Below are 226,393 nucleotides of genomic sequence, written 5' to 3'. Positions count from 1 at the left end.
CCGCTGGGGGTTCTCCCCCGGCAAGATCTACCGTCTGGCGCTGTATGCTTTGGAGAATAAGTACAGCCGGGATGTGATTTTGAAATGGATGAAGGCGTTTTACCGCCGGTTCTTCTCCCAGCAGTTCAAGCGGAGCTGTCTGCCAGACGGCCCCAAGGTGGGGTCTGTGGCGCTCTCCCCCCGGGGAGACTGGCGGATGCCCAGTGATGCCAATTGGGCGCTGTGGCAGGCGGAGCTGGAGGGATTGGGGTAATAACCGCCCCCGCCCGAAGGGCGGTCTCTCCCGTCCCCGCCCCGTGGCCGGATTCCCCCGTCCCGCCCCCGTGGGGCGGATTCCAAAGGAATCAATTCCCCCCATTTCCAGGATGGGAAATACGAACCAGCCTTCGGTGCATCACCGACATAACCAACGTCAGCGCGGCCAGATAGAAGGGAAACAGCGCCGCGCTGAGATGATTGGCAATCAGCCCGAAGAGAAAGGGCATCAGGCAGGTGCCCACATAGGCGCTTGCCATCTGCACGCCGATGACCGCCTGGGAGCGCTCCGCCCCAAAGTGCTCGGGTGTGGAGTGGATCAGGCAGGGATAGACCGGGGCGCATCCAAGACCTGCCAGCAGCAGCGCCGTCAGGGCGGAGCCTGTTCCAAGAGGCAGCAGCAGCACCGCCAGACCCGCCGCCAGAATGGCCAGTCCCAAGCGGACCATCTGCGTGTCGCTGAGCCGCAGGGTCAAAAAGCCGCTGGCCCCCCTCCCTGCGGTGACGCCCAGAAAAAACAGGCTGGCAAAGCCCGCCGCCGCCTCGGAGGACAGACCCAGGTGCAGCACCAGGTAGCTGCTGGCCCACAGGCCGATGGTCTGCTCAATGGCGCAGTAGCAGAAAAAGGCGGCCATGACCTCCGGTGCGCCCGGGAGGCGGAGAACCTGTCCCAGGGAGAGGGGGCGGTCCGGCGCGCCGCTCTCCGTCCTGCTGTCGGGCTCCGTCCGCTTCTTCCAGAGGGGCAGGCTCAGAACCAGTACGGCAGTGAGAGCGGCCTGAAGCAGGGCGACGGCCCGGTAGCCCATATGCCAGCCGCAGCCTCCGGTGAGCGCCATACCCATGATATAGGGCCCGATGGAGGCGCCGATCCCCCACATGCAATGGAGCCAGCTCATGTGGCGGCTGGCGTAGTGCAGGGCCACGTAGTTATTCAGGGAGGCGTCCACACTGCCGGCCCCCAGGCCGTAGGGCACGGCCCACAGGCACAGCGCCCAGAAGGAGCCGCTGAGGGAAAAACCCAGCAGAGCGGCAGCAGTGACGGCCACACTGACGGCTGTCACCCGCCCGGTGCCCAGCCGCCGGGTGAGCCGGTCGCTCTGGAGGCTGGAGACAACGGTTCCCAGGGCGATAATCATGGAGATGATGCCCGCGTAGGACACGGGCACGCCAAAGGTGCCGTACATGGAGGGCCACGCCGACCCCAGCAGGGCGTCCGGCAGGCCCAGGCTGATGAAAGAGAGATAGATCACTGCCAATAAGAAATGTATCATCAACGATTCCTCCTTGTTTGCTGGAGGGATTATAACACGCGCCACAGCCGGTTGAATAGGATAAAAACGCCAAATTGACAGGGATGTTCCGCCGGAAAATCCAACAGTTCAGGCAATTGACCTGTGAAAATCCGCCGGAGAGCAGAGAAACGCGCCGCCGGTTCCCAGCTGGGACCGGCGGCGCCGCGCCTTATTTCAAAAGTGCGGAGAGGGCCTTTGCCATCTCCAGCCCCTGGGCCCGGGTGGGGGTCTTGGTAAAGTCCGCCTGCTCCGGGAGAAGACCCAGGTCCCAGGCCCGGGTCACCGCATCCCGATGACCGCCCTCCGCCAGGGCGGCGGGCAGGGGGCCCCGGCGGTCTGCCGCCGGATTGGGGACCTTGTCCTCCCCCGCGGCCCGGGTGAGGAACACCGCCGCCTCCTGCCAGGTGATGGAGCGGGCGGCGGAGAAGGTTCCGTCCGCCGCGCCGTTGGCGATCCCGGCTCCCTTGGCCCAGGTCAAAGCGGGCAGAAACCACTCAATGCCGAAGCTGTCCTGGAAGGGCGGCAGTTCCCCGTCTACAGCGGGACTGCCCGCGGCCTCGTACAGCTGCCCAATGAAGCGGCCCCGGGTCAGCGGCGCGTCCGGATACGCCTTCTGCGCCAGCTTCTCCCGGTGGGCCAGCAGCCACTCTACGGCGGTGTCCCGCCCGTTCAGTGTGTCCGCCAGGGTCTGGGGGAGGGACACATCCGGCTCCAGAGCCGTCACGCCCCGGCCCGCTCCGGCGTCCAGCAGGGTGTTCAGGTCGATATACTTGGAGGACAGCTGTCCCCGAGCGCCGCAGTTGGGAAGAGAGAAGCCCTGCACCGCCCCGAAGTGGCTGACGCTGCCGCCGGCGCTCTCCCCCGCCAGCACGCCGCCCATCTCCTGAATCTCCACGGCGTTGATGAGGGCGGAGGAGAAAGTGGCGGGGCCGATAAGGCCCACCAGCTCGCAGCCCCGGTCCATGGAGGACCGGAGGACCTCCAGCAGGGGCCAGACGACGCCGTCGGAGCCGCCGCCGTTGTTCCGCAGGTCCAGCAGGACCCGGTCATAGCTTCCGGCGTCCAGGTCCGCCTGGACCAGGGCGGCAAAGTCCTCCATGGACAGGTCCTCCGCCTCCTGGCAGGTATTGTACTGGATGTAGTAGGTATTTTGGTTCAGAGGCTTTGCGAAGTAGTAGGCGTCCGCCGCCGCAGTGGCGGGGGCTTTGGTGATCCGATCCGAGAGATAAGCAAGCTCCGCCTCCTGCAGAGCGGCGTAGGAAACCGGCTCCAGCGCCAGCTTTCTCCCGCCCTCCAGGGTCAGCGTCAGGGCCTCTCCGGCCTTTGCCAGACCCAGGTACTCGTAGATGTCGGCGATCTGGCAGTCCTGCCGGAACCGCCGGGCCAGCATCACCGGATTGTCGGCGGGAAGCAGCGGGGCGAAGGCCTCCAAAACCTTCTCCATGGATAGGCCGTTGATGGCGGCGACCCGCTTCCCCAGGCTGGACTGCTCCGCCGCCGGAAGCGTGGAGAGATACCAGCCGCCGTCCCGCAGAATCAGGGAGAAGGGATAGCACCGGAACTCCGCCGCGCCGCCTACGGAGATCATGGTGTGGGAGTCCCCCACCAGGGCCGTCAGGCGTATGAGATCCAGGAGAAACTCCACGTCGCTCTCTGTCTCCAGCCGGGACTCAATGTCCTGCTTCAGCGTCAGAAATTCCGATTCCGGCGTGTTGGCAAAGACGTCCGGGTGGTTTTCCACCAGCACGGTCTGGTAGAGAAACTCCAGATCCTCCCGGCGCTGTTCTGCCTTCGTCTTCTCCGTCTCCGCCGCCAGGACGGCGGTGCACAGCAGCGCCGCCGCCAGAAATGACGCGGCTCCCCGCCGCAAAAACTGTTTGACCGCTTTCATGATACGCTTCGCTCCTTTTGTGTTATAGGACTAATACAATGGTACAATAGCACAAATAAAACCCGCTGTCAAGAAAGAAAAGGACACGAAAGCGGCCAGCCGGGCATTTTATCATCCCCGATTTTGGTTTTGCGGCTACAGCTCTGTAGGGGCGGGGCTCTGTCCCCGCCCGTTTTTTCGGAACCGCCCAATTTCTTAAAACCGCCTATTTTCTTGGAGCTGACCGATTTCCCAAAGTGACCGTTTTCCCAAAACGCCGGGTTTCTCGAAAGTGCCTATTTTCCGGCGGACGGGCCGGGACAGAGCCCGGCCCCTACATAAAATCTGCGAAAAGAACAATCCCGACGCCGGCGGAGATCCCCGGAGCCGCCTCTCTACCGTTTCAGCGGCATGGTAAAGACAAACCGGGTCTCGCCCCTGCCGCTCTCGACCCGCAGGGCGCCCTTGTGCTCCCGGGCGATGGTGTCGGCAATGCTGAGCCCTAGGCCGAAGCCGCTCTGCTCTCCCCGGGAGGCGTCCGCCCGGTAGAACCGCTCAAAGAGGCGCGGCAGCTGCTCTGCCGGGATCTCCCCGGGGTTTGAGACAGTCAGCGCCGCCTGCCGCTCCCGCCGCTCCAGGGTCAGGGAAACCGCGCCGCCGGGGACTCCGTATTTGATGGCGTTGTCCAGCAGAATGGAGACCAGCCGCCGCAGCTTCTCCCCGTCTCCCAGTACAGAGACGGCCTCCGTCAGACGGTACTCCAGGCGCTTTCCCGCCTCAAAGGCCACCGGCTCAAAGGCCAGGGCGCAGTCCTCCGCCGCCTCGGAGAGGGACACGTCCCCCAGGACGGCGGAGGCGGTCATGCTGTCCGCCCGGGCCAGAGTCAGCATCTCCTCCACCAGCTGCCTCATCCGCCGGGCCTCGGAGCGGATGTTGTCCGCCCAGCGGGCGGGGCGGTCCTCCAGGGGGGAGGCATCCAGCATCTCCGCGTTGGAGAGGATGACGGTGAGAGGCGTTTTCAGCTCGTGAGAGGCGTCGGAGAGAAACTGGCGCTGCTGGCGCCAGGCCCGCTCCACCGGGCGGGTGGCCCACCAGGACAGTAGCACTGCCGCGGCCAGCAGCAGCAAAAGGGCGGCGGCGCCGATGAAGAGATAGCTGCCCATCATCTCCCGGAGCATGGCCTGCTCCATGGACATGTCCACAAAGGCCAGCTTCTCATAGAGGCCGTTGCTTCTGCGCAGGTAGCGCAGATGGTAGTCCTGGACGACGCCCTCCTGCAGGTTCTGGCTCAGGCAGTCGGTGAGAATGGCGGCCAGCTCCTCCGTGTTCTCCAGATCGGTGTAAGTGCCGCCGGTGACGTAGGCGGTGGAGCCCCAGACGTTCACGGTGAAGTAAGGCAGGTAGACCAGCCGGTCCCGGTCCAGGGAGATGGCGATCTCCGGGCGGCGGGGATCGTCCTGCTGGATCACCCGGTGGAGCAGCTGGCGGCTCAGGTCCTCGATATTGCGCTGCATGGCAAAATACACGGAGAGGAAGACCACCGCCAGAATGGCGGTGACCAGAAGCATGCAGATGGCCACAAATTTCAGCCGCAGTTTTCGGATCAAGGCGCCGTCTCCCCTTTCTCAAAAGATTGCAGAAGGGCGGGGATTGTCCCCCGCCCTCAGCTTGTGGAAAAATGAACAGACAGAACCAAAGAGGGCGCGGAGAATGCGGGGGAAACGCAAGGGGGGCGGGATCTATTCCCCGCCCTCCAGACAGTATCCCACCATGCGGATGGTCCGGATCTTCACCTGAGAGCGGAGGTGGTTCAGCTTCTTCCGCAGAAAGGAGATGTAGACCTCCACATTGTTGTCCTCCGCGTCGGATTCGTAGCCCCAGATCTTCAAGAGCAGGCTCTCCTTGGTCAGGATCTGCCGCCGGTTCAGCATCAGCAGCTCCATGATGTCAAACTCCTTGCGGCTGAGGCGGACGGACCTTTCGTCGCAGGACAGGGTGAAGGAGCTCTTCTCCAGCCGGAGATCCCCGAAGGCCAGGGCGTCTCCGCCCCGGAGCTCCGGCTGCCGCCGGGCCAGGGCCCGGACGCAGGCCAGCAGCTCCTTGGGCTCGAAGGGCTTGGTGAGATAGTAGTCCGCGCCGCCGTCCAGCCCCGCCACCCGGTCCGAGAGCTCCGAGCGGGCGGTGAGCATCAGCACCGGCACGGCGCTGCGGGACTCCCGCAGGCGGCGCAGCACCGTGAGACCGTCCATCCGGGGCAGCATCACGTCCAGCAGCACCACGTCGTAGATGCCGCTGAGGGCGTTGTCCAGCCCGGACTCCCCGTCGTGGCACACATCGACGGCGGAGCCGTCCATCTCCAGCAGATCCCGGAGGGTATCGGCCAGGCGGGCCTCGTCTTCTACCACCAGTACGCGCATGGGAGAATCCTCCTTACAGTCAGGTGATGTCCAGCCCGTTGGCCGCCACCCGCATCAGCGGGTCCAGGACGGCGGTGGGCAGGGAGTAGATTGTGGAGCTGTCACCCAGGCATACATACCGGCCGGAGCCGTCCAGCACCGGGGCGCCAATGGTCAGGGACAGGGTTTCGTCCGTACCGGTGCTCGTGGTGTAGTTGACGGTGAGGGCGGCGGGAGGCGTGTCAAAGCCGCAGATGGACAGGGCCTCGTCAGAGGGGTCGTAGTCCACGCACTTGGTGAAAACCAGGGCCCGGATGTCCTCCAGCAGGGCCCGGACCGTCTCGTTGGCGGTGACGTTCTCGCTGCCCTGGAGCCAGGTGACGGGGCCGTCCTCGCCGTCCCTCTTGGCGGTGGTGAGGATGGTGAGCAGGGCGGGGGTGCCGTCCTCATTCTCCGGGCCACGGATCAGAATGGAGCGGATGGAGAACTCCTCCAGCAGCGGCAGGAGGGGCAAGTCGCACATATCGTAGATGGGCACGCTCATCTGGGTGAACAGCGTGTCCGCGATGATGTACACCGTGGAGGGGTCGTTCTGCTCCATCACATAGCGGCTGGCGCCGTCGGTGGTGGTCTTACCGAAGGACAGCGCCCGGACGGAGCCGTCCGCCCCGGTGAGGGTCAGAGAGCCGGCGGGCTCGTCCAGGCCGTAGGCGCTCAATTCCTCCTCTGCGGCCAGGGTCTGCTGGGGCCGCCAGTTGATCAGCAGCGCCAGAATGGAGTTGATGGTCTCCTGCCGCAGGGGGAACTTGGGGTCGTTCTCCCAGGCCCAGTTCCCGTCCTCCTCCACGATGAAGGACAGCGTGGAGCTGCCATTGCTGTAAATCAGGGCGGAGTAGCCCTCCACGGTCATGGAGGCCGCCGCCGCGGGTTCGCCGTCCTCCGGCGTCTCTTCGCGGTTTTCCCGGTACCGAATGCCCAGGACGATCAGCACCGCCGCCAGCAGGGTCAGCAAAACGGTGGTGAGAATCGTAACGGTCCGCCTCTGTCTCCAATCCATTTCCATATAGAGAGATTCCTCCTGTTATTCTTTGCGGAATGCGCGGCGGATAGGACGCCGGCGCAGGATGCCGCATACGCTTTGAGTGTTCAGGCAAATATCAAAGATATTTTATCATTATACCATATTGTGCGCCTTCCAACAAGACAATTTGCGAAGTTGGAGGGATATGATGCCGCTCATCATGAAAAAACAGGGTTTCTGTGGTACAAATTTACAGATTTGCGGACGATTGTGAATTGAATCTTGTGGAAATTCATGGTACAATCATTCTTACTTGTCCCGCTTGTGAATTTGTTGGATGAAGGAGAAACGCTATGAACCGATTTGGCATCAACGTGGAACTGAAAAATACCCCTGTCCTGGACCCGGACTTTATCCCTCTCATGCGCTTCAACCGCGCCTTCCTGGCGGGGGCGAAAAAGCCGGTGGGCATCGCCGTGGAGCGGGCCGGCGGCCAGATGGCCTCCTGCCGCACGTTCATTCACGGCACCCCCGAGATGGCGGAGGCGGACCACTACTACATCGAGCGGATCGTGAAGACCATCCTCTGGATGAAGGGCGGCTTCAAGGTCTACGTCAGCGGAGACGAGGGGGTGTGCAAATACCTCCAGTCCGTCTACTGTGCCGGAGGCAGGCAGGAGTTTGACTGGGATTACATGGCCAGCGTCTTCGAGCACCCCTTCGAGGTGGTGCTGGTGGACGAGATCCCGGAGGCCAAGGACGCCCCCAAGTCCATGGGCGGCCACCTCAAGGGCTGCCGCATCGGCTTTGACGCCGGCGGGTCCGACCGGAAGGTGTCCGCCGTCATCGACGGCGAGACCGTCTACTCCGAGGAGGTGGTCTGGTTCCCCAAGATCAACGCCGACCCGGACTACCACTACGACGGCATCGTATCCGCCCTGAAATCCGCCGCGGAGCACATGCCCCGGGTGGACGCCGTGGGGGTCTCCTCCGCCGGCGTGTTCATCGACAACCGCACCATGAACGCCTCCCTCTTTTTGAAGGTCCCCAAGGACCTCTACGACAAGAAGGTGAAGGACATCTATATCCGGGCCATCACCGACACCTTCGGCGACGTGCCCTACTCCGTCATCAACGACGGCGACGTGTCCGCCCTGGCGGGGGCCATGAGCCTGAACGACAACAGCGTGCTGGGCATCGCCATGGGCACCAGCGAGGCCGTGGGCTACGTGGACGAGGAGGGCCGGATCACCGGCTGGCTCAACGAGCTGGCCTTCGTCCCCGTGGACGCCCAGCCCGAGGCCATGCGGGACGAGTGGAGCGGCGACATCGGCTGCGGCGTGAAGTACTTCTCCCAGGACGGCGTCATCAAGCTGGCCCCCCGGGCGGGAATCGAGCTGGACGAGGGGGCCTCCCCCGCCGAGAAGCTGAAGGCCGTTCAGGCGCTGATGGCCGGGGACGATCCCCGGGCCGCCAAGGTCTACGAGTCCATCGGCGTGTACCTGGGCCACACCCTGGCGTATTACTACGAGCTCTACGGCTGCCGCCATGTGTTGCTGCTGGGCCGGGTCATGAGCGGCAAGGGCGGAGACCTGATTCTGGACACCGCCAAAAGGGTGCTGGCGGACGAGTATCCGGAGCTGACAGGGAAGATCGTCCCGGAGCTGCCGGACGAGAAGTTCCGCCGGGTGGGCCAGTCCATGGCCGCCGCCAGCCTGCCGGAGATCAAATAGGCGATTTGCTGAAATGAAGGAAAACGCTGATGGTCAGTCCATCAGCGTTTTCCAGTTCTTATCGCGGTATGCGGCAAAGCACATCTCCACCTGCTCCCGGGTGTTCTTCTCCTCCGCCAGGGGCGGCAGGTCCTCCAGGGCGAAATACCCGCTCTCCGTGGTCTCGATATTGGGGGTGAAATGCCCGCCGATCAGGGAGCAGAGGACGAAGATCTTGCAGACCTTCCAGGCGTAGATGGGGCGGTTATGCTTATCCCGGTCCTGCACGGCGATGACGGTGTCCGCCGTCACCTCCAACCCCGCCTCCTCCCGTACCTCCTTGACCGCGTTTTCCTTGACGGAGACATTCACGTCCACCCAGCCCCCGGGCAGGGACCATCTGCCGGTGTTCTCCCGCACCAGCAGAATTTTCCCGTCCTGGAAAATGGCGGCCCGCGTGTCCAGCTTGGGCGTCTGGTAGCCCGTCTCGCAGCAGAAAAGGTCCCGGGCCTTCTCCAGGGGGATGTCCGCCTGGAGGCTTATCATCTCCGCGGCAATGGCGCGGATGCGCTCGTACCGCTCCCGTCCGTAGGGGTCCGTTCCGAAGTGCAGGCCTGCCTGGGCCATGGCCTGGAGTTCTACCGCCCAGTCGAGCCAGGGATTTGTCCGGTCCATGGTGTCTCTCCTCTCAAGCCTCCGGCGGGGGCGTTTTGATATTTTTCAAACAAGGTCTGGAGCAGTTCCCGGACCACTAGCGTTTCTCAGTATTTGGGGGAACTGCTCTAGGCTGCCGGCTCCATCAGGGACAGCGTCACCTCGATGATCTCCCCGTCCCGCCACAGCGTCATGGGCAGCTCGTCGCCCAAGTGGTGCTGGCGGCGGACGCGCAGCAGGTCCTGGCTGGAGTTGATGACCCTGCCGCCGGCGGTGAGGACATAGTCCCCCTTCTGCACCCCCGCCTTGTCCGCGGGGGAGTTTCTGGTCACGGACTGCACCTCAATGCCCCAGACATCCGGCGCCAGCTGTTCCGCCACCTGGATGACGGTGACGCCCAGCACCGGCTCCGGCTGGAGGCTTCCGTAGGTGAGAAGGTCGTTGACGATGCGCTCCATGTAGGCCGTGGGGATGGCAAAGCCCAGCCCCTCGATGTTGGAGTAGCGGGAGGTCATTTTGATGGTATTGATGCCCACCACCTGGCCGTACTCGTTGATAAGAGGGCCGCCGGAGTTGCCGGAGTTCAGCGCCGCGTTGGTCTGGAGCAGCGTCATGGTGCGGCCCTCCACCTCCACGTCCCGGTCGATGGCGGAGACGATGCCGTCGGTAAGCGTTCCCCGCAGCTCCACACCCAGGGGGTTTCCAATGGCGTACACCTTGTCTCCCACCGTGAGGAGGTCGGAATCACCGAAGACGGCGGCGGGCAGATCCTGCCCCTCCACCTTCAATACCGCAAGATCGCTGTCCACGTCCCCGGCTACGTACTTTGCCTCATATCCCCGTCCGCTGTCCAGGGCGACGGTGCACTCCTGTCCGCCCTCCACCACATGGTAGTTGGTGATGAGGTAGCCGTCCTGGGTGAAGAGCACGCCGGTGCCCACAGAGGCGGAGCCGTCCCCCAGGTCCGCCAGGACCACCACCACCGCCGGATTCACCTGGCGGTAGACCTCCTGGGCGGTGAGGGAGGCGCCGTGCTCCCGCTCCAGCGGCAGAGAGACGCCCTCTTCCGCAGAACAGGCGGGAATGGAGATCTCCCGGGGGCCAGCGTCGTCTCCGGGCTCCCGGAAATCGTAGTCAAAGGGGTCCAACCGGGTATGCCGGGGAGCGGACCAGTCCCAGAGGACCGCCGTCACCGCCAGGGCCGCCGCCAGGGCAAAGCAGCCCAGAAAGACCCAGAGCCCCTTTTTGGAGCGCCGCCGGGCCGCCGCCTCCCGGGGCGGGTCCTGCCGTGCCGCCCGCCTGGGCGCACCCGGCAGGGGGCGGCTGTATGTCTCCACCACCTCCCCCGGCGGGGGCTGGCGGTAGCTTTCCACCACCTCATCGGGGAGGCGGGTCAGATCCTGTTCTTCCATGGGACCTCATTCCGCGGCCAGGGAGAAGGAGAAGGCGGTGACGCCGTCCTCGCTGGTCACATTGATTTTTTCCTTGTGCTGTTCCAAAATGGTCTTGACGATATAGAGCCCCAGGCCCACGCCGTCCTTGTCCAGGCTGCGGGACTTGTCGCTCTTGTGGAACCGCTCGAACAGCAGCGGCAGCTCCTCCGCGGGGATGGTGCTGCCCTCGTTTCGCACCGTCACCCGGGCCTTGCCGTCCAGCAAGGTCACCCCCAGGTACAGCGTGGACCCGGCGGTGGCGAATTTGGCGGCGTTTTCCAGCAGGTTGTAGATGACCTGGGTAATCATGTCGTTGTCCCCCAGGACCAGGATGGGCTCCTCGGGGATGTCCGCCTCCACGTCCAGCTGCCGGTCCGTGATCTTTCGCTCCATGGAGACCAGCACCCGGCGCATGCTCTCGCATATGTCGAAGTGCCCCCCGCCGCGCAGGGGGTCCATCACCTGCAGCTGGCTCACGTCCAGCATCCGCCGCACCATGCGGCTGAGGCGGCGGCTCTCGTCGGAGATGATCTGGAGGTACTGCCGCTCGCTCTCCGGCGGGATGGTTCCGTCCAGAATGCCGTCGGTATAGCCGGCGATGGTGGTCATGGGGGTTTTCAGCTCGTGGGAGATGTTGGCGATAAACTCCTGCCGCTGGCGTTCCGTCTGCTGGAGGGACTCGGCCATGTTGTTGAAGGAGGCGGCCAGCTCGCCGATCTCGTCCACCTGGCCGTAGTCGTTCACCCGGATGTCGAAATCCCCGGCGGCATACTGCCGCGTGGCCTGGACCATCTCCCGGATGGGCTGGATCTGCCGCATAGCGGTGACGGAGGAGGCCATGAAGGTCACCATCAGAACCACGAAGGCGGTCATGAAGAAGAGTCCGATGAAGCCCTGCCACATGGCGTTCAGCGAGGCGTTGGTGGACACGGCGAAGGCCATGCCCGACGGGGACTGCCCGTCGCTGGACAGGGCGGGCACGCCCAGGATGAACCGCTTGCCGGCGTACAGCCCGCCCAGGTCGTCCCGCCGGGCGCAGACGCCATCCTCCAGCACCTTCTGAACCATCTCCTCCGGCATGGTGACCACCCGGCCCTCCAGGGTCTTGTCGGTGGAGAGGAGCACGTGGCCCCCGGTGTCGCAGATCAAAAACTCCACGTCGGAGACGTTGGCGGCCACCATTGCCAGCTGGCGGAAGTCCTCCCGGTCGTAGGCGGGATCGTTTTCCAGGTATCCTACCGCCAGGCGGGCCACCATCTGCACCCGGTCCCGCAGCTCGTCCCGCTCCTGGCTTCTGGCGTAGTTGTAGCTCAGAGAGAAAAAGGACGCGCCCAGCAGGAACAGCGTCAGCAGCACCATGCTGACCATGGCCAGCAGCTGCCGCCAGTAAAGGCCCTGAAAGCGCCTCCGGAAGCCCTTCACGGCTTTTCCGGCTGCCTGCCGCCGGTGACCTCGAATTTATAGCCCACGCCCCACACCGTTTTCAGCGCCCACTGGTCGGAGACGTTCTCCACCTTCTCCCGCAGGCGCTTGATGTGGACGTCTACGGTGCGGCTGTCGCCGAAGTAGTCAAAGCCCCACACCTCGTCCAGCAGCTGGTTGCGGGTGTAGACCCGGTTGGGAGTAGAGGCCAGGTGGTAGAGAAGCTCCAGTTCCTTGGGGGGCGTGTCGATCTTCTTCCCGTCCACAATCAGCTCGTAGGAGTCCAGATCCACCACCAGCCTGTCAAAGGTCAGGCGCTTGCTGGTGTCGTTGGGGATCTCCGTCCGCCGCAGCACGGCGTTGATCCGGGCGATGAGCTCCTTCATCTCGAAGGGCTTGACGATGTAGTCGTCCGCGCCCATCTCCAGGCCCTGAATGCGGTCGAAGACCTCGCTCTTGGCGGTGAGCATGATGATGGGCACCTTGCTGGTCTCCCGGACCTTGGCGGTGACGGCCCAGCCGTCCATCACCGGCAGCATGATGTCCAGCAGGATCAGGTCCGGGACCTCCCGCTGAAATTCCTCCACGGCCCGCCCGCCGTCTCCGGCAATGCGCACGTCAAAGCCCTCCTTCACCAGGTACATGTGGATCAGGTCGGAGATGTTGCGGTCGTCCTCCACTACCAGGATATTGCGTCCCATGGCGCTCCCTCCAATTTTAGCAAGATCTGATTTTTATTATACCGGTTTCTGTCCCGGGATGTTGAATTTTCTGTTAAAAAGCTGGAGCCGGTTTGAAAACTGGCGGAATGGCGGATTGAGGCGGATTTCAAATCAACGCAGTGCTGACGGAAGAAGACGGCTTAAGACGGCGTTTTGACGGGTTTCAAACAGACTTTAGAGTCAGGGGAGGGTCTCCGTCAGGGCAAGACAGCGGTCCTCCGCCTCGCCGGCAGCGGAGAGAAAGGCCCGCAGCCCCGCGGCGCCGGCGGCGTTTCCCAGCCAGATGCGCACGCCCCCCCGCTGGGCGGAGACCTGGCGGAGGAGATGTTCGGCCTGGGCGCTGTCCCGCAGGCCGCTGTCGGACCGGTCCAGCTCCGCCTCCAGGCAGGAAAAGCCCGCCTCCCGGGCCTCCCGGCGGTGCCGCTCGTCCCCGTTTTGAATTTTGGCCAGACGGGTCTTTCCCATGGTGGCCCGGGCCAGGAGGGCGTTGCCGGCCTCCAGCTGTTCCGCCACTGTCCGCTCCGGGTCCGCGGCGTCCGCCAGCAGGCCCACAGCATGGCCCGTGGCAATCATGCGCCGGAGGAGGTCCCCCTGGCTCTCCAGAAATTCGGGGGTGCAGAAGAAGGCCGCCTGGGCGCCGCAGGCGTCCAGCGCGTCCAGCTGGGCCGCCGCGCCCTCCCCTGCCGCCAGGCAGAGGTACACGCTCTTTCCGTCCCCGCTGGGCAGCTGGACGCCGCCGGGGGGATTTTCCACGCCAACTTCCTCCGGCTGACGCTCCCGCAGGTACTGCTCATACCGCATGGAGATCTGGCTGAAGGCGGCGTTGATAAAGTGCTTCTCCGACAGGCCGAAGTTGGGCTGGCGGAGCCAGACCAGCGCACCGTAGCTGGCCCCTCCGGCAGTGCTGACGGTCAGCGGCGTGACGGAGTACTCCAGATGAAAAAACTCCGCCACCACCGACGCGGGGACAAAGACCTCCCCGCCCTGACGGATGGCGCCCCGGAAGGAGACGTTGCCGTCGGTGTCCCGGACGAAATTGCCGTTGATGTCAAACATCAGCGAGCGGGTGCCCGCGTAGAGAATGCACAGATTGGGATTGGAGACGCTGCTGGGGAGATAGGCCACGCCCAGGGATTTGTTCACCTGCCCGGTGAAGATGGAGCTGGCCACGTACAGGTATCCGTCGGACCAGAAGGGCATGGTGGCGTCGTCCAGGGGGAGAATGTCGTTTCCCGCCGCGGTGATGTAGATACTGCCCGCGGCCTCCGCAGCCTCCGCGGCCGCGGGGGCCAGGGCCAGACAAAGCGCCAGACAAAGCGCCAGCGCCGCCGCTCTCTTCTTCATGCCCCCGCCTCCCCTCAGGTCCCGGATGAAACACGGCTGTCTGCCCGCCAGACACAAAGATGCGGGGCAGAATATCCGCTCTGCGGGCATTATATCACGGATTCCCCGGATTTGTAAAGTCCGCCGCCCGGTAAGGCTCCACGGTGACGCCGGTGTAGTAGTGGGTCAGGATCTCCTCGTACCCCGCCCCCGCCTCCGCCATGGCGTTGGCGCCGTACTGGCTCATGCCCACGCCGTGGCCGTAGCCGGTGACAAAAAACACCACTCCTCCCTCCTGAACCTCCCAGGTGAAGCAGGCGGAGCGCAGGCCCAGGGCCGCGCGCAGGGCGCTGCCCTTCGCCGTGACGCCTCCCACGCAGACGGTGGAGACGCTGCCGGCGCTGTCCGCCTGGGCGTCCGTCAGCCAGTCCGCCATGCCGCGGCTGAGGTCCGCCTCCGGGAAGGCGGCCAGGAGCTTTTGCCGCAGCTCCTCCCTGGAGAACTCTACGCGGCTGTAGTAGTTGGGGACGCTCTCCGCCGCCTCCGGGGAGGAGACCGCCTGGAGATAGGGCAGGTCGTTGAACCACACGTCTCCGGACGCCCGGGTCAGGCCCGCCGAGGAGGAGTGGAACACCGCCAGAATCGGCACGCCGCCGTAGAGAATCACCTGACCGTCTGTGGCCGTCACCGCCTCCTCGATCTTTCCCTCGTAGGCGTCGGCGGCCTCCCCCCAGTTGGCCCTGGCCCGCTCCTCGCCGATGTAGGCCTGACAGCAGGCGGAGTCCGTGCAGATGTCGGCGGCATCGCCGTGGTTTCCGCCGGTTTGGAGCTTGTACAGCGTGTACGTCCGGGCCGCCGCAGCCTGGGCCTTCAGAGCCTCCAGATGGAAGGAGGCGGGCATCTCCGCCCGCACCACGCCCAGAAGATACTCCCCCAGATCCATCTCCAGCACCGTGTCCCCGTCCAGCACCCGCAGGGCGGTCTCCCCGTCCAGACGGCCGCTGACAAAGGGCTGACCTTCTGTCTCGTCCACCGGGGTTTCCCGTCCGAAAAGGGCCGTGCGGAAGGGCACGACCACCAGCAGCGGCAGTAAAAACAGCGCCGCCAGCAGCGCCGCCGACACGGCCACGCTCTGCCGGACATGATTGTTCCTTCTCATTTTGGGGTTCCTCCTTTGCTTGGGGCCCTGGGGCCTGTCCTCTTGATACTCTATGCGAGAGAGAGCAGATTATAGTCAAGGATTCCGCATAAAAAATGATTCGCGCCCCGGCATGGACAAATAGCCGCAACCGTGATATACTTCCAGGTGACTTTTTTATCCGAAAGGATTCTGTGTGATGAAAAAACAACTCCTGCTCCCCCTGGCCTCCGCGGCGGGGGGCGCCGCCGCCCTGGTGCTGCGGCTGCTGCAAAACAAGACCGGCTTTGAGGCCGCCACCGGTCTGCCCGTCCCCGGAAACGCCCCGGGAACGGCCCTGACGGCGCTTCTGGCGGTTCTGGCCGCGGCGCTGTACCTCCTGGCCCGGCTGCTGCCCGCGGAGACCGAGGACGGCCCCTTCTTTCCGGAGGATTTCCGCACCGTGAACGCCGCTCTTGTGGCCCTGCCCGTCGTGGGCATTTTCCTCATGGCCGTCTCCGGTGCGCTGGACATTGCCGCCGGCGCGGCGCTGATGAACTCGCTGGAGGCTGTGGGCGGTCCGGACGGCCCCTCTGTGATCTGGTCCACCTGGGGCGCGTCCTCCGGGCTTACATTTACCCCTAAGGCCCGGATACTGGCGGGGGCGCTGGCGCTGATTGCCGCCGTGAGCCTCTTCCCCCCCGCCGCCTGCTGCCGCCGCCGGCCCGGCGTCCGGCCCAGAACCGCCAGCCCCGTCCTGCTGCTGGTCTCCCCGGTGTGCATGGTGTCCCGGCTGGTGCTGGCCTACCGGGTGGACTCCGTAAATCCCGCCCTGCAGGCCTACTATGTGGAGATCCTGGCCCTGACGTTTATGACCCTGGCCTTTTACCGCCTGTCCTCCTTTGCCTACCACGCCGCAAAGCCCCGCCGCTTCGCCCTGTACGCCGGGGCGGCCGTGGTCCTGTGCCTGGCGGCCCTGGCGGACGGGGAGAGTCTGTCCGCCCTGCTGCTGTACGCCGGCGGCGCGGCGGTTCTGCTGGGCTTTTTGCTGCTGTGGCTGACGGAGGGACAGTCCGTGTCGGAGATCGTGGAGAGCGGCGGCCTCTGAGCGCGGCGGGCGGCTCTCCGGCTATTGTAGCACATTCACCGCTTTCGTCAATGACCGGGGGATGAAGCCGGGACGCGGGGCGGCCCTGCGGAGGAGATATTTACAGAATGTTCAAAAAAATTCAGGATTCTCTTCATATTTCCGGGGTAAGATGAATCCATCCTCCAAGGAGGACAACTCCCTCTCATTTCTTTTTTCTCTCCAAACACGGCGGCGCGGACCCGGTCAGCGGGCGCGCCGCCGTGTTTGTTGTCCCGGCAGGCTGAAAAGATGGGCAAAACGCCAGCCTTTTCCGGCGTTTCCTGGAAGACGCTCTTGCAAAAGGGTGGAAGATTCTATATAATGTCGCTGTACACTAGATCGGGGCGGAGCCGCCGCCCGGGGAACATGGAGGAATGAGCTATGCGAGGAGTTCACAGCGCGGTAGACGACATTCGCCGCACCGTATTCAAGGAGGTCGCCCGGCTGGCCTTTGAGGGCAGCGATCCCCGGCAGGCCGACCAGATTCCCTTCAAGATGATCCAGGGCGACGTGGCCCACCACCGCCACGATGTGTTTCTGGAGCGGGCTATCGTGGAGGAGCGTGTCCGCCTGGCCATGGGATTGAACATGCGCTACGCCGGAGATGCCACGCCCATCAGCGAGGACATCCAGTGGGCCGAGAAGTTCCAGGAGCACTACCAGAACCCCCTGGTGAACATCATCCCCTACGCCTGCAACGCCTGCCCGCCCAAGCAGATTCGCATCACGGACAGCTGCCAGGGCTGCATCTCCCACCCTTGCATGAACGTGTGCCCCAAGGACGCCATCTATCTGGACAAGGACAAGCACTGCCACATCGACCAGGACAAGTGCATCAAGTGCGGCAAGTGCTACAACCAGTGCCCCTACCGGGCCATCAGCCGCATCGACCGCCCCTGCGCCGCCGCCTGCGGCATGGACGCCATCGAGTCCGACGAGCTGGGCCGGGCGAAGATCAACTATGACAAGTGCGTCTCCTGCGGCATGTGCCTGGTAAACTGCCCCTTCGGCGCCATCGCCGACAAGAGCCAGATCTACCAGCTGGGCCAGGCCCTGCGCCGGGGCGAGAAGGTCATCGCCTGCGTGGCCCCGGCCTTTGTGGGCCAGTTCGGCAAGGATGCCACCCCCGCCAAGGTCAACGCCGCCATGAAGGTGCTGGGCTTCTACGACGTGGTGGAGGTGGCCATCGGTGCGGACCTGTGCACCGTGCAGGAGGCCCGGGACTTCCTGGAGGAGGTGCCGGCAAAGCAGCCCTGGATGGGCACCAGCTGCTGCCCGGCCTGGAGCGTGATGGCCAAGAAGCTGTATCCGGAGTTCGCGGACTATATCTCCATGGCCCTGACGCCCATGGTCATCACCGCCCGCATGGTGAAAAAGGACCATCCGGACGTGAAGATCGCCTTCATCGGGCCCTGCTCGGCCAAGAAGCTGGAGGCCAACCGGCGCACCGTTCGCTCCGACGTGGACTTTGTGCTGACCTTTGAGGAGCTCCAGGGCATTTTCGATGCGGCAAGCATCGACTTCGCCGCCCTCAAGGCCAACCCCGAGGACGATATGGACGAGGGCACTGGCATGGGCCGGGGCTTTGCCGTGGGCGGCGGCGTGGCCGCCGCCGTGGTGGAGGCCGTCAAGCACATCGACCCGGACCGGGAGATCAAGATCGAGTACGGCGACGGCCTGAAAAACTGCCGCAAGATGCTGGCCATGGCCAAGGCCGGCAAGCGGGACGGCTATCTGCTGGAGGGCATGGGCTGTCCCGGCGGGTGCGTTGCCGGCGCGGGCACCATCCGCCCCGTCAAGGAGAGCACCCTGAGCGTCTCCCAGTTCAAGGAGGCCGCCCCGGAGCGGAGCTGCACCGCGAGTCCCTACCTGGACCGGCTGGAGGAAGTGGAGGAGTAATTGCCCCGGCAAGAGAGGGTTTTGGTTCCGGCGGGGCCGCTTTGCGGCTCTGCCGGAGCATAAAATGGAAAAGCCGTCAATTTTCATCTTGCTTTTTCCACAAAGAGCTGTTATAATAAATCCCGTTGACGCGGCTGTAGTTCATCGGTAGAACGGCAGCTTCCCAAGCTGCATAGGTGGGTTCGACTCCCATCAGCCGCTCCAAAAAAGGGAGACACGCTATGCGTGTCTCCCTTTTTTGGAGCTCGCCCATTTTGCCTCTGGCAAAATGGGCCGCCTGCGGGCGGGCTGACTGAAATCCCGCAGGGGGAACCCGGAAAGGTTCCCCCCCCCCCCGCGGACACCCCCGTTCCTTCGAGGTGCTTCGGACACTTCCCCCCTTCGGAGTGATTTCGGGTACCTTTCTTTAGGGGGGTGTTTGGGGGCGCGGGGATGGGTCAGGAGAAGGTTTTTTGGATGGTATCGAGGTCGCGGCTGGTTTCTACCCAGTTTTCTGTGTAGCCGCAGTCACAGCAGACATACCGGATCACGGGGATCTTGCCGAGGAGTGTGGCCCGGGTGGTGTAGATGTTGTTCCCGCTGGCGTGGCGGCGGGGATCGTCCGGTATCCGGATCATCTTCCGGGAGCCGCATTTGGGGCAGGGATTTCCGTTTTTCATCTCTTCTCCTTTTCCCGCAGCAGAGACTGGCCCAGCAGGGTCAGCAGGGCCGCAAAATCCAATGGGGTGAGGTCCGTTTGTTTCCTCTCTTCTGTCATAGTACGCCTCCTCACCGCCGGGCAGCGTACAGCCGCAGGGACACCGGAATGGAGACAGCCGTCAGAACCGCCGCGGCGACGGGGCCCAGGACTGCCGCCGCAGGCAGGAGACGGAGCGCTGCCGCGGAGTCGGGGGCAGCCGCCTCCGCAAGGATGCCGGCTCCGCCGCAGACCAGGAAGATCATCAGGAACATCCCCATGCGCCCCCGCTCCACGCCGAAGCGGAGCATCAGAGGCAGCGTGATGGCCAGGACGCACACGCTGGCGCAGAAGCTCAGCAGAATGACGCGGAAGTCCCCGTTTTTCAAAACGGCCTGGGCCGCCAGGGAGAGAACGCTGGCCGCGCCGGCGCAGAGCCAGCCCAGCACGTATTTGCTCAGCACCATGTCCCGGTTGGAATAGGGCATCATGGCCGCAAGCTGGTCCCACTTGCACCGCTCGTCGTAGGCCAGGGCCGTGTAGGGCAGCATGGCGCACCAGATGACGATGAACACGCTGCCAAAACTCCCCTGGAAGAAGAAAAACACCAGAACCAGCAGAATGAAAATCCGCATCTGCTTCCACAGCACATAGAAGTCCTTTCGGATCAGGGCTTTCATCTCTTCTCCGCTCCTTTCACAATAAAGAGGATGATCTCCTCAACGGTTGGCCGCTCCAGGGCCAGGCTCTCCGGCACCATACTCCGCCGCACCAGCGCCCGGACGCCGCCGTAGTCCCTTGCCTCCCGGCCCGCCACGGCCTCCGGCAGAAGGCTCTCCGCCTGCTCCGCAGTGCCTACGAACACGCCGTAGTCCTCCAGCAGCCGGTCCTTCTCCTCGCAGAACAGCAGCCGCCCCTGGTGGAGGAATGCGATGTAGTCGCACAGCTTCTCCAGGTCGCTGACGATGTGGGAGGAGATCAGGATGGAGTGGTCCTCCTCCCGGGTGAACTCGTTGAAGATCTCCAGCACCTCGTCCCGGACGATGGGGTCCAGGCCGCTGGTGGCCTCGTCCAGCACCAGGAGCTTTGGCCGGTGGCTCAATGCGGCGGCGATGGCCAGCTTCATGGTCATGCCCCGGGAGAAGTCCTTGAAGGGCTTCCTCTCCGGCAGATCGAAGCGCTTTAAGCAGCCCTCGTAGACAGCCGGCTCCCACTGGCGGTAGGTGTCCGCCATGATCTTCCCCACCTGGAGGGCGTTCAGCGTCTCGGGAAAGTGGGCCTCGTCCAGTACCACGCCCACGTCCTCCCTGATCCGGACAAACTCCGGAGAGGAGGCGTCCGTGCCCAGCACGGAGGCGGTGCCGCTGTCGGGCCGCAGGGCTCCCATGAGAAGGCGGATGGTGGTGGACTTTCCGGCGCCGTTCTCCCCCACCAGGCCGCAGATGGTGCCGCTGGGCACCGTCAAATTCAGGTCCTGGATGGCAAAGCTGCCGAAGGATTTGCAGATGTGATTCAGTTCAATGGCATTCATGTTCATTCCTCCTCTGACAGAATGCGCAGCATTTTGTGCAGCTGCTCGCATGAGAGATCGCAGTGTTTTGCCAGCTCTGCGGCGGCGGAGAGATGGCTCTCCAGCTCCCGCAGCTGCTGCTCCCGGATCAGGTCCAGATTCTTCTCCGCCACAAAGCAGCCCTTGCCGGCCACGGTGTCGATGAGGCCCTCGGCCTCCAGCTCGTCGTAGGCCCGCTTGGTGGTGATGACGGAGATTTTCAGATCCTTGGCCAGGGCCCGGATGGAGGGCAGGGCCTCCCCGGGGCCCAGCTGCCCGGCGATGATCTGGGCCTTGATCTGGGAGTAAATCTGGTCGTAGATGGGCTGGTTGGTGACATTGCGGATGATGAGCTCCATGGAATCACCCCCCGTTCGTACTGTACATATACAGTATACACAGTATGAACGGCGTGTCAAGGGAGATTGCAAAAATTCCGGAAAATTTTTTTTGGGGGGGGGGAGCATTTTGGCACAGAGCGGTGAAGCGCCGGGGCGGTCCCGCCAGCTGCGGCTTGAAAGGGAAAATTGGCTGTGATATAATTTCAGGCGTCAAATTTGAAATGATACAGGAGGGCTGATATGCTTGATACGATACCGAACAAAGAGGAGATGACAGCTTTAGTTGGGGAATCTCTATATGACGTATGGAGCACGCTGTGCGCTTTCATTGATGAAAGATATGATATGGAGCGGCTGTGGGGCAAAGGCGGTAAAGCGTGGAAGTATGAATATAAATACCGCCGGGGCGGTAAGACGCTGTGCGCGCTGTATGCAAGAGAAAACTGCATAGGTTTTATGGTTATCTTAGGGAAGGACGAACGGTTAAAATTTGAGGAGGACAGAGAGAATTACGCAAAAGAGGTTCAGGAAATATATGATAAAGCGCAGACCTACCATGACGGGAAATGGATCATGTTTGAGCCGGTGGATACTTCTTTGTTTCATGATTTCATCAAACTGTTGAGAATCAAGAGAAAGCCGAACAGACCCTAAGAATCATGCAGCTCCCGTTTGCCCTCTCCGGGGAGCGGGACGCATGCCCGCTTCAGGCGGCTTCTGCGGCAAAAGGCGGAGGGCTTTTGCCCTCCGCCTTTTCATTCGCCGTATTTTCAGCGCATTTCAGAGACGATGTTGTCCACGGCGTGGTCCACGGCGACACCCAGCTTGTGGATACTCTTACCCACCTGCGTTTTCATGGAATCCCTGCCGTGGGGCGTCATCATCCCCACAGCGGCGCCGGCCATCAGGCCAGCGCTCATACCGACCCAAAATCCGGTACATGTCTTCATAATCAGTCACTCCTTTTCGGCATGGGGATAGTATGGCCGCCTTTGCGTGAAAAAAACGCCGTTTCTCCCATTTGCCAAAAACTCACCAGAGCAGCATACTTATGGCAGTTTTCCAAAACTGAATCTGCGGCGGAGATATGACGGATCGAGGGTGAATGAACTGCCTGCGGCGCGCAAATCGAAGGTTGAATGTCCGTCATATTGGTGATATACTTTAGTCGCAGCAGAGCAGCGGTCGGAGCACGGAGGGCCGGGATATGCAGACGTGTTGAATCCGGGAGAGCCGCAGCGGCTTTCAGAGTCTGTTTCAGGACCGCCAAAACGCCCGCAGCTATCTTCAAAACTGCTGACAACGGGCCGCTGGACATTTATCAAGCAAGACCCCAAAAACACCGCCTGACAGGAGGAGCGAGCGATGAGCGAGCTGTTTGAAAAATCCATCCGCACCCTGGAACTGCCCCGGGTGCTGCAACTGCTGAGCGAGCAGGCGGTCAGCGCCGAGGCCAGGACAAAGGCCCTCCGCCTCCGCCCGGAGACGGAGCCGGAGGAGGTCCTTCGCCTCCTGGACCAGACCGACGCCGCCAGAACCATGATCGGCCTGCGGGGAAGCCCCTCCTTCTCCGGGGTGAAGCCCGTAGCGGAGGCCCTGGACCGGGCGGACCGGGGCGGCGGGCTGAACACCCGGGAGCTTTTGACCATCGCGGGACTTCTGACCGCCGCCCGCCGGGCCCGGGAGTATTGGGGCGACGAACCGGCGGAGAAGACCGCCATTGACCACCTGTTCCTCTCCCTGCGCGGCAACCGCTTTTTGGAGGAGAAAATCAGGCGCTGCATCCCCGACGAGGACACTGTCGCCGACGCCGCCTCCACGGAGCTGGCGGACATCCGGCGGCACATGCGGGCGGCCCAGGCCAAGAGCCGCCAGATCTTACAGAAGATCATCTCCTCCCCCACCTATGGAAAGATCCTGCAGGAGGCCATCATCACCCAGCGGGACGGCCGCTTTGTGGTGCCGGTGAAGGCGGAGCACAAGGGGGACCTGCCGGGACTGGTCCACGACATCTCCGCCACCGGGGCCACGGTGTTTGTGGAGCCCATGGGGGTGGTCCAGGCCAACAACGAGTATGTGGAGCTGGAGGCCAAGGAGCAAAAGGAGATCGAGCGGATTCTCGCCGAGCTCTCCGCCGAGGCGGCGGCCCACCGGGAGGCCATCCAGTGGGATTACGACACCCTGGTCCACCTGGACCTGATCTTCGCCCGGGGCCAGCTGAGCTACAAGATGGACGGCGTGCGCCCGGAGATCCGCCGGGACGGCGTGATCCATCTCCGGAAGGCCCGGCACCCCCTGCTGGACCCCAAGACGGCGGTGCCCATTGACATCGAGCTGGGCGGGACCTTTGACACCCTGGTGATCACCGGTCCCAACACCGGCGGCAAGACCGTGAGCCTCAAGACGCTGGGCCTTTTGACCCTCATGACCCAGTGCGGCCTCCATATTCCCGTGGCGGACCGCAGCGCCATCGCCGTCTATGAGCGGGTGCTGGCGGACATCGGCGACGAGCAGAGCATTGAACAGAGCCTGTCCACCTTCTCCGCCCACATGGTGAACATTGTGGCCATTCTGGCGGAGGCGGACCAAAAGAGCCTGATCCTCTTCGACGAGCTGGGGGCGGGCACCGACCCGGTGGAGGGTGCGGCGCTGGCCATCGCCGTTATCCAGCACGTGCGGCGGGCGGGGGCAAAAATTGCCGCCACCACCCACTACGCCGAGCTCAAGACCTTCGCCATGACCACCGCCGGAGTGGAGAACGCCTCCTGCGAGTTCGACGTGGAGACGCTGCGCCCCACCTACCGGCTTTTAATCGGCATCCCCGGCAAGTCCAACGCCTTCGCCATCTCCCGGCGGCTGGGACTGCCGGAGGCGGTGATTGAGGCCGCCCGGGACCAGCTCAGCGGCGAGGGCGTGCGGTTTGAGGACGTGCTGACCCAGCTGGAGGAGAAGCGCCAGGCCCTGGAGAAGCGGGAGGCGGAGGCCGGCCGGCTCCTGCGCCAGCGGGAGGAGGATGCCCGCAAGGCCCGGGAATTCCGGGAGCAGATGGAGCGGGCCAAGGAGAACGCCCGGGGCCGGGGAGAGGCGGAGGCCAAGCGCATTTTGCGGGACGCCCGCGCCGCCGCCGACCAGGTGTTCGCGGAGCTGGCGGAGATGCGCCGCCAGCAGGCCCGCATGGAGCGCAATGCCGACGAGAACGAGGCCCGCGCTGCCCTGCGCCGTCAGCTCAACGAGGCGGAGGAGGCCGTGAGCCATCGAGACGCCCGCGGGGAGCCCATCCCCAAGCCCAGCCGCCCCATCCGGGAGGGGGACCTGGTGGAGATCCCCGGCGTCCGCACCCCGGCGGAGGTAGTGTCCGTAGGCAAGGACGGGACGCTGCAGTTGAAATCGGGCATTTTGAAGATGAAGGCGAAGGCGGACGAGGTCCGGCTCATCGAGGACGACGAGCGGGCGGCGAAGAAGAAAAATCCCGCCGTCTCTATCCGCCAGAACGCGGACCGGGCTCTGCGGGCTTCCGCCGTCCGGGAGCTGGACATCCGGGGCCTGGAGACCCTGGAGGCCGAGGCGGTGGTGGAAAACTTCCTCTCCGCCGCCGTCATGGGCAGGCTGGAGACGGTGACCATCATCCACGGCAAGGGCACCGGGGCGCTGCGCAAGGCGGTGCACGACATATTGCGGCGGAACAGGGCCGTGAAGGGCTTTCGCCTGGGGGTCTACGGCGAGGGTGAGAGCGGCGTCACGGTGGTGACGATGAAGTAAGGAGAAAAATGGACTATCGGGAAAAAGCAGTTCGCTGTGTAAAGAACACGGTCCTGCCTGTGCAGCTGGAGCAGTTTCGGGAGTGCGGCTGTTCGCTGGATGAGCAGTACCGGAAATACGGAGACACCGACGTGTTCTTTGCAGAAATCATCGAGCCGGGCCGGGTCTATGAGATGGGCTATCCCCGGTGTGTCTGCCCAGAGGCCCGAAAGACCCGGGACCCGGACCACTGTGAGTGCTCCCGGCAGAGCGTTTCGTATATTCTGGAGACGCTGCTGCCGGGAAAGACAGTCACAGTGGAGACCGTGGAGACAGTCCTGGGCGGAGCGGAGAAATGCCGGTTTCGTGTGACAGTGGAATGAGAATGCCAAAGACATAGCATATGTCGGCATATGCCGTTGAGCGAAGGAGAGTTGAAACAATGATCGTCAGCTATATCAAACTATTTGTGCTGATCGGGTTTGTCATAGCGGTCTTTGTCATCCGGGGCCGGTATAAGAACAGGTCTGGCGCCGGGGCGTTTTTCTTTGAGAATGACTGCCTGGTGCTCAACACCGGCCTTCCCTATCCCATTCCCTTTGACCAGATTGAGCGCGTGGAGCTGAACTACAGCTCCTGGGAGCTGGAGCACCGGATGTCCTACAACCTCTCGGTCAGGGTCGTCAGGAAGGACGGGGGCAAAAAGCGCGTCTTTTACAAGGGCTATAAGACGGCCAAGCTGGCTCTGCCCTCCGACATGGAGGCGGCCCTGCGGGAGCGGGGCATCCCCTGCGTCATGACCGACGACAGCGCACCGTAAGAGAAAGCGCGGGTCTGCTTCAGGCCCTGTTTGATAAATGTCAAATCGCTTTGACCGGCAAAAAAATCTCTCGCCGCTGGGCATTTTGCCATTTATCAAACAAGGCCCAGCCGCAGAAAATCGGCAGAGCAGGTCATAGGGAGCCGCCCGGTCCTCTCGCGCAAGGCGGCAAAGCGTTCCGGCGGGCCGCCGTGGGAAAGGAACACTTGCAAAATCCAGGAAAACGGCGTATGATAGACACCGTAAAAAAGGGGAGCCCGCCGTGGGCTGAGAGGAAGCATCGCTTCGACCCGGGACCTGATTTGGATCATGCCAACGTAGGGAAATAGGCGCGGAAAACCGCGGATATGCCGTACGCTGCATATCCGCGTATTTTTATGGGAGGATGCCAGCATGAATATCACCGGAGAGCAGCTGCGGCTCTACGCCGTCACCGACCGGACCTGGGCGGCGGACGAAGACGCCCTCTTTCGCCAGATCGAGGCCGCCATTGACGGCGGCGCGTCCGTCGTCCAGCTGAGGGAAAAGGATTTGGACGAGGCCGCCTTTTTGGCGGAGGCGGAGCGGTTTACGGCCCTGTGCCGCCGGAAGGGGGCCGTCAGCATCATCAACGACAGCGTGGAGATCGCCCTGAGATCCGGGGCGGACGGGGTCCACCTGGGCCAGGAGGACCTGGAGGCGGGCTCCGCCCGCCGGGCGCTGGGGCCGGACAGGATTCTGGGCGTCTCCGCCCACAGCGTGGAGGAGGCCCTGCGGGCCCAGGCGGTGGGCGCCGACTACCTGGGCGTGGGGGCGGCCTTCGTCACCGGCACCAAGGCCGACGCCCGGCCCATCTCCCGGGAGACCATCCGAGCCGTCGCGGCGGCGGTGGACATCCCGGTGGTAGCCATCGGCGGCATTTCCCGGGACAATATTTTAGAGCTGAAAAACTGCGGCCTGGACGGCGCGGCGGTGGTGTCCGCCCTGTTCGCCCAGCCGGATGTACGGACCGCCGCGGCGGAGCTGCGGCAGCTTTGTGACAAAATTGCGGAGGAGGACTGACCTGTGAGAACAGCATTGACCATTGCCGGCACCGACCCCACCGGCGGCGCCGGGATTCAGGCGGACATTAAGACCATGACCGCCAACGGCGTCTTCGCCATGAGCGCCGTCACGGCTCTGGTGGCCCAGAACACCACCGGGGTAAAGAGCATCGTGGAGTGTACCCCGGAATTTTTAGGACAGCAGCTGGACTGCGTGTTCACCGACATCTTCCCCGACGCGGTGAAGACGGGCATGGTGTCCAGCATCGCCCTGATCGAGGTCATCGCGGACAAGCTGAGCGCGTACGGGGCGAAAAACCTTGTGGTGGACCCGGTGATGGTGGCCACCTCCGGGGACCGGCTGATCTCTGAGGACGCGGTGGAGGCCCTGAAAGCCCGCCTGCTGCCGCAGGCGCTGGTCATCACCCCCAACATCCCGGAGGCGGAGCTGCTGTCCGGCAGGGAGATCCGGAGCGCCCGGGATATGGAGGACGCCGCCCGGGCCATCTATGACGGCTACGGCTGCGCCGTGCTGTGCAAGGGCGGCCACAATCTCAACGACGCCAACGACCTGCTGTGGCAGGGGGCGGAAGGCCGCTGGTTCCGGGGCCGCCGCATCGACAACCCCAACACCCACGGCACCGGCTGCACCCTCTCCAGTGCCATTGCCTCCAACCTGGCCAAGGGGTACGCCCTGGCCGAGGCCGTGGAGCGGGCCAAGACATACCTCTCCGGCGCGCTGGGGGCCATGCTGGACCTGGGACACGGTCCCGGTCCTATGGACCACGCCTTTGACATCAAGCCCGCTTATCGGGAACTGCTCTAAAAAGACGGCCCGGCGGATCGATCCGCCGGGCCGTCTTTTTATCACAATTCCGCCTGCTCCCGCATCAGGGCAATCTCCTGCCGGTAGCCCGGCAGCTCGTTGGGCGTCTCCAGGCAGAAGGGCAGATGCCGCAGCGCCGGGTGGCGCACCACGCGGGCCAGGGCCTCCAGGCCGATTTCCCCCTGACCGATGCGCTCGTGCCGGTCCTTGCGGCTGCCGGAGGGATTTTTGCTGTCGTTGAGGTGGACGGCCTTGAGCCGGTCCAGGCCGATACAGCGGTCAAACTCCTCCAGTACGCCGTCCAGGTCATGGATGATGTCGTATCCCCCGTCGGAGACGTGGCAGGTGTCAAGGCACACGCCCATTTTGTCCGAGAGCTCCACCCGGTCCAGAATGGCCCGCAGCTCCTCAAACCGGCCGCCCACCTCGCTGCCCTTGCCGGCCATGGTCTCCAGCAGAACGGTGGTGTGCAGGTCCGGCGTCAGGATGGCGTTGAGGCCCTGGGCAATGAGCTCGATGCCGGCCTCCATTCCCTGGCCCACGTGGCTGCCGGGATGAAAATTGTAGTACTGCCCCGGCACATGCTCCAGCCGCCGCAGATCGTCGGCCATGGTCTCCCGGGCGAATTCCCGGTTCCGCTCCTCCGCGCCGCAGAGATTCAGGGTATAGGGGGCGTGGGCGATGATGGGGGCAAAGCGGCGCTCCTCCATCAAGGTCACCAGGGCCGCCGCGTCGGCGGTGTCCAGGTCCTTGGCCTTGCTCCCCCGGGGGTTGCGGGTGAAAAACTGAAAGGTATCCGCCCCCAGCTCCAGCGCCTGCCGTCCCATGGCGGCAAAGCCCTTGGAGGAGGACAGGTGGCATCCGATGTGCAGCATACGCTCCCCCCTTTACGCCTGGTGAAGAGCTGCGGCGGTGAGAATGTTGCGCATCAGACAGGCGCGGGTCATGGGGCCCACGCCGCCGGGGACGGGGGTGATGCAGGACGCCTTCGGCTCCACGGCGGCAAAGTCCACATCGCCGCAGAGCCTGCCGTCTCCGTCCCGATTCATGGCCACGTCGACGACCACAGCCCCCTCCTTCACCATGTCCGCCGTGACAAGGCCCGTCCGCCCCACGGCGGAGACCAGGATGTCCGCCTCCCGGGCGTATTGGGCCATGTCCTCCGTGCGGGAGTGGCAGACGGTGACGGTGCCGTCCCGCTGGGTGAGAAGAGCCGCCATGGGCTTGCCCACGATATTGCTCCGGCCCAGCACCACGCACCGCTTCCCCCGGATGGGGATCTCATATTCGTCCAGCATTGCCATGACCCCCGCCGGGGTGCAAGGCAGAAACACCGGGTCCCCGATGACCATCCGCCCCACGTTGAAGGGGTGGAAGCAGTCCACGTCCTTGTCCGGGGCAATGGCATTGATGACCGTCTCCTCGCTGAGGTGCCCGGGGAGGGGCAGCTGCACCAGGATACCGTCCACCCGGGGATCGCCGTTGAGGCGGCGGACCAGGGCCAGCAGCTCATCCTCTGTGGTCTCCGCACCCAGGCGGTGGCCGAAGCTCTCAATGCCGCATTCGGCGCAGTCCCGCTCCTTGCCGGCCACGTAGACCTGAGAGGCGGGGTCCTCCCCCACCAGCACCACCGCAAGACCCGGTTTCCGCGGGAGCTTGGCTGCCTCCGCCGCCACCTGGCTTTTTACCTTGGCCGCCAGGGCCTTGCCGTCAATTCTGATCGCCATGGGGCTCGTCCTCCTCTTTCTCGGGCGCCTCTGCGCACTCCGGCGTTTCCGAAATGGCTTCCGCGGCCTCTGTTCCGGTTTCCTCCGCCTGCTGCCGGGCCAGCCGGTTCACCAGCAGGTCCTCCGCGGAGCGCTTCTTGATGCGGATCTGGTAAAAGAGCATGGCCGCCGCCACCGCCGCCATCACCAGGCTCAGGGCCTGGGAGACCCGAATGGGCTGGCCCATAAAGGTCCAGCCGAAAAGGTAGAGGCTGTCGGTCCGCAAGCCCTCCACCCAGGTGCGGCCCAGGCCGTACCAAAGGAAATAGAACCAGGTGTTTTCCCCGTCAAACCGGCGGCCCTTGGTGATGACAAACAGCATCAGCAGCAGTCCAGCCAGGTTCCACAGGCTCTCGTAGAGAAAGGTGGGGTGGACCTCAATGTACTGGTAGGAGCTGACCCAGAGGCGCATCCGCCAGGGCAGGTCCGTCAGTCCGCCGAAGGCCTCCCGGTTGATGAAGTTGGCCCAGCGGCCGATGATCTGACCCAGCAGCAGGCCCAGGACGCACAGGTCCGTCAGCGCGCCCAGCTTCAATTTCTTGTGCCGGGCGTAGAAGAAGGCCAGCAGCGCCCCGGCGATCACCGTGCCGTAGATGGCGAGGCCGCCGTCCCAGATGGCGATCATGCGGCCCCAGTCCAAACTGCCGTCCGCTCTGCGGTAGAGGTCCAAATAGAAGATGACGTAGTAGATCCGGGAGCCCAGCACGCAGCAGGGCACCCCCCAGAGGACCATGTCCAGCACATGGTCCTCTTTCAGGCCGAAGCGTTTTGCCTGCTTCATGCACAGCAGCAGGCCCATGAGCATGGCAAAGGCCAGAATGATGCCGTACCAGTAGATGCCGTGGCCGATGTGCAGGGCGATGGGGTCGGGGTTGAACTCCCAGTCCCCGAAGAGACCGGGAAAGCTGATGGGCATATCCTTTAACGCGGTCAAAATAGTGTTCTTCCTTTCTTTCTGTCCGGTGCGGAGAGGTTATTTCGGCACGATCTCCGACAGAACGGCCCGCTCCTCCGTGACGCTTTCCCCCAGGAAGGACGCGATGTCGTCCTTGGTGATGGTCTCAAACACCTGGGGGAAGCGGAAGGGATCGTAGCCGTGGAAGTACCCCTCCGTCAGGGAGACGGCGATGTTCTCAAAGGAGTTCAGCCCCCGCAGCTGTCCGCCGAAGGCAGCCCGGCGCACCTGCTGGTAGAAGTCCTCGTCAATGCCGCCCTCCGAAAGGCGGCGGGCCTCCTTTCGGATCTCGTCGGCCACTTTTCTCGCGTCCTTGCTGTCGCCGCCGGCGTAGAGACAGGCCGCGCCGGGGAGCTGCTCGAAGTCGCCGCCGAAGCTGGAGTTGATGAGCCCTTGGTCATACAGCCGCAGGTACAGCGGGCTGGAGTCCCCCAGCAGAATGTCGCAGGCCATGCCGCCCAGCAGGGATGTGCGGAAAAAGTCCTCCCCCTCCCGGGGCGGGCGGCATTTGAAGGCCGTGAGGAACTGGGGGATGGAGACCTCCATGGCGAGGCGGGTCTCCCGCTCCGCCACAGCCTCCGGCTCCTCCCCGTAGTCCCGGGGGATCTCCGGTCCGCCCTCCCGGGGCAGAATGCGGCGGGCGATATCCGCAATGTGGATGGGGTCCACGTCTCCCACCACGGTGAGAATCATGTTGGAGGGCGTGTAGAAGGCCCGGTGGCAGTCGTACAGCGTCTCCGCCGTGATGTGGGAAATGCTCTCCACCGTGCCGGCGATGGGGACGGCGGCGGTAGAGCGGCTGTACAGCGCCCGCATCATCCGGGCGTAGAGCTGCCAGTCCGGGTCGTCCTCGATCATGCGGATCTCCTGGCCGATGATGCCCTGCTCCTTGGCCACGCTCTCCTCGGTGAAGTAGGGGATGGAGACGAAGGAGAGCAGAATCTCCAGGTTCTCCTCAAAGTGCTCCGTGGAGCTGAAATAGTAGCCCGTCATGGCGTTGGCGGTGAAGGCGTTGGGCTCCGCGCCGTTTTTCGCCAGCTCCTGGAGGGCGTTGCCCTCCTTGGTGTCAAACATCTTGTGCTCCAGGTAGTGAGCGATGCCCGCCGGGGTGTCCAGCCAGTTTCCGCCCAGGCGGAAGCGGGTGTCCATCCCGCCGTAGCGGGTGGCGAAGAAGGCGTACTTCTTGGCGTAGCCCGGCTTTGGCACCACGCAGATCTGCAGGCCGTTGGGCAGCGTCTCCCGGTGGACGGACTCGCCCAGGCGCTTGTAAAAGCTCTGATTCATTCTGCCGCCTCCTTTCCCCGCAGGAAGTACACCGTATCCAGGGACACGGTTTTCATGGCGCTGAAAATGCGCTCCGGCGTGACCTCCCGCACCGCCGCCGCCAGATCCTCCGGCGTCTCGTGGTTTCCGGTGGCCGCCTGGCCCAAAAAGAAATTCTCCAGCTTGCCCTGGGAGTCCGCCATGGAGGCGTAGGCGTTGAGCAGGGTGCTCCGGGCGCCCTCCAGCTCCCAGTCCTCCAGCCGGCCCTCCTGCACGGCCCGGAGCTGGGCGCAGATCTCGTCATAGGCCCTCTGGTAGTTTTCAAACTCGATGCCGGAGGAGACGGTGATGAGCCCCTTCTGCCGGTGGTACACGGAGGAGGCGTAGTAGCAGAGAGACAGCTTCTCCCGCACGTTCAAAAAGAGCTTGGAGTTGCTGCTGCCGCCAAAGAGGGTGTTGCCCACCAGCAGGGCCGTGTGGTCGCCGCTGCCGCAGGCAAAGCCCATGCCCAGCTTCCCCTGGGTCACGTCCAGCGCCTCGGACACGCTGTACACCGTTTCCCGGGCGGAATGGACCGCCGCCGGGGCAATGCCCTGGACGTCCTCCCGGGGCAGGGCGGCGAAGGCGGCCTGGAGGGCCTGCTCCACCCGCTCCCGGCTGGCGCTGCCGCTGTAAAAGAGCTCCAGCCGGGCCGAGCCGATCAGGCGGCGGTAGAGGCTGTACAGCTTCTGCGGCTGGATGCGCTCGGCGCTCTTGTCGTCTCCCAGACGGGGGATGCCGTAGGCCTCCCCGGCGCACATCTCCCGCAGGAGGCGGCCCTCCGCGTACTCCCGCTTGTCGTTGAGGATGCTGCGGACGGCGTCGATGAGGTTGGCCTTCTCGCTGTCAAAATAGGCGGGGATAAAACGGCCCCGCTCCGTGACGGGATCGCACACCAGCTCCCCCAGAAGGGACGCCACCGGCTCCAGCAGCCGCTCCCCGCCGGGGGCATAGCTGTCGTCGATGAGGCTGGCCACAAAGCCCACACACTGGTTCTCGCCCTTCTTGCGCACCGTGCAGTCGATCCGCGCGCCGTACAGCCGGTCCAGCCGGGCGGACAGGGCTCCCATGTCCGGGCAGCTGACGGTGCCCCGCCGCAGCACGGCGGGCAGCAGGGCGCAGGCGGAGGCCGTCTCCCACCGCAGAGGCGTGACAAACTGGGCGGAGAGCAGGCTGGTCTTGAATTTCTGCGCCGGGTAAAAGGTGAGGTACACGCCCCCGGCGAGTTTTGTTCTGGTTACTTCCAATGTCTCAGCTCCTTTGTAGATAACAATACAGTTTGCATTATATTATAGTATATCTCGCGGGGAAATTCAAATTCTTTCTTTGGCTGTCTTTTTGTGGTATACTGGGTGCAAATATCTCAGAGAGGACGGTGGCGCAGATGGACCGCAGGGAGGAGATCATCCGGCGGTGGTTTCGGATGTGGCTGGAAAAAGAGGACCGGGGGATGGAGACGGTCTTTGACGAGGACGCGGTCTATGTGGAGAGCTGGGGGCCGGAGTACCGGGGCCGGGAGCGGATCAGGCTGTGGTTTCAGGAGTGGAACACCCGGGGAACCGTCCGCCGGTGGGACATCCGGCAGTTTTTCCACAAGGACGCGCAGACCGTGGTGGAGTGGTATTTCCAGAACGCCATGGACGACGGGCGGCAGGAGATCTTTGAGGGAATGTCCCTGATCCGCTGGACGGAGGAGGGGAAAATCGCCTTTCTGCAGGAGTTCGGATGCAATGTGAACCGCTACGACCCCTACCGGGACGGCCCCGAGCCCCGATTCCGGAGCGAGGGCGCCGCGTGGTTTTAGAGCAGCTGCCGAATTGCTGACAGCCGGGAGACGGGCCGCCCGGCGGGGACCCTGCGGCGTACGGCCGCTCAGGCGGCTTACCCCAGCGTCTGCCGGAACACCCGCAGAAAGTTCCCCCGGGCGATCAGCTCCCGCTCCTCGCGGCTCATGCCCAGCTTCTCCAGCCAGTCAAAGAGCGTTCCGATTTGGGAGGCGTCCTCCAGGCCCGCCGCGCCGTCGTTGTCCGGGGGGCCCATGAATTCGCAGAAGTCAAAGCCGCAGCCCACGTGCTCCACCCCCATGACCTCCGCCATGTGGGCGGCGTGGCGGGCCAGCATCTCCGCCGTCTGCTTCTCCGGCTCGGCGTGGACGAAGCCGTGGTAGACGTTCAGCCCCACCACGCCGTCGGTGTCCCGGATGGCCCGCAGCTGGTCGTCCGTCAGGTTCCGGCGGACATCGCACAGCGCGCGGCTGTTGGAGTGGGAGGCGATGACGGGTCCGCCGGTCAGGTCCATCACGTCCCAAAAGCCGCCGTCGTTCAGGTGGGACACGTCCACCAGCATATGGAGCTCCCGCATCCTGCGGACCGCCGCCCGCCCCGCGGGGGTCAGCCCCCTTTGGGGATCGCCTCCGGCCCCGGCGGCCAGGGCGTTCTCCTCGTTCCAGGTCAGCATCCCCAGCCGCACGCCGGCCTCATAGCAGCGGTCAAGGGCGCCGGCGTCCGTCCCAAAGGCGGCCATGCCCTCGATTCCCAAAAAGGCGTAGAGCTTTCCGGCGGTCCGGGCCTCCTCCGCCTCCCGGACCGTATGGACCAGTTGAATCTGTGCGCACTGGGCCAGCTCCGCCCGGGCGCAGTCCAGCATGATGCCCAGCCGGGCGGCGCCGGTGTCCGCCCCCGGCGTCCGCTCCCAGAAGGTATGGCCGCCCTCGGCGCCGTACCAGAGGGCCAGCACCAGCCCCTCTACGCCGCCGGTCCGCAGGCGGTCCAGGTGATGGGTCTCCAGAATGTGTTCCTCCCCCGCCAGGCGGCGGCGGGTCACGTCATAGAGCAGGTCGGAATGCGCGTCAAAACAAGTCATATTGAAAAACCTCTTTTCAGTTGGGAATTCAAAAAAGGAAGCCGCGCCGGGCGGGAACGTCCCTTCGCGGGAGACGGGCCGCCGGGGCGGCGGCCCCTGCGATATCCCCCGGCGGCGAAGCGGCCGGAGGACCCAGGAGCGTTTGCGCTCTGCGCGGCGCAGGTGGACATCAAAGCGCCCGCAATGCTATACTATCCATAATAAATGACAAAGTCAAGGGAGGAACGCGTATGGAGACAATCTGCCGCTGCGGCTGGTGCAATCTGAGCAACCCGCTCTATGTCGCATACCACGACCGGGAGTGGGGCGTGCCCCAGCATGACGACGAAAAGCTCTTTGAACTGCTGATTCTGGAGTCCTTCCAGGCGGGGCTCTCCTGGGAGACGATTCTGAACAAGCGGGAGGCGTTCCGCGCCGCCTTCGACGGCTTTGATCCAAAGAAGGTGGCGGCCTACGGGGAGGAGAAGGCCGCCGCCCTGCTGGAGAATCAGGCCATCGTCCGGAACCGGCGGAAGATCGCCGCCGCCGTCCAAAACGCAAAAGTCTTTCTGGAGATCCGGGAGGAGTGGGGCTCCTTTTCCCGCTACATCTGGCGCTTTACAGATGGGACGGTGGTCCGTGAGACGGGAAAGGCCAGTTCCCCCCTGTCGGACCGGGTGTCGGCGGATCTGAAAAAGCGGGGCATGACCTTTGTGGGCACCACCATTGTCTACGCGTATTTGCAGGCCATCGGTGTGATTGACTCCCACGACCCGGAGTGCTTCCTCCACCGGGAGGACGGCACGGCCGGAGAGCCGGAGCCAGCTGCGGAGGATGCTGGAAGACCGGTTCCGGCTGGTTTCCCGGGGACCGGATGATTGCAAAGAGGATAATATGATAAAAAATCAAGAGAATGCAATCGAAGAGGAGACCATTGTCATCGTCCTGGACCCTGGAAAGCTGGAAAATCCGGACCTGGATCTGCGCTATGACCTGCCCGCCCGGATCGAGACCGCTACAGCGGGCGCGGTCCGGAACGGCGGCTATGACTACATCGACCCGCCGCCGGACCAGCCGGGGCCGCTGATGGGCCTCTTTCTGCGGACGGGGGAGCCTGCCGCAGGACTGTGGCCCAAAGTGCTGGAGCTCCTGCGCCGGGAGCGTTTTTGGGGCAATGATTTGTCCCAATCGGCGGAGATCTACATCTCCCCCGGGCCCCGGGCGGAGCTGGCGGACTGTGTCAGGGTGTACCCGGTCTGAAAAAATTTGCCTGTCCGCGGATTTCCCCCTTGACTTTTTTTCCAGAGTCCTGTAAACTATTCCGTGTTGTAAAGCTATGAAACTTTACAGAAAAGGAGGCGGCTCCCGTGAAGAACCAGACCTACCGCATGACCATGCTCTACGACTTCTACGGCGAGCTGCTGACCGACCGGCAGAGGGAGTTCTTCGACCTCTACTACAACGAGGACCTGTCCCTGGCGGAGATTGCGGAGAACGCGGGCATCTCCCGGCAGGGCGTCCGGGACGTGATCGTCCGGGCGGAGGCCTCCATGCAGGAGATCGAGGACAAGACGGGGATCATCAAGCGGTTTGAGAGCCGCCGGCCCCATCTGGAGGCCATCTCCGCCGCCGCCGGCGAGATCAAGACCATCAATCTCCGGCGCCACGAGGACGCCCGCCTTGCCGAGCTGGCGGAGCGCATCCTCGCCGAGGCCGCCGCCTTAGAGGACTGAGCCATGGCATTTGAGGGACTGACTGAAAAACTGAACGCCGCATTCAAGCGGCTGCGGGGCAAGGGCCGCCTGACGGAGAACGACGTCCGGGAGGCCATGCGGGAGGTCCGTCTGGCCCTGCTGGAGGCGGACGTGAGCTACAAGGTGGTCAAGGACTTTGTGGCCTCCGTCACGGAGCGGGCCGTGGGCACCGACGTGCTGGACAGCCTCACCCCCGCCCAGCAGGTGGTGAAAATCGTGAGCGATGAGCTCACGAAGCTCATGGGCGGCGCCAACGCCAAGATCGCCATGGCCAACAACGGGCCCACAGTGGTGATGATGGTGGGCCTCCAGGGCGCGGGCAAGACCACCACCACGGCAAAGCTGGGCGGCCTGATGCGAAAGCAGCTGCAAAAGCGCCCGCTGCTTGCCGCCTGCGACGTGTACCGCCCCGCCGCCATCGAGCAGCTGAAGGTGGTGGGCGGACAGCTGGACCTGCCGGTCTTCGAGCAGGGCCAGGGGGACCCGGTGGAGATCGCCCAAAACGCCATCCGCCACGCCCGGGACCACGGCAGCGACATGGTGTTTTTAGACACCGCCGGCCGTCTCCACGTGGACGAGGAGCTGATGGACGAGCTCAAGCGGATGAAGGCCGCCGTCCGTCCCAACGAGATTTTACTGGTCGTGGACGCCATGACCGGCCAGGACGCGGTGAATGCCGCCGGCGCCTTTGACGAGGCCCTGGGCATCGACGGCGTGATCCTCACCAAGCTGGACGGCGACGCCCGGGGCGGCGCGGCCCTCTCCATCCGGGCGGCCACGGGCAAGCCCATCAAGTTCGCGGGCACCGGCGAGAAGCTGGACATGATCGAGCCCTTCCACCCCGACCGCATGGCCTCCCGCATTTTGGGCATGGGCGACATGCTCTCCTTCATCGAGAAGGCGGAGGCCGCCTACGACGAAAAGCAGGCCGCCAAGCTGGAGGAGAAGCTGCGGAAAAACCGCTTCACCCTTCAGGATTACTACGACCAGCTCCAGCAGCTGCGGGGCATGGGGGATCTCAGCCAGCTGGCCGGCATGATGCCCGGGGGGCTTGGAAAGCAGCTCCAGGGCGCCAGCATCGACGAAAAGCAGATGGCCCATACCGAGGCCATCATCCTCTCCATGACACCGCTGGAGCGGGAGAACCCCAAGGTTCTCAACGCCAGCCGGAAACGCCGCATCGCCGCCGGCTGCGGGCTGGAGGTAGTGGATGTCAACCGTCTCCTCAAGCAGTTCGAGATGATGCAGGAGCTGACCAAGCAGTTCTCCCGGGGCCGAATGCCCTCCATGCTGGGGGGCCGGGGCGGCCGGATGCACGGCTTTGGCCGCAAGAAGCGGTTCAAGTAAGGATTTCAACCGAACAGGTGAAATATAAATCAAATCAAAATATTTTTGGAGGTACACATCATGGTTAAGATCAGACTGCGCCGCATGGGCGCGAAGAAGGCGCCCTTCTACCGGGTTGTGGTGGCTGACTCCCGCTTCCCCCGGGACGGCCGCTTCATCGAGGAGATCGGCACCTACAATCCTTGCGTCTCCCCCGCCGCCATCAAGATTGACGCCGAGCGGGCCCAGGCCTGGATCAAGTCCGGCGCCCAGCCCACCGACACCGTCAGAGCTCTGCTGAAAAAAGTGGACGTCCTCTGATTCCGGAGGATAGAGCATGAAGGACTTGCTGCTCTACATCGCCAGAAACCTTGTGGACGATCCTGACGCCGTCTCCGTCACGGAGATTCAGGGCGAGCAGGAGCTGACGTTGGAGCTGCGCGTCGCCCCCGACGACATGGGCAAGGTCATCGGCCGCCAGGGCCGGATCGCCAAGGAGATCCGCACTGTGGTCCGCTCCTACGCCCAGCGCACCGGCGTGAAGGTATCTGTGGATATTGTAGACTGAGAGAAGCGGCGCAGAGCGCCGCTTCTCTTTGCTTTGCGCGGGAGCCGCGGACGCCCGCTTTCTGTTCGGCTCCCGCGGCTTGGGGAAGAGTCCTCCCCGCAGATTTTATGCAGGGGCCGGGCTTCGTCCCAGTCCGTCCGCCAGAAATCTGGCGTTTTCGGGAAAACGGGCGGAGACAGAGCCCCGCCCCTGCAGCGCCGCAAAGCGAAAAGCGCGGCTGGAAATCCCCCGGCGCGGAGCGGGCTTGACAAGATCCGCCCCGCAGTATATAGTCAGTGAGGCTGAAAAGCGGCGGATCTTCCCTTTTCGGCCGGCGGACCGCCGGAGGCGGCGGTCCCATACTCCGCATAGATGCGGGCGTTCAGTTTTTTCAGGGGAGATGATTTTTTGCGGAGAAAGAACGACCTGGGGCGGGACCCGATCCCCGGCCTGCTGCTGCGTCTGGCGGTGCCCACCATGCTGGCCCAGTTTGTCAACGTCCTGTACAGCATTGTGGACCGGATGTTTATCGGACATATCCCAGGCACCGGCAGCCTGGCGCTGGCGGGCGTGGGGGTCTGCGGGCCCATTATTACGCTGCTGTCCTCCTTTTCCATGCTGGTGGGCCTGGGCGGCACGCCGCTGATGGCCATGAAGCTGGGAGCCGGGGACCGGGAGGCCGCCGGCGCCATCCTCTCCAACTGCTTCCGCCTGCTGCTGGGTCTTGCGGTGGGGCTGAGCGCGGTGTTCTTCCTGCTGCGCAGGCAGTTTCTCTGGTGGTTCGGGGCCAGCGCCGACACCTTTCCCCACGCCATGGACTATATCACCGTCTACATCGCCGGCACCGCCTTCGCCCTGCTCTCCGGCGGGCTGAACAGCTTTTTGATTGCCCAGGGCCGCTCCGGTCTGGGTATGGGCACGGTGATGCTGGGGGCCGCGCTGAACATCGCCCTGGACCCGGTGTTCATCTTCTGGCTGGGTTTTGGCGTCTCCGGCGCGGCCTGGGCCACCGTCCTCTCCCAGGCCGCCGCCTGCGCCTTCGCCCTGGTGTCCCTGGGTCTGCCGGGACTTCCGGCTCCCCTGCGCTGGGGACGGCTCCAGCCCGCCCTGTGCAGGCGGATTCTGCTGCTGGGCCTCTCCCCCTTTCTCACCTACGCATTGGACAGCGTGATCCTCATTATTCTCAACACGGCCCTCCAGCGGCACGGCGGCCCCGGCGAGGGAGATACCCTCATCACCTGCGCCGCCGTGGTGCAGAGCTATATGCTGCTGCTGGCCATGCCCATGAGCGGCATCACCCTGGGCTGTCAGGGGGTGGTGAGCTTCAATCTGGGGGCCGGGGACCGGAGGCGGGTGCGGCAGGCCCTCTGGGGGGTGTTTTTCCTGTGCTTCAGCTTCGCCGCCCTCATGCTGGCGGTGACCCAGGTCTTCGCGCCGCGGTTCGTCCTGTTCTTCTCGACCGACGGGGAGATCCTGGAGCGCAGCGTGCGGTACATCCGGGTCTACACGGCGGGGGCCCTGTTCATGGCCGTCCAGTGGATGTGCGTGGATATGTCCACCGCCCTGGGGCAGGTCCGGCTGGCCCTGGGGTGCTCCCTGATGCGCAAGAGCCTTTTTCTGGGGGGAATTTTACTGTTTCCCATTTTGTTTTCCGCCCCTGCGGCCTTTGCCGCCGAGCCCTTCTGCGACATCACCGCCAGCCTGATCTCCATCATGCTCTTTCTGCGCTTTACGCCCAGGGTTCTGGACCGGTACTGTTCCCAGCCGGCTCCCCGGGACGGCGCCGCGGCGGAATTGGCGGGATAGCGCCGCTTCGCCCGCAGCGGCGGCTGACAGCCGCCGGCTTTGCGGGGCGGGGGCCGGACACACGGCGTTCCATCAAGACAAAGAGGCCGGAGCGGCTTTGCCGCTCCGGCCTCTTGGGTTTCATGGTGCGATTTTCTCCGCGCCGAAAAGAGGGCTTACGAGAAGGACAGCTGAAATCTCGCGCCGGGATCTCCGGCAAGGACCACCGTGCCGCCCTCGGGCAGCTTGGCGGATTTGTCGCCGCCCACCACGGAGGAGGCGGTGACGTTCCAATCCTTGTCGTAGACCCAGAAGCCGGCGTTCTCCGGCAGCTGGACCGCCATGGTCTTTCCGGCGGCGCTGTCGCCCACCTTGTACCAGCGGGCGTAGCCGTCGGGCTGGATGGTGCAGCGGACACTGCCGTTCCCGGTGGAGAGGACGGGCACGGCCGTCTCCTCCATGTACACGGCTCCGTTGGATTGATGCAGCCAAAGCGCGCCCGCCTCGTCCCGGCGGAGCTCCAGGTCATAGCCGTCCCGGCCCACATTGCCGGGGATCTGGACGGCGTATTGGGCGTGGGTTTCGTCCACGATTTTCAGGGCCCCCATGTAGCCGGGTACGCCCTCCGCCGCGGAGCTCTCCACCTGCGCCGCGGCAGTCAGGGCCAGGTAGATCTGAGAGCTGTACCGCTCGTTCATGGGCAGAATGCTGGTGCCGCTGACAAAGTCGTTCCAGGACTTCTGGAGCTCCGGAGAGATTTTGTTTTCCGGAAGCTTCACGGCGGCGTAGTTGGAGGTGCCCAGTCCCCCCAGGCCGGGGAGTTGGGTGAAGGCCCGCTGGTAGAGATACGTCCCCCCGTTGGACTCCTGCACGAATTTCAGGCAGGCCGTGCCGCTCTCATCCCGGAAGGTGCCGTCGTCATGGTAGGTAAAGGTCTGGGCAGGGATCTCCATCCCCAGATAGCTCATGGTCAATGTGCCGTCGGCGGCCACATCCACCTTGTATTGCTGAATGGAGCCGTAGTACCCGGCGTTGTTCATCAGCTCCCGGGGCATTTTGGCGGGGGATGCCTCCGGCAGGACGGCGGGGGTCTCGTCCACCTCCACGCCCTTGGCTGCCAGGGCTGCGATCAGCATCTGGGAGGCGGCCATCTCGTTGTAGGTGGATACGCCGCCGGAGGACAGCACCGCCGCGGCCATGTTGTGTTCCGGAAGGACCACCAGCCCCGCGTGGTAGTACTGGGTGTCGCCGCCCTTCACCAGGGCCTGGATGCCGTTTTCATGGAAAGGGAACCACTCCACGCTGTCCCAGCCCAGACCGTAGGCCAGGGCGTCCGGGACGTCCTCCTCGGGCCACAGTCCCCGGGCGTACTCCGGCGCGGCCATGGCGTCCAGAGAGGATTTTTTCAAAAGGGTCTCGCCGGTGAGGGCCCCGCCGAAGGCGGCCAGGTCCTCCGCCGTGGCGTAGAGGCCGCCGGTGCCCAGGACGCCCAGGCAGTCCATGGGCAGGGAGGTGGAATCGGTACCGTTGTAGATCGCCGCCCGGCTGTTAAAGCTGTCGCCGGGGGCGTAGGTCTCTTTCAGACCGGCGGGCTTTAGGATATTGGCCCGGAGATAGTCCATAAACTCCTGGCCGGAGACCGCCTCCACCACCAGCTGGGCCAGGGTGAAGCCGTCGTTGCAGTAGACGCTGTACGCGCCGGGGTCCGCCTTGAGGCGCTGTACGGCGAGACGCTCCAGAAGCTGGTCCGTGGCCGCCTCGCTGGGGTCGTCAAACAGCAGCCCGCTGCCCATGGAGGAGCCCATGAGGCCGGAGGAGTGGTTCAGCAGCATCCGCACGGTAATCTGCTTGTACCGCTCGTCCGCCATCTTGAATTCCGGCAGATAGGCAGTCACCGGTTTGTCCAGGCTGAGTTTCCCCGCCTCCGCCAGCTGCATCGCCGCCACAGTGGTGTAGATCTTGCTGACGGAGCCGATGCCGTAAACCGTTCCCGGGACAGATGCGGCCAGAGCCTGGAGAGGGCTCTGGCTTGGGTCCTCCCGGGGGCCGCCGTCCAGGCCGCTCTCCACGATTTTTCCGTCCTGCCACACGGCCCAGCTGATTTGGCTGGCGCCGCCGTAGGTCATGGCGCCCGCCGCCGCGGTCTCGGCCGTGGTTTTAAGACCGGATTCCTCCGCCGCCAGGGCGGGGACCGACAGGCTGAGGCACAATGCCAGAGCCAGCAGCAGCGCGCTGAGCTTTTGATATGTCCGCTTCATGTTTCCTTCCTTTCCCGTCCCGGGGACACGGGAGAACCCAGGGCGTCTCGGTTTTCTGGAATCAGAATATACCCTCCACCAGGGGGAATGTCAAGAGGTTTGCCGTGAAATATTCTCCGGCGGGAAGAAAAAGAGCGGCGCCGGTACGGCGCCGCTCCTATGCTGTTGAAAAGTCCCGCGGGCCTCCCGGTATTTCCGCCGCCGGTTTTACGGGTTTCTCCTTCTGCTGCGGACATGCAGTCCCGTATGGGGCGAAATTCCGCTCAGAAGGCCACCTGTAAAAACAGCGCCACGCAGCACAGGATCACGGCGCAGGGGACGTAGACAAGCCGTCCCACGCCGTACCACAGAGCGCCGGAGGGGCGCTTTGCTCCCCGGTTGATTTCCTCCATCAGCTCCTCCCGCTTCATGACCCAGAACCAGGAGGCCGCGCCCAGTGTGGCGCCGATGGGGATGATATAGATGGATACGATGTCCATCCAGGGGCCCCACTTGAAGATGGGCTCCATGTTCACTCCGACGCCCAGACAGATGACGCACAGGATCACCAGCACCCAGCGGCGGTTCAGCTTGGGAAACTTGTGCAGAAGAGACTCGCCCACCGCCTCGAACATGTTCTGCAGGGAGCTGACCCCGGCAAAGACCATGGCGGTGTATAGAATCACAGCGAAGAGTCTGCCCAGGGGAATGTCCTGCAAAATACGGGGCAGGGTGACAAACAGCAAAGAGGGCCCGGCCCCCACGTCCAGCTGGTAGGCGAAGCAGGCGGGGATGATGACCAGAGCGGCAACCAATGCGGCGATGGTGTCAAAGAGGGCGGTCCGCCCTGCCAGGGACACCACGTCCTCCTCCGGGTGGAGGTACGCGCCGTAGACGATCATGCCGCTGCCGGTGATGGACAGGGAGAAGAAGGCCTGTCCCATGGCCCAGATCCACACCATGGGGTCCAGCAGCTCCTCCCAGCGGCAGGAGAACATATAACGGTACCCCTCGGCGGCGCCGGGGAGGAAGGCCACCCGCACGGCCAGCACCAGGAAGATGATGAAGAAGAGGGGCATCATCACCTTGTTGCTCCGCTCAATGCTCCTGGCCCCCAGCAGCAGCGTCAGCAGTGTGCCCACCACCACTACCACGTGGAAGGGGATTACGGAGTAGTCCGTCAGGGAGAACCCCTCAAACCATGCGGCGGTATCCGCTGTCATGAGGGAGCCGGTGACGGAGGCGTAAAAGGCCTTGAGCACGTAGGCGATGATGACGGCGTAGCCGATGGCGATGCACATGGAGCCCGCCAGAGGCAGCCAGCCCAAAACGCCGCCGGCCCTGCCCAGGTTCTCGTTCCTGCTGGCCCAGGCCATGCGGTAGGAGCCCAGGGTGCCGGTGCGGGCCCGGCGGCCCACGGCGTACTCGGCGGAGAGGCCCACGGTGCCGAAGAGCAGGATAAAGACCAGATAGGCGATTAAAAAGGCGCCTCCGCCGTTGCTGCCCATCTTGGCGGGAAAGCCCCACACGTTGGCCATGCCCACGGCGGAGCCCACGGCCGAGAGCACAAAGCCCCAGCTGCTGGTAAACTGTCCGTGTTTCTTACGTTCCGTACTCATGCGTGATTTCCTCGTCTTCCCCCGCGGCGCGGTGTTTTTTAATTTGTTTTGAATATTTTAGACAGAAGAAGGCGGTATGAATCCGGGCACGCCAAAAAAGACCGCTCAGGGCTCATATCGCCGCTTTTGACCAGTATAGCATACATTTCCCTGCCCGTCCAGCCGCTTTTCTAAAATGTGGAAATCCTGAGATTCCAAAACTCAAGATAGACAAACAGAAAAGACCGCAGTAAAGTAGAGGCATGGCCGGGGGTTTTTCCCGCCCGAAGGGCGAGTAAACCCCACCCCGCCCGTCAGGGCGGTACACCCCCGTCCCCGCCCGCGGCGGGCACACCCCCCAAAATCGTAAGAAATTTGTAAGATTTTCATCAAGTTGTTTGTAAGAATTCCCTGCTACGATAGTAACAGCTCAAAGGGAGGTTCAACCCATGAACGAATGTATCCTGGTCGTGGACGACGACCCCGAGATCGTAAACGCCATCGCCATCACTCTGGAGCGGGAGGGCTGGCAGGTCCTGAAAGCCTATAACGGCATGGAGGCCCTGGACCATGCGCTGAATCCGGAGGTCCGCCTGATCCTCATCGATGTGATGATGCCCAGGTTGGACGGCCTCTCCGCCCTGATCCGTATCCGGGAGCGGCGGAATCTGCCCGTCATCGTCCTCTCCGCCAAGAGCGAGGACACGGACAAGATCCTGGGCCTCTCCATGGGGGCGGACGACTACGTCACCAAGCCCTACAACCCCCAGGAGCTGGTGGCCCGGGTCCGGAGCCAGCTGCGGCGGTATACCCTGCTGGGGGACATCCACACGGCGGAGCGGGAGGGCGTCCTGGTCAACGGGCGGCTGACCTACGACGCATCGGAGCGGGTGCTCCGGGCCGACGGGGACGTGGTGAAGCTCACCGCCACGGAGACGAAGATCGTGGACCTGCTGTTCCGGAACCTGGGCAGGGTGTTCCCGGCGGAGGAGCTCTACCGCCGGGTGTGGAACGAGGAGGGCTACGCCTGCGAGAACACGGTGATGGTTCACATCCGGCGCATCCGGGAGAAGGTGGAGCTGAATCCCAAAGAGCCAGACTATATTAAGGTGGTGTGGGGAATTGGATACAAAATGGAACGGCACGGAGCCTGAAAACGGCGGGGAGGTGGAGCATTTCGTGGCCGCCCAGGTGCGGCAGACCATAGAGCCGGAGACAGCGGAGGAAACCGCCCCGAAAAGGCGGGGACAGGCCGCCGGGGCGGTGATCGGCTTCCTCGCCTTCGTCATAGGCGTCTCGTTGACCCTGGGGAGCCTGGGGGCCATGGCGGAGCGGCGGCTCATGCAGAGGGGCGCGGAGCCGGACTGGTCCGGGGACTGGCAGAATACCCAGGAGTTCCGGGACGAGGTCTCGTCCTACCTGATGGAATTTCTCTCCCTGGGGGCCACCGGGACCACAGGGAATGCCTGGTACCAAACAGCGGAGGCGTGGGACGTGGCAGAGGCTGGCGGCTGGCGGCGGCAGTACACCGAGATCATTCTGAAGGACACTGCAGCGGAGTCCCGCCCGGTGGAAGGGGAAGAAGAGGCGTTGACCGCCGGGGAGGCAGAGGGGGAGAACGCCTATCGGACAGGGGATCAGAATGTCCTCTATTTGATCATGCAGGACGGACATATACGGTATAAAAACGTGGAGGCGGACTCTGCCAAGCCATTTCGGGACCAGAGCCTTGAGGGATATAATTTCTACCTGACCTATCAGGACGGAAAAGCCTCCATTTTCAAAGACGGTGTGGAGCTGGACGTCTATGGGGACGGCATCTATGTCTCCGGGAAGTCCCCCTGGTTTATTCCCGGTTATGAAAATCTCCAGGCCGGGGAGTGGCTGGACGGCGCCACCGTCTATATGGCCGTCCGGAAGGAGCCGGCCCGGTACTGGTTCCAGGACTCCGGCGGAGGCCGGTATTACTATGGCCGGATGTACCAGGTGGCCCAGCGGGCGGAGGAGGCCCGGACCTTCTATATCCGGCAGCTTGTCCTGCTGGGGCTGGGGGCTCTGTGGCTGTGCGTGTGGCTGGCGTTCCGGAGGGAGAAGAAGCTGGCGGACGCGAAGATCGCCTCCTGGACCGGCCGTCTCTGGGAGGAGGTCTGGGTTCTGCTGGCCCTCATTCCACTGGGGTGGCTGTTTGCCGCCGACGGCTGGCAGGAGCTGTACTGGGCCTGCCGGGAGATATGGTGGGGCTGGGAGCCCGTGTACATGGGCCAGCTGGCCTATGGCGCGGCCAGCTTCCTGCTCTCCAGCCTGCCGGGGCTGATAGCCCTGGGGTGGGTTTTGTATCTGGCGTTCAACAACCGGCGGTACAACCCGAGAGAACAGCGGAAGAGCCTGCTTCGCTCCCTGTTCCGGATGGCGCGAAGCCTCCTGCGGACGCTCCGCATGAAGGACCTGGAGCGGCCGGTGGAAAAGCGGCTGAACCGGGACAACGGACTTGTTCTGGCGCTGCTCCTGCTGGGGTTTACGTGTTCGCTGTTCGCGGCGGCTGTGGCGCTGGAACTCATGATGAGGAACCACTGGTCTGTGGAGAAGTGGCTCCTGCTCCTGGCGGGCTGTGTGGTGGAGGGCGCCCTGATCCTCTCCATCGTCCGTACCTTCCGGCACCGCCGTCTGCCGCAGGACCTGGGACGGCTGAACCGGCAGATCGAATCCATCCGCGCCGGGGACCTGTCCACTCCCCTGGACCTGCCGGAGGACGCGGACCTGCGCAAAACGGCGGAGGCCCTCAACGACATCCAGGCGGGGATGAAGACGGCGCTGGCCGAACAGACCCGCAGCGAGCGGATGAAGGTGGAGCTGATCTCCAACGTGTCCCACGACCTGAAAACACCCCTGACCTCCATCCTCTCCTACGCAGAGCTGCTGCGGCAGGAGGATCTGCCTCCGGCGGCGGCGGACTACGCCCGGATCATCGACGAGAAGGCTCAGCGGCTGAAAACCATGGTGCAGGACGTGTTCGAGGTCAGCAAGGCGGCGGCGGATCAGCTGCCGGTGTCCATGGAGCGGCTGGACCTAGGGAAGCTCCTGCGGCAGACATTGGCGGATCTGGACGACCCCATCCAAAAGAGCGGCCTGACCTTCAAGACCGACCTGCCGGCGGAGCCGGTGATGATCGACGCCGACGGCAAGCGGCTGTACCGGGTGTTCCAGAACCTCATTGACAACGCCCTGCGCTATGCCCTGGAGGGCAGCCGGGTGTACCTGACGCTGAAAACCGCGGAGCGGGCGGCGGAGACCGCGGGCCTAGCTCGGGTCAGCGTGCGCAATACCAGCCGGGACGAGCTGCCCGAGGGTGTGGACTTCACCGCCCGGTTCGTCCGGGGAGACGAGAGCCGCACCGACGGCGGCAGCGGCCTGGGGCTCAGCATTGCCAGCTCCTTTACCGAGGCCTGCGGCGGCACATTCCAGGTGGAGACCGTGGCGGATCTGTTCACCGCCGTGGTGACCTTCCCCCTGGCGGAGACAGAACAGGAGGCAGAGAGATGAAAACGCGTATTTTGGTGGCGCTTTTGGCGCTGGTGCTCCCGGCCCTGGCGGGCTGCGGGCGGGTCACCCTCACGGTGGAAACCGCCCCTCTGGCGGCGGAGGGCAGGGCCGCCGCCCATGCGGAGGACCCCCTTCCCCCCTCCTATGACATCTACGAGACCTTCGGACTGGAGTACGACAGGGCGGAGGACGCGCTGTACTTCGGCGGGGAGCGGGTCCGGTACTTCTTCGACGGGGTGGACACGGGAAGCGGCGGCCAGATCAGCCAGGTGGAGCACATCGACCGGCTGGGAACCGTGGATGTCCGCACGGTCCGGGAGACCGTGGACAACGGCGACGGCAGCGTGAACCCCTTCGGCCCCCTGACGGGGCTGGAGACGGCCAGCCAGGCGGAATTTGACGCCCGGGACATCGGCGCCCTGCTCCACCCCTCCATGGAGGCAACCACAGGCTGCTCCCAGAGCGGCGGAGAGGGGGGCGTATCCTTTGCGGAAATTTTCGCCGCCTACCGGGAATTCGGCGTGGAGTTTGCGGAGTCCCCAGAGGGCTCCGGCGCCGGGAACGTCTACTATCTGGGGGAGCTGGCGGACGCTTTTGCCGACGTCTCCCCCGGCGGCGGTACCTTCGTGTTCCACTCCCGGGACCGGGGAACCTGCAATGTCCGGACGGTCTACGACGAGGCGGGAAACCTCACCGGCGTGGAGCGGTTTACAGGCGAGATCCGGCTTGGATAAGAGACGGCCCCCGGAGAGACTGCGTCTCTCCGGGGGTCTCAGACTGTCAAAAAACGCCGGAGATTTCGTCAACGGAAAGGAAGGGTGTGTGCGGGAAACCCAAGAGGGGTTTCCTGCGCCATTGAAATCTACAGCAGCTTGTCGAAAATACTTTTTCGACAAGCTGCGGCCCCCGGAGAGACGCAGTCTCTCCGGGGGTGTGCCCTTGCTTTGGAAGCCTGGGGCGTGGTACAATACATGGAAACCGCAAAGAGGGAGGCTGAGACATGGCAGTTTATTTTTACGGCTGCGTCACGCTGGACGGATATCTGGCCGCCGGGGACCACAGTCTGGACTGGCTCCATGAGACCGGCAGCGGGGAGGAGACCGGCTACGAGGGATTTTACAGCCGCATGGATGTCACGCTGATGGGCCGCCGGACCTTCCGCGAACTGGAGCGGACCGGAGACCCGGCGGCCGTCTACCCCGCCACGGAGAATTACGTCTTCACCCACGGGGCGCTCTCCTGCCCGGGATTCACGGCGGTCAGCAAAGATCCGGCGGAGTTTGTGAAGGGGCTGGGGCCGGAGCGGAACATCTGGGTTGTGGGCGGGAATACCATCCTCGCGCCGCTGCTGGACCGGGATTTGGTGGACTGCCTGACACTCCAGGTGGCGCCGGTACTGCTGGGGGCGGGGATTCCTCTCTTTACCCAGGGGGAGGCCCTGCGGCGGTTCCGGCTGGAGGAGGTCAAAAAATATGGGCAGTTCGCGGAACTGGTGTGCGTCAGGGCCCGGCGGTCGTTTTGAGAGGGCGGCGGATTTTTCCGCCGCCCTGCCTTCAATTTTCTTGCCGGGCGGCAGCCTGCCTGCAGAAATTGGGTTCCTTTTACCGTTCGTGTTGATAAATGTCTGCCAAGATACTCTCTCGTCAAAATGACTGAATGAGCAATTGCCCATAATGGGAAACTGCCCGGCATACCGGAAGTTAATGGCTTGAAACATATTCGTTAATTCGTTTTCTATGCTCATCCAATAATAAGTTTGTCTCTTTAAGAAAAAGCTGAAGCTTATCCCATTGTTCTAAAATACAAAATACAGCAGCAATACAGCACCCGGCTCCCTTACCTTGCTTGCCGGTTTGCACGCTGAATTCCATACCAGTATCTTCTTTTAACATCCGGTCAAAATAAGTTTCCAGTTTATTTAATGTATTGAATTGCTCATAAAAGGGAAGTGCATAAAGGCGGAAATCATTTGCAACCATTTCCACAAACTGTTCAAAAGATTCGTCAGAACAATACCTGTATTTCAATACAGGCTGCCCTGGAACGACTGTATAAAAAGCCTTTAATCCGGTAGGCGATAGCTTATTATACTCTTCTCCAAGAAAGCGGCTTGTAAGTTTGTCTACCTCCGGGAAAGAAAACATTAAATTACCTGTTAAATTATAGCAATTTGAAAACCGTGTTCTTGTAAAATAAAAAACGAAAAACTGCTGGCAGCCGTTCTCTCTTCTTATCAATCGCCCAATTCGCTTTTTAGAAAAGCCTGTAGCTGCTAGTAGGTCGTTTAGCAGGATAGTCATGGATTTATTCAATTCTTTTGGCGTCACAATGTATCACTTCCTGTACAAATCTCGTCTTAACGCTCCAATTTTATGTGTTCCATAACAGTTCCGCAATTCCGATAGATTACTCTAATTATAGCGCAACTGATCTTTTGCTCCAAGCTGCGATTTGTGAAAACGCCAGTGCTTGGCTCTATCAACACGAAAGGTAAAAGGGTAACAAAAAAGGAAAAAGGGACGAGATCTGCCCTGATTGGCGAAAAAATCTCTCGCCGCCGGGTATTCCGCCATTTATCAGACAAGACCTACTTCTGTTTCGCCTCTTTCCGCCGCAGGCGGCGGGCGAGGAGCGAGGCGGTCACCGCCTGGGCCAGGGGCAGGAAATAGGAGACCCATGCCCCTTGAGAGAGTCCGCTGTACGCAGAGGTAAACACGGCGTAGGGCATGACGCACACGGCGGAGAACAGGCCCAGTCCCCCGCCGGCGCCGGCGGCAATCCCCAGGAGAATGGCCCCCACCGCCGTCCACCGGACGATGCTCACGGCCCGCACCCACTTGGCCCGGTTCCGCAGCAGGATGGCCGCCGGAAACCAGGAGACTGCATACAGCCAGCTGAACGCCGCGCCGAAAAAGGAGGGCGTCTTGCGGACGGAGAAAAAGAGCCCCACGTTGGCGGCGATGGCCGCGGCAAAGAACACCGCCACGGCGATGGACAGCCGGTCCTCCCATTTTTCCCAGTCCGCCTTGATCTGCAGCAGCTTCTGCCGAAGTGACATTCCGCAGCCTCCTTAATTAAGGGGTGGTGTTCTCGGCTTTCGCCTCTGCGGCGTGGAAGTGGTTCCAAACCGCCTCCGCCGCGTCCCGGGGCACCGCCTCCGCCAGGGTCTCCACATCCGCCTCCCGGATGGCCTTGACGGTGCCGAAACGCTTCCGCAGGGCCTCGCGCCGCTTGGGGCCCACGCCGGGAATGCCGTCCAGCGCGGAGCGGGTGGCGCTTTTGCTGTGGCTCTCGTGGTGGAAGGTAATGGCGAAGCGGTGGGTCTCCTCCTGAATCTGGCCGATGAGGGAGAACACCGCCTGATTATTGACGATCCCGATCTCCCGGCCCTCCGGGGTCACCAGGGCCCGGGTACGGTGGCGGTCGTCCTTCACCATGCCGAAGATGGGCGCCGTGACGCCGAAGGTCTCCGCCACGCTCAGCGCCGCCTGGGCGTGGGTCACGCCGCCGTCGATTAAAAACACGTCCGGCAGGGGCAGGAATTTCTCGTCTCCGTCGGCGGCCCGCTGGAGACGGCGGCGCAGCACCTCCCGCATAGAGGCGTAGTCGTCCGGGTGCCCATCCGCCAGCTCCTTGATGTGGAAGCGGCGGTAGGCGTTTTTCAGCGGGCGGGTGCCGCTGTACACCACCATGGAGGCCACGATGTCGCTCTTTCCCGTGTTGGAGATGTCGAAGGACTCCATCCGCTCCGGCGGGGCGGGCAGGTCCAGCATCTTTTGCAGCAGCTCCAGAGTGTGGGCCACACGCTCCTGGGCGGTGGTGGCCCGCTCCGCCTCCTCGGCGGCGTTGCGCTGGGCCATGGCGCGGAGCTCCGCCTTCTCCCCCCGCCGGGGAACATGGACCCATACCCGGTGTCCCGCCCGCTTGGTGAGAACCTGGGAGAGGTTTTCGCAGTCCTCCTCCGTCCCCTGGGGCAGGAGGATCTCATGGGGCAGAATGGCCCGGGGGAGATAGTACTGGGCCGTCAGGGCGGAGAGCATCTCCGTTTCGTCCTCCTCCATGGGGGCGGTGAAGAGCTCCGTCTCCCGGCCCGCCAGATTCCCCTCCTCCATGTGGAGCACGGCGTAGCAGCACTTGCCGCTGCCCCGGTAGAGGCCCCAGATGTCCGTGTCAGCGCAGAGGCCGGCAATGACCGTCTGCTTTTTGCCCAGGGCCTGGATGGCGCTGATCCGGTCCCGCAGCAGCGCCGCCCGCTCGAACCGCAGGGCCTCCGCCTCTGCCTCCATCTCGGCGCTCATCTCCTTCAGGAGCTGTTTGGCCCGGCCCTCCAGCATCAGCGAGGCCTGATTGATGCGGCGGCGGTACTCCTCCGCCGTCATCTCCGGGCGGCAGAAGCCGTCGCACCGGCCCATGTGGAAGTTGAGGCAGGGCCGCTCCGCCCCGATGTCCCGGGGGAATTTCCGGTTGCAGGTGGGCAGGCGCAGGGCGGAGAGCACCGCGTCCAGGGCCTGGCGGGTCTCAAACCGGCCGCCGAAGGGGCCGAAGTACCGGGCTCCGTCGCCGGCCCACTTGTGGGTCATGGTGAAGCGGGGGTAGGCGTCCTTGGAAAGGCGCACAAAGGGGTAGCCCTTGTCGTCTTTGAGCAGGATGTTGTAGCGGGGCATATGGCGCTTGATGAGGGAGTTCTCCAGCACCAGGGCCTCAAACTCGCTGGTGACAAAGATGGTGTCGAAGCGGTCCACCTGGGAGACCATCTGCCGCGTCTTGGCAGTGTGGGAGGCGCTGTCCTGGAAGTACTGGCTCACCCGGTTTTTCAGCTTCTTGGCCTTGCCCACGTAGATGACCTTGCCGGTTTTGTCCATCATCAGGTAGACCCCCGGGGACAGGGGCAGGGCGTTGGCCTTTTCCTTTAGTTCATCGTGGGTCACGGGAGTTCCTCCTCTCCAAAGTCAGAAGGCGCACCAGCGGGCAGACGCGGGTGGATTAAGGCTTGCTTGAAAGGGGTCAAAACGCCTAAGCGACGGATTTTTTCCGCCGCTCCGCATGGATTTTCCTTGCCATGCACACAGTATTCCTGCAAATTTCCGCCTTACCCGGCGGAAAAATCTCTTACCGCCGGCCATTCCGCCATTTACCGGCTCAGCGGGGAATTTTTCGCGCCTGTTTTTTCGCCGGTTGGCAAAGCGTCTCAAATACCCCACAGGTTTCGCAGGACGCCCCAGGCCAGCAGCGCCGCCGCCAGCGCCCAGGCCAGAACTCTGGCGGCGGCGGGACGGCGCTTTTCAGCCCACAGCAGTCCGGGAATCCAGGGCGCCGCCAGCACCAGCCCCCAGTTGTACCCGGGGATAAAGCGTCCGTGGAGCAGTCCCAGACAAATGTCGGTGATGCCGCAGCCGGGACAGCGCAGCCCCGTGAGGCTCCGGAAGAGACAGGGTATCCGGAGGCCCAGGGGGATCAGCACATAGCCATAGACAAGGCCGGCGCAGAGCAGGCCTGCGCCGGCCGAAAGCGTCTTACGCCGCCGCATACTCGTTGATCTCGGACTGCAGCAGGGCGTAGGAGATGATGCTGAATCCGAAGATGGCAAGCAGCAGGTAGAGAACGCCCAGATAGCCCTGCTGCTGGCCCTGGTTCATCCGCTGGCGGTCCAGGTCGTCGCCGGCGCGGTAGAGCCAATAGAGGCCATAGATGTTGCAGGTGACGATGGTCAGCAGCAGCACCAGGCCGCCGGAGGGGGCGTTGGGGCGGGCCGTCACCAGGTTTACGTCCTCGGCCATGCAGTACAGCCAGTAGAGGCTGTAAAAGCCGCAGGTGACGATGGACAGCACAATGCAAAGACCAATACTCCTTCTCTGAACGGTCATAGATGATCTCTCCCTCTTTAATATAGAATCTCCATGCAGTATAACACAGATCCCGCCTGGACGCAACAAAAAAGGCGGCCTCCGCAGAAGCCGCCTTGCCGGAGCGCAGATTTGCAGGTTACTCGCCGAAGTTGTCGTTGACCAGATCCACCAGAGCGCCCACGGCCTCCTTCTCGTCGGCACCGTCGGCGATCAGGGTAACGGTGGTGCCCTTCACGATGCCCAGGGACAAAACGCCCAGAAGGCTCTTGGCGTTGACGCGGCGGTCCTCCTTCTCCACCCAGATGCCGCTTTTGAACTCGTTGGCCTTCTGGATAAAGAACGTGGCGGGGCGGGCGTGCAGGCCTACTTCGTTATTAACAGTGATTTCCTGTGTATACATATTACAGCTCTCCTTTTCTATACCAAGTTCGAGTCAGACTGCGTCAAGTTAATTTCCGTTACCATCATAACTGTTTTTTGCCATCGCGTCAACGGTATTTTTCACAAACATTTGCGGAAATCTTTTTTAGAGGAAAAACCTTTTTAGTAGTTTACACCATTTTTGCCCTGTTCTATACTGTGAAAGGGCGTTTTTTTGCGGAAAGCGCCGCGTTTTTCAAAAGCAACGCGGCCTGCGGCGTTTTTGCCCGCTGGAAAAAATTCTTTATTATCCAAAAACTGCCGAGACTTTTTCCGGCGTGTCCGGGGACAATACGGTTGGCTGACAGGGCCGGGCAATCCGCTCCTGCGGCCTTCGCGGGTCCTTTGGGTATCGCGCACACTACCCGCGCAAAGGAGGACCCTGAGTTGAAAAGAAGTCTTGCGCTTTTGCTGACCTCTGTGCTGCTGGTGTTTTCCCTGGCGGCCTGCGGCAAGGACCAGCAGCCCGGCGGCGTTGACGACAGCGCCTCCAACGGTTCTGTGACCGGCGGTGCCGGCAGCGGCGGCCTGACCGACGACTCCGTCACCGGCGGCGTCAACGACGGTAAGGGCGGCGGCATGATGGACGGCGCCATGGACACCATGGACGATGTGGGCGACGCGGCCCGCAGCGCCGTCCGGGACGCCGGAGACGCCCTGACCGGCGGCACAACCGGCTACACCAAGAATCAGATGAACGGCTACACCTATGACCAGATGGTTCGAAACGGCCGCGTTTTTTAACGCGGGCAGGTGAACGCTCTGGCCCGGACAGCCGGCGCTCCAAAGCAGAATCTGCTTTGGAGCGCTGCTTTTTTCCTTCCCTTTTTCCGCGGACTCCTGTATAATGTTGCGAAAGAAACGGGGCCGCCCCCCTGTCGGGCGGGCCCATGGAAAGGACGGCGGATACCATGAGCCAGGAGTACTCCATGCGGGTGATCGCCCGCGTCCGCAGCGATTTTTCCTCCAAGTTCGGCGTGCCCAGGCAGAGCGGCCTGGTGGAGGCGCTGGAGTCCACCCTGGTGTTTGAGCCGGAATTCCGCAGTGAGGAGGCGCTGCGGGGGCTGGAGGGCTTCTCTCATCTGTGGCTGGTGTGGGTGTTCCACCAGACGGCGCGGCAGGCGTGGTCCCCCACGGTGCGCCCGCCCCGGCTGGGGGGGAACGCCCGGATGGGTGTCTTTGCCACCCGCTCCCCCTTCCGTCCCAACCCCATCGCCCTCTCCGCGGTCCGGCTGGCGGGGGTGGAGCGCACCGCCGAGCAGGGGACGGTGCTCCGCCTCCGGGGCGCGGACCTGGCGGACGGCACCCCGGTGCTGGACGTCAAGCCCTATCTCCCCTATGCCGACTGCGTCTCCGACGCCCGGGGTGGCTTTGCCGCCGTCCCCGCCGGGGCGGCGCTGGAGGTGGTGATCCCCCCGCACCTGCTGGAGCGCGTCCCGCCGGACCGCCGGGAGGCCCTGCGGGGCGTGCTGGCCCAGGACCCCCGCCCCCCCTACCAGGAGGACCCGGACCGGGTTTACGGCTTCGGCTTCGCGGGGCTGGAGGTGCGCTTTTCCGCGGCAGACGGCGTGCTGACGGTCCGGGAGATTCTGGAAGGACCGTGACACACCGGAAATCCCACAAAGTACAGGGGCACTTTTCGTGCAAATCGTCACTTGAAAATCCGGTGGAAAAGGCTATGATATGGTTACAATTGAGAACTTAAACGTTTACGCGGGGCGCCAAACCTCGCGGAGCAAAGGAGCGTTCCTATGTCTTATCACTATCTGCTGGACCTGGCCTTGATTTTGCTGAGCACCAAATTCCTGGGAATCATCACGGGCAAATTTCAGATGCCTCGGGTGGTGGGGTCACTGCTGGCGGGCCTGGTGCTGGGCCCCGCCGTGCTGAACGTGCTGTCGGAGACGGCCTTCCTCTCCCAGCTCAGCGAGATGGGGGTCATCGTCATCCTGTTCACCGCCGGCATGGGCACGGACCTGCGGGAGCTGCGCGGCGCCGGAAAGGCCGGCTTTTTTGTGGCGCTGTGCGGCGTGCTGGTGCCCATGGTCATGGGCACGGGTTTCGGCTTTCTGGCGGGCCGGTGCGGCTGGCTGCCGGGGAACACCATGCTGGAAAACGTGTTCCTGGGCACCGTTCTCACCGCCACATCCGTCAGCATCACCGTGGAGACCCTGCGGGAGCTGGGCCGGCTGGACACCAAGGTGGGAAGCACCATCCTGGCCGCCGCCCTGATCGACGACGTGCTGGGCCTGATTGCCTTGACGGTGGTGGCAAGCCTTGCGGGGGAGGGAACCAGCCTGGCGCTGGTGCTGGTGAAGATTGTGCTGTTTTTCGTCTTTGCCATAGTGGCCTCCTTCCTTGCGATCCGGGCGTTCCGCTGGATGATCTCCCACGCAAAAGGGAAAAACCTGCGGCGCTACCCGGTGCTCGCCTTTGTGATCTGCCTGCTTCTGGCCTACTGCGCCGAGGAGTTCTTCGGCGTGGCGGACATCATCGGCGCCTTCGTGGCGGGCCTCATTGTGGCCTCCACGCCCAAGGCCAAGTACATTCAGTCCAAGTTCGAGCCCCTGAGCTATCTGCTGCTGACACCGGTGTTCTTCGCCGGCATCGGTGTCAAGGTGGAGCTGCCGTCCCTGAACGGGCAGCTGGCGCTTTTCTCCCTGCTGCTGCTGGCCACGGCGATCCTCTCCAAGATCATTGGCTGCGGCCTGGGAGCCCGGCTGTGCGGCTTCCGGGGGATGGAGTGCGCCCAGGTAGGCGCTGGCATGGCCTGCCGCGGCGAGGTGGCGCTGATTGTGGCCAACCGGGGCCTCAGCATGGGGGTCCTCAGTCAGGCCATGATGACGCCCATCATCATCACCGTGGTGGGCTGCGCGGTGCTGACGCCCATTTTGCTCAAGCTGGTCTTCCGGGGCCAGCCGGAGGCCGCCCCCCACGAGAGCAGCCTCACCGACGGCTACCGGGCCATTGAGCAGCTGGATCTGGTGTCCGCCCAGCTGCTGAACCGGGAGATCCAGGACAGGGCGGAGCGGTCCTCCGGTGAAAAAGGGGATTGATTTCCTCTGGGGGCTGCAGATAGGCGCAAAGCGCGCCGGAGAGACCGGGACAGAGCCCCGGCTCCCCGGCGCGTTTTTCATGCGGACGACGCAGGAGCAGGAGTGTGCGGCTTTGCATCGGAAGACGGATTTCGGACAGGAGGGCGCGGCGCCGCCGCGCTGTGCGTTTGTGAAAATGTCCAAAATACAGCCCTGATTTTTGTGAGCGAGTTTGACTAAATTGGATTGACTTTGATTGATTCGTGTGATAGTATCCAATTAACGCAAAGTTAATCAAACTTAATCAACTTGAATCAGGAAGGGAAGTTGTGACCATGCGCATCACCGATCTGCTGAACACCGCCGGTATCCGGCTCCACGCTGCTCCCGCCGGCAAGGACGAGGCCATCGACCTGCTGGTCAGCCTCCAGGACCGGGCGGGCCGGCTCACCGACCGGGAGCAGTACAAGGCCGACATCCTGGCCCGGGAGGCCATGAGCTCCACCGCCATCGGAAACGGCATCGCGGTGCCCCACGCCAAGAGCGCCGCTGTGAAGCAGGCGGGCCTCGCCGCCATCACCGCCCCCGGCGGCGTGGACTACGAGGCCCCCGACGGCCTGCCCTCCAAACTCTTTTTCATGATTGCAGCCCCCCAGGAAGGCGGGGACCTCCACCTGGAGATGCTCTCCCGGCTGATGGTCATGCTGATGGACGAGGATTTCTGCCGGCAGCTGCTGGAGGCGGAGGACACAGAGACCTTCCTGCGCCTGATCGACGCCCAAGAGCGGCTCAAGTACCCCGACGAGCCGCCCGCCGCTCCTGCGAAGAGCGCCGGGAAGCTCCGGGTGCTGGCCATCACCGCCTGCCCCACAGGCATTGCCCACACCTACATGGCTGCCGAGGCCCTGGAGAAGAAGGGCCGGGAGCTGAACATCGGCGTGAAGGCGGAGACCCAGGGCTCCGGCGGCGCCAAGAACGTCCTGACAAAAGAGGAGATCGCCGGGTGCGACGGCATCATCATCGCCGCCGACAAGAACGTGGACCTTGCCCGGTTTGACGGCAAGCCCGTCCTCCGGGTCCCGGTGTCCGACGGCATCAACAAACCCGAGGAGCTGATCCGCAAAATTATCGACGGTCAGGCCCCGGTCTACCGCCACGACGGCGCCGCCGCGGAGGAGGACGCCGGAAACGAGAGCACGGGCCGCCGGCTCTACAAGCACCTGATGAACGGCGTGTCCCACATGCTGCCCTTCGTCATCGGCGGCGGCATCATCATGGCGCTGTCCTTCCTGCTGGACAGCGGCGCGGCGGGCACGGCCGCCTTCGGCTCCTCCTGGGTTCTGCCCGCCTTTTTCAACAAGGCCGGAAACATTGCTTTCAGCTTTATGGTCCCCATTCTCTCCGCCTTCATCGCCCAGTCCATTGCCGACCGCCCGGGATTGATGGTGGGCTTTGTGGGAGGCTCCCTGGCCGCCAGCGGCGCAACCTTCGCCTATTTCGCGGACCCCACCGCGCCCATTGTCTCCGCCGGGTTCCTGGGGGGACTGCTGGCGGGCTTTGCGGGCGGCTGGTTCATGAAGGTTCTGCGCAGGCTCTGCGACAAAATGCCCAATTCCCTGGAGGGCCTGAAGCCCATCCTGATCTACCCTGTGACGGGCCTTGTGGCCATCAGCGCGTTCATGTGCGCCGTCAACCCCTTCGTAGGAATGCTCAACAGCGCCCTGATTAACGGGCTGAACTCCATGGGCGGCTCCTCCGCACTGCTGCTGGGCGCCCTGGTGGCCGGCATGATGGCCATTGATATGGGCGGTCCCTTCAACAAGGCGGCCTATGTCTTCGGCACCGCCTCCATCGCCATGGCTGACGGCGGCTTTTCCCCCGTCATGGCGTCGGTTATGGCCGGCGGTATGGTGCCGCCCATCGCCATCGCCCTGTCCACCATCTTCTTCAAAAACCGTTATACCGCTGACGAGCGCAAGTCCAGCCCGGTGAATTTTATCATGGGCCTCTCCTTCATCACCGAGGGCGCCATTCCCTTCGCCGCCTCCGATCCTCTCCATGTGCTGCCCGCCTGCATCGTGGGCTCCGCGGCGGCGGGCGCGCTGTCCATGGCCTTCGGCTGCGCCTCCCCCGCGCCTCACGGCGGACTGTTCGTATTCCCCGTGATGCACAACCCCCTGGGCTACGCTGCCGCCGTCCTCATCGGGTCCGTTGTGGGTATGCTCCTGCTGGGATTGCTCAAAAAGAAAAAAGTGTGATATAATCGTCCCGTTACTACAAATGGGAAAGGCGGGAATTTTGATATGAGCGGAAACAAGCAGCTGCGCTGGGCGGTTCTGGGCACCGGGATCATTGCCAACGAGATGGCCCAGACCCTCCAATCCGTGGGCCGCACTCTGGACGCCGTGGGCGGCCGTACATGCGCAAAGGCGGAGGCCTTTGCTGAGAAGTACGGCGTCCCCAAGGTCTACGGCGATTACCGTGAGATGTTCTCCGACCCGGAGATTGACGCCGTCTACATCGCCACACCCCACAATACCCACATCGGCTCTTTGGAGGAGGCGCTGTCCCACGGCAAGCACGTTCTGTGCGAGAAGTCCATCACCCTCAACAGCGCCGAGCTGGAGCGGGCGCGGAGGCTGGCGGAGGAGAACCATGCGGTCCTGGCGGAGGCCATGACCATCTACCACATGCCCCTGTACCGGGAGCTCACCCGGCGGGTGGGGGCCGGGGAGCTGGGACGGGTGAACCTCATCCAGCTGAACTTCGGCAGCTTCAAGCCCTATGACATGACCAACCGTTTTTTCAGCCGCTCCCTGGCGGGGGGCGCCCTGCTGGACATCGGCGTGTACGCCCTGTCCCTGGCGAGGCTGTTTCTGGACTCCAGCCCGGACCAGGTAAAGTCCTTCGTCCGCAAAGCCCCCACCGGGGTGGACGAGAGCGCCGCGATTGCCATGACAAACCAGGAGGGCCAGCTGGTCACCGCCGCGTTCTCCCTCCGCTCCAAGCAGCCCAAGCGGGCGGTGATCTCCTGCGAGAAGGGGTACATTGAGATCCCGGAGTACCCCCGGGCGGACAGGGCCGTCATCGTGGACGCCGAGACCGGCGAGACGGAGACCGCGGCCGCCGGACGCGCCGCCGACGCCCTGCGCTACGAGCTGGAGGATATGGAGGCCGCCGTCCTGGGCGGCGGGGACATGATGCTCCCCTATACCGCCGACGTGATGGCTCTGATGACCGCCCTGCGCCGGGAGTGGGGCGTGGTCTACCCGGAGGAGGAGTAAGCGGCGAGCGTCCTATGCGCATATGTAGGGGCCGGGCTCTGTCCCGGCCCGTCCGCCGGAAATCCGGCGTTTTCGAGGAAACTGGTGCTTTCGAGAAATGCGGCGTTTTCAGGAAATCAGGTGGTTTCGGGAAAACGGGCGGGGACAGTGCCCCGCCCCCACAAAGCCACGGCCACAAACCAAAACTGCAGATGATAAAATGCGCAGTTGAACCTTTCCGAATGAGCGTCCCTGCTTGACTTTGCACATTCTTGATGATACGATAATCAAAAAAACACAGGGGGCGCTTCAAGATGTTGGCAGAGCAGAGAATGGAAGCGATTCTGGCGGAGCTGGACAGAGAGCAGGCGGTCAGCGTGGCCCAGCTGTGCCGGGCCACCGGCGCGTCCGGAGCCACCATCCGGCGGGATTTGAACGAGCTGGCCCGCCGGGGCAAGCTGAACAAGGTCTACGGCGGGGCCATGCCCGTCCGGGAGGAGTTCCGGGGCGGAGAGCCGGATATGGAGGCCAAGCGGGAGCTCCGCACCCAGGAGAAGCTCCGCATCGCCCGGTACGCCGCCAGCCTGATTCAGGACGGCGACGTGGTGTTTCTGGACGCCGGGTCCACGGTGATGCACATGGTGGACCACATCCAGGCCCCCGGGGCTACCTTCGTCACCAACAGCGTGGAGTGCGTCCAGCGCCTGCCCCTGCGCGGTCTCAGAACCTACGTGCTGGGCGGCGTCATCAAGCCGGGCACCCTGGCCGTCATCGGCGGCGAGGCCATGGAGGCCCTGAAAACCTACAACTTCACCAAGGCCTTCCTGGGGATCAACGGCATCGCGGTCCACCAGGGCTTTACCACCCCGGACCGGGAGGAGGCCATGGTCAAGGCCCGGGCGGCCGCCAGGGCCCGGGAGACCTGGGTGCTGGCGGATTCCGGCAAATTCGGCGCCATCACTGCCGCCGCCGTGCTGCCGCTGGAGGGGGCCCGGATCATCACCGACCGTCTGGAGGACCGCCGGTATCTGGAATACACAGAAATCAAGGAGGTTTGAACGATGGTTTACACCGTCACCTTTAACCCCGCCCTGGACTACATCGTGCGTGTGCGCGATTTCCGGACCGGGGAGACCAACCGCACCGAGAGCGACGAGCTCCAGTGGGGCGGCAAGGGAATCAATGTGTCCGCTGTGCTGCGCAATTTGGGCGTTGAAAACGCGGCTCTGGGCTTTCTGGCGGGATTCACGGGCCGGGCGCTGGACCAGGGACTGCGGGACGCGGGCATCCGCACCGACTTCATCTGGCTGGAGGAGGGGCTGACCCGGGTCAACGTGAAGATCAAGGCGGAGCAGGAGACGGAGATCAACGGCGCGGGACCCGCCATCCCCGCCGCCGCTTTGGAGGAGCTGTTCGCCAAGCTGGACCGTCTCCGTTCCGGGGATGTGCTGGTGCTGGCCGGGTCCATCCCGGCCTCTCTTCCGGAGGATATATACCAGAAGATCCTGGCCCGGCTGGCGGACCGGAAGATCCTCACGGCGGTGGACGCCACCGGGGGACTGCTGCGGGCCGTGCTGCCCTACCGCCCCTTCCTTATCAAGCCTAACCGCGCCGAGCTGGGGGAGCTCTTCGGCAGGACGCTGAGCAGCGACGGGGAAATTGAGAACTGCGCCCGCCGCCTCCAGGCGGAGGGGGGACGGAACGTGCTGGTGTCCATGGCGGGAGACGGCTCGCTGCTGCTGGACGAGACGGGGGCTGTCCACCGGCTGGGCGTTCCCGCGGGCACGGTGCGCAACTCCGTGGGCGCGGGGGATTCCATGGTGGCCGGCTTCCTGGCCGGCTGGCTGGAGCACGGGGATTACGCCCTGGCCCACCGCCTGGGGACGGCCGCCGGCGCGGCCACCGCCTTCTCGGAGGGACTGGCTGCCAAAGATCAGGTTCTGGCGCTGCTGGAGACATTTTAAGAGCGGTTTGGAAGAGGCACGGCTTTTGCCGTGCCTCTTTGAAGTGATTTGACTGTCCGCCTCACAGTCCCAGGACCGCCGAGGCAATCTGAAAATAGATCAGCAGAGAGATGGCGTCCACGATGGTGGTGATAAAGGGCGAGGCCATCACCGCCGGGTCGAACCCGATTTTTTTCGCCAGCAGGGGCAGAGAACACCCCACCAGCTTGGCGCAGAGAACGGTGCAGACCATGGTGCAGCAGATGACCGCCGCCACGGGAATTGTCACCATCGCGTTGTGGAACAGCATCCGGTCCACCAGCATCAGCTTGATGAAGTTCGCCGCCGCCAGCGTGCAGCCGCACACCGCCGCCACGCGGATCTCCTTCCAGATGACGCGGAAGATGTCGGAAAACTCGATCTCCCCCAGGGAGAGGCCCCGGATCACCGTGACGCTGGCCTGGGAGCCGCAGTTGCCGCCGGTGTCCATCAGCATGGGGATATAGGCCGTCAGGATAGTGGCGGCTGCCAGGGCGCTTTCAAAGCTGGAGATGATCTGCCCGGTAAAGGTGGCGGAGATCATCAGCAGCAGCAGCCAGGGAATGCGGGCCTTGTAGGTCTCAAAGGTGGCGGTTTTCAGGTAGGGCTTGTCGGAGGGCAGCATGGCCGCCATCTTCTCCATGTCCTCCGTGACCTCCTCCTGGAGGACGTCCATGGCGTCGTCCACGGTGACGATGCCCACCAGCCGGTTCTCCGTGTCCACCACCGGCAGAGCCAGAAAGTCGTATTTGCTCAGGGCCCGGGCGGTGGTCTCCTGGTCGTCCAGGGTCCGGACGGCGATGAAGTTCCGCTCCATGATGTCGCCGATGACGTCGTCCTCCTCCGCCAGCAGCAGCGTGCGGATGGTCAGCAGGCCGATGAGGCGGCGCTCGTCGTCGATGACGTAGGAGACGTTGATGGTCTCCTTGTCCGGGCCGGTGCGGCGGATGCGCTTTAGCGCGTCCTCCACCGTCATGGTCTCCTTCAGGTCCACAAACTCCGTGGTCATGATGCTGCCGGTGGAGTCGTCCGGGTATTTCAGGATCTCGTTGATGCTCTTGCGGGTCTCCGGATCGGCGTGCTGCAAAATGCGCTTCACCACTCCCGCCGGCATCTCCTCCACAATGTCCACAGCGTCGTCCAGGTACAGCTCGTCCAGCACCTCTTTCAGCTCCGTGTTGGAAAAGCCCCGGATCAGGATCTCCTGCTCGTCGCTGTCCAGCTCCACGAACACCTCCGCCGCCAGCTCCTTGGGCAGCAGGCGGAAGATCAGATGGGGCGCTTTTTCATCCAGCTCGTCAAAGAGCCACGCGATGTCCGCCGCCTCCAGGGGCAGCAGGAGGTCCCGCAGCTCCGCGTATCGCTTTCGGGACACCAGATCTTCCACTTGCTCCGCCAGCTCTTCCCACTTGTTCTTAGATTCAAACACGCCGCGCAACCTCCTTTCTGATTGGCAGTCTTCTGCCACGGGGGAACGAAGACTGCCGCAGATGATTTTTCGCCGTAACGCCGGCTGAAATCAGATATTTTTATTGCCGGGCAATAAAAATATCCCCAGTCGTGCCGCCCGGTACGACTGGAGAGTCTCCTTCTGCTGGAAAGCGCCCCTGCGGGCAGTCTTCCCCAACCGTTCAAGCTTTAGCCTCACAAGGCGATGAAATCGCGTTAGATGATACCTTCCTGTTCGATATCGCCTGTTCAAACCCTCTCATGATGTCTCCATCACTCCGCGGCAGCGACCCGTATCCTTGTGGTAGCCTTACCTACCGGACAGTATGCACTTTTCCTTTTTCTATAATATGCCTCATTTTTGCGCTTGTCAACCCGGGAGGCGGGGATATTCAGGGAAAACTGCTTGTGGCGGATTCTTTTTCATGGTATAATAAACCGTTCCGGAGATCTGAGCGAGAGATCCGGCCGTGAGATGGAGAGGGGGCGGAACAATGGGGATTCACGACGGGCACCGGGAGAAGGTGCGGGCGAGGTTTCTCGCCGCGGGACTGGATGCCTTTGCCGACCACGAGGCCCTGGAGCTGCTGTTGTATTACGCCATCCCCCGGCGGGACACCAATCCCATCGCCCACGCGCTGATGGAGCGCTACGGCTCCCTCTCCGCCGTGCTGGAGGCCCCTGTGGAGGACCTGCGGAGGGTGGAGGGCGTCGGGGAGAGCGCGGCGGTCCTGCTGCGGCTGGTTCCCCAGCTCAGCCGCAGGGCCCGGCTGGCGGACGCCCGGGAGACGGTGCTGAACTCTGTGGACCGGGCGGGGAGCTATCTCCTGGAACTCTTCGCCGGACTGGGCCGGGAGGTGCTCTACCAGCTGTGCCTGGACCAGAAGGGAAAGCTCCTGGCCTGCAAGCGCCTCAGCGAGGGCAGCGTCAACAGCACGGATCTGAATATACGGCTTTTGATGGAGAATGCCATTTTAACCTCCGCCAGCAGCGTGATTCTGTCCCACAACCACCCCAGCGGCATCGCCCTGCCCTCCCAGGACGATCTGAATACTACGGAGCAGGCCCGGACGGCGCTGAAGACCATCGGCGTCAGGCTGGCGGACCACATCATCGTGGCGGACGGGGACTTTGTGTCCATGGCGGACTCGGGATATTTGGAGGGAGTCTGGGGATGAAAGCCGCGGCGTGCGGTCAGCCAGGCGGCCCTGACCCGGCCGGCAGGAGAAATGGCAGAAAGGCGCAGGGAGCGGGCGCGCATCTCCGGGGGGAAGCGCCCATAGGACGGAGTCGAACAAATGTTGCAAACTTCTCGGCTCTGTGATATAATGAAAAGCCACATTGTAAACCAGGATTTGGAGACTATGATTTATGCCGAAATTTCAAGTCGTATCTGAATACCAGCCCTCCGGCGACCAGCCGGAGGCCATCGCCGCTCTGGCGGAGGGCATCGAGAACGGACTGAAGGAGCAAGTGCTTCTGGGCGTCACCGGCTCCGGCAAAACCTTTACCATGGCCAAGGTCATTGAGGCCGTCCAGCGGCCCGCGCTGGTGCTGGCCCACAACAAGACCCTGGCGGCCCAGCTGTGCGCTGAGTTCAAGGAGTTTTTTCCCAACAACGCCGTGGAGTACTTCGTCTCCTACTACGACTACTACCAGCCGGAGGCGTATATTCCCCACACGGATACCTATATCGCCAAGGACGCATCCACCAACGACGAGATCGACCGCCTGCGCCTCTCCGCCACCTTTGCCCTGCTGGAGCGGCGGGATGTCATTGTTGTGGCCTCCGTCTCCTGCATCTACGGCCTGGGCGAGCCGGAGGACTTTGCCAAGCTGTCCGTCTCTCTCCGCGCCGGAGCGGAGTGGAACCGGGACGAACTGCTGCGCCGCCTGGTGGAGATCCGCTATGAGCGCAACGACATCGCCTTTGAGCGGAACATGTTCCGGGTCCGGGGGGACACGGTGGAGATCTACCCCGCCTACTATAAGGACAGGGCCATCCGGGTGGAGTTTTTCGGCGACGAGATCGACCGCATCAGCGAGTTCAGTCCCATCACCGGGGCCGTGAATCTGAAGCTGAACCATATTGTCATTTACCCCGCCAGCCACTACGTCACCACCAAGGACAAGATGGACCGGGCCATTGCGGAGATCCGGCGGGAGCTGGAGGAGCAGGTGAGGATCTTCACCGACAACAACCAGCTGGTGGAGGCCCAGCGCATCCGCCAGCGGACGGAGTACGACGTGGAGATGATGCAGGAGCTGGGCTACTGCTCCGGCATTGAGAACTACTCCCGGGTGATCTCCGAGCGCCCGGTGGGCTCCGCCCCCATGACCCTTTTGGACTTCTTCCCGGAGGACTTCGTGTTGTTCGTGGACGAGAGCCACGTGACGCTGCCCCAGGTGCGGGCCATGTACAACGGCGACCACGCCCGGAAGGATGCTCTGGTGCGCTACGGCTTCCGCCTTCCCTGCGCCTACGACAACCGCCCCCTGAAATTTGAGGAGTTCGAGGGCCGCGTCGGACAGGCCGTCTTCGTCTCCGCCACGCCCGGCCCCTATGAGCGGGAGCGGGCGGACCAGGTGGTGGAGCAGGTGATCCGCCCTACGGGACTGCTGGACCCCCGGGTGGAGATCCGCCCCGTGGCCGGCCAGATTGACGATCTGATGGAGGAGATCAGGGCCCGCTCCCAGCGAAAGGAGCGGGTGCTGGTGACCACCCTCACCAAGAAGATGGCGGAGGATCTGACGGAGTATTTCAAAAATGCCGGAATCCGGGTGCGGTATATGCACTCCGACGTGCAGACCATTGAGCGGATGGAGATCATCCGGGACCTGCGGCTGGGGGAATTCGACGTGCTGGTGGGCATCAACCTGCTGCGGGAGGGACTGGACCTGCCGGAGGTGAGCCTGGTGGCCATTCTGGACGCGGACAAGGAGGGCTTCCTCCGGTCCGAGACGTCGCTGATCCAGACCATTGGCCGGGCGGCCCGGAACGCTGAGGGCCTGGTCGTCATGTACGCCGACGAGATCACCCCCTCCATGCGGGCGGCCATGGACGAGACGGAGCGCCGCCGGGGGATTCAGGACCGCTTCAACCAGGAGCACGGCATTGTGCCAAGGACCATTATCAAAGGCGTTCGGGAGGTGCTGGAGATCTCCAGCGTGGCGGAGGACGAGACCCTCCGGGCCCGGAAGAAGCGCAAGCTGAGCCAGCAGGAGCGGGAGGCGGAGATCAAGCGGTTGGAGAAGGAGATGCGGGAGGCCAGCAAGATGCTGGAGTTCGAGTACGCCGCGGTGCTTCGGGACCGGATCATTGAGCTGCGGGGCGAAAAATGAGAAAGATCCCCTGGAGACGCTTCCTGGTGGGCCTGCTGGCATGCGGCGCCGTTTGGAGCGTGGTTCTGCTGAATATGTTTTGCAGCTGGTTTTACCCGTACAGGATGACCATATCCTCCCCCTCCGGAGCCTATGTGATCGAACAGAGATACACGGACTTTCTCTCCGCCGGCTACCGGGGAAAAACGTTTCTGGCGACTCCCCGCGGCCGGTGGTTTGTGGATGATTTCGGGCCGGGTTACGCCTCGTGGGTCTCGGAGACGGCTTTTGCCGTTACCTATGACGCGGACAATATTACAGAATACCATGTGAGCGATTTTGACAAAGAGGTGATGTCATGAAATATGAGTGGTTGGATGAATATCTCCTCTCCCTCCCGGGGGCGGAGAAGGACTACAAGCCCGAATGGGCCTGGTTTCGCTACATGATCCGGGGCAAGCTGTTCGCCGCCGTCTGCTCCCCCCGGGGGATGAAGGACGCGGCGTACAACGGCCATGACCTGGTGAACCTCAAGTGCGGCCCAGCGGAGGCGGAGCTGCTGCGGGCCCAGCACCCGGAGATCCTGCCAGGCTTCTACTGCGACAAGCGTCTCTGGATTGCCTGCCTGCTGGACGGCGCGCTGCCGGACAGGGTCCTGCGGGACCTGTGCGCGAACTCCCACCGCCTTGTCCTGGAGAAGCTCCCCAAGTATGTCCAGCGGGAGATTTTGGGAGAGTGAGCGGAGACGCGCCATGGATGGGGAGGGCACTCAGGCCATGTTTGAAAAAAGTCAAAACACCCAAACGGTGGATCTTGATCCGCCACTCTGTGTTAAATTTTCTCGCCGAGCGTCAGCCCGCCTGCAAAAATTTGCCTTGATTGGCGAAAATATCTCTCGCCGTTGGGCATTCCGCCATTTTTCAAACAAGGCCTAGTTTCAAAAAATCGCACTGGCGTTTCTGGCGGGAATGGCGGTCCTCTCGGCCGTCCTCACTACCGTCAGCCGGGCGCACAAGGCGCGTATTTTGAGGGAGCCCCGCTGCCATGCCCTCCGCATGCTCCCGTAGTCCGGGACCCGTGTCCCGAGGAAAGTGAAGTGATTCCATGGCCTTCAGCAGTATGGCGTTTTTGTTCGGCTTTCTGCCGGCGGCGGCGCTGTGCTATTTTGTAATACCCGCCCGGTGGAGGAGCGGGCGGAACGGGGTTCTGCTGCTGTTCAGCCTGGCCTTTTACGCCTGGGGTGGACTGCGGCTGGCGCCGGTGCTGGCATGGTCCTGCCTTGTGACCTGGGCGGCGGGCCTGCTGCTGGCTCCGGGGCGGAGATGCCGGCGGGCGGTCTTTTGGGCCGCCGCGGCGCTGAACCTGCTGCCCCTGCTGTATTTCAAGTATACCGGGTTCCTTCTGGGCAGCCTGAACGCCCTGGGCCTGGAGCTGGCGGTCCCCAGCATCCTGCTTCCGGCGGGCATCTCCTTTTTTACCTTTCAGTCCGTCTCGTATCTTGCGGACGTGTACCGGGGGACCGTCCCGCCGGAGCGCCGCCTCTCCCGGCTGGCGCTGTACACGGCCTTCTTCCCCCAGCTGCTCCAGGGGCCCATCGTCCGGTACGGGGACTTCGGGCCGCTTCTGGCGGAGCGGCGGGAGACGGTCCCGGAGATCTCGGCGGGGGCGGTGCGGTTCTGCTTCGGCCTTGCCAAGAAGGTGCTGCTGGCGGACGCCCTGGGGACTGCCGCCAACGCCGCCTTCTCCGCCGGGGACCGGCTCACCGTGGGTCTTGCCTGGATCGGCTCCGCCGCCTACACACTGCAACTGTACTTCGACTTCTCCGGCTACACCGACATGGCCCTGGGCCTGGGGAGGGTGTTCGGCCTGCCCCTGCCGGAGAACTTCGACTACCCCTATATCGCCCGGTCCGCTGGGGAGTTCTGGCGGCGGTGGCACATCACCCTCTCCCGCTGGTTCCGGGACTACGTGTACATCCCCCTGGGGGGCAACCGCTGTTCCCGGGGGAGGCATTTGCTGAACCTGCTGGCGGTGTGGGTGTTGACGGGGCTGTGGCACGGCGCGGCCTGGACCTTTGTTCTCTGGGGCCTCTACTACGCGGCGCTGCTGATGGGGGAGAAATACCTCTGGGGCGCCGCCCTGGAGCGGATGCCCGCCCCCCTGCGGCACGTCTACGCCCTGCTGCTCATCAACTTCGGCTGGGTGCTGTTCCGCGCCGGGAGCCTGGGACAGGCGGGGGCTGTGATCTCCGCCATGCTGGGCGTTGCCCCCGGCGGCCTCTGGAGCGGCGAGGCGGAGTATTATCTCCGCCAGTACGCCTGGGAGTGGGTGATCGCCATCCCCGCGGCGTTGCCAGTAAGGGTCTGGATCTGCCAATCTCTGGAGCGGCGGCGGGAGGGCGGGAGCCGCGTTTCGGCGGCGGCGCTGGCCTTTGGGCCGAAGGTGTTGGCCCTGGTCCTGCTGGGCCTCTCGGCGGTGCGGCTGCTGAGCTCCACCTTCCGCTCGTTTCTCTATTTTCAGTTTTAAGGAGGCCCGAATATGGAAAAATTCTCACAGCGGGCCTTTCTGCTCTGCCTGTTGGCGATGCTGCTGGCCGTGCCCTCCGGGACGGCCCTCTGGTCCCGGAAGGACACCGCCGCCTACTACGAAAACCGGTCTCTCACGGCGTTCCCCGCCCTCACGGCGGAAGCCCTCTGGACCGGGACCCTGGGCGGGGAGCTGGAGAGCTGGTACTCCGACCACGTCCCGGGCCGTACCACGCTTTTGAAGGCGGACACGGCGGTACAGCTGAACCTCCTGCGCCGTCCGGCGGTGAACGAGGTGGTCTCCGCCGGGGGCGTGCTGCTGCCCCTGCTGTCCTACGAGGAGCGGGCGGCGGAGGAGTACCCCGCCCTGGCCGCAGCGGCGGCGGAGCCCTTCGCCAGACTGAGCGAGTTTGTCAAGGGCTATGGAGGGACCTTCTGCTACGCGGGCTTCCCGGAACAGCGGGTCTACTTCCGGGACAAATACCCGGACTACCTCAGCCGCCACGAGACGGAGGCCTCCGCTGGAGACGAGGCCTACGCCCGGGCCATGGCGGAGGCCGGAGTGGACTTCCTGGATATGGGGGCGGTGTACGACGCCCAGGGACACCCGGAGGCGTATTACTCCGCCGTGGACCACCACTATCACTACCGCGGCGCCTACGCCGCTTACCGGGCGATCCTGGACCATCTGGCGGAGCAGGGCTGGTCCCTGCCGGCGCTGGCGGAGGAGGACCTGGACTTCCGGGACCTGCCCAACCCCTATATCGCCACCCGAAACCGCAAGCTATACAACCTCTGGCCCAACAGCGAGCGGGCTGTCGTCGGCGTCCAGAGGAAGGCGGTGCCCTTTACCCGCTATGATAACGGGGAGCCGTCGGACAGACCTCTGTTCGTCCTGCCGGAGGCGGACTACATGCCCGCCACCTACAACCTCTACATGGGCGGGGACTTCGCCGAGACGGTGCTGGAGACGGACCGCCCAGAGCTGCCAAACGCCCTGATCTTCGGGGATTCCTTCACCAACGCCCTGGAGACCCTGCTGTACGCCTCCTTCAACGAGACCCGGATTCTGGACCTGCGGCACTACGACGAGATGTCGCTGCGGGAGTACGTGGACGCGCATCGGCCGGACGTGGTGCTCTGTATCCAGAACGATACGTTTTACTACCTGGGCGGCGGCAATAACAATGTGTGGGAGGACCCGTGATGGAAGAGACAGAAAAAAAGCCCGCCCCCCAGACGGAGCCCGCCCGGCGGAGCGGCGCGTATGTCTCCATTTTGGCGGCGGCGGCGCTGTGGGGCATGATCGGCCTGTGGAATCGGAACCTGATGGCCGGGGGCTTCACTCCCACGGACATTGTGGTGGTGCGGAACTTCGGCGGGATGCTGCTGCTTGCGGCGGTGTTCGCCGTGAAGGACCGGAGCGTGTTCCGTGTCCGCCGGGAGCACCTGAAATACTTCTTCGGCACCGGCGTGGTCAGCGTGATGCTGTTCACGGTGTGCTACTTCTCCTGCCAGCGGATCTGCTCCCTGGCGGCGGCGTCCATCCTGCTGTATACCGCGCCGTCCTTTGTGGTGGTGCTGTCGGCGGCGCTGTGGCATGAGCCCGTCACGCGGAAAAAGCTGCTGGCCCTGGCGCTGACCCTGGCGGGCTGCGCGCTGGTGTGCGGCGTCTTCGCCGGGGACCTGACGGTGACGGCGGGCGGCGTCCTGCTGGGCCTGGGGTCCGGGTTCTTCTACGCGCTGTACAGCATCTTCGGCCGGTATGCCCTGGCCCATTACTCCTCCCTGACCGTGACGGTGTGGACGTTTCTCTTTGCCGGCCCGGCGTCTTTGGTGCTGCTGCGCCCGGGGCGGATGGCGGCGGCGCTGGCAGAGCCCCGGCAGTGGCTGCTGTCATTGGGGCTGGTGGTGTTCTCCACAGCGGCGCCGTACGTCCTGTACACCCGGGGCCTTGCCCGGGTGGAGTCCGGCAGGGCGTCCATCATGGCGAGCCTTGAGCCGGTGGCGGCCACACTGGTGGGCGTGCTGGCCTTTGAGGAGCCCCTGTCCCCTGCGGCCATAGCGGGGATTCTGTGCGTTTTGGCGGGCGTGTATTTTTCCTGTGATAAAGCGCAGGAGAGGTAGAGTATGATCTCCGCCGCAGAAGATGGCGTCATTGCTCCCGGCAGTTCGGTTTGAAAATCATATATTCTGAGGTGAGTATGGCAAAGCGCAAAGAGGAAAAGACCAATGTAATGCGGATATTAGACCAGAGGAAGATCCCCTACACCGCTCACTTTTATGAGGAGACCCAGGGCCCGGAGGGCACCCGAGAGTACGGTCTCCACGTGGCGGAGGCGCTGGGCCAGGACCCCCGCCGGGGCTTCAAGACCCTGGCGGCCCGGGGGGCCTCCGGCGGGATTTACGTATTTGAGGTGCCCGCGCCGGAGAGCCTGGACTTAAAGAAGGCGGCCAGGGCCGTAGGGGAGAAGTCGGTGGAGCTGCTCCGCGTGGCGGAGATTAACGAGGTCACGGGATACATCCGGGGCGGGTGCAGTCCCGTGGGGATGAAGAAGCGGTATCCCACGGTGTTCCACGAGACGGCGCTGGCGTATGAGACCATTTACATCTCCGGTGGAAAGATCGGGGCGCAGGTGGAGATTGCGCCCCAGGCGTTACTGGAGCTGCTGGGGGCGTCCGCATCGGACATCACGGCCCAGTGAGAGCCCCAGGTGGAGGCCCACGGCGAAGGCGTCCAGGGACCACTGTATATAATTGTCAAAGAAGGCATCGATCATTTCACGGCGGGCCTCGCCGGTCAGGGAGAATTCGTCCATGAGTTTTTGCAAAGCGGGTTCGTTGAAATTTTCTGCATTTTGCAGGATGGGACTGCAATAGTAGTCAAAGAGCTTTTCATCAACTGTGTTCATAATAAACACCTCATATTACATTTGATGCCATATATTATATAGCATTAAATGCCATGTGTCAAGGAGTATATCTATGGGAACTCTAAAAATTTTAGGAGAGCGGCTTTGCTTACTCCGAAATGAGAAAACTCTCCATCAATCAGATATTGCGGAATTATTGGGTATTACACAAGGCCATTACCAGCGTATGGAGAAGGGGAAAATAAATATTCCCACCTTGACATTGTGCGCCCTTGCGGATTATTTTGGTGTTACGACAGATTATCTGCTGGGACGCTCTCAGGAGCGGGAGTGATACTCGCCCTGACGGGCGGGGGAGAATTCAGCCATGGTGATGGCTGGGCAATGCACCCCCCATTTTCTCTTTTCGGTTGCGCCGAAAAGAGAAAACGGGCCGTGCACGGTCCAAAAGAGAAAAGGCGCTGGGGTCGAATTTGACCGCAAGGGTCAAATTCGCCCAAGTACGGGGGCTGGCCTGAATCGGTGCTTTCGTGAATTGCCGGTCTTCTGCCGGCTGCGTCTGACCCCGTACCGCCCGTTGGCGCTCCGCCGCAGTCGGGACTGCCTACGAGGGTGTTTTGCATCTTTGACGGAAGGCCCCTTGCTTCTCTTCCCGCGCTTCGCGCCTAGCCCGCCCCGTTTGGACAGATTCCCTTCTACCGCCGGTAGACGAACTTTCTTCCCCGCACGTGCCCGGCTAGGCGCGAAGCGCGGGAAGAGAAGCTGGAGGCCTTGCGTCTACGCACCAAAACAACCTCGTTGGCAGTCGCAAATGCGGCAGAGCGCCCCCGCAAGGTACGCTGTCAAGCGCACCCGGCAGAAAATCGGCAAGTTTTATGGGCACTGGTTCAGACCAGTCCCCGTATCTTGGGCGAATTTGGCCCCTGCGGACAAATTCGGCCCCAGCGCCTTTTCTCTTTTGGACCGTGCACGGCCCGTTTTCTCTTTTCGGCGCAACCGAAAAGAGGGGCCCCCGCCGGAGCCCAGCGAAGCGGGTCCGGTGGGGAGAGGAGGAAGGAACGGAGCTTGAGCGGAATTTTCGGCTTTAGCCGGAAATGGAGCGGCGGAGTTTCTTCCGACGACATGGGGGGTGCATTGCCCAGCCATCATCATGGCTGAATTCCACCCCGCCCGTCAGGGCGAGCAAAAGCCACCCCCGCCCGAAGGGCGGTCTCTCCCGTCCCCGGCCCGCGGCCGGATTCCCCCGTCCCGCGCCCGAGGCGCGAAATCCCCGTCCCGCCCCCGTGGGGCGGCATCCCCCGTCCCCCCGCAGGGGGACCCCCAGAAAGGACATTCTATGCAGGATAAAATCGTCGTCAAAGGCGCCCGCGCCAACAATCTGAAAAATATCGACGTCACGATCCCCCGTGACAAATTAGTGGTCATGACCGGCCTCTCCGGCTCCGGCAAGTCGTCACTTGCCTTCGACACCATCTACGCCGAGGGCCAGCGCCGCTACGTGGAATCCCTCAGCTCCTACGCCAGGATGTTTTTGGGCCAGATGGACAAGCCCGATGTGGACTATATCGAGGGCCTCTCCCCCGCCATCTCCATCGACCAGAAGACCACCTCCAAAAACCCCCGCTCCACCGTGGGCACCGTGACGGAAATTTACGACTATTTGCGGCTTCTCTGGGCCCGGGTGGGCACCCCCCACTGTCCCAAGTGCGGCAGGGAGATCAAACAGCAGACCGTTGACCAGATCATCGACCAGGTCACCGCCCTGCCGGAGGGCACCCGCATCCAGGTCTGCGCCCCCGTCGTCCGGGGCAAGAAGGGCGAGCATGTAAAGGTTTTTGAGGACGCCAAGCGCTCCGGCTACGTCCGGGCCCGGGTGGACGGAAACCTCTATGAGCTGGACGAGGAGATCAAGCTGGAGAAGAACAAAAAGCACAGCATCGAGATCATCGTGGACCGGCTCATCATCCGCCCGGACATTCAGCAGCGGCTGACGGACAGCGTGGAGACCGCCGCCGGCCTCTCCGGCGGCACTGTGATCGTCAACCTCCTGCGGGAGGAGCAGGACCTGATGTTTTCCCAGAACTACGCCTGCGAGGACTGCGGCATCTCCATCGAGGAGCTGACGCCCCGGATGTTCTCCTTCAACAACCCCTTCGGCGCCTGCCCAACCTGCACGGGCCTGGGCAGCCAGCTGAAGGTGGACGAGAGCCTGGTGGTGCCGGATGGGAGGAAATCCATTCTGGAGGGGGCCATTCAGGCCTCCGGCTGGGGGAATATCCGCTCCGACGGCATCTCCCGCATGTACTTCGAGGCCCTGGCGAAGAAGTACCGCTTCTCCCTTACCGACCCCTGGGAGGAGCTGAGCGAGGAGGTGCGGGACATCGTCCTCTACGGAACAAAGGGGGAGAAGCTGGAGCTCCACTACGACCAGCCCCGGGGCAAGGGCGTGCTGTACCAGCCCTTTGAGGGCATCTGCAACAACATCCAGCGCCGCTATCAGGAGACCCAGAGCGACGCCAGCAAGAAGGAGCTGGAGGAGCTGATGGCGGAGTGTCCCTGCCCCGCCTGCAAGGGTAGGCGGCTGAAAAAGGAGTCCCTGGCGGTGACCGTGGGGGACAGGAATATCTACGACTACACCCAGATGTCCGTCCTGGACGGGCTGGAGTGGGTGGAGAAGCTGACCTTGACGGACCAGCAGCGCCTGATCGCGGACCGGATTTTGAAGGAGATCAGGTCCCGGCTGGGGTTCCTCCGTTCCGTGGGTCTGGGCTACCTGACCCTGAGCCGGTCTGCCGGAACCCTCTCCGGCGGCGAGAGCCAGCGCATCCGCCTGGCCACACAGATCGGCTCCTCCCTGATGGGGGTGCTGTATATTCTGGACGAGCCCTCCATCGGCCTCCACCAGCGGGACAACGACAAGCTGCTCTCCACCCTCCAGAACCTCCGGGACCTGGGCAATACCCTGCTGGTGGTGGAGCACGACGAGGACACTATGCGCGCCGCGGATTACCTCATCGACATCGGCCCCGGCGCCGGCGTCCACGGCGGACAGGTCATCGCGGCGGGCACGCCGGAGGAGGTCATGGCCTGTCCCGACTCCCTGACGGGCCAGTACCTCTCCGGAAGGAAAAAGATCCCCGTCCCGGCGGAGCGCCGGAAGGGGAACGGGAAGTGCCTGAAAGTGGTGGGCGCGGCGGAGAACAATCTGCGAAAGGTGGACGTGGAGTTCCCCCTGGGGGTGTTTACCGTGGTCACAGGCGTCTCGGGCAGCGGCAAGTCCTCCCTTGTGAACGAGGTGCTGTTCAAGCGCCTGGGGGCGGAGCTGATGCGCATGAAGGTCCGCCCCGGAAAATGTGAGCGGATCGAGGGCATCAAGGCCCTGGATAAGGTGGTGAACATCGACCAGAGCCCCATTGGGCGGACGCCCCGGTCCAACCCCGCCACCTACACCGGCCTTTTCAACGACATCCGGGACCTCTTCGCCTCCACCCAGGAGGCCAAGAGCCGGGGCTACGGTCCGGGCCGGTTCAGCTTCAACGTCCGGGGCGGACGGTGCGAGGCCTGCTCCGGCGACGGCGTTTTGAAAATTGAGATGCACTTCCTGCCGGACATCTTCGTTCCCTGCGAGGTCTGCAAGGGCAAGCGGTACAACCGAGAGACCCTGGAGGTGCGCTACAAGGGCAAAAATATCGCAGATGTACTGGAGATGACCGTGGACGAGGGCGTGGAGTTCTTCTCCGCCCTGCCCAAGCTCCGCAACAAGCTCCAGACTCTCCAGGACGTGGGCTTGGGCTATGTGAAGCTGGGCCAGCCCTCCACGGAGCTCTCCGGCGGCGAGGCCCAGCGGGTGAAGCTGGCCACGGAGCTCTCCAAAATCGCCACCGGCAGGACCATCTATATCCTGGACGAGCCCACCACAGGCCTTCACACCGACGACGTGCGAAAGCTGCTGGAGGTGCTGCAGCGGCTGGTGGACAGCGGCAACACCGTGGTGGTCATCGAGCACAACCTGGACGTCATCAAATGCGCCGACCACCTCATCGACCTGGGCCCGGAGGGGGGCGACGGCGGCGGCACCATCGTGGTCGCCGGCACGCCGGAGGAGGCGGCCGCCTGTCCCCAGTCCTACACCGGGCAGTATCTGAAAAAAATGCTGAGCGTCTGACAACCTGAAAATCTGTCTATATTAATAAAGAAAGGAAGCGCGGCCCCATGCTGATTGACATGACCCACACCATTACCCAGGAGATTCCCGTCTGCCCCGGCGACCCTGCTCCCGTCCTCTCCAAGGGCTCCACCATCACGAAGGACGGCTGCCGCACCACCCAGCTCTCCCTCTGCTCCCATACCGGGACCCATATGGACGCCCCCTCCCACCTGCTGCGGGACGGGCGGAACCTGGACGAGATGCCCATGTCCCAGTTCTCCGGCCGGGCCACGGCGCTGGACGTGTCCGGCGTAGGGCCGGTGATTACGGCGGAGTTTCTCCGCTCCCGCCACGACGACATCTACTGCGCGGACTATGTCCTCTTCTGCACCGGATGGGAGGGCCGCTGGGGAACGGAGGCGTTTTTGGAGGACACATTCCCCGTCCCTGATGAGGAGGCGGCCCACTATCTGACCTCCTGCGGCCTCAAGGGCGTGGGGACCGACGCTCTCAGCGTGGACCGGCTCAGCGGCCCGCCCACGGTACATACCATTTTGATGAAGGCCGACGCGGTGATTCTGGAGAACCTGTGCCTGGAGAAGGTGCGGGGGCGGAAGGACTTCTTGTTCTTCGCCCTGCCCATGAAGTTCCAGAACGCCGACGGCGCCCCCATTCGCGCCTTCGCGGAGCTGCGGGAGAAATTTGAAGGGGAGAGAAGAAGACGGTGAGAAAGTTTCTGGCCATCGTCCTGTGCAAGCTGGGCCGCTTTGCCGGCAGGCTGGTGGGCAAGGGCAGCTCCCTGCCGGGAAAGCTGGCGCTGAAGGTCTGCCCGGACATCCTGTCCCGGGTGCGGCTGCCCGAGCACATCATCGCCGTCACCGGCTCCAACGGCAAGACCTCCACCGTGGAGATGATCGCCGCCATACTCCGGGCAGATGGAAAGAACGTCATCTACAATCAGGAGGGCTCCAACCAGATCGAGGGCGTCGCCACCTTGATCCTGACCCACGCCACGCTGGGGGGAACCGTCCGGGCGGACGTGCTGCTGCTGGAGAGCGACGAGCGCTATGCCCGGTACAGCTTCCGCCACTTCCACCCCACAGAGTTCGTCATCACCAACCTCTACCGGGACCAGCTCACCCGCAACGGCCACCCGGAGTGGGTCTACGACGCCATCCTGCCCGCCATCCACCCCGAGACGGAGCTGATTTTGAACGCCGACGATCCCCTCTCCAGCTGCTTTGCCAGGGGGCACGAGAAGGTACAGTGGTTCGGCCTGGACCGGTGTTCCATCGACCTGGACGCCCCCTCCGGCGCGTATCACGACGGGGCGTACTGCCCGGTGTGCCATGCGCCCATGGAGTATGACTATGTCCACTACAACCACATCGGCGCCTACCGCTGCGCAAAGTGCGGCCATCAAAAGCCCGCCACGGACTGCACCGCCACCGCGGTGGACCTGGACAGGGGCGTGCTGACCATTGACGGCGCGGTCACGGTGGATCTGGCCTTTCGCAGCATCTACAACGTCTACAACATCCTGGCGGCCTACGCCGTGTGCCGCCGGGCCGGCACGGCGGCGGAGACCGCCGCCGGCGTCCTGAGCAATTACCTGCTGAAAAACGGACGGATGCAGACCTTCCGCCTGGGGAGCCGCCGCGGCACCCTGCTCACCAGCAAGCATGAGAACTCCGTCGCCTACGACACCAATCTCCGCTACATCGCCGCCTCGAAGGAGGACTGTACGGTACTGGTGATCGTGGACGCGGTGAGCCGGAAGTACTTCACCAGCGAGACCAGCTGGCTGTGGGACGTCGACTTCGGCCAGCTGAACGCGCCCCATGTGAAGGAGGTCGTTCTCTCCGGGCGGTACTGCAATGACCTGGCGGAGCGGTTTTCCTACACGGAGGTAAAAAACTGGCGCGTCCAGCCGGACATCGCGGCGGCGGCTGCGGAGCTGAAAGCCGCCGGGGACGGGGCGCTTTACGTTGTGACCTGCTTCTCCGACCGGGACAAGCTGCTCTCCCATGTGGAAAAGGAGGCGTGAGACATGGAATTTCGATTCATCCACTTCTACCCCGACCTCATGAGCCTCTACGGCAGCTATGCCAACACGGCGGTTTTGAAGCGGTATCTGGAGCGGCTGGGGAACTCCGTCTCCCTGGAGACCGTGCGGCCCGGGGAGGAGGCGGATCTGTCCGGTGCGGACTTCCTCTTTATGGGCGCGGGCACGGAGCGTGCGGCCCGGGCCGCCATGGAGGACTTTGCCCGGTTCGGCGGCGCTGTGAAGGCCGCCGCGGAGGCCGGCACGGCCATGCTCTTTGCCGGCACGGCCATGGAGCTGCTGGGCGCCTCTGTCACCGAGGCGGACGGGACCTCCTATGCGGGCATCGGCCTGGCGGGCTTCTCCGCCGTCCACGGTGAAAAGCGGATGGCGGAGGACGTTTACGGCCATACAGATCTCTTTCCGGAGGCGGTGGTGGGCTTTATGAACAAGTGCGGCGCCGTTACCGGGGTGGAGACGCCGCTGCTGACCTCGGTGGAGTTCGGCATTGGCAATGAGGGCCCCGGAACCCCGGAGGGCTTCCACTGGAAAAATGTCTTCGCCTCGGAGCTGACAGGGCCCATCCTGGTGAAGAACCCGAAGCTGCTGGAGACCGTGGCCGCCGCCCTCTATGCCAGGCGGGGCGAACCGCTCCCGGAGGAGCGCGCCGCGGACAGCTGGGCGGTGCAGGGGTACGCCGTGACGGAGGAGCAGCTGCGCCGCCGGTTCGGCCGGTAAAAATGAAGAAGAGGACCGGCGGCCGCCGGTCCTCTTTTCTGTCCGCGTCTGGGTCTGTGCGAGCAGGCCCTAAAATACCACCGTCAAAAGCATCTTGAACCGCTCCACGCCGTATACGGCGTGGGGAATGCCGGCCGGCATGACCAGGCTCTCCCCCTGCCCGAGAATGTGGACCTCCCCGTCCACGGTAAAACGGCCCGTGCCCTCCAGCACCGTCGCCAGGGCGTCGCCGCCGGAGGAGTGGGCGCTGATCTCCTCCCCCTTCTCAAAGGCGAAGAGGGTAAGGCTCACGTGGGGGTTCTGGGCCAAGGTGCGGCTGACCACTTGCCCCTCCTGATAGGAGACCAGGCCGTCCAGCCGCAGGGCCTCGTTTTTGGCGATGTTTTTCATGCGCTCGCTCATATCCGGCTTCCTCAGTAGTTAAATTTGTCGATGGTCACATCCGCACAGTATTTGACCTTCAGCACCTGAAGCCTGGCGAAGAGCTCCGTCTGGCAGTGGGCCTCCTGGAGGGCCGGCTCCGTCCAGGTCTCCACCAGCAGCAGCGCGTTGGGGTCCTGGGCGTCGAAATAGTAGTCGTACTTCACGCTGCCCTCCTCCTGAAGGGAGTTCTCCCGAACGCCCAACTGGGTAAGGGCCTCATAGAAGGCCGTCCTCTGGCCGGGTTTTGTGTGGTAGGTGACATTCCAGGTAAGCATATTTTCTTCCTCCTATTTTTTAGGGCCCGTTCACATAAGAAAAATGTGCGGATTCCCGGGCAAATTTTTGCCAGATACAGGGCAAAAATTTGCAGGCGTACGGACGTACGTCAAAGATAATTCACGCGGCAGCCGGCAAAATTTGCCGGAGAGCCCTGCCCTTGGGCTTATGTGGACGGTCCTAAGAGTTTTTCCATATCCTCCGGCAGCTCCGCCCTGAGCCGCAGGAGCTCTCCGGTGACCGGATGGACCAGACTCAGGCCCCAGGAGTGGAGAGCCGGACGGGAGATCAGGGCCGAGTCCTCCGTGCCGTAGAGCCAGTCCCCCGCCAGGGGACAGCCGATGGAGGCCATGTGGAGGCGCAGCTGGTGGGTGCGTCCCGTCTCCGGCAGCAGCCGCACCAGAGAGAGCCCCCTCCGCCGCGCCAGCACCTCATAGCGGGACACCGCCGGGGCGCCGTCAGGCCGTATCATGCGGGCCACTGTGGAGGTCTCGTCCCGGCCGATAGGGGCGTTGATCGTCCCCCGCTCCGCCTCCGGGCAGCCTACGCAGATCCCCCGGTATTCCCGGCAGAAATCCGGCGTGTGGAGGGCGCGGCGCAGCAGGTTATGGATATAGCCGCTCTTGGCGACGACCATCAGTCCGGTGGTGCCCTTGTCCAGGCGGTTCGCCGGGTGAAAGAGAAAGTCCGTGCCCCGGGTCCAGGCCAGGGCGCCCGCCACGGTAGGGGTATCCGGCAGAAAGTTGGAGGCGTGGGCCGTCATGCCCGCGGGCTTGTTCACCACCATCAGATGACCGTCCTCCCACACCACGGGCAAAGGCCAGTCGCCGGGGATGACGGCGGTCCTGGGCAGGCGGTGATCCCCAGTCTCCGCAGTCAGCACGTCCCCGGCGCGGAGGATGTCCACGGTGCGGGCGTGTTTTCCGTTGACCAGAATGCCGCTCTCTGCCCGGGTCAGGCGGGAGATGGCGTGGGAGGAGAAGCGCAGCCGCGCCCGGAGAATGTGGCGGACGGTAGCTCCGTCCTGTTCCGGCGGAATGGTGTAGGAGATGGTTTCCATAGGCACATCCTTTCACCTGCCAGCATACCACAGATCCATGGATTTGACCAGAGGGCCCAGTGGTTTTTCTGCGGTTTGCAAAATAAGAAGCCGTACCGGCAGGCCCTGTCTGAAAAATGGCGAAATGTCCAGGCGGCGGATCGTTTTCCGCTGTGCCGGGTTAAAATTCTTGAAATACACAACGCTCTCTCGCCAATCTGCGCACTGCCGCCTGCAGGGGCCGGCCCGTTTGCCGGGAATTCTGATGGCCGCTGTCAATCTCTGATCCGCATAACATCTTATAACAAAAGAAACGCTGTGTATTCATAGCAATGTCATTAAATTAAGGATTTCCAGCACCTGAAAAAAGCGCCCACCACCTTTTACATTTTCAAAAGGTGGTGGGCGCTTTTTCATGGCCCTTATGTTGTTAAAACGTCGGAAGCTACCCGCATTTACTTCCCCATAGCCCGGTGCAGGAAGGCGACAATCTGTCCGCGGGTACAGGTAGCGGCGGGAGAGAAGTTACTGCTGCCTGTGCCGCTGGTAATCTTCTGCTCCACGGCCCACGCTACGGCCTGCGCATAGTCTGCGCTGGCGGGGACATCGTTAAACTTTCCATTGTAGGAAGCCGCCGGACTTCCCGCTGCTTTCCACATGTATTCCATCGTCATAGCGCGGGTGCAGTCTGTATTTGCTCCAAAGGTGGAGCCGGACACCAAACCATTTTCAGCGGCCCACAGAGCTGCTTTATAAAAATAATCGGTAGTCTTAACATCGGTGAAAGGATTCTCTGCCATCGGCTCCGGTGAGCCGTTAGCGCGCCACAGGAAAGTCAAAATCTGCGCCTTGCTGCAAGTTGCGTCGGGGGAGAACGTGGTCTTGCTGGTGCCGCTGGTGATGTTCTTTTCTACGGCCCATAGGACCGCGTCTGAGAAATAATCACTTTCTTTCACATCGACGAAGCCGCCAACAGTGGAGCTGACGGGAGTGGAAGGTATAGATGTCCCATCTATGGTAATACCCCGCTCATGTAAAATATCTGTGAATGTTTTTCCGGTAGGTGTGAGAGATGACAAAGAAATTGTTTCTATGTTGTAGCTCTTGACAATGTGGAAAAGCTGGTCCCAGCCTGCTATGTTAGGATATGGATAATACTTTTCATGTCCGCCGTTCCATCTTTTGAGATAGGCTCTGCCATTTTCCGCGATATAGGCCAAATCGTGGTCAAATGAGCTGTATACAGTTCCATTTGAATCCACAATGCCCATAGTGAGATACCCCTCCGCATCCGACGTGTCTCCCGCACCATGACGGTTATCATAACTTTCGGTTGGAGAGTTTTCTTTGATTGCCCGCTGGCGATACTGCTCGCTTCTGGGGATAGCTACAGCAAAATATCCGTTGCTGTAGGAGCGGATTCCGGCGTAAATTGCCGGAAGAACCTCCCTGCCGCTCCCATCGACAGCGCCATAACAGAACGGCGCTGTCCTAACCCGGAACATATCCGAACCAAGATAGGAAATGCCAATTTCCCGCTGACAGGGGATGACCACGCCGGTTCCATATTTATAAATACCGTAGGACCAATAACAAGTTCCGTCTGTTTCCGCGTGTCCTTCTCGAATAAGGTAATACCCATCCTGCATATACTCAATGTAGGCGTATGTTTTGGGGGAAAGCAATTCCTTAAAATCCCAATCATACAGGCCGACACAGGTTTTAAGGTAGAATATCTGTTCCATTCCAACAGTGCTGATGTTATCGAATGTTTTTCCGTTCCCGGCCATTGGTGTAATCAAAAACGTCCGATTGTCTTTATTCGCAAAAGCAATAGAAGCCGCAGAGGGAGGGAACAACTCAGCGCCGTTGGTCGTATAAACGCCAAAACCTAACTCTGCCCAACTTTTGGTGGCCTCGTCCTTTCGCGTTTTATCACTTCTGTTCGCAACGATCCGGTTTTCTCCAATGTATTCCATACTGGTAAATTCCGCCGGAAATACAACAGTCCCGGTGCTGTCCTTCAAACCCAAATACTCCTGTGTAAATACTCCGCCTTTAGGGGAATCACCGATTACGAATACCTCTTTTTGAGAAAACACGGTCAGGCCTGTTGCTTCTTCAAATGCTTTCCTATCAGCGGCGTTACTGGATTTTGAAATCTTTATTCCGCTCAATCCATATGCCGTATGATTGGTCCATGTAGAAGCGCCATAATAGGGCGCATCTTCAGGATCTGCCGCCATCACCGGAACAGTCAGCCCCATACAGAGTGCAAGAGCCAACACAAAGGAAAACAATCTCTTTTTCATTTACCTTCTTCCTCTCAAAATAAAATTTCCAACAAAGCCCCGAAGGGCGGGCGGGGGGACGCGCCCCCGCCCTGGGGTCTGTTGGAAACATAAAAAGCGGTGTTGAGCGTATAACTCAACACCGCCTGACTGAAATTCAATCAAAGCGAAACACCAAACCCATTTCCTGTTGCAAATTGGGCGATATGACAGTATAATGGGAGATACGGTGTAGTCTTGGATAGACTATGGTGTTGAGTGGTTAGGACACTCTTCATCGGAGCGTAGCGGGCGGCAACCCGCTATGCTCTGCCGCTATTTATGTCTCCGCAACTATTTTAACCTATGACGGAAGAAATTGCAAGGGTGTTTTCGGGAAAAGTCTGTAAAAACGGACTTTCCCGCTTTTTTATCGACATTTCCCGGACTTGTTGATTTTTTCGGGGTATTTTTGGATTCTTGCAGTTTTTGACAAGAACCGCTCATTTTTATATCATGGGCAAGACTTGTTGAAATTTGGATTTTTCCTTAACTTAACGGCTGATTTTGAGACAATTTCCTTCAAAAAATCAGGGGGTGCAAAAAGTACTTTTATAGCATTTCGGGGACAAGTTGTGATTTGCGCGTAAGCGTGATTTCTACGAGAAAAACTGAAAACCGCCGTTTTCTGCTACATTTCCGGGACATGTTGAGATTTCAGGCAGAACAACAATCTTGAACACAGATTTTCTGCCGTTAAATTATCGTGGCACACTTTTTTGAAAAATCAGCCCTTTCGGGGCCGATTTTCGGCTTTTTCAAAAAAATGCGGAAATGAGGGGGCGGAGGAATACCCCCCGCCCCCCGTTTTTTGGGCTTGCGGCTTCTTAGGCTGCGATACGGTAGGTGAACCAGCCGAAACCCTTTGCCCGAAGGTTTCGTTCATCTTGCCGCCCCGGTCGAATTGGAACAGTATTTCGGCCAATTTCCTGCATGACCGCGCCCCCGGTTATGTCCGGGTCATTGAGAAATTCTTTGCAAAGAGCAACCGCCATTTTGAAGTTCACAGTATAGGAATATACACCATCTTTTGGTTGTCGAACGACGACTTCTTGCACGATTCGGCTTGTGAAATTGAAAGCGGTCAACGCCGCATAAATCTCTTGCTCTACAAAATCGTCCCGCTTGCCGTGGAGGTTTATCAACCCCGCGCTATACTTCAAACTTCGGAAACTGCTCTCAATTCCCCAACGCTGGTGGTAGATTTCCTTCAAGTCGTCAACGGTGAACGACCGGGGAAGTGAGGTCGCCAACGTCTCAAAATTGCCGTTGTCCAGTTGAAAGCGAACAATGCGGAGCTGCATGTTGTAAGGGCTGGGAAAGTCCCAACGGGCGTGCCGGGTGGTGGAACCGGGTTTACTCTTTTTCGGCTGGGGGAGGTAGATGTGGCGGTTGCGTTTGTCCTCATTGGTCTGGGTGGTAGATATGGTGAAGGATAGGTCGCAATCCAGTTCCAGCATGGGCAGACGAGCGATTTCCCGCATGGCGGAGCGGTTGTTCTTCACCCGAAGGACAAAGTAGACATTCGGGGTGTTCATCAGGTGGGCCATGACATTGTAACCTTCGTAGCCCCGGTCGAGGACGATAATTGTCCTGCGGTTGAAGCGGTTCCGTTTGACCATTTCCACCAGCGCGCCCGGCTCGTCCTTTTTGGGGGCGGGCTGGATCACCGCGTCAAAGTAGGTGCGGTCGTAGATGTCAAACAGAGGACTCAAATGCAACTGGTTATACCCCCGCGGTGCGCTGTTATTGCAGACGAAGCTGGGTGCATTGGGATTGCGGGCCATGTTGACTGCGGTGCCGTCACAGGCCAGGACGCGGCAGCCCTTGTAGCCGCGATTGGGCTGACTATATGCGCTGGAGGATGTGAAGTCCAAAAACACCTTGCGGAACACATCGGGCGGGATTTGACGGCGGCGCTGAGACACGGCGGCGGGAGTAGCGTCAATTCCGGCGCGGTGTAGCTCCTTCGCCAGCGGCCCGCCCTCGGCGGCGATCAGGAAGTTGATAAGCTTCTCAGGCGGCAGCTTCTGGCTGCGGGCTGTGTGGGCTATGTCCACACTATTGGCTATAGTACGCTCTAAATTACGCTTGTGCAGGTCGGCGAGGGACAGCGTATTGTCCGTAGCTATTTCCTCGGATACAGCCGCTTGAGCGCCTGAATTGTGACGATTTTCAAGCCTTTCCATAATTTTTCCTCTTTTCGATAGTTGTGAAACTATCGCCAGAAAAGCAAGAAAGACGCGCCCTCTCATCTGTGAGGGCGTCGCCTTTCATATTCGTCACTTATTTGTTAATTAAAAATGGTTTTCTTCTTGCCCCTGGTATGCGTAAAACGCTACGAATTTGTTTGGGCGATAATTTGTTTTCATTTTAGTAATGCGATACCGCGGCTGTCAAGTAATTTGCGGCATGATTCTCAATTTGTTTACAATCGGCTAAACGACGCAACCAAATTTGCCGGATTGCGTTAAGGGCCAGATACACCGTATCTGGCCCTTAAATCGCTTAATTTAATGACATTGGTATTCATAGCCCTGATCTTTTTCTACAGTTTCCGAAAAAATGGTTCTCCCGAAATCTATTTTACGCAGTGCCTTTGCATGCGGAATCACGAGGACCCTTCTTTTTGGGCCGCGTGGCGCTTGGCAGGGAGCGGGAGCCCGCCTGGAGGCGCCGAGGGTCTCTTTGTCCAAAAACAGCACATCGGTCCGCGCCGTCACGGCCGGAGGAACCGCCTCCGCAGCCTCCGCCGCCACAGCGCCGTCAGCCGCTCCAGGGCCCGGTCCAGAATCAGAAATGTGGCGTTGGCCAGCGCCAGCAGAAACATCTCAAAGCCCCCGGCGGCCGGAGCCTCCGGCAGGCCCAGCGCCCGCCATACCACGCCGTAGAGCAGAAGGCACACCCCGGTACAGACCGCGATCTTCACCGCCGCCCGCACCGGCCGGGAGGGGAGCTTTGCCAGCTTTGGCCGCAGGATGGGATACCAGCCAAAGCACAGGTACACCAGCGCCGCCTCCCGGTCCGGGTCCAGTACCAGGGCCAGAAGGGACACGGCGATCCAGGCCGTGCCGGCGGCCCGGGGGCCGTACTCCTCCAGCACCGGCAGCAGCGCCGCCATGGCCAGCACCGGCGCGCAGAAGGTGGCGATGGGAATCACCCCGCCCAGGGTCAGAAGCGACGCTGCCAAGGCGCAGAGGACGCCGCACAGGGCCATCCGGCGGCTTTTCATGAGGGAATCTCCTTGTACTTGAGCTTGTAGTAGCTCCACTGCCTCCACTTGGCGATGTTCTCCGCCAGGTCCCCGGCGGGATCTGTGAAGGTACTGCCGTCCATGGAGACACAGAGGGATTTCTGGACCACGGTTGCCTGCCGCCGCAGCTGGTTCAAAAAGGCGAACCAGGGCGTGGCCTCCCCCCGGCCCGTCAGCTCCAGCAGAGCCGCCCCCAGGAAGCAGGCGGAGATCTGTCCGCCCGGATGCAGGTCCAGCGTCTCCAGGGCGTTCTCCCAGTCCAGCACCTCCGCTGCGGCGTCGTTGGCCCAAATCACGTAGGGCGTCTCATAGGCCGTCAGGTTTTCCTGCCCCTCCGGGCCGGGAAATACGTCCAGCCCCAGCTGGCGGTATCCGATCTGATTATCTCCCAGATAGGGCAGGTGGTCCCCCCAGAAGGCCAGCACCACCGGCTCGTCGGTCCCGGCAAAATAGTCCGCCAGACGGCCCAGCATGGCGTCGGCGTCCCGGGCGCCCTCGGCGTACACCGCCAGCATGGTCTCCACCTCCTCCGAGAGGCCGGAGGCCTGTACCGGGGGAAAGCCGTACCCCTCGCCGTACTTGTCGGCGGTGTAGGACATGTGGTTCTGGATGGTGGTGGTGTAGCTGCAAAGCAATTGGCCTCCGGACACGGCCTCCTGAAATTTCTCCTCAATAAAGGCCGCGAGATACGCGTCCGTCACCCAGCGGCCCTTGTACTCCAGGTCCTCCATCTGGTCAACGAATACCGTCTCCTCCGCCCCCAGCCAGCGGTAGACGTTCTCCCGGTTGTAAAACCAGTCGTCCCCAGGGTGAAAGAAGGAGGTGTGATAGCCCTCGTCCCCAAAGACCCGAAACACGCTGTCCAGGTTTCGGTTCACCACCCGCAGGGCGGAGGTGGTGGCGGCGGAGAGGGCGTTGGTCTGCATTCCCGTCAGCACGTCGAACTCTGTGTTGGCGGTGCCCCCGGCAAAGCCGGGCACCACCACATGGCCGGAGAGGGCGTGGGAATCCCTTTGCAGGGCGTGGAGATTGGGCAGGGGGTCCTCCGCCCAGGTGAAGGCGGGATGATCGGTGATGTCGGAAAACGCCTCGTTCATCACCATGACGAGGTGAACCTGCCGGCCCTGGCCGGAGGCGGTCTCCGCCTCGTCCCAGGCGGCGGCCTGGGCACGGTTGAAGCCCTGGGGCCTGTCCACCAGGAAGGTGGTGAACTGGTGGCAAAAGTTGTAGGGGAAGCCGTTCTCGTTGAACACGGTGGACAGGCGGTAGGGGTTCGAGGCCCCGATGCTGTCGTACAGGCCGGTGGAGCCCAGGACGGTGACCACCGCCAGGGCCAGGGCGCCGAAGCTTCCCGCCGCCCCCAGGAGGCTCCCCTGCCAGCGCGCTTTTGCCGGGAAGGGTCTGGCTTCGATAAAGATGCCCAGAACCGCTAGGGCCAGGGTTATCAGCACCACGGCGGCAATGACACCCGCGGGATAGCGGATGTCGTAGCTCTCCACGGCGCTGGAGACCTCTTTCAGGAGGGCCAGGTCCCGGGGGAACACGGGCTCGTCCCGCACCTCAATTTTCACGCGGTTGGCAATGGAGAGGCCGCAGACGATGAGGTTTGTAAGAGCCGCGCCGAAGAACACATTGCGGAAGAGGCACGCCAGCCCCAGCAGAAGAAGCCCCACTGGCAGGGCGTTCAGCAGGATCAGCACCGGCTTGCGGAGAAAGTTTGAGATCACGCCCCGGAAGGCGTTGGGCTGGCACCACAGGGCCAGCAGGGTGATGAATCCCGCCAGCAGCACCGCCGTCAGCAGGGCGAGCGGCAGGGAGAGGCGGAATTTTGGAAGGCGTTTTTTCAAGACAATAAATCCTTTCCACAGAAAATTGATATTCCCATTATAGGGCATTTCCCCTAAAAAGCAAGCGCAAACTCCCCTCCGTTCAAAACAGAGGGGAGTTTTTTGCTGTGGTATTACAAAGCGCAATCAGAAGGTGACGACCTCCTGGGCGGGCTTTTCGCAGGGGCTCAGGGAGAGGATGTTCATCACCGGCCCCCTGCCCTTGTAGGCCTTGTGCTTCTCCACCGCCATTTTGGCGGTGACCTCGATCCAGTCCCGGTTTTCCAAAGCGTCCAGCCCGCCGCCCTTGGCGATGAGGCCCAGGAACTGCACGTCGTTCTCACAGCACACCATGGCGAAGCGTCCGGGGCAGTGGATGCCGGGGTACTTTTTGGAGTGGCACATCATCAGCTTCATGTGGACAAGCCTGCCGTCGTAGCGGTCCGGGTGGTCCATCACGTCCACATACCACACGCCGAAGTCCTCGTCCGGGATGTCCACCACATCCTGGCTCAGGTCGAAGGGGCACTCGTCCCCGGTGAGATAGTCCTCGCTGGTGCCGTCCGTGTTTTCAAAGTAGATGTCCGCCCGGCGGTTTACCATCCTGAGATTCCGCTTCCGCAGCGCCTCCCGCAGCTGGGGTGTGGCGCGGTTGAACACCAGCAGGTCGGCGTTGGTGATCTTCTCCATCATCAGCTGGCCCATGTTCTTGGCGTAGACCTCAAAGGTCCCGGCCTCCACAAAGGTCATGATCTGGTAGAGCACCCAGTTGGCTGGCAGCACCTCCCGGTACAGCCGCTCCATCTGCCACATGCCGTTGTACTCGATGAGGACCTGCTTGGGGCGGTACTCCTTCTCCCAGGCCTTCATCTGGGAGCACTTGAGGTCCTCCTCGTCCTCCACGGTGACGACGGCGACGTTGTCCAGGGCCTTGGGGTTATACGCCTCCTCCCCCTCCTCGCAGCAGATCAGCAGGGTCTTGTCCTGGCGGGCGAAGCCATCCTCCAGGACGCCGTTGATAAAATTGGTCTTGCCGCTGTCCAGAAAGCCGGCGACCAGATAGACGGGAATATCCATGGCACATGTCCTCTCTGCGGTTACAGGCCGAACAGCTCCGCCAGCTTCTTCTCGTTCAGCTCCGCGCCGATGACGCAGAGGCGGCCGGTGTAGTCGGGGCGGCCGGTCCGGACCTCATGCTCCTCGGGCACGTAGTCGAACTCCACCCAGGCGCCCTCCGTTCCATTGACGATGCCCTTGGCCCGGAGAATCCTGCCGTACTCGCCGGAGTCCAGCGCCGTGAGAATCCGGGCGATGTCCGCCTGGGAGAAGGCCTTGGGGGTCTCTTTGCCCCAGGAGGAAAACACCTCGTCGGCGTGGTGGTGATGATGATGGTGGCCGTGGCAGGAGCAGCCGGGGTCGCTGCACTCGTGACCGTGGTGGTGATGGTGGTCGTGTTCCTCATGACCGTGGTGGTGCTCATGCTCCCCGTGATCGTGGTCGTGGTGGTGCTCATGCTCCCCGTGATCGTGGTCATGTTGGTGCTCATGCTCCCCGTGGTCGTGGTCATGGTGGTGCTCATGCTCCCCGTGATCGTGGTCATGATGGTGCTCATGCTCCTCATGGTCGTGATGATGGTGCTCGTGCTCAGCCTCCTCGGCCTCATGCTCCGCCCGCATCTTCGCCAGCAGCTCCTCGGCCAGGGACACCTTCTCCATGGCGGAGAGGATGGTCTTCCCGTCCAGCTGGTCCCAGGGGGTGGTGAGGATGGCGGCGGAGGGGTTCTTCTCCTGGAGCATGCTCACCGCGGCCTCCAGCTTCTCCTGGGAGAGCTTCTGGGTCCGGGAGAGGACGATGGTGCCGGCGGACTCCACCTGGTTGTTGTAGAACTCGCCGAAGTTCTTCATATACACCTTCACCTTGGTGGCGTCCGCCACGGTGACGAAGCTGTTGAGCTTCAGCTCCGGCACGTCCGAGACGGTGTTCTCCACCGCCACGATGACATCGGAGAGCTTCCCCACGCCGGAGGGCTCAATGAGGATACGGTCCGGGTGGAACTGGTCCGCCACATCTTTCAGGGCCTTGTTGAAGTCCCCTACCAGAGAACAGCAGATGCACCCGGAGGACATCTCGGAGATCTGCACGCCGGACTCCCGCAAAAAGCCGCCGTCGATGCTGATCTCGCCAAACTCGTTCTCGATCAGCACCAGCTTCTCCCCGGGAAAGGCCTCGGAGAGCAGTTTTTTGATGAGGGTGGTCTTACCCGCCCCCAGGAATCCGGAGATAATGTCGATTTTTGTCATAGCGATCAAGTCCTTCTATAAAATTTCTGAACCAGACTTTATCATACCATTAAAATTCTAAAATGCAATATTTTTACAGAAAGTTTACGTTTTCCGTCTCCGCCGGACCTCGGGCTGGAAGGCCTCCAGCTCCCGGGCCGTGAGACCGGAGAGCAGCAGCAGGCACAGCAGGTTCGGCAGGCACATCAGCGCGTTGCAGATGTCGGAGAAGCGGAACACCGCCTCCAGCTCCGCCGCCGCCCCCCACGCCGCCGCCAGAACAAAGGCCAGGCGGTACAGCAGGACGCGCTGGGTGCCGAAGAGGTACTCAAAGGCCTTCTCCCCCTGGTACGCCCCGCCCAGGATGGAGGTAAAGGCAAAGAGGACGATGGAGACGCTTACCAGCAGGCCCCCTGCCGGTCCCAGTACGGAGCGGAAGGCCAGGATGGTCAGCGCCGCGCCGTCCACGGCGTTTCCGGCGGCGTCCGCCGTGCCCAGGACCCCGGAGCAGCAGATGGCCAGGCCCGTGACGGTGCAGACCACGCAGGTGTCGAAAAAGGCGCCGGTCATGCCGATGTAGCCCTGCCGGGCGGGGCTGGTGGTGGCGGCGGAGGCGGCGGAGATGCCGGCGGAGCCCATGCCCGCCTCGTTGGAGAACACCCCCCGGGCCACGCCCCAGCGGACGGTGTTCATCAGGGTTCCCGCCGCGCCTCCCGCCGCCGCCCGGGGAGAGACGGCGCAGCGGAGGATCTGGACGATACCGGCGGGCAGATTTTCCCGGCAGCCCCACAGCACCGCCAGAGCCGCCCCCAGGTACAGCGCCGCCATCACCGGCACCACGGCGGCGGAGGCCCGGGCCACGCTCTTCACGCCCCCCAGAATGACGGCCAGGGCCAGCCCCGCCGTCACCAGGCCGGTGATCCGCACCGGCACGCCGAAGGAGGCCTCCAGCGCCCCGGCGATGGAGTTTGCCTGGGCCATGCCGCCGATGCCGAAGGAGGAGCACACGGCGAAGAGGGCATACGCCGCCCCCATGACGGCCCCCGGGCGCCCCAGGCCGTCCCGCATGACGTACATGGGCCCGCCGGACATCTCCCCCCGGCGGTTCCGGCGGCGGAATTTCACCGCCAGCAGGCACTCCGCCAGCTTGGTGGAAAGGCCCGGCAGGGCCGCCAGCTCCATCCACACCAGCGCCCCGGGGCCTCCCGCCACCAGGGCCGTGGCCACGCCCACGATGTTTCCGGTGCCGATGGTAGCGGCCAGGGCGGTCATGAGAGAGGCGAAGGGGGTCACGTCGCCGTCCCGGCCTCTCACCCGGGCCTCCCGGCCCAGGGCGGCTCTCAGGGCGTAGCCCAGGTTCCGCCAGGGGAGAAAACGGGTGCGAAGCGTCAAAAACGCCCCCGTCCCCACCAGCAGCGCCAGGGTGCCCGGCCCCCAGAGAAGATCGTCGGCGGCCCGCAGCCACTCCATCACCATACGCCCACCTCCAAAAAAATCCTTGGTACAAGGATATAGGACGTGGATGGGGATATATTCCGAAAAAAACGGACGCCCCGTCACAGGCGTCCGTTCATCCGGCGATCAGGCCTCCATATGCCTGCCCAAAAAGGCGGCGATGGTCTGCGCCAGCTTGTATTCCGCGTCGCCGGGGACGGCGGGGGTATTGCCGATGAACAGCACAAGGCCCAGCAGGTCGCCCTCGGAGAGGATGGGGGCCGCCACGTTGGCTACAAGGCGGTCGCTGCTGTCGGACACAGGCATGGCCTGGCCCTCGCCGTTGTACTGGTAGATCTGGCGGCTCTCCATAATCTGCTCCAGCTCCGAGGTGATGCGCTTGCCCATCAGCTCCCGCTTGCCGCCGCCGGCCACGGCGATGACCGTGTCCCGGTCGGTGACGGCGCAGATGGAGCCGGTGGAGCGGCTCATGGTTTCGCACAGCTGCCCGGCAAAGTCCTCCACGCCTCCCAGGAGGGAGTACTTCTTGAAAATGACCTCCCCGTCCCGGCTGGTGTAAATCTCCAGGGGGTCTCCCTCACGAATACGCATGGTGCGGCGGATTTCCTTGGGGATAACGACCCTTCCCAGGTCATCAATCCGCCGCACGATTCCAGTTGCTTTCATATCAAAACTCCTTTGAAAAGTGTTGTTGCTATGTCACTCTGGCAAAAGCTAGTATCCGCTGTTTTTTACGGCTTATGCCGCCGGAAGCGATGGAGATGTCTGGAAATTCCGACAGGCGGAGGTTTGGAGCCAGGCGCCGCCTGTGGCGGGAAGAGCGCTTCGGCGTACTTTTCCAAAAAACCGGCAAAAAAAACCGGCATGGGCGGCAAACCGGCTCATTCCCCCTTGTATTGATGAAAAACGACGGACATTTTTAACAAAATGATTGCAGTTTTGCCAAAACTATGGTATAGTTAGTTCACTTTTGGACTGCTTTGCGCCCCGCGCAAACGCCCTGGTCAGTGCGGCGCGCGGTCCGGGTGTTCCTTGTTTTTCCAGAAATAGATAACGCCATAAGAGGAGGGATTGGTCTTGCCGCCAGAGCAGGATGTGTTTTTTGAATCCCTGTACCAGAACAACTTCAACGGCCTGGTGATTTACGCCAGGGCACAGCTCAATGACACGTACGAGGCGGAGGAGGTTGTTCAGGACGCTTTCTACACAGTCCTTCAGCAAAAAGAAAAGCTCCGGCACCACGAAAATCCAAGAGCATATCTGATCAGCGTGCTGAAATTCAAAATCCGCGAGTACAAACGGGCGCGAAGCCGCTATCTCAAAATCTTCCTCTCGCTGAACTATGATTTCCTCCCCGAGGTCCCGGCGCCGTCCAACCCCTACCCCGTCAGCATTTCCGGCATTATGGAAGCGGCCCGGGAGACGCTTACCGAGGACGAGTGGCACATATTCCGGCGGTATGTTCTCAACGGGTACGGCCACTTAAGAATTTCCAAGGAGCTGGGCATCTCCGTTTGGGCCAGTCAGAAGCGTCTGGAACGGATCAGGAAGAAACTGCAGGACGTGCTTCCGGAACATTGAAAATAAATGCTTTTGTTCGGCCGGGTTGTCCCTTGGGACGCCGGTTTTCGTTTTCAGCGTTGGGCCTTGTTTGAAAAAAGTCAAAACGCCCAAACGACGGATCTTTTTCCGCCGCTTTGCGTTGATTTTCCTTGCAATACACAGAGTATGGCGGCATCAAATCGCCTTGAGCGGCAAAAAAATCTCTCGCCGCTGCACATTTTGCCATTTATCAAACAAGGCCTAGAAAAAAATTTTTTTGGAAATTTTCAGATTTTTATGTCAGGTTTTCCAACCTGCGGCCATTACTTTATAAGGAGGTGCGGGGATGCCGACAGATGGCAGAACGCAGACGTACGGATTTCTGGATCAGTTGAGCACGGAGCAGCTGCTCAATCTGCTGCGCGCAGATTTTGACTCTTCGGAAGACGGGGACGATGAGCAGATCTTTCAAATTCTGGAGGTGATTGAAAAGCGGGAGAGGGAGCGCGCTCCCGATTCTCTTCCCGACGCCGCTCAGGCTTGGGAGGACTTCCAAACATACTTTAATACCCCGGACGGCACGGGCCGTTCCCTTTATCCAATGAGAGATTCCGCCGGGAAGAGTGCGGCGGGAACCGCGCGCAGACGCAGACGGCCTTTGAAGCGGCTGCTGCCCCTGTCCGCGACCGTTGCGGCTTTGACCGTCTCCTGCATGGTTACGGCGCAGGCGATAGGCTTTGACATTTTCGGCGCACTGGCGCAGTGGACCGCGGAAACCTTTCGGTTTGAAATGGGTGCAGCGGACCCGGCGTCAGAAGCGCTGCGGCAGGCGGTTCAGGGAACTTTTGATGAATGCGGCGTCATGATTCCGGCTCCGATCTGGTATCCGGAGGGGTCAATGCTGGCAAGAGACATTAGCGTAAGTAAAGACACAGAGGCTTCGGTAATTCTGTGCGGATTTACCTGCGGCGATCAATCTTTTTTCATTGAAGTCCAGCAGTATTATCAAAATGACCGTATTCCCAGCTATACTTTGGAAAAGGATGCCGCAGAGGTTGAAGAGTACTCCAGCAATGGAAGGCTGTTTTACATCATGTCAAATCTTTCCTCAAGTTGTGCTGTATACTCAAGCGATCAGACGATCATGGTCATCAGCGGTGATCTCTCGTTGGAAACACTGAAACAGATTATCGATTCTATTGGAGAGTGATTTCTATGTGTCGAGCAAAAAAATTAACGCTTATGTTTGTGACCCTTGTTTTTTTGATCGCCTCTCTTTGTCAATCGGCGTCCGCAATCGAGCTGTCTCCTCGCGCCAGCCTTTACTTAAACGGTTATGGCGCCGGCATATACCCAGGGACGAGTAAGGGATCTGTACGGATCGACTTTACGGTCACCGCGACTACTTACTCAGACTATGTCGGTGTTTCCGAGCTCATCATATATAAATCGAGCGGCACCCGTGTTGCCACTATTACAGGGACCGTGGCCAACGGCCTCCTGCGTGAAGATGACGCGGTTCACCTTGGTCACTACACTTACTACGGCGAACCCGGTGGCAAGTATTACGCAAAGCTGACCATGTACGCCGAGCGGGACGGCGGTTCCGACTCCAGAGAGTACCTTACCACCACCTGTACCGCGCCGTCCTGAGTCCTCTGATTTCCCCTTGCTGCTTCTCATCCGTCTTCTGCCGTATCCGCATCATAAAACAGGTCTCGTGTCAAGGGCGGATACCGCCGGAGTACGCTGACTCCCTAACCATCCATATGCCGCACTTCCCGCGAGCCTGTCACCGCAGGCTCGCTTTTTTTCGACAAATTTCTCCAAAATCCGCCGCAGCCGGAACTTGATTTCCTGGTAATCAGGCCCCTCGCCTCCTATGATAAATACAAGGAGGTAACATGTATACCCATATTTTTGGATCATGAAAAATTCAGCAGGGTTATCAAGGAAAAGGATCTCAAGCAGGAGCCACTGGCGGAGAAGCTGGACATCAGTGACCGCCACTTGAGGAATCTGTGTTCCAAAAATATCAACGTTTCATCCTCTCTGCTGCTCAAAATCAGCGAGGCGCTCCAGGTTCCCATGAAAGATCTGCTGACTGTGCAGGAGGATCAGGAGGACGTGAAATGAAGCGGGCACGGCAGTTTTTGCGGCGTATCGGGCGTCCGCTGCTCTGGGAGCAGCTGCTTTACCGCCGCCCCATGGCGGTGGCGGAAATCCGCTCCTTTTCCCGCTGTCACGGGGCGCCGGCCTATCCGGTTTGCCCCAGGTGTGAGAAGACGATGGAGCGGGAGTACATAGCCTTTTGCAGCCGCTGCGGGCAAAAGCTGGATTGGGAGAATTTTCAGGAAGCCAGAATTGTTTATGTGGAGCCGCGCGTTTTGGAAGACCCGGTAACGGTGCGCTGACAGGAAAGCAAAAAGCGGACGGCAGGCTGATGATCAGCCCGCCGTCCCTTATTCAGGGGCAGTCTATTCGTCCAGCTTGAGAACAGCCAGAAATGCCTCCGTCGGAATCTGTACAGACCCCAAACTCCGCATTTTCTTTTTGCCCTCCTTCTGCTTCTCCAGCAGTTTCTTCTTTCGGGTGATGTCGCCGCCGTAGCACTTGGCCAGCACGTCTTTCCGCATGGCCTTCACCGTCTCCCGGGCGATGACCCGTCCGCCGATGGCCGCCTGCACCGGCACCTCGAAGAGCTGGCGGGGGATGTTCTCCTTTAATTTCTCGCACAGCTTCCGGGCCCGGGGATAGGCCTTGTCCTTGTGGGCGATGAAGCTGAGGGCGTCCACCTGGTCGCCGTTTAAGAGCAGGTCCACCTTCACAAGCTCGCTGGGACGGTAGCCGGAGAGCTCGTAGTCCAGCGAGGCGTAGCCCCGGGTGTTGGCCTTGAGAGTGTCGAAGAAGTCGTAGATGATCTCGTTTAAGGGCATCTGGTAGTGGAGCTCCACCAGGTTGGTGTCCAGGTACTGCATGTCCTTGAACTCTCCCCGCCGCTCCTGGCAGAGGGGCATGATATTGCCCACGTACTCGTTGGGGGAGATGATGGAGACCTTGACATAGGGCTCCTCCGCGTGCTCAATGGCGGAGGGGTCCGGGTAGTTGTGGGGGTTGTCCACGGCCACCATGGAGCCGTCGGACTTGTAGACGTTGTAGATGACGGAGGGGAGCGTGGTCACCAGGTCCAGGTCGAACTCCCGCTCCAGCCGCTCCTGAATGACCTCCATATGGAGCATCCCCAAAAAGCCGCACCGGAAGCCGAAGCCCAGGGCCACGGAGGACTCCGGCTCAAAGCTGAGGGAGGCGTCGTTGAGCTGGAGCTTCTCCAGGGCGTCCCGGAGGTCGGGGTACTTGGAGCCGTCCTCTGTGTAAATGCCGCAGTAGACCATGGGCTGGACGGGGCGGTAGCCCGGCAGGGCCTCCGCCGCGGGGGCGGCGGCGTCCGTCACCGTGTCGCCCACCCGGGTGTCCTTCACGTTTTTGATGGAGGCGGTGAAGTAGCCCACCTCCCCGGCCTCCAGGCAGCCGCAGGGCTCCAGGCCCAGGGGCAGCAGGTGTCCGCACTCCACCACCTGGTAGCTGGCGCCGGAGGCCATCATCCTCACCTGCTGGCCGGTGCGCAGACGGCCCTCCATGAGGCGCATATAGACGATGACGCCCCGGTAGCTGTCGTACTGGCTGTCGAAGATCAGGGCTTTCAGGGGGGCGTCCGCGTCCCCGGAGGGGGGCGGGACGTTTTTCACGATGTCCTCCAGCACGGCGTCGATGTTGACGCCCATCTTGGCGGAGATCTCCGGCGCGTCCAGGGCCGGGAGGCCGATGATGTCCTCCACCTCCTGCTTGGCCTTGGCGGGGTCGGCGGCGGGGAGGTCGATCTTGTTGAACACGGGGAGGATTTCCAGGTCGTGCTCCATGGCGAGGTAGGTATTGGCTAGGGTCTGGGCCTCCACGCCCTGAGTGGAGTCCACCACCAGCACGGCCCCCTCGCAGGCGGCCAGGGACCGGGAGACCTCGTAATTGAAGTCCACGTGACCCGGGGTGTCGATGAGGTTCAGCTCGTAGATCTCCCCGTCGGCGGCGGTGTAGTTCAGCCGGACGGCCCGGGCCTTGATGGTGATGCCGCGCTCCTTCTCCAGGTCCATGTTGTCCAGGAGCTGGGATTCCATCTCCCGCTGGGAGACTGCGTCGCATTTTTCCAGCAGGCGGTCCGCCAGGGTGGATTTGCCATGGTCAATATGGGCGATGATGCTGAAATTTCGGATATTTGACTGTTTTGCCATATAAAAGGGCCTCCTTTTTGATACCCGGTGGGTATCGGGGAAATTGTATTCCTTCGGAATCCGCCCCGCGGGGGGCGGTCTCCCCCCGTCCCGCGCCTGAGGCGCGAACTCCGCATTGTATTATGCAAAAATACGCTCATAGTCATAGTTTACCACAAACTCCCGCAGCGCGTCCAGCCTCTCCCGGCGGTTTTCCGCCGTCAGGCGGTACTCCCCCGTGTTCATGGCCTTGGACATCTGATAGGTGACCCGCCCCGCCACATGGATGTGGTCCGCATAGTTGTCCAGATTTGTGATGACCTCCAGATCATCCATAAAAAATTGCAGCTCCGCGTTGCCATAGCCCAGCAGGGTCTCCGTCGCCTCGTCCATCATGGCGAACACCGCCTCTGTCTCCCCAAGGCGGTCCGCCTTGTCCCAGAAGAGAATGCTGTACGGCGAAAAATAGAAGATGAACTCCGTGTCCGGATACCGCTCCAGCCAGCCGGTGACCTCCCGCAGGTTGGCCGCGCAGTTCTCCCGGAACCAGTCCGCCGGCTTTGCCGCCTCCCGGGTCCCCGGACGCTCATAGCCCCCCAGGGCCTCCTCCCGGTTAAAGGACACGTTCCCGTCCCATACAAAGGCGTCCTGCAGCGTCTGGGTCTCCCCCTGGGCCTTTTTCAGCACGGTGTAGACAGAGCGCAGAAGGGCGTCCTTGTTCAAAAGGTACTGTCCGTCGTTCCAGGGATTGTCATCGTAGAGATACTGCGGCAGCTGGTCCGGTTCCTCCGCCGGGCTGCGTGAGAGGAGATTGGGGTCCAGGCCGAAGATCACCCGCTTTACGTTCTGCCGGGTGGTGGCGTAGTCCAGGGCCTGGCTGAACTCCCGGAAGCCGCCGTTGGGGAAGGTGATCTTTACTGTGGAGGTCTCATAGAACACGTCGAACCAGAAAGGACGGTAGTTGGCCGCCAGAGAGGAGCCCAGGAGAATGGTCTCATACTCCTGGCTCCGCAGCAGGCCCGCTCCCTGGGCACGCTGGTCAAACCAGACCTCCCCCTCCGGGTCCGGGGCGTGATAGTGAAAGAAGGGGTCCACCAGATACACCGCGGCGGCGCACAGAGCCAGCAAAAGCGCCGTTACCGCAAGCGCCGCGGCGGCCCAGCGCTGTTTTACGTCTCTCATGGCCGCCCTCCTAAAAGTTGGAATAGATGAATGCGGCTGTGCTGGAAAAGGACAGCACGGCCCAGGCCAGCAGAATGCCGCAGGCCGCCGCCCTGGGGAGCGTGGGCCGGAAATCCTCCATCCGCCGGACAACGCTCCGCCGCTGGAGAGACACCGCCAGCCCAATGGCGAACAGGGCCGCCAGCACCAGCCCCGGCACCGCCTTGGCGGCAAAGGGCAGCAATGTCCGCAGGGCCGTGGCCTCGCTGTCCAACGCGCCCGCCGCCAATTGCTCCAGGGGCAATCCCCCGCCGCCGCGGACGGCGGCGCGCAGCAGGGACCCTGCCGCGGCCAGGGAAGGGGCCTGGAAGAACACCCAGGCAAGATTTACAAAGAGGAAGGTCAAGGCCCACCGGAGGGCCTTGGGCAGCCGCTCCCGTCCGGGCCAGAGCCGCTCTATCACCTGGGCCAGTCCGTGGAGCAGGCCCCAGGCCAGGAAGGTCCAGCCGGCCCCGTGCCAGAAGCCGCTGATGAGATAGACAATCAGGATGTTGACGCAGGTCCGCGCCGTCCCCCGGCGGCTGCCGCCCAGGGGGATATAGACACACTCCCGCAAAAACGCGGTCAGCGTCATGTGCCACCGTTTCCAGAACTCCCCCGCGCTGAGAGCCCGATAGGGGGAGTCAAAGTTCACGGGAACCCGGATGCCGAACAGCCGGGCGCAGCCGGAGGCGATGTCGCAGTAGCCGGAGAAGTCCAGATACAATTGCAGGCTGTACCCCAGGATCACCACCCAGGCGGCGGGGGCCGTCATGTCCGCGCCCAGCGCCCAGCCGTTGGCGACCACCGTGCCCAGGGGGTCCGCCAGCAGCACCTTTTTTGCCATTCCCAGAGAGATGGCGTACAGCGCCGGGGCAAAGTTCGACCCGTCCGCCCTTTTGCCCTCCAGCTGAGGGAAGAAGGCCTGGGGCTTCCAGATGGGGCCGGAGGTGACGGTGGGGAAGAAAAGGGAATACAGGACAAAGCTGCCTCGTCTATCCGGGACCAGGGTGAAGGCGCCGGAATAGATTTCCTTTAGAAACCACAGCTGCTGGAAGGTGAAGAAGCTGATTCCCGGCGGCACGGGAGAGAGGGAAAAGCGGCCCCCGGTGAAAAAGGCGGCGTATTTATACAGGAGCAGGACGCACACCTGCCACCCTGCCGCCAGTAAAAACACCGCTTGCCGGTGCGGTTTTCCGGATTGGAGGTACTTCGCCGCAGACCAGGAGACAAGCATCCCCGCGGAAGGCGGCAGCAGGGCCTGGCCGCTGCCATCGCAGCAGAGGATGTAGAATACCAGGCTGACCAGCGCCAGAGAAAAGGTCCGGAGACCGGCTCTGCGGAGAGAGGGCTTCAAGCCCGCGCCCGCCTCCGCAAAGGCGCTGAACAGGCGGCAGAGCGCCAGCGACAGCCCCAGAAAAATCCAGAAGCCAAAGGACTGAAAGCTCATGACTTGCTCTCAGACAGGGCGCTGAGCCGGGCGTCGGCAGCGCTGAGGATCTGGGTCAGGCTCTGGCAGCGGCCGGGATAGGCGTCGGCGATGGCCTGGCTGCTGAGGTCCGGGAACTCCGCCTTTTGGGCCGTCTGGCCCCGGAGGGCCCGGGCGTACCTGGCCTCGGACAGCTTCATGTCCGCCCCGGCCAGCCCCATGGTGCAGGCGGCGGGGTCCAGGGAGAAATAGGCCTCGTTGGCCCCGGCGGAGCGGTACAGGTGGCGGTAGAGCTGGTAGACGGCGCTGGAGAGATAGTCCGACGCCGCGTTGATGGCGGCCTTGTCCCCCAGTTTGCCCAGAAGGCCGAACAGCACCCCCACCGCGCCGGAGAGCAGCTTGCTCTGAAGGGTGGCCAGGATGCTGCCCTGGAGCACGTTGCCCGGCTCGGCGGCATTCAAAATCTCCTCGGAGGTCAGCATGCTGCCCTCCCGGGACAGGGTCCGGCCCAGGATGAAGTCGGCGGAGACGTGGTAGTAGTCGCAGGCCTTCACCACAAATAAGAGGCCCGGCTCCCGGATGCCGTTTTCATAGTGGCTCAGCAGGGCCTGGGAGATACCCAGGTCCCCGGCGGCGGTGCGCTGGGAGACGCCCCGCTCCTGCCGCAGCAGGGACAGCGTCCGTGAAAATTCAGAAGCCATAAATTCTCTCTCCTTTTCGGGGATCTTTTCAATACGCAGGGTATAGTTTACCAAAGACGATACCGTTTGTAAAGAGAAAAAGCGGGCGCAGAGCGCCCGCTTTTGCGGTTTTCTCTGATATGGACAAGGCCGCGAATCGTGCGGAGCGAAGCTGCCGGCAGTTATGCGCCGCTAAACTTTCCCTTGACAGGTACAGGCAGAGATGCTATCATTTACTTGCGAATATATTTAGCGAATATTCGCAAATGATATTTTGCCGGGAGGTACAGATTTATGCCGTCAAAGCCAGTGCTGTCGGAAGCCGATAAAAGGGCTGTCCGCGAGAGGTTGAGAGAGCTGTGCGAGGAATGCTGGATTGCGCAGGGATACAAAAAAACAAGTGTCAAAAATCTGTGCAGTCAGGCGGCGGTCTCCATCGGCACATTCTACACCCTCTACCCCGCAAAGGAGGATTTATTTCTCGAAACAATTGAAAATATTCAGTCGAGGCTGACAGAGCGGGTTCTTGAAATCAACAGATGTCAGCAGACCAAAGCGGGATTTGCGCAGTCCATGAAGGACCTGGTCCGGGAATATGACAGCAAGCCGTTTTTGTATCATGTCAATACGCCGGATTTTCAGGCCTTCATTGCAAAGCTGCCGGAAGAAGCCATCAGGAAAATCAAGCTTGACAGCTTTGCGGTTTTCAGACAAGCCGTCCAGGCGGCCAATCTCACCCTGAAAATGGAGCAGTCCCAGGCATTTGGGATTTTAAGCGCCCTGCTGGCGACGATCAGCGCGAAAGAAACCCTTTCCGTCACGTGTGATTATTTTGCTGTGTTTGACTGCATGACGGATATACTTGTGTCCAGAATTTTTCAGTGAGAAATTCATAGTGAAGAGGAGGCTGTGATATGCGTTTTCCCATTCCTGACTTTGTTCCTGTTCCAACCCCGGAGACCATGCGCATTATATCCATTGTATCGTTGGCCGCAGGTATCGGTCTTGTGGGTGCGGCTGCGCTGTTTCTGTTTTCTCAAAGAGAAAAGGAAAAGAGAAAAAAATTATCGTGGATTTTTATGGGGACAGGCGTTCTGCTGATACTCAACCATGCCGTTCAATTATTTTTTTAGTGCCCCTTCCCTTAAATGCGATGATTAGTATTTTCCATAGCGGCGGTTTTTCCTGCCCAACAAATGCACTTTTATACATAATATACGCCATTTTCCCGTTTGCTTGCAGATAAAATGATGGATAACTCCATTGGCACCAATATAACCGTTCCCAAAATGCAAAACAGCAGGATCTGCGGTATATTACAAAAATTCACAAATAACAAATAGCTCAAACTCAGAACGATTGCGGGGGTAAAAATCCTTAACTTCATATAAGTCCTTTTGTATCTCTCGTATTCATCCGAAATGTCATCCATTAAATGTTGATTTGGTGAGATGAGTAATCATGCCCAACTTCTGGTTTCAAACCGTGATCCGTGAAATCGCTGGTGCTTAGGCCTTGTTTGAAAAAAGTCAAAACGCCCAAACGGTGGATCTTTTTCTGCCACTCTGCGTTAAATGTTCTTGCCGGGCGTCAGCCCGCCTGCGTCCTCCGCCTTGTCCTGCAATCCCCGTCCTTGCTTCCTTTTTCTCATTATTTTCGGGAACCGCTCAAAACAGCCCCACCTGATTGGGCAGCACATCTCCGCCGATGCCGCGCAGCTGCTGAACATTCTCCTCCCACAGAAGGTCCGCGATGGCCATCTTCTGGATAATGTGCTTTACCGTGGTGTCCAGAGCCGTGCCCTCGCTGTAATCCGCCGGAAAGATGAAATCCACCCGGCCTTTGGCCAGCAGGTCCTCCACCCCTTGGCGGTTTCCCTCCTGATACACGGCGATGGCCTGGCCGCCGTAGGCCCGCATCATCTTCATGCAGGGCACGTCCGAGAGGCCGTCTCCCATGTAGACCATGTTGGTGAAGGGCACCCGCTTGCTGTCGTCGGGCATGGAGTCGTTGAGGGTCTTGTCATCGGACACATCCAGCACGCCCTTGTTGATCCGGTAGACAAACTGGGTCTTGGCGGTAAAGTTCACCGCCAGCTTGGGCCACACCGGCACGCCGTTTTCGTCATAGTAGAACTCGCTGGCGTAGATCTCCTTGAACTCGGCGCTGATGGAGGAGCCCTCAATGATCTCCCGCAGGCCCGAGGAGATGATGTAGTGCTCCACCTGGACGCCCAGCGTTGTGCCGTAGTCGTTAATCCGGCAAAACCAGTCCTCCACGCCGGGGAAGAGCACAATGTCCCGCCCCTTGTCCACCAGGTCCGCCCGGGTGAAGGGGAGGCGCTTTCGCTCCGCCTCCCGGAGCATGGTGTACATATAGGCCAGAATCCCGTCAATGCGGTTGCGGCGGCCGAAGCCGTTGGCCTCCGCCCAGAACTCCGCCGGGGTCATGCCCAGGCTGGGGATGAAGGCGTAGTTCTGCATATCGGTGGTACAAAGCGTCTTATCAAAGTCGTACAAAAAAGCGATAATGGGCCGCTGCTTTGCCATAGCGGTTCCTCCCTTTGGAAAAAGCGGTTCTAATTTCATTAGAACCGCTTTTTGAGAAGATTATAGGATTCAAAATTGCTGATGACTGGGGGGACAGGGCGCCCAGGGAGCGTCCCCTGCAGGGACAAAACCGTACAAACGGCTGCAGGGGACCGCCGTTCTTAGCGGTTCGTTGTCCGTCAATTTACAGATTGTGACAGGCCCTGTTTATACATGGCGGAATGCCCCGGCGGCGAGGGATTTTTTTCGCCGGGCAAGGCGGAAGGAGATCCGCCAGTTGGGCATTCTGCCGCTTTTCCAACACGGCCTATGTTCCGCTGGTGTAGTTAGGGCCGAATTTCAGGTCGTCCAGCTTGTCGAATTTGATGCGGCGGGTGGCCTCCAGCGGCTCCGCCGGCTCCTTGGCGAAGGGGTCTCCCTCGGGATAGGGGTCCTCCTCCGGGACGGGCGCCGCCGCAGGCGGAATCTCCACGGCTCCGGGGGCGGACACGGGCGGGGCCGTATCCTCGGCCTCCGCCGGCTCCGGGGCGGGCGTCTCCTGGAAGGAGGCCGCCGCCGCGGGCTCCCGGATCTCCTGGACCGGCGCGGCCGGCGCGGAAATGGGCAGCTGGGGGAGCTCCTCCAGGAATTTCAGCTCCTGATTGCACACCTTCTGGACAGCGGAGATGAACTGGGCCAGCTCCCGCTGTCCCTGGCGCAGGCGTTCCTCCGCCGCCTCCACCTCCCGCTGGATCTGGGCGATGCGTTCGCGGGCGTCCGCTTCCGCCTGGGCCAGCAGGTTGTCCCGCCGGGCCTCGGCCTCCCGGACGATGGAGTCCGCCATCTTCTGGGCGGTGAGAAGGGTGGCGCGCATGGAGTCCTCCGTGGCGCGGTAGTCCTCCACCTTTTCCACCAGAACCTTCATCTTGGCTTTCAGCGCCGCATTTTCCTTGTACAGCGCCGTGTAGTCGTCGGTGAGCTCGTCCAAAAACTCGTCCACCATGGTCATGTTGTATCCGCCCATGAACCCCTTGGTAAAGGCGTGGGAGGAGACTTCCTGCGGTGTCAGCATTCCAGCAATACCCCCTGTCGGCGCTGCTCTGTTCTCTTAAAAATACAGCCCGTTGTTCTCCAGTTCGTCGATGAGATCGCCCTCAATGTCCACGTGGTAGGGCGTGATGATGTATGTATTGGCGGCCACTTTTTTGATCTTGCCCTCCCCGGCGTAGGCCACACCGGAGAGAAAGTCGATCAGGCGGCGGGCGATGTCCTTGTTGGTGGACTCCAGGTTCAGCACCACCGTCCGCTTGTCCTTCAGGTGGTCGGCGATCTCGGAGGCGTTTTCAAACCGCTCCGGCTTCACCAGCACCACCTTCAGCTGCGTGGTGGCGTGGATGTTCACCACTTTGTTCCGGCGGTCGTCGTATTTATTGCGGCGGTCCTCGAACTCGTCCCTGCGGACCGGTTCTTCAAATTCCTCAAAGTCGTCGTCCTCATCCTCATAGGGATGGGTCCATTTTTTCAGCTCGTCGATAATGCTCATGGCAAAGCCTCCTCAGTGCGCTTTGAGCGCAAGATCGTATTCCAAAGCCCGCCCCGGGGCGGCTTCGCGCCGGGCGAGAGACGGCGGTCACAGGGTGTAGTCCCGGGCGCCGAAGATGGCGGTGCCCACCCGGACCATGGTCGCGCCGGCGCGGACGGCGTCGGCATAGTCGCCGCTCATGCCCATGGAGAGATACTTTAGTTCATTATGGAACAAATTCTCGTTGATGTCAACAAAAAGTGTATGAACTTCCTGAAAATAGCGCATATTGGCCTCCCGGTCCGCGTCCGCAGGGGGGATGGTCATCAGGCCCCGCACCTGCACATGCTCCCGGGACAGGGCGGCTTCCGCCGCCGCGACGGCGTCCTTGGGGGCGAAGCCGCTCTTGGCCGCCTCGCCGCCGATATTCACCTCCAGCAAAATGTCCTGCCGCAGCTCCAGCCGGGCGGCGGTCTTTTCAATCTCATCCAGCAGCTCCAGAGAGCCCACGGACTGGATCAGGGACACGTGTCCCACCACCTTATTGACCTTGTTGCGCTGGAGATGGCCGATGAAGTGCAGCGGCGCGCCGTCGTAGGCGTTCTCCGAGAGCTTTTTCACCATCTCCTGAACCCGGTTTTCCCCCAGGGCGTCGATGCCGGCGGCAATGGCCTCCCGGCAGGCGTCTGCGCCGTTCATCTTGCTGGCCCCTACCAGAAGGATCTCCTCCGGCCTCCGGCCGGCCTCTCTGGCGGCGTCCGCCAGCTCCGCCCGCACCCGGGCGATATTCTCCGCAATGGACATAGACGTTCCAATCCTCTCTTTTTCAGCTGATTTCTTTATTCTCCTACAACTTTTCCGTCGTATAGATCTCTGGCCGTGACGATGACCTCGTCTCCGGAGCGGAAAATTCGCTTCTTCTCCGAGGAGGCGGGCCGGACCAGCACGAAGCCCTCCCCGCTGTAGAGCACCGTCACCGGCTTGAAGACGGCCTTCACCCCCACCACACAGTACACGCCGGTGGTCTGGACCTCCTGGGTCCCCCCCTCCCCGTCGGAGACGGGCCAGGGCACTACCCGCAGCGCCTCCTGGGGCACCCGAATGCCGGTCATGGTGTTCAGGATGATCTCCGCGCTCTGCTGGCGCAGCAGTGTCAGATGGGCCAGGTCGTATTTTCCGTGAAAGACCACCACGGACCGCCCGTTTTCCTCCCAGCCCACGGACTGAACGGTCACGTCCAGGTCCCGGGCCACGTCCTTGGAAAACCGCAGGGAGATGCTGCCGGCCTCCTGGATGTCTTTGATCTCATTGGCGCGCAGGGCGGCGGCGTAGTACCAGCTGTCCCCCAGGATCAGCTTACCCACATGGGAGCTGACGGCGCTGTCCGGCTGGACGGCGCTGAGCTGGGAGGGGGACATCTCCTGGATGCTCTCCGGCGTCAGCACGGCCTCATAGCCGTCCACCACCGCGGAGTACAGTCCCGACACCGGGGCGCTGATCCGCCGGGTGGACCCCGCCGACTGACGGCGCAGGTCCCTGAGCTCCTGCCGCAGGGACTCCAGCTGTTCGTCCAGGTCGCCGCCGGAGTATGTATAGTCCCGCTTCATCACCAGGGCCCGCAGCTCGCCGCCGCGGCTCTCCACGGTATCCAGCCGCCCGGCCGCCAGGGCGGCGCGCACCGCCAGCAGGTCCTGGGCAATCTGGCTGTCCAGCTTGGCGGAGGCCTCGTAGCTGAGAGAGGCGCTCTGGACATACTCCAGCTGTTCGATTCTGGCCTCCAGGGCGTCGATTTCGCTCTGCCGGTCCAGGGAGGCGCGGTCGGCGTAGACCGACGCCACCGCGCCTCCCGCGCTGACCCGCTCTCCCTCCGCCCGGGCCAGCCGCAGCAGGCCGCTGTCGTTGTCCTCCAGCACCCGCTCGCTGCGCACCACGTAGCCCGAGGCAGAGATGGTCTCGTCCACCGTATAGCCGTAGGCCGCGGTGGTGGTGAGGGGGTCGTCCAGATAGCGCAGGGACTGGTAGCCGAAATAGGCCGCCACGCCCAGGCATACCAGCAGCATCAGTATTCGTGTGGCCAGTGAGGTACTCTTCATAGGAGGTCTCCTTAGAACCTGTATTTACAACTGTTGAACGCTGTCCCGGCGGTCTTTTCCCGACATACCGCGTCGCCTTCCCCGGCCATACGTCATATGGCCAAGGAAAATCTCCCTGCCTGGCGGAAAAATTCCAGAAAATCCTGCATCCTCCTGCTGTGAATACAGGGCCTTGCGCAGTGGTGCTTCGGGGGCTGTCAGCCCTCTGTCTCCGCCAGCTCCACGGGTCTTGCGGGAGCGATGGTGGAGATCGCGTGCTTGTAAATGACCTGCTGCCTGCCGTCGCTGTCCAGAACCACCACGAAGGCGTCAAAGCCCGTGATGACGCCCCGCATCTGGAAGCCGTTCATCAAAAACATGGTGACCGGGAGCCTGTCCCGCTTGGCCCTGAGGAGAAAGATGTCCTGTAAATTGGCTTTTGTCTGCATACTGTCCGCTCCTTTTTCTTTCGTGGCGGACAAATCTATGTACGGTCCGCCCTGAACCTAGGATACGCCAGCGGCGGACAGGATTTCCGTCGAAATCCGTAGGGCTTTCGCAAAATCCCGCTTTTTTTCCCAATAGATCCAGTGGATGGCCGGATTTCGCCGCAGCCAGGTCAGCTGCCGCTTGGCGTACTGCCGGGAGCGGAGCTTTACCTCCGCAATGGCCTCTGCCTCCGTGCGCCTGCCCTCCAGAACCCCCAGGAACTCCTTGTAGCCGATGGCCTGCATGCAGGTGGCGTCCCGGGGAAGGCCCCGCCCCAGCAGGGCGCGGACCTCCTCCAAAAGGCCCCGCTCCACCATGGCGTCCACCCGGCGGTCAATCAGGGCCTTCATGTCCTCCCGGTCGGCGAACTGGAGGCCGATCCACACGGCGTCGTACCGGGGCGGCAGGGCGCGGGTTTCCTCGTTGTGGGCGGTGATGGTCTTCCCCGTCTCCAAATAGACCTCCAGGGCCCGGAGGATGCGCTTTTCATCCGACGGATGCAGCCGCTCCGCCGCATCCGGGTCCGCCTGCCGCAGCTCCGCCAGGAGAGGCCCAATGCCCTCCCCATCCAGCCGGGACTGGAGCTGCCGCCGGACCTCGCCCCCGGCGGCGCCTGGGGCGAAGCCGTGGCCCCTGACCACGGCGTCCAGCCACAGCCCGGTGCCGCCTGCCAGGATGGGCAGCTTCTCCCGGGCCAGAATACCGTCAATGACGGGAATGGCGGCCTGGGCGTATCGGGCGGCGGACCACTGCTCGCCGGGGTCCGCCACGGCGACCATGTGGTGGGGAATCCCGTCCATCTCCGCCTCGGTGGGGGCGGCGGTGCCGATGGTCAGCCCCTTGTAGATCTGCATGGAGTCGGCGGAGACCACCTCGCCGCCGTACCGCTTTGCCAGCGCCACTGCCAGGGCGGTCTTGCCGCAGGCCGTGGGGCCTACGACGCAGACGATTTTTCGTCCCATGTCAGAACTCCCGCGCCAGAGCCCGGGCCCTGGCGCAGGCATCCTCCATAATGGCCGGAGCCTGAGAGGGGTCCAGGTCCAGGCCCCCGGCAAACACGTGGTCAAACCGGGGAATGCCGAACATGGCGGCAAGCTGCCTCCAGTAGAGCACGCCAAGGCTCTCCGGCCGCTCCAAATCGCCGCCGGTGGTGAGATAGGCCAGCCGGGAGGCCCGGCAGTCCCCGTGGCAGCCGTCGGACTCGTAGTGGTAGGTCAGGCCGTTTGCGGAGATGTGCTCGATGTAGACCCGCAGGACGGCGGGGAAGCTCAGATCCCAGAAGGGGGCCGCGACGGCGATCCTGTCCGCCTGCTGGAACTGCCGGGCCAGGGCGAACACCGGAGCGCCGAACTCCCCCGCTTTGGCCAGGGCGTCCCGCCGGTCCAGGGCCTCCGGAGTGAAGGGCATGATGTCCAGCCGCTCCAGCGCCGCCGTCTCGATTTCCGCCTCCGGGCGGGCCGCCCGGAAGCTCTCCAGAAAGGCATCCGCCAGACGGCGGGTCCGGGAGGCCGGGCCCCGCTGGCTGACACAGGCGTCAATCAATAAAAGTCTCATATCAATCCTCACTCAATGCGGCGGTGATGACGGGGATTTCCGCCCGGTCCGGCAGGGGCTTGGTCCCGGCGGACATCGTGTTTTGACGGCAGCGCTCAGTAAACCGCCGGTCTTTTTTTGCCATTTGGAGTTCCTCCTGTCTGAGATGGGTGTGATTGAGTGGCGGATAGCTGAATGGGGGCAGGCAGTTGTTGGGGGAATGGCCTGCACAGGGGGCAGGCCCCACAAATCAGTGCCAGTTTCTCCGGGCCGCCTGTACCACTTTGTCTGCAGACCTTCCAGCAAGAAAATGGAGACACAGAACATACAGTCACAAAAAATATGGCCACAGAAAATATAGACACATAGTGGGATTGTCATCTTATAGGAGCAGGGAGCTTCCCTGTGGGGTCCGCACCCCTGTGCGGGCCATTCCCCAAGCCTCCCTAAATCTCCCGGTACCCCAGATCCCCCAAAGAAGGGCCTGGGATCAGGCTCTCTTAAACATCTTCTCCAATTCATACCGGGTCAGCTTCACCGCCACAGGCCGCCCATGGGGACAGTATTTCACCTCGCCGCTCTGCACCTTTTCCACCAGCACCCGCAGCTCTGCGGGGTCGCTGGTCCAGCCGCCCTTGATGGCGGCCTTGCAGGCCATGGTATGCAGCAGATTCTCCCGCCGTTCCTCCGCCGAGCGGCCTGTCCGCAGGTTCTCCGCCAGCTCCTCCAGGGTGGCGGAGATCTCCGCCGCGTCAAGGTCCGCCGGAACCTCCCTCACCAGCAGGGCTCCGCCGCCGAAGTCCTCGCAGCCAAAGCCCAGCTGGTCCAGCAGGGGCAGATTGTCCAGCAGCAGCGTGCCGTCCTCCCGGCTCAGCTCTGCCGCCAGGGGCTGGAGCAGGGTCTGCCGCATGGGCGGGACCTTGGCCGATTTCAGCCGGTCGAAGTTCACCCGCTCATGGGCGGCGTGCTTGTCGATGAGGTAGACGCACCCGTCGGCGCTCTCGCAAACAATGTAGGTGTTGAGCACCTCCCCGGCGAGCCGCCAGGGGATCTCCTCCGCCGGCTCCAGGGTCTGCTGGCCCTCCGGCCGCTCCGCCGGGATGGCGGGCACGGAGGGACGCCGGGGCGCCTGCGGCGCTGCCGGGGGTTCCGGGGGCCTGGGCGGCGGAGCGGCGGGCGTCTCCCGCAGAGGGGGCCGGGAGACCACCGAGGGCGGCGCGCCGAGGCTGCCCCCGCTGGGGACGGCAGGCGTTTTGCCGGAGGTGCGGTAGGCCGTCCCGCTCTGGCTGTCGGAGAGCTTCGCCGGGGCCTTCCACTCCGTATTCCAAACCGGACGGGCCTTTTTCTCCGCCGCCGGGGCGGGCCCGCTCCCCTGCTGGCGGTAGGTTTTGGCGTCCATGGCCTGGAAGAAATCCTGCCGGGGATTTACCGCCGTGTCCGCTGCCGGGGCCGGGGCGGACACCGGGCCGCCCTGTCTCTCCAGGCTGTCCAGCACCGTGTGGTACACCGCGTCAAAGACCTCCCGCTCCCGGGCGAACTTCACCTGGGTCTTGGCGGGGTGGACGTTGACGTCCACGGCGGAGACCGGCAGCGTCACGGACAGCACGCAGCCGGGAAACTTGCCCTTCATGATCTGATTGCGGTAGCCCTCCTCCAGGGCCGCCGTCAGCAGCTGGGACTTGATGAACCGCCCGTTGACAAAGAAGATCTGCATGGACCGGGAGCCCCGGCCCTGGAGGGGAGCGGTGACAAAGCCGGCCACGGCAGTCTCCCCGCCCCGGCCCTCCACCGGCACGAGATCCCGGGCAAAGTCGCGGCCCAGGGCCGCGTAAACGGCGGAGTCCAGCTTCCCGTCCCCGGGGGTGTGGAGTGCCTCCGTGCCGTCCTTGGTGAACTTGAAGGAGATGTCGGGATGGGACAGGGCCAAATGTTGCATGAGGCCGGCCACGGCGGCGGTCTCGGCGCTGTCCTTGCGCATGAATTTCAGCCGGGCGGGGGTGTTGAAGAAGAGGTCCCGGACGGAGATGGCGGTGCCCTCCGGGGCACCGGCCTCCTCCACGGCCGCCGGTACGCCGCCCTCCAGATGCAGGGAGGCGCCGCTCTCCGCACCTCTCTGCCGGGTGAGGATCTCCACCCGGCTGACGGCGGAGATGGCCGCCAGGGCCTCTCCCCGGAAGCCCAGGGTGCCGATGCGCCCCAGGTCCTCCGGCGCGCGGAGCTTGCTGGTGGCGTGGCGGAGAAAGGCGGTGGGCAGTTCCGATTGGGCGATGCCGCAGCCGTTGTCGGTGACCCGGATCAGCCCCATGCCGCCCCGGCGGATCTCCACCGCCACGGCGGAGGCGCCAGCGTCGATGGCGTTCTCCACCAGCTCCTTTACCACGCTGGCGGGGCGCTCCACCACCTCGCCGGCGGCGATCAGGTCGGCCACATGGCTCTCCAATTGGCGGATATGGGGCATGGAAATACCTCCTTGCGCATGGACGTTGAAAATTTGAGAAAATCATCTAAAAAAGGGTGCCTGCGCCGGGGAAATGGCCTGCACAGGGGTGCGGGCCCCACAAATCAGCGCCAGATCCTTCTGCCTGTACCACTTTGTTTCTGTAGGGAAATGTCAATTGGGGGGCGCTGTGAGATGTACTGTCCGGAGGGGCAGGCGTTTTTTTCGCTGGGGCCTCAGCGGGCCATTTCCCCGACCCCCAATTCGCTCTCGTGTCCCCCCTGTTAAGGCATGGGGTTCTCCTGCATAATTATTCTATGCCAGGCCTCTTTTCTACCCATACATTGGCTGCCGTGTCCTTTTCCAACACAAGATCATCTGCGTCCTTACCCCGGTCAAAATATATTTTTCTAGAGGACTCGTCTAATTTGATTTCAAAATGATTTTTTGATCCGATACTGCTGTTCAATCCACCAAAAGCGCAGTAAAACGAACAGTATATTGCATCATCAGCCTTTTCGGCTTTAATAGCTCTAATATATCCCATAGAACCGGAAAGTGAAGTTTCTATGGTAATTACAGATCCATCCTCAGAAACAGAAAAGTCCTGTAAATAAACGTCTGCTCTCGTTTCAAACCCAGATAATGCAAACAGTACCCCAGCCATAATAAAAATTAGAATTATGATAAGTGACAAACACTTCCTCATATTGAGTTTCATACCTCTTCACGCAATGGCATTCACCAGGTTTTACCGGGAACACGAAGTCGAGTTGGGACTTCCCCAAAGCCTCTCACAGCAGTACCGCCGCAATCAGGGGAATGGTGACAATGGACGCCGCCGTGGTCAGCAGTGTGGCCTGGGCCATGCACTCCTTGTCCCCGCCGTACTCCAGGCACAGCATACTGCCGTTGACGGCAACGGGCATGGCCATCTCGATGACGGTGATGCCCAGCAGCAGGGGCGCTGTCCCCAAGGCCCGGAGAATGACAAACAGCACTCCCGGCAGCGCCAGCAGCCGCAGAACAGAAAGACACCAGAGCCTGGGGGATTTGAATACCTGCCCGACAGGCAGTCCCGCCAGCAGCGAGCCCACCACCAGCAGCGACAACGGCACCGTCACATTTCCCACAAAGGAGAGGCACTCCCCCACAATGGCCGGGGGGCGGAGGCGGGTCAGGGCGAAGAAGAGCCCCAGGACGGCGGCGACGGTGCAGGGGGTCAGCATCTGCTTCCACTGGAAGCGCTTTGCCCCCACCAGCATCAAAGGTCCCAGGGTGTAGGACAGCAGGTTGAAGGGCATGGCCAGAATCACGGCGTAGAAGAGGGCCTCCGGGCCGAACAGCGCCGTGGCCACCGGATAGCCGATAAAGGCGATGTTGCCGAAGACCAGGCCGAACCGCCACACGCCCTTCTGCCCTGGCGTGCCGCCCAGAAGGCGGGGAGCGGTCAGGGCGAAGACCATCTCCAGCAGATAGAAGACCGCCGCCACCCTCAAAACGGCCAGGACCTCCGCCAGCTCCGGCAGGGTGTCCCCGGTGATGACCGCCGCCACGATCATGGCGGGCATGGTGATATTCAAAACGACCTTGGAGAGCCGCTGGTCCGTCTCGCCGTTGAAATATTCCAGGCGGCGGGCCAGAAAGCCCATGGCCATGGCGAACAGGATTACCAGCATCTCGCAGAGGGTGTCAAAAAAACTCATGGTATCTCTCTCGATTCTCTTAATAAATTCAGCCCATCATGGTCCAGATGGACAGGGCGTTGGCCGATGCGTGGAGGGCTATGGAGGCCCACAGCGTGCCGGAGTGCTCGTAGGCCCAGGCCAGCACCAGTCCCGGCACCAGGTACTGCACCATCAGCAGAAAGTAGGTGATGTCCCGGTTTACCACGGCGAACTGCCACACGTGGAGGAGGGCGAACAGCAGACAGCTCGTAAGATACGCCGCCGCCCGGCTCCGGCCCTTGAGATTGCCGAAGACCAGTCCCCGGAAGAGGGCCTCCTCCACAAAGGGAGCAAGAAAAATCACAATTACCAGCGTCATATGGGGCGCGCCGTCGGCGCGGGCGGAGATGGTGATGTCGTTGAGGTTGGTACGGGTGCCCACCGCCATGTGGATCAGGCGGTAGGCCAGCTCGTTGAGACCGTACAGGGCCACCAGGCCCGCCAGCACGGTTTTGACCGCGCCGTCCAGATTGTCCAGCAGCCGCTGGGAGGTCCGGGCCAGAAAGCCGTGGAAGATAATGACCGTCACGGCCAGAAGGATGTAGTAGTAGATCAGCGTCTCCATGTCGCTGGAGAGGGTGATTCCCAGCAGCAGCTCCGCAAGGCCGAACAGCGGCTTTGCCGCAAAGGGAAGCACAAGGAGATAAACCGCGAAAAACACCGTTCCAGCGATCTGCTCTCCAGACGACATATAGGCGCCGTATTTTCGCTTTTGCATGATGATCCCTCCGGGGTATTGGGTTTGGGGTTTGATGGAGCCGGCTGAGAATGGGGATACAGCCTCTGAAAGCTGGGGGATTGGGGGGATGGCCTGCACAGGGGTGCAGGCCCCGCAAATCAATACCAGGTCCGATTGAAGTCTGCACCACATTGATTTTACAGGGGGGGTTCTAAGGCAGGGGGAATACAGAGGGATGCCCTTTCTTTGGGGGCGGCCCCTATGAGAGCTTTTTTTTCAGCTCATACAGCAGCCCCATGGCCTCGATGGGCGTCAGCGTATCCGGCTGGCAGCGGCGAAGGGCGTCCAGCACCTCCCCCTCCCCCAGGGCGTCCAAAGATACCTGGTCCGCCTCCCGGCGGGGGGGGGGCGTATACTGTACTCCGTTTTCGGCCTCCAGCTCCGTCAAAACCTCCCGGGCCCGCTGGAGCACCTTGTCCGGCAGTCCCGCCAGCTTGGCGACCTCGATGCCGTAGCTGCGGTCCGCGCCGCCGGGGATGATCTTGCGCAGGAAGATGATGTCCTCCCCCCGGGTCTTTACGGCGATGTTGTAATTCACCGCGCCGGGGAGCGTGTTCTCCAGCTCCGTCAGCTCGTGGTAGTGGGTGGCGAAGAGGGTTTTGGCCCGGGTCTTCTCCGCGCAGTGCTCCAGCACCGCCCGGGCGATGGACATGCCGTCGAAGGTGGAGGTGCCCCGCCCAATCTCGTCCAGAATCAGCAGGGAGCTTTTCGTGGCGCAGCGGAGGATGTCGGAGACCTCCGTCATCTCCACCATGAAGGTGGACTGCCCGGCGGAGAGGTCGTCGCTGGCGCCGATGCGGGTGAAGATCCGGTCCACAATGCCGATATGGGCATGACTGGCGGGGACAAAGCTGCCCATCTGGGCCAGCAGGACGATCAGGGCCACCTGGCGCATGTAGGTGGACTTGCCCGCCATGTTGGGGCCGGTGATGATGGAGACCCGGCCCTCCTTCTCCCCCATAAACGTGTCGTTGGGCACAAAGAGGGTGTCCTTGAGCATCCGCTCCACCACCGGGTGCCGTCCCTCCCGGATCTCAATGACGCCGGACTCGTCCACGTCCGGCCGGCAGTAGCCCCCCCGCACCGCCACGGCGGCGAAGGAGCACAGGGCGTCGGTCTCCGCCACGGCGGCGGCGGCCTTCTGAATGCGGGGCGCGGCGGCGGAGATCTCCTCCCGCAGCCGTGTGAAGAGCTCGTACTCCAGGGCCACCACCCGCTCTGAGGCGGTGACGATCTCATGCTCCAGGTCCTTCAGCTCCTGGGTGATGTAACGCTCCGCGTTGGCCAGGGTCTGCTTGCGGATGTAGCCCTCCGGCACCTGGCCCCGGAAGGAGTTGGATACCTCGATGTAATATCCGAAGACCTTGTTGTAGCCGATCTTCAAAGAGCGGATGCCGGTTTTTTCCTTCTCCCGGGCCTCCATCTCCGCGATGACGCCCTTGCCGCTTTTCAAAATATGGCGCAGGCGGTCCACCTCCTCGTGGAAGCCGTCCCGGATGAAGCCGCCCTCCCGGACGGAGAAGGGGGGCTCGTCGCAGATGGCCTCCGCCAGGTGCGCGCCGATGTCGTCCAGAGTGTCCAGCTCCCCCGTCAGCTCCGCGAGGCGGCGGTCGGAGAGGGCGGAGAGCTGCCCCCGGATCTCCGGCAGCTTCCCGATGGCGGCGCGGAGGGAGGCCATGTCCCGCCCGCCGGCGCTGCCGTAGACGATGCGCCCTAAAAGGCGCTCCATGTCCCCCAGGCCCGCCATGGCGGCGGTGAGCTCCTCCCGGACGATGGTACTCTCCACCAGGGCGGCCACGGCGGAGTTCCGCCGGTGGATGGCGGTGACAGACAGCAGCGGCCGCTCCAGCCAGCTGCGCAGGCACCGCCCGCCCATGGGGGTCTTGGTCCTGTCCAGCACCCAGAGGAGGCTTCCCCTTTTCTCCTTGTTCCGCAGGGTCTCCGTCAGCTCCAGATTCCGCCGGGCGGACAGGTCCAGCTCCATGAACCGGCCCTGCTCATAGTAGTCCAGGTCGTTGATGTGGGAGAGGTCAGTTTTCTGGGTTTCGTATAAGTAGCTCAGCAGTCCCCCCAGGGCCATGGCGGCCGCCGGGGTGCCGGCAGGCAGGCGGGAGAAGGCCTCGTCCCCGAACTGCTTTCGGATGTTTCGCTCCGCATCGTTCAAAAGAAAGCGGCGCTGGCCGCCGTTTTCCACCCGGCAGTGGAATTTCTCCCGCAGGACCTCCGTCAAAGCGGCCTCGGCGAAGGCGCCGTCGTTTAAGATGGCCTCCGCCGGGGAGAAGCGGCCCAGCTCGTTGACCACATGCTCCGCCCGGTCCTTTCCGGTGAAGCTGGTGAGGTGGGCCTTGCCGGTGGTGATGTCGCAGAAAGCGGCTCCCGCGGAGCGGGAGTCCATGTAGATGCCGCAGATGAAGTTGCCGGCCTTATCGTCCAGGCACGCGGCGTCGATGACGGTGCCGGGGGTGACTACCCGGATGATGTCCCGCTTCACCAGGCCCTTGGCCGTGGCGGGGTCCTCCATCTGCTCGCAGATGGCCACCTTATAGCCCTTGGCGATGAGACGGGCGATGTAGGCCTCGCTGGCGTGGTAGGGCACGCCGCACATGGGGACGCGCTCCTCCTCCGGCTTTGCGTGCTTGCCGTGGTCCCGGGAGGTGAGGGTTAAATCCAATTCTTTTGACGCAAGGCGGGCGTCGTCCTCAAACATCTCATAGAAGTCGCCCAGGCGGAAGAACAGGATGGAATCCGGGTTTTCTTTTTTGATCTCCAGATACTGTTTCATCATGGGGGTGAGTTCTGCCATGGCTGCGCCTTCTTTCTGTCAATTACTGCCCAGTAGGCGGGGGATGCCGCCCCACGGGGGCGGGACGGGGGGGCGCGCCTCGGGCGCGGACGGGGGTGTACCGCCCTTCGGGCGGGGCGGGTTTTGCTCGCCCTGACGGGCGGGGTGGATTTCAGCCATGGCGATGGCTGGGCAATGCACCCCCCATTTTCTCTTTTCGGTTGCGCCGAAAAGAGAAAACGGGCCGTGCACGGTCCAAAAGAGAAAAGGCGCTGGGGCGAGAATTTGCCCGTGCGGGCAAATTTCGCCCAAAATGCGGGGGCTGGTCTGAACCGGTGCCCATTTGAATTGCCAATCTTCTGCCGGGTGCGCTTGACAGCGTACCTTGCGGGGGCACTCCGCCGCATTTGCGATTGCCAACGAGGGTGTTTTGCAGGTTTGACGCAAGGTCCCTTGCGCCGCTTCCCGCGCTTCGCGCATAGTCTGGCTTGAAGAGCAGACTTTTGCTTCTACCGCTTCCGGCAGACCAGCTCGTCTAGGGTTAGGTCATAAAAGTCCGCCAGCCCAATCAGAGCGGTCAGTTTCGGTTCCCGTAAGCCTCGCTCGTAATTTTGATATGCCCGCAGGCTGAGTTTTGCGCCGTCTGCAACAGCTTCTTGTGTCAAACCGCTGTTTGTCCGCAAAGAGAAAAGATGCTCAGAGAATTTCATATGAACTCTTTCTGTTGACAAGTACGTTTGAGTATGTTATAATAAACATACTCAAACGCGCCTGCCAACTATTTTATGGAGTAAATTATGAGAGATTATATTGATGTCCTCCTGAATGAACTGGAGGAACAATGGGTGACATTTTTAGATGGAGAATATTTTCTTCAAAAAGCCAGATCGGATCATGCCGAAAAAGCGCTGCAAGAAACGTTTTCAGAATCCCAAGCAGAACTGTTCATAGCATATGAAGAACAGCATAACGCAATGGCAGTCATCTACGAAGCGGCACTGGCCCGCCAAGCCTTTCTATTAGCAAAAGAAATCTACCGCTGACAATCCGGTAGAACAAAAAGCTCTCTTTCAAGCCAGACTATGCGCGAAGCGCGGGAAGCGGCGCTAGGGACCTTGCGTCAAACCTGCAAAACACCCTCGTTGGCAGTCGCAAATGCGGCAGAGCGCCTCCGCAAGGTACGCTGTCAAGCGCACCCGGCAGAAGACCGGCAATCCAAATGGGCACCGGTTCAGGCCAGCCCCCGTAACTTGGGCGAATTTGACCCTTGCGGTCAAATTCGTCCCCAGCGCCTTTTCTCTTTTGGACCGTGCACGGCCCGTTTTCTCTTTTCGGCGCAACCGAAAAGAGAAAATGGGGGGTGCATTGCCCAGCCATCATCATGGCTGAAATCTCCCCCGCCCGTCAGGGCGAGCAAAACCCGCCCACGCCCAAAGGGCGGTCACACCGGCTCCCCGTAGAGGGCCCAAGTATTGCTCCCAGTAATCTTGACAGTGATAAACTGTCCAATCAATCTCTCCTCCCCGGTGAGGCGCACCAGCCTGTTCCCCTCCGTCCGGGAGGACAGCGGAAACGCCGGGTCGTCGCTGACCCCGTCCACCAGCACGCGCAGCGTCTTTCCCACATACCCGGCGTGAAGCGCCGCCGACCGCCCGTTCTGTACCTCCAGAAGCTTGTCAAACCACTTCTGCTTCTCCTCCCGGCTGGCCGGGTCCGGCAGCTCTGCCGCTTTTGTCCCGGGACGGGGACTGTAGATGAAGGTGAACAGGGCGTCAAACCCCACCTCTTCCACCAGCGACACCGTGTCCATGGCCTCCGCCTCCGTCTCGCCGGGGAAGCCGATAATCACATCGCTGGTCACCACCAGCCCGGGCATGACGCTGCGGGCGTAGTTCACCAGCTCCAGATACTGCGCCCGGGTGTACCGCCGGTTCATCTCCTTTAAGATGCGGTCATTGCCGGACTGGAAAGGCAGGTGCAGCTGCTTTGCCACGTGGGAGCACCGGGCCATGGTGTCAAAGAGCTTCTTCGTGGCGTCCTTGGGGTGGCTGGACATGAAGCGGATCAGATAGTCCCCGGGAATCCGGTCGATCTCCGCCAGCAGATCCGCGAAGTCGTAATCAAGCTCCAGGTCGTTTCCGTAGGAATTCACATTCTGGCCCAGGAGGGTGATGTCCTTATAGCCCGCTTCCACCAGCTGCCTAACCTCCGCCAGCACGGCGGCGGGATCGCGGCTCCGCTCCCGGCCCCGAACGTAGGGCACGATGCAGTAGGAGCAGAAGTTGTTGCACCCGTACATGATGGAAACCCAGGCCTTCACACCGTCCTCCCGCACCGCGGGAATGCCCTCGGCGATGGTGCCGTGCTCGTCCGCCACGGAAAAGACCCGCTTTTTCGTCTCATAGACCTGCCAGAGGAGCTCCGGGAATTTCCACAGGGCGTGGGGGCCAAACACCAGATCCACGTGGCGGTAGGACTCCTTCACTCGTTTGGACACCCGCTCCTCCTGGGCCATGCACCCGCACAGGGCGATGACCTGCTCGGGATTTTCTTTTTTTGTGTGGGTCAGGATGCCCAAGTTTCCAAAGACCCGCTGTTCCGCGTGCTCCCGGACAGCGCAGGTGTTCAGGATCACCAGATCCGCCTCTTTGGGGTCATCGGTGAAGGTGAAGCCCATCTGCTCCAGCATTCCCATGAGCTTCTGACCGTCCGCCACGTTCTGCTGACAGCCGAAGGTGTCCACACAGGCGGCGGGGTGGGCCTCCCGGGCATCGAACATGGCCCGGACCCGCTCTTCAAATTTTCGCTGGCGGGCCAGATTTTCCTCCGGTACCAGCACCTTTTCCCGTTCCAGATCCATCTCCTCCAGATCATGATATTATAACTGAGTTATTGTAGCATAAAAGGGGAAAAAGTACAAGCGGCAAAATGGCAGGGGAAGTATCCAACCGCATATTTTACCGTCCGCAATTTTGTTTTTGGCTGGGGTTTTGCAGGGGCGGGGCGCTGTCCCCGCCTGTTTTTCCGAAAGCGCCGGGTTTCCGGCGGACGGGGCGGGACAGAGTTTGGCCCCTCATAAAATTTGTGAAGGGGACACGCCCAATGGCAGGCGTTCGCTCCCTGTTCCAAGGTCGTGGAAGGGAAGACGCGTGGACGGTATGGCATGAGGCGGGCCTTACGTCTCTCGCTGGCCGCCTGGAGGAATTCCGGGCGAAATCATAGATCAAAAAGCCCGGTCCCCTGAAAGGGGACCGGGCTTGGCGCTTGCTTTGCGGGAGCCGGCTGCGGGCGGATCAGGCGGCCAGCGTGCTGGGCAGCCAGGTGGACAGAGGCGGGAAGACCGCGCAGAGCACCGGGACAAGAACAATGATAATGATGAAGGAGATGACGCCCTTGCAGACCTTCCGGATCTTGACCTCCGGCGGCAGGATGCCCTTGGCATATAGAACAGGTCGAAGCCGAGGGGCGGGATCATGAAGCAGGTCTGGAGCATGGAGGCGGTGACGGCCGCCAGCCACAGCCGGTCAGAGCCGAGCTGGTCCGTGATGGGCAGGAAGATGGGGAACACGAGCATCGCAATGCCCGGCCAGCCGATGAGCATGCCGAGGATGAAGACGATGGCCATCATGATGGCGAAGGCGTCCCGCTTGCCGCTGCCCATGCCCCGCTGGGCGATGATCTACTCGCCGTCCAGGGACATGAACACGCCGGTAAACACCGCCGCGCCGAGGAGAATGCAGATCAATATCGGTTTTTTCGGAACGGTAAGATCCGCCCGGACCGGGGGAAACTCCCCGGCCAGACGGTGTTTTCAATTGTGAATCCAGATCCTTACTTCGCGGCCTTGGCGGCGCGGATGGCCTCGGTGAGCATGGGGGTGACCTTGAACAGGTCGCCGCAGATGCCGTAGTCGGCAATCTCGAAGATGGGGGCGGTGTCGTTCTTGTTCACCGCGATGATGCACTCGGAATCCTGCATGCCGGCCTTGTGCTGAATAGCGCCGGAGATGCCCAGGGCGATGTACACCTTGGGGTGCACGGTCTTGCCGGTCTGGCCCACCTGATGGTCGGCGCTGAGCCAGCCGCTGTCGATGGTGGCGCGGCTGCCGCCCACGACGCCGCCCAGCTCGGCGGCAAGCTCCTCGGCCAGCTTGATGCCGCCTTCCACGTCCTTGCTGATGCCGCGGCCCACGGACACGATGAAGTCCGCGCCGATCAGGTCCACCAGCTTCTTGGCGGCCTTCACCACCTCGGTGACCTCGGTGTGGATGTCCGCGTCGGACAACGTGAAGGCGGGCTTCTCAATGACGCAGGCGGCGGCCTTGGCCTGGTCGAAGGCGTTCTTCTTCATAACGCCGGGACGGACCGTGGCCATGCAGGGACGGAAGCGGGGGCAGATGATGGTGGCCATCAGGTGGCCGCCGAAGGCGGGACGGGTCATCTTCAGGTTCCGGTCCTCCATGTCCCACTTCTGGCCGTCCACGTCCAGAGTGCTGCTCTCACGCAGGAACTGGATGTAGTTGGCCACGTCGATGTCCAGGTGGGTGCAGTCGGCGCACAGGCCGGTGTGGAGGCGGGCCGCGCAGCGGGGGGCCAGGTCGCGGCCGATGTTGGTGGCGCCGATCAGGAACGCCTCGGGCTTGAGCTCCTCAATGACGTCGCAGATGACCTTGGCGTAGGCGTCGGTGTTGTAGACGGCCAGCTTCTCGTCCTCGCAGACATAGACCTTGTCCGCGCCGTAGCCGCCCAGCTCCTTGGCGGCAGCCTCAATGCCCTTGCCGCCCAGCAGCAGTCCGCAGACGTTCACGCCCAGCTCGTTGGCCAGGTCGCGGCCCTTGGAGATCAGCTCAAAATCGGTGGGCATCAGCTTGCCCTCGCGCTGCTCGCAGAACACCCATACATCCTTGAAAGCAGCAATATCCGCGCTGTTGAAATTAGACATAATCGTTTATCCCCTTTCTCAGATGATGTGCTTCTTGGCCAGAATCCCGGCCAGCTGCTCGCAGGTCTCCTTGCCGTCGCCCTCCAGCATCATGCCGGCGCCCTTCTGGGGCGGGGTGAAGCTCTTGAAGATGTTGGTGGGAGAGCCCTTGAGGCCGATGGTGGCGGCGTCGATGAGCCTGTGGTCCTTCAGCTTCTCGTAGTCGAAGGTCTCCAGCGGCTTGGAGTAGGTGGCGTAGATGCCGCCGATGGACATGTAGCGGGGGTTGTTGAGCTCCTTGATGCAGGTCAGCAGGCAGGGAGTCTGGACCTTGATGGTCATGTAGCCGTCCTCCAGCATCCGTTTGACGGTGATGTTCTCCCCGTCCTTCTGGATGTCGGCGGCGTAGGTCACCTGGGGCAGGCCCAGTTTCTCGGCGATCTGGGGGCCCACCTGGGCGGTGTCGCCGTCGATGGCCTGGCGGCCGCACATGACGATGTCTCCCTTCTCCACGCCGATGGTGTCAATGGCCGCGGCCAGGATCTGGGAGGTGGCGTAGGTGTCGGACCCGCCGAACTCGCGGGCGGACACCAGCACGCCCTCGTCGGCGCCCATGGCCATCAGCTCCCGCAGCATCCCCGCGGCGGGAGGCGGGCCCATGGTGACAACGATAACCTTGCAGCCGGCGGCGTCCTTCAGTTTCAGGGCGGCCTCCACGGCGTTCATGTCGTCGGGGTTGGTGATGGTCTGCATGGAAGCCCGGTTCAGCGTGCCGTCGGGATTGACGGCCACCTTGCCGGAGGTATCAGGTACTTGCTTGACGCAAACAATGATCTTCATACTTGTTTTTCCTCCAAATTTATTTTGAATCCCAGGGCAGATCCCTTTCTGTGCTCACGACAGCCGGTCATGGCTGTCAATTTTGCCGTACAAAAGTCTTGCCGGGATCAGAGAAACTTTCTGCGCAGAGAGAAGTTAAACGTTGCCGCCGCTTCAGCCCGGTTGATTGCCGGACTGCCGGAGCGCGCGAAAGTTCTTTGGATACTTTCTTTCAAGAAAGTATCACAGGCCCATGTTGGCGGAGATGACGATGCGCTGGACCTCGGAGGTGCCCTCGTAGATCTCGGTGATCTTGGCGTCCCGCATCATGCGCTCCATGGGATAGTCCTTGGTGTAGCCGTAGCCGCCGAACATCTGCAGCGCCTTGGTGGTGGTCTTCATGGCGTGCTCGGAGCAGAAGAGCTTGGCCATGGCGGCCTCCTTGGTGTAGCGCACGCCCTGGCCCTTGAGGACCGCGGCCTGATAGGTCAGCAGGCGGCCGGCCTCGCAGCCCAGCTCCATGTCCGCGAAGGTGAACTGGGTGTTCTGGAACTTGCTGATGGGCTTGCCGAACTGAACGCGGCCCTTGGTGTACTCCTTGGCCTCATTCAAAGCGCCCTCGGCGATGCCCAGAGCCTGGGCCGCAATGCCGATCCGGCCGCCGTCCAGGGTCTGCATGGCGATGGAGAAGCCCTTGCCCTCGCGGCCCAGCATGTTCTCCTTGGGCACGATGCAGTCGGTGAACACGATCTCGGCGGTGGGAGAGCCGTGGAGGCCCATCTTCACCTCGTGCTTGCCAACGGAGAAGCCGGGGAAGGAGGACTCCACGATGAAGGCGGAGATGCCCTTGGTGCCCTTGGTCTTGTCGGTCATGGCGAAGACCACGAAGACGTCCGCCACGTAGCCGTTGGTGATGAAGATCTTGGAGCCGTTCATCACGTAGTGGTCCCCCTCCAGCCGGGCCTCGGTCTGGCCCTTGGAGGCGTCGGAGCCGGCGTTGGGCTCCGTCAGGGCGAAGGCGCCCACCTTGTGGCCGGTGGTCAGCATGGGGAGGTACTTCTTCTTCTGCTCCTCGGTGCCGTGGGTGAGGATGGGGTCGCAGCAAAGGCCGTTGTGGGTGGCCACGATGTCGCCGGTGGAGGCGCACTGCTTGCTCAGCTCCTCGATGCAGATGGCGGAGGCCAGGGGGTCCGCGCCGGTGCCGCCGTACTCCTTGGGTACGCACATGCCCATGACGCCCAGGTCAAAGAGCTTCTCGATGTTCTCCCGGGGATACTCGCTGTTGAGGTCGGTTTCGGCGGCGATGGGCTTCACTTCGTTCTCGGTGAATTCCGCCATCATCTTCCGAATCAGCTGGTGCTCACGGCTCAGATTGAAATCCATGTGATGTTCTCTCCTTATTACAATTTTCTGAGGGATTTTTGTACATTTTTGCCTAAATTTTCTCGATTTTTGCGTGAAAAGGACAACCCCCGAGTTTTGCCCCGGGGGTTGGTCCGGGATCATAAGATTAGACGTTTTTCCGAGATTTGCTTCCGGAAAAATTTCTCTGTTCGCTCCGCGGAAGGAATTCCGTTCCGGCCCCGCCTTGCGGCGAGGACTCCGCCCGCTCAGCTCCGGCCTGAGAGCCGCCGCTTCGCGGCGGTTGGCCTCCGAGACGCGCCTGCGGGTGCGGCATTCCCTCTCCATGCGCGGACCGCTTGGCCGGGCTTGGCGCGGGGGCCCGGGGAGCGGCTTACTGAATGCCCGCGATGTCCTTGGCGAACTGCTTCTTTCCCTGGATGTTGCCCTGGCGGGCGATCATGATCCGCTGGGCCTGGGGCGAGCCTGCGCCGTGCATGGACTCCGTGCGGTAGCCCACTGCAGCGGCGCCCAGGCACATGTTCTCCAGGAAGCGCATGATCCGCTGGCGGTCCTCGGTGGAGACGCCCTCCCGGGCGGCGAAAAACTTCTTGCAGATCTCGCCGATGGTCTCCCCGTTCCGGCCCACTACGGTGTCGGAGTCGAAGTCCTTCTGGCTGGGCATGGTGACCATCAGGCCGCCGGCGATGTCCTCCGCCAGGCGCACGATCTCGTAGGGGAAGCGGGTCACGTTCTGCTTGCAGACGTTGGCCAGCAGCAGGTCGATCTGGTAGTTGCCCGCCTTGGTGGGAGCGCCCTGGCTGGAGCAGGCGATGCCGCAGCAGTACAGCGTCTCGTTCAGGTGGGTCATCTCAATGAGCTTATCCTTCACCGCGCTGGCCTTCTCCACGCCGTTGTACTCGGCGGCAAGGGCCGCGGCGCCGATGACCACGTCGCCCACGCCCACCTTGCACCCGCCGTAGCTCTGGCGGTGGTAGCCGGCGAACCGCTCCACGATCATGCCGGCGAACTCATACTCGCCGTTTAAGAAGATGTACTCGTTGGGGATGAACACATGGTCCAGCACCACCAGGGCCTCCTGGCCGCCGAACTTGGCATTGCCCACGTCGATGTCCGCGTTTTCCTCCAGCTTGCGGGTGTCGCAGGACTGGCGGCCGTAGATCATATACATGCCCTCGGCGTCGGTGGGGCAGGCGAAGGAGACGGCCCAGTCCTTGTCCGCCTCGCCCATGGCGATGGTGGGCATGAAGATGTGCCAGTGGCTGTTGATGGAGCCGGTCTGGTGGCACTTGGCGCCCGAGACCACGATGCCGTCCTCCCGGCGCTCCACCACGTGGACGTACATGTCCGGGTCCGCCTGCTGGCTGGGGGACTTGGACCGGTCGCCCTTGGGGTCGGTCATGGCGCCGTCCACGGTGAGGTCGTTGTCCTGGACGAAGGTGAGGAACTTCTTGAAGTTCTCGTGGTAGCGGGTGCCGTGCTTCTCGTCGATCTCGTAGGTGCTGGAGTAGACGGCGTTAAAGGCGTCCATGCCCACGCAGCGCTGGAAGCAGCTGGCGGTCTTCTGGCCCAGCAGACGCTGCATCTTCACCTTGTTAATGAGGTCCTCGGTGGACTGGTGCAGGTGGGTGAAGCGGTTGACGGTGTGGCCCGTCAGGCTGGACTTTACGGTCATCAGGTCCGCGTACTGGGGGTCCTGGGCCAGGGCATAGGTCATGGCCACGCAGTTGATGGAGGGGCGGATCATGGGGTGGTCCACCCAGTTGTCGATTTTTTCGCCGAACATGTAGACCCGGGTGTTCAGCTTCCGCAGGCTCTCCACATACTCGTTGGCGGTCATTAAGGCCATTTGATTGGTCCTCCTTTTTGTTCTTGGGGGGCTTTTATCTTCTATTGAGGGACGCTGTCTGCCGCTTTGCGGCAGAGACGCTGTGTTTTTGCCTCTTTTGGGGGAATCCCGCGCCCTGCGGGGTGCAGGGGCGCTGCCCCTGCACCCCGCAAGCCTTTGAAAAGGCTTGCGCGAAACTTTTATACTTTAGTCGTTGGCAAGGCCCATGAGCTCATCCTTGAAAATGCGCTCGTCCATGAGCTTCAGATCCTCGGCGATTTTGGGCATGAACTCCATCTGGTCCAGCACCTGGGTCTGGAGGTCGATGCCGGGGGCGATCTCAATCAGCGTCACGCCCTCGGGGCGGAGCTCAAAGACGGCCCGCTCGGTGACATACAGCACCGGCTGGTGGACCTTGTTGGCGTATACGCCGGAGAAGGTGATGTGCTCCACCTCGTTGACAAACTTCTTCTTGGCGCCCTCCTGGGTGATGACCAGCTTGCCGTCCCGGCACTCGGTCTTGAGGCCCTTGGCGGTGAAGGTGCCGCAGTAGACCACCTTTTTGGCGTTCTGAGTGATGTCGATGAAGCCGCCGGCGCCCGCCAGGCGCGTGCCGAATTTGGACACGTTCAGGTCTCCGTTGGGGGCCGTCTCCGCCAGGCCCAGGAAGGCCACGTCCAGGCCGCCGCCCTGGTAGAAGTCAAACTGGACGTTGTGGTCCAGAATGGCCATGGAGTTGGCCGCCGCGCCGAACTGGGTGCCGCCGTAGGGCACGCCGGCGATGGAGCCAGCCTCTACGGTGAGGGTCAGCTTGTCGGAGATGCCCTCCTCCGCCGCCACGTTGGCGATCTTCTCCGGCGCGCCGGTGCCCAGGTTGACAATGGCGTCCTGGGGCAGCTCCATGGCCGCCCGGCGGGCCAGAATCTTCTTGGCGTCCAGGGGGATGGGGGGGATGGCGTCCACGGGGATGCGGAACTCGCCGGTGAGGGCGCCGTCGTAGGGCATCCCCAGGCACTGCATATTGTCCTCGATGGAGCCCACCACGATGGCGTCCACGTAGATGCCGGGGATCTTCACCAGCTTGGGGTCAAGGGAGCCGCCCTGGACGATCTTCTCCACCTGGACAATGACCTTGCCGCCGGAGTTCTTGGTGGCCTGGGCCTGGGCGGTGACGTCCAGAGGGCCGATCTCCCTATGTACGGTGCAGTTGCCGTACTCGTCGGCGTAGCTGCCCCGGAGGAAGCAGACGTTGATGGGGAAGCCCTTGTACAGCAGGCGCTCCTCGCCCTCGATCTCAATGAGCTTTACCAGGTCCTCTTTCGTGCAGGTGTTCAGCTTGCCGCCGCCGTTGCGGGGGTCGGCGAAGGTGTACAGGCCCACGTGAGTGATGGTGCCGATGTTGTGGGCGGCGATGTCCCGGTACATGTGGGTGATGACGCCCTGGGGCAGGTTGTAGGCTTCGATCTTGTTGGCCAGGGCCAGGTCGCCCAGCTTGGGGGCCCGGTCCCAGTGGCCTCCCACCACCCGCTTGACCATGCCCTCGTGGCCGTAGTGGTCGCCGCCGGTGCCGTCCCGGTGGCCCTGGCCCGCGGCGAAGAACAGCGTCAGGTCCCTGGGGTGGCCGGTCTCCACAAAGCGCTTTTCCAGGGCGGTGGACAGCGCCTCGGGGCAGGCGCAGCTGACGAAGCCGCCGGTGGAGATGGTGTCGCCGTCGTTGACCAGCAGCGCGGCCTCCTCAGCGGAGATCACACGAACTTTTTTCATGGTTTTCCACTCCTCGATTGATGATAGGTGTGTTTTTGGCTGCTATTACAGCCTTTATTTGTTCTGGAAGTGCTTTTCCTTGCGCTTTTCCAGGAAGGCGCCCATGCCCTCCTTCTGGTCCTCGGTGGCAAAGCACATGGCAAACAGCTCGTTCTCCAGGGCAATGCCGTCGTCAATGTCCATCTGCATGCCCCGGTCAATGCATGCCTTGGAGTACTTCACGGCGATAGGAGCGTTGACGGCGAAGGACTGGGCCATGGCAATGGCGGCGTCCATCAGCTGCTCCAGGGGATAGACCTCGTTCACCAGGCCGATGGCCTTGGCCTCGGCGGCGTCGATGACCTTGCCGGAGAAGATCAGCTCCTTGGCCTTGGCCAGTCCTACACGGCGGGGCAGGCGCTGGGTGCCGGAGAAGCCGGGGGTGATGCCAAGGCCCACCTCGGGCTGGCCGAACTTGGCGCCGCCCTTGCCCTCGGCGTTGGGACCGGCGGCCAGAATGATGTCGCAGCTCATGGCGATCTCACAGCCGCCGCCCAGGGCGAAGCCGTTCACCGCGGCGATGGTGGGGATCTCCAGCTTCTCGATGCGGCGGAACAGGGCGCTGCCCCGCTGGCCCCACTTGCGGCCCTGGGCCACGTCCATGGGCTTTTGCTCGCCGATGTCTGCGCCGGCCACGAAGGAACGGCCCTCGCCGGTGAGGATAAAGGCCCGCAGCTCCGTGTCCTTCTCCACCTCGGAAATCAGCTGCTCCAGCTCTCCCACGACAGTGGAGTTGAGGGCGTTCAGCGCCTCGGGGCGGTTGATGGTGGCAATGCCGATGTTGTCCTTCTTCTCGTAGCGAACGGTCTGATACATGATAGCTCCTCCTTAAATATTGGTATGTCCCGCCGCCTTTTGCCGCGGCGCGCTTTTGCTGTTAAGAATAATAGCAATTTCTGTACCATATTTCAAGTCCGTTTTGCTGGAAAGCGGCGGCCATTTCTGTCACATTCCACAATGCGGGACAGGCTCCCGCCATAAAGCACACCCTGTTTTTTCCTTGATTTTCCAATGATCCGCCGGATCGCGACGGCTCTATTCATTTTTGAATAGAGCTGAAGATGCCTGCAGTCCGGCCCTCCGGCGTCGGATTTTGCCGCAGGGTATAAATCCAGGTCGAAATTTTGGCTATTCCGCACACAGATTTTCCACTCATTTCCTCTTTCTATTCATTTTTGAATATGGTATACTCAAAAATGAATAGAAGACCGTCCCGCCGCACCAAACCGGAAAGGAGCTGTCCGTTATGCCCCAGATCCCCGCCCTGCCCTACGCCTTTGAGGAGGACATCAACCTTAAGAGCCTCTTTGACATCATCAGTCCTGAGAACAACCTGGTTCTGGCGGACGACATGATGCTCTCCGACGCCAAGGGCATCATTCTGCGGGTCAGCGAGACCTACGAGAAGAACTTCGGCTTCACCCACAACTCTATTGTGGGCCGCTCCGCCTTTGACCTGGAGGCGGACGGCACCTTTGTCCCCTGCATCACGGCGGACGTTATCCGCCAGAAGCAGAAGATCACCACCACCCAGACCATCAACCGCATCCACAAAAACGTGATGACTGTGGGCATTCCCCTCTTTGACGCGGGCGGGGAGCTGAAATATGTGATGTGCTTCAACACGGTGTCCATGGAGCAGATCAACAGCATTCAGCGCAACTACCGCAGCATGCAGGACTCCCTGCTGCAGTACTCCCAGGAGATTGCGGAGCTGCGCCTCCGGGCCACCGAGACCAGCCTGGTCTTCAAGAGCCAGCCCATGCAGCGGCTTTTGACCCTGATGCAGAACACCGCCAACACCAAGGCCAACATCCTCATCACCGGGGAGACCGGCGTGGGCAAGAGCGCCGTGGCCAAGGCCATCCACGCCATGAGCAGCCGGGCCGCCGGTCCTTTTATCGAGGTCAACTGCGCGGTGCTCCATGAGAACCTCATCGAGTCGGAGCTCTTCGGCTATGAGAAGGGGGCCTTCACCGGGGCGGCCTCCACGGGCAAGATCGGAAAAATCGAGCTGGCCAACCGCGGCACTCTCTTCCTGGACGAGATCGGCGAGCTGCCCCCCCATATCCAGTCCAAGCTTTTGCAGCTGATCCAGGAGAAGACCATTGAGCGCCTCTCCGGCACCAGGAAGATCGAGCTGGACTTCCGGCTGCTGGTGGCCACCAACCGGGACCTGGAGGACGCGGTGCACCGGGGCGCCTTCCGCTCCGACCTCTTCTACCGGCTCAACGTCATCCGGATGCACATTCCGCCCCTGCGGCAGCGGACGGAGGACGTGCTCCCCCTGGCCCACCAGTTCCTCTCCCGGTTCTGCCAGGAGTACGGCAGCGCCCTGACCCTCAGCCCCCGCCTCATGGCCTTTTTGGAGCAGTACCACTGGCCCGGCAACGTCCGCCAGCTGGAAAACCTGATGGAGCGCATGGCCATCACCGTCCAGGACCCGGTGATTGATCTGATCCACCTGCCGCCGGAGTACGCCGGGGAGCCGGCACATGCCATTTCCCCGCCCGCGCGGAGCGGCACCCTGGCGGAGCGGATGGAGGCCTACGAGGGCCAGATCATCCGGGAGTCCTACGGCCGCTGCGGCACCACGGTGGCGGTTGCGAAGGAGCTGGGCATCTCCCAGGCAACCGCTGCCCGAAAGATCGCCAAATACGCCGGAAAGGAGGCCCGCACATGAGCCTGGTCTCGTTAAAAGCCGAGCTGCGCCAGCAGCTCAAGCTGTCCCCCCAGCTGCTCCAGTCCATGGAGATTCTGCAGATGAACTCCCAGGAGCTGCTGGAGTACCTGGGACGCCTCACCGAGGAGAACCCCCTGCTGGAGCCGGAGGACGCCCCCTCCCTCCGGGACGCCTATGAGGAGCTGCGGCAAAAGGCCAGCTGGATTGACGGCGGCGTGTATGGCGCCACCTTCGCCCACGCCGAAAACGCCCCGCCGGAGCGGGGGGCGGCGGACCGTGAGCTGGAGAGCCTGGCGGCCTTCCTCCGGGACCAGCTGGAGCGCATGCGCCTGCCAAAGCCCCTGCTGGCCCTGTCCAAGTACATCGCGGAAATGGTGGATGAGGACGGTTATCTGGATGATGCCGATTTGGACGGCCTGCGGGAGCTGAAAATTCCGGACACGCTGATCCGGCAGGCTCTGGACACCGTCCAGTCCCTGGACCCCGCCGGCGTGGGGGCCCGGGATCTCTCCGAGTGTTTGCTGCTGCAGCTGGCCCGGCGGGAGAACGTCTCCCCGGCGGTGATGGACATCGCCGCCCGATTTCTGCCGGAGCTGGGAAAGAAGCACTACGGCCCCATCGCCCGGGAGCTGGGCCTTTCCGCGGCGGAGATCCAGGCGGCGGAGAAGGTCATCTCCTCCCTGGACCCCCATCCGGGGCGGGCCTTCCAGCCGGCGGAGCCGGCGGTCTACGTCCGGCCCGATGTGTTCATTGTGGAGCTGGACGGGGTCCTGACAGCCGTCCTCAACGAATACTATCTTCCCAGAATTTCCATCAGCTCCTACTACACCCGGCTTTTGAAGGACTCCGACGAGAAGGAGACCCGGGACTACCTCCGCCAGAAGATGCAGCAGGCCAAGTGGCTCCTCACCAGCCTGGACCGCCGGGGCGGTACTCTCCGCCGCTGCGCGGACGCCATTCTGGAGGCCCAGCGTCCCTTCTTCGCCGGGGAGACCGGGGAGCTGGCCCCCATGAGCCTCCTCTCGCTGTCGGAGGCGCTGGAGCTGCACCCCTCCACCATCTCCCGGGCCGCCCGGGACAAGTATCTCCAGTGCCGCCAGGGCACCTATCCCCTGCGGTACTTTTTCAGCCGGGCCGTGGGGGAGCAGGGCCCCTCCCGGCAGGCGGTGAAGCAGAGGCTTTTGGCCCTGGTGCAAAATGAGGACCCCCGCCGGCCCCTCAGCGACCAGCGGCTGTGCGAGCTGCTGGCGGAGGACGGCGTCCGGGTGGCCCGCCGCACGGTGGCCAAATACCGCATGGAGCTGCGCCTCCCCTCCTCCTCTGGCAGGAGGCGGTGAGCCGGCTGCGCCGCGCACATAAAATCCCCGGCGGGATATGATTCTTCATATCCCGCCGGGGGCAGTGCGTTTTCTGTCTCAGGTTTCCGGCATCACCGCCGGCAGGTCGTTCAGATCCGCCATGCAGAGCCGGGTCACGCCGAACAGCCCCGCCAGCCGGGCCCGGGCCTCGATGGCGCGGTCGTTGAGATACCAGACCACGGCCTCCCGCTTTTCGTAGACGGAGGAGGCGTAGGCGCAGTCGTAGCGGGTGGAGTAGTACGCCTTCGTCTCATCCGCCGTCAGCAGCTTTCGGATTTCCGCCTGGGAGATGCCGCCGGACTCCCGGCCGCCCAGGTACAAAGTTCCATCGGTGGACACCAGCAGGGCCAGCTTGTCGCCGTCGATGACGCCGCGCAGCTCGCCCAGGGCGTAGTACGCCTCCTCCAGGGGCTCCACCGGGGCGGTGGGGAAGTCCCCCGAGAGGCCCTTGTGAGAGGAGACGCGCAGAATCAGGCAGTCCACATTCTCGCCGATCAGGCCGTAGTTATAGCCCTCGTAGGCCGTGCCGTCCCAGGCGGGGGCGTCGGCGATCACGTAGAGAGGCTTTCCGTCCAAAGCGGGCCGCAGCGCCCGCATCAGCCGGCTCATGGCGCTCTCCTGGGTGCTTTTCAGCTTCTCCAGATCCAGCAGCAGCCCGTCATAGCCGCCTTTTTCCACGGCCTCCGCCAGCACCGACATGGTCTCATCCGTATCCCCGTTCAGGGCGGTGGGTCCCCCCACCACGTGCAAAAACGCCTTGGCTCCCGCCTGGCGGATCGTCTCCTGCAAAGCGGTAATCCTCCCGGCCTCCATGGTGATGGGCACCGAGGGCTTGCCGGCGCACATCAGCCGGCCGGCGGAGATGGCCACCGTCTCATAGCCGGCCAGATCCGGCAAATCCGCCTCGGAACTGGCGATGCCGATGCTCCGGGCGGCGGGGGCGTGAAGCTTGTCGTAGAGCTCCATGAGAATGACGGCTACGTCCTCCCGGGCGGCGGGCTCGTCGGGGGAGAACTGGGTGCGGGTGCCGCCGCTGACCAGGCCGAAGTCATAGGCCATGGCGATGTACCCCGGGTTGGTCCGCACGTCCCGGAAGGGCGTGGCCAGATCCTGGGCCAGGGCGGCGACGGTCTCGTACCCCAGCGCCCGCACCAGCAGCACCGCCAGCTCCTCCCGGGTGATGGCGTCGTTTGGACGGAAGGTGCCGCTCTGGCTGGACAAGGCGCCGCAGGCCGCGGCGGCCTCCACGGCGCCGTAGCACCAGGTGCCGGCGGGTACGTCGGAGTAGGTGGGGGTCTTGGACACATTTTTCGTGTCCCAGCCGAAAAAGCGGCTGGCCGCCACCACAAAGGCGCCCCGGGTGATGGAGTGGCCCACGCCGAACCGCGCGGCGCTCTCTCCCTGGAAAAAGCCCAGTTCCACGCAGCGCTGAATGGCCTCCGCCGCCGGGTGGGAGGCGGGCACGTCCTGGAACTGGCCTGCGGCGGAGGCCGGGGGGACGGCCCCCGCCAGCAGGGCGCACAGTGCCAGACAGGCAATTGCTCGATGCAGTTGTTGTTTCATAACCGTTCAGTCTCCTTTGAGAAAACAGATATGGGAATTATATCAAATCCTTCGCGATTCGTCAAATCCCGCTGAAAGCGGGAAACGTCCGACTGCGTTTTACCATTCGCGGTTTTGGCCTGCGGCCCCTGCATAAAATCTGCGAAGAGGACGCGCCCCTCAAAGCGCCGGCGGCTGTACGGAGACAAATTGAACGGAGCCCCTGCTGCAATCAATCGGAAGGACAAACCGCAGTCTGCGGGGATAGGAAGTGAGAAGATGATTTTCACAAGGGCGGAAGCGGCAGATCTTCTTGAAATAAGCAGCCTTTATGATGCGGTGTGTGATGATTTGTGCGCGCATGAAAATTATCCCGGGTGGAAAAAAGGGGTATATCCGACGGTGGATGACGCGCGCGCGGGAATCAAGGATGGCGCTTTGTACGTCATAAAAAATGATGCGAAAATAGTCGGGACGGTGCTCCTCCGCCATAGGCCGGAGGAGGGGTACGAAAACGCCGGATGGCTCACGGAGAGCAGCTATGACAATATATATGTAATTTATACGCTTGCAGTACATCCGGATTTCACAGGATTGGGAATCGGGAAAATGCTGCTGGATCAGGCGGAGAAGCTTGCCGGAAAAGAGGGATGCAGAAGCATCAGGCTTGACGTCGCCAAGGGGAATATCTCCGCCGAGAGCTTATATAAAAAATGCGGATATAAATATGTTGGAACGGTCAGCCTTGGATATGAGAAGTACGGGCTTCCATGGTACAATCTCTACGAAAAAGTTCTGCGGGAGCCTGGATAACATTCGCTCCGCCGCGTCCGGCACTCCGCCGGTCAAACGCGGCCTGATCTATTTGTATGCCCGCAGGGCGGGAAACACTACATCGGTTTTAAGTTTTTATTGAGCCGGTCCGCCATCCAGGCGAGCCGTTTTTCCCGCCCGGCGTCCGTCTTGGCGTCGAAATACGCCCGCGCGTAGGTCTTCTTCACCGACGGCGGCATAGCCTGAAAGTTTGTGAAGGCGGGCTCAAAGCGCTCCAGCAGCGCGGACAGGCAGGCGATCTGCTCCTCTGTAACCGCCGGGGGCTTCGGCGCGTGCCACTGGCCGTTTTCCTTGGCTTCCTGTACTTTTCTTCTGCCGAAATCGGTCATCAGTCCCCGTTCCTCCAGGTCCTTGACCAGCGCCTTGTTTTTCTCCGACCACTTGCTCTTCTCCCTGCGCGGGGAGAAATATTTCTGATAGGTCTGAGCGTCAATGCGCTGCATCTGACCGTCAATCCAGCCAAAGCAGAGCGCCTCTTCCAGGGCCTCTCCCGCCGTTATTGTTTTCGGCCCGCCGGCCTTGCCGAATAGAAGCCAGACGCCGGCGCTTGACAAGCAGTGATCGCAGAGCCATTTCCGGAACTCTTCTCTGCTGGCAAATTCCATTAAATCGCTCATGACGCGCTCCTCCCGTTCCGGCGGCCGTATCTGCAGAAAACTCCCGATTTTCGTTTGCGACTTCGGCTTCTCAACCCCTGCTTTTGGTGTGCCGTGATCTTTTGCCGTGTCATTCCCTGACTTTATGCACAGTGATAATGGTATAACTGTGTGCGTTCACGGCTGTTCTGCAGTGACCTGCCGTTATGTACCAATTTTTTTCGATTTTTTCAAATTGTGGGTCTTTATCCGGAATGCGCTGTTTGATCCATTGAACAACGCAGTCTGTTTCAATCTGCAGGTTCTGCTCTATGCGTTCCGCACCCAGCTCCGTTGTAGAAGTTTGTCGATGTTTTCAAACAAGGCCTAATGGATTCATTTTAATACCGCCGCGTTTCAAAAAGGTTTTCTGTATATGAGAGGCTGTATTCATAAGTGGAAAATATTGGATGGGCGAGGAATTCTCACACCGGCCGAGGGAAATTTTCGCAGGAATACTGGATGTATTTCAAGAAAATCTGACGAAGAACGGCGCGATCAGACCCGTCCGGACTGCGCTCGCTGCCTGTGAATACAGCGGTTTTGCGGATTGCTGTCAAATTCGGTTTTCGGTTGAATGTTCTCACTTTACCGCAGTCATATTGGAATGTCAAGGCGGATTTGGATCGGTTTTCAACCTCCAAGCGGCGGCAAAGGCGGCGGGCGCTCCCGTCTCTCCCAACAGGCGCGCCTTCCGGCAGAGCTTGACAAGCGCGGGAAAATTTCATATGATTTCAGTATCGAATTTTCCAAGGAGGCGTTTTCATGCGGGCCACCATCAAGATGATCGCGGAGCGGGCGGGGGTTTCCATCGGCACGGTGGACCGGGTGCTCCACGACCGCCCCTATGTCAAGGCGGAGGTGCGGGAGCGGGTGCTGGCCGTGATGGCTGAGCTGGACTACCGTCCCAACCGCATGGCCAGCGCCCTGGCTACCAGCGGCACGGCCCGGCGCTTCACCGTGATCCAGCCGGAGTGGGGCCCCTATATTCAGGACGCCATGGCCGACGGCGTGAGCCGCTTCCTGGAGGAGCGGCGGGACTACAACCTCTCGGTGGAGGTGCTGCGCTATCCCCACGGAGACACGGCGGGCTGCCTCCAGCTTCTGGACCAGGCGTCCCGGGAGCATGTCCACGGCGTGGCCCTGTGCGGCTCGGACTGCGGCGAGGTCTGCGAGCGGCTCCGCCAGCTGGCCGGGCTTCAGATCCCGGTGGTGACGTTCAACTCCGATGTTCCCCATGCCCCCCGGCTGTGCTATGTGGGGGAGGACGCCCACCACGCCGGACGGGTGGCGGGGGAGATTGCCTCCAAATTCCTCCGCCCCGGGGACAAGGTGCTGCTGGCCTACTCCGGCCTGGAGTATGTGGGCCATAAAGCCCGAGCCGACGGATTTTTTGAGCGCCTGGCGGAGCGGGGCTTCTCCCGGGACGCCTTTTTGGTGGCCGCCACCCACGACAGCTACGAAAAGACCCTGGAGGCCGTGTCCCACGCGCTGGAGACGGAGTCTGGACTGCGGTATATCTACATGGCCACCCAGAGTGTTCCCGGCTGCGTGGAGGCCCTGCGCCGGACGGGCCGCGCCGAGCAGGTGCGGGTCCTGGCCCACGACAACAGCCCGGAGATCCGGCGGTTTTTGAAGGAGGGGCTGGTGGATTTCTCCATCGACCAGAACCTGCCCTACCAGAGCTATCAGGCGCTGTCCGTTCTCTTCGGCACCGTTCTGGAGCGCCGTGGTCCGGAGCGGGAGTATTACTATCCCTCCAGTACCATTCTCAACGCAGAGACCGTGGAATAACGAGCGGGCCCGCCGGGAATTCCCCGGCGGGCGTTCAGCTTCTGTCCCGTCCGGTCATTTTGAATTTTGCGCCTTTCCGCGGTTTTGGCAGTTGCTTATTTCGGACAAAACTGGTATACTGATATATCTATTGTATTTGTGTATTTAGGAGCTTCGCCATGAACAACAAAAAACTCTCCCGTATGCTGGAGCCCAACTTAAAGCTGTACTTTTTGTGCATGGCCCTGTTCTGCCTGCTGGCCCTGGCGGTGAATCCCCTGCTGGCCCTGGCGGAGGCCTGCGTCACCGCGGCGCTGTACGCCTATTTTTCCCAGGCCAACAAAAAGCGCCGCCAGGGGATCTTACAGTACATCGACAGCGTCACCGGCAGCGTGGACACCGCCAGCAAGTCCACCCTCATCCACTCCCCCCTGCCCATCATGGTCTTCCGGCCGGACACCGGAGAGGTCATCTGGAGCAACGAGGACTTCCTCCAGCTGGCCGGGGTGCGGGAGCACCTCTTTGAGATGCGGGTGGAGGACGCGGTGCCGAACTGCCCCGTCCAGTGGCTGCTGGAGGGCAAGCAGGAGTGCCCGGAGCGGGTGGCGATGAACGGCCGCCGCTTCCGGGTCTACGGCAGTCTGGTGCGGGCCAAGAGCCGCAGCGGCGAGCAGAACCTGGTGGCCACCACTTACTGGGTGGACGTCACCGAGTCCGACGCCCTGCGGGAGGCCTACACCGCCACCCGCCCCGTGCTGGCCCTTTTGATGGTGGATAACTACGAGGACCTCATGAAGGCCTGCGCCGACACCCAGCGCAGCGGCATTCTGGCCCAGATCGACGAGAAGCTGGACCAGTGGGCCGCCGGCAGCGACGGCATCCTGCTCAAGACCGAGCGGGACCGCTACCTCTTTCTCTTTGAGGAGCGGCATTACGACCACTTCGTGGAGGAGAAATTCTCCGTGCTGGACACCATCCGGGACATCAAGGCGGCGGAGGGCGTCCCCCCCACGCTGTCCATCGGCATCGGCAAGGACGGCGCTACGCTCTCGGAGCTTTTGAAAAACGCCAACCTCTCCCTGGAGATGGCCCTCAGCCGGGGCGGCGACCAGGCGGTGGTCCGGGGCAAGGTGGACTTTGCCTTCTACGGCGGCAGGGCCAAAGCCACGGAGAAGCGCACCAAAGTCAAGTCCCGGGTCATGGCCAACGCCCTCAGCGAGCTGATGGCCGACGCGGGCCAGATCTACGTCATGGGCCACAGCTATGCCGACATGGACGCCGTGGGCGCGGCGGTGGGCATCTGCTGCGCCGCCCGGAAGCGGGGCAAGCAGGCCCAGATCGTCATGGACCTGGAGCATAACGCCTCGGAGGCCCTGCTGGAGCGGGTCCGCTCCATGCCGGAGTACGCGGACACCTTCATCTCCGGCGGCGAGGCCTTTTTGAAGATGCAGCCGGGGGCCCTCCTGGTGGTGGTGGACACCAACCGCCCGGAGCTGGTGGACAGTCCCCAGGTGCTGGACGCCTGCAACCGCGTGGCGGTCATCGACCACCACCGCCGGGCCGCCACCTACATCGAAAACGCCGCTTTCAGCTTCCACGAGCCCTACGCCTCCTCCGCCTCGGAGCTGGTGACGGAGCTTTTGCAGTACCTCATCGAGCCCGCCGACCTCATGCGGGGGGAGGCGGAGGCCCTGCTTGCCGGCATCGTGCTGGACACCAAGCACTTCACCCTCCGCACCGGGGGCCGCACCTTTGAGGCGGCGGCCTTCCTCCGCCGGGCCGGGGCCGACACGGCGGACGTGCAGCGGCTGTTCCAGAACGATCTCAACGACATGGTCTCCCGGTACGACATCGTCCGCAGGGCGGAGCTCTACCGGGGGGACATCGCCGTCTCCGTGGTGCCCCAGGAGGGGGTGGACCGGGTGGCGGCGGCCCAGGCGGCCGATGAGCTTTTGACCCTCAAGGGGGTGAAGGCCTCCTTCGTGCTCTACCGCAACGGGGAGAACGTGCTGATGTCCGCCCGGTCCCTGGGGGAGGTCAACGTCCAGGTGGTGCTGGAGGCCCTGGGGGGCGGCGGCAACTCCACCACCGCCGGCGGGTGCGTTGAAAACGGCGACATCCTGGACGTGCGGACCCGGCTGGTGGCGGCCATTGACGCCTATTTTGAGAAATAGGGGGAAACGTCATGAAGGTCTTTTTCGCCGCCTTTTTCATCTGCCTGACGCTGATTTGCGGGGTCATGCTGCTGGGTGCGCTCTTCGGAGGGGTTGGGCTTTTGCTGCTGGTTGTCCTTGCGCTGGCAGCGCCCATCAGCGTCCTCGTCAATATCCTCGAAACCCAGAGGAAAAAGCAGGAGGAGCTGGAAAGGCGCATTCAGGATCTGGAGGGCCGAGAGAGTGCGGAATGAGGGGACACAGCCTCCAGGAGCGTAGTTTCTTTCTATTTTGAAAGGCGAGAAGGAGGAGCTGTTATGAAGAAATTTCTGATGACATTTTTCATCTGCCTGGTACTGGTATTTGTGTTTATGTTTTTCGGCGGCTCCGTGCTTTTGGACCTCTCCCGCCATTTTTACGCCTTTTTGGTATTCATTGCCCTCATTCTGGCGGTGCTGATCAGCGCCTTTGCGGCCCAGAGCGAAAAGCTGGAGGCCCTGGAGAAGCGGGTTCAGGAGCTGGAGGGCAGGGAGTGTGAACACGATCAGCAGTGAGAATCTGTATTCACAGGCGCTGAACGCCGTCTGGCCGGGCGCTTGAAAAGACAGGTCCGGGCACTCAAACAAAAACGATTTCAGAAATAAGGAGAAATAAGCAATGAAAGTCATTTTACAGCAGGACGTGAAGGGCCAGGGCAAGAAGGGCCAGATGGTGGAGGTCTCCGAGGGCTACGCCCGGAACTTCCTTCTGCCCCGGAAGATGGCCATCCCCGCCACGGCGGACGCCATCAACACCATGAATCTCAAGGAAAAGGCCCGCAAGGCCGAGGAGGCCCGGATGAAGGCCGAGGCGGAGGACATCGCCGAAAAGCTCAAGGAGTGCCAGGTGAAGCTTACCGCCAAGGCCGGCAGCAATGGCAAGCTCTTCGGCGCCGTCACCACCAAGGAGATCTCCGAGGGATTGATGAAGCAGTACAGCATCGACGTGCCCAAGCAGAAGTTGGTGCTGGAGGACCCCATCAAGGCCTTTGGCAGCTACCAGGTGAAGGCCAAGCTGGGCTTCGAGGTCAGCGGCACCGTCTACGTGTCGGTCTACGAGGAGAAGTGACCGCAGGGGCCGCCCCCCTGGGCGGCCTGTCCTTCCAATGGCCGGCGATTTTTGGGTTCTATCATATCGAATAGAAAAGGGTGGTGTTTTCGTTGCCAAACGAGGATCTTCTCCTCCGCCAGATGCCCCACAGCCTGGAGGGTGAGCAGGCGGTGCTGGGCTCCATGCTCATCGACGCCGACTGCGTCAAGGACGTGATGGACAAGCTCCGGCCCGCCGACTTCTACCTGCGGCAGAACCGGGAGATCTTTGAGACCATCTACTCCATGTTCACCTACGCCAAGCCCATCGACGGCATCACCGTCTGCGAGGAGATGCGCAAGAGCGGCGCCTACGACGACCAGACCACCCGTTCCTATCTCGCCCAGCTGATGGAGATCACCCCCACCAGCGCCAACGTGATGGAGTACGCCGCCATTGTCCGGGACAAGGCCCTTCTGCGGGGCGTGGCCCAGGCGGCGGCGGAGATCACGGCCCTGGTGCAGGAGGGCGTGGGCGAGGCCGCCGAGATCCTGGAGGCGGCGGAGCAGAAGGTCTACGCCGTTCGCCGGGGCCAGTCCGCTCAGGACATGGTGCCTTTGCGCCAGGTGCTGCCGGAGGTGCTGGACCGCCTCAGCGAAATGGGGGAGAGCGAGAACCACCTGCCGGGACTCTCCACGGGCCTCTCCGCCATTGACCAGAAGATCACGGGACTGAACAAGTCCGACCTGATCCTGCTGGCGGCCCGGCCCGGCATGGGCAAGACCTCCCTGGCGCTGAATCTGGCGCTGAACGTGGCCAAGAACAACCAGAAGACCGTGGCCGTCTTCTCCCTGGAGATGTCCCGGGAGCAGCTGGCCTCCCGGCTTCTCAGCACCGAGGCTCTGGTGGAGAACAACCGCCTGAAAACCGGCTGCCTCCGGGAGACCGACTGGGAGAAGATCGCCGGGGCCGCCACGATCCTGAACCGGGTGGACATCCGGATTGACGACAACCCCATGCTGTCCGTGGCGGACATGAACGCCAAGTGCCGCCGGCTGGACAACCTGGGGCTGGTGGTCATTGACTATCTGCAGCTGATGACCTCCGCCGGCGGCCAGACCCGGGGCGGCGAGAACCGCCAGCAGGTGGTGTCCGATATGTCCCGGATGCTGAAAATCATGGCCAAGGAGCTGGATGTGCCGGTGATCTGCCTCAGCCAGCTCTCCCGCGCCAATGAGAAGCGGGACGATAAGCGCCCCATGCTCTCGGACCTGCGGGAGTCCGGCGCCATTGAGCAGGACGCGGACATTGTGCTGTTTTTGTACCGGGACGATTATTACAATGAGGATTCGGAAAAGCATAATATTGCGGAATGTATAGTTGCCAAGAACCGCCACGGCGAGACCGGCAAGGTGGAGCTGCGGTGGATGCCGGAGTACACCCAGTTCTCCACGCTGGACAAGCGCTATGACGACGAGGACTGAGCTGCTGGAGCGGGCCCCCTGTGCGGTCCTGCCGGAGCGGGGGGAGGCGGCGCTCTGCGCCGTGTCCGGTGGGCTGGACTCCATGTGCCTGCTGCACATGCTGGACGGGTGGAGCAAAGCCCGGGGAGGGCGCGTGATTGCCGCCCACTTCAACCACCGGCTGCGGGGAGCGGCGGCGGACCGGGATGAGGCCTTCGTCCGAGAGATCTGCGCCCAGTGGAACATTCCCCTGGCCGTGGGCCGGGGGGACGTCGGGGCGCTCGCCCGGGAAAAGGGCCTCTGCGTTGAGGAGGCCGCCCGGAACATGCGCTACGATTTCCTCCGCCGGACGGCAGAGGCGGAGGGATGCAGCTATATCTGCACCGCCCACCACGCCGACGACAACGCCGAGACTGTCCTTCTGAACCTGCTCCGGGGCACGGGCCTCAAGGGTCTGACGGGGATGGAACGCCAGCGGGACATGATCCTGCGCCCCCTGCTGGATGTGACAAGGGCGGAGCTGGAGGACTACGCCGCCGCCTGGAACATCCCCCATGTGGAGGACGAAACCAATGCCGACCCAAGCGCCGCCAGCCGGAACCGTCTGCGGCTCCAGGTGATGCCGCTTTTGAAGGAGCTGAATCCCCGGGCGGTGGAGCACATCTGCGGGACCGCGGAGCGGCTCCGAAGCATCGACGACTCCCTGGAGCGGGACGCGGCGGAGCGCACCGCCCATGTGGAGGTGCGGGAGGGGCGGGTGAATTTGGCCTGCGAGGCGATATTCGGCGCCCCGGAGGCGGTCCGGCCCCGTATGCTTCTGCGGCTGTTCGACCTGCTGGGCGTGGGCCGGAGGGACATCGGGGCGGCGCATGTAAACGCGCTTTTGGATATGTGCAGACGGACCGGGCAGGGGAACGAGAGCCGCATCAGCCTGCCCCACGGCGTCACCGCCCGGTACTGCCGGAGGCGGCTGATTCTGGAGACCCGGCCTCAGCCCTTGACGGAGATCCCGCTTGTGCCGGACCAGCCCGTCCGGTGGGGAGATTATACGCTGACGCTTCTGGACCACCCAGAGGGCCATGGGATGGCCCTGCGGGACAGGACGATCTGCGAAAACTGGGAGGTAAAGGCGGCTCCCTGCGTACCGGGGGACCGGCTGGCCCTGCCGGGAAGCCGGGGGGCGCGGAGCGTCAAGCGGCTGTGCCTGGACAAGCGCATCACTTTGGAAGAACGGGACCGTCTGCCCGCCGTTTATATCAATGGAAGGCTGGCTGCCGTGTGGCGGCTGGGTGTGGATCAGGAATTCCTGCCGGAGGGAAGCGCCGTCCGGTTTATTAAAATTGAACACAATAGAGAGGCGGATGGATCATGAGAAGCGAGATGGAAAAGGATATTCTGAAAGTTCTGATTACCGAGGAGGAGCTGCAAAAACGGATTGCCGAGCTGGGTGAGGCCATCTACGAGCGGTTCCAGGGCAGGCGTCCCCTGTTCCTGGGGGTGCTGAAAGGCTCCTTCGTGTTCATGGCGGACCTGGTCCGGGCCTGCCAGCTCAAGAGCGACGTGGAGTTCATCGCCGTCAGCTCCTACGAAAACGCCACCGTCTCCTCCGGCCGGGTGAAGATCAACCACGACCTCCAGCAGGACATCACCGGCCGGGATCTCATCATCGTGGAGGACATTCTGGACTCCGGCAGCACCCTGGCCTTTTTGAAGGACTACTTTTTGACCAAGGGGGCGGCCTCCATCACCATCGTCACCCTGCTGGACAAGCCCTCCCGCCGCACCAAGGCCATCACCGCGGACTTCGCCGGCTTCGAGGTGCCCAACGAGTTCGTGGTGGGCTATGGCCTGGACTACTGCCAGGAGTACCGCAACGTCCCCTACATCGGCGTATTAAAGCCGGAGGTCTACGCCGGCTGAGAAAAGGAGAGTTACAATGAGCGGCTGTACCAACACCCGGCCCTGCCCCTGCACCTATGACTGCCCCCGCCGCGGCAAGTGCTGCGAATGCGTTGCCCACCACCGGGACCACGGCGAGGGCGTACCCGGCTGCTTCTTCTCCCCGGAGGGGGAGGCCGCCTATGACCGGAGCGTCGAGGCCCTGGCCCGGGACCGGGGCCTGATTCCCTGAGACGACCCGCATTCCATAAACCGCCCGGCGGGGACAGCCCCCAGAGCGATTTATCCCCAAAGGAGGGACCTGATTGAGCAGATATAACCGGATCACCAACAATTTCAGCCTCGTCTTCCTGGCGCTGATTATTGTGCTCTGCGTCAGCTGGGTTTGGCAGGCGGAGACCCGCTCCGCCCAGCTGGACTATTTTCAGATGCGGCAGCTCTTTGTCCAGGAGAAGGTGGAGAGCTTCACCATTGACGCAAACAACAACCTGACCATGACCCTGCGGGAGGAGCGGGACGACGGCTCCAAGACTCTCCGCTACCGCCTGTACAGCGTTGATCTCTTCTATGCCGACCTGAATGACCTGGTGCTGGCGCAGGCGGAGCGGGGCATTATCACCTCTTACAACTACCCGCCGCCGGAGACCACCAACTGGCTGGAGCTTCTGCTGCCGGGGCTGCTGATTCTCGTCGCCGTGGGACTGATGGGGTATCTCTTCCTCTTCCGCGCCCAGGGCGGCGGCATGGGGCCGGACCGGATGGCCAAATTCGGCACGGCCCACACCCGCACCCTCACCGAGAAGGACAAGAAGGTCACCTTTGAGGACGTGGCCGGGGCCGACGAGGAGAAGGAGGAGCTCCAGGAGATCGTGGAGTTCCTGAAAGATCCCCAGCGCTTTCTCGACCTGGGAGCCCGCATCCCCAAGGGCGTGCTGCTGGTGGGCCCGCCGGGCACCGGCAAGACCCTGCTGGCCAAGGCCGTGGCCGGGGAGGCCGGTGTGGGCTTCCTCTCCATCTCCGGCTCCGACTTTGTGGAGCTGTACGTGGGCGTGGGCGCCAGCCGGGTCCGGGACCTCTTCGACCAGGCCAAAAAGACCTCCCCCGCCATCGTCTTCATCGACGAGATCGATGCCGTGGGCCGCCAGCGGGGCACCGGCGTGGGCGGCGGACACGACGAGCGCGAGCAGACCCTGAACCAGCTTCTGGTGGAGATGGACGGCTTTGCCGCCAACGAGGGCGTGGTAGTCCTGGCAGCCACAAACCGCGCCGACGTACTGGACCCCGCCCTGCTGCGCCCCGGGCGGTTTGACCGGCAGATCTACGTGGGCCTGCCGGACATCAAGGGCCGGGAGGACATTTTGAAAGTCCACGCCAAGGGCAAGCCCCTCTCCGAGGACGTGGACCTGCGCAAGCTGGCCCGGGGCACCGCCGGCTTCACCGGCGCGGACCTGGAGAACCTCATCAACGAGGCGGCCCTGCTGGCCGCCCGGAAGGACCAGCGCTTCATCGCCATGCAGGACCTGAAAGACGCGGAGATCAAGGTCATCGCCGGACCGGAGAAGCGGAGCCGTGTCATCCCCCAGCACGAGCGGGAGCTGACCGCCTACCATGAGGCGGGTCATGCCGTGGTGATGCACGTTCTGCCGGACCACGACCCGGTGAGCCAGATCAGCATTGTCCCCCGGGGACAGGCCGGCGGCATGACCATCTCTCTGCCGGAGGAGGACCGCTCCTACCTCTCCAAGCGGTATATGGAGGACCAGATCGTGGCATTGCTGGGAGGCCGGGCGGCGGAGAAGCTGTGCCTGGGGGACATCTCCACCGGAGCCAGCAACGACATTCAGCGGGCCAGCGCCATCGCCCGGAAGATGGTGGCGTCCTACGGCATGAGCGAGAAGATCGGCACGGTCTCCTTTGACTCCGGCCACGACGAGGTGTTCATCGGCCGCACCATGAGCCAGGGCCGCAGCTACTCCGAGGCCGTGGCCGCCCAGATCGACGGCGAGGTCCGGGCCCTGCTGTCTGCCGCCTATGAGCGCTGTGAGGACATCCTGCGCCGGCAGCGGGACAAGCTGGAGACGGTGGCAAGGTACCTCCTGGAGAACGAGACTATGGAGCGGGATGCCTTTCTGGCCGTCTTCGGCGAGACGGAGCCGTCCGCGGAGTAAAGAAGTTTCCTTTTCAGCCGCCCGCGCATACAGCGCGGGCGGCTCCGCTTTTGCGGACAGGGCGGGAAAACACTGCGGAGAGCCGCTAAAATATGAAAAAACCGCCGGCCTCCGCGGGGCGCTTTCATCAAAATCACGAAAATAACTGTCCGTGACTTGTGGACAGTTCTCAGGTTCCGTTTTGGTCCATATCGGTTTTTGTCCGCTATATAAAGACATAAAGCCTGCGCAATGCGGACATTTTAAGAGGGCGGCGGGAAAACGTCCCCTCTCTTTCTGTGTATTATTCATCTTGCAAAACGGCTGAAAACCGCATAATATATTCCATAACCTTGGAATGGGAATCCATTCCGCCAATTCGAGGAGGATGAAAAGAATGAAAAAGCTATTCGCTCTGCTGCTGACACTGGCCATGGTTTTGTCCCTGGCGGCCTGCGGCGGCAATTCCGGCGGCTCCGACGGCGGCTCGGGCTCCGGCGCTTCCGGCAGCAAAGTCATCAAGATCGGCATCTATGAGCCCTCTTCCGGCAACAACGGCGCCGGCGGCAAGAAGGAGGTCCTGGGCATCGAGTACGCCAACACCCAGGTCAACACCGTCACCATCGGCGGCGAGGAGTACAGCATCGAGCTGGTGCCTGTGGACAACCAGTCCGAGAATGACAAGGGCGTCTCCGCGGCCCAGCAGCTGGTGAGCTCCGGTGTGGCCGTGGTTCTGGGCTCCTACGGCTCCGGCGTGTCCATGGCCGCCGCCCCCGTGTTCGAGGAGGCCAAGATCGCCGCCATCGGCTGCTCCTGCACCAACCCCGGCGTGACCCTGGGCAACCCCTACTACTTCCGGGTGTGCTATCTGGACCCCTTCCAGGGCAGCGTGCTGGCCAACCTGGCCAAGGATGAGTTCAGTGCCAAGACCGCCTACGTCTTCACGGAGCTGGGCGACGACTACTCTGTGGGCCTGGGCGAGTACTTCACCCAGGAGTGCGGCCGTCTGGGCATCCAGGTGGTGGCCGACCAGAACCCCCAGGGCAACACCGATATGTCCGGCTTTGTCAACGCCGCCAAGAGCGCGGGCGCCGACGTCATCTTTGCGCCCTGCTCCACCACCGTGGCCTCCCTGCTGATCGATCAGGCTGCCTCCGCCGGCATTCCCCTGATCGCCGGCGACACCTGGGACGACGCCGTTATTCTCCAGGCCGCCAGCAAGGCCGGCACGGACGTCTACTTCTCCACCTTCTACGACGAGGGCGCCTCTGACGCCGCCGCCGCCTTTATGGACGGCTTCAAGTCCTGGCTGAACGCCAACAGCGACAAGCTTTCCAACAACGGCGGCAGCGACACCGTCTCCGCAGTGTCCGCCCTGGGCTATGACGCCTACATGGTGGCTGTGGAGGCCATCAAGGCCGCCGATTCCGCCGACTCCGACGCCATTGCCCAGGCCCTCTCCGGCGTGACCTACACCGGCGTCACCGGCGACGTGGTGTTCGACGACGAGGGCGATGTGGACAAGAACATCATCTTCATCAAAGGCGTGGACACCGAAAAGGGTGAATTCTATTCCGTGAAGGAGCAGGGCCTCGCCCAGTGAGCTCCCCTGCGGGAAACATACGGCAGCGGGGTTCTCCCCCGCTGCCGTACATGGCGTTTCGCCGCCGGTTTTCCGGAGGGCAGAGACGGGATCTGCTTTCCGGAAAACCGGCGAAACCTGGAAATAAGGAGAGAGAATATGGTACAAATCTTGTCGACATTGCTGCCGGGCATCTCCGTGGGCGGGCAGTACGCCCTCATCGCCCTGGGCTATACGATGGTCTACGGCATTCTGCGCCTGATTAACTTTGCCCACGGCGACATCTTCACCGTGGCGGGCTTTGTCATGTTTTACGCCGTCACCGCCATGCCGGTGCAGCTGGCGATCCCCCTGACCATCGCCGTCACCGTGCTCCTGGGGTTCACGGTGGAGCGGCTGGCCTACAAGCCCCTGCGCTCCGCGCCCCGTATGAGCGTGATGATCTCCGCCATCGGCGTCAGCTACCTGCTGCAAAACCTGATGTGGTATATCACCGGCGGACAGCCACAGCAGTACCCGGTCATCCCCTGGATCTCCGACAGCATCTCCGTCTTTGGCACGGAGACGAAGCGGGTCACCATCATTACCCCCATCCTCACCATTGTGCTGATTCTGGCGCTGGTGACGCTGATTAAAAAGACCCGCATCGGCATGGCCATGCGGGCGGCCTCCCGGGATTTTGAGACGGCCCGGCTGATGGGGATCAAGATCAACAGCGTCATCTCCATGACCTTCGTCATCGGCTCCTTCCTGGCCGCGGTGGGGTCCTTCCTGTTTTTCAGCAATTACTCCACCGTCTCCCCCACCGTGGGCACCATGCCGGGCCTGAAAGCCTTCGTGGCAGCGGTGTTCGGCGGAATCGGCTCCATTCCCGGCGCTGTGGTGGGCGGCTTTATCATCGGCATCTGTGAGAATATCATCCGGGGCCTGGGATACTCCACCTTCAGCGACGCGTTTACCTTCGCGCTGCTGATCGTGGTGCTGTTCGTGAAGCCCACGGGCCTCTTCGGAGAGAAGCTGGAGGAGAAGGTGTGAGGATGGAAACAAAACGCAACAAGACGATTCTATGGGGACTGGTCCTCATTGCCGCGTTTTCGGCGCTGTCCCTGGGGGCGGAGGGCATCGCGGAGGCCACCGGCCAGACGCTTCTCATGACTGTTCTGAAAAAAGGCACCGTCTACGCGCTGCTGGCGGTGTCCATGAACCTGCTGAACGGCTTCACGGGCCTGTTCTCCCTGGGACAGGCGGGATTCATGCTGATCGGCGCCTATACCTACGCCATTTTGACCATCCCCGTGGCGAAGCGGGCCGGGGTCTACCAGTACTATGACGGCGGCATTGTCCAGTTCTCCATTCCGGAGACCTTCTCCGGCGTGTTCGGCGATCTGGTGGGCGGCGTCATCGGGATGGTAATCACCCTGGTGATCTGCGGCCTGCTGGCGGCCTTTTTCGGCTGGCTCATCGGCCTGCCGGTGCTGCGGCTCAAAAGCGACTATCTGGCCATTGCCACTTTGGGCTTTGCAGAGATTATCCGCACTTTCATCCAGTATGAGAGCTTTGCCCCCCTCACCAACGGCTCCAACACCCTGCGGCAGTATCCCACCTTCAAGCACCTCTACCCCTATGTCATTATTGTGGGACTGTGCATTCTGGGCATCGTGCTGCTGGTAAACTCCACCTACGGCCGGGCCTTCAAGGCCATCCGGGACGATGAGATCGCCGCCGAGGCCATGGGCATCAATCTGGCAAAGCACAAGATGCTCTCCTTCATCATCAGCTCCTTTTTCGCGGGCGTGGGCGGCGGCCTGCTGGCCATGTATATGAGCAGCGTCCAGGCGAAGGGCTTTACCGTGGCCATGACCTATGAGATCCTCCTCATGGTGGTCATCGGCGGAATCGGCTCCATCAGCGGCAGCATCATCGCCTCCTATCTCTTCATCGGGTGCAGCGAGTGGTGGCTGCGGTTCCTGGATGATCCCGGCAACAACCCCGGCGGCCTCAAGCTGCTGGCTCCCGGCTTCCGGATGGTGGTGTTCTCCATCTTTATCATGATCGTGGTGCTGTTCTTCCGAAAGGGCATCATGGGGGAGCGGGAATTCCCGGATATCCTCCGGCAGAGAGCGAAAAAGACAAAGAAGGAGGCCGCCGGAAAATGAGTGAGAACGTCCTGAAAGTGGAGAACGTCACCATGCAGTTCGGCGGCGTGGTGGCCGTGGACAATATGAACCTGGAGATCAACCAGGGGGAGATCGTGGCCCTGATCGGCCCCAACGGCGCCGGCAAGACCACCGCCTTCAACGTGGTCACCGGCGTGTACCAGCCCACCAACGGCGCGGTCTGGTTCCAGGGGGAGAAGATCGTGGAAAACCATCCCCAGGGCAAGATGCGGCAGCAGTACAAGGGCCAGCACGCCGGGGAGTATTCCCGCGCCCTGGCCCCCACCCCTGACGCCATCACCAAGCTGGGCATGGCCCGTACCTTCCAGAACATCCGCCTGTGGAAGTCCCAGACGGTATTTGACAACGTGCTCATCGCCAAGCACTGCCGGACCCACACCAACTTTCTCTCCGCTGCCCTCCGCCTGAACCGCAAAGAGGAGCAGGCCCAGCGGCAGCATGTGGAGGAGCTTTTGGAGCTGGTGGGCCTCTCCGATGTGAAGGGCGAGCTGGCCACATCCCTGCCCTACGGCAAGCAGCGGCGGCTGGAGATTGCCCGGGCCCTGGCCACGGAGCCGAAGCTCCTTCTGCTGGACGAACCGGCGGCGGGCATGAACCCCCAGGAGACCGGCGAGCTGACCGCCTTTATCAGTGAGATCCGCTCCAAGCTGGGGCTGACCGTATTTCTGATCGAGCACCATATGGACCTGGTCATGGACATCTCCGACCGCATTTACGTGCTGGACTTCGGCAGGCTGATCGCCGAGGGTACGCCGGCGGAGATCCAGAACAATCAGCGCGTCATTGACGCGTACCTGGGGGTGGCGGAGGATGCTTAAAATTGAGAATCTCCACGTGGCCTACGGCGGCATCCAGGCCCTGCGGGGCATCTCCATGGAGGTGCCCGACGGCAAGATCGTCACCCTGATCGGCGCCAACGGCGCCGGCAAGTCCACCACCCTGCGGACCATCACGGGCCTTGTGAAGGCCGTCTCCGGCTCCGTCCAGTGGAACGGGGAGGAGCTTCTGGGCAAGCCCATTGACCGGATCATCAGCGCCGGCATCGCCATGAGTCCCGAGGGGCGCCGGGTGTTCCCGGACCTGACGGTGCTGGAGAATTTGAAGCTGGGGGCCTACCTCCGCCGGAACAAGGCGGAGATCGCAAAGGACCTCCAGTGGGTCTACGAGCTCTTCCCCCGGCTGAAGGAGCGGGACTGGCAGGCGGCCGGCACCCTCTCCGGCGGCGAACAGCAGATGCTGGCCGTGGGCCGGGCGCTGATGAGCCGGCCGAAGCTCCTTTTGATGGATGAGCCCTCTCTGGGTCTGGCCCCTCTGGTGGTGCAGGACATCTTCTCCATCATCGGGGAGATCAACCGCCAGGGCGTCACCATTTTGCTGATTGAGCAGAACGCCAACATGGCCCTGAAAATTGCGGACCTTGCGTACGTGCTGGAGACCGGCAATATCACCATGAGCGGCACCGGCGCGGAGCTGCTGGCCGACGAGCGGGTGAAGGAGGCCTATCTGGGCAAACACAAAAGCTGAGAACGACAAAGGCGGGGAGGAGCGTAAGCTCCTCCCCGCTTTATCGTTTGGAATGTTTTCAGGCCAGCATATCCAGGCCCGCGTCCGAAGGCGCCGGGGCCTCCGCGGCCGTCACCGCCTGGGCGGCGGCGTACTGCTGCGCGGCCACCCCTGCCGAGACTCCCGCCGTGGCGGAGGTGAGCTCCTGCAGCTGGGTCCGCAGCTCCAGTCTGGCGGCGGACAGCTGCTCCTGTGTCCGATTGTCCATCTCAGCCTCCCGGATATAGCCAGATTCCCGGATGCTCCGCAGCGCCCGGGTGCGGGTGAGCTCCTGCCGGAGCCGGGCGGCCTTCCGGCGGTTCTTCTCCTCCAGGGCCTTTTTCCGCCGGGTCTCCGCCAGCTTCTCCCGCTGTACGTCTTTCTGCTTCCTTCCCGCCCGATGGACGGCCTTCTGCAGCTGGCGGATGGCCGCCTGGATGCGCTCCTTGTTGTCCGGGTCGCTCCGCAGGGCGGACTGCAGCTGGACGATCTTCCGCCGGGCGTAGCCGGAGGCGGCGGTGATCTCCCCCGGCGTCCTGGCCCGGGCCAGCTTGGCGTAGGCCGTCATGGGGGCGTCTCCATAGCGGGCGTTCTTGGGGAGCTTGAACTGATCCCGCCGGGCCTCCGCCTTCTCTTTGGCGTCCCGCATCATCTCATAGATGCTCTTGGCCTCCCGCTGGGCGGAGGCGGCATAGTCCTGCCGCTGAGGCGCGCCCGCGCCGCTGGTGATGCCGCTGGACTCCATAGCCGTCCCCCCCTCCTGTTTATAGAGTGTATATCGGCAGAAGCAGGGCGGAAGAAAATACCCTGGTGGAAAATTTATGCAGTCCTACAAATTTTTTGTGAGATCCGCCAACGGATACCCCGCTACCGGGCCACAAACACCATGACGCTCCTGGGGCGGATGGTGAAGCGCTCCTCCGCCGGGCGGCGGGGAGGCTGCTCCTCCTCCCAGGTGTCCGCCGCCAGCTCCCAGTACATGGAGGCGGGCAGGCGGGGCAGGGTGACCTCCAGCTCCTCCCACCAGGCGTTGGAGGCCACGTAGACCACCTGGGGCCCGGTGCTCCGCTCCGCCCCGGCGAACATCACGCCCACGTACCGCTCGTGGCTCTCGAAAAACCCGCTGCACCAGGGCTCCACCCCGTGGAAGCTGACGTCCGGAAAGCCGCAGGCGCCATTGCTCAGGCTGGTTCGCAGTACCCGGTGCTTCTTCCGGAAACGGATCATGTACTGGAAAAAGCGGAACATCCCCCTGTTTTTCTCCAGCCGGGACCAGTCCAGCCAGGAGGTGATGTTGTCCTGGCAGTAGGCGTTGTTGTTGCCGAACTGGGTGTTGCAGAACTCGTCCCCTGCCAGGAACATGGGAATCCCCCGGCTGCACATCAGCAGGGCGAAGGCGCTGCGGATCATCCGCCGCCGCAGGGCGTTTACCGCCGGATCCTCCGTCTCCCCCTCGGCGCCGCAGTTCCAGCTGTTATTGTCATTGGCTCCGTCGGTGCCGCCCCAGCCGTTTTTCTCGTTGTGCTTTTCGTTGTAGGCGTAGAGGTCGTAGAGGGTAAACCCGTCGTGGCAGGTGAGGAAGTTGATGGAGGCGTCCTTCCGCCCCGCGCCGCCGTAGATGTCCCGGGAGCCGGCGAGGCGCAATGCCGCCGCCTGGGCGCAGCCCTCGTCCCCCTTGAGATAGCGGCGCAGGTCGTCCCGGTAGCGGCCGTTCCACTCCGCCCAGCGGTTCCAGGCGGGGAAGGACCCAACCTGATAGAGCCCTCCGGCGTCCCAGGCCTCGGCAATGAGCTTCACGTCCCCCAGGATGGGGTCGAAGGCCAGGGCCTGGAGCAGGGGCGGGTCCCCCATGGGGGCGCCGTCCTCGTTCCGGCTGAGGATGGAGGCCAGGTCGAAGCGGAAGCCGTCCACGTGGTAGGTGGTGACCCAGTAGCGCAGGCAGTCCAGAATCATCTGCCGCACAATGGGGTGGTTGCAGTTGACGGTGTTGCCGCAGCCGCTGAAATTATAGTATTTCCCCTCCGGCGTCAGCAGGTAGTAGATGTTGTTGTCAAGGCCCTTGAAGGAGAAGAAGGGCCCCTGCTCGTTGCCCTCCGCCGTGTGGTTGAACACCACGTCCAGGTACACCTCAATGCCGTGCTGCTGGAAGGTCTTGATGAGATTTTTCAGCTCGTTGCCCTCCCGGTTGTACTCCGTCCCGGCGGCGTAGCTGGTGTTGGGGGCGAAGAAGCTGACGGTGTTGTACCCCCAGTAGTTGCACAGCTCCTGCCCCTCCCACACACGGTAGTCCTGCATCTCGTCGAACTCGAAGATGGGCATCAGCTCCACGGCGTTAACCCCCAGCTCCAGCAGATAGGGCAGCTTTTCCAGAAGCCCCGCGAAGGTGCCGGGGTATTGGACGCCGGAGGAGGGGTCCTTGGTAAAGCCCCGGACGTGGAGCTCGTAGATGATGAGATCCTCCATGGGGATCAGAGGCGGACGGGCGTCCTTCCAGTCGAAGTCGTCCTTCACCACCCGGGCCCGGTAGTGCTGGCCGTGGGGGGAGGACTTCCCCCACTGGCTCTGCCCCGTCACCGCCTTGGCGTAGGGGTCCAGCAGGTAGCGGCTTTTGTCGAAGATCAGTCCCTTCTCCGGCTCATAGGGGCCGTCCACCCGGTAGGCGTACTCAAATTCCTCGATATTCAGCTTAAACACGATCATGGAGTACACGTTGCCGATGCGGTAGCGCCTGGGAAAGGGCAGGGCCGCAAAGGGCTCCGTCTCCCCCCTGTGAAACAGCAGCAGTTCGATGGAGGTGGCATTGTGGGAGTGCACCGTGAAGTTCACGCCGCCGGGGATGGCGGTGGCCCCGTTGATCTCATAAAACCCGGGGCGGACCTCAAAGCCGCTGATGACATCCATGGGGACCAGGTGAATGGTCCGGGGCAGCACCAGCTTTTCCTCTGCCGTTGTATTCTCTTTGTTCATCCTATCTCCTCCGTCCTTCCAATTTTACAGACCCTGCATCAGGTCTTTGACGATCCGCGCGGTCATGCCCCAGATCACATGCCCCTCATACCGCCAGGAGGGCACCTCCACCGCGCCGCAGCTCCAGGCGTAGTCCCGTGGAATGCCCGCCGCCTCGTAGGGGAAGTCCTCCGGCAGGCTGGGTATCAGCCGGTAGCGGGCGGTCACCGGCGGTGTGCGGCGGAAAAAGTCCAGCGGCACCGTAAAGACCTCCGCCACCTCCGCCGGGGAGGGCTGCATCCGGGCCAGCCCCGCCGGGGAGACCACGCCCACCACAGGCCGCAGCAAGAAGCCCCGCTGATTGCAGATGAAGTCCGAGGGGCCCAGCAGATCCACCTCCTCCCGGGGGATGGAGAGCTCCTCCTCCGTCTCCCGCAGGGCGCAGTCCTCCGGCGTCTCTCCCGGCTCCATCCATCCGCCGGGAAAGCACACCTCGCCACCCTGGCGCAGGCCCGCCGCCCGGGTCTCGAACAGCAGGCAGGGTCCCGACTGCGTCTCCAGCAGGGGCGCCAGCACGGCACAGCTCCGCGCCGCGCCCAAAAGCCCCGGCGTATGGCCGCCGTACCGGCGGCGCAGGGCGTCCAGCGCCCCCGTCACAGCAGCATCTCCAGCGCCTGGCGGCGGTTTTCAATGTCCACCGCCGGAAGGCTCGGCGCGTACTCCCCGTCCAGAGACCAAGGCAGTTTCTCCTCCGTCTCCAGATGGAGGGAGGACACGTGGCGGAACACAAGTCCCTCGCTGTCGTACTGCTGGTTCAGCAGCGCCACCACCAGGTTCTGAAGGTCCGCCGGGGTGCGGGGGTTGGGGATCAGCAGCAGCTCGAATTTCCCGTCGTCCAGCACCACCCGCTCCTCCTCCAGCTTCATCAGCCCGCCGATGGAGGTGGAGTTGCACACCGCGCCGAAGAGATACTCCCCGTCCAGAACCTCCCCGTCGGCGGTGAGCTTCACCCGGTAGGGCCGCAGGCTGTTCAAATCCTTCATGCCCTCCAGGATATAGGCGAAGTGGCCCAGGGCGTTCTTGGCGGCCTGGGAGGCGGTGTAGGAGCTGCGGGTAAAGGCCCCGAAGGAGGCCACGTACACAAAATACCGCTCGTTCCAGCGTCCCACGTCCAGACGGCGGGGCGTGCCGGACACCATGGCCGCCGCAGCCTCCGCCGGCTTTCCGGGCAGACGCAGGCTGGAGGCGAAATCGTTGGTGCTGCCCTGGGGCAGGTAGCCCAGCAGAGGCGGGCAATCCAGCCGCATCAGGCCGTTGACCACCTCGTTCAGCGTTCCGTCGCCGCCCACCGCCGCTACCGCGTCATAGGTTCCGCCGGCGGACGCGGCGGTATCGGCCGCGTCGCCGGGCCGGGCGGTGGTGTTGTGGATGGAGAGGAGATACCCCGCCTGAGAGAGTATCGCCGCCGCGTCGAACAGCGGCCCCCGGGATTTGTGCCGTCCCGCCCTGGGATTGACGATCATCAGCAGTTTTTTCGGTTCCATGTTTTTGACAGCGCCTCCTGACGCAAACGCAATAAAATCATGCAAAAGCAGTATACCACGGGAAAATCAGGATTGCAATTCCCCGGGCCTTTGTGTAAAATGAAATATACTATACAGCTGCGCTCAAAATGCCCGGGAAATGCCGCCGGGCGGCGGCTCCGCCTTCTCTGCCGCGGAGCCTGGAGGGCCGCTGTGGAAAAGAGGCGGTGCCGGATGAATCGAAAAAGCGAGCATGTGAAGAGCGGCGTCACGGTGTTTTTGACCGTGGGGGCCATCCTGCTCTTTTATGACACCCTGTTTGGCCGCCACTGGCTACTGAACGTCTGGCGGCAGCTGCTGACCGCCGTCCGGCCCATCCTCTACGGCGCCTTCATGGCCTATCTGCTGGCGCCTGTGGTGAATTTCTTTGAGGTCCGCCTCTTCCCCGACCAGGTGCGGAGGGCCCGGGAGAAGGGCCGCTTCACCGCCCCCGCCGCCCGGGCGGCCAGCCTGCTGCTGACATGGCTGCTGGTGTGCCTCGTGTTCTACATCCTGGCCTCGGTGCTGCTGCCGGAGCTCTACAAGAGCGTGCTCCAGCTGGTGAGCAACGTGGAGAACTACTACAACACCATCGCCGGCTGGGTGGAGACGCTGCTTGCCACCTATCCGGACATGGAAGACCTGGTGGTGAGTCAGCTGAACGGCTACTATCAGGACATCACCGGCTGGCTGAATGCCCACGACATTGCGGACTGGCTGCAAAAGGCCCTCTCCCAGGCCCAGACGGTGATGAGCTTGGCCGCCGGCAGCGTCGTGGGCCTGGTGAACTTTTTGAAAAATCTACTGGTGGGCGTCATCGTCTCCATCTACCTGCTCTCCGCCAAGGAATACTGCGCCGCCTTCGCCCGGAGGACGGCCTGCGGCCTGTTCTCCCGGAAAAACGCCGGCTGGGTGCTGCGGGGCGTCCACCGGGTGGACGTCATCTTCTCCGGCTTTGTCCGGGGCAAGCTGCTGGACTCCCTGATTATCGGTATTTTGTGCTTTATCAGCTGTTCCATCCTGAAATTTCCCTATACGCCCCTGGTATCTGTCATCGTGGGCATCACCAACATCATCCCCTTCTTCGGCCCCTTCCTGGGGGCCGTGCCCAGCGCCTTTTTGATTCTGCTGGTCTCCCCCATGAAGGCGCTGTACTTTCTGCTCTTCATCCTGGTGCTCCAGCAGCTGGACGGCAACGTTATCGGCCCCAAGATCCTGGGGGACACCACGGGGTTGTCAAGCCTTTGGGTCATCATCGCCATCTTAGTGGGCGGCAGCTTCTTCGGCCTGCCGGGGATGTTCTTCGGCGTGCCGGTGTGCGCGTGCCTGTACAGCCTCTTCACCTTCCTGGTGGACACGCGCCTGAAAAAGAAACGGCTTCCCCTGGAGGTGGACGCCTACGCCGGCGGTGTGCCCGGCTCCTCCGGGAAGGAAGCGTCCCCCGGGCCTCCGGCCCCGGTTGTGGAGGAGCTGGAGGGCGGGGCCCCTTGACGGCGGAACCGGCCCCGGCCGGAAGTATTTCCATTTTCCATAAAATGATTTGACTTTCCTGCGAGAAAATCGTGGGAAAAGGGGTTGCAATCCGGCGGCCTATCGTGTACAATACAGCCTTGCGGGGTCTCGTTAGAAAAATAACGACCCCGAAGGCTGTATTCTCTTGCGGCGGGGTTTTGCATAGAACGCCGCAGACGCGAAACAGCGCCGACAACTGAATAGAGCCGATCATATCTGAGGGGCGGACAGTATCCGCCCAACACTGACTCCCTTGGGAGCAGTGATGTAAAGGAGAAATCGACATGCGGAAGAAACTTCTCTCGCTCCTTCTTCTGGTCAGCCTCCTGAGCGCCGTACTCTGCGGATGCAAAGACGGCAGCACAGAGCAGCGGACAGCGGACGGACAGGAACCCACCATCGGCTCTACCGGCGAGACAGCCAACGAGATCACCGTTGGCATCGCCCAGGACCTGGACGACAGTCTTGACCCCCACAAAGCGGTGGCGGCAGGAACCAAGGAAGTCATGTTCAACGTATTTGAGGGCCTGATGAAGCCCACACCTGACGGAGATCTGATCCCCGCGGTCGCCGACCACTACGAGCTTTCCGAGGACAAGACCACGTACACCTTCACCCTGCGGCAGGGCGTACAGTTCCACAACGGCGAGCCGGTAGACACTGGGGATGTGGTATATTCCATCCAACGCTGCGCCGACGACTCGGAGGGAGAGCCTCTGGTCCCGGCGCTTTCTGCTGTCCGGAGCATCACGGCGGACGACTCTGCCGTGACCATCACCCTGGACCAGCCCAATACCGAATTCCTGTCCTATCTGACCCTGGCCATCCTGCCGGAGGGCTACGACCAGCAGGATACCGCCCCTGTGGGCACCGGCCCCTTCAAGTTTGTCTCCCGGGCCGCCCAGGACAACATTGTGCTGGAGCGGTTTGACGGCTACTGGGGCACCCCGGCGTATCTGGAGAAGGTGACCTTCAAAATTATGGAGAACACGGACGGCATCATCGTCAGCCTCCAGAGCGGGGCCGTGGATCTGTTCGCCCACCTCTCCAGCACCAACGCCGCCCAGCTGGAAAACGACTTCAACATCGAAGAGGGCACCATGAACCTGGTGCAGGCCCTGTACCTCAACAACGCCGAGAAGCCCTTTGACGACATCCGGGTCCGGCAGGCCCTGTGCTATGCCGTGGACAAGCAGGGCATTATCGACATCGCCTTCGCCGGGTACGGCCACCCCATCGGCTCCAGCATGTACCCCGCCTTCGGCAAGTATTTCGATGAAAGCCTCATCACCCGCTACACCCCGGATCTGGAGAAGGCCAAGGCTCTGCTGGCGGACGCCGGGTATCCCGACGGCTTCTCCATGACCATCACCGTGCCCTCCAACTACCAGCCACACATCGACACCGCCCAGGTGATTGTAAACCAGCTGGCCCAGATCGGCGTCACCGCCGAGATCCAGCTGGTGGAGTGGGGCACGTGGCTCTCCGATGTGTATGCGGGACGGCAGTTCCAGTCCACCGTAGTGGGCGTGGACGCCTCCAACATGACCGCCCGGGCTCTGCTGGAGCGGTTCTCCTCTACTGCCAGTAATAACTTTATCAATTATAACAATGCGGAGTATGACGCCCTCTTTGCCCAGGCCTTGGCGTCCTTTGACGATGCGGAGCAGACCGCCGTCTACAAGCAGATGCTGGAAAACCTGGCGGAGAACGCCGCCAACGTCTACATCCAGGACCTTGCGGACCTGGTGGCCGTCCGCAAGGGGCTCACCGGCCTGCAGTTCTATCCCATCTACGTGCTGGACCTCTCCACGGTCCGTTACGAGTGATCCTATGAATATCCGGCCATTTACAGGGCGGCCGGCAAGCCTGCTTAAAGTCTCCGGGCACACCGCATGGGAGGGCCTTTTTCCGCCGCTCTTCGTTAAGTCTTCTTGCCGGGCGGCGGCCCGCCTGCAAAAATTTTTCTTGATTGGCGGGAAGCCCCCCATCCGCCCGGCATGCCCGGAGATATTAAACAGGCTCCAGAGGGAGGCGAGACCATGAAGTACGCTGCCAAAAAAATTGCGGCCATGCTTCTCACCATGGTCATCGTCTCCCTTCTGGCGTTTACGGCCTTTTCTCTGATCTCCGGCGACGCGGCGGAGATCATCCTGGGCACCCAGGCCACGCCGGAGCGTCTGGCGGCTCTGCGGGCGGAGCTGGGGCTGGACAGGCCCCTGCCGGTGCGCTACATCTCCTGGCTCCTGGGCTTTTTCACCGGAGACCTGGGGATCTCCATCAAGTACAATCAGCCCGTGTGGGACCTGATCGCCCCCAAGGTGCTGGTGACGCTGTGCCTGAGCATTTTGTGCTTTTTCCTGATTACCATCGTCTCCATCCCCCTGGGGCTCTGCTCCGCCGCCAGGTCCGGCGGAGCGCTGGACGGCCTTGGCACTGTTTTCAACCAGCTGTGCATGGCGGTGCCCTCCTTCTTCACCGGCATCCTGCTGTCCTGGGGGTTTGGCATTGCGCTGAAGTGGTTCATGCCCGGCAGCTTTCCGGAGCTGGGATCGGATTTCTTCGGCGCGGTGAAGTACCTCTTCTTTGCCGCCATCGCCATTGCCATTCCCCGCGTGGCCATGACGGTGCGGATGCTCCGGGGAACCATTCTCACCGAGATGCGGAGGGACTACGTCCGCACCGCCATCTCCCGGGGGGCGGGATGGCGGCGGGTGCTGTACCGCCACGTGCTGAAAAACGCCCTGGCCCCGGTGGTCACGCTCCTGGCCCAGACCATGGCGGAGATCGTGGCTGCCGGCATTGTGGTGGAGCAGGTGTTCGTCATTCCCGGCCTGGGGAGAATGCTGGTGGCCTCCATCTCCAACCGGGACTACCCGGTGGTCCAGGCCATTGTGGTGATTCTGGCCTTCTGGGTGGTGCTGGCGGGCACGGCGGCGGACATTATCAACCAACGGATCGATCCGCGGCTGCGTCTGGGAGGTGACACATGAGACGGCGAAACGGTTATCTCACCGCCGGACTGATCCTGGCGGGACTGACGGCGGCGCTGATTCTCCTGGGCTTTTTCTGGACGCCCTGCGACCCCAACGCCATGAGCATGGACCGCTCCGGCCCCTCCCTGGCCCATCTGATGGGTACGGACAACTTCGGCCGGGATATTCTCAGCCGGGTGATGAAGGGCGCCGGGGCCACCGCCTCCATTGCCCTGGCCACCGTGGCCATCGGCGCCGTGTGCGGCACGGCGGTGGGGGCCCTCACCGGGTATTTCGGCGGCGTTGTGGACGAGATTTTGATGCGGGTCAACGACGCCCTCACCGCCTTCCCCAGCGTCCTGCTGGCCCTGGTGGTCATCAGCGTCCTGGGGCCGGGAAAGAAGCTCAACGTGATCCTGGCCCTGGGGCTGGTGTTCATCCCCGGCTTCGCCCGGATCACCCGGACGGCCTTCGCCGCCCTCCGGGACGTGAACTACGTCAAAAGCGCCCGGCTCATGGGCGCGGGCAGCGGGCGGATTCTGCTGGTACACATCCTGCCCAACGTCATGCATGTGCTGCTGCCGGCCCTGACCATTGGCTTCAACAACGCCGTGCTGGCGGAGGCCTCCATGAGCTACTTGGGCATCGGCGTCACGCCGCCGGACGCCTCTCTTGGCTATATGCTCTCCGAGGCCCAGGGGATGTTCGGCATCGCCCCTTGGTACGCCGCCGGCACAGGTCTTGTCATCATCCTGATGGTGTTCAGCGTCGGCCTCATTGGCGAGGGGCTGCAGCGCCGGAACGGGGAGGGATCGTGATGCTGGAAATTCGAGATCTGCATGTCAAGTTTCACAACCGGGACCGGGAGGCCGTGGCGGGGGTGTCCCTCACCATCCATGACGGCGAGATCCTGGGCCTTGTGGGGGAATCCGGCTCCGGCAAATCCGTCACCGCCATGAGCGTGGCGGGGCTGCTGCCCCGGAGCCGGTGCGATTACTCCGGCGAGATCCTGCTGGATGGACGGGAGCTGCTCCATATCCCCCGCTCGGAGCTGCGAAAGATCCAGGGCAGGGAGATCGGCGTGGTATTTCAGGAGCCGATGAGCGCCATGGACCCCCTGATGAAGATCGGCCCCCAGGTGGAGGAGGTCCTCTCCATCCACCAAAACCTCCCCCGGGCGGAGCGGAAGCGGCTGGCCCTGGAGGCCCTGGAGGCGGTGGAGCTGCCGGACCCGGAGGGGGTCTGCGGCAAGTACCCCCACCAGCTCTCCGGCGGGATGCTCCAGCGGGCCATGATCGCCGCGGCCATTGTCATCCGGCCAAAGCTGCTGCTTTTGGATGAGCCCACCACCGCCCTGGACGTAACCATCCAGGCCCAGATTCTGGAGCTGCTGAAAAAGCTGAACGCCGAGAGCGGCATCTCCATGCTGTTCATCTCCCACAACCTCAACGTGGTGCGCAAGCTCTGCGGCCATGTGGCGGTGATGCAGCGGGGCGTCCTGGTGGAGGAGGGGGAGACGGACGCCGTGTTCCACCATCCCCGGCACCCCTACACCCAGCGGCTGATTGCCGCCATCCCCACCCGGCAGAGAAGGGAGGAGACCCTATGAGCGGAGAAGCTGTCCTGTCTCTCCGGCACGTCACCAGCGGCTACCGGGAGGGCGGCGCCCTCCGGCGGGGGGCGTACCAGGAGGTGCTCCACGACGTGACCTTTGACGTGCGCCACGGCGAGATCCTGGGTCTTGTGGGGGAGTCCGGCACCGGCAAGTCCACCCTGGCCCGAACCATTCTGGGGATGGTCAAGCCGGACCAGGGAGAGGTAATCCACTACACCAGGCGTCCCCAGATGATCTTTCAGGACCCCTACAGCTCCCTGAACCCCGCCTACCCCGTCTCCTGGATTCTGGAGGAGCCCCTGCGGATCTTTGGAAAATACGGTCCGGAGGAGCGGAAGCGCCGGGTGCGGGAGATGCTGGAGCGGGTGGAGCTGCCGGCGGAGTGCCTGGCGGCAAAGCCCGGGGAGCTCTCCGGCGGGCAGCGGCAGCGGGTGTCCATCGCCGCGGCCCTGATTCAGCGGCCCCGGTTTCTCATTGCCGACGAGCCGGTGTCCGCCCTGGACGTGACCATTCAGGCCCAGATTCTGGAGCTGCTGAAAAATCTGCGGAACGAGCTGGATCTGAGCTACCTTTTCATCTCCCACGATCTGAATGTGGTCTATCAGCTCTGCGACCGGGTGCTGGTGATGAAGCGGGGGTGCATTGTGGAGCAGGGGACCGTGGCGGAGATTTTTGACAATCCCAAAGAGACGTACACACGGCAGCTGCTGGCCGCCGCCGAGTGAGGCCGGTCCGCCGAGTCCGGGGCCGGGCGGGGCGGCCCGGCCCGGCCATATCTCCGGTATCTTCCCCAAATTAATTCACAGTTTTCCAAGGCGGGGGCTTCGCCCAAGGCAATGAAAGTAGTTTAACAACATGAAAAAGTTTTTTCTCCGGCACAAAAAACTGCATATTTGGCTGCTGGCCTCTCTGATTGTCCTGCTGGCCCTCCGGCTGTGCCGGGGGAACCGGATCTGGATGAACGCCCTGGCGGAGCATGTCACCATCCCCCTGCGCCGGGGGCTGGGCGAGGTGTGCTACCGGGTGGATTTCTCCGTTATGGAGGCGATCTACGTCCTGGCCGCCCTGCTGGGACTGGGCTACCTGGTCTGGAGCGTCATTGCCGTCCTCCGGGCCAAAGGACGCCGGGGGCGGCGGGCCTACGGCGCGGCGCTGGGCGCCGTCTGTGCCTTTGTAACCGTCTACACCCTGTTCTTCTTCCTGTGGGGGCTCAGCTTCTGGACGGACAGCTTTCAGGACAAGTCCGGCATCTATGCCCAGCCCGTGGCCCCAGAGGACCTCAAATCCGTGACGGCATACTTTGCGGAGCAGACGGCCCTCTCGGCAGGCGCCGTCCCCCGGGACGAAAACGGCGTGTTTGCCGTGTCCTGGCAAAAGATCCTGGCGGACAGCCCGTATGTCTATGACGCGCTGGAGGAGGAGTTCCCCTTCCTGGCCTTCGAGGACAAGGGGGTGAAGCCCATGTTCTTCTCCCGGCTCATGAGCCGAATGGACTTCACCGGCTTCTACTGCGCCTACACCGGGGAGTCCAACGTGAACATCGACAGCCCCGCCTGCCTCCTGCCCTCCACGGCGGCCCACGAGCTGGCCCACCAGCGGGGCATTGCCTCGGAGCAGGAGTGCAACTTCCTGGCGGTGCTGGCCTCCACCACCAGCAAAAACCCCGCCTACGTCTACTCCGGCTGGCTGATGGGGTACATCTACCTGGGCAACGCCCTGTACTCCCTGGACCCGGACGCCTATTGGGCCCTCCGGGAGACGCTGCCAAAGACCGTCCGGGCGGACCTCCAGTACAACAACGCCTACTGGGCCCAGTTCCGGGACTCTGCTGTCAAACAGGTCTCCACCAAGGTCTACGACAGCATGCTCAAGTCCTACGGCGACGAGCGGGGCATACAGTCCTACGGCACCGTGGTGGATCTGCTGGTGGCGTATTACAAATAGTGTGAGCGGCCGAAACAGGCGGCATCTCCAAATGGTGACGGGGGAAATAATATGCGGCGCAGCGGTGAAATGGATCGATTGCTGAATGAAATGGCGGTGTACAAAACCGAGTTGGCCAGAGGCAGCGTCACAGGTCAATTTCGGCGAATCCAGGCCACTATTCAGAACATTCCGGATGTGAACATATCAAATTCCGAGGGATATACCTACCTGATGATCGCTGTGATGCAGCATAAGGCCGACGTTGTCAAGCTGCTGTTGGAGGCCGGCGCCGACCCCAACATCGGCCGCCGCGACGGCGTCCGTCCATTGGCGGCGGTATTCCTAAAAAGAACAGAGCAGCGTCAGGAGATCGTCCGGCTTCTGGTTGACCATGGCGCAGATCCCTCCTTAGGCGACCGGCCAGGGCAGACCGCTTTTGATTTCGCCGAAATCACACAGGCAGAGCCTCATCTCATCGAATTGTTAGAAGAGGCAAACCTCCGATTGCACGGAGTTCCCCGGGGATCCGGACAGGCAAATGCCTAGGCCTAGTCTGTCCCCCTGGCTGTCTGCCGGGGCCGCCCTCCCGCCCCTTTCCCCGGCCCGCTCCGCACGCCATGAAAATCACCCTCACCCGGAAGCTGCGGCTTCCGGGTGAGGGTGATTTTCTATCCCCAGTATGCGAACGCCCCGAAGTTTCCTCCGCGGCTCACCGCTTGAGGTACTCGTTGGGGTCCACCGGCGACCCGTCCTTGGTGACGGAGAAATGGAGGTGGGGGCCCTGGGCGGACTCCGCCGCCGCGGTGCGGCCCACCGCGCCGATGATCTGCCCGGCGGAGACGGTCTCCCCCTCCTCCACATTGGGCCGGGTCTGGAGGTTGGAGTAGGTGGTCTGGTAGCCGCCGTCGTGGTTGATGACCACCGTGGTGCCCATCAGGGGATCGTCGGTCACCAAGGATACGGTGCCGGAGCTGGCCGCCAGCACCGTGGTGCCCTGGACGGCGGAGATGTCGATGCCGTCATGGGTGCGCCAGTCCGCCAGGGTCTCGTTGTACACCAGCTGGTCCACGGAGAAGACCGTGACCACCTCCCCGTTCAGGGGCGATACGATCAGCCTGGGGGCCTCCACCACCACCGGGGTGTCGTCTACCGGGAGCTCCGGCATGGGAGGCGGGGCCGCCTGTTCCGGCGTCTCCTCCGACACATCCTCCGCCGGAGCGATGGTCTCCACCACGGCGGGAACCTCCGGTGCGGCGGGCTCCGCGGCGGCGGGGGTAATCAGGTCCGTCTGCCGGGGGGCGCTGTCCTCCGCGGGCTTGTCCCGGCCCGCGAACAGGGCGAAGCTTCCGCCCACGCCCACGGCCAGAACGCACAGGGCCAAAATTGCGTAAAACCAGGCGCTGCCAAAAATCGACTTCCATCTGTTCATTGCTTGTCCCTCCCTTAAATTGGTACAGGGAGAGTATGGACAGCTTTTTCGGGAGTTATACAATTTCTTCTGACGCAGCGCTCGGACGCGGGAGAGAATCACAGGAAAAACCATCCTAGTTCAAGATAAGTGTTGCTATAGGCCTAATGTCTCATTCCTTAGTCGATATGCACAAAGCAGAGGCGGCTCCACAAAACCAGGAGCCGCCTTTGCAGATTCAAAATCAAAGCTTAATATGTTTAATTGCATTGATTGTGCCATTAGGCCTTGTTTGAAAAAAGTCAAAAGGCCCAAACGGTGGATCTTTATCCGCCACTCTGCGTTAAATGTTCTTGCCGGGCGTCAGCCCGCCTGCAAAAATTTGCCTTGATTGGCGAAAACATCTCTCGCCGTTGGGCATTCCGCCTTTTTTCAAACAAGGCCTAATTATAGATAAGAAAAGGTCTATCCAAACAGCAGATGAAAAAGCGAGAATCCCAATTCGACTTTGTGCGTCCGGATAGATGCCATGAATAATTATTTATAGCAGCTTATCAACAATATCGTTTGGTTTACAAAAAAGCAAATCGAGATTTTTGGAGAGGTGCAAATGGATACTGGTCAAATTATAGTTGAAATCGTCTTTCTAACATTGGCTATTGGGATATTTGTTATCAGTTATCTTCAGTTTGGGGCAAGGGAGATACCTTTTCAACAACGCTTATTTCTGGGCCTCGCAAGAGGAACGCAAACATCTGAATAAGAATAGGGAAAGTAAACAGTCTCATTGCCGCCAGTCTGGTTTCGCATTTAGGGTTATTGGAATCAGCCTTTTGGTATTTACTATCTATATTGCTGCCGATTGGACATGGGTGTATGCTGCCTTTTGGGTATTTTTTATAATTTCTCTTATCTATGCGGTTGTATCGTCTATTTATTCTAAACGACATGGGTAATACAAATATGAACTTATAGTGGAGAATAAAAATTTATCAAAAGCATTTTCTATACATCGGGCACACAAAAGTGAATTGGGAGAAGCGGGAGGATACCTATGGATTACACAAATTGGATTCAAAAAATGTTGGCTGTGCGGAATGAAATGTGTACATTGGATTCAGAAAACCTCTATCGCTATTATCCGCCGAATAAATGTTGTTCGGCAGAGGACATTCTTCAAGTTGAACATCATTTGAATATTGGGCTGGACAAACAATATGCAGAATTTCTAAAATGCGCTGATGGATAGCGAGAGTTTTTTACCTCAGTCAGCTTGCTTGGAACCCATGAATTGATTTCAAGTCCAGATATGGAGATGGCAAAAGATTTGTTAAAAGTTGTCTATCCCTTAAATCCGCAGCTTGAATTTGCCGAGGAAGAACTTTTGCCGATCACTGTTGATGAGGTCGGCAGCTGTTTTTTTGCAATAACTCCTTCGGCCAACGGAGGAAGCGGGGCGGTCATTTGGTTTGCAGGTCAGGAAGCTGAAAGGAACGGCTTTGAATGACGATTCAGCAAAATTCGACCTGTGACCCCAATTTTGCCTTCCGGCTTAGTTGCCCCCTGCTGACCGGCGGCGATCCCTCAGATTGTTATTGCTTTTCCCGTCGAATCATGGTATAAAAAATTCAAGAAAACCCGAAATTTACAGACGGAGGACAAACCATGGAAAACAATGTGCGCCCCGCCGATATGCGGCGGATCAACACGCCGGAGCTGGCGGAGGCCTTTATCGCGGAGCAGGTGGAGCAGGTGCGGGTCCAGGTGGGGGACAAAAAAGTCCTGCTGGCCCTCAGCGGCGGCGTGGACTCCTCTGTGGTGGCCGCCCTGCTGATCAAGGCCATCGGCAAGCAGCTGGTGTGCGTCCACGTGAACCACGGACTCATGCGCAAGGGCGAGAGTGAGCAGGTCATCGAGGTGTTCAAAAACCAGCTGGACGCCAACTTGATCTATGTGGACGCCACGGACCGCTTTCTGGATTTGCTGGCCGGGGTGGACGAGCCGGAGCGCAAGCGTAAGATCATCGGCGGCGAGTTCATCAAGGTCTTTGACGAGGAGGCCCGCAAGCTGGAGGGCATCACCTTCCTGGCCCAGGGGACCATCTACCCCGACATTTTGGAGAGCGACGGCGTGAAAGCCCACCACAACGTGGGGGGCCTTCCGGAGGAGATGCAGTTCGAGCTGGTGGAGCCGGTGAAGCTCCTCTTCAAGGACGAGGTGCGCGTGGTGGGCAAGGCCCTGGGCCTGCCGGTTTCCATGGTGGAGCGCCAGCCCTTTCCCGGCCCCGGCCTGGGAGTGCGGTGTCTGGGGGCCATCACCCGGGACCGTCTGGCGGCCCTGCGGGAGTCCGATGCCGTTTTGCGGGAGGAGTTCGCCAAGGCGGGCCTTGCGGATCAGGTCTGGCAGTTTTTTACCGTGGTGCCGGATTTCCGCTCCACCGGCGTGCGGGACGGCAAACGGGCCTTTGACTGGCCGGTGATTATCCGTGCCGTCAACACCGTGGACGCCATGACCGCCACGGTGCCCCAGCTGCCCTGGGCGGTGCTGGAGAGCGTCACCAGCCGCGTTTTGGCGGAGGTGCCGGGGGTGTGCCGGGTGCTGTATGACCTGACGCCGAAGCCCATTGGGACCATCGAGTGGGAGTGAATCTGAAAACGGCGCAGATCCGTATGAATACAGCCCTTTTGACTGGCCGCTTTGCCGTGTGATTACTGGATTGATACGATTTGTGTCAGCCCGGTGCACAGGAGAGCGATTACGAAGAGGCAAGCCGCCCTGCTGAATGACAAATTTCAGCAGGGCGGCTTTTGGTTGACATGCGTTGTGCCTGGCAAGAAAAATCAACGCGGAGCAGCGGACTTTTTCTGCGGCGTTTCCTTTTCCTATGGACCCCACTCCCAGGTTTTCCCCCAGTTGCGGGAGATCAGCTGGCAGTATTCCGTCCCATCGCCGGCGCCCCGGCGGAGACTGATGGAAATCTCCTCTCCGGAATGGGAGATGGAAGACGCCTGCCACTCATCCGGATTGTCCAGCGGGGAGAAGACCGCCCGCTCCCAGTTCTCCCCGCCGTCCCGGGTGACAAACACCGGCGCGCCGTCGAACTGCTCGGTCCCCACTATGGCGTGGAGATCGTCAAAGAAGCCCGCCGCGCAGGGATACCGCCCCGCCTCCTCCAGCTTTGCCGCCTCCTGCCAGGTCCTGCCGCCGTCATGGGTGCGGTATACGTAGTTGTCGGCGTTGGCTCCCGCACCGTGGCTGATGGACACCACCATCCACCCGTCCTGGACGGAGACCATCTCCATAAAAAGATGCTCTGGCTCCACTTTCTCCCAGGTCTCCGCCTCGTTCCGCCCGGCCAAATCCTGCCCCGCCCACTCCCGGGGCGCGGGCACGGCGGGACCCAGAACGGTCCAGGGCCCCTCCGGCTCACCCTCCGGCGCAATGTCCCGGCAGGCGGGGGCTCCGTCAATCAGGGTATACCGCTTCCCCGCCCAGGCCTCCAGGGGGATCAGATTTTCGGGGAGGTACAGCGTCAGCGCGTCCTCCGTCAGACGAAGATACCCCTCGATATACGTCTTCGGCCCGGGCTCATTGATGACCGCCCAGCCCCCTGCCAGGATGCTCACCGGAAGGCCCTCCTCCCCCCAGCACTTCAGGTCCCCGGCGGGCAGGGCCGGGAAGGGGAGACATTCTGCCAGCAGGGACATCATCTCCGTCTGGTACACGGCACCGTCCCGCAGGAATGCGCAGGTGACAAACTGTCCGCCGTGGTAATTCCAGACCAGCTCCCTCACCCCGTCGCCGTCCACGTCCTTTTCCAGTACATCGTTGGAGCAGTCCATCAGCAGGCGGGGCACGCCGGTTTCGTCAAGGACATAGTAGTCATAGGCGGTGTAGGCCGCGCCCCGGGGAGCCGCAATGCGAAAGCCGCTTTGTCCCAGCACGTTGGAGAAGGCCGACACTCCATAGCCGTGCGCATACCCGCTGGTCTCCGCGGCAAACCGCAGCAGCTTGTCCCCCTGGTGAACGGCCCAGTACTTCTCATACCGGTAATCCGGGTCGGTCAAATGGTCCAGGTGCCAGTAGCACACCACGCGGGCGCCGCCGGGCAGCGTCTCGCCGCACAGGACCTCCCCCATGGTCTCCGGCCCGGCGACATCCGGCTCCATGGACCGCCAAGGCTCATAGGGCTCCAGCTCCGCCAGCGGGATCGTGAGGGCATCCACGTATTCCACGGCGGCAATCTCCGCCGGGACGCTGTCCGGCGGCGGACCCTCCGGCGTCTTCGGCGGGGCGGCGCACCCGGCCAGCAGGAAAGCGCAGCAGATCAGGCTCCAAAACCGTTCCATAGAAAATCCCCCTTTTTCCGTCATTATACACGGAAAAAGGGGGATTTTCTTTACAGACTGGCAACAAGCCGGTTAAATTTCGGTAAAAAACGGTTACATTATGCGTCCTCCAGCGTCACCAGCAGCAGTCCCGCCTCCCGGTCCAGCCAGGACCAGCGCATCCGCTTTTCCCGGGGCGCGTCGGTGCCAAGACTGCCGGTGTACTCGTAGACCTCCGCGGTCTCCAGCCGCTCCAGGACGGTATTCAGCCGGGCCGCCTGGCGGAAGGCAGACCGCTTCCGAGAGGGCGCCTGACTGCCCAGGTACTGGGCCGCCACGGTGCGGTAGGGCACGGTGTCCGGCGGCGCATCCCTGCCGTAGACCCGGCAGAGGCCGGTGGAGGCGTTGACGGAGAGCACAAAATCGTAGTCCCGCCGGGCCAGGGCCGCCAGCAGGGGTTCCTGCTGGCGCTGGGCGTCGATGTTGGCGATGGTACAAAAGGCGGTGAAGGAGAGGGTCTCCGGGTCCTCTGCCAGCTCCACGGACGTGCGGGCCCAAACAACGCCGCTGTTCCCGCCCAAGGAAAAGCGGTGCTCTGCCTCCACGTGGAACGCTCCGCCCTGGAATGCCTCCAGAAGGGGCTGGCGGCGGAGCTTTTCGTCAAACGCCCGCCGCTGGGCCTCGTCGGGCACATTGTCCCGCAGATGGCGGAGGCAGGCGTCCGCCGTGTTGCCGAAGAGGACGCCGGAGAGGTAGCGGCTGGCGGCCCTGGCATCGGTGATGCGGTCGGCAGAGAGGTCCAGCCGGATGACGGCCAGAACGCCGGCGGGCAGCTTTTTCTGTCTGGCCGCCAGTGACTGAAACCGCAGGGCGCAGATCTTCCGCAGCGTCACGTCCTCCGCCTTGCCCAGAAGGCGGCACACGCCGCCCATGCTGTCCATCAGGCTTATCCAGGAGATTCGGCACCACCGCCAGCCCTGGCCGTCGTAGTCCGCCCGGTATTCCAGCGTTTCCGTGCCCGGGCGGGCCAGCAGGCGGCGGATCATGGCGGCACGGCGGTCCCGGTCCTCCGGGTGAATGGCCCGATCCCGGTCCATGGCGGTGAGATACTGCTCCGTCACGTGCTGGACGCTGCGGCTGGAGCCGTCGTGCCGCTTGCTGCGGGCCACATCCTCAATGGGGTCGTAGTCAAAGCTCATCATCCGGGACTGGTCCAGCATCAGCTCGCACAGCTGGGCCCGAAACTGCACCTCCTCCGAGGCCTCCCGCTCCCGGGTGATGTCAAAGCAGGCGGCGTAGACCAGCGACGCGCCGCCGCCCAGGTCGCTCCACGCGGCGTCCAGAGCCGCCCAGCGGATGTCTCCCCCTCTGGCCCGCAGACGGCATACGTGGCGCAGCGTCCTGCCCTCCGCCCGGGCCGCCTCCGCGGCTGCGGAGAGGGCCTCCCGGTCCCGGGGATGGACCCGCCACAGGGGATTTCCCGCCAGCCGGCGGTTCAGCTCCGGCAGGGGATATTCCAGAAGCTGGGCCAGGCCCTGGCCCAGCCGGAGGGGCCGGAGCGGCCCCTCCGGCGTGTCCCTGCGGAAAAGGCACAGCGCGGCAGGCAGACCGTCAAAGAGAAAGTCCTGTTCCCACTGGACATGCTCCAGCCGGTCCTGGACCGCCTCCAGCCTGGCCTGGTTTTGGCGGGTGGTCTGGGCGTCCAGCAGGACGGCATAGAAGGAGGCTCCCCCCTCCCGCCGGGACAGCACCTCCGCCCGCAGCTCCACCCACAGCGGCGCCTGCTCCCGCCGCAGCAGGCGGAAGCTGTGGGTGGTCTGGCGCCCCTCCCGGGCGGCGTCCATCAGGGCCTGAAGGAGTCCCGGACGGTCCTCCGGCTCCACCAGCACGTTGAAGTCGGCACAGCGGTCCAGCAGCTCCCGGCGGTTCCAGCCGGTGAGAACGCACAGCCCCTGGGTGAAGGACAGGCACCGGCTCCCCGTCCGGCTCAGTTCCAGGGACAGCACGGTTCCGGGCAGATTTTCCGCCAGAAAGCGGGTGTGCTCCTGGGAGGCCTCCTCCCGCGCCGGCTCCAGGATGCAGGCGGCCATGCCGTACTGGGGCTGATAGCAGGTGACGCCGATTTTCCGGTTCAGAGAGGTGGTGTAGAGGAAGGAGGCGGCGGAGCCGGAAAAGGCCACGTCCCGCAGGGGTTCCAGCGCGGCCAGCGCTCCGGCGGGAAAGACGTGGGTAAACCGCCGCTGGTGCAGATCCTCCGCCGGGAGGCCCAGCAGGGCCGCCGCGGGGCTGTTGATGAACCGGCAGGCCACATCCACCATCTCCCCCTCCCCGTCGGTAATGATCTCCGCCAGTAGAAAGGGAATCCGGCTGTCCCGGAAGGGCTTTGTGAACTTGTCCAGACGCTTTGCCACGGCGGCGCCTCCTTGCTGCGTATTGTTTTACAGTCGGCAGAAGTGAAAAGCGTGAGAGGCTGCGCTTTGCCGGCGGATACAGCCGGAGCCGCCTGGGAGCGGCCGGCCTCTTTGGTTTATATTGAAAACAGACACCCTGCGCAAGGGCCCTCTCACGGACGGCGGCAGGAGCAAAGGACCGGCCGGGAGGGAGATTCGGCAAAGGCGGCGGAAGGCTGAAACCAAAAAGGACAGGCGGCGCCTGTCCTTTTTGGAATCTGCGTTTTCAAATCTCTGCCACAGGCGGCATACGGTTCCCGTGAGGATGCCGCCCGGCAAAGATCTTGTTCCGCCCGGCGCGTCCGCCGGTGGAAACGGCCCCGCCGTACGCCTTCGCAGGTCTCTTTGATATGCTTGAACGCTTAATTCTTCCGGCCCTCCCACTTGGTGACGCACACGGAGCAGGCGATGTCTCCGGTGACGTTCAGGCAGGTGCGGCCCATGTCGAAGATCCGGTCCACAGCCACAATCAGGCCGATGTAGGCCACGGGGATGCCCAGGGCCTCCAGCACCATGGCCAGCATAATCATGCCCGCGCCAGAGACGCCGGCGGTGCCGATGGAGGCCAGGGTGGCGGTGACCACCACGATGACCATCTGGCCGATGGTCAGGTGGATGTTGGCGCAGGAGGCCAGGAACACGGTGGCCACGCACTGGTAGATGGCGGTGCCGTCCATGTTGATGGTGGAGCCCAGGGGCAGGACAAAGGAGGCGATGTCATCCTCCGCGCCCAGCTCCGCGGCGCACTCCTTGGACACCGGCAGGGTGGCCGCGGAGGAGGTGGAGGTAAAGGCGAAGATCATGGCCGCGAAGGCGCCCTTGAAGAACCTGATGGGATTCATGCCCACAAAGATCTTGGCGGACAGGGAGTAGACCAGCACCGCGTGGACGATGTAGCCCAGGTACGCGCAGACGATGACCAGCAGCAGCGACACCAGGATCTCGGAGCCTTGGGTGGCCACGACCCACGCCATGTAGGTGAACACGCCGATGGGCGCCAGGCTGATAATAAAGCTCATCAGCTGCTCGATGACGGCATAGGCGGAGGAGACGAAGTCACGGCACAGCTTCGCCCGCTCGCCGGCGGCCAGAATGGAGCCGCCCAGGAACAGGGAGATGACGATGACCTGGAGCATATTGGCGTCGGTGAAGGACTTCCACATATTGGTGGGGAAGATGGCGACCAGCGTGGACATGAAGCCGCCGAAGGCGTTGGCCTCGTACTCGGCGCCGGCGGCGTCCAGCACGGGGAACAGGCCCGCGCTGTTGAAGACGTTGGCAAACGCCAGGCCGATGACGCAGGCGATGGCGGTGGTCACCATAAAGTAGGCCACGGTCTTGATGCCCACGGACCCCACCTTGCGCATGTCGTTCATGGAGATGATGCCGTCGATCATGCTCAGCAGCACCACTGGCACGACAATGAATTTCAGCAGGTTGACAAAGATGTCGCCGAAGGGCTTTAAGTAGTTCGCGGTGAAGCTGGCAAAGCCGCCGAAGTAGCACGCCAGGCCCACCGCAATACCGAGGAGCAGGGCGATCAGGATCTGCATGGGAAGACTCATTTTTTTCTTCATACGCTCACCTCATTCAATAGAATTTTCCTCTCTCGCATTATCCGTACAGGCTCGCGCCGTCTGCGGCGGAGGCTGCGGGATTGTTGTATTATAACAAAATAGGGGGCGGTTGTAAAGGCGTTTCCGGCAAAATGCCGAGGAGATATTTCGTCAGTTCTTGAGCGGGTACCCGCAGAAGCGGATCGCCGCCCTGGCCAGCTCCTCCGTGGGGTCCAGGCCGGGCTGGCTGAGCCCCAGCAGGCGGAAGGCCAGGGGAAGCTCTGTGCAGCCCAGAATAAAGTAGTCCGCCCCCCGGCCGGACAGGGCCTCCAGCACGGAGAGGAAGGCCGCCCGGTAGCGCTCCGGCGGGGCGCCGGCCTTGACGCCGCGGTAGATCACGTCCATCAGCGCCTCCCGCTCCGCCTCCTCCGGCAGGAGATGGGGGATGCCCTCCTCCTCCAGCGCCGCCTGGTACAGCCCGGCGGAGAGGGTGCCCTTTGTAGCCAGCACGGCGGCGGTTTTCCCGGGAAAACGGGCGCGGCACGCCTTGGCGGCGGCCTCCAGCATACTGAGGAAGGGGATGTCCGTCAAACCCTGGAGGCGGGGGAGGAAGTAGTGGGCGGTGTTGCAGGGCATGATTACGCAGTCCGCCCCGCAGGCCTCCAGCTTCCGCAGGGAGTCGCGCATGGCGGGCAGAGGGTCCGGTCCCCCGCTGAGGATGGCCGTCGTCCGGTCGGGGATGGAGGGGTTGCTGTCAATGTAGACGCGGATGTGCTCGCTGTCACTGGAGGCGGCGGTGAGGGAGACGATTTTCTGGAACAGGTCCGCCGTGGCCAGCGGCCCCATGCCGCCCAGGATGCCGATGGTTTTTTTCATATGTGATCCCCCTTTGTTGGTCAGTTTTGAAACGGATAAAATGGTGGCCCCAAAAGGGGCGGCCTAGGCCTTGTTTGATAAATGGCAAAATGCGCAGCGGAGGAAAAAGATCCGCCGTTTGGGCGTTTTGACATTTTTCGGCCTATCCCCAGAGCTCAGGGAACAGCAGCTCGCTGCCCACCTTCAGCGTCAGCAGGACCAGCACGACGATGACGGCGGGGCGCACGATTTTGCTGCCGTTTTTGATAGCCAGGCCCGAGCCGATGTAGTGCCCCGCAATGGAGAAGACGGCGGCGATCAGGCCCACCCGGAGAAATACGTACCCGCTGGCCAGCTGGGTCACCAGGCTGCCGATGTTGCTGGAGAGGTTGATGACCTTCACGCCGCCGGCGGCGTGGCGGGTGTCCAGCTTGGCCAGGCGGATGAAGGCGATCATCAGAAAGGTTCCGGTGCCGGGGCCGTAGTACCCGTCGTAACCGCCGATGATAAAGGCGGAGGCCCAGACGATGGCGGCCTGCTTTTTGAATTCGATCTCCCCGGGCTCGTCGGGCCAGTTGTGGTTGCGAAGGGTGATTACCGCCACCACCGGCAGCACGGCCAGCAGCATGTATTTCAGGACGGCGTCCGGCGTGCGGTGCTGCAGCCAGGTGCCGGCCACGGAGCCCGTCAGGGCGAAGGCGATGGAGGGGGCGAAGAGCTTCCAGTTCACATAGCCGTTTTTGATGAACCGGGCGGTAGAGAAGACGGTGCCGATGGCGGCGGAGACCTTGTTGGTCCCCAGGGCGTAGGGCGCGGGCAGACTGCCGAAGGCAATGAGGTGGGCGGGGCCGGAGATGATCCCGCCGCCGCCGGCAATGGCGTCCATAAAGGAGGCCAGAAATACGCCCAGGCACAGCAGCAGCACTATCCACAGGGCGAAGCCGTCGACGGTGGTCTCCGTAAGCAGGGATAACATAGGCGGATCTCCTTTTGGAAAATTTGGTGGATTTCGTCTATTGTAGCAGGGCGAAACGGCAAAATCAACCGGAACGGCGGCTGTTTCGGTCCGTCTGGCAGAAATTGTGCGGTGGTCATTTCAGTAAACTTCTGTGTAAAATGCCAAAGGTGCACATAAAATATGGTGAAAATCCGAGAAGAAATTGGCTATATTCGCCAAAAGTCTTTCTGCTTTTTCGACAGTACCATTCTTGACGCTGTTTCCTTCAAGAAGTATAATAAACACAATATATGGTATATCTGGGAAGAGCAGGGAAGCGGGGCGCTTCTCAAACACGGAGGCCGCCGTCGCCGCGGGGCAGGCGGAGAGAGGAGAGTTACATGGCAAACAGCAAAGCAGCCGAGCGCTTCCATGCGGGGACGCTGACTGAGGGCTGGCGCTGGTTTGGCGCCCATCCCACCGAGAAGCGGGGCAAGCCGGGCTGGGGCTTTCGGGTCTGGGCCCCCCACGCGAAAGCCGTGTCCGTGGTGGGGGATTTTAACGGCTGGAATGAACAGGCTAATCGTTTAATTCAGATCGGCGAGGTCTGGGAGGGCTTCATCCCCGGGCTGTCGGAATATACCGTTTATAAATACGCTGTGACGGGGGAGGATGGAAGGGTACGGATGAAGGCGGACCCCTATGGCTTCCACACAGAGACCCGTCCCGCCACAGCCAGCAAGCTGTACGACATCAGCGGCTTCCGGTGGACCGACGGGGCCTTCCGGAAACGGCAGGCGCAGCATGCGGTGCATTCATCCCCGCTGAATATTTATGAGGTTCACCTGGGCTCGTGGAAGCTGCGGGAGAACGGGGACTTCATCGGCTACCGGGATCTTGCCAAGGACCTGGCGGCCTACGTCAAGGACATGGGCTACAACGCCATCGAGCTTCTGCCGGTGACGGAGCACCCCCTGGACGACTCCTGGGGCTACCAGTGCACGGGGTATTTCGCCCCCACCTCCCGGTTCGGCACTCCCAAGGATTTCATGTGGTTTGTCAACCATATGCACAAAAACGGAATCTCCGTCCTGCTGGACTGGGTGCCCTCCCACTTCTGTAAGGACGCGCAGGGCCTGTACGAGTTTGACGGCACCTGCTGCTATGAGTACGGCGACCCCAACAAGCGCGAGCACGCCAGCTGGGGCACCCGGGTTTTTGACTACGGCCGCAGCGAGGTGAAGAGCTTCCTGTTCTCCTCCGCCCGCTTCTGGCTGGAGGAGTACCACGTTGACGGGCTGCGGGTGGACGCTGTGGCATCCATGCTGTATCTGGACTATGACCGCCAGGGCGGCGCCTGGACGCCCAACAAGTACGGCGGGCATGAGAATCTGGAGGCCATCGATTTCTTGCGGGAGCTCAACGCCCTGGCCTTCTCCGTCAATCCCAACGTGCTGATGATCGCCGAGGAGTCCACCGCCTGGCCCCTGGTGACCCGGCCCGCCGACGTGGGCGGCCTGGGCTTCAACCTCAAGTGGAACATGGGCTGGATGAACGACATGTGCCACTATCTGAAAATGGACCCCTGGTTCCGCCAGGACCACCACAAGGACATCACCTTCTCCATGATGTATGCCTTTTCGGAGAATTTTGTGCTCCCCATCTCCCACGACGAGGTGGTGCACATGAAGGGCTCCGTAGTGGGGAAGATGCCCGGCGATTACCAGAACCAGCTCCGGTGCGAGCGGGGATTTTACGCCTACCTCCTGGCCCACCCGGGCAAGAAGCTGATGTTCATGGGCGCGGAGCTGGGCCAGTGGCACGAGTGGAACTCCCACCAGTCCATCGACTGGTACCTGCTGGAGAGCGAGGAGAACCGAAAGATCCACAACTTTTTCCGGGACATCAACGCCTTCTACCAGAAGGAGCCCGCCCTGTGGGAGATCGACTTCGGCTGGGAGGGCTTCGAGTGGCTGGTGCCCGACGACAACCACAACAACGTGGTGGTCTTCCTGCGCAAGGACAAGAAGGGCCGCGACCTGATGTGCGCGGTGAACTTCTCCCCCAACACCTATGAAAACTATCGGATGGGTGTCCCCGCCCACCGAAAGTATACCCCCGTATTCAACACCGACGACCCCGCCTACGGCGGCGACGGCTTTGGCGACACGGAGAGCGTCCCGGTGGAGGACATTCCCTCCCACGGGAAGGAGCACTCCGCCGCCATCAAAATCCCCGCCTTCGGCGCGGTGTTCCTGCGGGGAGAGGGGACCTTCCCCAAACCCGTGAAAACCAGGATCAAAAAACAGGCAAAGGAGCTTGCGGAGAAATGAAAAAAGAGTGTATCGCCATGCTGCTGGCCGGCGGTCAGGGCAGCCGGCTGTATGTCCTCACCGGGGATATGGCCAAGCCCGCCGTCCCCTTTGGCGGAAAGTACCGCATCATCGACTTCCCCCTGTCCAACTGCACCAACTCCGGCATCGACACTGTGGGCGTGCTGACCCAGTACCGCCCCCTGGAGCTGAACAGCTACATCGGCAGCGGCGTACCCTGGGATCTGGACGGGTCCACCGGCGGCGTGCACATCCTGCCCCCCTACATGGGCAGCAAGGGCGGCACCTGGTACAAGGGCACCGCCAACGCCATCTATCAGAACATCGGCTTTATCGACCTGTATGACCCGGAGTACGTGGTGATTCTCTCCGGCGACCACATCTACAAGATGGACTACTCCGCCATGGTAAAGCGCCACAAGGAGGCGGGCGCCGCCTGCACCATCTCCGTCATGGAGGTGCCCTGGGAGGAGGCTCCCCGCTTCGGCATCATGAGCGTCAACGGGGAGGACATGATTACCGAGTTCGCCGAAAAACCCAAGGAGCCCAAGAGCAACCTGGCCTCCATGGGCATCTACGTCTTCACCTGGAAGACCCTGCGCCAGTATCTCACCAACGACGAGGCCGACCCGGCGTCCGAGAACGACTTCGGCAAGAACATCATCCCCACCATGCTGAACGACGGCCAGCGCATGGCGGCCTACCGCTTTGCCGGCTACTGGAAGGACGTGGGGACCCTGGACTCCCTGTGGGACGCCAACATGGATATGCTGTCCCCCACCTCCGGTCTGGATCTCAGCGACGACTCCTGGCCCATCTACGCCCGTTCCGTCAACGCTCCGCCGGCCTTCCTGGGCGGGGACTCCAAGGTGAGCCACAGCGCCATCAACCGCGGCAGCGTCCTGGAGGGCACGGTGGAGAACTCCGTCCTCTCCTCCAACGTGACCGTGGGCGCAGGCGCCCGGGTCAGCTACTCCGTGCTGCTCCCCGGCACGGTGGTGGAGCCCGGCGCGGTGGTGGAGTACGCCATCCTGGGCGAGGACTGCCGCGTGGGTAAGGACTGCCGCGTGGGCGGCAGCCCCATGGCGGACGGCTCCGACACCTGGGGCGGACTGACGGTGCTGGCCCCCGGCTGCTGCCTGGAGGAGGGCCGCGAGGTGCGTCCCGGCGTCATGCTGGGCAAGAACGCTGAGGAGGTGTCCAAATGAACGGACTGCACGGGATTATTTTCTCCTACGAAAAGCGCAACGAGATGCAGGAGCTGGGCCAGATCCGCTCCGCGGCGTCCATTCCCTTCGGCGGACGGTACCGGGCGGTGGACTTTGCCCTCTCCAGCCTGGTGAACGCCGGGTGCACGGATGTGGGCGTCGTGCTCCACGGCCACTACCAGAGCCTGCTGGACCATCTGGGCACCGGCAAGGCCTGGGATCTGAGCCGCAAGCGGGGCGGCCTTCGGATGCTGCCCCCCTTCAACTACCAGCAGAGCTGGGGCGCCATGCCCTTCCGGGGCCATATGGAGGCGCTGGCCGCCGTGCGCAGCTATCTGGACAGCATCCGCCAGGACTATGTGGCCCTGATGGACGGCGACCTGGTGACAAACCTGCCTATGAACGACATCTATGAGAGCCACGTGAAGTCCGGCGCGGACGTCACCGTGGTCTGCGGAAACGACAGCTTTGCCACCGACGACGGCACCTATTTTGAGATCAGCGACGGACGGGTGACAGAGGTGCTCTACAACCTCCACCGCCCCAGAGGCTACCGCGGGCTGGAGGTATACATCGTCTCCACCAAGCTCCTCAAGGAGATGGTGGACGAGTGTGCCGCCAAGGACCAGTACAGCTGGCGGCGGGACGTGCTCCAGGCCCGGAAGGACCAGCTGTACCTGCGCAGCTATATCTGGAGCGGCTTCGCCGCCCAGATGCGATCTGTGAAGGAGTATTACGACCGCAGCATGCAGCTGCTGGATCCGGCCATCCGGGCGGATCTCTTCACCCCGGTCCGCCCCGTCCGGGCCAAGGGCACCGACAAGTCCTCCACCTATGTGGGCCCGGAGGGCGTGTGCGTCAACTCCCTGGTGGGCGAGGGCTGCCGCATCGAGGGTGTGGTGGAGAACTCCATCCTCTTCCCCGGCGTCAACGTGGCCAAGGGCGCGGCGGTCCGGGACAGCATCCTCTTCAAGGGGACAAATATCCTCAGCGGCGCAAAGCTGGCCTATGTGATCTGCGACAAGGACGTGAAGGTTCAGGAGGACCGGACCCTGATGGGCCACGCAACCTATCCCATCGTGGTAGCCAAGGGGAGCATTGTTTGATACAGACTTCAATCAGGGGGAGCGCGCTCCCCCTGATTGAGTTGTAACCGCCGGAGCTTTCCGGCGGAAGTGGGACATTGGAAACATTCTGATGAACACGAAGAAAAGGAGCAATAAGACATGAAAATTCTGTATGCAACCAGCGAGGCCGTCCCTTTTTGTAAAACCGGAGGACTGGCCGATGTGGCCGGTTCCCTGCCGTCTGCCCTGGCGGCGGAGGGCGCCGAAGTGGCCGTGGTGCTGCCCCTGTACCGGCGGGTCCGGGAGCGGTTTGGCAGCCAGCTGACCTTCCTGTGCTATGACTACGTGAACCTGGGCTGGCGCCACGTCTACTGCGGATTGTTCTCCCTGGAGAAGGACGGCGTGACGTGGTATTTCCTGGACAACGAGCAGTACTTCGACCGCCCGGACCTCTACGGCTACATGGACGACGGCGAGCGGTTCGGCTTTTTCTCCCGGGCCGTGGTGCGGATGCTGGACCACCTGAAATTCTGGCCCGACGTCATCAACTGCAACGACTGGCAGACCGCCCTGGTGCCCATCTACCTCAAGGACGACGGCGTCCGGGAGGAGCGCTTCCGCTCCATCCGCACCACGCTGACCGTTCACAACATTGAATACCAGGGGCGTTATAACCCCTATGTTCTGGGCGACCTGTTCGGCCTGGACGCCGGCTGGGTGGAGGACGGCACGCTGCTGATGGACGGCGATCTGAACCTGCTCAAGGGCGCGATCCTCTGCGCAGACGCCGTCAACGCCGTGTCTCCTACATACGCCAACGAGCTGAAAATGGCCTACTTCGCCCACCGGATGGAGAGCGTCATGCGCCAGTGCGAATATAAGCTGTACGGTGTGCTCAACGGCATCGACATGGACCGCTACGACCCCGCCAAAGACCCCAGCATCGCCGCCAATTTCAGCGCGGAGGATATGGCCGGCAAGGACGCCGACAAGGCCCACCTTCAGCGCCTGATGGGACTGCGGGAGGAGCCCCACGCGCCCGTCGTGGCCATTGTGAGCCGGTTGGTCTCCCACAAGGGTTTAGACTTGATTTGTGAAGTGCTTCATGATATGATGAAACTGCCCATGCAGCTGGTGGTGCTGGGCAAGGGCGATAAGAAGTACGAGGAGTTCTTCCACTGGGCCGCCCAGCAGTACCCGGGCCGGATGGCGGTGCGCCTGGATTACAACGAGGAGCTTTCCATGGCCATCTACGCCGGCGCGGACCTGTTCCTGATGCCCTCCAAGAGCGAACCCTGCGGACTGAGCCAGATGATCGCCATGCGCTATGGCACGGTGCCCATCGTCCGGGAGACCGGCGGATTGAAGGACACCGTCCACGCCTACGAGGCTTGGCGGGACGCCGGAAACGGCTTTACCTTCGCCAACTATGCCAGCAACGACATGCTCCATGTCATCCGGGAGGCCGTGTACCTGTATAAGGACTACCCCGACGCGTTCAGCCGCCTGCGCAAGCGGGCCATGGCGTGCGATTTCAGCTGGGCCCGCAGCGCCGGAGAGTACCTGCGGATCTACGCCGGCGTCACCGGGCAGGTCTGGCCCGCGCCGGAGGCCGCTCCCGCAGAGGAGACCCCTGCGGCGGAGGCCGCCTCGGAGACCCCGGCCGAGGCGTCTGTTTCCGCTGAGGAGGCGCCCGCCGCGGCGGAGACCGCAGCGGAGGAAGCGCGTCCGGCTGAGGCGCCCGCTCCGGAGCCGGAGACCGTTCCCGCGGAGGAGGCTGTGAAGAAGGCCGCCGAGGAGGCCCCCGCTGTAAAGGCGGAGCCCAAGAAGCGGGGCCGCAAGCCCGGAAGCACGAACACGGCCAAAAAGGCTGCCGGAGAAACCAAAAAGAAAGGAACCGCCCCGAAGAAGAAGTAAGCGGGCGGCGGGTATGGAGACGCGATGAGACCATTTACCACTGAGACACTGGAGAAAACCCTGACGGAAAAGCTGATGCTGAATTTCAGCAAAACCCCCGACGAGGCGACCGATCAGGAGATGATGAAGGCCTGCGCCCTGGTTCTGCGGGACGTGATGGCCATCCGCGGGGTGGAGACCCGCAAGAAGACCAACCGTGAGCAGCGCAAGCGGGTTCACTACCTGTCCATGGAGTTTCTCATGGGCCGGAGTCTGATGAAGAACGCCTACAACCTGGACGTTCTGCCCCAGCTGAAAGAGGCCCTGTCCAACCTGGGCTTCAAGGCCGGGGACATCTTTGAGATGGAGCCGGACGCGGCTTTGGGCAACGGCGGCCTGGGCCGCCTGGCGGCCTGCTACCTGGATTCCATGGCCACCCTGGACATTCCGGCCACCGGCTATTCCATCTGCTACGACCTGGGCCTTTTCAAGCAGAAGATCGTGGAGGGCGAGCAGGTGGAGCTGCCGGATCACTGGAAGGATTTGGGCATGTCCTGGCTGGTGCCCAAGCCCGAGGAGGCCCAGGAGGTCCGCTTTGGCGGCACGCTGCGGGAGTTCTGGGACAACGGACGGCTGCACACCGTCAACGAGAACGCCACCACCGTGCTGGCGGTGCCCTGCGACATGAAGATCCCCGGCTTCGGCACGGACCACGTCAACACCCTGCGGCTGTGGGAGCCCCGGGCTACCTCCCCCATGGATATGTCCCTGTTCTCCCGGGGCGAGTACCTGAAAGCTGCCGAGGAGGAGGCCATGGCGGAGTCCATCTCCAAGGTCCTTTATCCCGACGACAGCCACGAGGAGGGCAAGTCCCTGCGTTTGAAGCAGCAGTACTTCTTCGTCTCCGCCACCATGCAGTCCATCACCACCAAGCACATGGCCATGTATGGAACCATGAAGAACTTCCACGAGAAGAATGTCATCCAGATCAACGATACCCACCCGGCCCTGGTGATCCCGGAGCTGATGCGGATTCTGATCGACGACACCGGCATGAATTGGGACGACGCCTGGGCCATCACCACCCAGTCTGTGGCCTACACCAACCACACCGTTCTGGCGGAGGCCCTGGAGCGCTGGCCCCAGAAGCTGATGGAGCAGCGCCTGCCCCGGATCTGGCAGATCATCAAGGAGATCTCTGCCCGGTGGCAGAAGAAGGTCGACGAGTATTACCACGACCCCGGCAAGACCCAGTACATGGCCATTGTGTGGGACGGTCAGGTCCGCATGGCGAACCTGTGCCTGGCCGGCAGCATGGCCGTCAACGGCGTCAGCGCCCTGCATACGGATATTCTGCGCAACGACGTTTTTCGCGACGCCTGCCAGATGGAGCCCTGGAAGTTCAAAAACGTCACCAACGGCATTGACCACCGCCGTTGGCTCAGCGAGATCAACCCCGGCCTGGACAGCCTGATCCGGGACCTCGCCGGCGGGGACGAGTACCTGTCCGACGCCATGGCCCTGCAAAAGCTGGACAGCTACGCCGGCGACAAGTCCGTGCTGGACCGCCTGGGGGAGATCAAGCGGCAGAACAAGGAGGCCTTTGCTCTCCACGCCAAGAAGACCCGGGGCGTCATTCTAGACCCCAACTCCATCTTCGACGTCCAGGTGAAGCGGCTCCATGAGTACAAGCGGCAGCTGCTCAACGTGCTGCACATCATAGCCCTGTATCAGAGGCTCCAGGACGATCCCAACGCCATCACCCAGCCCCACACCTTCCTCTTCGGCGCCAAGGCCGCCCCGGGCTATGTGGTGGCCAAGCGGATCATCCGCCTCATCAACTCCCTGGAGGACCAGATTGCCCACGACCCCATCTGCAAGGATAAGCTGCAGGTGGTGTTCCTGGAGAACTACCGGGTCTCCCTGGCAGAGGTGCTGATGCCCGCCAGCGAGGTGAGCCAGCAGATCTCCACCGCCGGCAAGGAGGCCAGCGGCACCGGCAATATGAAGTTCATGATGAACGGCGCCCTGACCGTTGGCACCCTGGACGGCGCCAACGTGGAGATGAACCAGGTGCTGGGCGAGGAGAATATGTTCCTCTTCGGCCTCCACGCCGACGAGGTGCAGCAGCTGAAACGGGAGGGCTATGTTCCCCAGCGGTTGTACACCCAGAACGAGACCCTGCGCCGCTGCGTGGACGCTCTGCGCACCGGCTTCCGGGACGGCGTGACCTATGAGGACCTGTACCAGCGTCTGCTGTTCGGCTCCGGCGGCAGCGCGGCGGACGAGTACCTGCTGCTGGCGGACTTCGCGTCCTACTGCCAGGCGGAGCAGGACATGGCCGCCGCCTACATGGACCGGGAGCGCTGGAACCGCATGAGCCTCCACAACATCGCCCGCAGCGGCATCTTTGCCGCCGACCGGTCGGTGAAGGAGTACGCGGACAACATCTGGCACGTGTCCCACCGGTAAGGCAGTGTAAAAACCCCCTCCCGCCGCTGGCGGGAGGGGGTTTTCCTTTGGAGGAGCACGGACCGCGGCCCGGGAATCAGGTGCGGCCGCTCTGCTTGCGCTGGAGGGCAAAGATGATCTGCATGATCCGGTCCTCGTCCGCATCGTTGAGCTCGATGAACCGGCAGCCGTATTCGTAATCCCGTTCCTGCCCGATGACGCGCAGAACCTGGCAGAGCATGGTGGAGGGGGCTTTTCCGGACGTCAGATCCACGCTGAGCAAAAGACGCTCCCCGATCTGGTGCTGGTTGGGAGAGGCGATGCGCACGCCGCCCACGCTGAGATCCACAAGCTTGCAGGGTTCCTCCTCCGCGCCGGGCCGGCCTACGGCGGTGAGGGAGGCGTCCATGGCCACGTCCATGCGGAAGAAGGAGCGGTCGTTTTCCAGCTTCACCAGCGTCAGGTTCTCCACCCGCCATATCTGGTCGTCCTCGGCGGGGAGGATGGTCCCCTCCAGATAGGCGGCCTTGGACTTCCGGCTGCTGTATCCACGGAGCCGCACGGGCAGCGGCTCCTCCATCTCCCGGGAGACGAAGGCCTCGGAGAGCAGGTGCAGGTCTCCCTGGTTCTCCTGGAGACCAAGGAGCTTTGCCACAAAGAGCAGCCGGCCCTCTGTGTCCGTCACCTCCGCCTGCATACCGGCGTAGTCCTCCAGAAAGGCGGGCTCTGCCTCTTTTTTAACAGGCGCCGCCTCCGCCTTTCCGGCCTTTTTTCCAAACAATCCAAACAGAGCCATGGTATCTCCCTTCCGGGGACGCGGTGCGCGCCCCGTTATTTATTTTCCCGCCAGAACTCCATTTTATCGCTGTACCAGACCACTTGGTTTCGTCCGAAGCGCTTGGCGTCGTACAGCATGGTGTCCGCGATTTTCAGATGCGTGTCGTAGGAATCCTTGGGACCGGGGAACAGAGTCACGCCGCCCAGGCTGACCGTGACCAAGGGGGAGACGGTCTCGTTGTGGGGGATGCGGAGATCCTCCACCGCCCGCCGGATTCCCCGCATGTGCTCAAAGGCTTCCGCGGCGGTGCTGCCCAGGATGATGGCCACAAATTCCTCGCCGCCGTAGCGGGCGAAGAAATCCGTTGTGCGCTGCAGGCGGGCGGAGGCCGCGCCGGCTACGGAGGCGATCACCTGATCTCCGGCCATGTGTCCGAAGGTGTCGTTGTACACTTTGAATTTGTCGATGTCCATCATGCAGATGGAGAAGGGGACGTTCAGCCGTACGGCGTCCTGCCACCGCTCCAGGCTGACGGCATTGTAGTGCCGCCGGTTTGCCACGCCGGTGAGCTGGTCCAGCGTGGCCTGCCGCTCAATCTGGGTGCGGTACTGGTACAGCTTGATGTGGGTGTTGACCCGGGCCTTGACCACCAGGGGGTGGAAGGGCTTGGAGATATAGTCCACGGCCCCCAGGGTCAGTCCCCGCTCCTCGTTTTGAAAATCGGAGAGGCTGGTGATGAGGATCACGGGGATATGCTGGGTGGAGGAGTCCTTCTGCAGCAGCGCCAGCACTTCAAAGCCGTTGATGCTGGGCATAATCACGTCCAGAAGGATCAGGGAATAGTCGCCGCTCTTGGCGTAGTGCAGTCCGCTCTCGGCGGTGTGGACCGTGGTGACATCATAGGTGTCATCCAGAATGGACTTGAGGAGATTGGCCTGTACGGGACTGTCGTCGATGACCAGAATTCTCTCCATGGCGGTACTCCTTTTTATTATGACGCCCGCAGGCGGAATTGTGATATACTCTTTGGAAGGTGCGGACTCCGTATAACAGTCACAATTGGCCATATTATATCAGAGTTTTTTCAAAAGGGAAAGTATAAATTTGGGAAAAAGACGGGAAATTCGGTGCCTTTCGGCCGGAAACGGAAAAAAATTTCTGCCGTTTTGAGATTTTTTCCGGCGCTGGCGGATATTCCCCACAGAAAGGCCTTTCAAAACCTGCACAAGCGAGGTGAGACGAATTGACGGACGCGGCATTTGAGTCGGCCATGGAGCGGTACGCCGACATGGTGTTCCGGCTGGCGTACAGCTATCTGAAAAATCGGGCCGACGCGGAGGACGTGATGCAGGAGACGCTGCTGAAGCTCTATACCCAGCCTCCCTTCGACACGCCGGAGCATGAGCGCTACTGGGTGGTGCGGGTGGCGGTGAACGAGTGCAAGCATCTGCTGCGCTCCCCCTGGCGCCGCCGGACCGGCCCTCTGGAGGAGGCTCCGGAGACGGCGGTCTTCGACACCCCGGCCCAGAGCGAGCTCTTCCGGGAGGTGATGGCTCTGCCGCCCAAATACCGGGCCGCCGTCTATCTCCACTACTACGAGGGCTACAGCGTCCGGGAGGTGGCCGGCGCCATGAGCGCCAACCCGTCCACTGTGCAGACCTGGCTCATGCGGGCCAGGGGACAGCTGAGAACCAATTTGAAGGAGGCAGAGAGCCCATGATTGATAAACGCTTATACTGCGAGACCTTTTCCCGGCTGTGTGCCTCTGAGGAAGCCAAGAAGGAGGTCTTTCAAATGATGAACGAGAAAAAGAATGCCCGGCGGCTGCCGAAGCTCCTGCGGGGAGCTGCCATCGCCGCCGCCATGGCCATGGCCCTGGCGGTGACCGCCGGGGCGGCGGACCTGGCCACCGGCGGGACGCTGTTCCGCAGCATCCGGGAGGTGTGGTCCGACGGCTACGAGACCCGGTATGAGGCCGTGGACCAGGACGGCAACCAGCTGATGCTGTCCGTCAGCGAGGGCGCGTATATCGAAAAACGGGACGACGGCAGAGTGATGGTCCTCTGCGCCGCCGGCGAGGAAATTGACATCACCGAAAATTTGGCGGAGGACGGCGCATACCACTTTGAGAAGTCCCTGGAAAACCATTCGGTTGAGGTGGATGTTTCCGGCAGCACGGAAAATTGGGATCTGACGGAGACCGTGACCCAGGCGGATGGCACCGTCTATACCAACCACTTCACCAGTGACGACGTGGAGACCGAGCTTCAGATCAGCACTGCGGTTGTGGCGGACATCGATGACGGGGCCGACGGGAACGGCGTGGTCAACAGCTCTGTGGTGACGGTAACCGGCAACGATGCCGGGGATGCAAATATGACCGTGACAAAAAAGGACGCCGGGGATGTCCTCACCGTGGACAGTGTAAAGCGTGGTTACAGAAGCGGACTCTTCACTGTTGAGCCTGCGGAGAATCCGGAGGAGCCCTGAGAGGACTTGCGTCAACATCCAGAAAAGTAGAGAGGGCGGGAGAACCCGCCCTCTCCAGTTTATCCGCCCTCCACAAAAAAAGTGCGGACAGGAGTGCTTCCTGTCCGCGCTTAACGCTCCCTGCTGAGACCCAGCAGATAATCCGTGCTGACGCCGTAGTATCTGCTTAAAGTAATCAAATGGTGGATGGGCAGTTCGTTTGCGCCGCGTTCGTACCGCGCGTACATGGTCTGAGAGGTTCCCAAGACTTCGGCAATCTGCGTCTGCGTCTTGTCGGCGTCCTCCCGGAGGTCACGTAAAATGCGCACATAGTCCATTTCAGCCATGTTTGACACCTCCCGCTGGATTGTTGAGTCCCCTTAAAAATAATTTAGCATAAAAAGGCGAAAATGTTATGAAGACAATACATAATTTTACTAAAAATATACAATAAATTTTACAAAAATAGAATGATTATTGGCTATTTAGGCAAAAATTTACTAAAATATCATACTTCTGGGGAAAAACCCCAATTGAGGGCCGGAGCCGGCCGCTGGGGCACTTTACAAGCGGCGGAATTGCGGGTATAATAGCTGTACAACACTATTATATCAAAAAAAGGGAAAAAAGCTATGGAATATACGGAAGGCGTCCGGTTTGACAGCCTGGGGCTGTCGCCGGAGATTATGCGGGCAGTGGCAGAGAAGAATATCGCGGTTTCCACGCCGGTCCAGGCGGGGTGCATTCCGCCTATGATGGACTGGCAGGATGTCATTGCCAAGGCTCCCACGGGCACGGGCAAGACCTTTGCCTACGGCATCCCCATTGTGGAGCACACCGACCCGGCGGACGAGAGCGTTCAGGCGGTGATCCTGGCCCCCACCCGGGAGCTGGCCATTCAGATCACTGACGAGATCCGGGATCTGGCGGCCTACAAGCCCGGCGTGCGAACGGTGTGCCTCTACGGCGGCGCACCCATCGGGCGACAGATCGACACACTGAAAAAGCACCCCCAGATCGTGGTGGCCACCCCGGGCCGCCTCAGCGACCACATGAAGCGGCGCACTGTCCGGGTGGACACCGCCCAGACCGTGGTGCTGGACGAGGCGGACCGGATGCTGGACATGGGTTTCATCCACGATGTGACCCGCCTGCTGGACAAGATGGGCAGGCGGAGGAACCTGGGGCTCTTCTCCGCCACCATCTCCCGGGAGGTGATGGACATCGCCTGGGTGTACCAGCGGGACGCGGCGGAGATCACCGTCCGGGAGGACGAGCAGAACAAGCCGGACATCAAGCAGTTCCGCATGGACGTGTCCTACGACGGTAAGGCGGACGCCATTGAGAAGATCTTAAACGAGACCGGCTTTGACCGCTGCATGGCCTTCTGCAATACGAAAGGCTCCACGGAGCGGATCACCAAGTTCCTCCAGATGCGGGGGATCGACGCCGAGTGCATCCACGGGGACATCCCCCAGAAGCGCCGGGAGCAGGTGATGGACCGGTTCCGCCAGGGCAAGCTCCGGGTCTTCGTCTCCACCGACGTGGCCGCCCGGGGCATCGATGTGGATGATGTGGACATTGTGTTCAACTGCGATGTGCCCGACGAAAACCAGGACTACGTCCACCGCATCGGCCGCACCGGCCGGGCAAAGCGCCAGGGCGTGGCGGTGACCTTTGTGGCGGATTACCCCTCCAAAATGCGCATTGACGACATCGCCCAGAAGACCCGGAACGAGATTGTGTCTGTAAAATTTGACGATGAGGGCCATCTGGCCGCCGTGGAGGGCTGAGGCCATGCGGTACACGGCGGCCCTGATCTCCGTGGCGGACATTCACGTGTCCCGGGCCTTTTATGAGGAACTGTTCGGCCTGGAGCTGGACCATGATTACGGGATCAACGTCTCCTTCAGCTGCGGACTGGCCTTGCAGCAGAACTTTGCCTGGCTTGCGGGCGTGCCGGAGGAGAGCGTAGTGAAGCGGTCCCACAATATGGAGCTCTGTTTCGAGACAAAGGACTTTGACGAATTTTTGAAAAAGCTGAACAGCCGCCCGGACATCCGGCGCCTGGGGGACGTGGTGGAGCACGGCTGGGGCCAGCGGGTGGTCCGCCTCTACGACCCGGACGGGCATCTCATTGAGGCGGGGGAGGATATGGAAATGGTGGTCCGCCGCTTTCTCGCCTCCGGCATGACCATGGAGGAGGTATCCGCGCGGATGGACGTCTCCATAGAGGACCTGGAAAAGCTCCTGACAGCTGAATGACCGCCTCTGTTTTGCGGCCTCCCGCCGGGGGCCGCGTTTTTGTTGGAATCCCCGAAGGAGTTTGTGAATAAAATCTAAAAACTGTCATCGTTTTGTAACTTTTTTCCCGGAGCGGCTTTACAAAAACGGCGGATTTCTCTATAATATAGTGAACAAAGCGGAAACCCATCCGCTGTCGGCATTCAGCCGGCGAGCCAATGGCCCGCCGCCGCGCAAAGCGCGGATCTGCGCCCTGTAAACCCGGACAAACTGGCCGCGTTCAGCGGCCGCAGCGGTTTTTGCTGTTGAAAAGAGCCGGAGATTCTTTTCGGGTTTGTTGGACGGTATGCGTGTATTGCCCAGAAAAAACAGAAGGCCCCGGTCCTGGAGGCCAGCGTGAATAGAGGAAAGTGTATATGCGGATATGGAAAAAACTGGTGTGTCTGGTCCTGTCCGGGGCCATGTGTCTTGGACTGCTGGCGGGCTGCGCCGGAGATGCGGACGGGGTCTCCCTGTCCGTGTGCGTGGGGGCGGCCCCGGTGAGCCTGGACCCCATCTACGCCGAGGAGACCGGGGACCAGACCATCCTGGCCCACCTGTATGAGAACCTGATGCGGGTGACGGTAGACGTCTCCGGCAATCCCACGGTGACGGGCGGCATGGCCAAGACCGTGGACCAGGAGGAGAGCTACGACGGCACGGTGACCTACACCTTCCGCCTGCGCAGCGCCAAGTGGTCCGACGGGGTCAATGTGAAGGCCGGGGACTTCGTGTACGCCTGGCAGCGGCTGGCGGACCCGGCCAGCCGGTCCCCCTACGCGGCGCTGCTGTCCGTGGTGGCGGGGTACGACGAGGCCCGGGCCGCCGGAGATATGACGCTGCTGCAGGTGACCGCCAAAAACGACAATACGCTGGTGGTGGTCCTCAGCGGCCGCTACGACTGGTTTTTGACGGAGGTCTGCACCTCCCCCGCCACCAGCCCCCTGCGGCAGGACGTGGTGCAGAAGCTGAAGGATGCGGCGGAGGAGCGGAGTCGGCGTGCCGGGGGAGAGAACCTGCGCTGGTGGTCCGACCCCACGGCACTGGTGTGCAACGGGCCCTATCAGGCGGAGTTCTACACGCAGGGCGCGACGCTTTCTGCCGTGGCCAACGAGCGGTATTACAGCAGCCAGGCCGGCCCCCGGACCCTGGTGTTCCACTTTGCCGACACGGCGGAGGAGGCCCGCTCCCTCTATGACCACAAGACCGTAGACGCCGTATGGCCCCTGACGGAGGAGCGGATGGCGGAGCTGGCGGCGGACAGGGAATGGGAGGCCATCCCGGAGATGGGGACCTACGCCGTGCTGTTCAACTGCGGGCAGGAGATGCTGGCGGACCCCCTGGTGCGGCAGGCGGTGCATCTGGCCGTCAACCGTGACGCCCTGACCGCCGCCGCGGGCGTCAGCGCCCTGGCCGCGGGGGGGCTGGTGCCGCCCGGCGTCCCGGAGGGGGAGAAGGATTTCCGTACCGTGGGCGGGACCCTGCTGGACAGCGGCGAAGCGAGCTATGAGGAGCGCTGTGTCCAGGCAAAGGCGCTGTTGAGCGAGGCGGGCTATGACAGCGGCGCCAGCCTGGGGGAGATGACCTATATCTATGAGGACACGGGCAGCAACGGCGTTCTGGCCCAGCTGATTTGCCAGATGTGGCAGGAGGCCCTGGGGATGCGTGTGACGCCGGTGGGCGTCACCAACCGGGAGCTGTGGAGCGCCCTGCGCACCGGGGAGTACGACCTGGCGGGAGCGGATCTCACCGCTGTGGGCAACGACGCCGAGTGCTTTTTGATGAACTGGACCTCCGACAGCACCAACAACGTGGTTCAGTATGCCAACAGCGCCTACGATACCTTGATGGCCATCATCGCCAACGCCGCCGACAGCACTGCCCGCATGGGCTGCCTCCACGACGCGGAGGATCTGCTGATTTCGGACTGCGTCATGACGCCCCTGTACACCCGGGGGACGGCCTGGGAACTGCGGGAGACGCTGACCGGCGCCTGCCGGGACGCCCGGGGCTGGTTCAGCTTCTCCAGCGTGGTGACGAGAGTGGCGTAATGAGACGGAATAAACGGGGGATGCCCATGGGCATCCCCCGCTCTGTTTTTTGTATTTACCGTTTGCCGAAAAAGATTCGCCCCACAGCCGTTCCTGCCAGGACAACCAAGGCGTAAACCACGGCGTAGATCCATGCTGAGGAATTGTAGTGGATAAAAATCGTGGGGAGAAACAGGAGAAATGCGGCGGCTGGCAGCAGGAGGGAAAAGCCGCGGCGCATCCCATAGACCAGAGCCGTGACAAAGGCGGCCAGAGGCATGACGAACAGCATCAGAAGCATGGCAGTGCCCGTGTCCCGCGCCAAAAAGGGCAGGAGATAGAAGTCGGCGGCCAGAACGGCGGCATAGGGGGCCAGTGTGGTCAGTTGATCCTTCATGTTCATACCTCCAGCTGGAACAGCTCCTCAACGGTTGTTTCCAAATAACGGGCCAGCTTCATGGCCAGCTCCAGGGTGGGATTGTACTTGTCGTTTTCAATGGCGATGATGGTCTGCCGGGAGACACCAAGGGCTGCCGCCAGGTCCTCCTGGCGGTATCCCTTGGACTTGCGGAGGGCCTTGATCCGGTTTTTCATACCCGGACACCCATCAGCACCACGGCTGCCGCGGCGGTAACCGCTACAGCGGCGGCCACGCAGGCCAGCAGAACCAGCTTGAAAAGGGGACCGGTCTCATATGAGTCCTCGTCATCTTTCACCGCGCCGCGGGTCAGAGCCAGCTGGGAGAAGGACTGAATCAGCGCTGCCGCCGTCAGCAGGAGGCACGGGAGGAGATTCAGCCGGCTGTGATGGATATAGACCTGGATGCTCTCATAAAAGGACCAGATGACAAGGGCGGCGACCAGGAAGAGGTAGGCATTCCGCTGCGCCTTGAACAGGATGTGACGCTCCATTTCATCCATCTTGCGAAAACCCAGCTTTTCAAAGATTCGTTTCATGGGGTGCCTCCAAAAGTAAAAAGTTCTTTACATTCCTATGATAACCCGGCGGCGCCAAAAAGTCAAGAACTTTTTACATTCGAAGTGTGCAGCCGCGCATTTTATTATCTGCGATTTTGGTTTGCGGCCCCTGTATCAAATCTGCGAAGGGGACACTTCCTTGTATGTTAGAGAGCAAAAAAGGATGCCGCCCAATAGGCGGCATCCTCTGTAAAGGCTGGAGATAAAATCAGCGCTTGCTGAACTGGGGAGCGCGGCGGGCGGCTTTGAGTCCGTACTTCTTGCGTCTTTGGCCCCTCAACCCCTTGATATGACTGCGCTTCCGGCATTGTCGCTTCAAGTTAGCCCATCATTTAACTCAACTGATAGAAGCAAATATCCTACTGATAGCAGCAATCATGCTGGCCTTTGCCCAAACGCTTCGTTGATTACTGGCGATAACTCGCTGGGTCTATTATACTTTACTTTGGCATAGATGTCCATAGTTACTTTGGAATTTTCATGCCCTGCCAAATACTGAACTGTCTTGGGGTCAACAGAAGCGTAAATCAGATTGGTGATATAGGTGTGTCTAAGCTGGTGGGGAGTTATGTGGGTATCTATCGTGTAGACAATATCGTGGTTGTTCCTTGACCTCGCCCCCAGCGATGCTTCGACCGTGTATTTGATGCTCTGGCCGTTTATATACTTGTAGTATGTCCTGTCCATTGCTGTCCTGACGTTGATATACTGCCAGAGCCTTTTGAATTGGGAATAGGACAATGGATTGCCGTTGCTGTCTGCAATTACGAAGTCCGAGATACTGTCCGCTTTGACCTCTTTCAGACGGCTCACAAGGCACTCTGGGATGGGAATATCTCTCTTTGCGGCATCAGTTTTTAACTCTCTGGAAATGACAGGTCTGTTGTGTTCTGATCTCCATGCCCTTCTCACAGAAATATAAGGCGTGGGGGCATCAAGAAATACACAATCCCACTGGAGAGCCAAAATTTCCTCACGCCTTAACCCAGCGAACAATCCTATCATAACAAAAGTCTGAGGTGGCAGGCCACGAACCGTTTCCAAAAGCTGTTTAACCTGAGCGTCGGTGAGAGCGTCTTTCCCTTTTGCCGGAGTGCCGCCTTTAGCGGAAATGCCCTTTGTGGGGTTGTCCTCTATGATATGACTGCGTTCAGCGGAGTAAAATACGCATTTGATAAGCATATTCACAACGCTGTAAACAGAGGCGGACTTCTTTGAAGCGGGCACGAGCGCAAGACGAATATCATCACAAGTCACATCAGACATATAAAGTTCCCCCAGGGGCTTGATAATATAATTTCTCATCTTGGATTCGTAATCCTTTAGAGTTGCTGGTTTAACTTTTGCTGACTGCATTACCAGCCATTTCTGGCAATACTCCGCTACGGTTGGATTCTCTTTATGGAACTTAGCCTCTACGATCTCATGTTTGGCATCCTGTACTTTCTGAGCCAGTTCTTCGCTGGTACGGGCATACAGGGTAACACGTTTTCCGTCTGCGCCCGTAATTCGGGTGCGGAAATACTCAACCCCTTTGATCGTGGTAGTCGAATATTCCTTTGCGTTTGACGTTTTTGCTGGCATAAATCGTACCTCGCTTTCGATAGATTATCATTTCTGACAAGTTTGTTTTATCAAAAATGCCCTGATGCCACAAGGATGCGATTTATGTAAAAACAGAGCGGAGATTTCTCCCCGCTCTGCTTTGACTGCAAACTATATGCGTGGACTAAAGGGCATTCCATTCTGCAAAGGCACCGCCTAAAGCGTCTACAATTTCATCTGGCTTGTTGTATTTGACCTTTGCATAAATGTCCATTGTAATTTTACTGCTTTGGTGTCCGGCCAGATATTGAACTGTTTTGGGGTCAACAGAAGCGTGAATTAAGTTTGTGATATAGGTGTGGCGAAGCTGATGGGGAGTCACCTCAAAGTCCAGGCAGTACACTACCTTGCCATTGTGAGCGGCCTTTTCACCCAGCACAGGCTTAATGGTATGTGCGATCTTTTTTCCGTCCACATATCTGTAATAGGTGCGTTCTTTGGCAGTCCTGGTTACAATGTACTGCCACAGTCGCTTAAACTGCGTATAGGATAGCGGTTCCCCATCATGGTTTGCCACCACATAGGGGGAGTGAGAGGTCGCTTTGGCCTCTTTCAGACAGTCCCGCAAACAATCCGGCAACGGTATATTCCTGCGAGCTGCGTCGGTTTTTAGCTCTGTGAGAATGACCGGCCTATTATTTTCCGTGTGCCAAGCTCTCTGTACTGTCAAATATGGGGCGTCTGTGTCAAGAAATACGGAGTCCCATTTTAGCCCCAGGATTTCCTCACGCCTTAGACCAGCGTAAAGCCCAAGCATAACGAAAACATAAGGTGGTAATCCTTTAACGGCTTCGACAAGTTGGGCCGCCTGTTCATCGGTAAGCGCAACCTTGTCTTTCTGCGGGATGCCACCGCCAGTGGCCTTGAGGTAGGCCGTTGGATCATCATAGATGACTTTGCTGGCTATGGCCGAACGGAAGATAGACTTATATAGGATGACTACGGACTTGTAAACTGATTCGGATTTTTTTGATACTGATACAAGAGCCAACTGTATATCATCCGGGGTAACGTCGGCCATACGCAGATGGCCGAGTTCTGATATAATATGCCTTCTAATCTTTGAGGTATAGTCGTTTAGGGTTGTCGAGCGAACATGGACTGATTGCATTAGTAGCCATTTTTCACAATATTCAGCAACAGTGGGCGTTTTTCGCTGATAGGCGTTGGTTGAAAGCAGTTCTTGAATTTCCAACGCCTTATCGTACAGTTCATTTCGCGTCTTCCCATAGAGAGCGATTCTTTTGCCCTCGGTATCCTCAACATAGGTCTTATAATATTGGATGCCATTGATTGCCACCGTTCCATACTGCGGGATGCGGCTTCTTCTTGCCATTGTAGTCACCTCCAAGATTTTATCGGTGCTGTTGTTTTATCAAAATCTCGGAATTTCAGCAATTGTGCGATTTCCTTTATCGCCTTGCTTTAGGTGTGCGATAGGCCGTGCGTTTTTCCAGCGGCTTTGCCCTGTGCGTGGATTTGGCAATATACTCTTGTAGACCGGCCTCCGTAAAATACACACAACCGTTTTCAACATATTGGACATAGGAGATTAGCCCGTTGTTTCGGGCGGCATCTAAGGTCGCAAGGCTGATCCCCAAAATTTTTGCCGCCTCTTTCCTGGATATGAGTTTATTCATACATCCTCCAAATAAAGAGCCAGCTTTTAATACCTGTCGTCGCCCAGGCGCTTTTTCTTATGGATGATGCGGTAGTCGTAGCCGTCCCGGACGTGACAGTACATACAAGGTTCTTTGGTTTGAGTGCGGTCGATCCGCCTGACAATGTGTTCGGGCGAGTAAATAAACTGTCTGAGACAGGTGCCGCATAGCGTCAGCACCATTTCATCAGGCACATCATCACGCGGTTCGTCGGCGGGCCGCTGCCTCTGCGCTCTATCGTCGCCTGTCGGGTCTTGTAGGCCAACGCTGATGCCAAGGGCCTCGTCAATATAGTCCATCACATCATCGTCCAGACAACCCACATAATCGCCCAGCCTGCTCTTGTCAATCGTTCTGATCTGCTCCAGCATAGCCATAGAGCTTTGCGGGAGGCCGAAGAACGGCGGGATACCGATGTGGGTCGGCTGGCGGAGCTTCTTCACCCTGGTGGTGATGGGGGCGATTATGATAGTGGGGCTGAAACTGTTTCCCACATTGTTCTGGATGACAAGGACAGGCCGCGTCCCTCCCTGCTCGGAGCCGATCACCGGGTCTAAATTGGCATAGTACATCTGGCCGCGCAGCACCTCGTCTGGCCGTTCCCTTTTCATAAGGACACCTCACTTTTATGTGATTTGCCCTTGCAGCCAAATACCCATATACTCCCCAGGTCGTGTGCAGAACACACCTGACCGCCAATCCATCCAGAGACTTATTATCATAACTGGCGATTGGCCGTCCCCGCGTTGGCGGTCAGATATGTAATGCACACTATTTGTCCTCGACACCCCGTGTGCAGGCCGAAGCCTGGGAAGTCGTCAAGCGGTGGCCTGCTCACCACCTCACGGGAGTTTCACCCCAACTGCCGTTCTGACAGAGCCGCCCCCATTGCGTGTTCCTGCGTAGCAGGGCTGTGGCTGGGCGGGAGTACCATTGTCATTCCGACTGTCATCGCCATGCCGGGGGCAACCCGGCACTTACAAAGGGAGTTCTCGCTCGGCATGGTTGGGATAGGAGTTCAGGCAACCTTTATTTCAACGGTTCATAGTTCTCCAACGTTCCAGCTTCGTGGCGTACCCTGTTGTGGTGGCTCGTGCTTTCGCACATCGGAACTGATGTACTTGACGAATGGGTATTCGGTTGTCAAGGAGCATCGAGGGGCCTGTGGCCCTCTCAGCTCCCTACTACAACTTTCAACGCCTCAAACCGAACTTATTTTTTCAAAAAATCTAAAACAAATTTTTCAAAGGCTACTTTCCTCTTTTGAACAGCCCGATCAGTGAGCTGGTACTTCCTGCACAAACTGTTTGTGCAGGAACGCTTTGCGCCGGATAAATAGAGTTCCAGCAATTCCTCCGCCCAAGGTTTCCAGGCTTTAAGTGCCTGCTTTAATTCGCCTATAAGAACCGTGTCCATCGCAAAGCGCTCAAGATCGAAGTCAGAAGGGACACACTCATGGAGAGATTCAACATCAGTATCAGCGATGCCAGCGTCCAGGGAGAGGTGCAAGTGGAACGTACCAATTTTCCTTTTCTGCTGGTGAACTGTGTTCTTGCTGTTCCACTCCCGGTATTCGGCTGCGGTCGTTTCGATATACATACAGTCCAGCTCATCCCCATCCTCGAAGCAGTCTTTCATAAACAACCTCCGCTGTTCTACGGGCAATCCCCGGTTCCCTTTCATAATAGCGTCCCATTCCTCCTGCGTCGCTGTGGTAAGCTGCCGGACGCCATCGACCTGCTTATAGACTAAATATGTAGTTTTCATTGTGTGATCTCCTTGAATTTCTGGATTTTTGAGGCCAAAAATCCAAGGGATCACGGATAGCGGCAAAGCGCCGCCTGCCAAGCAAACAGGTTCATTCCCTGCTCCATTTCTGGAGCGGCAACAAAAAAAGACCGGGCATTAGGAATAGGAGGGGGGCTTGCCCTCTCACATTCCTAATGTCCGGCCATTTGGTGACTATCAGCCTTGCGGCACGATGACCCGTTGCTCGGTACTCTTAGACCTTATTCTGTTGTCACTTCCTCCTATGTAATATTTGAAGCTAACCGGCCCTTTGATGCAGCTCCTTCCGGCGCAGGGCCAGATCGACCTCCACGATCTTGTGACAGTGGGGGCACTTGATCTCGATTTTTCCCGTGGTGGGCGATACCTTGTCCATCACGCGCCAGTTACATTCCGGGCACCTGACGGCAATATTTATAGATTGGGCCATCATTCATCATCCTCCTTCTCAACATCGGCCAACGCATAGGGGTTCTGCAAATAATCCCTTTTCAGCAGGCCGAGCCTTTTCAGCCTGATAGCCATAGCCTGCTTTGAAACACCAAGGAACTCCGCCATTTCGCAGAACAGCCCATACTCTTTTGGCCGGTATATCCTGTTCAATACGTCAATACCGCGCTCCAGGTTAAATCTGCGGAGCGCCCCATGTACGACCTCAATGGGGAGCAGGAGTGCGGATGCCAGATTATCGGCCTGCCACTCGCCCCAATCATGGATGGGATATTGTGGACTGCGGCCCCGGTAATAGATGATGCGGTTTTGGATCACCCTATCAGTTGGGTGCAGGTCGGCCAAAATCTGATGCGCCGTTTCGTGCGCCGTAGTGAAGTGATACCTGCCATATTGAGTTGGATCGTCCTTCAGGTCTGTTTCTATCAAAAGAGTTCTCCCGTCAAGATAGTAGAAGAAGGGTTGTCCACTATCGTCATAAACCTCAACGCCGATCTCCTTAAATGCGGTCATTCCCAGGGTCAGTCCGTCTTTTGACAGATGAAAATGGTCGATATGGAGGCCGCAAAGCCCGCAGGCCAGGATTTCCGGGTCAACATGACCGACTTGCTGGCCCGCAAGCCGGGGTAAGTGTTTATAATCATTGAAAACACAGGTTGCTATTCTTTCGAGGTCATTCCGAGACAAGTAGCCCATTTTTAGGTGCCTCCTATTCTGCGCCCATAGACCGATTTCCACTGTTCATATCCGCAAAACGATTTTCGACAAAAAAAGGCATCGCCCCCTTGACACGGTGTGCAACTTGTTGTACTATATGTGCAGGTCAACCGCACATCCATATTATAGGCTGGTGAGTTGCATATGTCAATAGGGAATGTGAAGTTAGTTGCACACTTGATGGAGGTGGTACGATGAAGTTTGCTGAAAAGGTAAGAACCGCAAGGCTTAATAAGGGCTATACCCAAAAGCAGCTTGCGGAAGCGGCTCACGTTGCGCTCCGTACTATTGTCAGTTACGAAAAGGGGGACAGCTACCCCCGGAAAAGGGAAACATATGCGGCCCTTGCAAAAGCCCTCAATGTTAAGACAAACTACCTCTTGACCGAAGATGAAGAATTTGTGGTAAACGCCGCTGAACAGTATGGCACTCGCGGAGCGTCCCAGGCCCAGGCCGTGATCGAGGGCTTTTCCGGCCTGTGTGCTGGCGGTACACTGTCTGAAGAAGATAAAGATGCTGTGATGAAAGCCTTGCAGGATATTTATTGGGAGTCCAAAGCGAGGAACGTGGAGAAGTACACCCCCAAGAAGTTCAAAAAGTCCTGATTATGGGACAGTAAGCTGTGTATGATTTGTGGTACAAGGGAACCTTTGCGCTTTTGGGGGTGGAACATCTATGCTGCAAAGAGCGGAAACGATATATCAAAAGGCCAATGAGCTTGTGAAACGCTGCGGAACACGGGACACCCTGCGGATTGCTGATGAGATCGGCATTTACATACACCACATTGATGATTTCAAGGAATTGCTGGGGATGTATAGCTACCAGCACAAGGAGCGTCACATCTTGCTGAACGCCAACATGGACTATATCACAACTCAAATGGTCTGCGGTCACGAGATCGGCCACGATGCCCTTCATAGGGAGCGGGCCAAGGTCGGGATGGGCCTCCAGGAATTTACCTTGTTTGATATGCGGAACGAGATGGAGTACGAAGCCAATGCTTTTTCAGCCCATTTGCGGATCGACAATGAGGAATTGTTTGAGCTTATGGGCCAGGGGTATGATGTGGTGCAACTTTCCTCAATCATGGGGACGAATATCAATCTAATGCTTATCAAGCTGAACGAACTCAACCGCATGGGGTGCCAGCTTAATCTCCCCTATATTCCCCGTTCAGATTTTCTAAAGAACGTAACGGTATAAAACGAAACCCGCCCCCACTTTTTGTGGGGGCGGGTTTATACTTCAACGAGCCTTAGTGTTCTGTGATAAAAAGCGGCTTATCCAGGAGCAGAAAGAGCAGGAGCGCAAGGACAGGACGAACCGCCTCTGCAAGCGCATGGGATTTATCGAGAAGCTGCTGCCCGACACCATCCCGCTGACCGAGGAGCAGTTCAAGACCTTTGTGGAGCAGACCGTCGCCACCGACCACAGCCGCCGCGTACTGGACGGCTTGACCGCCCAGAACACCGCCACAGCCCCCGCACAGGGCGCAGAACCGGCGGAGAGGGGTAACACCCAGCCCGCCGCCAAAACCGCCCAGACAGCGCAGGAGGTCGGCGCAGACGGGAGTGCGGCGCAAGGGTAACGGGCTTGCGGAGCGAGGCCGGGGAGGGATTATACTTCCCTGGTCTCACTGGGCGTTACTGCTCAATATCAGTGGAAATCTTCTCCTGTGTATGCTATAATGAGGTCACAATGCTTTACGGAGGAGAATATATGGAAAAGCTGGTAAACTGTCAGTTTTGTATTGAAATTGACAGTATCATTAAAATATGCGGCGGAAATCAACGCTATGAAGTGCTATTCGTTGATACTAATAATTTGAAATATAAACTGACGTTTGATTTTGTATGGGATTTTAGATGCTCGATAGAAAATGCCTATATCATGCGGTCTACAAAGTTTATTCATGGTGAAGAAAAACCAAGCAGTATTCTCTTGGTGCAAAATTCAGATTATTTGAAGTATTTTGAAGAGCAAGTGTCTGGAACACGTCCTACAAACACGCTCAAAAATTACATTCTATTTGATAAGATTGATACCGTTATTGAATTGCTAACATCTGAAACTTCGATACTTACTCAAATAATTGAATAGCTGCATATGCCGCCGCCCGGACTGCATGACCGAGGTACGCATGGGCAACACCGGCCTCACTGTTTCCGGCTACTTCAAAATGATAGAAAGATATTTACTATCAACAAAACCACCCCAGCCATTCCATGCCGACATATGCTTGATTTTGCTTATATCTGGGAGTGGAATATCATGTTTAGATAAAAGCTGCTGCATATCTCGAAAGACACTTATCGTTTCTTGAAACGCATAATCCAGACTTGCGCCATCGCAGGTATTGCAAAATTCAATGGGCAGCATCAAGAGTTGATTGATTTCATCCTCTGCGTTGCCAGTTGTCAGACCTGCAAACAAGGCTGTCAATTCTTGATAGTCTTTTTCGGAAAGCGTCCCATTATAGTTTCCTGCATTTGTCTTTTCATAGCCCTCAAACTCAAAAAGAAATTCGGGAATGACAGCAGAATAGATGTCCCAGCCCTTGTCCCAATAATCTTCTGTCCACTGCCAACAACGCTTTGCCACTGGTGTCCAATCTCGTTCGGGAAAACGAGTGACAAGGTATGTTTCAACACACATAAACAGGTAGCAAAATCTCCCGGTCAAAGAGAGTTTTTTCCAAGCTCTTTCTAAATTTTTCATAGTGACCTCCGATAGATTTTCTATCAAAGCCTTTTGAAAAGTTTACCATATCAACCTCGCTCCCGTCAAACTGACAGGAGCGTTTTTCATGGAAATGGGAGCGTATGACGGACACCACCAGCACCGCCGTCCGTCCTGCGTGACCGAGGTACGCATGGGCAGCACCGGCATCACCGTTTCCGGCTACTGAAACATAGATATGCCCATATTCTCCCGACCCCAAGTGCAGTATCCTCGATATACCTCATCTTCAAATGATGGCTCTTCACCGGGATACAGGGCTGGAAAAATCGAAATGCTGGAAATACCTACATCTGCTTGATTGGTGCTTTCCAGTACCTCTCGAATGTCGCATCGGTACAGCCCGTTGTCCATATGCAGATAGAAAAACATTTCCCGTGTCGTGGCCGCGCTATGATTGAAGTCCTCCACGTTCTGCGTCCATGTGTAGGACTCCCAGGAAATAACCTGCTCACTCAAGAAACTTGACAGTTCTGCTGCTTTTTCTTGTAATCCCTCTGCACTTCTCTTTGCTGTCAGGGAAAACATTTCGTAAATGCCATCCTTGTTTTCTGTCCGTGAAAAATCCATCAGAGTTTCTAAGGCTGTTGGCTCAATGGAACAATCGGACGGTTGGTCGCCTACTCGGTACACAATGTAAATGCCCAATGGCTTTTGGGGTGCATATTCCCAAGACAGTTCTTCCGGGTAAACCGTTATATCAGAAAAACCTACTAAATCCGGCTGTACTGTACTTTTAAGCACATCGCCGATGTCGCACCGATAGATTCCGCTGTCTGTGTTGAATGTATAGAACGAGGCCCGTGTCATAGTGACAACACCGCTACTCCGATCCCCTTTGCCGGTTCCCGACGAAAAATCCCAAGCGGTTACATTTTCTTCTACAAAGCGAATAAACTCTTGAATTTGCTTGTAAAGGCCCTCTACATTTTCCCGTACAGCCGGAGAAAACACCTCATAAATGTAATCAACATTTTCCGTCTCCACCAATTCCATCAGCTTTTCCATTGTCGTCCGAGGAACATTGAAAGGTTTGTATTCCCCGTCCTCGATTAACTCCGTATGCTCTCTCGGAAAAAGGGCTTGACAGCCACAGAGCAGTACACAAAGAACCATAGGAAAAAATATCCCCAACAATTTCTTGAACTTTGACATAAGGTTTCCCCCACCGTTATTTGTGTCAAGTTTACCACAACAGCCGTTATTTTTCCACTATCATCCATCAAACAATTTCAAACATTAGCCTCGCTCCTGCCAAAATCGGCGGGAGCGTTTTTCGTTGCAACCGCCGCCAAAACCGCCCACACAGCGCAGGAGGGCGGCGCAGACGGGAGCGCGGCGCAAGAGTAACGGGCTTGCGGAGCGAGGCCGGGAGGGGGACTATCCTGCCCCGGCCTCGTTGGGCATTGTAGGGGGTCAATAGTGTACTAAATCGTAGGGATAGTACGGCCAGTCTTTGCTGTCAGGCACATTGTATATTTTCGCAACGGCGGCAACATCAAAGCTCCAATAGCCGACATAAATGTTTGCAGTAGATTTATGGCTATTGTACCAGGACGCATCTTTATGCGCCCGATACCATTTCTTTGAAATATAGGTTTTCAGAAATTTCTCCCTGTCCGTAATTGTGCATTTTTGAAAATCGGAAAACCAACCACAACGCAAATCCAATTCTGTTACATCCCAAGTGACATCTAAATTAGACAGCAGAGTATCAGATAATTTGTCACGCATATCTGTTTGTTGCAGAATTATTTTCAAGTCAGGCAAACATTCTTTTGCTTTTAATAAAACACAAAGTGAAACAGCATCAATAACATCAAAATACCCCTCATGCGGTTTACCGCTTTGGACAAGATATTTTATATACTGCGGATATATTTCCGCAATTTCCGTTATACGAGCGCCAGAAGAATATAAAGCACATATCCTGCTCCAATAAAGGTTCGCTATGAAAGCTACACAATTCTGTCTACCTAATGCGTTGTCAGGTGGCAATGTTTCTAACTGATGTTGAAATCGTTTAAGACGTTTTTCATTCAAAGTTAAGTATTGAATGAAACATTTTGCAATTTCCAGCCCTAACCTTATGTAACTCGGCAAATGGTGGCAAAGCCTTGATTTTCAGGCGTTTCCGCCATTTGCCGTTTGGGAGAGTTATTCGCATATCTCGGCGTATCCCGGCGTGACTTTGCGCTGAAACGTAGTACGGAAGTAGTAAAAGCGGCCTGCCGCTTTCTTTTTACTACTTTACTACTCACTACGCAGCCAGCCGCTCCATCTCCGCCTTTACGGAACAGGCGTCAACATGGGTGTAATAGTCCAGCGTCATGGTGATGTTGGCATGGCCCATGATGTACTGTAACGCCTTGGGGTTCATACCGGCGTTTGCCATACGGGTACAGAACGTGTGCCGGAGGGAGTGCGGTGTGATGTTGGGCAACTGCTCCTTGTGCTGCTTGTTATATTTCCTCACAAGGCCCTTAATCACGGCGTTATAGTTCACGCCCACTTTCGGCGTCCCATCCTTTTTGAGAAACAGGAAGTTGGTATAGCCGTCCACCGTGATGGTGGTTTTCTTTCCCCGGTTCTTCAGCACCCGCTTCAACGCCCGGTAGACCGGCTCACTCATGGGGATTTCCCGATAGCCGCTCTTGGTCTTGGGCGTTTCGATGTAGTAGCCGTTCTTGCTGTCCCGCAAAAGCTGGTGGTCTACCCGGATCAGCCGGTTCCTAAAGTCAAGATTCGTGGTCAGCCCACAAAACTCGGAAATACGAAGCCCGGTTCCCAGCAGGATGATAAGCTCGTCGGCGTACTTCTGATATACCGGGTCATTCTGCGCGAAGTCGATCAGGCTTACCTCCTGTTCCGGCGTCAGCACGGTTTTCTCGCCCCTGTCGTCCTCCAGGACTTTGTTCAGGGCAAAGCTGAACGGGTTCTTACGAACACAATCGTCCTCGATGGCGATGAAGAATGCGGCCCGGAGGGAACGCTTGTAGTTGCTGATGGACTGGAAGCTAAAGCCCTTTTCCCTCATACGGATGGCCCACTCCTTGGCGTCGGAGGGCTTCACCGCGTCGATGCTTTTCCCGCCGAGAGGGTCGTCCCGCAGGAGGCCCATCAGGTACTCCCGCTGTTTCTTGGTGCCCCGCTTCACATCCGCCCGCTGACTGTTCTGCTTGGCGTAGAGCTGGCAGACGGTCATTTTTTTGCCCACGGTGTCGATGCCGTCCGCAATATCCCGGTTGATCTCCTTTTCTTTCTCCCGCAGGGAAATATCGTCCCGCTTGCCAGCCGGGGTCTTGTCCGTGGCTACCAGCTTCCAGGCATAGATGAATTGGGGCTTGCCGGTGCTGTCCGTGTACTTATATGCGTATCTCCCGTCTTTTCGCTGGCTCTCTCCAGTTCTTAAAATGCGGCCTTTATTGTCACGTCGTTTCTCCGCCATTGGTAAAACTCCTTTCCAAAACTGGAACGAGCCTTGATACGACTTGACTATATTCTATCATATTTCCGGCTCAATACAAATCTGCGATCAGATCACATCCAGGGAGTCGATGACTTTTTCAAACTGCCTGCGCTTGATCTGGATGCGGTTGCCGTTCATAATCAGCCAGTTGGCGTCCGGGTTTTCCTCCGCCAGTTTCCGCAGCTTCTTTTCCCCGATGCGGAAATACTTGGCCGCTTCCTCGATGGTCAGGGTGTACTTCTCCCAAATGGGCACGTCAGGATAACTCATACACCCGCCCCTCCTTTCGGCGTGACCACATACTCCACGCCGGGGCGCTGACCGCAGTAGACGCAGACCTCCTTTTCAGCCTGTCCCGGCGTGGCCTCCCGCAAAGCAAAAGCGCCTGTGCCGCGAAAAGCGTCAGCACAAGCGCCGCATAAGCAAAGGGTCAGTTTCGGGGGTACGGGTTCGATCAGGCCGATGCTGACCGCCAGGGCGTGGTTGATGCCCCGGATATGTTTCTCGTCCAGCCTGCCGATGTAGCCGGACAGCCGCCGCTTGTCCACGGTGCGAATTTGCTCCAACAGGACAAGAGAGGGCTGGGTCAGCCCGTTCCCAGCGTCCAGGTAGTAGTGGGTGGGCAGTTTGGCCTTGATGTTGGCCTTGCTGGTGATGGCGGCGATGATAACGGTGGGGCTATACTTGTTGCCCACGTTGTTCTGGATGATAACGACGGGCCGGGTGCCCTTCTGCTCCGAACCGATCCCGTGGCCCAGGTCGGCGTAATACAGGTCGCCGCGTAAATATGTCCTGCTCATGGTGTTTGACCTCCTATAAAAATTAGGCGGCCTGCGCCGCCTATGTAGGGGCCGGACAGCATGACATATCAAGGTTGGTGGAGCATAAACGCTCCCGTTTCCATAAACCTGTCCCGCTGTCCGGCTTATATCAAAGCAAGCCTATTTGTCCGCGACACCCCGGCCCGCTATGGGAAGTCATCAAGCGGCTGGCGGCGACCAGCTCCACGGGAATTTCACCCCCGCATGGTTCTCATGCGGCTGCTCTCATTGCCTGCGACGGCATAGTGCTGGAAACACTTTCACGCTCGGACTGTGACTGAACAGGAGTATCGTTGGCCCTATTGCCGGTCGTGGCCGTACCGGGAGCCGCCCGGTATTTCATGGCCGCTGGTACTCGCTCCGTGCCGGATAACAGACCGTGGACGAAATAATACTGTGGCATCCCTCTGTCCTGTCCGGCACATCCTGGCGCGGCGGCAAAAGTGGCTCACGGCAATAGGAATGTGCTTGATGAATGGGTATGAAGTTGTCAAAGGTCAAACCCATTCGCCGCACAAACGAGGAACAGGTGAAGGGCTTTCCATCGCCTTTCACCTAATGCACTTAAAAGAGGGGGGTGTAGGGGTAGAAAATAAAAAAATCTCAAAATATTTTTTCAGAGGGTAAAATGGGAGGGCCGTCAACTCTGACAGCCCTCCCAGGAAGTTATTTGATCTCGTTGAAGTATGTACGGAGCTTGTCCACCGCTCGGCGGATGCTCTCGTTCACTGATGTGAAATGCACCCCCTCGTCACTGGCGATCTTCCGCAGGGACACCCCGGCAAAGAAGTGCCTGACAAAGCGTTTTTTCTGCTTTACCGTCAGCTTGCCGCACCTGAACAGCTTGTCCACCGCAAGTTTGACACGGCGGCGGTCATCGGACATGATGTAGCTGTCGTCCAGGGATGGGGCGGGGTGTGCTGTGGCGTCCTCCAGCCCGGTCATGGAAAACGTCTTATTCCCCTGGGCCGTTTCAAGACGCGCCTGCTCCAAATAAATCTCGTCAGACACAGCTTTCAGGGCCATAAAATCCGCTTCTGTCTTGCCGGGGTTGTCCCGCAGAAAGTCCTCCAAAGAGATTTCCAGGGTTCGGTCGGAAAACTGATATACAATACCCTCGCTGAATTTATTCAGGGCATAATCGCTTTTGCGATAGTTTTTCAAGGTTTGTTACCTCCAATCTGAATTTTTGAAATTCAGATTGGAGGGCGGGCCACGGCAACCTACACCAAGGGCGAATTTATTCCGTGTCTCCCCAAAAAGCGACAAAAAACGCCCGGCAGGTCGTAGACCTACCGGGCGGGCAGAGGAATAAAATTCAGCCATAGCGACATAGTATAGTTCATCTTCATGGCCGAAATATCCCTTGGTGGGGGACAGGCTTTTTTTGATGGGTCAAACTGTGTCAAAGCGTGTCGAAATGTTATGTATTTCGTGACGGCTACCTCCTTGAGCCGCCGCTATTGCAGTTTGACCGCATTATTCCTTTGGGGCAAAAGAACGGCGGCTTTGATATTTCAAAAGCCGCCGTTCGCAAAATGGGCATAACTATGGACTGCTGCACGACGGCTTTTTTTCTTTTGCCGTCGTGCGGCAGTTTTTGTTTTTCTATTTGCTTGGACGCTGATTATGGGTAGAACTGTTCGCATAAGGGAACGTCGGGGGCCGCAGTTCAAATTGGAAAGTCTCGCGGTCTACGATTCCGAGGGTGCTGTCGCTGTCGTACAGTTTCAGCAGAAACTCCGCCATCTGCTGGCTCGTATGGTAAGTGCCAAACGCTTTGTCATAATCGTATGCGTCCACGTTGTTGGCCTTTTTCCCGAACTCCGTCTGCGTTGCCGCAGGAGCCAGAACCTTGGCCCGCATTTTTGCGCCTGTTTCGATCAGCTCCCAGGCCAGCCCCTCGGTAAACGTGCTGACATAGAATTTTGTCGCGCAGTAGGTAACAGCCGTGGGGACGATGGTATAGCCGCCGCAGGAGGACAGGTTGATAAGCTGTGTTCCCGGAGTATCCTTATAGTCTCGGACGAACAGCGAGGACAGGATGGTTAGGGCTTCAACATTCAGCCGGAGCATGGTGTCAATCTTCCCCAAGTCCTGCTGTGCCACGCTGTCATAGTTTCCAAAGCCCGCATTGTTGATCCAGGTTTCCAGCCGGAAGTCCTTTAGACTGGAATAAAACTGATATACGTTTTCCAGCACAGACAGGTCAACCGTCCTGATAACAACATCCAGCGTAGGGTGCTGCTCCAAAATCTCACGCTTTAAGGCTTCAAGATTTTCTGTGCGGCGGGCGGCGACAATCAGGTTCTTGCCTCGGTTCGCAAAGGCTTTTGCGGTTTCCCTGCCAATCCCGGAACTGGCCCCGGTGATGACGGTGTATTTTTTTGTGGGTTCCATTTGAAATTCCTCCATTCATCAGGTATAATGAGAGCATACAATGTAGAGTGAACTCTATGTCAAGAGGATGGGGGGATTTTTTTGGATTACTCCATTGGAGAATTTTCAAAGGTCACGGGGCTGGGGATACATACTCTGCGCTACTATGAGCATGAAAACCTAATTATCCCGTTGCGGAACGCCAGCAACCGCCGCCGCTATTCAGAAAAAGATATTGCCTGGATTTCTTTTATCAAACGACTGAAAGCAACGGGAATGCCGATTAAGGAAATCAAGAAATATGCGGGGCTGCGGGCCGAAGGGGACGCTACTCTTTCAGAACGTATGGAGATGCTGGTGCAGCACCGCCAATCTCTGAATGAGCAGATCAGACAGTTGCAGGAGCATGAGGCCATGCTGGATGAAAAGATTGCCTTTTACCGGCAGGAGATCGAGGGCCACCAAGAGGACACGCCCTAAATTTGTAGCAGCCTTTCGATGTTGCCGCCCAACGCCAGTTCTGTGACAGAATGGGATGGGCTGACAAATTCAATGAGCTGCCTGCATAGCTGTGGCTCCCCAAACGGTGCGTCAGAACCGAACAGGCATTTTTCCGGCACTTCCGTCAGGGCCGTCTTGACTGACAGTGGTGTAAAGGCCGCAGACAAGTCCAAATATGCCTGTCCATGCTCCTTTGCAAAGGCGATTACCTCCATCCAGTTTGAACCACCCATGTGCCCAAAGATAACCGGCACAGCGGGGTATTTCCGGCACAGGCCCATGAGAATTTTTATGCCGTTCAGTGTAACCGGGTTGAAGGTGTGTACCCAAATGGGGAGGCTGTGATAATCTTCCGAGGCTTTGAACACAGGCTCCAACTGTTCAATCTGTGTTTCCGAGCCAGGGGTAAATTCACCAATACCTTTGAAACCGTTCCCGGCGATATGTTCCGCTACCCACTCTGCTGTTGCCTGTTCGGAAAGCCCCAGCGGAACCGGGCCAAAACCGCAGAACCGATCTGGCGCAGTCTGGATAGCCTGATTCAGCTCCAGAATGGTGTCTTTCATTTTTGATGTTCGTGCTTCGGGAGAATAGCTGCCGAACAGAAGTTGGTACAGCACTTGCATTTCTGCGCCGATTGCGGCCAATGTCGCAGATTCGGCCCTCTCAACATGGGGTGTCGTTGTAAACAAAATCGCTTTGTCCACTCCGGCATCGTCCATTTTCTTTACCTGCATGGAAGTGGGGAGCATGACGTGTTGGTGGCTGTCTACAATCATGGTTTTCATTCCTTTCCTTGCCCTGATATGGCGTAATTAAGCATAGCACAGGCAGGAAAAGCGAACAAGAACGCACTTTTTTGATATGTGGTGTCTTTTTTGATACCGCACTATGGAGGAAAACTTATGGCAAAATCAATCGCTGTTACGGAACAATGCCCAATGGAAATTGGCCTCAATGTTTTAAGCGGAAAGTGGAAACTGAAAATCTTATGGCAGGTTTCCAAAGGGGCGGTGCGGTTCAACGAATTGCAGCGGCGTTTAGGGAAGATCACCACCAAGACCCTGACACAGCAGCTCCGTGAACTGGAAGAACAAAAAATACTTGCGCGGACGGTTTATCCCGACAATCCGCCAAAGGTCGAATACACCTTAACAGACCTCGGACAATCCATTCATCCTGTTTTGAAGTCTTTGTGCGATTGGGGAACAGCCTATCAATCCGCTATACCGCCAATCAACGATTTGGGTGGGCCTTTTACAGATGCCGCAAATTGACGCGGTACTCCCGCAGCGCCGCTTCATCAGCGGTTTCAATCAGGTGATTCAAATAGTCAACCAGCTTTTCCTTGTCCGCAGGAAGGTGGCCGCGAACCTGGATCAAGTTGGACGCGCCGTCTGTTACGATACGGGTGTCAATGGTCAGATTTTCAATGAGGGCTTTCAGTTCCGCCAGCTTTTCAATTTCCCCTTCCTCTTTCCAGTTGCCGCGCTGGATTTCCTGGTACAGTTCGGAGGTCTTGTAAATCGTCAGCATGGACGATTCAATGATTTGCGGGTGAAGCTGATTGAAAAGCTCCGCGCTGGCCTTTGCGCCGATTTCACCCCGGCCAGCGCCGGAAATGCCGGTGAGATAGAAGAAGTTGTAGCTGATGCCAGCGGCCTCTAACTTTCTACACTGTTCAAGGACATCACTGGCCCGGAAGCCTTTGTTCATAAAGGCCAGAGCCTCATCATCGCCCGTTTCAACGCCAAAGGTAAGTCCGTTATACCCCAAAGCACGAAGCTCTTTCAGTTCATCCACGGTTTTGTTGGTAACATCGGTGATCCTGCCGAAGCAGCCAATAGACGAATAGTTGGGGCAATACTTCTTCACCATTTGCGCCAGTGTTTTCAGCTTGTCGGTGGTCAGAACGAAGGGATTTGCGCCGGTGAAGAAAACCCGGAACCAGGGCGCATCCTGGCAGTAGCGGCTCACCGCAGCCAAATCTTCCTCCACCTCGGACGGCGGGGACATTCTGAACTTAAACGGTAAATCCTCGTATAGCGTACAGAATTTGCAGGAGTGGTGTGTGCAGCCCGCAGTAACCTGGATCAGCAGGGATGCGGCCTCATAGGGCGGACGCCAGATTGTTCCATCAAAGTGCATAGATCATATCTCCTTTTCAAAATCAATCAGGAATTTCCTGTTGCCATCATGGTACAACCGGCAACGGCTAAATTCAAGTACGCAACTTTTTTAGTAGTAGTATTGTTTTCTGTACTAATACTAATTTTGTGGCCTACATTGATTTTGAAATTGAGATGGTATATACTACCTACAAAAAAGCGAAGGGAGATAAAGCTATGGCCGGGAATAAATTTCAGACGCAGGATATGATGGCCCGCTGTGTTCCGATGACCAGTGTGCAGGCGGTTTTGGGCGGCAAGTGGAAAATCCTGATCTTGTGGTATATTGCCTTTTATAAAGTTCAACGCTTTGGTCAACTCATGCGCCGTCTGGACGGGATTACCCAATCCTCATTGACAAAACAGCTCCGTGAATTAGAGCAAGACGGATTTTTGCACCGAGAGATTTACAAGGAAATCCCCCCCAAGGTGGAGTATTCCTTAACGGAGCTGGGGCAGAGCTTCACCCCGATTTTGAACCAAATGATGATATGGAGTGAGGCGCATCTTTGTCCGCCTGACTATATCAATCCTTTTGGAGAAGATAGAACATTGCCTGAATAATTCGTGAACATAGAGTTATCTAATTCGGAAGTTTTGACCGTCAAACAGCAGCTTCATTCTATCGGCATTTCCGATATTTGAAAGATTCCCTATGTTTTCAAAGTCAAATAAATAGGCCGCTGTTTTCATTAAAAATGCGTGTGTGACAACAAGAATGTTGCTGCCATCAGGATAGACCGATCCTACGGATATAAGCAGTTCCTTTAGCCGTTTGCTTATCTGCTCAAAGGTTTCTGCCATTCCAGTAGTATCATGCTGTTTGATTGCTGTGGCAACCTCTGGAAGTCGTTTGTTCATTTCAGAAAAGGAGATGCCCCCCAGCCATTCCGACACTCGCTTGATGAAGATGCTGTTCTGTTCTGCTTCCATGATGCCAAGACACCATTCCCGCAAGCGAACATCCTGATGTATTGGAAGATCAAGCTGGCCGTTTTCTTCTAACACCAGCCGGGCCGTATGGAACGCCCGGTTTGTGTCGCTTGTGTATGCTGCTTGAAATACAACGGAAGATAGGGTCTTTCCCAACTCCTTTGCCGCTTGCTTTCCTGATGCGGTCAAGGGGAAATCAGCCCATCCCTGCGCCCGGTCAAGTTGATTTAACAAGGTTTGCCTGTGGCGAACAATATAAAAAGTGACCATTTCAATTTGCCTTTCCATAAAGGTTGCACCAGGAGGACGCCCCCCTGGTGCAGTTAGTCGGTTTACAGGCTCTCGTAAGAAACCAGCTCTCTTATCGGGATTCGTGTCTGATTGTGTCGCTCCGGGTCGGTGAAGTTCTCCCCAGCATAGCCGACTACCAGGATATTGACCGGCTCCAGATTGGCGGGGAGGTTGAACTCCCGGCGCAGAACATCCGGCTTGAAGTAGCATACCCATACGCTGCCCAGGCCCAGCTCTGTGGCTTGGAGCATCATGTGGTCGGTCAGAATGGAAGCGTCAATATCCCCGGTCTGCTTCTGGTCAAAGGGCCGCACCCACGCCTTGTTGTGGTCGGCGCAGACAATGATTGCCAGGGGCGCACCGTAGATGTTGGCGGCTTTGCCGGTCTTCGCCAGCCCGTCCTTGCTCTGGACGGCAATCAGGTGAACCGGCTGGAGGTTGGCGGCGGTGGGGGCCACATGAGCGGCCTCCAAAATTTGCTCCAACTTCTCCGGCTCCACCTTCTTGTCGGTGTAGCTGCGGATGGAGCAGCGTGTTTTCGCAATCGTAATAAAATCCATGATATGTTGTCCTTTCTGAATAGTCTGATGGCTGATAATGGAGAGCGCCATCTGCCATGATTTTAGCAACATCCAGAAATCTACACAAGATTGCACTTTTTAGGTAGGTACTTCCCCAAAAGTAAGTCCTTTTCCTAATCGCAACGATATGATATAATTTTCATGAGGTGATTCCATGAAACAAACGCAATTCAACTGCCCTGTTGAGGCAACTCTGTCGCTGATTGGCGGGAAATATAAGCCATTGATCCTTTGGCATCTGGTAGATTGCCCTCTGCACTATATGGAGTTGCAACGAAGGATTCCAAGCGCCACACCCAAGATGCTCTCCCAACAGCTCCGTGATTTGGAGAACTGCGGTATGGTGCATAGAGAAGTAATTCCTGAGAAGCCTCCCAAAACGGTGTATTCTCTAACGGCCTTTGGGGAAAGTATCGTCCCAGTTCTGGATGCTATGTGTCAATGGGGAACCAATTACATGGACGGGCTGGATGTTCAAGCTCCGTGTTGTAACGCTGGGGCATAATAAATAGGCATAGCTACCGTTGGGTGGCTATGCCCATTTTTATATTCGATCAAATTTGTGACTGCCGTATATAGTTACATAGTACCGTAAAATCAGTGTTAGGATTCTGTTTCAAAATCCTCTGCATATTATCCGCAACCTGTTGACGCAAGGCAGGCTTTTTCAAATCGTCCAGCAGAAGGAAGATATTCAGCCGCCTGCCGACTGCGAACAGGAGCTTTTCATCCGGCGGGAGCTGTAAAAAGCGTTCGATCACGGAAAGCATTTGCGCCTTGTCCGTCTGCAAATTGCCGCGCACTTCCAAAAGCAAATTGATGATATGCTCGTTCACATAGAAACTGTCCATTGGCTGAAGCCGTTGCAAAAATAGCCTCTGTTCCTCTACGATTTCTTCCTCTGATTGTAGCGTAAATGAGCCGTTTCGGACAAACTCGCCCAACTTGGATTCCGGCTTTATTCCAGTGGCATGAACGCGAATGTAATCGGGCCGGATGATATTCAGCGCCTCGGCGGTGACAGCGGCATTTTCCTCGGACAGTTCTCTGCCGCCAATCCCCAGCAGAATAAACTCGGACAAAATCATACCGGCCTCTTTTGCCATACAGCCGCTTTGCACCACCGTATCCGCTTGAAAGCCCTTGTTAATGAGTTTCAATATCTGATCGGAGCCGGTTTCCATCCCGCAGTAAAGATGATTCAGACCAGCTTGCCGAAGGGCCTGCAATTCCGGCAAGGTCTTGCGGGTAATGCTGTCAGCGCGGGCATAGGTTGTGATGTATTGTAAGCTGGGAAAATAGCGATTGAGGGCATCCAGTATTCGGAGCAGATAGTCGGTTTTCAGTACCAGCGCATCGCCGTCCTGCAAAAAGCAGGATGTGAAAGTTCTCCCTTTGTAAAGCTGGGCCTGTTTCGCTATATCTTCTATGGTTTCCTCAATGGGTCGCATGGAAAACTGTATAGATTTATAGAGGCCGCAGAAATAGCATTTGTTCCAATGGCATCCCCGTGTGACGCGAACCAGCAGGCTGTTACTTTCAGAGGGCGGACGAATCGGCCCGATCTCTACATTTTTCATAAGAGGTTTCCTTTCATTGTAATTGCAATAAACATACCATCTTATAAAAAGGAGAGCAAGAACGTACTTTTAGGGAAGGTACTTTCCAAAACAATAGCACCTATTTGACATAGTTAATAACTGTTTCAGACCACGTTAGAAAATTGTTGAACATAGGCTGTGCCCCTTGATGGCAAACGGGCATAGCCGCCATTAGGTGGCTATGCCCGTTGTTTATCAGATCGCAGGTACTTACTTCACGATATAGGTGATAGGTGCGGAGGTATCTATGCCAGCATACATGGTTTCAAAGCCCGCATAGCGATCCAGCCCTTTTTTAATGTTTGCATCCAGAGCGCGAAAATGTTCGTCGCGCTGGGCTTCGGTGTCGAAATAGATTACATTGCTTTCGGGCAGGCCATTTGCTGCTACGCCGGTTTTGTCCACGGGCGTACCATAAATATCGCCAGACTGCACCGGGGTTGCCATTTGAGCCTCACTTGTATCAAATTCAGCAGACTTGCCATCATCTTTGAAAAAAGTCCCAAAGGTGTCCGCAATCTGCGGAGTGGAGGCCGGTTTACCCACAATGTTGATATTGTCGTTCTGCTCCACGGGATCGGCCTGCTGTGCATTTGCGGAGGTCGCAAATGCCGTGGTTACTCCACAAACCAAGGCCAGGGCCAGAACAAGAGAGAAAATAGATGCTTTTTTGATTTTCATAATTGCAGTTATCCTTTCTTCAATCGCGTTTTTACTAAAATTGCTGCACAAGGGAGCAAAGCCGCTTCGAGTTTCTTCCATGCTGATGAGTGTCCGCGCATAAGCCGCTTTTGTGTTCTCCCCAAAAAGATGCACTACTGCCTCGTCGCACGATAGTTCAATATCCCGGTTCACAAGGATATACATAACCCAAACCAAGGGATTAAACCAATGCACACACAGCGTCGTAATCAACACTAATTTTGTAATGCTGTCAAACCGCCGGATATGCACATATTCATGCTCCAAAACATATCGAAGTGACTTTGTATTAGCCCATTCAGTAGATATTGGCATCAGAATTACGGGGTGAAATACACCATAGGTAAGCGGGGCAGAAAATCTACTGGATTGCCGAACGGAAATAGGACGCTTCTGTTGATGCTTGTTCAGCCAGCTTCTAATGAAGGCATTTTCTACTGGAAATGAAGTTTGAAATTCTTGTCGGCACTTCCAATATGCTACGCCAAAAGCCAAGGCACAAATCAATGCACCAGCAGCCCAAACAACCACCCAAACAGAAATTATATTTGTGGACATTGTAGCCTTTTGCCCAGCTACTTCGACCGGCATCAACGCAACTGCAAGGGGGCTTTCTGCAACGTCTGTTCCTGATACATGACTGCCTAATAATGAATAGACACTAAATACAGAGGGGAAAGAGAACGGGAGCAGCAGGCGCACAACGGCTATTCCCCAAAGCGCCAAAAAGGTCTTTTTCGGGAGACGGTTGATTGCCAAGGTACGAATGACGGTGATTGCCAAGATCATCACGCCTCCCGCAAAACTCATTTGCAACAGGCTCATTTGCATCACCTCATTCCAAGTCGCCAACAATCTGCTTCAGCTTTTCGATTTGCTCGGCGCTCAACTTTTTTCGCCCCAGCAAAGCCGCAAACAGTTTGTCCGCACATCCGTCATACACCCTGTCGATCAGTTCGTTTGTTTCTGCCTCCTGTATTTCTGCCTGCGGCACAAGCGCGTGACACATGAAACCGGGGTCGGAGCGTTCAATCGCGCCTTTTTTGATGCACCGCTTAATCAAGGTATAGGTCGTATTCACATTCCAACCCAATTCCTCGGTCAGCAGTTTAGCGATATGCTTCGCAGGAACATCGCCATCGCGCCAAAGGACAGACATTACTTTCAGTTCAGAAGCAAACAGTTTAGTTTCCATTCGGTAGCACCTCCTTTTTAAGACCGTAGTAGTGGCCACACCGTTATACTACCACAGTCTTAAAAGAATGTCAATACTACTGTGGTCTTAAATTTTGATTCGGTTGATAAGTAACGCTCTTACTTTTTTGACAGACAAACTAAATCCTTTTGCATAATTCAGAACTACATAGCTTGTTCATCTCTAAATTTCGGAACCGGCCCGTCCTGATATGGGTCATAGCGATGCTCATTACAACCAAACTCCTGCAAAAAGCAGATCGTATTGTCCGCCGTCCATTTTACAAGGGTCATGCCGTCAAAGGATTCCACCCTGCCGTCGTCCATTTTATTCTTGAAATACCATTCAACGATAGTCTGATACCCTTTGTGGAAATACTGTTTGATGTCCCACTGGAGGACATTTCCGCGTGTATTCCATTCCTCAAACCAATGCTTCACTTTGGCAACACCCTGATACTGCGGCCCCCAGCTTTCGATGTAAAGGGCATCAGCAGAAAATATGTCCTCTATGCCCAGGTCTTTCTTTTGTAGCCACATATCAAACCATAGCCTGATGATTTTCTCTCGCTGATCCATAGTGTCCTCCTATACCCGCTGCCAGAGCAGCATATTGTTTTCAAACAGGCCGTTCAGCCTGCCGGTGTCCTTCAGCCACGCCAGATAGGAGCGGACGGTGCTGCCCACCAGGACGTATTGCTCAAAGTTCATGGTCAGCCCGTAGTCCGTAAACAACCGTTGCAGAATGGCCTCAAAGCAGAGCGGTTCCTTACAGATACCAATGATCTTATCCGCAATCTCCAGCACCTTGTCGATGTTGTACTGTGCGAGGTCAGCTATGTCCTCGGAGGCGGCGGCGTGGGCCGGGACAAATACCTTCGCTTGCAAGGACTTCACCATTTCCAGCGTGTTCAGATAGGCGGCAACATCGTAGATAAAGCCAATCTGATACTTGTCCAATGTTTCCCGGCTGGACAGGCAATCCGCCAGATAGACCACATCATCAGGTGTCCGAAAGCCCACCATATCAAAGAAATGTCCCGGCAGGGGGATGATTGTAAAGCCCTCCGGCAGACATTCCTTCATCAATTCCTGGGCATCACTCTCCTGGGCCATGAGAAATTTATGCCGCAGCTCCTTACACGGATAGCCGCCGTACAAAAAGGACGGCTCCAGAATGGGGTGGCAGGTAAGAGCACAGTCAATCCCCGGCACGTAGATTTTGCACCCGGTCTGTCCTTGCAAATACCTGTTGCCGCCGATGTGGTCAGCGTTGGAGTGGGTGTTGTAGATGGCGGTGAGGTGCCAGCCGTTGGCGTCCAGAATCTGCCGGACTTTACGCCCCGCGTCCTTATCATTGCCGCTGTCGATCAGGCAGACCTCCTGCCCGTCCAACCGCACCAGCCCGATCTTCGCCGGACTTTGGATGTAATAGCTTTGCTCCGAAACCTGAATCAGTTCGTACATAATCAGCGTCCTCCTTAATGGCTTGGATAGAATATGGTGTTGTAGACCTCACACCTGTCCCCGGTCACGTTCTGATAGGCGTGGGGAACGTCGGCTCGGAAACGGATAGCCTGTCTCTCGCTGACCTCCACCGGCCTGTCCCCCAGGACGAGCCGCAGCGTCCCCCGCAGGACAAAGATGTGTTCCTCCACACCCTCATCGTGCTTGTCAGAAGAATGGCGGCACTCCGGGTCAAACTCAATGTAGAATGTCTCCACGCTCCGCACCGGGTCATAGGTGAACAGCGGATAGGCCCTCATTTTGCCGCCGTCCCCCAAGACCACGTTTGCCTCGTCCGGGCCGGTGACGGTGTATTCCGTCTGCGGTTCTTCCAGGAACGCGGACAGCGGTGTTTTCAGCCCTGTGGCAATCTTCCAGAGGGTTGTCACCGTTGGGACGGACTGTCCGCGTTCGATCTGGCCTAACATGGGCTTGCTCACGCCCGTCAGCGCCGCAGTATCGTCCAGGGAAAGAGTGCGGGCCATGCGGATGCTTTTCAATTTCTCGCCAATTCTCAAATTCATAGGTTCCATTTTATATCCGTCCCGTATGTTTTAACAACTCAGAAATCCATTATAACATATCGAGCGGATAAATGGAAGTCTGAACGAAAAGTTTCTCTCCAGGAATTGAATTGCGGCTGGGCCTATGCTATAATTCAAACGGTAAATTTTTTTGAGAAAAGGTGTTTTGATGAACGAATACATAACAAATCGGGTACATGATTTGTACTGGAAGGAAGATATAAATTGTGCAAGGACAGCACTCGTCTGTTTGAGCGAATTATTTGAAATTACCATTGAGCCGCAAACAATTTGGTCTGCGGTTGGACTGCATGGCGCAGGCGGATATAGAGCGCAATGTGGTTTGGTGGAAGGTTCGCTTATGTTCATAGGGATTTATCTTCATGGGCTGGGAAAATCAGAAGATGAAATCGTATCTGCCTGTTATAATTTTGCGTCTGCCTTTGAGAAAACATTTGGGTCATTAAGATGCCTTGAACTGCGTCCTTCGGGTTTTTCAGAAAGCGATCCGCCACATCTATGTGAAAACCTGACTTGTAATGGAATTGAGTTTGCTTATCAGTATATTTTAGGGATTACGAAACAGTAAATGGAACTTATATGTTTATTGGGGAGCTGCTTGAAAAGGCGGCTCCCCGTCTTTTCCTCTTATGATATAATGCCAGGGACAGGTTGTGCCGTCCAGTTACGCTATCAAACTGTCCAGTCACGTCAACCGGGCTTACCCTGATAGCCATTTGAACGAATAAACAGGTAGAGGAATATCGCCATGATGAGAATATCAATTTGTGATGATGAAGCCCCCACCCGCGCCTATCTTACGTCCCTGATCCGGGCGCAGGACTGCCCCTGTGAGGTCGTGGAGTACGCCTCCGCCAGTGACTGCCTCGCAGACCACCGGGGAATTGACCTGCTCTTTCTGGACATTGAGCTGAACGCCACCGGCCCGGATGGTATGGCGCTGGCCCGCCAGATCAGGGAACAGTCAGCCGTGACCCAGCCGGTCATTATCTTTGTGACCGGCTATGAGCGGTATGTGTTCGATGCCTTTGACGTGGGCGCGTTCCAATATCTGCTGAAGCCGGTGGACGAGGAAAAGCTTGCCCAGGTCTTTGCCCGCGCCGTGGAACAGATCGAGGTGGGCCGTGTTCGGCCGCAGCTTTCCCATGCGCTCACGCTTCAATCTGCTGGCACCAGCCGAACCGTACCGCTGGACAACATTTATTACATCGAAAGCAGCAATCACAAGGTTGTGCTGTGTCTGAAAGACGGGGCATTTTCCTGCTACGCGAAAATTCGGGATTTAGAGGCGGAGCTGGGCGATCAGTTCTTCCGTGTCCACAAGGGCTATCTGGTCAATCTCGCCTATGTGGAGGGGTACAGCAAGACGGAGCTGACGCTGACCAATGGGGAAAAGCTGCTGATCTCCAAATACAAGTACCAGGACTTCGTGAAAGCCTACCTCCGCTTTGTGAAAAGGGGGGCTGGCCTATGAGCGAGACAGGGTTTCGGATATTCAATCAGGCATTTTCCGCCGGGGCAGAATTGACATACGCCGCCCTGCTCACCGCCTTTTTCCGGCCTTTCGTTCCGCAGGACAAACGGCGGTGCGGGCTGCTCCTTGTTTTTTTCGTCTACATTCTGTTTGAGATCGTCTGCAACCGGGCGGCGCTGCCCCAAGGCTCCTTTGGGCTGATCCTGATGGCGATGCTGCTGGTGGTATCCAGGTGGATCGGACTGGAAAAGCCGTCTGTGTTCCTCCTGACGCTGCTCTACTTCAACGCCAGGATTTCCAGCGGCCTGATGGTGCAAAGTCTGTATTTTATTGTGGAGCGGTCAGTCCCCTACCGCCTGGAACCGCCGGAGGCGGTCTTTCTCCGCGCCGCCCTGCTGGTCATGCTGTTCCTGCTGTCCCACGCCTCTATGCTGGCCGTCATGCTCTATGCCCTCCAGCATCAAATGCGGAAACAGCGTATGACGCTCCACCGGCGGGAGCTGTGCTATCTCGCCCTGGTGCCAACAGCGGGGATTCTGTTCGGACAGGTGATCTCCCGGCTGCTGGTGGAGTTCAAGGACGGCGTTCTGCTCCAGCTCTATGAGCGCCACCCGGCGTTTTTGGCGGTAATCCCGGTGCTGGCCCTGCTGTTCTACGCCGGGGCCTATCTGACCATCACTTTTCAGCAAGGTATGGCGGCGCTCCGGGCTGAACAGGCCACGCACTACATGGAGTACCAGCAGACACAGGCGATCCGGGCGCGTATCCATGAGGCGGAACAGTTCTACGCCCGCATCCGTGGGCTGAAACACGAGATGCGGGGCCATCTGACCAACATCAAGGGTCTGGCGCAGAGCGGCGAATATGCCAGCCTGGAGGACTATATCGCCAAAATGGACGAGAGTATGAGCGGCTTTGAGCTGACGCTTCAGACGGGCAACCCGGTCACGGATGTGATTGTCAACGAGACACGGCGGCGGAGCCTTGACCTGGGCATCTGTTTCCAGGTGGAGTTCCATTACCCCGATCCGGGGGCCTATGATGCCTTTGATGTGGGTATCATCCTTCAAAATCTTCTGCAAAACGCGGTGGAGGCTTGCGAGAAGGTGGGCGAGGGTGAACGGTTTATTGTACTGACTGGAAAGAGAAAAGGACGTTTCTTTCTGATAGAGGTCAAAAACTCTTTCACGGGTGAGGTGGTATTCGGGCAGGACGGCTTGCCTGTCACAACGAAACAGGAGGATGTTCCCATGCACGGCATCGGCCTTGCCAACGTGCGCCGGGAGGCGGAGAAGTACATGGGAGAATTGGAGCTGAAAGCAGTTCAGCAGGAATTTTCCGCAACAGTTCTATTGCAGGAAAGGAGCAGTTTATGAGCGGCATGATCGATTGCAGATATTTGAACAGGATGTATAGCCCCCTACCCGAAAACCGCACCGTTCGGAGTACGGCGGCACGGACTTCCAGTTTTCTGGATATGGCTGCAAAGGCCAGCAGAGGCACGGCTGACGTGCTGGAGATCAGCAGCAGGCCGGAAGTCACCAACGAGGGCGAAACATCAAATGTTGATGCTTACAAGAAACACCTGGAAAACAAATACGGACAGGTTACGATTCAGAGCGTCGGAAAAGACCAAGCCAGCCTTCAAAAAGCGGGCGGTCGCATGAACGGCAACAGCGTTGTGATTGCGCCCAACATTTTAGAGGATATGGCGAATGACCCGGAAAAGGCCGCGTATTATGAGCAGAAGATTGATGATTTTTTCAATGCTACTCCAAGATTGAAAGCACAGTTCGCCGCCCGGGGTCTTAACTATGAGCCTTGTGGCGTGGTAATCCATGAGGATGGAAGTGTGACCTATATCGGCGGCTGTGGCGATTCCCCGGAGCGTGTGGCCGAGGTAAACAGGATCAATGCGGAAAAGGCAAAGAAAAAAGCGGAACAGCAGCGGCAGTATCAGGAGCAGGCCGCAGCAGCGGCGGCACAGCGCAGGGCCATGTGGGAGCGTACCGCAGGGGCGGAGGTATTGGAAAAATCCTTTTCCAATATCGGTGATCTGCTGAAAACGCGGATGGTATCTGCCCCCGCTATCACGCCGGAGATTTCTTTACCAGCAGGAGCAAATATGTTTTTCCTCAATATGTAATGAAACAGGAAGGGTGATACAATGAGCAATATGATTCAACCGGGTTACGGAATGCGAACATACAGCTCCCCTACAAAGGCCCGTAAAGCAAGGCAGACCGGGACGCAGGGTAGCAGCTTCATGGATATGGCGGCACGGGCCGGTGAAAAGAAAAATGATGTATTTGAGGTCAACGGAACAGAGGCCACCCAGCAGAAAGCGGAGCTATCGAAAGCAGAGGAAATGCAGCTCTTTAAGAAAGAGTTTTATGAGGACTTGTCGAAAATAATCTGCAATCCAACAGTAAGTAATGCGGCTGTCAATATATCGGACGCAGCATTTCAAGCGATGAAAGATGATCCAGAATATAGGGCACAGGTTCTCGCCTTGCTTCAAAGGGATTTGGGGGCCTCCTATGCTCCGCGGAATTGTTCTGTCTTAATTACAGTTGGAACTTCGCTTGACCAATACAGGGCTGATTCCTGGCCCGTTGGAAACGATTCGGAATTTCATACGCGATCAGAGGGCAGTTTTTGGGAGCAACGCATGGAACGCCATAAAAAATATATGGAACTTGCCGAGGAAGCCGCAGCGAAACGGCGGTTGATGATGAAACTCCGTATGAACGGCGGTTCCGTCAGCGCCGCAGAACTTTTGATGGGGTTGCTTTAAGGGAGGAAATAGTGTGAGCAATACGATTCAGCCGGGTTATGGGACACAGACATATAGCGCCCCCACAAAGGCCCGTGAAGCCAAGCAGACCGGGACACAGGCCAACCGTTTTCTTGATATGGCGGCGCAGGCCAGCCGGGGCAGAACGGACACGCTGACAACCGGCATGAGCGGCCTTATGGGTATGGCGGGTCTGCCTACCAGCCTTATGATGGATTTGTCGGTGCGGGCTGCCGGGCAGGTTCAGACGGGGGATGTGGAGGCAACAGAAGCAACGGAGGCTCCTTCTCTGGAAACCATGCTGAAGGCCAAATATCCCAACATCCATTATCACGTCTTTGACGCCAGCAGCGGCTATTGGAGAACACGGAACGACTACCCTCATTACCTGTTGTACCAGGACGGGGACAAGGCAAAGGAAACGCTGGAGAATTGGCAGCCCACCGGGGCCAATCCCTTCTACGGCTCCATAGAAGGCAGGTTCACCGCTCCGAAAGAGATTCACGCCCTGGGCAACGTCCCGCCTGGGAGCAAAGCCGTGGTCATTCATCCCAAGGTGCAGGAGCGCATGGAGCAAGACCCGGCCTATGCCCAGGAGATTTTTGCGAAGATCGACACATGGTTTGCATTTGACGTAGCGCGAAACGAGGCCATTATGCCCGGTAGTACCTGGGATATGTCCCAGGCCGTTGCCATCGGGGAGGACGGGAACATCTGTAATGCCTGTTCCTCCAGCGCAGGCGGGGAGATCACCTACTCCAAGAGCGGTTCTGACGATGAAGAAAGCTGGTGGGATTTGCGTATGGCCCGCCACGCCGAGTTTATGAAACTGGCGGTGGAAAAGCAAATTCAGCGGCACATCCAGGCTTCCGAGCTGGCCGCGTCCGCTGCGGCGAAATCCCAGCTTGCCGCCATGCTGACGGGCGGGAACCTGCGGGAGATTTTTGGCAGCGAGATTGCCGGTATTCCTACTGAAACCGTTCTGGCGATCACGCAGTCCCAAGTTTGGGGCGGCGGAGCGATGTTGTAATTATCCCTCTCAAAAAAGTAAGCGGACAAGGCTCGGTTGGGCCTTGTCCGTTCACTCTATTTATAGACCATTCTGCGGTAGTCTCTCTTAGTAATACCATCCTAATCTGCTTGATAATCTCCGGCGAACCCCACAGGATCGGCACAGGAAATTCGATGACGCCAAGATGCTCGTTGCCGCTCTGGTCGGTAATATCGGCCCCTACCACCTCTGTCCGGCTTGTGTTTCGTTTTTGATTTGTTCCATTTCCGTCGCTACATATTCAGCGGTTATCTTTTGATATTCCCTATTAGCTTTTGGGAAAGATACTGACTTGAGCAACTTGGCAGAGTAAGTCTGTGCAGGTTCATTTTCAAGGTCATTTGTGTATATTTCAACAACAGCATATCCAACAATGTTATCTCCCTCGTAAATTACGATGTTGATATATGCCGTAGTTCCCATATACCGTTCAAAATCGCTCTCGCCTGTTCGCGATAGGTTAGTCCAATATACAGTAGTATCATTTCCAGTGTTGAACGACGAGTCTAAATATGTTATTTTGTTACCCTCCCAAAAAAGCAATGTCCCGCCATCAACTGATACCTCAAAACTTAAATCGTCGTATTCCGTAGTGGATAGTTTCAATGGAAGTCCCGGTCGGCTGCTCATAGCAAGGCTCCACTTATAATCTGTTGGCAACTCTATACCTTCCTGCATGGTTATTTCTTCATCTGATGAAGCGGCATACGCTGTGACTACCAAAAAGCCCGGTGCAATGGTAACGTCTGGACCAGGAATTTTGAAAAGCACTCCGGCTAACAAAGCTACGCATAAACAAGCTGCGATGGCCCCCCGTTTCAACCAGCCGGGTCTTTTGGCGTGCTGGGCAGGGGACGCTTCTTCGATGTACTTTTCGTCCACTTTGCCCATAGCCTTCAACAAACGCTTTTCTTTCATAGATCAAAACCTTCTTTCTCCAATAATTGTTTCAGTTCGTTTCGGGAGCGGAACAAAGACATTTTCACTTTGCTCTCACTCATTGAATAGCCTTTCGCAATTTCTTTAATTGTGTTCATATACCAATATCTACGCATGAATATTTTGCGACTGTCCGTTGAAAGAGTACCCAGGAACCGATTGAGCAGTTCTGTCAAAGCAAGATCATCGACAACCTGTTCCACATTTTCTGAAGCTGGGATACAATCATTCAATTCCTCCAGCACAAGCGGCACTTGTCCGCAGCCACGTTTTTCTGCGCTGTATTGCTCCCACCTGTTAAGCGATAGATGCCGGGTGATCGTTCCAAGAAAAGCCGCAAATTTACTCGGACGCTGGGGCGGCATCGTCCTCCAAGCGTTGAAGAACGTATCGTTCACACATTCCTCGCTATCCTCATGGCTGTGCAGGATATTAAATGCGATAGAATGACAGTACCTCCCGTACTTCTTCGCAGTTTCAGATATAGCAGTTTCGGCGCGCCTCCAATACAAATCTATAATTTGCTTATCCTCCACACGAACCTCCTTCCCCTTGCGATAAGGCTCTTCACCCATATAGACAGGAAACCTCTATGGCAGGTCACATTTTTTCAAAAAATAAAGTGCAGGGGACAAAACTCATTTGTGTTTTGTCCCCGCACCTTTCGTTTAGATAGTCATGTCCGAAAATGTAACGGCCATCCGCCCGACAAAATTCCACTGACGTTTCATGTAGGACTTTAGCTGCTGGGTGTCTCGCTGGTAGTCTGTATAAATCATATCCAAAGCGTCAAAGTGATTCGCTATGGCCTGGGCCACGCAGTAGCCGCTCTCCATCCCCGCCGAAATCCCCTCGCCCATCGGATTGAGGAACCCAGCGATCTCACCGGCGAACAGTACCCGGCCCTGTCCATAGGTGACGGAGCAACCGGGCCGGATATGGGGCATCAGCCACTTTTCCGCCTTGACCTGCTGCCCGATCTGCAAGCCGTGGTGGGTTTCCATGTAGGAGATGAACCGCTGATAGAACTGCTCGATCCTGCTGGTGTCCTTGACTGAAACGCCCAGCACCAGCATTTCATCTTTCACATTGAACCATGCGTCATACTCGGACAGCTCCGGCTGTAAGTAGGCATAGAAGTAGTGCGGGTCTAACTGGATTGTTCCCCGGTTGAACGTCTGGAAAGTCGTGATAAAATCCCGGTTGTTTCCAAGTAACTGCCGCTTTAATACGCCGGTGACACCCTCACAATCAATGATGTATCTGGCCTGTTCTGTGCAAGAGGATTCCCCCCGCAGCGTGACAGAAATCAAATCGGGCTGTTCCTCACAGGAAACGGCGCTGGTGTTGTCCCGGACTTCCGCGCCGGACGCTGCCGCCTGTTCCGTCAGCCAGTTATCAAAGGAACTGCGCCACACGTTCAAGCCGCCTTGTTCAAAGCGGAACTCCCGGCCTTTATCATCTGTGAAGATCATGCCCCGATTTTCTGCCGGGGTACACGTTGCGGACAGCGGTACATCCTGTCCATAGTAACGCCGCACCAAATCCATTGACTTCTGGATCAGGATGCCGGAGCATGATTTATAGCGGGGGAGTTTGTGCCGTTCTACCAGCAGGACGTGAAGACCTCTTTCAGCCAGTACCTTTGCGGCGGTACTTCCGGCAGGGCCAGCACCGACAACAATTACATCGTACATGGGGCACCCCGTTTTTCTAAAGTTTCGCTTCGATTATAGCACAATTTCATGGCTGATACAACGTAAGACAGGGCTTTCGATTCAACAAAGATGAATTATAAAGGGAAGTAAAGAGAAAATTACATCATTCAAAAGAATGAGTATGAACTATACAATGTGCTTGGGTGATGTAATATGGCAGAGGTCAAGGATTGTCCCGGTTTTGAAACTTTTGGAGAGGATGTACGAGCAGGGCGTGAAGCGCAAGGAATGACACGCAGAGCGTTGGCAGAGGAAGTAAGCGTATCAACTCGCTATCTCGCCAACATTGAATTAGGTCTAATAATTCCCAGCGTCCCGGTCATGTTGCGACTGATACAAATTTGTCATTTACCTATGGAACGCTACTTCAATCCTGCGCTAATGCAGGAAAACAGTGAAGTACGCCAGAGAGTGCGTCACAAAATGCAACTATGCCCGGAAAAATATCTTCCTATCGTAGAAGCCACTTTGGATGGGGCAATCAGAATGAAAGAGTAAGAGCCGTTGATTGCGAGGTCAATGGCTCTTATTCGTATGCCCTTATCTTCAGCGGTAGGTTACGACCTACGCTTGGCCCAGCACATTCACACGCAATAATCCCCGCCGCTCTCGCCGCTGGGCGTACTCTACCAACTCACGGGCGTTGCCGGGGTGCCATGCGTAGGCAATCAGAAAGTCGCTGTTGTCCACCATGTAGCGGTTGGCCCGGACGATAGCCAGCTTCCTTGGCACTTGCTCTATCCCCGGAGGGTAAAAGGAGCCGTCAAAGCCGCTGGGTGTCTTTTCAGTCCGTTCAGCCGGGTGGTAGGGCCGCAGGCAGATCAGCCGCACGTCCGGGTGGCGCACCTTGGCCCGCTTCACCGCGCTTGCCGCCAGCGCGTCAAACCCGCCGTAGCGCCCTACCACAAACTCCCCCACACCATACTCCGTGATATGCCGCTCCACCAGGGCGTCCAGTACCGGGGCCAGACTGTCCGGCGCGTCCCGGTGGCCGATAAAAAAGCAGGTTTTCTCCATCGCATGACCTCCTTGTGCCCGCCCGTTCGCCGGACGGCGGGAATACTTGACCTGTGATTGCCCTATTATATCATTGTATTGCTATAAATAGCAATTACATTCTCTAAATAAATCCCCGTTTTCGTGTTACCCTTTTATCGGAAAGAGGGGTGCGCTATGGAAACGGAATATCGGGAACAGTACATCCGCTTCGGATTGAAGGTGCAATACTACCGAAAATTGCAGGGGCTGACGCAGGAGGCGTTTGCGGATAAGATCG

The 226,393-nt window shown here is 60.5% G+C and carries 229 protein-coding genes, 1 tRNA gene and 2 riboswitches (2 of these 232 only partly in view); of the genes, 110 read left to right on the top strand and 120 right to left on the bottom strand.

Annotation, left to right across the window (positions count from 1 at the left end; all coding sequences use genetic code 11):
• Positions 1–253 carry the final stretch of an NAD(+) synthase gene (locus C816_RS09555; protein WP_016322191.1) on the top strand. The gene continues 1,667 nt to the left of window position 1, outside the view, so 253 of the gene's 1,920 nt are visible here — the last part of the coding sequence; its start codon lies beyond the left edge, outside the window; the stop codon is at positions 251–253.
• Between the two features lie 91 nt (positions 254–344).
• Here the strand turns inward: C816_RS09555 and C816_RS09550 are convergent, their stop codons facing one another.
• From C816_RS09550 to C816_RS09530, 5 genes are all read right to left on the bottom strand, one after another.
• Entirely contained in the window at positions 345–1,526 is a 1,182-nt protein-coding gene (locus tag C816_RS09550) for an MFS transporter (RefSeq protein ID WP_016322190.1), read from the bottom strand.
• Between the two features lie 190 nt (positions 1,527–1,716).
• Entirely contained in the window at positions 1,717–3,438 is a 1,722-nt protein-coding gene (locus C816_RS09545; RefSeq protein WP_016322189.1) for an S-layer homology domain-containing protein, read from the bottom strand.
• 374 nt (positions 3,439–3,812) lie between these two features.
• Entirely contained in the window at positions 3,813–5,024 is a 1,212-nt protein-coding gene (locus tag C816_RS09540; protein WP_016322188.1) for a sensor histidine kinase, read from the bottom strand.
• Between the two features lie 132 nt (positions 5,025–5,156).
• On the bottom strand, positions 5,157–5,834 hold the full coding sequence (locus C816_RS09535) for a response regulator transcription factor (RefSeq protein ID WP_016322187.1): 678 nt from the start codon (positions 5,832–5,834) through the stop codon (positions 5,157–5,159).
• A 19-nt stretch (positions 5,835–5,853) separates the two neighbouring features.
• Complete coding sequence (locus tag C816_RS09530) at positions 5,854–6,876, bottom strand: DUF4340 domain-containing protein (protein WP_016322186.1); 1,023 nt, start codon at positions 6,874–6,876, stop codon at positions 5,854–5,856.
• A gap of 311 nt (positions 6,877–7,187) precedes the next feature.
• Between C816_RS09530 and C816_RS09525 the strand changes: the two genes are divergently transcribed.
• Positions 7,188–8,567 carry an ROK family protein gene (locus C816_RS09525; protein WP_016322185.1) on the top strand — a complete coding sequence of 460 codons (1,380 nt, stop codon included), beginning with the start codon at positions 7,188–7,190 and terminating at the stop codon, positions 8,565–8,567.
• Positions 8,568–8,600: 33 nt separating this feature from the next.
• Here the strand turns inward: C816_RS09525 and C816_RS09520 are convergent, their stop codons facing one another.
• The 6 genes from C816_RS09520 to spoIID all read right to left on the bottom strand — a co-directional run bounded on the left by C816_RS09520 (position 8,601) and on the right by spoIID (position 15,259).
• Positions 8,601–9,221, bottom strand: a complete 621-nt coding sequence (locus C816_RS09520) for an NUDIX hydrolase N-terminal domain-containing protein (RefSeq protein WP_016322184.1) — start codon at positions 9,219–9,221, stop codon at positions 8,601–8,603.
• A gap of 107 nt (positions 9,222–9,328) precedes the next feature.
• On the bottom strand, positions 9,329–10,612 hold the full coding sequence (locus C816_RS21770; protein ID WP_016322183.1) for a S1C family serine protease: 1,284 nt from the start codon (positions 10,610–10,612) through the stop codon (positions 9,329–9,331).
• A 6-nt stretch (positions 10,613–10,618) separates the two neighbouring features.
• Positions 10,619–12,055 carry a sensor histidine kinase gene (locus C816_RS09510; protein WP_016322182.1) on the bottom strand — a complete coding sequence of 479 codons (1,437 nt, stop codon included), beginning with the start codon at positions 12,053–12,055 and terminating at the stop codon, positions 10,619–10,621.
• A complete protein-coding gene (locus C816_RS09505) occupies positions 12,052–12,756 on the bottom strand; it encodes a response regulator transcription factor (RefSeq protein WP_016322181.1) in 705 nt (234 codons plus the stop codon). Before C816_RS09505 ends, C816_RS09510 begins: the two co-directional genes overlap by 4 nt.
• A 201-nt stretch (positions 12,757–12,957) precedes the next feature.
• Positions 12,958–14,121 (bottom strand): polysaccharide deacetylase family protein, encoded by a 1,164-nt coding sequence (locus C816_RS09500; RefSeq protein ID WP_016322180.1) that lies wholly within the window; start codon positions 14,119–14,121, stop codon positions 12,958–12,960.
• A 94-nt stretch (positions 14,122–14,215) separates the two neighbouring features.
• A complete protein-coding gene (gene spoIID / locus C816_RS09495) occupies positions 14,216–15,259 on the bottom strand; it encodes a stage II sporulation protein D (protein WP_016322179.1) in 1,044 nt (347 codons plus the stop codon).
• 178 nt (positions 15,260–15,437) lie between these two features.
• Here spoIID and C816_RS09490 point away from each other — a divergent pair, with 178 nt between their 5' ends.
• The 3 genes from C816_RS09490 to C816_RS09480 all read left to right on the top strand — a co-directional run bounded on the left by C816_RS09490 (position 15,438) and on the right by C816_RS09480 (position 18,449).
• Positions 15,438–16,325, top strand: coding sequence for a hypothetical protein (locus C816_RS09490; protein ID WP_016322178.1), 888 nt, complete (start codon positions 15,438–15,440; stop codon positions 16,323–16,325).
• A 402-nt stretch (positions 16,326–16,727) separates the two neighbouring features.
• On the top strand, positions 16,728–18,245 hold the full coding sequence (locus C816_RS09485) for a 4Fe-4S dicluster domain-containing protein (protein ID WP_016322177.1): 1,518 nt from the start codon (positions 16,728–16,730) through the stop codon (positions 18,243–18,245).
• A 130-nt stretch (positions 18,246–18,375) separates the two neighbouring features.
• Positions 18,376–18,449, top strand: a tRNA-Gly gene (locus C816_RS09480).
• Between the two features lie 233 nt (positions 18,450–18,682).
• Here C816_RS09480 and C816_RS09475 read toward each other — a convergent pair.
• From C816_RS09475 to C816_RS09460, 4 genes are all read right to left on the bottom strand, one after another.
• On the bottom strand, positions 18,683–18,904 hold the full coding sequence (locus tag C816_RS09475) for a hypothetical protein (protein ID WP_016322176.1): 222 nt from the start codon (positions 18,902–18,904) through the stop codon (positions 18,683–18,685).
• Positions 18,905–19,013: 109 nt separating this feature from the next.
• Positions 19,014–19,601, bottom strand: coding sequence for an ABC-2 transporter permease (locus C816_RS09470; RefSeq protein ID WP_016322174.1), 588 nt, complete (start codon positions 19,599–19,601; stop codon positions 19,014–19,016).
• Positions 19,598–20,452: an ABC transporter ATP-binding protein gene (locus C816_RS09465; RefSeq protein ID WP_016322173.1), complete on the bottom strand. Its 855-nt coding sequence runs from the start codon at positions 20,450–20,452 to the stop codon at positions 19,598–19,600. The genes C816_RS09470 and C816_RS09465 overlap by 4 nt, the downstream gene beginning before the upstream one ends.
• A gap of 2 nt (positions 20,453–20,454) precedes the next feature.
• Positions 20,455–20,829, bottom strand: a complete 375-nt coding sequence (locus C816_RS09460) for a GntR family transcriptional regulator (protein ID WP_016322172.1) — start codon at positions 20,827–20,829, stop codon at positions 20,455–20,457.
• A gap of 222 nt (positions 20,830–21,051) precedes the next feature.
• Between C816_RS09460 and C816_RS09455 the strand changes: the two genes are divergently transcribed.
• Positions 21,052–21,465 (top strand): DUF3788 domain-containing protein, encoded by a 414-nt coding sequence (locus C816_RS09455; RefSeq protein WP_016322171.1) that lies wholly within the window; start codon positions 21,052–21,054, stop codon positions 21,463–21,465.
• Between the two features lie 116 nt (positions 21,466–21,581).
• Here C816_RS09455 and C816_RS09450 read toward each other — a convergent pair whose 3' ends face one another.
• Positions 21,582–21,761 carry a hypothetical protein gene (locus tag C816_RS09450; protein ID WP_016322170.1) on the bottom strand — a complete coding sequence of 60 codons (180 nt, stop codon included), beginning with the start codon at positions 21,759–21,761 and terminating at the stop codon, positions 21,582–21,584.
• 415 nt (positions 21,762–22,176) lie between these two features.
• Here C816_RS09450 and C816_RS09440 point away from each other — a divergent pair, with 415 nt between their 5' ends.
• The 5 genes from C816_RS09440 (at position 22,177) to thiD (ending at position 27,217) form a co-directional block, all read left to right on the top strand.
• A complete protein-coding gene (locus C816_RS09440) occupies positions 22,177–24,570 on the top strand; it encodes an endonuclease MutS2 (RefSeq protein WP_016322169.1) in 2,394 nt (797 codons plus the stop codon).
• Between the two features lie 8 nt (positions 24,571–24,578).
• Positions 24,579–24,932, top strand: a complete 354-nt coding sequence (locus tag C816_RS09435) for a hypothetical protein (RefSeq protein WP_016322168.1) — start codon at positions 24,579–24,581, stop codon at positions 24,930–24,932.
• A 59-nt stretch (positions 24,933–24,991) separates the two neighbouring features.
• Positions 24,992–25,369 (top strand): hypothetical protein, encoded by a 378-nt coding sequence (locus tag C816_RS09430; protein ID WP_016322167.1) that lies wholly within the window; start codon positions 24,992–24,994, stop codon positions 25,367–25,369.
• A gap of 239 nt (positions 25,370–25,608) precedes the next feature.
• A riboswitch (TPP riboswitch) is annotated at positions 25,609–25,710 on the top strand.
• Between the two features lie 52 nt (positions 25,711–25,762).
• The gene (thiE, locus tag C816_RS09425) at positions 25,763–26,410 is read left to right on the top strand and encodes a thiamine phosphate synthase (protein ID WP_016322166.1); all 648 of its coding nucleotides are present in this window, start codon (positions 25,763–25,765) and stop codon (positions 26,408–26,410) included.
• 3 nt (positions 26,411–26,413) lie between these two features.
• Positions 26,414–27,217: a bifunctional hydroxymethylpyrimidine kinase/phosphomethylpyrimidine kinase gene (gene thiD / locus C816_RS09420; protein ID WP_016322165.1), complete on the top strand. Its 804-nt coding sequence runs from the start codon at positions 26,414–26,416 to the stop codon at positions 27,215–27,217.
• Between the two features lie 41 nt (positions 27,218–27,258).
• On the opposite strand, the gene C816_RS09415 is transcribed toward thiD, so the two are convergent.
• From C816_RS09415 to yfmF, 5 genes are read right to left on the bottom strand one after another with little or no spacing between them, the layout of a single operon-like run.
• Positions 27,259–28,092, bottom strand: coding sequence for a deoxyribonuclease IV (locus C816_RS09415; protein ID WP_016322164.1), 834 nt, complete (start codon positions 28,090–28,092; stop codon positions 27,259–27,261).
• Between the two features lie 12 nt (positions 28,093–28,104).
• Positions 28,105–28,944: a bifunctional methylenetetrahydrofolate dehydrogenase/methenyltetrahydrofolate cyclohydrolase FolD gene (gene folD, locus C816_RS09410; protein WP_016322163.1), complete on the bottom strand. Its 840-nt coding sequence runs from the start codon at positions 28,942–28,944 to the stop codon at positions 28,105–28,107.
• Positions 28,928–29,917, bottom strand: coding sequence for a prolipoprotein diacylglyceryl transferase (lgt, locus tag C816_RS09405; protein ID WP_016322162.1), 990 nt, complete (start codon positions 29,915–29,917; stop codon positions 28,928–28,930). Before lgt ends, folD begins: the two co-directional genes overlap by 17 nt.
• Positions 29,918–29,956: 39 nt before the next feature.
• Positions 29,957–31,222: an EF-P 5-aminopentanol modification-associated protein YfmH gene (gene yfmH / locus C816_RS09400; RefSeq protein ID WP_016322161.1), complete on the bottom strand. Its 1,266-nt coding sequence runs from the start codon at positions 31,220–31,222 to the stop codon at positions 29,957–29,959.
• A complete protein-coding gene (yfmF, locus tag C816_RS09395; protein ID WP_016322160.1) occupies positions 31,219–32,487 on the bottom strand; it encodes an EF-P 5-aminopentanol modification-associated protein YfmF in 1,269 nt (422 codons plus the stop codon). The genes yfmH and yfmF overlap by 4 nt, the downstream gene beginning before the upstream one ends.
• Before the next feature lie 137 nt (positions 32,488–32,624).
• On the opposite strand from yfmF, the gene C816_RS09390 reads away from it, so the two are divergent.
• Positions 32,625–33,044, top strand: coding sequence for a nuclear transport factor 2 family protein (locus tag C816_RS09390; RefSeq protein ID WP_016322159.1), 420 nt, complete (start codon positions 32,625–32,627; stop codon positions 33,042–33,044).
• Between the two features lie 77 nt (positions 33,045–33,121).
• Here C816_RS09390 and C816_RS09385 read toward each other — a convergent pair whose 3' ends face one another.
• Positions 33,122–34,102 carry a dipeptidase gene (locus tag C816_RS09385; RefSeq protein ID WP_016322158.1) on the bottom strand — a complete coding sequence of 327 codons (981 nt, stop codon included), beginning with the start codon at positions 34,100–34,102 and terminating at the stop codon, positions 33,122–33,124.
• 230 nt (positions 34,103–34,332) lie between these two features.
• Here C816_RS09385 and C816_RS09380 point away from each other — a divergent pair, with 230 nt between their 5' ends.
• The 7 genes from C816_RS09380 (at position 34,333) to C816_RS09350 (ending at position 39,514) form a co-directional block, all read left to right on the top strand.
• The gene (locus tag C816_RS09380) at positions 34,333–34,959 is read left to right on the top strand and encodes a DNA-3-methyladenine glycosylase I (RefSeq protein ID WP_016322157.1); all 627 of its coding nucleotides are present in this window, start codon (positions 34,333–34,335) and stop codon (positions 34,957–34,959) included.
• Positions 34,960–34,975: 16 nt separating this feature from the next.
• Complete coding sequence (locus C816_RS09375) at positions 34,976–35,341, top strand: hypothetical protein (RefSeq protein WP_016322156.1); 366 nt, start codon at positions 34,976–34,978, stop codon at positions 35,339–35,341.
• 107 nt (positions 35,342–35,448) lie between these two features.
• Entirely contained in the window at positions 35,449–35,814 is a 366-nt protein-coding gene (gene ylxM, locus C816_RS09370; RefSeq protein ID WP_016322155.1) for a YlxM family DNA-binding protein, read from the top strand.
• A 3-nt stretch (positions 35,815–35,817) separates the two neighbouring features.
• Positions 35,818–37,182 (top strand): signal recognition particle protein, encoded by a 1,365-nt coding sequence (gene ffh, locus C816_RS09365; protein ID WP_016322154.1) that lies wholly within the window; start codon positions 35,818–35,820, stop codon positions 37,180–37,182.
• Positions 37,183–37,239: 57 nt separating this feature from the next.
• Positions 37,240–37,482 (top strand): 30S ribosomal protein S16, encoded by a 243-nt coding sequence (gene rpsP, locus C816_RS09360; protein WP_040655343.1) that lies wholly within the window; start codon positions 37,240–37,242, stop codon positions 37,480–37,482.
• Positions 37,483–37,498: 16 nt separating this feature from the next.
• The gene (locus C816_RS09355) at positions 37,499–37,729 is read left to right on the top strand and encodes a KH domain-containing protein (protein ID WP_016322152.1); all 231 of its coding nucleotides are present in this window, start codon (positions 37,499–37,501) and stop codon (positions 37,727–37,729) included.
• Positions 37,730–38,116: 387 nt separating this feature from the next.
• Entirely contained in the window at positions 38,117–39,514 is a 1,398-nt protein-coding gene (locus C816_RS09350) for an MATE family efflux transporter (RefSeq protein WP_016322151.1), read from the top strand.
• A gap of 155 nt (positions 39,515–39,669) precedes the next feature.
• On the opposite strand, the gene C816_RS09345 is transcribed toward C816_RS09350, so the two are convergent.
• Both C816_RS09345 and C816_RS09340 read right to left on the bottom strand, forming a co-directional pair.
• Positions 39,670–41,751: a serine hydrolase gene (locus C816_RS09345; RefSeq protein ID WP_016322150.1), complete on the bottom strand. Its 2,082-nt coding sequence runs from the start codon at positions 41,749–41,751 to the stop codon at positions 39,670–39,672.
• Positions 41,752–42,014: 263 nt separating this feature from the next.
• A complete protein-coding gene (locus C816_RS09340; protein WP_016322149.1) occupies positions 42,015–43,349 on the bottom strand; it encodes a sodium-dependent transporter in 1,335 nt (444 codons plus the stop codon).
• Between the two features lie 428 nt (positions 43,350–43,777).
• On the opposite strand from C816_RS09340, the gene C816_RS09335 reads away from it, so the two are divergent.
• The 4 genes from C816_RS09335 (at position 43,778) to C816_RS09320 (ending at position 48,390) form a co-directional block, all read left to right on the top strand.
• On the top strand, positions 43,778–44,482 hold the full coding sequence (locus C816_RS09335) for a response regulator transcription factor (RefSeq protein WP_016322148.1): 705 nt from the start codon (positions 43,778–43,780) through the stop codon (positions 44,480–44,482).
• Positions 44,451–46,868 (top strand): sensor histidine kinase, encoded by a 2,418-nt coding sequence (locus tag C816_RS21765; RefSeq protein WP_016322147.1) that lies wholly within the window; start codon positions 44,451–44,453, stop codon positions 46,866–46,868. The genes C816_RS09335 and C816_RS21765 overlap by 32 nt, the downstream gene beginning before the upstream one ends.
• On the top strand, positions 46,865–47,602 hold the full coding sequence (locus C816_RS09325; RefSeq protein ID WP_016322146.1) for a hypothetical protein: 738 nt from the start codon (positions 46,865–46,867) through the stop codon (positions 47,600–47,602). The genes C816_RS21765 and C816_RS09325 overlap by 4 nt, the downstream gene beginning before the upstream one ends.
• A 266-nt stretch (positions 47,603–47,868) precedes the next feature.
• Positions 47,869–48,390: a dihydrofolate reductase family protein gene (locus tag C816_RS09320; protein ID WP_016322145.1), complete on the top strand. Its 522-nt coding sequence runs from the start codon at positions 47,869–47,871 to the stop codon at positions 48,388–48,390.
• A gap of 178 nt (positions 48,391–48,568) precedes the next feature.
• On the opposite strand, the gene C816_RS09315 is transcribed toward C816_RS09320, so the two are convergent.
• The 7 genes from C816_RS09315 to C816_RS25325 all read right to left on the bottom strand — a co-directional run bounded on the left by C816_RS09315 (position 48,569) and on the right by C816_RS25325 (position 53,389).
• Complete coding sequence (locus C816_RS09315) at positions 48,569–49,195, bottom strand: hypothetical protein (protein ID WP_016322144.1); 627 nt, start codon at positions 49,193–49,195, stop codon at positions 48,569–48,571.
• Positions 49,196–49,455: 260 nt separating this feature from the next.
• Positions 49,456–49,926, bottom strand: coding sequence for a hypothetical protein (locus tag C816_RS09310; RefSeq protein WP_016322143.1), 471 nt, complete (start codon positions 49,924–49,926; stop codon positions 49,456–49,458).
• Between the two features lie 16 nt (positions 49,927–49,942).
• Positions 49,943–51,796, bottom strand: a complete 1,854-nt coding sequence (gene uvrC, locus C816_RS09305) for an excinuclease ABC subunit UvrC (protein ID WP_016322142.1) — start codon at positions 51,794–51,796, stop codon at positions 49,943–49,945.
• Between the two features lie 260 nt (positions 51,797–52,056).
• Positions 52,057–52,395, bottom strand: a complete 339-nt coding sequence (locus tag C816_RS21760; RefSeq protein ID WP_016322141.1) for a DUF2752 domain-containing protein — start codon at positions 52,393–52,395, stop codon at positions 52,057–52,059.
• Positions 52,382–52,732, bottom strand: a complete 351-nt coding sequence (locus tag C816_RS09295; protein WP_016322140.1) for a DUF4234 domain-containing protein — start codon at positions 52,730–52,732, stop codon at positions 52,382–52,384. Before C816_RS09295 ends, C816_RS21760 begins: the two co-directional genes overlap by 14 nt.
• A 118-nt stretch (positions 52,733–52,850) precedes the next feature.
• Positions 52,851–53,114 carry an HPr family phosphocarrier protein gene (locus tag C816_RS09290; RefSeq protein ID WP_016322139.1) on the bottom strand — a complete coding sequence of 88 codons (264 nt, stop codon included), beginning with the start codon at positions 53,112–53,114 and terminating at the stop codon, positions 52,851–52,853.
• A 143-nt stretch (positions 53,115–53,257) separates the two neighbouring features.
• Positions 53,258–53,389, bottom strand: a complete 132-nt coding sequence (locus C816_RS25325) for a hypothetical protein (protein ID WP_256378388.1) — start codon at positions 53,387–53,389, stop codon at positions 53,258–53,260.
• A gap of 132 nt (positions 53,390–53,521) precedes the next feature.
• Between C816_RS25325 and C816_RS09285 the strand changes: the two genes are divergently transcribed.
• The 7 genes from C816_RS09285 (at position 53,522) to pfkB (ending at position 61,396) form a co-directional block, all read left to right on the top strand.
• On the top strand, positions 53,522–53,878 hold the full coding sequence (locus C816_RS09285) for a hypothetical protein (RefSeq protein WP_016322138.1): 357 nt from the start codon (positions 53,522–53,524) through the stop codon (positions 53,876–53,878).
• A gap of 185 nt (positions 53,879–54,063) precedes the next feature.
• Positions 54,064–54,738 (top strand): tRNA (N6-threonylcarbamoyladenosine(37)-N6)-methyltransferase TrmO, encoded by a 675-nt coding sequence (gene tsaA / locus C816_RS09280; protein WP_016322137.1) that lies wholly within the window; start codon positions 54,064–54,066, stop codon positions 54,736–54,738.
• 147 nt (positions 54,739–54,885) lie between these two features.
• Entirely contained in the window at positions 54,886–56,190 is a 1,305-nt protein-coding gene (locus C816_RS09275) for a cation:proton antiporter (RefSeq protein ID WP_016322136.1), read from the top strand.
• 314 nt (positions 56,191–56,504) lie between these two features.
• Positions 56,505–58,427 (top strand): PTS fructose transporter subunit IIABC, encoded by a 1,923-nt coding sequence (locus C816_RS09265; protein ID WP_016322135.1) that lies wholly within the window; start codon positions 56,505–56,507, stop codon positions 58,425–58,427.
• A gap of 45 nt (positions 58,428–58,472) precedes the next feature.
• Entirely contained in the window at positions 58,473–59,453 is a 981-nt protein-coding gene (locus tag C816_RS09260; RefSeq protein WP_016322134.1) for a Gfo/Idh/MocA family protein, read from the top strand.
• Between the two features lie 293 nt (positions 59,454–59,746).
• A complete protein-coding gene (locus C816_RS09255) occupies positions 59,747–60,490 on the top strand; it encodes a DeoR/GlpR family DNA-binding transcription regulator (protein ID WP_016322133.1) in 744 nt (247 codons plus the stop codon).
• 3 nt (positions 60,491–60,493) lie between these two features.
• Positions 60,494–61,396 (top strand): 1-phosphofructokinase, encoded by a 903-nt coding sequence (gene pfkB / locus C816_RS09250; RefSeq protein ID WP_016322132.1) that lies wholly within the window; start codon positions 60,494–60,496, stop codon positions 61,394–61,396.
• A gap of 61 nt (positions 61,397–61,457) precedes the next feature.
• On the opposite strand, the gene mgtE is transcribed toward pfkB, so the two are convergent.
• A complete protein-coding gene (mgtE, locus tag C816_RS09245) occupies positions 61,458–62,843 on the bottom strand; it encodes a magnesium transporter (protein WP_016322131.1) in 1,386 nt (461 codons plus the stop codon).
• 185 nt (positions 62,844–63,028) lie between these two features.
• A riboswitch (M-box (ykoK) riboswitch) is annotated at positions 63,029–63,192 on the bottom strand.
• A gap of 165 nt (positions 63,193–63,357) precedes the next feature.
• Between mgtE and C816_RS09240 the strand changes: the two genes are divergently transcribed.
• The 9 genes from C816_RS09240 (at position 63,358) to ybaK (ending at position 71,414) form a co-directional block, all read left to right on the top strand.
• Positions 63,358–64,041: a JAB domain-containing protein gene (locus C816_RS09240; RefSeq protein WP_016322130.1), complete on the top strand. Its 684-nt coding sequence runs from the start codon at positions 63,358–63,360 to the stop codon at positions 64,039–64,041.
• Between the two features lie 193 nt (positions 64,042–64,234).
• Positions 64,235–66,205 carry an excinuclease ABC subunit UvrB gene (uvrB, locus tag C816_RS09235; protein ID WP_016322129.1) on the top strand — a complete coding sequence of 657 codons (1,971 nt, stop codon included), beginning with the start codon at positions 64,235–64,237 and terminating at the stop codon, positions 66,203–66,205.
• Positions 66,202–66,546: a hypothetical protein gene (locus tag C816_RS09230; protein WP_016322128.1), complete on the top strand. Its 345-nt coding sequence runs from the start codon at positions 66,202–66,204 to the stop codon at positions 66,544–66,546. The genes uvrB and C816_RS09230 overlap by 4 nt, the downstream gene beginning before the upstream one ends.
• The gene (locus C816_RS09225) at positions 66,543–66,923 is read left to right on the top strand and encodes an MmcQ/YjbR family DNA-binding protein (protein WP_016322127.1); all 381 of its coding nucleotides are present in this window, start codon (positions 66,543–66,545) and stop codon (positions 66,921–66,923) included. Before C816_RS09230 ends, C816_RS09225 begins: the two co-directional genes overlap by 4 nt.
• Positions 66,924–66,960: 37 nt before the next feature.
• Positions 66,961–67,119, top strand: coding sequence for a hypothetical protein (locus tag C816_RS23625; RefSeq protein ID WP_155978962.1), 159 nt, complete (start codon positions 66,961–66,963; stop codon positions 67,117–67,119).
• A 169-nt stretch (positions 67,120–67,288) separates the two neighbouring features.
• A complete protein-coding gene (locus tag C816_RS09220; protein ID WP_016322126.1) occupies positions 67,289–68,710 on the top strand; it encodes an MBOAT family O-acyltransferase in 1,422 nt (473 codons plus the stop codon).
• 12 nt (positions 68,711–68,722) lie between these two features.
• A complete protein-coding gene (locus tag C816_RS09215) occupies positions 68,723–69,916 on the top strand; it encodes an alginate O-acetyltransferase AlgX-related protein (RefSeq protein WP_016322125.1) in 1,194 nt (397 codons plus the stop codon).
• Positions 69,916–70,836: a DMT family transporter gene (locus C816_RS09210; protein WP_016322124.1), complete on the top strand. Its 921-nt coding sequence runs from the start codon at positions 69,916–69,918 to the stop codon at positions 70,834–70,836. The genes C816_RS09215 and C816_RS09210 overlap by 1 nt, the downstream gene beginning before the upstream one ends.
• Positions 70,837–70,913: 77 nt before the next feature.
• Positions 70,914–71,414 (top strand): Cys-tRNA(Pro) deacylase, encoded by a 501-nt coding sequence (gene ybaK / locus C816_RS09205; RefSeq protein ID WP_016322123.1) that lies wholly within the window; start codon positions 70,914–70,916, stop codon positions 71,412–71,414.
• On the opposite strand, the gene C816_RS09200 is transcribed toward ybaK, so the two are convergent.
• Positions 71,367–71,621, bottom strand: a complete 255-nt coding sequence (locus C816_RS09200; protein WP_016322122.1) for a hypothetical protein — start codon at positions 71,619–71,621, stop codon at positions 71,367–71,369. The genes ybaK and C816_RS09200 overlap by 48 nt on opposite strands.
• Before the next feature lie 73 nt (positions 71,622–71,694).
• On the opposite strand from C816_RS09200, the gene C816_RS09195 reads away from it, so the two are divergent.
• From C816_RS09195 to C816_RS09175, 5 genes are all read left to right on the top strand, one after another.
• Entirely contained in the window at positions 71,695–71,916 is a 222-nt protein-coding gene (locus C816_RS09195) for a helix-turn-helix domain-containing protein (RefSeq protein WP_016322121.1), read from the top strand.
• Between the two features lie 1,002 nt (positions 71,917–72,918).
• Complete coding sequence (uvrA, locus tag C816_RS09190) at positions 72,919–75,747, top strand: excinuclease ABC subunit UvrA (protein WP_016322119.1); 2,829 nt, start codon at positions 72,919–72,921, stop codon at positions 75,745–75,747.
• A gap of 47 nt (positions 75,748–75,794) precedes the next feature.
• Entirely contained in the window at positions 75,795–76,457 is a 663-nt protein-coding gene (locus C816_RS09185; protein ID WP_016322118.1) for a cyclase family protein, read from the top strand.
• Positions 76,454–77,776: a Mur ligase family protein gene (locus tag C816_RS09180; RefSeq protein ID WP_016322117.1), complete on the top strand. Its 1,323-nt coding sequence runs from the start codon at positions 76,454–76,456 to the stop codon at positions 77,774–77,776. Before C816_RS09185 ends, C816_RS09180 begins: the two co-directional genes overlap by 4 nt.
• 3 nt (positions 77,777–77,779) lie before the next feature.
• Positions 77,780–78,511, top strand: coding sequence for a type 1 glutamine amidotransferase (locus C816_RS09175; RefSeq protein WP_016322116.1), 732 nt, complete (start codon positions 77,780–77,782; stop codon positions 78,509–78,511).
• Between the two features lie 69 nt (positions 78,512–78,580).
• Here C816_RS09175 and C816_RS09170 read toward each other — a convergent pair whose 3' ends face one another.
• The 11 genes from C816_RS09170 to C816_RS09120 form a co-directional block, all read right to left on the bottom strand.
• Entirely contained in the window at positions 78,581–78,913 is a 333-nt protein-coding gene (locus tag C816_RS09170; protein WP_016322115.1) for a cupin domain-containing protein, read from the bottom strand.
• A gap of 11 nt (positions 78,914–78,924) precedes the next feature.
• Positions 78,925–79,209, bottom strand: coding sequence for a putative quinol monooxygenase (locus C816_RS09165; protein ID WP_016322114.1), 285 nt, complete (start codon positions 79,207–79,209; stop codon positions 78,925–78,927).
• A gap of 167 nt (positions 79,210–79,376) precedes the next feature.
• Positions 79,377–80,270 carry an RluA family pseudouridine synthase gene (locus C816_RS09160; protein WP_016322113.1) on the bottom strand — a complete coding sequence of 298 codons (894 nt, stop codon included), beginning with the start codon at positions 80,268–80,270 and terminating at the stop codon, positions 79,377–79,379.
• A gap of 434 nt (positions 80,271–80,704) precedes the next feature.
• On the bottom strand, positions 80,705–82,561 hold the full coding sequence (locus tag C816_RS09155) for an S-layer homology domain-containing protein (RefSeq protein WP_016322112.1): 1,857 nt from the start codon (positions 82,559–82,561) through the stop codon (positions 80,705–80,707).
• A gap of 845 nt (positions 82,562–83,406) precedes the next feature.
• Positions 83,407–84,768 (bottom strand): IS4 family transposase, encoded by a 1,362-nt coding sequence (locus C816_RS09150; protein WP_016322111.1) that lies wholly within the window; start codon positions 84,766–84,768, stop codon positions 83,407–83,409.
• A gap of 530 nt (positions 84,769–85,298) precedes the next feature.
• On the bottom strand, positions 85,299–85,811 hold the full coding sequence (locus C816_RS09145) for a hypothetical protein (protein ID WP_016322110.1): 513 nt from the start codon (positions 85,809–85,811) through the stop codon (positions 85,299–85,301).
• Positions 85,808–87,679 carry an LTA synthase family protein gene (locus C816_RS09140; protein WP_016322109.1) on the bottom strand — a complete coding sequence of 624 codons (1,872 nt, stop codon included), beginning with the start codon at positions 87,677–87,679 and terminating at the stop codon, positions 85,808–85,810. Before C816_RS09140 ends, C816_RS09145 begins: the two co-directional genes overlap by 4 nt.
• Positions 87,680–87,805: 126 nt before the next feature.
• Positions 87,806–88,735: a TIGR03943 family putative permease subunit gene (locus tag C816_RS09135; protein WP_016322108.1), complete on the bottom strand. Its 930-nt coding sequence runs from the start codon at positions 88,733–88,735 to the stop codon at positions 87,806–87,808.
• Positions 88,736–88,755: 20 nt separating this feature from the next.
• Positions 88,756–89,958, bottom strand: a complete 1,203-nt coding sequence (locus tag C816_RS09130) for a CobW family GTP-binding protein (RefSeq protein WP_016322107.1) — start codon at positions 89,956–89,958, stop codon at positions 88,756–88,758.
• Between the two features lie 84 nt (positions 89,959–90,042).
• Positions 90,043–91,413, bottom strand: a complete 1,371-nt coding sequence (locus C816_RS09125) for an alanine/glycine:cation symporter family protein (RefSeq protein ID WP_016322106.1) — start codon at positions 91,411–91,413, stop codon at positions 90,043–90,045.
• 105 nt (positions 91,414–91,518) lie between these two features.
• Positions 91,519–92,058, bottom strand: a complete 540-nt coding sequence (locus tag C816_RS09120) for a stage V sporulation T C-terminal domain-containing protein (protein ID WP_016322105.1) — start codon at positions 92,056–92,058, stop codon at positions 91,519–91,521.
• A gap of 411 nt (positions 92,059–92,469) precedes the next feature.
• Here C816_RS09120 and C816_RS09115 point away from each other — a divergent pair, with 411 nt between their 5' ends.
• The 6 genes from C816_RS09115 (at position 92,470) to C816_RS09095 (ending at position 95,348) form a co-directional block, all read left to right on the top strand.
• Entirely contained in the window at positions 92,470–92,973 is a 504-nt protein-coding gene (locus C816_RS09115; RefSeq protein ID WP_016322104.1) for an RNA polymerase sigma factor, read from the top strand.
• 66 nt (positions 92,974–93,039) lie between these two features.
• Complete coding sequence (locus tag C816_RS24505) at positions 93,040–93,369, top strand: hypothetical protein (protein ID WP_207636912.1); 330 nt, start codon at positions 93,040–93,042, stop codon at positions 93,367–93,369.
• Positions 93,326–94,144 carry a DUF4367 domain-containing protein gene (locus tag C816_RS09110; RefSeq protein ID WP_242832168.1) on the top strand — a complete coding sequence of 273 codons (819 nt, stop codon included), beginning with the start codon at positions 93,326–93,328 and terminating at the stop codon, positions 94,142–94,144. The genes C816_RS24505 and C816_RS09110 overlap by 44 nt, the downstream gene beginning before the upstream one ends.
• A gap of 275 nt (positions 94,145–94,419) precedes the next feature.
• Positions 94,420–94,587 carry a hypothetical protein gene (locus C816_RS24500; RefSeq protein WP_155978960.1) on the top strand — a complete coding sequence of 56 codons (168 nt, stop codon included), beginning with the start codon at positions 94,420–94,422 and terminating at the stop codon, positions 94,585–94,587.
• A gap of 267 nt (positions 94,588–94,854) precedes the next feature.
• Positions 94,855–95,070 carry a helix-turn-helix domain-containing protein gene (locus C816_RS24250; RefSeq protein WP_016322101.1) on the top strand — a complete coding sequence of 72 codons (216 nt, stop codon included), beginning with the start codon at positions 94,855–94,857 and terminating at the stop codon, positions 95,068–95,070.
• A complete protein-coding gene (locus C816_RS09095) occupies positions 95,067–95,348 on the top strand; it encodes a hypothetical protein (RefSeq protein ID WP_016322100.1) in 282 nt (93 codons plus the stop codon). The genes C816_RS24250 and C816_RS09095 overlap by 4 nt, the downstream gene beginning before the upstream one ends.
• A 63-nt stretch (positions 95,349–95,411) precedes the next feature.
• Here C816_RS09095 and lepA read toward each other — a convergent pair whose 3' ends face one another.
• The 4 genes from lepA to C816_RS09075 form a co-directional block, all read right to left on the bottom strand.
• A complete protein-coding gene (gene lepA / locus C816_RS09090) occupies positions 95,412–97,217 on the bottom strand; it encodes a translation elongation factor 4 (protein WP_016322099.1) in 1,806 nt (601 codons plus the stop codon).
• Between the two features lie 120 nt (positions 97,218–97,337).
• Positions 97,338–98,378, bottom strand: a complete 1,041-nt coding sequence (locus C816_RS09085; protein WP_016322098.1) for a hypothetical protein — start codon at positions 98,376–98,378, stop codon at positions 97,338–97,340.
• 10 nt (positions 98,379–98,388) lie between these two features.
• Positions 98,389–99,846: an MBOAT family O-acyltransferase gene (locus C816_RS09080; protein WP_016322097.1), complete on the bottom strand. Its 1,458-nt coding sequence runs from the start codon at positions 99,844–99,846 to the stop codon at positions 98,389–98,391.
• Complete coding sequence (locus tag C816_RS09075) at positions 99,843–100,526, bottom strand: helix-turn-helix domain-containing protein (protein WP_016322096.1); 684 nt, start codon at positions 100,524–100,526, stop codon at positions 99,843–99,845. The genes C816_RS09080 and C816_RS09075 overlap by 4 nt, the downstream gene beginning before the upstream one ends.
• Before the next feature lie 273 nt (positions 100,527–100,799).
• Here C816_RS09075 and C816_RS09070 point away from each other — a divergent pair, with 273 nt between their 5' ends.
• Both C816_RS09070 and C816_RS09065 read left to right on the top strand, forming a co-directional pair.
• On the top strand, positions 100,800–101,390 hold the full coding sequence (locus C816_RS09070; RefSeq protein ID WP_016322095.1) for a TetR/AcrR family transcriptional regulator: 591 nt from the start codon (positions 100,800–100,802) through the stop codon (positions 101,388–101,390).
• 29 nt (positions 101,391–101,419) lie between these two features.
• The gene (locus C816_RS09065) at positions 101,420–101,638 is read left to right on the top strand and encodes a hypothetical protein (RefSeq protein WP_016322094.1); all 219 of its coding nucleotides are present in this window, start codon (positions 101,420–101,422) and stop codon (positions 101,636–101,638) included.
• 534 nt (positions 101,639–102,172) lie between these two features.
• Here the strand turns inward: C816_RS09065 and C816_RS09060 are convergent.
• From C816_RS09060 to C816_RS25600, 15 genes are all read right to left on the bottom strand, one after another.
• Positions 102,173–103,054 carry an HAD family hydrolase gene (locus C816_RS09060; RefSeq protein ID WP_016322092.1) on the bottom strand — a complete coding sequence of 294 codons (882 nt, stop codon included), beginning with the start codon at positions 103,052–103,054 and terminating at the stop codon, positions 102,173–102,175.
• A gap of 307 nt (positions 103,055–103,361) precedes the next feature.
• Entirely contained in the window at positions 103,362–104,105 is a 744-nt protein-coding gene (locus C816_RS09055; RefSeq protein ID WP_016322091.1) for a DivIVA domain-containing protein, read from the bottom strand.
• A gap of 36 nt (positions 104,106–104,141) precedes the next feature.
• Positions 104,142–104,576 carry a cell division protein SepF gene (locus C816_RS09050; RefSeq protein WP_016322090.1) on the bottom strand — a complete coding sequence of 145 codons (435 nt, stop codon included), beginning with the start codon at positions 104,574–104,576 and terminating at the stop codon, positions 104,142–104,144.
• Between the two features lie 87 nt (positions 104,577–104,663).
• Positions 104,664–105,359, bottom strand: coding sequence for a YggS family pyridoxal phosphate-dependent enzyme (locus C816_RS09045; protein ID WP_016322089.1), 696 nt, complete (start codon positions 105,357–105,359; stop codon positions 104,664–104,666).
• Positions 105,360–105,394: 35 nt separating this feature from the next.
• A complete protein-coding gene (locus C816_RS09040; RefSeq protein ID WP_016322088.1) occupies positions 105,395–106,648 on the bottom strand; it encodes a biotin/lipoyl attachment domain-containing protein in 1,254 nt (417 codons plus the stop codon).
• Positions 106,649–106,845: 197 nt separating this feature from the next.
• Positions 106,846–107,076, bottom strand: a complete 231-nt coding sequence (gene hfq / locus C816_RS09035; protein WP_016322087.1) for an RNA chaperone Hfq — start codon at positions 107,074–107,076, stop codon at positions 106,846–106,848.
• A 57-nt stretch (positions 107,077–107,133) separates the two neighbouring features.
• Positions 107,134–108,078, bottom strand: a complete 945-nt coding sequence (gene miaA / locus C816_RS09030) for a tRNA (adenosine(37)-N6)-dimethylallyltransferase MiaA (protein WP_016322086.1) — start codon at positions 108,076–108,078, stop codon at positions 107,134–107,136.
• Position 108,079: 1 nt separating this feature from the next.
• Entirely contained in the window at positions 108,080–108,670 is a 591-nt protein-coding gene (locus C816_RS09025; protein WP_016322085.1) for an NAD(P)H-dependent oxidoreductase, read from the bottom strand.
• 1 nt (position 108,671) lies between these two features.
• Positions 108,672–108,794, bottom strand: a complete 123-nt coding sequence (locus C816_RS25320) for a hypothetical protein (protein ID WP_016322084.1) — start codon at positions 108,792–108,794, stop codon at positions 108,672–108,674.
• A gap of 345 nt (positions 108,795–109,139) precedes the next feature.
• Entirely contained in the window at positions 109,140–111,107 is a 1,968-nt protein-coding gene (gene mutL, locus C816_RS09020) for a DNA mismatch repair endonuclease MutL (protein WP_016322083.1), read from the bottom strand.
• Positions 111,108–111,396: 289 nt separating this feature from the next.
• Positions 111,397–111,753 (bottom strand): hypothetical protein, encoded by a 357-nt coding sequence (locus C816_RS09015; protein WP_207636911.1) that lies wholly within the window; start codon positions 111,751–111,753, stop codon positions 111,397–111,399.
• 127 nt (positions 111,754–111,880) lie between these two features.
• Complete coding sequence (locus C816_RS09010; protein WP_016322082.1) at positions 111,881–112,792, bottom strand: AEC family transporter; 912 nt, start codon at positions 112,790–112,792, stop codon at positions 111,881–111,883.
• A gap of 28 nt (positions 112,793–112,820) precedes the next feature.
• Complete coding sequence (locus tag C816_RS09005; protein WP_016322081.1) at positions 112,821–113,531, bottom strand: CPBP family intramembrane glutamic endopeptidase; 711 nt, start codon at positions 113,529–113,531, stop codon at positions 112,821–112,823.
• 220 nt (positions 113,532–113,751) lie between these two features.
• Positions 113,752–116,355 (bottom strand): DNA mismatch repair protein MutS, encoded by a 2,604-nt coding sequence (mutS, locus tag C816_RS09000; protein ID WP_016322080.1) that lies wholly within the window; start codon positions 116,353–116,355, stop codon positions 113,752–113,754.
• A gap of 488 nt (positions 116,356–116,843) precedes the next feature.
• Positions 116,844–117,044, bottom strand: a complete 201-nt coding sequence (locus C816_RS25600) for a helix-turn-helix domain-containing protein (RefSeq protein WP_016322079.1) — start codon at positions 117,042–117,044, stop codon at positions 116,844–116,846.
• Positions 117,045–117,131: 87 nt separating this feature from the next.
• Between C816_RS25600 and C816_RS08990 the strand changes: the two genes are divergently transcribed.
• The gene (locus C816_RS08990; RefSeq protein ID WP_016322078.1) at positions 117,132–117,377 is read left to right on the top strand and encodes a hypothetical protein; all 246 of its coding nucleotides are present in this window, start codon (positions 117,132–117,134) and stop codon (positions 117,375–117,377) included.
• A gap of 398 nt (positions 117,378–117,775) precedes the next feature.
• Here the strand turns inward: C816_RS08990 and miaB are convergent, their stop codons facing one another.
• The 8 genes from miaB to C816_RS08945 all read right to left on the bottom strand — a co-directional run bounded on the left by miaB (position 117,776) and on the right by C816_RS08945 (position 127,882).
• A complete protein-coding gene (miaB, locus tag C816_RS08985) occupies positions 117,776–119,194 on the bottom strand; it encodes a tRNA (N6-isopentenyl adenosine(37)-C2)-methylthiotransferase MiaB (protein WP_016322077.1) in 1,419 nt (472 codons plus the stop codon).
• 363 nt (positions 119,195–119,557) lie between these two features.
• On the bottom strand, positions 119,558–119,935 hold the full coding sequence (locus C816_RS25595; RefSeq protein ID WP_371254369.1) for a hypothetical protein: 378 nt from the start codon (positions 119,933–119,935) through the stop codon (positions 119,558–119,560).
• Positions 119,936–120,165: 230 nt separating this feature from the next.
• The gene (gene acrA / locus C816_RS08970) at positions 120,166–121,275 is read right to left on the bottom strand and encodes an acryloyl-CoA reductase electron transfer subunit beta (protein WP_016322075.1); all 1,110 of its coding nucleotides are present in this window, start codon (positions 121,273–121,275) and stop codon (positions 120,166–120,168) included.
• An 18-nt stretch (positions 121,276–121,293) separates the two neighbouring features.
• Positions 121,294–122,094, bottom strand: coding sequence for an acryloyl-CoA reductase electron transfer subunit gamma (gene acrB, locus C816_RS08965; protein WP_016322074.1), 801 nt, complete (start codon positions 122,092–122,094; stop codon positions 121,294–121,296).
• A gap of 222 nt (positions 122,095–122,316) precedes the next feature.
• Entirely contained in the window at positions 122,317–123,456 is a 1,140-nt protein-coding gene (locus C816_RS08960) for an acyl-CoA dehydrogenase (RefSeq protein WP_016322073.1), read from the bottom strand.
• 352 nt (positions 123,457–123,808) lie between these two features.
• A complete protein-coding gene (locus C816_RS08955) occupies positions 123,809–125,284 on the bottom strand; it encodes a 4-hydroxyphenylacetate 3-hydroxylase family protein (RefSeq protein ID WP_016322072.1) in 1,476 nt (491 codons plus the stop codon).
• A 186-nt stretch (positions 125,285–125,470) separates the two neighbouring features.
• On the bottom strand, positions 125,471–127,027 hold the full coding sequence (locus C816_RS08950) for an acyl CoA:acetate/3-ketoacid CoA transferase (RefSeq protein WP_016322071.1): 1,557 nt from the start codon (positions 127,025–127,027) through the stop codon (positions 125,471–125,473).
• Positions 127,028–127,081: 54 nt separating this feature from the next.
• Positions 127,082–127,882: an enoyl-CoA hydratase-related protein gene (locus C816_RS08945; RefSeq protein WP_016322070.1), complete on the bottom strand. Its 801-nt coding sequence runs from the start codon at positions 127,880–127,882 to the stop codon at positions 127,082–127,084.
• Positions 127,883–128,312: 430 nt separating this feature from the next.
• Between C816_RS08945 and C816_RS08940 the strand changes: the two genes are divergently transcribed.
• Together C816_RS08940 and rpoN are read left to right on the top strand one after the other, a co-directional pair.
• Positions 128,313–129,749: a sigma-54 interaction domain-containing protein gene (locus C816_RS08940; protein ID WP_016322069.1), complete on the top strand. Its 1,437-nt coding sequence runs from the start codon at positions 128,313–128,315 to the stop codon at positions 129,747–129,749.
• Positions 129,746–131,086: an RNA polymerase factor sigma-54 gene (rpoN, locus tag C816_RS08935; protein ID WP_016322068.1), complete on the top strand. Its 1,341-nt coding sequence runs from the start codon at positions 129,746–129,748 to the stop codon at positions 131,084–131,086. Before C816_RS08940 ends, rpoN begins: the two co-directional genes overlap by 4 nt.
• 78 nt (positions 131,087–131,164) lie before the next feature.
• Here rpoN and C816_RS21755 read toward each other — a convergent pair whose 3' ends face one another.
• Positions 131,165–132,670, bottom strand: coding sequence for an S-layer homology domain-containing protein (locus tag C816_RS21755; protein ID WP_016322067.1), 1,506 nt, complete (start codon positions 132,668–132,670; stop codon positions 131,165–131,167).
• 258 nt (positions 132,671–132,928) lie between these two features.
• On the opposite strand from C816_RS21755, the gene C816_RS08925 reads away from it, so the two are divergent.
• Entirely contained in the window at positions 132,929–133,462 is a 534-nt protein-coding gene (locus tag C816_RS08925; protein WP_016322066.1) for a GNAT family N-acetyltransferase, read from the top strand.
• A gap of 77 nt (positions 133,463–133,539) precedes the next feature.
• Here C816_RS08925 and C816_RS08920 read toward each other — a convergent pair whose 3' ends face one another.
• Positions 133,540–134,100, bottom strand: coding sequence for a YdeI/OmpD-associated family protein (locus C816_RS08920; protein ID WP_016322065.1), 561 nt, complete (start codon positions 134,098–134,100; stop codon positions 133,540–133,542).
• A gap of 109 nt (positions 134,101–134,209) precedes the next feature.
• Positions 134,210–134,374, bottom strand: a complete 165-nt coding sequence (locus C816_RS22655) for a DUF3781 domain-containing protein (RefSeq protein ID WP_242832177.1) — start codon at positions 134,372–134,374, stop codon at positions 134,210–134,212.
• A gap of 509 nt (positions 134,375–134,883) precedes the next feature.
• Between C816_RS22655 and C816_RS08915 the strand changes: the two genes are divergently transcribed.
• The 15 genes from C816_RS08915 (at position 134,884) to C816_RS08845 (ending at position 149,904) form a co-directional block, all read left to right on the top strand.
• The gene (locus tag C816_RS08915) at positions 134,884–135,912 is read left to right on the top strand and encodes a LacI family DNA-binding transcriptional regulator (protein ID WP_016322064.1); all 1,029 of its coding nucleotides are present in this window, start codon (positions 134,884–134,886) and stop codon (positions 135,910–135,912) included.
• 158 nt (positions 135,913–136,070) lie between these two features.
• Complete coding sequence (locus C816_RS08910) at positions 136,071–138,065, top strand: DHH family phosphoesterase (RefSeq protein WP_016322063.1); 1,995 nt, start codon at positions 136,071–136,073, stop codon at positions 138,063–138,065.
• An 11-nt stretch (positions 138,066–138,076) separates the two neighbouring features.
• A complete protein-coding gene (locus C816_RS08905; RefSeq protein ID WP_016322062.1) occupies positions 138,077–138,298 on the top strand; it encodes a hypothetical protein in 222 nt (73 codons plus the stop codon).
• Positions 138,299–138,361: 63 nt separating this feature from the next.
• Positions 138,362–138,598, top strand: a complete 237-nt coding sequence (locus C816_RS08900) for a hypothetical protein (RefSeq protein ID WP_016322061.1) — start codon at positions 138,362–138,364, stop codon at positions 138,596–138,598.
• A gap of 103 nt (positions 138,599–138,701) precedes the next feature.
• A complete protein-coding gene (gene rplI, locus C816_RS08895) occupies positions 138,702–139,151 on the top strand; it encodes a 50S ribosomal protein L9 (protein WP_016322060.1) in 450 nt (149 codons plus the stop codon).
• Positions 139,152–139,243: 92 nt separating this feature from the next.
• The gene (gene dnaB, locus C816_RS08890; protein WP_016322059.1) at positions 139,244–140,596 is read left to right on the top strand and encodes a replicative DNA helicase; all 1,353 of its coding nucleotides are present in this window, start codon (positions 139,244–139,246) and stop codon (positions 140,594–140,596) included.
• Positions 140,580–141,947, top strand: coding sequence for a tRNA lysidine(34) synthetase TilS (gene tilS / locus C816_RS08885; protein WP_016322058.1), 1,368 nt, complete (start codon positions 140,580–140,582; stop codon positions 141,945–141,947). Before dnaB ends, tilS begins: the two co-directional genes overlap by 17 nt.
• Positions 141,944–142,495 carry a hypoxanthine phosphoribosyltransferase gene (hpt, locus tag C816_RS08880; RefSeq protein WP_016322057.1) on the top strand — a complete coding sequence of 184 codons (552 nt, stop codon included), beginning with the start codon at positions 141,944–141,946 and terminating at the stop codon, positions 142,493–142,495. The genes tilS and hpt overlap by 4 nt, the downstream gene beginning before the upstream one ends.
• Before the next feature lie 16 nt (positions 142,496–142,511).
• Positions 142,512–142,706, top strand: coding sequence for a hypothetical protein (locus tag C816_RS08875; protein ID WP_016322056.1), 195 nt, complete (start codon positions 142,512–142,514; stop codon positions 142,704–142,706).
• Between the two features lie 73 nt (positions 142,707–142,779).
• Positions 142,780–144,642 (top strand): ATP-dependent zinc metalloprotease FtsH, encoded by a 1,863-nt coding sequence (gene ftsH / locus C816_RS08870; RefSeq protein WP_016322055.1) that lies wholly within the window; start codon positions 142,780–142,782, stop codon positions 144,640–144,642.
• Positions 144,643–145,018: 376 nt separating this feature from the next.
• Positions 145,019–146,224: an ABC transporter substrate-binding protein gene (locus C816_RS08865; RefSeq protein WP_016322054.1), complete on the top strand. Its 1,206-nt coding sequence runs from the start codon at positions 145,019–145,021 to the stop codon at positions 146,222–146,224.
• 138 nt (positions 146,225–146,362) lie between these two features.
• Positions 146,363–147,238: a branched-chain amino acid ABC transporter permease gene (locus C816_RS08860; protein WP_016322053.1), complete on the top strand. Its 876-nt coding sequence runs from the start codon at positions 146,363–146,365 to the stop codon at positions 147,236–147,238.
• Positions 147,239–147,240: 2 nt separating this feature from the next.
• Positions 147,241–148,359 (top strand): branched-chain amino acid ABC transporter permease, encoded by a 1,119-nt coding sequence (locus C816_RS08855; RefSeq protein ID WP_016322052.1) that lies wholly within the window; start codon positions 147,241–147,243, stop codon positions 148,357–148,359.
• Entirely contained in the window at positions 148,356–149,198 is an 843-nt protein-coding gene (locus tag C816_RS08850; protein WP_016322051.1) for an ABC transporter ATP-binding protein, read from the top strand. The genes C816_RS08855 and C816_RS08850 overlap by 4 nt, the downstream gene beginning before the upstream one ends.
• A complete protein-coding gene (locus C816_RS08845) occupies positions 149,191–149,904 on the top strand; it encodes an ABC transporter ATP-binding protein (RefSeq protein ID WP_016322050.1) in 714 nt (237 codons plus the stop codon). Before C816_RS08850 ends, C816_RS08845 begins: the two co-directional genes overlap by 8 nt.
• A gap of 58 nt (positions 149,905–149,962) precedes the next feature.
• On the opposite strand, the gene C816_RS08840 is transcribed toward C816_RS08845, so the two are convergent.
• From C816_RS08840 to C816_RS08825, 4 genes are all read right to left on the bottom strand, one after another.
• A complete protein-coding gene (locus C816_RS08840; RefSeq protein WP_016322049.1) occupies positions 149,963–150,667 on the bottom strand; it encodes a hypothetical protein in 705 nt (234 codons plus the stop codon).
• A 122-nt stretch (positions 150,668–150,789) separates the two neighbouring features.
• Positions 150,790–152,889: a glycogen debranching protein GlgX gene (gene glgX / locus C816_RS08835; RefSeq protein WP_016322048.1), complete on the bottom strand. Its 2,100-nt coding sequence runs from the start codon at positions 152,887–152,889 to the stop codon at positions 150,790–150,792.
• A 24-nt stretch (positions 152,890–152,913) separates the two neighbouring features.
• Entirely contained in the window at positions 152,914–153,525 is a 612-nt protein-coding gene (locus C816_RS08830) for an NUDIX hydrolase (protein WP_016322047.1), read from the bottom strand.
• A complete protein-coding gene (locus tag C816_RS08825; RefSeq protein WP_016322046.1) occupies positions 153,522–154,412 on the bottom strand; it encodes a diacylglycerol/lipid kinase family protein in 891 nt (296 codons plus the stop codon). The genes C816_RS08830 and C816_RS08825 overlap by 4 nt, the downstream gene beginning before the upstream one ends.
• A 213-nt stretch (positions 154,413–154,625) precedes the next feature.
• Between C816_RS08825 and C816_RS08820 the strand changes: the two genes are divergently transcribed.
• From C816_RS08820 to C816_RS21750, 8 genes are all read left to right on the top strand, one after another.
• Positions 154,626–155,921, top strand: a complete 1,296-nt coding sequence (locus C816_RS08820; RefSeq protein WP_040655141.1) for an AI-2E family transporter — start codon at positions 154,626–154,628, stop codon at positions 155,919–155,921.
• 305 nt (positions 155,922–156,226) lie between these two features.
• The gene (locus C816_RS08815) at positions 156,227–157,771 is read left to right on the top strand and encodes an ABC transporter substrate-binding protein (protein WP_016322044.1); all 1,545 of its coding nucleotides are present in this window, start codon (positions 156,227–156,229) and stop codon (positions 157,769–157,771) included.
• Between the two features lie 213 nt (positions 157,772–157,984).
• Positions 157,985–158,935 carry an ABC transporter permease gene (locus C816_RS08810; protein ID WP_016322043.1) on the top strand — a complete coding sequence of 317 codons (951 nt, stop codon included), beginning with the start codon at positions 157,985–157,987 and terminating at the stop codon, positions 158,933–158,935.
• Positions 158,932–159,735, top strand: a complete 804-nt coding sequence (locus C816_RS08805; RefSeq protein ID WP_016322042.1) for an ABC transporter permease — start codon at positions 158,932–158,934, stop codon at positions 159,733–159,735. The genes C816_RS08810 and C816_RS08805 overlap by 4 nt, the downstream gene beginning before the upstream one ends.
• The gene (locus C816_RS08800; protein WP_016322041.1) at positions 159,735–160,526 is read left to right on the top strand and encodes an ABC transporter ATP-binding protein; all 792 of its coding nucleotides are present in this window, start codon (positions 159,735–159,737) and stop codon (positions 160,524–160,526) included. Before C816_RS08805 ends, C816_RS08800 begins: the two co-directional genes overlap by 1 nt.
• Positions 160,523–161,257, top strand: coding sequence for an ABC transporter ATP-binding protein (locus C816_RS08795; RefSeq protein WP_016322040.1), 735 nt, complete (start codon positions 160,523–160,525; stop codon positions 161,255–161,257). Before C816_RS08800 ends, C816_RS08795 begins: the two co-directional genes overlap by 4 nt.
• Positions 161,258–161,387: 130 nt before the next feature.
• Entirely contained in the window at positions 161,388–162,476 is a 1,089-nt protein-coding gene (locus C816_RS08790; RefSeq protein WP_016322039.1) for a DUF3810 domain-containing protein, read from the top strand.
• A gap of 51 nt (positions 162,477–162,527) precedes the next feature.
• The gene (locus C816_RS21750; protein WP_016322038.1) at positions 162,528–163,004 is read left to right on the top strand and encodes an ankyrin repeat domain-containing protein; all 477 of its coding nucleotides are present in this window, start codon (positions 162,528–162,530) and stop codon (positions 163,002–163,004) included.
• Between the two features lie 163 nt (positions 163,005–163,167).
• Here C816_RS21750 and C816_RS08780 read toward each other — a convergent pair whose 3' ends face one another.
• A complete protein-coding gene (locus C816_RS08780; protein WP_016322037.1) occupies positions 163,168–163,887 on the bottom strand; it encodes a M23 family metallopeptidase in 720 nt (239 codons plus the stop codon).
• 638 nt (positions 163,888–164,525) lie between these two features.
• On the opposite strand from C816_RS08780, the gene C816_RS25590 reads away from it, so the two are divergent.
• From C816_RS25590 to guaA, 4 genes are all read left to right on the top strand, one after another.
• Positions 164,526–164,822 (top strand): DUF3784 domain-containing protein, encoded by a 297-nt coding sequence (locus C816_RS25590; protein WP_081646303.1) that lies wholly within the window; start codon positions 164,526–164,528, stop codon positions 164,820–164,822.
• Positions 164,823–164,920: 98 nt separating this feature from the next.
• Positions 164,921–165,115 carry an SMI1/KNR4 family protein gene (locus C816_RS23615; RefSeq protein ID WP_016322036.1) on the top strand — a complete coding sequence of 65 codons (195 nt, stop codon included), beginning with the start codon at positions 164,921–164,923 and terminating at the stop codon, positions 165,113–165,115.
• Positions 165,116–165,139: 24 nt separating this feature from the next.
• A complete protein-coding gene (locus C816_RS23610; RefSeq protein ID WP_207636910.1) occupies positions 165,140–165,373 on the top strand; it encodes a hypothetical protein in 234 nt (77 codons plus the stop codon).
• A 185-nt stretch (positions 165,374–165,558) separates the two neighbouring features.
• Positions 165,559–166,512 (top strand): glutamine-hydrolyzing GMP synthase, encoded by a 954-nt coding sequence (gene guaA / locus C816_RS08775; RefSeq protein ID WP_371254368.1) that lies wholly within the window; start codon positions 165,559–165,561, stop codon positions 166,510–166,512.
• 236 nt (positions 166,513–166,748) lie between these two features.
• On the opposite strand, the gene C816_RS08770 is transcribed toward guaA, so the two are convergent.
• From C816_RS08770 to C816_RS08750, 5 genes are all read right to left on the bottom strand, one after another.
• Positions 166,749–168,215 (bottom strand): WD40/YVTN/BNR-like repeat-containing protein, encoded by a 1,467-nt coding sequence (locus tag C816_RS08770; RefSeq protein WP_016322034.1) that lies wholly within the window; start codon positions 168,213–168,215, stop codon positions 166,749–166,751.
• A 98-nt stretch (positions 168,216–168,313) separates the two neighbouring features.
• Positions 168,314–170,605, bottom strand: coding sequence for a PAS domain-containing protein (locus C816_RS08765; RefSeq protein WP_016322033.1), 2,292 nt, complete (start codon positions 170,603–170,605; stop codon positions 168,314–168,316).
• A 401-nt stretch (positions 170,606–171,006) separates the two neighbouring features.
• Positions 171,007–172,221 (bottom strand): dicarboxylate/amino acid:cation symporter, encoded by a 1,215-nt coding sequence (locus C816_RS08760; RefSeq protein ID WP_016322032.1) that lies wholly within the window; start codon positions 172,219–172,221, stop codon positions 171,007–171,009.
• A gap of 150 nt (positions 172,222–172,371) precedes the next feature.
• Complete coding sequence (locus C816_RS08755) at positions 172,372–173,076, bottom strand: cysteate racemase (protein WP_016322031.1); 705 nt, start codon at positions 173,074–173,076, stop codon at positions 172,372–172,374.
• Positions 173,077–173,218: 142 nt separating this feature from the next.
• Positions 173,219–174,031 (bottom strand): sulfite exporter TauE/SafE family protein, encoded by an 813-nt coding sequence (locus tag C816_RS08750; protein WP_016322030.1) that lies wholly within the window; start codon positions 174,029–174,031, stop codon positions 173,219–173,221.
• Positions 174,032–174,393: 362 nt separating this feature from the next.
• Between C816_RS08750 and glgB the strand changes: the two genes are divergently transcribed.
• The 5 genes from glgB to C816_RS08725 all read left to right on the top strand — a co-directional run bounded on the left by glgB (position 174,394) and on the right by C816_RS08725 (position 182,968).
• Complete coding sequence (gene glgB / locus C816_RS08745; RefSeq protein WP_016322029.1) at positions 174,394–176,325, top strand: 1,4-alpha-glucan branching protein GlgB; 1,932 nt, start codon at positions 174,394–174,396, stop codon at positions 176,323–176,325.
• Entirely contained in the window at positions 176,322–177,533 is a 1,212-nt protein-coding gene (locus C816_RS08740) for a glucose-1-phosphate adenylyltransferase (protein ID WP_016322028.1), read from the top strand. The genes glgB and C816_RS08740 overlap by 4 nt, the downstream gene beginning before the upstream one ends.
• The gene (gene glgD, locus C816_RS08735) at positions 177,530–178,639 is read left to right on the top strand and encodes a glucose-1-phosphate adenylyltransferase subunit GlgD (RefSeq protein WP_016322027.1); all 1,110 of its coding nucleotides are present in this window, start codon (positions 177,530–177,532) and stop codon (positions 178,637–178,639) included. Before C816_RS08740 ends, glgD begins: the two co-directional genes overlap by 4 nt.
• Positions 178,640–178,759: 120 nt before the next feature.
• The gene (gene glgA / locus C816_RS08730) at positions 178,760–180,517 is read left to right on the top strand and encodes a glycogen synthase GlgA (RefSeq protein ID WP_016322026.1); all 1,758 of its coding nucleotides are present in this window, start codon (positions 178,760–178,762) and stop codon (positions 180,515–180,517) included.
• A gap of 24 nt (positions 180,518–180,541) precedes the next feature.
• Positions 180,542–182,968, top strand: coding sequence for a glycogen/starch/alpha-glucan phosphorylase (locus C816_RS08725; protein WP_016322025.1), 2,427 nt, complete (start codon positions 180,542–180,544; stop codon positions 182,966–182,968).
• A gap of 76 nt (positions 182,969–183,044) precedes the next feature.
• On the opposite strand, the gene C816_RS08720 is transcribed toward C816_RS08725, so the two are convergent.
• Both C816_RS08720 and C816_RS08715 read right to left on the bottom strand, forming a co-directional pair.
• Entirely contained in the window at positions 183,045–183,743 is a 699-nt protein-coding gene (locus C816_RS08720) for a flagellar brake protein (protein WP_016322024.1), read from the bottom strand.
• Positions 183,744–183,778: 35 nt separating this feature from the next.
• On the bottom strand, positions 183,779–184,699 hold the full coding sequence (locus tag C816_RS08715; protein WP_016322023.1) for a GGDEF domain-containing protein: 921 nt from the start codon (positions 184,697–184,699) through the stop codon (positions 183,779–183,781).
• Positions 184,700–184,968: 269 nt separating this feature from the next.
• Between C816_RS08715 and C816_RS08710 the strand changes: the two genes are divergently transcribed.
• Positions 184,969–185,445 (top strand): RNA polymerase sigma factor, encoded by a 477-nt coding sequence (locus C816_RS08710; protein ID WP_016322022.1) that lies wholly within the window; start codon positions 184,969–184,971, stop codon positions 185,443–185,445.
• On the top strand, positions 185,442–186,215 hold the full coding sequence (locus C816_RS08705) for a hypothetical protein (protein ID WP_016322021.1): 774 nt from the start codon (positions 185,442–185,444) through the stop codon (positions 186,213–186,215). The genes C816_RS08710 and C816_RS08705 overlap by 4 nt, the downstream gene beginning before the upstream one ends.
• Positions 186,216–186,325: 110 nt before the next feature.
• Here the strand turns inward: C816_RS08705 and C816_RS08700 are convergent, their stop codons facing one another.
• On the bottom strand, positions 186,326–186,541 hold the full coding sequence (locus tag C816_RS08700; protein WP_016322020.1) for a helix-turn-helix domain-containing protein: 216 nt from the start codon (positions 186,539–186,541) through the stop codon (positions 186,326–186,328).
• 285 nt (positions 186,542–186,826) lie between these two features.
• On the opposite strand from C816_RS08700, the gene C816_RS08695 reads away from it, so the two are divergent.
• The 3 genes from C816_RS08695 to C816_RS08685 all read left to right on the top strand — a co-directional run bounded on the left by C816_RS08695 (position 186,827) and on the right by C816_RS08685 (position 190,528).
• Complete coding sequence (locus C816_RS08695; RefSeq protein ID WP_016322019.1) at positions 186,827–187,987, top strand: DEAD/DEAH box helicase; 1,161 nt, start codon at positions 186,827–186,829, stop codon at positions 187,985–187,987.
• 4 nt (positions 187,988–187,991) lie between these two features.
• On the top strand, positions 187,992–188,459 hold the full coding sequence (locus C816_RS08690) for a VOC family protein (protein WP_016322018.1): 468 nt from the start codon (positions 187,992–187,994) through the stop codon (positions 188,457–188,459).
• A gap of 395 nt (positions 188,460–188,854) precedes the next feature.
• Positions 188,855–190,528, top strand: a complete 1,674-nt coding sequence (locus tag C816_RS08685; RefSeq protein ID WP_016322017.1) for a peptide ABC transporter substrate-binding protein — start codon at positions 188,855–188,857, stop codon at positions 190,526–190,528.
• Between the two features lie 55 nt (positions 190,529–190,583).
• Here the strand turns inward: C816_RS08685 and C816_RS08680 are convergent, their stop codons facing one another.
• The 10 genes from C816_RS08680 to C816_RS08640 form a co-directional block, all read right to left on the bottom strand.
• Entirely contained in the window at positions 190,584–190,904 is a 321-nt protein-coding gene (locus C816_RS08680) for a hypothetical protein (RefSeq protein ID WP_016322016.1), read from the bottom strand.
• 2 nt (positions 190,905–190,906) lie between these two features.
• Entirely contained in the window at positions 190,907–191,101 is a 195-nt protein-coding gene (locus C816_RS08675; protein ID WP_016322015.1) for a helix-turn-helix transcriptional regulator, read from the bottom strand.
• Positions 191,098–191,463: a hypothetical protein gene (locus C816_RS08670; protein WP_016322014.1), complete on the bottom strand. Its 366-nt coding sequence runs from the start codon at positions 191,461–191,463 to the stop codon at positions 191,098–191,100. The genes C816_RS08675 and C816_RS08670 overlap by 4 nt, the downstream gene beginning before the upstream one ends.
• Before the next feature lie 396 nt (positions 191,464–191,859).
• Positions 191,860–193,068, bottom strand: coding sequence for a tyrosine-type recombinase/integrase (locus C816_RS08665; protein ID WP_016322013.1), 1,209 nt, complete (start codon positions 193,066–193,068; stop codon positions 191,860–191,862).
• A 145-nt stretch (positions 193,069–193,213) separates the two neighbouring features.
• Entirely contained in the window at positions 193,214–194,425 is a 1,212-nt protein-coding gene (locus C816_RS08660; protein ID WP_016322012.1) for a tyrosine-type recombinase/integrase, read from the bottom strand.
• A 76-nt stretch (positions 194,426–194,501) separates the two neighbouring features.
• The gene (locus tag C816_RS08655) at positions 194,502–194,729 is read right to left on the bottom strand and encodes a helix-turn-helix domain-containing protein (RefSeq protein ID WP_016322011.1); all 228 of its coding nucleotides are present in this window, start codon (positions 194,727–194,729) and stop codon (positions 194,502–194,504) included.
• Positions 194,730–194,755: 26 nt separating this feature from the next.
• The gene (locus tag C816_RS25440) at positions 194,756–195,361 is read right to left on the bottom strand and encodes a type II toxin-antitoxin system PemK/MazF family toxin (protein WP_016322010.1); all 606 of its coding nucleotides are present in this window, start codon (positions 195,359–195,361) and stop codon (positions 194,756–194,758) included.
• Between the two features lie 601 nt (positions 195,362–195,962).
• The gene (locus C816_RS08645; protein WP_016322009.1) at positions 195,963–196,517 is read right to left on the bottom strand and encodes a hypothetical protein; all 555 of its coding nucleotides are present in this window, start codon (positions 196,515–196,517) and stop codon (positions 195,963–195,965) included.
• A 280-nt stretch (positions 196,518–196,797) separates the two neighbouring features.
• Positions 196,798–196,971 (bottom strand): hypothetical protein, encoded by a 174-nt coding sequence (locus C816_RS23605; protein WP_016322008.1) that lies wholly within the window; start codon positions 196,969–196,971, stop codon positions 196,798–196,800.
• Positions 196,968–197,684 (bottom strand): ImmA/IrrE family metallo-endopeptidase, encoded by a 717-nt coding sequence (locus C816_RS08640; protein ID WP_016322007.1) that lies wholly within the window; start codon positions 197,682–197,684, stop codon positions 196,968–196,970. The genes C816_RS23605 and C816_RS08640 overlap by 4 nt, the downstream gene beginning before the upstream one ends.
• A gap of 215 nt (positions 197,685–197,899) precedes the next feature.
• Here C816_RS08640 and C816_RS08635 point away from each other — a divergent pair, with 215 nt between their 5' ends.
• The 4 genes from C816_RS08635 (at position 197,900) to C816_RS08620 (ending at position 199,808) form a co-directional block, all read left to right on the top strand.
• Positions 197,900–198,310, top strand: coding sequence for a helix-turn-helix domain-containing protein (locus C816_RS08635; protein ID WP_016322006.1), 411 nt, complete (start codon positions 197,900–197,902; stop codon positions 198,308–198,310).
• Between the two features lie 70 nt (positions 198,311–198,380).
• Positions 198,381–198,911 carry an ImmA/IrrE family metallo-endopeptidase gene (locus tag C816_RS08630; protein ID WP_016322005.1) on the top strand — a complete coding sequence of 177 codons (531 nt, stop codon included), beginning with the start codon at positions 198,381–198,383 and terminating at the stop codon, positions 198,909–198,911.
• A 55-nt stretch (positions 198,912–198,966) separates the two neighbouring features.
• Positions 198,967–199,296 carry a DUF3847 domain-containing protein gene (locus C816_RS08625; protein ID WP_016322004.1) on the top strand — a complete coding sequence of 110 codons (330 nt, stop codon included), beginning with the start codon at positions 198,967–198,969 and terminating at the stop codon, positions 199,294–199,296.
• A 131-nt stretch (positions 199,297–199,427) separates the two neighbouring features.
• Positions 199,428–199,808, top strand: a complete 381-nt coding sequence (locus C816_RS08620) for a hypothetical protein (protein ID WP_016322003.1) — start codon at positions 199,428–199,430, stop codon at positions 199,806–199,808.
• Between the two features lie 69 nt (positions 199,809–199,877).
• Here C816_RS08620 and C816_RS08615 read toward each other — a convergent pair whose 3' ends face one another.
• From C816_RS08615 to C816_RS08595, 6 genes are all read right to left on the bottom strand, one after another.
• Complete coding sequence (locus C816_RS08615; protein WP_016322002.1) at positions 199,878–200,426, bottom strand: hypothetical protein; 549 nt, start codon at positions 200,424–200,426, stop codon at positions 199,878–199,880.
• A 183-nt stretch (positions 200,427–200,609) separates the two neighbouring features.
• The gene (locus C816_RS08610) at positions 200,610–201,602 is read right to left on the bottom strand and encodes a DUF5104 domain-containing protein (RefSeq protein ID WP_016322000.1); all 993 of its coding nucleotides are present in this window, start codon (positions 201,600–201,602) and stop codon (positions 200,610–200,612) included.
• Between the two features lie 261 nt (positions 201,603–201,863).
• Positions 201,864–202,550 carry a PoNe immunity protein domain-containing protein gene (locus C816_RS22645; RefSeq protein WP_016321999.1) on the bottom strand — a complete coding sequence of 229 codons (687 nt, stop codon included), beginning with the start codon at positions 202,548–202,550 and terminating at the stop codon, positions 201,864–201,866.
• Positions 202,551–202,707: 157 nt separating this feature from the next.
• Positions 202,708–203,895, bottom strand: coding sequence for a site-specific integrase (locus C816_RS08605; protein WP_016321998.1), 1,188 nt, complete (start codon positions 203,893–203,895; stop codon positions 202,708–202,710).
• Between the two features lie 87 nt (positions 203,896–203,982).
• Positions 203,983–204,186, bottom strand: a complete 204-nt coding sequence (locus C816_RS08600; RefSeq protein WP_016321997.1) for an excisionase — start codon at positions 204,184–204,186, stop codon at positions 203,983–203,985.
• Entirely contained in the window at positions 204,183–204,716 is a 534-nt protein-coding gene (locus C816_RS08595; RefSeq protein WP_016321996.1) for a type II toxin-antitoxin system PemK/MazF family toxin, read from the bottom strand. The genes C816_RS08600 and C816_RS08595 overlap by 4 nt, the downstream gene beginning before the upstream one ends.
• Before the next feature lie 492 nt (positions 204,717–205,208).
• Between C816_RS08595 and C816_RS23600 the strand changes: the two genes are divergently transcribed.
• Entirely contained in the window at positions 205,209–205,364 is a 156-nt protein-coding gene (locus C816_RS23600; protein WP_155978957.1) for a hypothetical protein, read from the top strand.
• Positions 205,365–205,403: 39 nt separating this feature from the next.
• Here C816_RS23600 and C816_RS08590 read toward each other — a convergent pair whose 3' ends face one another.
• Together C816_RS08590 and C816_RS08585 are read right to left on the bottom strand one after the other, a co-directional pair.
• Positions 205,404–205,901 carry a sigma-70 RNA polymerase sigma factor region 4 domain-containing protein gene (locus C816_RS08590; protein WP_016321995.1) on the bottom strand — a complete coding sequence of 166 codons (498 nt, stop codon included), beginning with the start codon at positions 205,899–205,901 and terminating at the stop codon, positions 205,404–205,406.
• A gap of 444 nt (positions 205,902–206,345) precedes the next feature.
• A complete protein-coding gene (locus C816_RS08585) occupies positions 206,346–207,137 on the bottom strand; it encodes an SDR family NAD(P)-dependent oxidoreductase (RefSeq protein WP_016321994.1) in 792 nt (263 codons plus the stop codon).
• A gap of 81 nt (positions 207,138–207,218) precedes the next feature.
• Between C816_RS08585 and C816_RS08580 the strand changes: the two genes are divergently transcribed.
• Positions 207,219–207,596, top strand: coding sequence for a MerR family transcriptional regulator (locus C816_RS08580; protein ID WP_016321993.1), 378 nt, complete (start codon positions 207,219–207,221; stop codon positions 207,594–207,596).
• Here C816_RS08580 and C816_RS08575 read toward each other — a convergent pair.
• On the bottom strand, positions 207,593–208,405 hold the full coding sequence (locus tag C816_RS08575; RefSeq protein ID WP_016321992.1) for an amidohydrolase family protein: 813 nt from the start codon (positions 208,403–208,405) through the stop codon (positions 207,593–207,595). The two genes, C816_RS08580 and C816_RS08575, sit on opposite strands and share 4 nt — an antisense overlap.
• A 117-nt stretch (positions 208,406–208,522) precedes the next feature.
• Between C816_RS08575 and C816_RS08570 the strand changes: the two genes are divergently transcribed.
• The gene (locus C816_RS08570) at positions 208,523–208,894 is read left to right on the top strand and encodes a winged helix-turn-helix transcriptional regulator (protein ID WP_016321991.1); all 372 of its coding nucleotides are present in this window, start codon (positions 208,523–208,525) and stop codon (positions 208,892–208,894) included.
• Here the strand turns inward: C816_RS08570 and C816_RS08565 are convergent.
• A complete protein-coding gene (locus C816_RS08565; protein ID WP_016321990.1) occupies positions 208,875–209,765 on the bottom strand; it encodes a radical SAM protein in 891 nt (296 codons plus the stop codon). The genes C816_RS08570 and C816_RS08565 overlap by 20 nt on opposite strands.
• Before the next feature lie 197 nt (positions 209,766–209,962).
• Between C816_RS08565 and C816_RS08560 the strand changes: the two genes are divergently transcribed.
• Positions 209,963–210,349: a winged helix-turn-helix transcriptional regulator gene (locus C816_RS08560; protein ID WP_016321989.1), complete on the top strand. Its 387-nt coding sequence runs from the start codon at positions 209,963–209,965 to the stop codon at positions 210,347–210,349.
• A gap of 15 nt (positions 210,350–210,364) precedes the next feature.
• Here the strand turns inward: C816_RS08560 and C816_RS08555 are convergent, their stop codons facing one another.
• Positions 210,365–211,006, bottom strand: a complete 642-nt coding sequence (locus C816_RS08555; protein ID WP_040655136.1) for a histidine phosphatase family protein — start codon at positions 211,004–211,006, stop codon at positions 210,365–210,367.
• Between the two features lie 44 nt (positions 211,007–211,050).
• Positions 211,051–211,569, bottom strand: coding sequence for a nitroreductase family protein (locus C816_RS08550; RefSeq protein WP_016321987.1), 519 nt, complete (start codon positions 211,567–211,569; stop codon positions 211,051–211,053).
• 175 nt (positions 211,570–211,744) lie between these two features.
• On the opposite strand from C816_RS08550, the gene C816_RS08545 reads away from it, so the two are divergent.
• Positions 211,745–212,095, top strand: a complete 351-nt coding sequence (locus C816_RS08545; RefSeq protein WP_016321986.1) for a winged helix-turn-helix transcriptional regulator — start codon at positions 211,745–211,747, stop codon at positions 212,093–212,095.
• A 49-nt stretch (positions 212,096–212,144) separates the two neighbouring features.
• On the opposite strand, the gene C816_RS22640 is transcribed toward C816_RS08545, so the two are convergent.
• From C816_RS22640 to C816_RS08515, 6 genes are all read right to left on the bottom strand, one after another.
• The gene (locus C816_RS22640; RefSeq protein WP_016321985.1) at positions 212,145–213,170 is read right to left on the bottom strand and encodes a radical SAM protein; all 1,026 of its coding nucleotides are present in this window, start codon (positions 213,168–213,170) and stop codon (positions 212,145–212,147) included.
• A gap of 231 nt (positions 213,171–213,401) precedes the next feature.
• Positions 213,402–214,718, bottom strand: a complete 1,317-nt coding sequence (locus C816_RS21745; protein WP_051147067.1) for a M56 family metallopeptidase — start codon at positions 214,716–214,718, stop codon at positions 213,402–213,404.
• A gap of 10 nt (positions 214,719–214,728) precedes the next feature.
• Complete coding sequence (locus C816_RS08530; protein WP_016321983.1) at positions 214,729–215,088, bottom strand: BlaI/MecI/CopY family transcriptional regulator; 360 nt, start codon at positions 215,086–215,088, stop codon at positions 214,729–214,731.
• Between the two features lie 164 nt (positions 215,089–215,252).
• Positions 215,253–215,666 carry a nuclear transport factor 2 family protein gene (locus tag C816_RS08525; protein ID WP_016321982.1) on the bottom strand — a complete coding sequence of 138 codons (414 nt, stop codon included), beginning with the start codon at positions 215,664–215,666 and terminating at the stop codon, positions 215,253–215,255.
• 9 nt (positions 215,667–215,675) lie between these two features.
• Positions 215,676–216,554, bottom strand: a complete 879-nt coding sequence (locus C816_RS08520; RefSeq protein WP_016321981.1) for an MBL fold metallo-hydrolase — start codon at positions 216,552–216,554, stop codon at positions 215,676–215,678.
• Between the two features lie 14 nt (positions 216,555–216,568).
• A complete protein-coding gene (locus tag C816_RS08515; protein WP_242832165.1) occupies positions 216,569–217,117 on the bottom strand; it encodes a helix-turn-helix domain-containing protein in 549 nt (182 codons plus the stop codon).
• Positions 217,118–217,286: 169 nt separating this feature from the next.
• On the opposite strand from C816_RS08515, the gene C816_RS22635 reads away from it, so the two are divergent.
• The 6 genes from C816_RS22635 to C816_RS08490 all read left to right on the top strand — a co-directional run bounded on the left by C816_RS22635 (position 217,287) and on the right by C816_RS08490 (position 222,439).
• The gene (locus C816_RS22635) at positions 217,287–217,706 is read left to right on the top strand and encodes a C-GCAxxG-C-C family protein (RefSeq protein ID WP_081646301.1); all 420 of its coding nucleotides are present in this window, start codon (positions 217,287–217,289) and stop codon (positions 217,704–217,706) included.
• A 180-nt stretch (positions 217,707–217,886) separates the two neighbouring features.
• Positions 217,887–218,612, top strand: a complete 726-nt coding sequence (locus C816_RS08510; RefSeq protein ID WP_016321979.1) for a LytR/AlgR family response regulator transcription factor — start codon at positions 217,887–217,889, stop codon at positions 218,610–218,612.
• Positions 218,609–219,988, top strand: a complete 1,380-nt coding sequence (locus tag C816_RS08505) for a sensor histidine kinase (protein WP_016321978.1) — start codon at positions 218,609–218,611, stop codon at positions 219,986–219,988. The genes C816_RS08510 and C816_RS08505 overlap by 4 nt, the downstream gene beginning before the upstream one ends.
• 101 nt (positions 219,989–220,089) lie before the next feature.
• Positions 220,090–220,758: a DUF6033 family protein gene (locus C816_RS08500; RefSeq protein ID WP_040655305.1), complete on the top strand. Its 669-nt coding sequence runs from the start codon at positions 220,090–220,092 to the stop codon at positions 220,756–220,758.
• Between the two features lie 21 nt (positions 220,759–220,779).
• Positions 220,780–221,409 carry a P-loop NTPase family protein gene (locus tag C816_RS24245; protein WP_016321976.1) on the top strand — a complete coding sequence of 210 codons (630 nt, stop codon included), beginning with the start codon at positions 220,780–220,782 and terminating at the stop codon, positions 221,407–221,409.
• Between the two features lie 13 nt (positions 221,410–221,422).
• A complete protein-coding gene (locus C816_RS08490; RefSeq protein WP_016321975.1) occupies positions 221,423–222,439 on the top strand; it encodes a hypothetical protein in 1,017 nt (338 codons plus the stop codon).
• Here C816_RS08490 and C816_RS22630 read toward each other — a convergent pair.
• The 4 genes from C816_RS22630 to C816_RS08475 form a co-directional block, all read right to left on the bottom strand.
• Entirely contained in the window at positions 222,399–222,647 is a 249-nt protein-coding gene (locus C816_RS22630) for a DUF2000 family protein (protein WP_242832164.1), read from the bottom strand. The two genes, C816_RS08490 and C816_RS22630, sit on opposite strands and share 41 nt — an antisense overlap.
• Positions 222,641–223,378 carry a hypothetical protein gene (locus C816_RS08485; RefSeq protein WP_016321974.1) on the bottom strand — a complete coding sequence of 246 codons (738 nt, stop codon included), beginning with the start codon at positions 223,376–223,378 and terminating at the stop codon, positions 222,641–222,643. Before C816_RS08485 ends, C816_RS22630 begins: the two co-directional genes overlap by 7 nt.
• Entirely contained in the window at positions 223,375–223,935 is a 561-nt protein-coding gene (locus C816_RS08480; protein ID WP_016321973.1) for an RNA polymerase sigma factor, read from the bottom strand. The genes C816_RS08485 and C816_RS08480 overlap by 4 nt, the downstream gene beginning before the upstream one ends.
• Before the next feature lie 132 nt (positions 223,936–224,067).
• Positions 224,068–225,096 (bottom strand): NAD(P)/FAD-dependent oxidoreductase, encoded by a 1,029-nt coding sequence (locus tag C816_RS08475; RefSeq protein WP_016321972.1) that lies wholly within the window; start codon positions 225,094–225,096, stop codon positions 224,068–224,070.
• Positions 225,097–225,270: 174 nt separating this feature from the next.
• On the opposite strand from C816_RS08475, the gene C816_RS08470 reads away from it, so the two are divergent.
• On the top strand, positions 225,271–225,615 hold the full coding sequence (locus C816_RS08470; protein ID WP_040655133.1) for a helix-turn-helix domain-containing protein: 345 nt from the start codon (positions 225,271–225,273) through the stop codon (positions 225,613–225,615).
• A 66-nt stretch (positions 225,616–225,681) separates the two neighbouring features.
• Here the strand turns inward: C816_RS08470 and C816_RS08465 are convergent, their stop codons facing one another.
• A complete protein-coding gene (locus C816_RS08465; protein ID WP_016321971.1) occupies positions 225,682–226,134 on the bottom strand; it encodes a hypothetical protein in 453 nt (150 codons plus the stop codon).
• Positions 226,135–226,290: 156 nt separating this feature from the next.
• Between C816_RS08465 and C816_RS08460 the strand changes: the two genes are divergently transcribed.
• Positions 226,291–226,393, top strand: partial view of a helix-turn-helix domain-containing protein gene (locus tag C816_RS08460; protein ID WP_016321970.1) — the start only. Its footprint extends 125 nt past the window's final position; only the first 103 of its 228 coding nucleotides appear in the window; the start codon lies at positions 226,291–226,293; the stop codon falls past the right edge of the window.

It is taken from the genome of Oscillibacter sp. 1-3 (genome assembly GCF_000403435.2).
GTDB lineage: Bacteria > Bacillota > Clostridia > Oscillospirales > Oscillospiraceae > Oscillibacter.
Note: the sequence above shows the minus strand (reverse complement) of the source record. Positions and strands in the feature narration are given on the sequence as shown.

Bases quoted from the DNA above. Each gene is read 5' to 3' on its own strand.
- C816_RS09550 (WP_016322190.1), bottom strand. From the start codon at position 1,526: ATGATACATTTCTTATTGGCAGTGATCTATCTCTCTTTCATCAGCCTG.
- C816_RS09545 (WP_016322189.1), bottom strand. From the start codon at position 3,438: ATGAAAGCGGTCAAACAGTTTTTGCGGCGGGGAGCCGCGTCATTTCTG.
- C816_RS09535 (WP_016322187.1), bottom strand. From the start codon at position 5,834: ATGCGCGTACTGGTGGTAGAAGACGAGGCCCGCCTGGCCGATACCCTC.
- C816_RS09530 (WP_016322186.1), bottom strand. From the start codon at position 6,876: ATGGAAATGGATTGGAGACAGAGGCGGACCGTTACGATTCTCACCACC.
- C816_RS09525 (WP_016322185.1), top strand. From the start codon at position 7,188: ATGAACCGATTTGGCATCAACGTGGAACTGAAAAATACCCCTGTCCTG.
- C816_RS09520 (WP_016322184.1), bottom strand. From the start codon at position 9,221: ATGGACCGGACAAATCCCTGGCTCGACTGGGCGGTAGAACTCCAGGCC.
- C816_RS21770 (WP_016322183.1), bottom strand. From the start codon at position 10,612: ATGGAAGAACAGGATCTGACCCGCCTCCCCGATGAGGTGGTGGAAAGC.
- C816_RS09505 (WP_016322181.1), bottom strand. From the start codon at position 12,756: ATGGGACGCAATATCCTGGTAGTGGAGGACGACCGCAACATCTCCGAC.
- C816_RS09500 (WP_016322180.1), bottom strand. From the start codon at position 14,121: ATGAAGAAGAGAGCGGCGGCGCTGGCGCTTTGTCTGGCGCTTTGTCTG.
- spoIID (WP_016322179.1), bottom strand. From the start codon at position 15,259: ATGAGAAGGAACAATCATGTCCGGCAGAGCGTGGCCGTGTCGGCGGCG.
- C816_RS09490 (WP_016322178.1), top strand. From the start codon at position 15,438: ATGAAAAAACAACTCCTGCTCCCCCTGGCCTCCGCGGCGGGGGGCGCC.
- C816_RS09485 (WP_016322177.1), top strand. From the start codon at position 16,728: ATGCGAGGAGTTCACAGCGCGGTAGACGACATTCGCCGCACCGTATTC.
- C816_RS09475 (WP_016322176.1), bottom strand. From the start codon at position 18,904: ATGAAAAACGGAAATCCCTGCCCCAAATGCGGCTCCCGGAAGATGATC.
- C816_RS09470 (WP_016322174.1), bottom strand. From the start codon at position 19,601: ATGAAAGCCCTGATCCGAAAGGACTTCTATGTGCTGTGGAAGCAGATG.
- C816_RS09465 (WP_016322173.1), bottom strand. From the start codon at position 20,452: ATGAATGCCATTGAACTGAATCACATCTGCAAATCCTTCGGCAGCTTT.
- C816_RS09460 (WP_016322172.1), bottom strand. From the start codon at position 20,829: ATGGAGCTCATCATCCGCAATGTCACCAACCAGCCCATCTACGACCAG.
- C816_RS09455 (WP_016322171.1), top strand. From the start codon at position 21,052: ATGCTTGATACGATACCGAACAAAGAGGAGATGACAGCTTTAGTTGGG.
- C816_RS09450 (WP_016322170.1), bottom strand. From the start codon at position 21,761: ATGAAGACATGTACCGGATTTTGGGTCGGTATGAGCGCTGGCCTGATG.
- C816_RS09440 (WP_016322169.1), top strand. From the start codon at position 22,177: ATGAGCGAGCTGTTTGAAAAATCCATCCGCACCCTGGAACTGCCCCGG.
- C816_RS09435 (WP_016322168.1), top strand. From the start codon at position 24,579: ATGGACTATCGGGAAAAAGCAGTTCGCTGTGTAAAGAACACGGTCCTG.
- C816_RS09430 (WP_016322167.1), top strand. From the start codon at position 24,992: ATGATCGTCAGCTATATCAAACTATTTGTGCTGATCGGGTTTGTCATA.
- thiE (WP_016322166.1), top strand. From the start codon at position 25,763: ATGAATATCACCGGAGAGCAGCTGCGGCTCTACGCCGTCACCGACCGG.
- C816_RS09415 (WP_016322164.1), bottom strand. From the start codon at position 28,092: ATGCTGCACATCGGATGCCACCTGTCCTCCTCCAAGGGCTTTGCCGCC.
- folD (WP_016322163.1), bottom strand. From the start codon at position 28,944: ATGGCGATCAGAATTGACGGCAAGGCCCTGGCGGCCAAGGTAAAAAGC.
- yfmH (WP_016322161.1), bottom strand. From the start codon at position 31,222: ATGAATCAGAGCTTTTACAAGCGCCTGGGCGAGTCCGTCCACCGGGAG.
- C816_RS09390 (WP_016322159.1), top strand. From the start codon at position 32,625: ATGGACCGCAGGGAGGAGATCATCCGGCGGTGGTTTCGGATGTGGCTG.
- C816_RS09385 (WP_016322158.1), bottom strand. From the start codon at position 34,102: ATGACTTGTTTTGACGCGCATTCCGACCTGCTCTATGACGTGACCCGC.
- C816_RS09380 (WP_016322157.1), top strand. From the start codon at position 34,333: ATGGAGACAATCTGCCGCTGCGGCTGGTGCAATCTGAGCAACCCGCTC.
- C816_RS09375 (WP_016322156.1), top strand. From the start codon at position 34,976: ATGATAAAAAATCAAGAGAATGCAATCGAAGAGGAGACCATTGTCATC.
- ffh (WP_016322154.1), top strand. From the start codon at position 35,818: ATGGCATTTGAGGGACTGACTGAAAAACTGAACGCCGCATTCAAGCGG.
- C816_RS09355 (WP_016322152.1), top strand. From the start codon at position 37,499: ATGAAGGACTTGCTGCTCTACATCGCCAGAAACCTTGTGGACGATCCT.
- C816_RS09345 (WP_016322150.1), bottom strand. From the start codon at position 41,751: ATGAAGCGGACATATCAAAAGCTCAGCGCGCTGCTGCTGGCTCTGGCA.
- C816_RS09340 (WP_016322149.1), bottom strand. From the start codon at position 43,349: ATGAGTACGGAACGTAAGAAACACGGACAGTTTACCAGCAGCTGGGGC.
- C816_RS09335 (WP_016322148.1), top strand. From the start codon at position 43,778: ATGAACGAATGTATCCTGGTCGTGGACGACGACCCCGAGATCGTAAAC.
- C816_RS09325 (WP_016322146.1), top strand. From the start codon at position 46,865: ATGAAAACGCGTATTTTGGTGGCGCTTTTGGCGCTGGTGCTCCCGGCC.
- C816_RS09320 (WP_016322145.1), top strand. From the start codon at position 47,869: ATGGCAGTTTATTTTTACGGCTGCGTCACGCTGGACGGATATCTGGCC.
- C816_RS09310 (WP_016322143.1), bottom strand. From the start codon at position 49,926: ATGTCACTTCGGCAGAAGCTGCTGCAGATCAAGGCGGACTGGGAAAAA.
- C816_RS21760 (WP_016322141.1), bottom strand. From the start codon at position 52,395: ATGCGGCGGCGTAAGACGCTTTCGGCCGGCGCAGGCCTGCTCTGCGCC.
- C816_RS09295 (WP_016322140.1), bottom strand. From the start codon at position 52,732: ATGACCGTTCAGAGAAGGAGTATTGGTCTTTGCATTGTGCTGTCCATC.
- C816_RS09290 (WP_016322139.1), bottom strand. From the start codon at position 53,114: ATGTATACACAGGAAATCACTGTTAATAACGAAGTAGGCCTGCACGCC.
- tsaA (WP_016322137.1), top strand. From the start codon at position 54,064: ATGCGGGTGATCGCCCGCGTCCGCAGCGATTTTTCCTCCAAGTTCGGC.
- C816_RS09275 (WP_016322136.1), top strand. From the start codon at position 54,886: ATGTCTTATCACTATCTGCTGGACCTGGCCTTGATTTTGCTGAGCACC.
- C816_RS09265 (WP_016322135.1), top strand. From the start codon at position 56,505: ATGCGCATCACCGATCTGCTGAACACCGCCGGTATCCGGCTCCACGCT.
- C816_RS09260 (WP_016322134.1), top strand. From the start codon at position 58,473: ATGAGCGGAAACAAGCAGCTGCGCTGGGCGGTTCTGGGCACCGGGATC.
- C816_RS09255 (WP_016322133.1), top strand. From the start codon at position 59,747: ATGTTGGCAGAGCAGAGAATGGAAGCGATTCTGGCGGAGCTGGACAGA.
- pfkB (WP_016322132.1), top strand. From the start codon at position 60,494: ATGGTTTACACCGTCACCTTTAACCCCGCCCTGGACTACATCGTGCGT.
- C816_RS09240 (WP_016322130.1), top strand. From the start codon at position 63,358: ATGGGGATTCACGACGGGCACCGGGAGAAGGTGCGGGCGAGGTTTCTC.
- uvrB (WP_016322129.1), top strand. From the start codon at position 64,235: ATGCCGAAATTTCAAGTCGTATCTGAATACCAGCCCTCCGGCGACCAG.
- C816_RS09230 (WP_016322128.1), top strand. From the start codon at position 66,202: ATGAGAAAGATCCCCTGGAGACGCTTCCTGGTGGGCCTGCTGGCATGC.
- C816_RS09225 (WP_016322127.1), top strand. From the start codon at position 66,543: ATGAAATATGAGTGGTTGGATGAATATCTCCTCTCCCTCCCGGGGGCG.
- C816_RS23625 (WP_155978962.1), top strand. From the start codon at position 66,961: ATGTTTGAAAAAAGTCAAAACACCCAAACGGTGGATCTTGATCCGCCA.
- C816_RS09220 (WP_016322126.1), top strand. From the start codon at position 67,289: ATGGCCTTCAGCAGTATGGCGTTTTTGTTCGGCTTTCTGCCGGCGGCG.
- C816_RS09215 (WP_016322125.1), top strand. From the start codon at position 68,723: ATGGAAAAATTCTCACAGCGGGCCTTTCTGCTCTGCCTGTTGGCGATG.
- C816_RS09210 (WP_016322124.1), top strand. From the start codon at position 69,916: ATGGAAGAGACAGAAAAAAAGCCCGCCCCCCAGACGGAGCCCGCCCGG.
- ybaK (WP_016322123.1), top strand. From the start codon at position 70,914: ATGGCAAAGCGCAAAGAGGAAAAGACCAATGTAATGCGGATATTAGAC.
- C816_RS09200 (WP_016322122.1), bottom strand. From the start codon at position 71,621: ATGAACACAGTTGATGAAAAGCTCTTTGACTACTATTGCAGTCCCATC.
- C816_RS09195 (WP_016322121.1), top strand. From the start codon at position 71,695: ATGGGAACTCTAAAAATTTTAGGAGAGCGGCTTTGCTTACTCCGAAAT.
- uvrA (WP_016322119.1), top strand. From the start codon at position 72,919: ATGCAGGATAAAATCGTCGTCAAAGGCGCCCGCGCCAACAATCTGAAA.
- C816_RS09185 (WP_016322118.1), top strand. From the start codon at position 75,795: ATGCTGATTGACATGACCCACACCATTACCCAGGAGATTCCCGTCTGC.
- C816_RS09175 (WP_016322116.1), top strand. From the start codon at position 77,780: ATGGAATTTCGATTCATCCACTTCTACCCCGACCTCATGAGCCTCTAC.
- C816_RS09170 (WP_016322115.1), bottom strand. From the start codon at position 78,913: ATGAGCGAGCGCATGAAAAACATCGCCAAAAACGAGGCCCTGCGGCTG.
- C816_RS09165 (WP_016322114.1), bottom strand. From the start codon at position 79,209: ATGCTTACCTGGAATGTCACCTACCACACAAAACCCGGCCAGAGGACG.
- C816_RS09160 (WP_016322113.1), bottom strand. From the start codon at position 80,270: ATGGAAACCATCTCCTACACCATTCCGCCGGAACAGGACGGAGCTACC.
- C816_RS09155 (WP_016322112.1), bottom strand. From the start codon at position 82,561: ATGAAAAAGAGATTGTTTTCCTTTGTGTTGGCTCTTGCACTCTGTATG.
- C816_RS09150 (WP_016322111.1), bottom strand. From the start codon at position 84,768: ATGGAAAGGCTTGAAAATCGTCACAATTCAGGCGCTCAAGCGGCTGTA.
- C816_RS09145 (WP_016322110.1), bottom strand. From the start codon at position 85,811: ATGAAAAGCCGCCGGATGGCCCTGTGCGGCGTCCTCTGCGCCTTGGCA.
- C816_RS09135 (WP_016322108.1), bottom strand. From the start codon at position 88,735: ATGGATATTCCCGTCTATCTGGTCGCCGGCTTTCTGGACAGCGGCAAG.
- C816_RS09130 (WP_016322107.1), bottom strand. From the start codon at position 89,958: ATGACAAAAATCGACATTATCTCCGGATTCCTGGGGGCGGGTAAGACC.
- C816_RS09125 (WP_016322106.1), bottom strand. From the start codon at position 91,413: ATGGTGATGGAGTGGCTGCGGGCCGCCGACGATCTTCTCTGGGGGCCG.
- C816_RS09120 (WP_016322105.1), bottom strand. From the start codon at position 92,058: ATGAAAGCAACTGGAATCGTGCGGCGGATTGATGACCTGGGAAGGGTC.
- C816_RS09095 (WP_016322100.1), top strand. From the start codon at position 95,067: ATGAAGCGGGCACGGCAGTTTTTGCGGCGTATCGGGCGTCCGCTGCTC.
- lepA (WP_016322099.1), bottom strand. From the start codon at position 97,217: ATGGCAAAACAGTCAAATATCCGAAATTTCAGCATCATCGCCCATATT.
- C816_RS09085 (WP_016322098.1), bottom strand. From the start codon at position 98,378: ATGAGAGACGTAAAACAGCGCTGGGCCGCCGCGGCGCTTGCGGTAACG.
- C816_RS09080 (WP_016322097.1), bottom strand. From the start codon at position 99,846: ATGAGCTTTCAGTCCTTTGGCTTCTGGATTTTTCTGGGGCTGTCGCTG.
- C816_RS09075 (WP_016322096.1), bottom strand. From the start codon at position 100,526: ATGGCTTCTGAATTTTCACGGACGCTGTCCCTGCTGCGGCAGGAGCGG.
- C816_RS09070 (WP_016322095.1), top strand. From the start codon at position 100,800: ATGCCGTCAAAGCCAGTGCTGTCGGAAGCCGATAAAAGGGCTGTCCGC.
- C816_RS09065 (WP_016322094.1), top strand. From the start codon at position 101,420: ATGCGTTTTCCCATTCCTGACTTTGTTCCTGTTCCAACCCCGGAGACC.
- C816_RS09060 (WP_016322092.1), bottom strand. From the start codon at position 103,054: ATGGCAAAGCAGCGGCCCATTATCGCTTTTTTGTACGACTTTGATAAG.
- C816_RS09055 (WP_016322091.1), bottom strand. From the start codon at position 104,105: ATGCTGACACCGCAGGAAGTCTCCTCCCACGCCTTTACCAAGGGGTTC.
- C816_RS09050 (WP_016322090.1), bottom strand. From the start codon at position 104,576: ATGAGCATTATCGACGAGCTGAAAAAATGGACCCATCCCTATGAGGAT.
- C816_RS09045 (WP_016322089.1), bottom strand. From the start codon at position 105,359: ATGTCCATTGCGGAGAATATCGCCCGGGTGCGGGCGGAGCTGGCGGAC.
- C816_RS09040 (WP_016322088.1), bottom strand. From the start codon at position 106,648: ATGAAGAGTACCTCACTGGCCACACGAATACTGATGCTGCTGGTATGC.
- hfq (WP_016322087.1), bottom strand. From the start codon at position 107,076: ATGCAGACAAAAGCCAATTTACAGGACATCTTTCTCCTCAGGGCCAAG.
- miaA (WP_016322086.1), bottom strand. From the start codon at position 108,078: ATGGGACGAAAAATCGTCTGCGTCGTAGGCCCCACGGCCTGCGGCAAG.
- C816_RS09025 (WP_016322085.1), bottom strand. From the start codon at position 108,670: ATGAGACTTTTATTGATTGACGCCTGTGTCAGCCAGCGGGGCCCGGCC.
- C816_RS25320 (WP_016322084.1), bottom strand. From the start codon at position 108,794: ATGGCAAAAAAAGACCGGCGGTTTACTGAGCGCTGCCGTCAAAACACG.
- mutL (WP_016322083.1), bottom strand. From the start codon at position 111,107: ATGCCCCATATCCGCCAATTGGAGAGCCATGTGGCCGACCTGATCGCC.
- C816_RS09015 (WP_207636911.1), bottom strand. From the start codon at position 111,753: ATGGCTGGGGTACTGTTTGCATTATCTGGGTTTGAAACGAGAGCAGAC.
- C816_RS09010 (WP_016322082.1), bottom strand. From the start codon at position 112,792: ATGAGTTTTTTTGACACCCTCTGCGAGATGCTGGTAATCCTGTTCGCC.
- C816_RS09005 (WP_016322081.1), bottom strand. From the start codon at position 113,531: ATGCAAAAGCGAAAATACGGCGCCTATATGTCGTCTGGAGAGCAGATC.
- mutS (WP_016322080.1), bottom strand. From the start codon at position 116,355: ATGGCAGAACTCACCCCCATGATGAAACAGTATCTGGAGATCAAAAAA.
- C816_RS25600 (WP_016322079.1), bottom strand. From the start codon at position 117,044: ATGAAATTCTCTGAGCATCTTTTCTCTTTGCGGACAAACAGCGGTTTG.
- C816_RS08990 (WP_016322078.1), top strand. From the start codon at position 117,132: ATGAGAGATTATATTGATGTCCTCCTGAATGAACTGGAGGAACAATGG.
- miaB (WP_016322077.1), bottom strand. From the start codon at position 119,194: ATGGATCTGGAACGGGAAAAGGTGCTGGTACCGGAGGAAAATCTGGCC.
- C816_RS25595 (WP_371254369.1), bottom strand. From the start codon at position 119,935: ATGCTCATCGGCTGGCCGGGCATTGCGATGCTCGTGTTCCCCATCTTC.
- acrA (WP_016322075.1), bottom strand. From the start codon at position 121,275: ATGTCTAATTTCAACAGCGCGGATATTGCTGCTTTCAAGGATGTATGG.
- acrB (WP_016322074.1), bottom strand. From the start codon at position 122,094: ATGAAGATCATTGTTTGCGTCAAGCAAGTACCTGATACCTCCGGCAAG.
- C816_RS08960 (WP_016322073.1), bottom strand. From the start codon at position 123,456: ATGGATTTCAATCTGAGCCGTGAGCACCAGCTGATTCGGAAGATGATG.
- C816_RS08955 (WP_016322072.1), bottom strand. From the start codon at position 125,284: ATGGCCTTAATGACCGCCAACGAGTATGTGGAGAGCCTGCGGAAGCTG.
- C816_RS08950 (WP_016322071.1), bottom strand. From the start codon at position 127,027: ATGAAAAAAGTTCGTGTGATCTCCGCTGAGGAGGCCGCGCTGCTGGTC.
- C816_RS08945 (WP_016322070.1), bottom strand. From the start codon at position 127,882: ATGTATCAGACCGTTCGCTACGAGAAGAAGGACAACATCGGCATTGCC.
- C816_RS08940 (WP_016322069.1), top strand. From the start codon at position 128,313: ATGCCCCAGATCCCCGCCCTGCCCTACGCCTTTGAGGAGGACATCAAC.
- rpoN (WP_016322068.1), top strand. From the start codon at position 129,746: ATGAGCCTGGTCTCGTTAAAAGCCGAGCTGCGCCAGCAGCTCAAGCTG.
- C816_RS21755 (WP_016322067.1), bottom strand. From the start codon at position 132,670: ATGAAACAACAACTGCATCGAGCAATTGCCTGTCTGGCACTGTGCGCC.
- C816_RS08925 (WP_016322066.1), top strand. From the start codon at position 132,929: ATGATTTTCACAAGGGCGGAAGCGGCAGATCTTCTTGAAATAAGCAGC.
- C816_RS08920 (WP_016322065.1), bottom strand. From the start codon at position 134,100: ATGAGCGATTTAATGGAATTTGCCAGCAGAGAAGAGTTCCGGAAATGG.
- C816_RS08915 (WP_016322064.1), top strand. From the start codon at position 134,884: ATGCGGGCCACCATCAAGATGATCGCGGAGCGGGCGGGGGTTTCCATC.
- C816_RS08910 (WP_016322063.1), top strand. From the start codon at position 136,071: ATGAACAACAAAAAACTCTCCCGTATGCTGGAGCCCAACTTAAAGCTG.
- C816_RS08905 (WP_016322062.1), top strand. From the start codon at position 138,077: ATGAAGGTCTTTTTCGCCGCCTTTTTCATCTGCCTGACGCTGATTTGC.
- C816_RS08900 (WP_016322061.1), top strand. From the start codon at position 138,362: ATGAAGAAATTTCTGATGACATTTTTCATCTGCCTGGTACTGGTATTT.
- rplI (WP_016322060.1), top strand. From the start codon at position 138,702: ATGAAAGTCATTTTACAGCAGGACGTGAAGGGCCAGGGCAAGAAGGGC.
- tilS (WP_016322058.1), top strand. From the start codon at position 140,580: ATGACGACGAGGACTGAGCTGCTGGAGCGGGCCCCCTGTGCGGTCCTG.
- hpt (WP_016322057.1), top strand. From the start codon at position 141,944: ATGAGAAGCGAGATGGAAAAGGATATTCTGAAAGTTCTGATTACCGAG.
- C816_RS08875 (WP_016322056.1), top strand. From the start codon at position 142,512: ATGAGCGGCTGTACCAACACCCGGCCCTGCCCCTGCACCTATGACTGC.
- C816_RS08865 (WP_016322054.1), top strand. From the start codon at position 145,019: ATGAAAAAGCTATTCGCTCTGCTGCTGACACTGGCCATGGTTTTGTCC.
- C816_RS08860 (WP_016322053.1), top strand. From the start codon at position 146,363: ATGGTACAAATCTTGTCGACATTGCTGCCGGGCATCTCCGTGGGCGGG.
- C816_RS08855 (WP_016322052.1), top strand. From the start codon at position 147,241: ATGGAAACAAAACGCAACAAGACGATTCTATGGGGACTGGTCCTCATT.
- C816_RS08850 (WP_016322051.1), top strand. From the start codon at position 148,356: ATGAGTGAGAACGTCCTGAAAGTGGAGAACGTCACCATGCAGTTCGGC.
- C816_RS08845 (WP_016322050.1), top strand. From the start codon at position 149,191: ATGCTTAAAATTGAGAATCTCCACGTGGCCTACGGCGGCATCCAGGCC.
- C816_RS08840 (WP_016322049.1), bottom strand. From the start codon at position 150,667: ATGGAGTCCAGCGGCATCACCAGCGGCGCGGGCGCGCCTCAGCGGCAG.
- glgX (WP_016322048.1), bottom strand. From the start codon at position 152,889: ATGAACAAAGAGAATACAACGGCAGAGGAAAAGCTGGTGCTGCCCCGG.
- C816_RS08825 (WP_016322046.1), bottom strand. From the start codon at position 154,412: ATGGAACCGAAAAAACTGCTGATGATCGTCAATCCCAGGGCGGGACGG.
- C816_RS08820 (WP_040655141.1), top strand. From the start codon at position 154,626: ATGAATCGAAAAAGCGAGCATGTGAAGAGCGGCGTCACGGTGTTTTTG.
- C816_RS08815 (WP_016322044.1), top strand. From the start codon at position 156,227: ATGCGGAAGAAACTTCTCTCGCTCCTTCTTCTGGTCAGCCTCCTGAGC.
- C816_RS08810 (WP_016322043.1), top strand. From the start codon at position 157,985: ATGAAGTACGCTGCCAAAAAAATTGCGGCCATGCTTCTCACCATGGTC.
- C816_RS08805 (WP_016322042.1), top strand. From the start codon at position 158,932: ATGAGACGGCGAAACGGTTATCTCACCGCCGGACTGATCCTGGCGGGA.
- C816_RS08800 (WP_016322041.1), top strand. From the start codon at position 159,735: ATGCTGGAAATTCGAGATCTGCATGTCAAGTTTCACAACCGGGACCGG.
- C816_RS08795 (WP_016322040.1), top strand. From the start codon at position 160,523: ATGAGCGGAGAAGCTGTCCTGTCTCTCCGGCACGTCACCAGCGGCTAC.
- C816_RS08790 (WP_016322039.1), top strand. From the start codon at position 161,388: ATGAAAAAGTTTTTTCTCCGGCACAAAAAACTGCATATTTGGCTGCTG.
- C816_RS21750 (WP_016322038.1), top strand. From the start codon at position 162,528: ATGCGGCGCAGCGGTGAAATGGATCGATTGCTGAATGAAATGGCGGTG.
- C816_RS08780 (WP_016322037.1), bottom strand. From the start codon at position 163,887: ATGAACAGATGGAAGTCGATTTTTGGCAGCGCCTGGTTTTACGCAATT.
- C816_RS23615 (WP_016322036.1), top strand. From the start codon at position 164,921: ATGGATTACACAAATTGGATTCAAAAAATGTTGGCTGTGCGGAATGAA.
- guaA (WP_371254368.1), top strand. From the start codon at position 165,559: ATGCGGCGGATCAACACGCCGGAGCTGGCGGAGGCCTTTATCGCGGAG.
- C816_RS08770 (WP_016322034.1), bottom strand. From the start codon at position 168,215: ATGGAACGGTTTTGGAGCCTGATCTGCTGCGCTTTCCTGCTGGCCGGG.
- C816_RS08760 (WP_016322032.1), bottom strand. From the start codon at position 172,221: ATGAAGAAAAAAATGAGTCTTCCCATGCAGATCCTGATCGCCCTGCTC.
- C816_RS08755 (WP_016322031.1), bottom strand. From the start codon at position 173,076: ATGAAAAAAACCATCGGCATCCTGGGCGGCATGGGGCCGCTGGCCACG.
- C816_RS08750 (WP_016322030.1), bottom strand. From the start codon at position 174,031: ATGTTATCCCTGCTTACGGAGACCACCGTCGACGGCTTCGCCCTGTGG.
- glgB (WP_016322029.1), top strand. From the start codon at position 174,394: ATGGCAAACAGCAAAGCAGCCGAGCGCTTCCATGCGGGGACGCTGACT.
- C816_RS08740 (WP_016322028.1), top strand. From the start codon at position 176,322: ATGAAAAAAGAGTGTATCGCCATGCTGCTGGCCGGCGGTCAGGGCAGC.
- glgD (WP_016322027.1), top strand. From the start codon at position 177,530: ATGAACGGACTGCACGGGATTATTTTCTCCTACGAAAAGCGCAACGAG.
- glgA (WP_016322026.1), top strand. From the start codon at position 178,760: ATGAAAATTCTGTATGCAACCAGCGAGGCCGTCCCTTTTTGTAAAACC.
- C816_RS08725 (WP_016322025.1), top strand. From the start codon at position 180,542: ATGAGACCATTTACCACTGAGACACTGGAGAAAACCCTGACGGAAAAG.
- C816_RS08720 (WP_016322024.1), bottom strand. From the start codon at position 183,743: ATGGCTCTGTTTGGATTGTTTGGAAAAAAGGCCGGAAAGGCGGAGGCG.
- C816_RS08715 (WP_016322023.1), bottom strand. From the start codon at position 184,699: ATGGAGAGAATTCTGGTCATCGACGACAGTCCCGTACAGGCCAATCTC.
- C816_RS08705 (WP_016322021.1), top strand. From the start codon at position 185,442: ATGATTGATAAACGCTTATACTGCGAGACCTTTTCCCGGCTGTGTGCC.
- C816_RS08700 (WP_016322020.1), bottom strand. From the start codon at position 186,541: ATGGCTGAAATGGACTATGTGCGCATTTTACGTGACCTCCGGGAGGAC.
- C816_RS08695 (WP_016322019.1), top strand. From the start codon at position 186,827: ATGGAATATACGGAAGGCGTCCGGTTTGACAGCCTGGGGCTGTCGCCG.
- C816_RS08690 (WP_016322018.1), top strand. From the start codon at position 187,992: ATGCGGTACACGGCGGCCCTGATCTCCGTGGCGGACATTCACGTGTCC.
- C816_RS08685 (WP_016322017.1), top strand. From the start codon at position 188,855: ATGCGGATATGGAAAAAACTGGTGTGTCTGGTCCTGTCCGGGGCCATG.
- C816_RS08680 (WP_016322016.1), bottom strand. From the start codon at position 190,904: ATGAAGGATCAACTGACCACACTGGCCCCCTATGCCGCCGTTCTGGCC.
- C816_RS08675 (WP_016322015.1), bottom strand. From the start codon at position 191,101: ATGAAAAACCGGATCAAGGCCCTCCGCAAGTCCAAGGGATACCGCCAG.
- C816_RS08670 (WP_016322014.1), bottom strand. From the start codon at position 191,463: ATGAAACGAATCTTTGAAAAGCTGGGTTTTCGCAAGATGGATGAAATG.
- C816_RS08665 (WP_016322013.1), bottom strand. From the start codon at position 193,068: ATGCCAGCAAAAACGTCAAACGCAAAGGAATATTCGACTACCACGATC.
- C816_RS08660 (WP_016322012.1), bottom strand. From the start codon at position 194,425: ATGGCAAGAAGAAGCCGCATCCCGCAGTATGGAACGGTGGCAATCAAT.
- C816_RS08655 (WP_016322011.1), bottom strand. From the start codon at position 194,729: ATGAATAAACTCATATCCAGGAAAGAGGCGGCAAAAATTTTGGGGATC.
- C816_RS25440 (WP_016322010.1), bottom strand. From the start codon at position 195,361: ATGAAAAGGGAACGGCCAGACGAGGTGCTGCGCGGCCAGATGTACTAT.
- C816_RS08645 (WP_016322009.1), bottom strand. From the start codon at position 196,517: ATGAAAACTACATATTTAGTCTATAAGCAGGTCGATGGCGTCCGGCAG.
- C816_RS23605 (WP_016322008.1), bottom strand. From the start codon at position 196,971: ATGATGGCCCAATCTATAAATATTGCCGTCAGGTGCCCGGAATGTAAC.
- C816_RS08640 (WP_016322007.1), bottom strand. From the start codon at position 197,684: ATGGGCTACTTGTCTCGGAATGACCTCGAAAGAATAGCAACCTGTGTT.
- C816_RS08635 (WP_016322006.1), top strand. From the start codon at position 197,900: ATGAAGTTTGCTGAAAAGGTAAGAACCGCAAGGCTTAATAAGGGCTAT.
- C816_RS08630 (WP_016322005.1), top strand. From the start codon at position 198,381: ATGCTGCAAAGAGCGGAAACGATATATCAAAAGGCCAATGAGCTTGTG.
- C816_RS08620 (WP_016322003.1), top strand. From the start codon at position 199,428: ATGGAAAAGCTGGTAAACTGTCAGTTTTGTATTGAAATTGACAGTATC.
- C816_RS08615 (WP_016322002.1), bottom strand. From the start codon at position 200,426: ATGAAAAATTTAGAAAGAGCTTGGAAAAAACTCTCTTTGACCGGGAGA.
- C816_RS08610 (WP_016322000.1), bottom strand. From the start codon at position 201,602: ATGTCAAAGTTCAAGAAATTGTTGGGGATATTTTTTCCTATGGTTCTT.
- C816_RS08605 (WP_016321998.1), bottom strand. From the start codon at position 203,895: ATGGCGGAGAAACGACGTGACAATAAAGGCCGCATTTTAAGAACTGGA.
- C816_RS08600 (WP_016321997.1), bottom strand. From the start codon at position 204,186: ATGAGTTATCCTGACGTGCCCATTTGGGAGAAGTACACCCTGACCATC.
- C816_RS08595 (WP_016321996.1), bottom strand. From the start codon at position 204,716: ATGAGCAGGACATATTTACGCGGCGACCTGTATTACGCCGACCTGGGC.
- C816_RS23600 (WP_155978957.1), top strand. From the start codon at position 205,209: ATGAATGGGTATGAAGTTGTCAAAGGTCAAACCCATTCGCCGCACAAA.
- C816_RS08585 (WP_016321994.1), bottom strand. From the start codon at position 207,137: ATGGAACCCACAAAAAAATACACCGTCATCACCGGGGCCAGTTCCGGG.
- C816_RS08575 (WP_016321992.1), bottom strand. From the start codon at position 208,405: ATGAAAACCATGATTGTAGACAGCCACCAACACGTCATGCTCCCCACT.
- C816_RS08570 (WP_016321991.1), top strand. From the start codon at position 208,523: ATGGCAAAATCAATCGCTGTTACGGAACAATGCCCAATGGAAATTGGC.
- C816_RS08565 (WP_016321990.1), bottom strand. From the start codon at position 209,765: ATGCACTTTGATGGAACAATCTGGCGTCCGCCCTATGAGGCCGCATCC.
- C816_RS08560 (WP_016321989.1), top strand. From the start codon at position 209,963: ATGGCCGGGAATAAATTTCAGACGCAGGATATGATGGCCCGCTGTGTT.
- C816_RS08555 (WP_040655136.1), bottom strand. From the start codon at position 211,006: ATGGAAAGGCAAATTGAAATGGTCACTTTTTATATTGTTCGCCACAGG.
- C816_RS08550 (WP_016321987.1), bottom strand. From the start codon at position 211,569: ATGGATTTTATTACGATTGCGAAAACACGCTGCTCCATCCGCAGCTAC.
- C816_RS08545 (WP_016321986.1), top strand. From the start codon at position 211,745: ATGAAACAAACGCAATTCAACTGCCCTGTTGAGGCAACTCTGTCGCTG.
- C816_RS22640 (WP_016321985.1), bottom strand. From the start codon at position 213,170: ATGAAAAATGTAGAGATCGGGCCGATTCGTCCGCCCTCTGAAAGTAAC.
- C816_RS21745 (WP_051147067.1), bottom strand. From the start codon at position 214,718: ATGAGCCTGTTGCAAATGAGTTTTGCGGGAGGCGTGATGATCTTGGCA.
- C816_RS08530 (WP_016321983.1), bottom strand. From the start codon at position 215,088: ATGGAAACTAAACTGTTTGCTTCTGAACTGAAAGTAATGTCTGTCCTT.
- C816_RS08525 (WP_016321982.1), bottom strand. From the start codon at position 215,666: ATGGATCAGCGAGAGAAAATCATCAGGCTATGGTTTGATATGTGGCTA.
- C816_RS08520 (WP_016321981.1), bottom strand. From the start codon at position 216,554: ATGTACGAACTGATTCAGGTTTCGGAGCAAAGCTATTACATCCAAAGT.
- C816_RS08515 (WP_242832165.1), bottom strand. From the start codon at position 217,117: ATGAATTTGAGAATTGGCGAGAAATTGAAAAGCATCCGCATGGCCCGC.
- C816_RS22635 (WP_081646301.1), top strand. From the start codon at position 217,287: ATGAACGAATACATAACAAATCGGGTACATGATTTGTACTGGAAGGAA.
- C816_RS08510 (WP_016321979.1), top strand. From the start codon at position 217,887: ATGATGAGAATATCAATTTGTGATGATGAAGCCCCCACCCGCGCCTAT.
- C816_RS08505 (WP_016321978.1), top strand. From the start codon at position 218,609: ATGAGCGAGACAGGGTTTCGGATATTCAATCAGGCATTTTCCGCCGGG.
- C816_RS08500 (WP_040655305.1), top strand. From the start codon at position 220,090: ATGGCTGCAAAGGCCAGCAGAGGCACGGCTGACGTGCTGGAGATCAGC.
- C816_RS24245 (WP_016321976.1), top strand. From the start codon at position 220,780: ATGAGCAATATGATTCAACCGGGTTACGGAATGCGAACATACAGCTCC.
- C816_RS08485 (WP_016321974.1), bottom strand. From the start codon at position 223,378: ATGAAAGAAAAGCGTTTGTTGAAGGCTATGGGCAAAGTGGACGAAAAG.
- C816_RS08475 (WP_016321972.1), bottom strand. From the start codon at position 225,096: ATGTACGATGTAATTGTTGTCGGTGCTGGCCCTGCCGGAAGTACCGCC.
- C816_RS08470 (WP_040655133.1), top strand. From the start codon at position 225,271: ATGGCAGAGGTCAAGGATTGTCCCGGTTTTGAAACTTTTGGAGAGGAT.
- C816_RS08465 (WP_016321971.1), bottom strand. From the start codon at position 226,134: ATGGAGAAAACCTGCTTTTTTATCGGCCACCGGGACGCGCCGGACAGT.